At 71.7% G+C, this 229,328-nt stretch carries 196 protein-coding genes, 1 pseudogene and 2 riboswitches (1 of these 199 running past the window's edge); of the genes and pseudogenes, 82 read left to right on the top strand and 115 right to left on the bottom strand.

Translation table 11 applies throughout. From position 1 onward, the window contains the following. Positions 1–119 precede the first annotated feature (119 nt). The 6 genes from PZC42_RS13465 to rlmC all read left to right on the top strand — a co-directional run bounded on the left by PZC42_RS13465 (position 120) and on the right by rlmC (position 6,442). On the top strand, positions 120–527 hold the full coding sequence (locus tag PZC42_RS13465) for a RidA family protein (protein ID WP_277211962.1): 408 nt from the start codon (positions 120–122) through the stop codon (positions 525–527). Between the two features lie 261 nt (positions 528–788). After that, positions 789–1,085 carry a hypothetical protein gene (locus PZC42_RS13470; protein ID WP_277211964.1) on the top strand — a complete coding sequence of 99 codons (297 nt, stop codon included), beginning with the start codon at positions 789–791 and terminating at the stop codon, positions 1,083–1,085. A gap of 62 nt (positions 1,086–1,147) precedes the next feature. Beyond that, positions 1,148–4,093, top strand: a complete 2,946-nt coding sequence (locus PZC42_RS13475; RefSeq protein WP_277211966.1) for an ATP-binding protein — start codon at positions 1,148–1,150, stop codon at positions 4,091–4,093. 33 nt (positions 4,094–4,126) lie between these two features. Then, entirely contained in the window at positions 4,127–4,723 is a 597-nt protein-coding gene (locus tag PZC42_RS13480) for a DinB family protein (RefSeq protein WP_308199838.1), read from the top strand. Continuing rightward, a complete protein-coding gene (locus PZC42_RS13485; protein WP_277211968.1) occupies positions 4,720–5,148 on the top strand; it encodes a VOC family protein in 429 nt (142 codons plus the stop codon). Before PZC42_RS13480 ends, PZC42_RS13485 begins: the two co-directional genes overlap by 4 nt. Before the next feature lie 10 nt (positions 5,149–5,158). Next, the gene (gene rlmC, locus PZC42_RS13490; RefSeq protein ID WP_277211970.1) at positions 5,159–6,442 is read left to right on the top strand and encodes a 23S rRNA (uracil(747)-C(5))-methyltransferase RlmC; all 1,284 of its coding nucleotides are present in this window, start codon (positions 5,159–5,161) and stop codon (positions 6,440–6,442) included. Between the two features lie 44 nt (positions 6,443–6,486). On the opposite strand, the gene PZC42_RS13495 is transcribed toward rlmC, so the two are convergent. The 3 genes from PZC42_RS13495 to ddaH all read right to left on the bottom strand — a co-directional run bounded on the left by PZC42_RS13495 (position 6,487) and on the right by ddaH (position 10,140). Then, entirely contained in the window at positions 6,487–7,959 is a 1,473-nt protein-coding gene (locus PZC42_RS13495) for a zf-HC2 domain-containing protein (RefSeq protein WP_277211972.1), read from the bottom strand. 142 nt (positions 7,960–8,101) lie between these two features. Continuing rightward, positions 8,102–9,169, bottom strand: coding sequence for an ornithine cyclodeaminase (ocd, locus tag PZC42_RS13500; protein WP_277211974.1), 1,068 nt, complete (start codon positions 9,167–9,169; stop codon positions 8,102–8,104). Then, positions 9,166–10,140 carry a dimethylargininase gene (ddaH, locus tag PZC42_RS13505; protein WP_277211976.1) on the bottom strand — a complete coding sequence of 325 codons (975 nt, stop codon included), beginning with the start codon at positions 10,138–10,140 and terminating at the stop codon, positions 9,166–9,168. Before ddaH ends, ocd begins: the two co-directional genes overlap by 4 nt. A 122-nt stretch (positions 10,141–10,262) precedes the next feature. Between ddaH and PZC42_RS13510 the strand changes: the two genes are divergently transcribed. Beyond that, positions 10,263–10,706 carry an Lrp/AsnC family transcriptional regulator gene (locus PZC42_RS13510; RefSeq protein WP_277211978.1) on the top strand — a complete coding sequence of 148 codons (444 nt, stop codon included), beginning with the start codon at positions 10,263–10,265 and terminating at the stop codon, positions 10,704–10,706. Positions 10,707–10,797: 91 nt separating this feature from the next. On the opposite strand, the gene PZC42_RS13515 is transcribed toward PZC42_RS13510, so the two are convergent. From PZC42_RS13515 to PZC42_RS13530, 4 genes are all read right to left on the bottom strand, one after another. After that, the gene (locus PZC42_RS13515; RefSeq protein WP_277211980.1) at positions 10,798–13,095 is read right to left on the bottom strand and encodes a 5'-nucleotidase C-terminal domain-containing protein; all 2,298 of its coding nucleotides are present in this window, start codon (positions 13,093–13,095) and stop codon (positions 10,798–10,800) included. An 80-nt stretch (positions 13,096–13,175) separates the two neighbouring features. After that, the gene (locus PZC42_RS13520) at positions 13,176–13,562 is read right to left on the bottom strand and encodes a DUF3817 domain-containing protein (protein ID WP_277211982.1); all 387 of its coding nucleotides are present in this window, start codon (positions 13,560–13,562) and stop codon (positions 13,176–13,178) included. Between the two features lie 127 nt (positions 13,563–13,689). Further along, entirely contained in the window at positions 13,690–14,397 is a 708-nt protein-coding gene (locus tag PZC42_RS13525) for a hypothetical protein (protein WP_277211983.1), read from the bottom strand. Between the two features lie 79 nt (positions 14,398–14,476). After that, a complete protein-coding gene (locus PZC42_RS13530) occupies positions 14,477–16,474 on the bottom strand; it encodes a thioredoxin domain-containing protein (protein ID WP_277211985.1) in 1,998 nt (665 codons plus the stop codon). Positions 16,475–16,614: 140 nt separating this feature from the next. Between PZC42_RS13530 and PZC42_RS13535 the strand changes: the two genes are divergently transcribed. Both PZC42_RS13535 and PZC42_RS13540 read left to right on the top strand, forming a co-directional pair. After that, positions 16,615–18,021, top strand: a complete 1,407-nt coding sequence (locus PZC42_RS13535) for a site-specific integrase (protein WP_277211987.1) — start codon at positions 16,615–16,617, stop codon at positions 18,019–18,021. Positions 18,022–18,097: 76 nt separating this feature from the next. Next, on the top strand, positions 18,098–21,706 hold the full coding sequence (locus tag PZC42_RS13540; RefSeq protein WP_277211989.1) for an anti-phage protein Upx-like protein: 3,609 nt from the start codon (positions 18,098–18,100) through the stop codon (positions 21,704–21,706). 95 nt (positions 21,707–21,801) lie between these two features. Here the strand turns inward: PZC42_RS13540 and PZC42_RS13545 are convergent, their stop codons facing one another. Then, positions 21,802–22,041, bottom strand: coding sequence for a hypothetical protein (locus PZC42_RS13545; protein ID WP_277211991.1), 240 nt, complete (start codon positions 22,039–22,041; stop codon positions 21,802–21,804). Between the two features lie 233 nt (positions 22,042–22,274). Between PZC42_RS13545 and PZC42_RS13550 the strand changes: the two genes are divergently transcribed. Beyond that, complete coding sequence (locus PZC42_RS13550) at positions 22,275–23,420, top strand: SIR2 family protein (RefSeq protein WP_277211993.1); 1,146 nt, start codon at positions 22,275–22,277, stop codon at positions 23,418–23,420. Between the two features lie 145 nt (positions 23,421–23,565). After that, positions 23,566–23,883 (top strand): hypothetical protein, encoded by a 318-nt coding sequence (locus PZC42_RS13555; protein ID WP_277211995.1) that lies wholly within the window; start codon positions 23,566–23,568, stop codon positions 23,881–23,883. Between the two features lie 37 nt (positions 23,884–23,920). Here the strand turns inward: PZC42_RS13555 and PZC42_RS13560 are convergent, their stop codons facing one another. The 5 genes from PZC42_RS13560 to PZC42_RS13580 form a co-directional block, all read right to left on the bottom strand. Further along, a complete protein-coding gene (locus PZC42_RS13560) occupies positions 23,921–25,888 on the bottom strand; it encodes a hypothetical protein (RefSeq protein WP_277211997.1) in 1,968 nt (655 codons plus the stop codon). Between the two features lie 79 nt (positions 25,889–25,967). Beyond that, positions 25,968–26,822: a hypothetical protein gene (locus PZC42_RS13565; RefSeq protein ID WP_277211999.1), complete on the bottom strand. Its 855-nt coding sequence runs from the start codon at positions 26,820–26,822 to the stop codon at positions 25,968–25,970. Next, positions 26,819–27,580, bottom strand: coding sequence for a helix-turn-helix transcriptional regulator (locus PZC42_RS13570; protein WP_277212001.1), 762 nt, complete (start codon positions 27,578–27,580; stop codon positions 26,819–26,821). Before PZC42_RS13570 ends, PZC42_RS13565 begins: the two co-directional genes overlap by 4 nt. 128 nt (positions 27,581–27,708) lie before the next feature. Then, positions 27,709–28,422, bottom strand: a complete 714-nt coding sequence (locus PZC42_RS13575; RefSeq protein WP_277212280.1) for a spermidine synthase — start codon at positions 28,420–28,422, stop codon at positions 27,709–27,711. Between the two features lie 102 nt (positions 28,423–28,524). Next, positions 28,525–28,971, bottom strand: a complete 447-nt coding sequence (locus PZC42_RS13580) for a methylglyoxal synthase (RefSeq protein WP_277212003.1) — start codon at positions 28,969–28,971, stop codon at positions 28,525–28,527. A 112-nt stretch (positions 28,972–29,083) separates the two neighbouring features. On the opposite strand from PZC42_RS13580, the gene PZC42_RS13585 reads away from it, so the two are divergent. After that, the gene (locus PZC42_RS13585; RefSeq protein ID WP_277212005.1) at positions 29,084–29,653 is read left to right on the top strand and encodes a GNAT family N-acetyltransferase; all 570 of its coding nucleotides are present in this window, start codon (positions 29,084–29,086) and stop codon (positions 29,651–29,653) included. 12 nt (positions 29,654–29,665) lie between these two features. Here PZC42_RS13585 and PZC42_RS13590 read toward each other — a convergent pair whose 3' ends face one another. After that, a complete protein-coding gene (locus tag PZC42_RS13590; protein WP_306575071.1) occupies positions 29,666–29,860 on the bottom strand; it encodes a substrate-binding domain-containing protein in 195 nt (64 codons plus the stop codon). A 172-nt stretch (positions 29,861–30,032) separates the two neighbouring features. Here PZC42_RS13590 and PZC42_RS13595 point away from each other — a divergent pair, with 172 nt between their 5' ends. From PZC42_RS13595 to PZC42_RS13620, 6 genes are all read left to right on the top strand, one after another. Further along, positions 30,033–30,869, top strand: a complete 837-nt coding sequence (locus PZC42_RS13595; protein WP_277212007.1) for an MFS transporter — start codon at positions 30,033–30,035, stop codon at positions 30,867–30,869. A gap of 28 nt (positions 30,870–30,897) precedes the next feature. Further along, the gene (locus PZC42_RS13600) at positions 30,898–31,296 is read left to right on the top strand and encodes a YchJ family protein (protein ID WP_277212009.1); all 399 of its coding nucleotides are present in this window, start codon (positions 30,898–30,900) and stop codon (positions 31,294–31,296) included. Between the two features lie 110 nt (positions 31,297–31,406). Next, positions 31,407–33,341, top strand: a complete 1,935-nt coding sequence (locus tag PZC42_RS13605) for a DUF3352 domain-containing protein (protein ID WP_277212011.1) — start codon at positions 31,407–31,409, stop codon at positions 33,339–33,341. Between the two features lie 157 nt (positions 33,342–33,498). Further along, entirely contained in the window at positions 33,499–34,914 is a 1,416-nt protein-coding gene (locus PZC42_RS13610; protein ID WP_277212013.1) for an NAD(P)-binding protein, read from the top strand. Positions 34,915–34,974: 60 nt separating this feature from the next. Then, on the top strand, positions 34,975–35,970 hold the full coding sequence (locus tag PZC42_RS13615) for an HNH endonuclease (RefSeq protein WP_277212015.1): 996 nt from the start codon (positions 34,975–34,977) through the stop codon (positions 35,968–35,970). A gap of 44 nt (positions 35,971–36,014) precedes the next feature. Further along, positions 36,015–36,710 (top strand): PepSY domain-containing protein, encoded by a 696-nt coding sequence (locus tag PZC42_RS13620; protein WP_277212017.1) that lies wholly within the window; start codon positions 36,015–36,017, stop codon positions 36,708–36,710. Positions 36,711–36,720: 10 nt separating this feature from the next. Here PZC42_RS13620 and PZC42_RS13625 read toward each other — a convergent pair whose 3' ends face one another. Further along, positions 36,721–37,548 carry a DUF4352 domain-containing protein gene (locus PZC42_RS13625; RefSeq protein ID WP_277212019.1) on the bottom strand — a complete coding sequence of 276 codons (828 nt, stop codon included), beginning with the start codon at positions 37,546–37,548 and terminating at the stop codon, positions 36,721–36,723. A 172-nt stretch (positions 37,549–37,720) separates the two neighbouring features. Between PZC42_RS13625 and PZC42_RS13630 the strand changes: the two genes are divergently transcribed. The 5 genes from PZC42_RS13630 to PZC42_RS13650 all read left to right on the top strand — a co-directional run bounded on the left by PZC42_RS13630 (position 37,721) and on the right by PZC42_RS13650 (position 43,089). Further along, positions 37,721–39,097, top strand: coding sequence for a sensor histidine kinase (locus PZC42_RS13630; protein WP_277212021.1), 1,377 nt, complete (start codon positions 37,721–37,723; stop codon positions 39,095–39,097). A 54-nt stretch (positions 39,098–39,151) separates the two neighbouring features. Then, positions 39,152–39,790 (top strand): response regulator transcription factor, encoded by a 639-nt coding sequence (locus PZC42_RS13635; RefSeq protein WP_277212023.1) that lies wholly within the window; start codon positions 39,152–39,154, stop codon positions 39,788–39,790. A gap of 121 nt (positions 39,791–39,911) precedes the next feature. Next, on the top strand, positions 39,912–41,333 hold the full coding sequence (locus tag PZC42_RS13640; protein ID WP_277212025.1) for an ATP-binding protein: 1,422 nt from the start codon (positions 39,912–39,914) through the stop codon (positions 41,331–41,333). 127 nt (positions 41,334–41,460) lie between these two features. Then, positions 41,461–41,763 carry a putative quinol monooxygenase gene (locus PZC42_RS13645; RefSeq protein WP_277212027.1) on the top strand — a complete coding sequence of 101 codons (303 nt, stop codon included), beginning with the start codon at positions 41,461–41,463 and terminating at the stop codon, positions 41,761–41,763. An 81-nt stretch (positions 41,764–41,844) separates the two neighbouring features. Further along, on the top strand, positions 41,845–43,089 hold the full coding sequence (locus PZC42_RS13650) for an endonuclease/exonuclease/phosphatase family protein (RefSeq protein WP_277212029.1): 1,245 nt from the start codon (positions 41,845–41,847) through the stop codon (positions 43,087–43,089). On the opposite strand, the gene PZC42_RS13655 is transcribed toward PZC42_RS13650, so the two are convergent. Together PZC42_RS13655 and PZC42_RS13660 are read right to left on the bottom strand one after the other, a co-directional pair. After that, positions 43,035–43,589: a GNAT family N-acetyltransferase gene (locus PZC42_RS13655; protein ID WP_277212031.1), complete on the bottom strand. Its 555-nt coding sequence runs from the start codon at positions 43,587–43,589 to the stop codon at positions 43,035–43,037. The two genes, PZC42_RS13650 and PZC42_RS13655, sit on opposite strands and share 55 nt — an antisense overlap. An 84-nt stretch (positions 43,590–43,673) precedes the next feature. After that, positions 43,674–44,063: a winged helix-turn-helix transcriptional regulator gene (locus PZC42_RS13660; protein WP_277212033.1), complete on the bottom strand. Its 390-nt coding sequence runs from the start codon at positions 44,061–44,063 to the stop codon at positions 43,674–43,676. A gap of 81 nt (positions 44,064–44,144) precedes the next feature. Here PZC42_RS13660 and PZC42_RS13665 point away from each other — a divergent pair, with 81 nt between their 5' ends. Continuing rightward, positions 44,145–44,555, top strand: a complete 411-nt coding sequence (locus PZC42_RS13665; protein ID WP_277212034.1) for a RidA family protein — start codon at positions 44,145–44,147, stop codon at positions 44,553–44,555. A gap of 86 nt (positions 44,556–44,641) precedes the next feature. Here the strand turns inward: PZC42_RS13665 and PZC42_RS13670 are convergent, their stop codons facing one another. Genes PZC42_RS13670 through PZC42_RS13680 form a run of 3 tightly spaced genes read right to left on the bottom strand, consistent with a single transcriptional unit; the run spans position 44,642 to position 49,565 of the window. Next, entirely contained in the window at positions 44,642–45,742 is a 1,101-nt protein-coding gene (locus PZC42_RS13670; protein ID WP_277212036.1) for an NAD-dependent epimerase/dehydratase family protein, read from the bottom strand. Then, complete coding sequence (locus tag PZC42_RS13675; RefSeq protein ID WP_277212039.1) at positions 45,739–48,549, bottom strand: alpha/beta fold hydrolase; 2,811 nt, start codon at positions 48,547–48,549, stop codon at positions 45,739–45,741. The genes PZC42_RS13670 and PZC42_RS13675 overlap by 4 nt, the downstream gene beginning before the upstream one ends. Further along, positions 48,543–49,565, bottom strand: a complete 1,023-nt coding sequence (locus PZC42_RS13680) for a 3-oxoacyl-ACP synthase III (RefSeq protein WP_277212041.1) — start codon at positions 49,563–49,565, stop codon at positions 48,543–48,545. Before PZC42_RS13680 ends, PZC42_RS13675 begins: the two co-directional genes overlap by 7 nt. A gap of 211 nt (positions 49,566–49,776) precedes the next feature. Here PZC42_RS13680 and PZC42_RS13685 point away from each other — a divergent pair, with 211 nt between their 5' ends. Next, a complete protein-coding gene (locus PZC42_RS13685) occupies positions 49,777–50,982 on the top strand; it encodes a threonine aldolase family protein (protein ID WP_277212281.1) in 1,206 nt (401 codons plus the stop codon). A gap of 58 nt (positions 50,983–51,040) precedes the next feature. Here the strand turns inward: PZC42_RS13685 and PZC42_RS13690 are convergent, their stop codons facing one another. After that, positions 51,041–51,991 (bottom strand): hypothetical protein, encoded by a 951-nt coding sequence (locus PZC42_RS13690; protein WP_277212044.1) that lies wholly within the window; start codon positions 51,989–51,991, stop codon positions 51,041–51,043. 248 nt (positions 51,992–52,239) lie between these two features. Between PZC42_RS13690 and PZC42_RS13695 the strand changes: the two genes are divergently transcribed. After that, positions 52,240–52,689 carry an SRPBCC family protein gene (locus PZC42_RS13695; protein ID WP_277212046.1) on the top strand — a complete coding sequence of 150 codons (450 nt, stop codon included), beginning with the start codon at positions 52,240–52,242 and terminating at the stop codon, positions 52,687–52,689. Then, on the top strand, positions 52,686–53,906 hold the full coding sequence (locus PZC42_RS13700; RefSeq protein ID WP_277212048.1) for a glycoside hydrolase family 3 N-terminal domain-containing protein: 1,221 nt from the start codon (positions 52,686–52,688) through the stop codon (positions 53,904–53,906). Before PZC42_RS13695 ends, PZC42_RS13700 begins: the two co-directional genes overlap by 4 nt. A gap of 124 nt (positions 53,907–54,030) precedes the next feature. Here the strand turns inward: PZC42_RS13700 and PZC42_RS13705 are convergent, their stop codons facing one another. From PZC42_RS13705 to PZC42_RS13720, 4 genes are all read right to left on the bottom strand, one after another. Next, positions 54,031–54,765 (bottom strand): hypothetical protein, encoded by a 735-nt coding sequence (locus PZC42_RS13705; RefSeq protein WP_277212050.1) that lies wholly within the window; start codon positions 54,763–54,765, stop codon positions 54,031–54,033. A gap of 262 nt (positions 54,766–55,027) precedes the next feature. Beyond that, entirely contained in the window at positions 55,028–55,309 is a 282-nt protein-coding gene (locus PZC42_RS13710) for a hypothetical protein (RefSeq protein WP_277212052.1), read from the bottom strand. Further along, positions 55,306–56,577 (bottom strand): inorganic phosphate transporter, encoded by a 1,272-nt coding sequence (locus PZC42_RS13715; RefSeq protein ID WP_277212282.1) that lies wholly within the window; start codon positions 56,575–56,577, stop codon positions 55,306–55,308. Before PZC42_RS13715 ends, PZC42_RS13710 begins: the two co-directional genes overlap by 4 nt. A 94-nt stretch (positions 56,578–56,671) precedes the next feature. Then, positions 56,672–58,885 carry a S9 family peptidase gene (locus PZC42_RS13720; protein WP_438802956.1) on the bottom strand — a complete coding sequence of 738 codons (2,214 nt, stop codon included), beginning with the start codon at positions 58,883–58,885 and terminating at the stop codon, positions 56,672–56,674. Between the two features lie 321 nt (positions 58,886–59,206). Here PZC42_RS13720 and PZC42_RS13725 point away from each other — a divergent pair, with 321 nt between their 5' ends. From PZC42_RS13725 to PZC42_RS13745, 5 genes are all read left to right on the top strand, one after another. Next, positions 59,207–60,634: a branched-chain amino acid ABC transporter permease gene (locus tag PZC42_RS13725; RefSeq protein ID WP_277212054.1), complete on the top strand. Its 1,428-nt coding sequence runs from the start codon at positions 59,207–59,209 to the stop codon at positions 60,632–60,634. 12 nt (positions 60,635–60,646) lie between these two features. Beyond that, positions 60,647–61,648 carry a branched-chain amino acid ABC transporter permease gene (locus PZC42_RS13730; RefSeq protein WP_277212056.1) on the top strand — a complete coding sequence of 334 codons (1,002 nt, stop codon included), beginning with the start codon at positions 60,647–60,649 and terminating at the stop codon, positions 61,646–61,648. Next, complete coding sequence (locus tag PZC42_RS13735; protein ID WP_277212058.1) at positions 61,638–62,552, top strand: ABC transporter ATP-binding protein; 915 nt, start codon at positions 61,638–61,640, stop codon at positions 62,550–62,552. Before PZC42_RS13730 ends, PZC42_RS13735 begins: the two co-directional genes overlap by 11 nt. Before the next feature lie 29 nt (positions 62,553–62,581). After that, positions 62,582–63,451 (top strand): ABC transporter ATP-binding protein, encoded by an 870-nt coding sequence (locus tag PZC42_RS13740; protein ID WP_438802959.1) that lies wholly within the window; start codon positions 62,582–62,584, stop codon positions 63,449–63,451. A gap of 222 nt (positions 63,452–63,673) precedes the next feature. Then, a complete protein-coding gene (locus PZC42_RS13745; RefSeq protein WP_277212062.1) occupies positions 63,674–64,699 on the top strand; it encodes a type IV toxin-antitoxin system AbiEi family antitoxin in 1,026 nt (341 codons plus the stop codon). Between the two features lie 136 nt (positions 64,700–64,835). On the opposite strand, the gene PZC42_RS13750 is transcribed toward PZC42_RS13745, so the two are convergent. Then, entirely contained in the window at positions 64,836–66,137 is a 1,302-nt protein-coding gene (locus tag PZC42_RS13750) for an ABC transporter substrate-binding protein (RefSeq protein WP_277212063.1), read from the bottom strand. Positions 66,138–67,292: 1,155 nt separating this feature from the next. Between PZC42_RS13750 and cspE the strand changes: the two genes are divergently transcribed. Both cspE and PZC42_RS13760 read left to right on the top strand, forming a co-directional pair. Beyond that, positions 67,293–67,496 carry a transcription antiterminator/RNA stability regulator CspE gene (gene cspE / locus PZC42_RS13755; protein WP_106265512.1) on the top strand — a complete coding sequence of 68 codons (204 nt, stop codon included), beginning with the start codon at positions 67,293–67,295 and terminating at the stop codon, positions 67,494–67,496. Between the two features lie 141 nt (positions 67,497–67,637). Then, positions 67,638–68,444, top strand: a complete 807-nt coding sequence (locus PZC42_RS13760; protein ID WP_277212067.1) for a hypothetical protein — start codon at positions 67,638–67,640, stop codon at positions 68,442–68,444. Positions 68,445–68,505: 61 nt separating this feature from the next. Here the strand turns inward: PZC42_RS13760 and PZC42_RS13765 are convergent, their stop codons facing one another. Beyond that, positions 68,506–72,195: a TM0106 family RecB-like putative nuclease gene (locus PZC42_RS13765; protein WP_277212068.1), complete on the bottom strand. Its 3,690-nt coding sequence runs from the start codon at positions 72,193–72,195 to the stop codon at positions 68,506–68,508. A gap of 85 nt (positions 72,196–72,280) precedes the next feature. Between PZC42_RS13765 and PZC42_RS13770 the strand changes: the two genes are divergently transcribed. Next, on the top strand, positions 72,281–73,222 hold the full coding sequence (locus PZC42_RS13770) for an excalibur calcium-binding domain-containing protein (RefSeq protein WP_277212070.1): 942 nt from the start codon (positions 72,281–72,283) through the stop codon (positions 73,220–73,222). Between the two features lie 41 nt (positions 73,223–73,263). Here the strand turns inward: PZC42_RS13770 and PZC42_RS13775 are convergent, their stop codons facing one another. Then, positions 73,264–73,743: a hypothetical protein gene (locus tag PZC42_RS13775; protein ID WP_277212072.1), complete on the bottom strand. Its 480-nt coding sequence runs from the start codon at positions 73,741–73,743 to the stop codon at positions 73,264–73,266. A 223-nt stretch (positions 73,744–73,966) separates the two neighbouring features. On the opposite strand from PZC42_RS13775, the gene PZC42_RS13780 reads away from it, so the two are divergent. Together PZC42_RS13780 and PZC42_RS13785 are read left to right on the top strand one after the other, a co-directional pair. Next, entirely contained in the window at positions 73,967–74,704 is a 738-nt protein-coding gene (locus PZC42_RS13780; RefSeq protein WP_277212074.1) for a response regulator transcription factor, read from the top strand. Then, positions 74,701–75,723, top strand: a complete 1,023-nt coding sequence (locus PZC42_RS13785) for a sensor histidine kinase (RefSeq protein WP_277212076.1) — start codon at positions 74,701–74,703, stop codon at positions 75,721–75,723. Before PZC42_RS13780 ends, PZC42_RS13785 begins: the two co-directional genes overlap by 4 nt. Before the next feature lie 100 nt (positions 75,724–75,823). On the opposite strand, the gene PZC42_RS13790 is transcribed toward PZC42_RS13785, so the two are convergent. After that, positions 75,824–76,612, bottom strand: coding sequence for a hypothetical protein (locus PZC42_RS13790; protein ID WP_277212078.1), 789 nt, complete (start codon positions 76,610–76,612; stop codon positions 75,824–75,826). After that, the gene (locus PZC42_RS13795) at positions 76,609–77,142 is read right to left on the bottom strand and encodes an RNA polymerase sigma factor (RefSeq protein WP_277212080.1); all 534 of its coding nucleotides are present in this window, start codon (positions 77,140–77,142) and stop codon (positions 76,609–76,611) included. The genes PZC42_RS13790 and PZC42_RS13795 overlap by 4 nt, the downstream gene beginning before the upstream one ends. Positions 77,143–77,319: 177 nt before the next feature. On the opposite strand from PZC42_RS13795, the gene PZC42_RS13800 reads away from it, so the two are divergent. Then, entirely contained in the window at positions 77,320–78,060 is a 741-nt protein-coding gene (locus tag PZC42_RS13800; protein ID WP_277212082.1) for a hypothetical protein, read from the top strand. Positions 78,061–78,066: 6 nt separating this feature from the next. Here PZC42_RS13800 and PZC42_RS13805 read toward each other — a convergent pair whose 3' ends face one another. From PZC42_RS13805 to PZC42_RS13840, 8 genes are all read right to left on the bottom strand, one after another. Then, on the bottom strand, positions 78,067–78,891 hold the full coding sequence (locus PZC42_RS13805; RefSeq protein ID WP_277212084.1) for an amino acid ABC transporter ATP-binding protein: 825 nt from the start codon (positions 78,889–78,891) through the stop codon (positions 78,067–78,069). After that, complete coding sequence (locus PZC42_RS13810) at positions 78,888–79,874, bottom strand: amino acid ABC transporter permease (protein ID WP_277212086.1); 987 nt, start codon at positions 79,872–79,874, stop codon at positions 78,888–78,890. Before PZC42_RS13810 ends, PZC42_RS13805 begins: the two co-directional genes overlap by 4 nt. Position 79,875: 1 nt before the next feature. Then, complete coding sequence (locus PZC42_RS13815; protein ID WP_277212088.1) at positions 79,876–80,814, bottom strand: ABC transporter substrate-binding protein; 939 nt, start codon at positions 80,812–80,814, stop codon at positions 79,876–79,878. 157 nt (positions 80,815–80,971) lie between these two features. Next, the gene (locus PZC42_RS13820; protein WP_277212091.1) at positions 80,972–81,139 is read right to left on the bottom strand and encodes a methionine/alanine import family NSS transporter small subunit; all 168 of its coding nucleotides are present in this window, start codon (positions 81,137–81,139) and stop codon (positions 80,972–80,974) included. After that, complete coding sequence (locus PZC42_RS13825) at positions 81,136–82,713, bottom strand: sodium-dependent transporter (protein ID WP_277212094.1); 1,578 nt, start codon at positions 82,711–82,713, stop codon at positions 81,136–81,138. The genes PZC42_RS13820 and PZC42_RS13825 overlap by 4 nt, the downstream gene beginning before the upstream one ends. 277 nt (positions 82,714–82,990) lie before the next feature. Next, complete coding sequence (locus PZC42_RS13830; protein WP_438802957.1) at positions 82,991–84,280, bottom strand: FAD-binding protein; 1,290 nt, start codon at positions 84,278–84,280, stop codon at positions 82,991–82,993. Next, positions 84,261–85,415: a winged helix DNA-binding domain-containing protein gene (locus tag PZC42_RS13835; RefSeq protein ID WP_277212098.1), complete on the bottom strand. Its 1,155-nt coding sequence runs from the start codon at positions 85,413–85,415 to the stop codon at positions 84,261–84,263. The genes PZC42_RS13830 and PZC42_RS13835 overlap by 20 nt, the downstream gene beginning before the upstream one ends. A 122-nt stretch (positions 85,416–85,537) precedes the next feature. Next, entirely contained in the window at positions 85,538–87,058 is a 1,521-nt protein-coding gene (locus PZC42_RS13840) for an alpha-N-arabinofuranosidase (RefSeq protein ID WP_277212100.1), read from the bottom strand. Between the two features lie 64 nt (positions 87,059–87,122). Here PZC42_RS13840 and PZC42_RS13845 point away from each other — a divergent pair, with 64 nt between their 5' ends. Further along, complete coding sequence (locus PZC42_RS13845) at positions 87,123–88,151, top strand: LacI family DNA-binding transcriptional regulator (protein WP_277212101.1); 1,029 nt, start codon at positions 87,123–87,125, stop codon at positions 88,149–88,151. A 49-nt stretch (positions 88,152–88,200) separates the two neighbouring features. Here PZC42_RS13845 and PZC42_RS13850 read toward each other — a convergent pair whose 3' ends face one another. The 3 genes from PZC42_RS13850 to PZC42_RS13860 form a co-directional block, all read right to left on the bottom strand. Continuing rightward, complete coding sequence (locus PZC42_RS13850; protein ID WP_277212103.1) at positions 88,201–88,572, bottom strand: STAS domain-containing protein; 372 nt, start codon at positions 88,570–88,572, stop codon at positions 88,201–88,203. A gap of 132 nt (positions 88,573–88,704) precedes the next feature. After that, positions 88,705–89,199 (bottom strand): aminoacyl-tRNA deacylase, encoded by a 495-nt coding sequence (locus tag PZC42_RS13855; RefSeq protein WP_277212105.1) that lies wholly within the window; start codon positions 89,197–89,199, stop codon positions 88,705–88,707. Between the two features lie 94 nt (positions 89,200–89,293). Continuing rightward, positions 89,294–91,507, bottom strand: a complete 2,214-nt coding sequence (locus tag PZC42_RS13860; RefSeq protein WP_277212106.1) for a M15 family metallopeptidase — start codon at positions 91,505–91,507, stop codon at positions 89,294–89,296. Positions 91,508–91,659: 152 nt separating this feature from the next. Here PZC42_RS13860 and PZC42_RS13865 point away from each other — a divergent pair, with 152 nt between their 5' ends. From PZC42_RS13865 to PZC42_RS13875, 3 genes are all read left to right on the top strand, one after another. After that, positions 91,660–92,451 carry a LamB/YcsF family protein gene (locus PZC42_RS13865; protein ID WP_277212108.1) on the top strand — a complete coding sequence of 264 codons (792 nt, stop codon included), beginning with the start codon at positions 91,660–91,662 and terminating at the stop codon, positions 92,449–92,451. Further along, positions 92,448–94,100 (top strand): 5-oxoprolinase subunit B/C family protein, encoded by a 1,653-nt coding sequence (locus PZC42_RS22575; RefSeq protein WP_277212110.1) that lies wholly within the window; start codon positions 92,448–92,450, stop codon positions 94,098–94,100. Before PZC42_RS13865 ends, PZC42_RS22575 begins: the two co-directional genes overlap by 4 nt. 74 nt (positions 94,101–94,174) lie before the next feature. After that, positions 94,175–94,639, top strand: coding sequence for a hypothetical protein (locus PZC42_RS13875; RefSeq protein WP_277212112.1), 465 nt, complete (start codon positions 94,175–94,177; stop codon positions 94,637–94,639). 4 nt (positions 94,640–94,643) lie between these two features. On the opposite strand, the gene PZC42_RS13880 is transcribed toward PZC42_RS13875, so the two are convergent. Beyond that, complete coding sequence (locus PZC42_RS13880; RefSeq protein WP_277212113.1) at positions 94,644–95,915, bottom strand: amidohydrolase; 1,272 nt, start codon at positions 95,913–95,915, stop codon at positions 94,644–94,646. A 169-nt stretch (positions 95,916–96,084) separates the two neighbouring features. Here PZC42_RS13880 and PZC42_RS13885 point away from each other — a divergent pair, with 169 nt between their 5' ends. Together PZC42_RS13885 and PZC42_RS13890 are read left to right on the top strand one after the other, a co-directional pair. Continuing rightward, positions 96,085–96,501 (top strand): Hsp20/alpha crystallin family protein, encoded by a 417-nt coding sequence (locus PZC42_RS13885; RefSeq protein WP_277212115.1) that lies wholly within the window; start codon positions 96,085–96,087, stop codon positions 96,499–96,501. A gap of 161 nt (positions 96,502–96,662) precedes the next feature. Next, on the top strand, positions 96,663–97,958 hold the full coding sequence (locus tag PZC42_RS13890; protein ID WP_277212117.1) for an ABC transporter substrate-binding protein: 1,296 nt from the start codon (positions 96,663–96,665) through the stop codon (positions 97,956–97,958). Positions 97,959–98,036: 78 nt separating this feature from the next. Here the strand turns inward: PZC42_RS13890 and PZC42_RS13895 are convergent, their stop codons facing one another. Together PZC42_RS13895 and PZC42_RS13900 are read right to left on the bottom strand one after the other, a co-directional pair. Then, positions 98,037–99,398 (bottom strand): M20 family metallopeptidase, encoded by a 1,362-nt coding sequence (locus PZC42_RS13895; protein ID WP_277212119.1) that lies wholly within the window; start codon positions 99,396–99,398, stop codon positions 98,037–98,039. Positions 99,399–99,423: 25 nt separating this feature from the next. Further along, on the bottom strand, positions 99,424–99,687 hold the full coding sequence (locus PZC42_RS13900; protein WP_277212121.1) for a hypothetical protein: 264 nt from the start codon (positions 99,685–99,687) through the stop codon (positions 99,424–99,426). Positions 99,688–99,800: 113 nt separating this feature from the next. On the opposite strand from PZC42_RS13900, the gene PZC42_RS13905 reads away from it, so the two are divergent. Further along, the gene (locus PZC42_RS13905) at positions 99,801–100,523 is read left to right on the top strand and encodes a class I SAM-dependent methyltransferase (RefSeq protein WP_277212124.1); all 723 of its coding nucleotides are present in this window, start codon (positions 99,801–99,803) and stop codon (positions 100,521–100,523) included. A 47-nt stretch (positions 100,524–100,570) separates the two neighbouring features. Here the strand turns inward: PZC42_RS13905 and PZC42_RS13910 are convergent, their stop codons facing one another. Beyond that, on the bottom strand, positions 100,571–101,419 hold the full coding sequence (locus PZC42_RS13910) for a siderophore-interacting protein (RefSeq protein WP_277212126.1): 849 nt from the start codon (positions 101,417–101,419) through the stop codon (positions 100,571–100,573). A 78-nt stretch (positions 101,420–101,497) separates the two neighbouring features. Here PZC42_RS13910 and PZC42_RS13915 point away from each other — a divergent pair, with 78 nt between their 5' ends. Next, positions 101,498–101,917, top strand: a complete 420-nt coding sequence (locus PZC42_RS13915) for a hypothetical protein (protein ID WP_277212128.1) — start codon at positions 101,498–101,500, stop codon at positions 101,915–101,917. A 67-nt stretch (positions 101,918–101,984) separates the two neighbouring features. Here the strand turns inward: PZC42_RS13915 and PZC42_RS13920 are convergent, their stop codons facing one another. Continuing rightward, positions 101,985–103,115: an epoxide hydrolase family protein gene (locus PZC42_RS13920; protein WP_277212130.1), complete on the bottom strand. Its 1,131-nt coding sequence runs from the start codon at positions 103,113–103,115 to the stop codon at positions 101,985–101,987. 118 nt (positions 103,116–103,233) lie between these two features. Here PZC42_RS13920 and PZC42_RS13925 point away from each other — a divergent pair, with 118 nt between their 5' ends. Continuing rightward, positions 103,234–104,202, top strand: a complete 969-nt coding sequence (locus tag PZC42_RS13925) for a helix-turn-helix transcriptional regulator (protein ID WP_277212132.1) — start codon at positions 103,234–103,236, stop codon at positions 104,200–104,202. Positions 104,203–104,283: 81 nt separating this feature from the next. Here PZC42_RS13925 and PZC42_RS22665 read toward each other — a convergent pair. Continuing rightward, a pseudogene (locus PZC42_RS22665) lies at positions 104,284–105,144 on the bottom strand (DMT family transporter); the annotation flags it as partial. Here PZC42_RS22665 and PZC42_RS13935 point away from each other — a divergent pair. From PZC42_RS13935 to PZC42_RS13950, 4 genes are all read left to right on the top strand, one after another. After that, positions 105,143–105,754 (top strand): TetR/AcrR family transcriptional regulator, encoded by a 612-nt coding sequence (locus tag PZC42_RS13935; protein WP_277212136.1) that lies wholly within the window; start codon positions 105,143–105,145, stop codon positions 105,752–105,754. The pseudogene PZC42_RS22665 and the gene PZC42_RS13935 sit on opposite strands and share 2 nt — an antisense overlap. Before the next feature lie 29 nt (positions 105,755–105,783). Next, the gene (hrpA, locus tag PZC42_RS13940; RefSeq protein ID WP_277212138.1) at positions 105,784–110,397 is read left to right on the top strand and encodes an ATP-dependent RNA helicase HrpA; all 4,614 of its coding nucleotides are present in this window, start codon (positions 105,784–105,786) and stop codon (positions 110,395–110,397) included. Positions 110,398–110,428: 31 nt separating this feature from the next. Further along, positions 110,429–111,835 carry a chromate efflux transporter gene (gene chrA / locus PZC42_RS13945; RefSeq protein ID WP_277212140.1) on the top strand — a complete coding sequence of 469 codons (1,407 nt, stop codon included), beginning with the start codon at positions 110,429–110,431 and terminating at the stop codon, positions 111,833–111,835. Between the two features lie 250 nt (positions 111,836–112,085). Further along, positions 112,086–112,304: a PspC domain-containing protein gene (locus PZC42_RS13950; RefSeq protein ID WP_277212142.1), complete on the top strand. Its 219-nt coding sequence runs from the start codon at positions 112,086–112,088 to the stop codon at positions 112,302–112,304. A gap of 74 nt (positions 112,305–112,378) precedes the next feature. Here the strand turns inward: PZC42_RS13950 and kduI are convergent, their stop codons facing one another. The 8 genes from kduI to PZC42_RS13990 form a co-directional block, all read right to left on the bottom strand. Beyond that, the gene (kduI, locus tag PZC42_RS13955) at positions 112,379–113,197 is read right to left on the bottom strand and encodes a 5-dehydro-4-deoxy-D-glucuronate isomerase (RefSeq protein ID WP_277212143.1); all 819 of its coding nucleotides are present in this window, start codon (positions 113,195–113,197) and stop codon (positions 112,379–112,381) included. Positions 113,198–113,221: 24 nt separating this feature from the next. Beyond that, a complete protein-coding gene (gene kduD, locus PZC42_RS13960; RefSeq protein WP_277212144.1) occupies positions 113,222–113,986 on the bottom strand; it encodes a 2-dehydro-3-deoxy-D-gluconate 5-dehydrogenase KduD in 765 nt (254 codons plus the stop codon). Then, on the bottom strand, positions 113,983–115,269 hold the full coding sequence (locus tag PZC42_RS13965) for a glycoside hydrolase family 88 protein (protein WP_277212145.1): 1,287 nt from the start codon (positions 115,267–115,269) through the stop codon (positions 113,983–113,985). The genes kduD and PZC42_RS13965 overlap by 4 nt, the downstream gene beginning before the upstream one ends. A 44-nt stretch (positions 115,270–115,313) precedes the next feature. Continuing rightward, positions 115,314–116,033, bottom strand: a complete 720-nt coding sequence (locus PZC42_RS13970) for a ferredoxin-NADPH reductase (RefSeq protein WP_277212146.1) — start codon at positions 116,031–116,033, stop codon at positions 115,314–115,316. Continuing rightward, entirely contained in the window at positions 116,030–116,902 is an 873-nt protein-coding gene (locus tag PZC42_RS13975) for a carbohydrate ABC transporter permease (protein ID WP_277212147.1), read from the bottom strand. The genes PZC42_RS13970 and PZC42_RS13975 overlap by 4 nt, the downstream gene beginning before the upstream one ends. Next, complete coding sequence (locus PZC42_RS13980; protein ID WP_277212148.1) at positions 116,902–117,858, bottom strand: carbohydrate ABC transporter permease; 957 nt, start codon at positions 117,856–117,858, stop codon at positions 116,902–116,904. The genes PZC42_RS13975 and PZC42_RS13980 overlap by 1 nt, the downstream gene beginning before the upstream one ends. 89 nt (positions 117,859–117,947) lie before the next feature. Continuing rightward, positions 117,948–119,276: an ABC transporter substrate-binding protein gene (locus tag PZC42_RS13985; protein WP_277212149.1), complete on the bottom strand. Its 1,329-nt coding sequence runs from the start codon at positions 119,274–119,276 to the stop codon at positions 117,948–117,950. A gap of 67 nt (positions 119,277–119,343) precedes the next feature. After that, positions 119,344–121,227 (bottom strand): DUF2264 domain-containing protein, encoded by a 1,884-nt coding sequence (locus PZC42_RS13990; protein ID WP_277212150.1) that lies wholly within the window; start codon positions 121,225–121,227, stop codon positions 119,344–119,346. A gap of 192 nt (positions 121,228–121,419) precedes the next feature. Between PZC42_RS13990 and PZC42_RS13995 the strand changes: the two genes are divergently transcribed. Next, positions 121,420–123,351: a heparinase II/III domain-containing protein gene (locus PZC42_RS13995; protein WP_277212151.1), complete on the top strand. Its 1,932-nt coding sequence runs from the start codon at positions 121,420–121,422 to the stop codon at positions 123,349–123,351. Beyond that, the gene (locus PZC42_RS14000) at positions 123,348–124,451 is read left to right on the top strand and encodes a substrate-binding domain-containing protein (RefSeq protein ID WP_277212152.1); all 1,104 of its coding nucleotides are present in this window, start codon (positions 123,348–123,350) and stop codon (positions 124,449–124,451) included. Before PZC42_RS13995 ends, PZC42_RS14000 begins: the two co-directional genes overlap by 4 nt. A gap of 78 nt (positions 124,452–124,529) precedes the next feature. On the opposite strand, the gene PZC42_RS14005 is transcribed toward PZC42_RS14000, so the two are convergent. The 5 genes from PZC42_RS14005 to PZC42_RS14025 form a co-directional block, all read right to left on the bottom strand. Continuing rightward, positions 124,530–125,150: a hypothetical protein gene (locus PZC42_RS14005; RefSeq protein ID WP_277212153.1), complete on the bottom strand. Its 621-nt coding sequence runs from the start codon at positions 125,148–125,150 to the stop codon at positions 124,530–124,532. 65 nt (positions 125,151–125,215) lie between these two features. Further along, complete coding sequence (locus tag PZC42_RS14010) at positions 125,216–129,016, bottom strand: glycoside hydrolase family 30 protein (protein WP_277212154.1); 3,801 nt, start codon at positions 129,014–129,016, stop codon at positions 125,216–125,218. 112 nt (positions 129,017–129,128) lie between these two features. Further along, the gene (locus PZC42_RS14015; protein WP_277212155.1) at positions 129,129–131,999 is read right to left on the bottom strand and encodes a discoidin domain-containing protein; all 2,871 of its coding nucleotides are present in this window, start codon (positions 131,997–131,999) and stop codon (positions 129,129–129,131) included. 163 nt (positions 132,000–132,162) lie between these two features. Further along, positions 132,163–133,170, bottom strand: a complete 1,008-nt coding sequence (locus tag PZC42_RS14020) for a WxL protein peptidoglycan domain-containing protein (protein WP_277212156.1) — start codon at positions 133,168–133,170, stop codon at positions 132,163–132,165. A 28-nt stretch (positions 133,171–133,198) separates the two neighbouring features. Further along, the gene (locus PZC42_RS14025; RefSeq protein ID WP_277212157.1) at positions 133,199–133,831 is read right to left on the bottom strand and encodes a hypothetical protein; all 633 of its coding nucleotides are present in this window, start codon (positions 133,829–133,831) and stop codon (positions 133,199–133,201) included. Positions 133,832–134,138: 307 nt separating this feature from the next. Here PZC42_RS14025 and PZC42_RS14030 point away from each other — a divergent pair, with 307 nt between their 5' ends. Then, positions 134,139–135,338 (top strand): beta-ketoacyl-[acyl-carrier-protein] synthase family protein, encoded by a 1,200-nt coding sequence (locus tag PZC42_RS14030; RefSeq protein WP_277212158.1) that lies wholly within the window; start codon positions 134,139–134,141, stop codon positions 135,336–135,338. A 97-nt stretch (positions 135,339–135,435) separates the two neighbouring features. Here PZC42_RS14030 and PZC42_RS14035 read toward each other — a convergent pair whose 3' ends face one another. The 8 genes from PZC42_RS14035 to PZC42_RS14070 all read right to left on the bottom strand — a co-directional run bounded on the left by PZC42_RS14035 (position 135,436) and on the right by PZC42_RS14070 (position 151,959). Beyond that, a complete protein-coding gene (locus tag PZC42_RS14035; RefSeq protein WP_277212159.1) occupies positions 135,436–139,344 on the bottom strand; it encodes a LamG-like jellyroll fold domain-containing protein in 3,909 nt (1,302 codons plus the stop codon). A gap of 94 nt (positions 139,345–139,438) precedes the next feature. After that, entirely contained in the window at positions 139,439–143,353 is a 3,915-nt protein-coding gene (locus tag PZC42_RS14040; RefSeq protein ID WP_277212160.1) for a LamG-like jellyroll fold domain-containing protein, read from the bottom strand. Between the two features lie 160 nt (positions 143,354–143,513). Then, entirely contained in the window at positions 143,514–145,628 is a 2,115-nt protein-coding gene (locus tag PZC42_RS14045) for a glycoside hydrolase family 31 protein (RefSeq protein WP_277212161.1), read from the bottom strand. After that, entirely contained in the window at positions 145,625–147,688 is a 2,064-nt protein-coding gene (locus PZC42_RS14050; protein WP_277212162.1) for a glycoside hydrolase family 127 protein, read from the bottom strand. The genes PZC42_RS14045 and PZC42_RS14050 overlap by 4 nt, the downstream gene beginning before the upstream one ends. A gap of 14 nt (positions 147,689–147,702) precedes the next feature. Beyond that, positions 147,703–148,521: a carbohydrate ABC transporter permease gene (locus PZC42_RS14055; protein ID WP_277212163.1), complete on the bottom strand. Its 819-nt coding sequence runs from the start codon at positions 148,519–148,521 to the stop codon at positions 147,703–147,705. Then, complete coding sequence (locus PZC42_RS14060; protein ID WP_277212164.1) at positions 148,518–149,498, bottom strand: carbohydrate ABC transporter permease; 981 nt, start codon at positions 149,496–149,498, stop codon at positions 148,518–148,520. Before PZC42_RS14060 ends, PZC42_RS14055 begins: the two co-directional genes overlap by 4 nt. 25 nt (positions 149,499–149,523) lie before the next feature. Next, on the bottom strand, positions 149,524–150,792 hold the full coding sequence (locus PZC42_RS14065; protein WP_277212165.1) for a sugar ABC transporter substrate-binding protein: 1,269 nt from the start codon (positions 150,790–150,792) through the stop codon (positions 149,524–149,526). Positions 150,793–150,933: 141 nt separating this feature from the next. Continuing rightward, positions 150,934–151,959, bottom strand: a complete 1,026-nt coding sequence (locus tag PZC42_RS14070; protein ID WP_277212166.1) for a LacI family DNA-binding transcriptional regulator — start codon at positions 151,957–151,959, stop codon at positions 150,934–150,936. 177 nt (positions 151,960–152,136) lie between these two features. Here PZC42_RS14070 and PZC42_RS14075 point away from each other — a divergent pair, with 177 nt between their 5' ends. Continuing rightward, positions 152,137–152,781 carry a GDSL-type esterase/lipase family protein gene (locus PZC42_RS14075; protein ID WP_277212167.1) on the top strand — a complete coding sequence of 215 codons (645 nt, stop codon included), beginning with the start codon at positions 152,137–152,139 and terminating at the stop codon, positions 152,779–152,781. A gap of 70 nt (positions 152,782–152,851) precedes the next feature. Here PZC42_RS14075 and PZC42_RS14080 read toward each other — a convergent pair whose 3' ends face one another. Then, positions 152,852–153,508, bottom strand: coding sequence for a hypothetical protein (locus tag PZC42_RS14080; RefSeq protein WP_277212168.1), 657 nt, complete (start codon positions 153,506–153,508; stop codon positions 152,852–152,854). A 221-nt stretch (positions 153,509–153,729) separates the two neighbouring features. Between PZC42_RS14080 and PZC42_RS14085 the strand changes: the two genes are divergently transcribed. Next, positions 153,730–154,314 (top strand): DNA-3-methyladenine glycosylase I, encoded by a 585-nt coding sequence (locus tag PZC42_RS14085; protein ID WP_277212169.1) that lies wholly within the window; start codon positions 153,730–153,732, stop codon positions 154,312–154,314. A gap of 38 nt (positions 154,315–154,352) precedes the next feature. Here PZC42_RS14085 and PZC42_RS14090 read toward each other — a convergent pair whose 3' ends face one another. From PZC42_RS14090 to PZC42_RS14105, 4 genes are all read right to left on the bottom strand, one after another. Continuing rightward, positions 154,353–155,021, bottom strand: coding sequence for a zeta toxin family protein (locus PZC42_RS14090; protein ID WP_277212170.1), 669 nt, complete (start codon positions 155,019–155,021; stop codon positions 154,353–154,355). 233 nt (positions 155,022–155,254) lie between these two features. Further along, positions 155,255–155,500 carry a hypothetical protein gene (locus PZC42_RS14095; protein ID WP_277212171.1) on the bottom strand — a complete coding sequence of 82 codons (246 nt, stop codon included), beginning with the start codon at positions 155,498–155,500 and terminating at the stop codon, positions 155,255–155,257. A 237-nt stretch (positions 155,501–155,737) separates the two neighbouring features. Further along, positions 155,738–156,361 (bottom strand): hypothetical protein, encoded by a 624-nt coding sequence (locus tag PZC42_RS14100; protein WP_277212172.1) that lies wholly within the window; start codon positions 156,359–156,361, stop codon positions 155,738–155,740. 68 nt (positions 156,362–156,429) lie between these two features. Further along, on the bottom strand, positions 156,430–157,170 hold the full coding sequence (locus tag PZC42_RS14105; RefSeq protein WP_277212173.1) for a hypothetical protein: 741 nt from the start codon (positions 157,168–157,170) through the stop codon (positions 156,430–156,432). Between the two features lie 405 nt (positions 157,171–157,575). Here PZC42_RS14105 and PZC42_RS14110 point away from each other — a divergent pair, with 405 nt between their 5' ends. Beyond that, positions 157,576–158,127: a hypothetical protein gene (locus PZC42_RS14110; RefSeq protein WP_277212174.1), complete on the top strand. Its 552-nt coding sequence runs from the start codon at positions 157,576–157,578 to the stop codon at positions 158,125–158,127. Positions 158,128–158,549: 422 nt separating this feature from the next. Here PZC42_RS14110 and PZC42_RS14115 read toward each other — a convergent pair whose 3' ends face one another. The 8 genes from PZC42_RS14115 to PZC42_RS14150 all read right to left on the bottom strand — a co-directional run bounded on the left by PZC42_RS14115 (position 158,550) and on the right by PZC42_RS14150 (position 164,166). Then, on the bottom strand, positions 158,550–158,933 hold the full coding sequence (locus tag PZC42_RS14115) for a hypothetical protein (protein ID WP_277212175.1): 384 nt from the start codon (positions 158,931–158,933) through the stop codon (positions 158,550–158,552). Positions 158,934–159,092: 159 nt separating this feature from the next. Beyond that, positions 159,093–160,151 carry a PDDEXK nuclease domain-containing protein gene (locus PZC42_RS14120; protein ID WP_277212176.1) on the bottom strand — a complete coding sequence of 353 codons (1,059 nt, stop codon included), beginning with the start codon at positions 160,149–160,151 and terminating at the stop codon, positions 159,093–159,095. A gap of 180 nt (positions 160,152–160,331) precedes the next feature. After that, entirely contained in the window at positions 160,332–160,481 is a 150-nt protein-coding gene (locus PZC42_RS14125) for a hypothetical protein (RefSeq protein WP_277212177.1), read from the bottom strand. Positions 160,482–160,669: 188 nt separating this feature from the next. After that, positions 160,670–161,320, bottom strand: a complete 651-nt coding sequence (locus PZC42_RS14130) for a translation initiation factor IF-2 N-terminal domain-containing protein (RefSeq protein WP_308199839.1) — start codon at positions 161,318–161,320, stop codon at positions 160,670–160,672. Positions 161,321–161,709: 389 nt separating this feature from the next. Then, entirely contained in the window at positions 161,710–162,093 is a 384-nt protein-coding gene (locus PZC42_RS14135; RefSeq protein ID WP_277209233.1) for a DUF952 domain-containing protein, read from the bottom strand. Between the two features lie 9 nt (positions 162,094–162,102). Next, positions 162,103–163,149 (bottom strand): IS630 family transposase, encoded by a 1,047-nt coding sequence (locus tag PZC42_RS14140; RefSeq protein ID WP_277212179.1) that lies wholly within the window; start codon positions 163,147–163,149, stop codon positions 162,103–162,105. A gap of 76 nt (positions 163,150–163,225) precedes the next feature. Then, the gene (locus PZC42_RS14145) at positions 163,226–163,675 is read right to left on the bottom strand and encodes a hypothetical protein (protein ID WP_277212180.1); all 450 of its coding nucleotides are present in this window, start codon (positions 163,673–163,675) and stop codon (positions 163,226–163,228) included. 29 nt (positions 163,676–163,704) lie between these two features. Further along, entirely contained in the window at positions 163,705–164,166 is a 462-nt protein-coding gene (locus tag PZC42_RS14150) for a DoxX family protein (protein ID WP_277212181.1), read from the bottom strand. A gap of 91 nt (positions 164,167–164,257) precedes the next feature. Here PZC42_RS14150 and PZC42_RS14155 point away from each other — a divergent pair, with 91 nt between their 5' ends. The 4 genes from PZC42_RS14155 (at position 164,258) to PZC42_RS14170 (ending at position 169,444) form a co-directional block, all read left to right on the top strand. After that, complete coding sequence (locus tag PZC42_RS14155) at positions 164,258–165,397, top strand: App1 family protein phosphatidate phosphatase (RefSeq protein ID WP_277212182.1); 1,140 nt, start codon at positions 164,258–164,260, stop codon at positions 165,395–165,397. Positions 165,398–165,499: 102 nt separating this feature from the next. Beyond that, complete coding sequence (locus PZC42_RS14160) at positions 165,500–167,137, top strand: SLC13 family permease (RefSeq protein WP_277212183.1); 1,638 nt, start codon at positions 165,500–165,502, stop codon at positions 167,135–167,137. A gap of 37 nt (positions 167,138–167,174) precedes the next feature. After that, positions 167,175–168,770 carry an ATP-binding protein gene (locus PZC42_RS14165; protein WP_277212184.1) on the top strand — a complete coding sequence of 532 codons (1,596 nt, stop codon included), beginning with the start codon at positions 167,175–167,177 and terminating at the stop codon, positions 168,768–168,770. Then, on the top strand, positions 168,767–169,444 hold the full coding sequence (locus PZC42_RS14170) for a response regulator (protein ID WP_277212185.1): 678 nt from the start codon (positions 168,767–168,769) through the stop codon (positions 169,442–169,444). Before PZC42_RS14165 ends, PZC42_RS14170 begins: the two co-directional genes overlap by 4 nt. Positions 169,445–169,459: 15 nt before the next feature. On the opposite strand, the gene PZC42_RS14175 is transcribed toward PZC42_RS14170, so the two are convergent. After that, positions 169,460–170,521, bottom strand: coding sequence for a class I SAM-dependent methyltransferase (locus PZC42_RS14175; RefSeq protein WP_277212186.1), 1,062 nt, complete (start codon positions 170,519–170,521; stop codon positions 169,460–169,462). A 119-nt stretch (positions 170,522–170,640) separates the two neighbouring features. Between PZC42_RS14175 and PZC42_RS14180 the strand changes: the two genes are divergently transcribed. Together PZC42_RS14180 and PZC42_RS14185 are read left to right on the top strand one after the other, a co-directional pair. After that, entirely contained in the window at positions 170,641–170,898 is a 258-nt protein-coding gene (locus PZC42_RS14180; RefSeq protein ID WP_277212187.1) for a hypothetical protein, read from the top strand. Beyond that, positions 170,895–171,227 carry a type II toxin-antitoxin system PemK/MazF family toxin gene (locus PZC42_RS14185; RefSeq protein ID WP_277212188.1) on the top strand — a complete coding sequence of 111 codons (333 nt, stop codon included), beginning with the start codon at positions 170,895–170,897 and terminating at the stop codon, positions 171,225–171,227. Before PZC42_RS14180 ends, PZC42_RS14185 begins: the two co-directional genes overlap by 4 nt. A gap of 28 nt (positions 171,228–171,255) precedes the next feature. On the opposite strand, the gene PZC42_RS14190 is transcribed toward PZC42_RS14185, so the two are convergent. The 6 genes from PZC42_RS14190 to PZC42_RS14215 form a co-directional block, all read right to left on the bottom strand. Beyond that, positions 171,256–171,420 (bottom strand): hypothetical protein, encoded by a 165-nt coding sequence (locus PZC42_RS14190; RefSeq protein WP_277212189.1) that lies wholly within the window; start codon positions 171,418–171,420, stop codon positions 171,256–171,258. Between the two features lie 52 nt (positions 171,421–171,472). After that, on the bottom strand, positions 171,473–172,564 hold the full coding sequence (locus tag PZC42_RS14195) for a hypothetical protein (protein ID WP_277212190.1): 1,092 nt from the start codon (positions 172,562–172,564) through the stop codon (positions 171,473–171,475). A gap of 75 nt (positions 172,565–172,639) precedes the next feature. Then, positions 172,640–173,335, bottom strand: a complete 696-nt coding sequence (locus tag PZC42_RS14200; protein ID WP_277212191.1) for a response regulator — start codon at positions 173,333–173,335, stop codon at positions 172,640–172,642. Next, positions 173,332–174,660, bottom strand: a complete 1,329-nt coding sequence (locus tag PZC42_RS14205; RefSeq protein ID WP_277212192.1) for a sensor histidine kinase — start codon at positions 174,658–174,660, stop codon at positions 173,332–173,334. The genes PZC42_RS14200 and PZC42_RS14205 overlap by 4 nt, the downstream gene beginning before the upstream one ends. A gap of 55 nt (positions 174,661–174,715) precedes the next feature. Continuing rightward, positions 174,716–175,363, bottom strand: coding sequence for a lysophospholipid acyltransferase family protein (locus PZC42_RS14210; RefSeq protein WP_277212193.1), 648 nt, complete (start codon positions 175,361–175,363; stop codon positions 174,716–174,718). 14 nt (positions 175,364–175,377) lie between these two features. Next, on the bottom strand, positions 175,378–176,604 hold the full coding sequence (locus PZC42_RS14215; RefSeq protein WP_277212194.1) for an NYN domain-containing protein: 1,227 nt from the start codon (positions 176,602–176,604) through the stop codon (positions 175,378–175,380). Between the two features lie 164 nt (positions 176,605–176,768). On the opposite strand from PZC42_RS14215, the gene PZC42_RS14220 reads away from it, so the two are divergent. The 5 genes from PZC42_RS14220 to PZC42_RS14240 all read left to right on the top strand — a co-directional run bounded on the left by PZC42_RS14220 (position 176,769) and on the right by PZC42_RS14240 (position 183,813). After that, the gene (locus tag PZC42_RS14220; RefSeq protein ID WP_277212195.1) at positions 176,769–177,671 is read left to right on the top strand and encodes an NADP-dependent oxidoreductase; all 903 of its coding nucleotides are present in this window, start codon (positions 176,769–176,771) and stop codon (positions 177,669–177,671) included. A 104-nt stretch (positions 177,672–177,775) separates the two neighbouring features. Then, positions 177,776–177,883: riboswitch (SAM riboswitch) on the top strand. 5 nt (positions 177,884–177,888) lie between these two features. After that, complete coding sequence (locus PZC42_RS14225; protein WP_277212196.1) at positions 177,889–178,884, top strand: methylenetetrahydrofolate reductase; 996 nt, start codon at positions 177,889–177,891, stop codon at positions 178,882–178,884. 103 nt (positions 178,885–178,987) lie between these two features. After that, positions 178,988–181,342 carry a 5-methyltetrahydropteroyltriglutamate--homocysteine S-methyltransferase gene (metE, locus tag PZC42_RS14230; RefSeq protein WP_277212197.1) on the top strand — a complete coding sequence of 785 codons (2,355 nt, stop codon included), beginning with the start codon at positions 178,988–178,990 and terminating at the stop codon, positions 181,340–181,342. Between the two features lie 362 nt (positions 181,343–181,704). Further along, entirely contained in the window at positions 181,705–183,159 is a 1,455-nt protein-coding gene (locus PZC42_RS14235; RefSeq protein WP_277212198.1) for an RICIN domain-containing protein, read from the top strand. A 228-nt stretch (positions 183,160–183,387) separates the two neighbouring features. Further along, complete coding sequence (locus tag PZC42_RS14240) at positions 183,388–183,813, top strand: Hsp20/alpha crystallin family protein (RefSeq protein ID WP_277212199.1); 426 nt, start codon at positions 183,388–183,390, stop codon at positions 183,811–183,813. Between the two features lie 92 nt (positions 183,814–183,905). Here the strand turns inward: PZC42_RS14240 and PZC42_RS14245 are convergent, their stop codons facing one another. Continuing rightward, positions 183,906–184,124: a hypothetical protein gene (locus PZC42_RS14245; RefSeq protein ID WP_277212200.1), complete on the bottom strand. Its 219-nt coding sequence runs from the start codon at positions 184,122–184,124 to the stop codon at positions 183,906–183,908. Between the two features lie 53 nt (positions 184,125–184,177). On the opposite strand from PZC42_RS14245, the gene PZC42_RS14250 reads away from it, so the two are divergent. Continuing rightward, the gene (locus PZC42_RS14250; RefSeq protein ID WP_277212201.1) at positions 184,178–184,801 is read left to right on the top strand and encodes a P-loop NTPase family protein; all 624 of its coding nucleotides are present in this window, start codon (positions 184,178–184,180) and stop codon (positions 184,799–184,801) included. Here the strand turns inward: PZC42_RS14250 and PZC42_RS14255 are convergent. The 11 genes from PZC42_RS14255 to PZC42_RS14305 form a co-directional block, all read right to left on the bottom strand. Further along, positions 184,756–185,379, bottom strand: coding sequence for a hypothetical protein (locus tag PZC42_RS14255; RefSeq protein WP_277212202.1), 624 nt, complete (start codon positions 185,377–185,379; stop codon positions 184,756–184,758). The two genes, PZC42_RS14250 and PZC42_RS14255, sit on opposite strands and share 46 nt — an antisense overlap. Continuing rightward, the gene (locus tag PZC42_RS14260) at positions 185,376–186,599 is read right to left on the bottom strand and encodes a hypothetical protein (RefSeq protein WP_277212203.1); all 1,224 of its coding nucleotides are present in this window, start codon (positions 186,597–186,599) and stop codon (positions 185,376–185,378) included. The genes PZC42_RS14255 and PZC42_RS14260 overlap by 4 nt, the downstream gene beginning before the upstream one ends. Then, positions 186,596–187,354, bottom strand: a complete 759-nt coding sequence (locus tag PZC42_RS14265; protein ID WP_277212204.1) for an ABC transporter ATP-binding protein — start codon at positions 187,352–187,354, stop codon at positions 186,596–186,598. The genes PZC42_RS14260 and PZC42_RS14265 overlap by 4 nt, the downstream gene beginning before the upstream one ends. A gap of 24 nt (positions 187,355–187,378) precedes the next feature. Further along, positions 187,379–187,873 (bottom strand): hypothetical protein, encoded by a 495-nt coding sequence (locus tag PZC42_RS14270; protein WP_277212205.1) that lies wholly within the window; start codon positions 187,871–187,873, stop codon positions 187,379–187,381. 165 nt (positions 187,874–188,038) lie between these two features. After that, complete coding sequence (locus tag PZC42_RS14275) at positions 188,039–188,470, bottom strand: (deoxy)nucleoside triphosphate pyrophosphohydrolase (RefSeq protein WP_277212206.1); 432 nt, start codon at positions 188,468–188,470, stop codon at positions 188,039–188,041. Between the two features lie 90 nt (positions 188,471–188,560). Beyond that, a complete protein-coding gene (locus PZC42_RS14280) occupies positions 188,561–188,794 on the bottom strand; it encodes a helix-turn-helix domain-containing protein (protein WP_277212207.1) in 234 nt (77 codons plus the stop codon). A 243-nt stretch (positions 188,795–189,037) separates the two neighbouring features. Then, positions 189,038–189,406 carry a glycine cleavage system protein GcvH gene (gene gcvH / locus PZC42_RS14285; protein WP_277212208.1) on the bottom strand — a complete coding sequence of 123 codons (369 nt, stop codon included), beginning with the start codon at positions 189,404–189,406 and terminating at the stop codon, positions 189,038–189,040. Positions 189,407–189,482: 76 nt separating this feature from the next. Continuing rightward, positions 189,483–190,652: a glycine cleavage system aminomethyltransferase GcvT gene (gcvT, locus tag PZC42_RS14290; protein ID WP_277212209.1), complete on the bottom strand. Its 1,170-nt coding sequence runs from the start codon at positions 190,650–190,652 to the stop codon at positions 189,483–189,485. A gap of 7 nt (positions 190,653–190,659) precedes the next feature. After that, entirely contained in the window at positions 190,660–193,569 is a 2,910-nt protein-coding gene (gene gcvP, locus PZC42_RS14295) for an aminomethyl-transferring glycine dehydrogenase (protein WP_277212210.1), read from the bottom strand. Positions 193,570–193,716: 147 nt separating this feature from the next. After that, a riboswitch (glycine riboswitch) is annotated at positions 193,717–193,809 on the bottom strand. Positions 193,810–193,926: 117 nt separating this feature from the next. After that, the gene (locus PZC42_RS14300) at positions 193,927–194,172 is read right to left on the bottom strand and encodes a PLDc N-terminal domain-containing protein (RefSeq protein ID WP_277212211.1); all 246 of its coding nucleotides are present in this window, start codon (positions 194,170–194,172) and stop codon (positions 193,927–193,929) included. Positions 194,173–194,218: 46 nt separating this feature from the next. Then, positions 194,219–195,127: a LysR family transcriptional regulator gene (locus tag PZC42_RS14305; protein ID WP_277212212.1), complete on the bottom strand. Its 909-nt coding sequence runs from the start codon at positions 195,125–195,127 to the stop codon at positions 194,219–194,221. Between the two features lie 143 nt (positions 195,128–195,270). Between PZC42_RS14305 and PZC42_RS14310 the strand changes: the two genes are divergently transcribed. Beyond that, the gene (locus PZC42_RS14310; protein WP_277212213.1) at positions 195,271–195,618 is read left to right on the top strand and encodes a CBU_0592 family membrane protein; all 348 of its coding nucleotides are present in this window, start codon (positions 195,271–195,273) and stop codon (positions 195,616–195,618) included. A 9-nt stretch (positions 195,619–195,627) separates the two neighbouring features. Here PZC42_RS14310 and PZC42_RS14315 read toward each other — a convergent pair whose 3' ends face one another. After that, on the bottom strand, positions 195,628–196,458 hold the full coding sequence (locus PZC42_RS14315) for a rhamnogalacturonan acetylesterase (RefSeq protein WP_277212214.1): 831 nt from the start codon (positions 196,456–196,458) through the stop codon (positions 195,628–195,630). Between the two features lie 216 nt (positions 196,459–196,674). Between PZC42_RS14315 and PZC42_RS14320 the strand changes: the two genes are divergently transcribed. From PZC42_RS14320 to PZC42_RS14330, 3 genes are all read left to right on the top strand, one after another. Continuing rightward, positions 196,675–197,724 carry an ABC transporter substrate-binding protein gene (locus tag PZC42_RS14320; RefSeq protein ID WP_277212215.1) on the top strand — a complete coding sequence of 350 codons (1,050 nt, stop codon included), beginning with the start codon at positions 196,675–196,677 and terminating at the stop codon, positions 197,722–197,724. A 98-nt stretch (positions 197,725–197,822) separates the two neighbouring features. Further along, positions 197,823–198,818 carry a FecCD family ABC transporter permease gene (locus tag PZC42_RS14325; RefSeq protein ID WP_277212216.1) on the top strand — a complete coding sequence of 332 codons (996 nt, stop codon included), beginning with the start codon at positions 197,823–197,825 and terminating at the stop codon, positions 198,816–198,818. Beyond that, positions 198,815–199,600 carry an ABC transporter ATP-binding protein gene (locus tag PZC42_RS14330; RefSeq protein WP_277212217.1) on the top strand — a complete coding sequence of 262 codons (786 nt, stop codon included), beginning with the start codon at positions 198,815–198,817 and terminating at the stop codon, positions 199,598–199,600. Before PZC42_RS14325 ends, PZC42_RS14330 begins: the two co-directional genes overlap by 4 nt. A gap of 51 nt (positions 199,601–199,651) precedes the next feature. Here PZC42_RS14330 and PZC42_RS14335 read toward each other — a convergent pair whose 3' ends face one another. Further along, complete coding sequence (locus PZC42_RS14335; protein ID WP_277212218.1) at positions 199,652–200,821, bottom strand: pyridoxal phosphate-dependent aminotransferase; 1,170 nt, start codon at positions 200,819–200,821, stop codon at positions 199,652–199,654. On the opposite strand from PZC42_RS14335, the gene PZC42_RS14340 reads away from it, so the two are divergent. From PZC42_RS14340 to PZC42_RS14355, 4 genes are all read left to right on the top strand, one after another. Further along, the gene (locus PZC42_RS14340; protein ID WP_277212219.1) at positions 200,778–202,052 is read left to right on the top strand and encodes a glycosyltransferase; all 1,275 of its coding nucleotides are present in this window, start codon (positions 200,778–200,780) and stop codon (positions 202,050–202,052) included. The two genes, PZC42_RS14335 and PZC42_RS14340, sit on opposite strands and share 44 nt — an antisense overlap. 85 nt (positions 202,053–202,137) lie before the next feature. Further along, entirely contained in the window at positions 202,138–202,728 is a 591-nt protein-coding gene (locus PZC42_RS14345; protein WP_277212220.1) for a DnaJ family domain-containing protein, read from the top strand. A gap of 10 nt (positions 202,729–202,738) precedes the next feature. Further along, positions 202,739–203,542, top strand: a complete 804-nt coding sequence (locus PZC42_RS14350; RefSeq protein WP_277212221.1) for a Nif3-like dinuclear metal center hexameric protein — start codon at positions 202,739–202,741, stop codon at positions 203,540–203,542. Between the two features lie 50 nt (positions 203,543–203,592). Further along, entirely contained in the window at positions 203,593–204,675 is a 1,083-nt protein-coding gene (locus tag PZC42_RS14355) for an alpha/beta hydrolase (RefSeq protein ID WP_277212222.1), read from the top strand. Here PZC42_RS14355 and PZC42_RS14360 read toward each other — a convergent pair. Then, the gene (locus PZC42_RS14360; RefSeq protein WP_277212284.1) at positions 204,672–205,166 is read right to left on the bottom strand and encodes a low molecular weight protein-tyrosine-phosphatase; all 495 of its coding nucleotides are present in this window, start codon (positions 205,164–205,166) and stop codon (positions 204,672–204,674) included. The genes PZC42_RS14355 and PZC42_RS14360 overlap by 4 nt on opposite strands. Positions 205,167–205,254: 88 nt before the next feature. Between PZC42_RS14360 and PZC42_RS14365 the strand changes: the two genes are divergently transcribed. After that, complete coding sequence (locus tag PZC42_RS14365) at positions 205,255–206,181, top strand: SDR family oxidoreductase (RefSeq protein WP_277212223.1); 927 nt, start codon at positions 205,255–205,257, stop codon at positions 206,179–206,181. Positions 206,182–206,378: 197 nt separating this feature from the next. Here PZC42_RS14365 and PZC42_RS14370 read toward each other — a convergent pair whose 3' ends face one another. The 5 genes from PZC42_RS14370 to PZC42_RS14390 form a co-directional block, all read right to left on the bottom strand. Further along, positions 206,379–206,969 carry a hypothetical protein gene (locus PZC42_RS14370; protein WP_277212224.1) on the bottom strand — a complete coding sequence of 197 codons (591 nt, stop codon included), beginning with the start codon at positions 206,967–206,969 and terminating at the stop codon, positions 206,379–206,381. Positions 206,970–207,156: 187 nt separating this feature from the next. After that, positions 207,157–207,450, bottom strand: coding sequence for a hypothetical protein (locus PZC42_RS14375; protein ID WP_277212225.1), 294 nt, complete (start codon positions 207,448–207,450; stop codon positions 207,157–207,159). A gap of 103 nt (positions 207,451–207,553) precedes the next feature. Beyond that, positions 207,554–208,726, bottom strand: coding sequence for an epoxide hydrolase family protein (locus PZC42_RS14380; RefSeq protein WP_277212226.1), 1,173 nt, complete (start codon positions 208,724–208,726; stop codon positions 207,554–207,556). 141 nt (positions 208,727–208,867) lie between these two features. Beyond that, positions 208,868–209,962, bottom strand: a complete 1,095-nt coding sequence (locus tag PZC42_RS14385; protein WP_277212227.1) for a type I restriction endonuclease — start codon at positions 209,960–209,962, stop codon at positions 208,868–208,870. 194 nt (positions 209,963–210,156) lie between these two features. After that, positions 210,157–211,617: a pectate lyase family protein gene (locus PZC42_RS14390; RefSeq protein ID WP_277212228.1), complete on the bottom strand. Its 1,461-nt coding sequence runs from the start codon at positions 211,615–211,617 to the stop codon at positions 210,157–210,159. A gap of 350 nt (positions 211,618–211,967) precedes the next feature. Here PZC42_RS14390 and PZC42_RS14395 point away from each other — a divergent pair, with 350 nt between their 5' ends. Next, on the top strand, positions 211,968–212,720 hold the full coding sequence (locus tag PZC42_RS14395) for a GTP pyrophosphokinase (RefSeq protein ID WP_306575108.1): 753 nt from the start codon (positions 211,968–211,970) through the stop codon (positions 212,718–212,720). Between the two features lie 25 nt (positions 212,721–212,745). On the opposite strand, the gene PZC42_RS14400 is transcribed toward PZC42_RS14395, so the two are convergent. Next, positions 212,746–213,582 (bottom strand): alpha/beta fold hydrolase, encoded by an 837-nt coding sequence (locus tag PZC42_RS14400; RefSeq protein WP_277212229.1) that lies wholly within the window; start codon positions 213,580–213,582, stop codon positions 212,746–212,748. A 93-nt stretch (positions 213,583–213,675) separates the two neighbouring features. Here PZC42_RS14400 and bla point away from each other — a divergent pair, with 93 nt between their 5' ends. Then, the gene (bla, locus tag PZC42_RS14405) at positions 213,676–214,614 is read left to right on the top strand and encodes a class A beta-lactamase (RefSeq protein ID WP_277212230.1); all 939 of its coding nucleotides are present in this window, start codon (positions 213,676–213,678) and stop codon (positions 214,612–214,614) included. 31 nt (positions 214,615–214,645) lie between these two features. Here bla and PZC42_RS14410 read toward each other — a convergent pair whose 3' ends face one another. Beyond that, the gene (locus tag PZC42_RS14410; protein WP_277212231.1) at positions 214,646–214,870 is read right to left on the bottom strand and encodes a hypothetical protein; all 225 of its coding nucleotides are present in this window, start codon (positions 214,868–214,870) and stop codon (positions 214,646–214,648) included. A 26-nt stretch (positions 214,871–214,896) separates the two neighbouring features. Here PZC42_RS14410 and PZC42_RS14415 point away from each other — a divergent pair, with 26 nt between their 5' ends. After that, positions 214,897–215,433, top strand: coding sequence for a CGNR zinc finger domain-containing protein (locus tag PZC42_RS14415; RefSeq protein ID WP_277212232.1), 537 nt, complete (start codon positions 214,897–214,899; stop codon positions 215,431–215,433). 169 nt (positions 215,434–215,602) lie between these two features. On the opposite strand, the gene PZC42_RS14420 is transcribed toward PZC42_RS14415, so the two are convergent. From PZC42_RS14420 to PZC42_RS14440, 5 genes are read right to left on the bottom strand one after another with little or no spacing between them, the layout of a single operon-like run. Beyond that, positions 215,603–216,103 carry a flavin reductase family protein gene (locus tag PZC42_RS14420; protein ID WP_277212233.1) on the bottom strand — a complete coding sequence of 167 codons (501 nt, stop codon included), beginning with the start codon at positions 216,101–216,103 and terminating at the stop codon, positions 215,603–215,605. After that, positions 216,100–217,917: an ABC transporter ATP-binding protein gene (locus PZC42_RS14425; protein ID WP_277212234.1), complete on the bottom strand. Its 1,818-nt coding sequence runs from the start codon at positions 217,915–217,917 to the stop codon at positions 216,100–216,102. Before PZC42_RS14425 ends, PZC42_RS14420 begins: the two co-directional genes overlap by 4 nt. After that, the gene (locus PZC42_RS14430; RefSeq protein ID WP_277212235.1) at positions 217,914–219,671 is read right to left on the bottom strand and encodes an ABC transporter ATP-binding protein; all 1,758 of its coding nucleotides are present in this window, start codon (positions 219,669–219,671) and stop codon (positions 217,914–217,916) included. Before PZC42_RS14430 ends, PZC42_RS14425 begins: the two co-directional genes overlap by 4 nt. Next, entirely contained in the window at positions 219,668–226,351 is a 6,684-nt protein-coding gene (locus PZC42_RS14435) for a non-ribosomal peptide synthetase (protein WP_277212236.1), read from the bottom strand. The genes PZC42_RS14430 and PZC42_RS14435 overlap by 4 nt, the downstream gene beginning before the upstream one ends. A gap of 55 nt (positions 226,352–226,406) precedes the next feature. Further along, positions 226,407–228,044, bottom strand: a complete 1,638-nt coding sequence (locus PZC42_RS14440; RefSeq protein WP_277212237.1) for a (2,3-dihydroxybenzoyl)adenylate synthase — start codon at positions 228,042–228,044, stop codon at positions 226,407–226,409. 125 nt (positions 228,045–228,169) lie between these two features. On the opposite strand from PZC42_RS14440, the gene PZC42_RS14445 reads away from it, so the two are divergent. Next, on the top strand, positions 228,170–229,328 hold the beginning of the coding sequence (locus PZC42_RS14445; protein ID WP_277212238.1) for a non-ribosomal peptide synthetase. It continues 4,418 nt past the right edge of the window; only the first 1,159 of its 5,577 coding nucleotides appear in the window; its start codon is at positions 228,170–228,172; its stop codon lies off the right edge, out of view.

A 229,328-nucleotide genomic window follows, 5' to 3' on the forward strand; every position in this document is an offset into this window, starting at 1 on the left:
GGGGGCGCGGCGGGGGGGGTGGGGGTGGCCCGCGGGGCCGCCCCGCCCGCCCCCACCCCCCCCCGACTGCCGCTCAGATCGGGGGTGCTCCCGTGGGTCGGCCGATCTAGCCTGCCGGCATGACCTCCGTCCGGCTGCTCGATGTCCCCGGCCTCGCGCCGACCGCCCCCTACGCCTACGCGGCGACGACCACGGGTGACCACCGCCTCGTCCAGCTCGCCGGCGCGTGCCCGCTCGACGCCGACGGGCGGACCGTCTCCCCCGGCGACGTCACCGCCCAGACGACCCAGTGCCTCGACAACCTGGTCACCGCGCTCGACGCCGCCGGGGCCGCGCTCACTGACGTGCTCGGGACCCGCGTGCTCGTCGCCACGACAGACCGCGGCGACCTGCACGCCGCCTGGGACGTGGTGCAGGACAGGTTCGCCGAACATCCCGTGCCGAGCACCCTGCTGGGGGTCACCGTGCTCGGGTACCCGGACCAGCTCGTCGAGATCGAGGCGTGGGCCGCCGTCGCCCCCGGCTGAGCGGTCGGCATCGCCGACCTCCGGCCCCTGCGGTCGGCAGCTTCAGCTCCTGTCGGCAGCTGCAGCGACCGACCAGAGCCGAAGATGCCGACCGGAGCAGGCGCCTGAGCCACCTCAGGGACGCCCGGCCCTGGCTGAGGCACTCGTCTGAGGTACCCCGGCCGACCAGGACTGGGCGACCGGACGATCCGCCGGACCCCACCTCAGCACGAGTGTGGAGTCATGCCGGAACGACCGGTGGCACCACGAGGGGACACGACGATGCAACTCCACGGACCCGCCTTCGAGGCAGAGCTGGCCTACCGACGTGAGCGTGCGGCGCTGGCCTACGGCGCACCGACCCTGTGGACCCGGTGGCGGGCTCGCCGGGCCGCCCGCCGCACCCAGCGGTCCCAGGCCCTCGCCGCCCGGGCGCGCGACTCCGCCGAACGTCTCGACACCGTGGGCGGCCGGACCGACGCGACCACGTGGGAGGCCCGGATGCTCCGACGGGCCGCCGAGATCGAGGCGGGGATCGCCGCCCTGCGCCCGCAGGACCACGCGCGCCGCGCCGCATGACGTCCGAGGCGGCGGCAGGAATTCCCTCTGCCGTTGTCGGTACCAGGTGGGACGATGCCTTGGTGCGACGGTCGTCCCAGATCCCCCTCATCGCCCGCGAGCAGCAGGTCGCCGAGTTCCGCCGGTCGTTCGGCCGCGCGGCCGACGGCGAGCCGGGCGTGCTCCTCGTCGGTGGCGACGCCGGCGTGGGCAAGACGCGGCTGGTGACCCACCTGGCCGCCACCGCCGCGGGGGCCGGCGGGCGCGTCGTCGTCGCGCACTGCGTCGACCTCGGCGAGATCGGCATCCCCTACCTGCCGTTCACCGAGGCCCTGGGCCACATCCAGCGGCGTGCCGGCAAGGACGGCGACGACGTCGCGGCCTGCGTCGCCGAGCTGGTCGCCGAGCGCCCCGCTCTCGCCCGGCTCCTCGACCCCGCCGGCCCGCGCACCGCCCAGGACGACCAGCACGCGGAGCGGCTGCCCCTGCTCGACGGCGTCGCGAGCGCCCTCGCCGCGGCTGGTCGTCCCGGAGCACCCCTGGTCCTCGTCATCGAGGACCTGCACTGGGCCGACCCGTCCACCCGGGACGTGCTGCGCTTCCTCGTGACGCGCCTGCGCGCCGAGAACCTGCTGCTGGTGCTCACCTACCGCAGCGACGACGTCGACCGTCGCCACCCCCTGCGTCCGCTCCTGGCCGAGCTGCACCGCTCCGAACGGGTGGACCACCTCGAGCTCGAGCCGTTCACCGCCGGTGAGCTGCGCGACTTCACCACGGCGCTCAACGACGGCCCCTTGCCCGAGGGCGACTTCGCCGAGGTGCAGCGACGCTCGGAGGGCAACGCGTTCTTCGCCGAGGAGCTCGTCGCCGCGGGGCTCGCCACCGGGACCCTGCCCTGGTCGCTCGCCGACGTGCTGCACGCCCGCATGCAGGACCTGGAACCCGGGGTGCAGCAGCTCGTGCGGCTCGCGTCGGTCGCCGGTCGCCAGGTGCGCGAGGACCTCCTGCGCGCGGCCGCCGAGCGCACACCCGAGCTCACCGACCCCGCGGCGACGGCCACCGCGCTGCGCGACGCCGTCGCCCACCAGGTCCTCGCCGTCGAAGGTCCCCACCTGGCGTTCCGCCACGCCCTCCTCGCCGAGGCCCTCTACCTCGACCTGCTGCCCGGCGAGCGCACCGCGATGCACCTGTCCTACCTCGCTGCGCTGCTCGACTCCCCCGAGCTCGGCTCGGCGGCGGAGCGTGCCCATCACGCCCAGCAGGGCCACGACCTGCCGACGGCGCTCGCGGCGTCCCACGACGCCGCCCGGCGTGCCCGCGACCTGCTGGCACCCACCGAGGAGCTGCGGCACCTCGAACAGGTGCTCTCGCTGTGGGACTCGGTGCCGGACGCCGCCGCCCGGGTCGGGGCCGACCGCGTCGACGTAGCGCTCGACGCCGCCGGCGCGGCCTCGCGCGGCGGGCAACCGCACCGCGCCGTCCAGCTCGTCCGCCGCGCCGTCGAGTCGCTCCATGACGACCCGCAACGTCAGGCGAGCCTGCGACACGTGCTGGCCCGCTACCTGCTCGAGGTCGAGGAGGACGTGAGCGAGGCGAGCCGCCAGACCGATCTCGCGCTCGAGGTGCTGCCGGCGGACCCGACGGAGGACCTGGCATCAACCCTCGCCGTCCGTGGACGGATCGAGATGAACCGCGACGACGACGCCGCGGCCCGCGGATTCCTGGAACGGGCGATCGACGTGGCCCACCGGGCGGGGGCGTCGCACGCCGAGGCTGACGCCCTCGCATCGTTGGCGGTCCTCGAGGTCGGCGACCCGGACACCGCGGCCCGTCTCATCGAGTCCGCGATGGAGCGCGCGATCGACGCCGGCAGCCTCAGCGCGGAGATGCGCTGCCGGTACAACCTCGCGACGACCTGGTACTACGCGGGCCGGTTGGATCGTGCGGCGGACCTGCTCCATCGCGGGCTGGCCCGGGCGGAGGAGACAGCGACGACCCGCAGCTCCGTCGGCATCTCGATGCGGATGATCGCCGAGCTCCTGCGCTACGTGCGCGGCGACCTCTCGGCGGCACCGCCCCGGGACGGGGTCCCCGCACTGGAGGCCATGGTGCTGGAGAGCGCGGGCCTGTACGCCGCGGTCGCGCGCGGCGACGAGCGCGCCCTCGACCGGGCAGCCGCACTGCAGAAGGACTGGCACCTCGACGGGTTCATCGCGCTCACCTCGGGTGGGTGCCGCATCGACGCCCTGACCTGGGCGGGTCGCTACGACGAGGCCGTCGAGCTCGCCGAGGCCGTCGTCGAGCACCTCGGTGCGGTGTGGAGCACGTACTTCCTCGGCCGCATCTGGATCTCCGCCCTGGCCCTGGCCGCGTTGGCCGACGCCGGGGAGGAGGCCGCCGCCGGCGGTGCCGAGGCGCGGCAGACGCAACGGTGCGCGGCGGGAGACGAGCTGCTCGCGGTCGCCCGCGAGACGGCGGAGCGCGGCCGTCCCCGCGGTGGCGTCCTCGGGCCCGAGGGGCGCGCGTGGCTGCGCCGGGCCGAGGCGGAGCACGCCCGCCTCGTCGCCGCCACCAACGGGACGCCCGCCGATCCGGCCGTCTGGGAGGCGGCCCTGCAGGAGTTCTCCTACGGCTACCGCTACGAGGCCGCACGTTCCCGCTTCCGCTGGGCCCAGGCGCTACGGGCCGCCGGCGACCGTACCGCCGCCGAGCTCGAGGCGGTCGAGGCCCTGAGCGAGGCGCACGAGATGGGCGCACGCCCGCTGGCCGACGCCGTGCTCGCCTGGGCCCGGCGCGCTCGCATCGCGGTCCCGGGGACACGCCGGGAGACGTCCACGCTCACCGAGCGCGAGGAGCAGGTCCTCACCCTCGTCGCCCAGGGGCTGTCGAACCGGCAGATCGGCGAGCAGCTCTACATCTCCACGAAGACCGTGAGCGTCCACGTGTCCAACGTGCTCGCGAAGCTGGGGGTCTCCGGCCGGGCCGAGGCCGTCGCCGTCGCGACCCGTCGGGGCCTGCTGACCGTCTGACCCCGCGATCTCGACCTGGCGAAGGAGCCCTCGGTGAACACCCTGCCCGACACCAAGCAGATGCTGCTGCACTACCTGCGGGAGATCCGCGCCTCGCTCCTGTGGAAGGTGGAGGGGCTCTCGGAGCGGGAGCTGCGCATGCCGCGCACCCCCACCGGGACCAACCTGCTCGGGCTGATCAAGCACGCCGCCAGCATCGAGGCCGGCTACTTCGGGGAGGTCTTCGGGCGGCCCTGGCCGACGCCGGAGGAGGTGCCCTCGGACGCCCAGCTCGAGGAGGACCCCAACGCGGACTTCTACGCGACGGTCGACGAGTCCACGGAGCAGATCCTCGACCTGTACCGCCGTGTCGCGGAGTTCGCCGACACCACCATCACGGAGCTGCCGCTGGACGCGCCCGGCCACGTGCCGTGGTGGGGAGAGCGCGGGGACGTCACGCTGGAGCGGATCGTCGTGCACGTCGTCTACGACCTGAGCCGGCACGCCGGCCATGCCGACATCCTGCGCGAGGAGGCCGACGGCGCCGTCGGCCTGGTCCCGCGCGCCACCAACATCCCCGACATCGACCAGGCCGCCTACGTGACCAAGCTCCGCACGATCGCTGAGCAGTTCCCCGCGGAGCTGGCATGACCACCCCGCCGCCCGGACCCTTCCCGACGATCCGACAGGTGGTGCTCGACACGACCGACGCGCGCGGGCTCGCCGAGTTCTACCGCCAGATGTTCGGCCTGACGTACCGCCCCGGCGACGAGCCGCCTGCCCCGGGCGAGCCCGACCCGCAGGGCGTGGACTGGCTCGTGCTGCGCTGCCCGGGAGTCGACCTGGCGTTCCAGCAGGTGGCGGCGCTGGCCCCGGCCACCTGGCCCGAGGGCGAGGTCCCCCAGCAGCTGCATCTCGACACCACGGTGCCGGACGTCGCGGAACTCGATCGTCAGCACGAGCGCGCGCTGGCGCTCGGCGCGAGGCTGCTCCTCGACCGGTCGGACGACCCCGACGAGCCGTTGCGGGTCTACGCCGACCCCGCCGGGCACCCGTTCTGCGTGTTCGTGGGCTGACAATGGTCCGGTGCAGTGCCACCACTACGACGCCGGCCGATGCCGCTCGTGCACCCTGATCGAGATCGACCGCCCCACGCAGGTGGCCGGCAAGGAGGCGCACGTCCGTGAGCTGCTCGCCGCGTACGACGACGTCACGTGGCTGCCGGCCGTCACCGGCGCAGAGAGCGGCTTCCGCAACAAGGCCAAGATGGTGGTCACCGGCACGGTCGACGAGCCGGTGCTCGGGATCGTAGGCCCGCCCGGCCCGTTCGCCGGGCAGAGCGTCGACCTGACCGACTGCGGCCTCTATCCGCCGGCTCTGCAGGCGGCGTTCGGCCCGCTGGCCGAGCTGGTCACCCGCGCCCGGCTCCAGCCCTACGACCTCTCGCCTGCCCCGGCGCCCGACGGCGGTGGGCCGGGCACTCCTCGCCGTCGCAAGGTCACCCCGCGCGACGCCGCCCGGCGCGGCGAGCTCAAGCACGTCCTGGTGACTCTCTCGCCCGACGGCGAGCTCATGGTCCGCCTCGTGCTGCGCTCCACCGAGGCCGTCGCCCGGGTCCGCAAGCACCTGCCCTGGCTGCAGGCCGCGCTGCCGGGACTGGCGGTGCTCAGCGTCAACGTCCAGCCCGCTCACGCCGCCGTCCTCGAGGGCGAGCAGGAGATCGTGCTCACCGAGCGCGAGACGCTGCCGATGCGGGTGGACGGCATCACCCTGCACCTGCGCCCGCAGAGCTTCTTCCAGACCAACACCGAGGTCGCCGGGGCGCTGTACCGGCAGGCCCGTGCCTGGGTGGACGAGGTCGACCCGGGATCGCTGTGGGACCTGTACTGCGGGGTCGGTGGCTTCGCGCTGCACTGCGCGGCGCCGGGCCGGCAGGTGACCGGTATCGAGATCTCGGCGGAGGCCGTGGCGTCGGCGACCACGACGGCGGGCGAGCTCGCGGCGCTACCGACGGACGCCGTCGTCGGCGGTCAGGACGCTGCGTGGTGGCGTGCGGCGATGGCGGACGTGCGGTTCTCCGCCGGGGACGCGACGGGGTTCGCGCTCGGGACCGACGCGGATCCCGAGCTGGTGGTGGTCAACCCGCCGCGGCGCGGGATCGGGCCGGAGCTGGCGCGGCGGCTGGAGTCGTCGAACGCGCAGCAGGTGCTGTACTCGAGCTGCCACGCGACGACGCTCGCGCGTGACCTGGCAGAGATGCCGTCGTTGCGGCCACGGCGTGTCGTGCTGCTCGACATGTTCCCGCAGACGGACCACTACGAGGTGCTGGTGCTCCTCGAGCGCGAGGTAGCGCACGACCTGGCCAGGTAGCGCACGGCCCGGCGAGGTAGCGCGAGATTTCGCGAGGTAGCGCGTCAGCCGTGGTCCCAGAGCCGCAGCACCGCGCCGGGCTCTGACCCCGGCTCACCGCTGACCGTCACGTCGACCGTGCCCCGCTTGGCGTTCGCGGTCCACACCCGCCAGTGGCCGCCCCACCCGAGCTCCGCCTTGGTGTAGCCCTCGACCGGTCTGACCGTGACGATCTCCGCGCCGCCGGTCGGCACCACGCGGAACCAGCAGATGCCGCGCACCGTCAGCGTGATCGTGCGCTCCTCCGGTTCCGGCGGGAGCGGGGGTGCGGTGGACGTCGGCGACGGGCTCGGGGTCGGCGACGGGCTCGGGCTCGGGGTCGGGGTCGGGCTCGGGGTCGGGCTCGGGCTCGGCGACGGGCTCGGGCTCGCTGCGGGTGGCCCGGACGTCACCGCCGTGGGCTCCGGCCTCGGGACGGGGCCGACCGTAGATTCCTTCGTCCGCTCGGGCTCCGGCTCCGGCTCGGGCCCCGGCTCCGGCTCGGGCTCCGGCTCGGGCTCGGGCTCCGGGCCACGTCCCGGCGCAGGCTCCCACACCGTCTGGGGCTGGGGTTCGGCCGCGGGGCCCGGCTGGTCGGACGGCGTCGGTGACGGTTCCTCCGACGGCGTCGGCTCCGGTGTCGGGTCGTCCGACGGCGGCACGGACGGCGCGTGCTCCTCGGTGGCGACGGGAGGGGCCGGGGTGTCGTGCGCCTCGGCGACGACCGGTGGCCGCACCTCCTCGGCGCTGCTCTGCAGGTCTGCGACCACCCACCCCGCCGCGACGACGGCCACCACGCCGAGCCCGACGCCGGCCGACGCGGCGACCGGGCGGCCGAACAGCTCGCGCAGGCCGCGCGCTGCCCACTCCCAGGCTGCTGCGAGCCCGGCCCCGGCCGAGCCGAACCAGCCGAGCAGCCCGGCGGGCGTGGCCGCGGCACCGGCCGCACCGACCACGACCGGCACTCCCGCGCCCGCCACGGCCAGGCCACCGGCGAGCAGCGGCGCCGTGTCCCGCAACGCCCACGCGGAGTGACGCACGTCGATGAAGGATCGCATGCATCCCGCGCAGCCGAACAGGTGGTCCTCGAGCATCTGCCGCCGCCCGGCTCCGAGCCGGTGGGTGACGTAGTCGTGGAGCGCACCGCGCGTCTCCATGCACTGCCGCAGGCCGGGACTGCGGGAGTGCGCCGCCGACAGGGCACGCGCCAGGCGATCCTCGGCGGCACGCAGCCGCCGGGCCGCCGCCCGGACGTGGAGGCCCAGCTCGCGGGCCGCGTCCTCGATGCTCCGGCCGAGCACGTGCTGATCCCAGAGCAGCCGCTGGTCGTCGTGCGGCAGGGTCGCGAGCGCCGTGCGGACGACGTCCGGGTCGGTGGAACCTGCGGCACCCGGACCGTCCCCGCGCCCGGCCGCCTCCGCCGCCGCTCGCATGCGCTGCACGGCCTCGTCGGTGGTGGGACTGCTCGACGGGGCCGAACCCTCGTCGCTCGCGGTCATGCGGTCCCTCGTTCCGTGCTGTCACCTGGGCGCCGGCACGACGCGGAGCGCCGTGCCGGCGCCATTCTGACAGCGCGCGGGGCGGTCGGTGAAACTCACCGCTCGGAGGCAGACCGTGAGGCGGTGGCGGTGGCGGTGGCGGTCAGGGCAGCGGCTGCAGCACCTGCGCGGCCACGAGGGACCACAGGTCCTTGGGGTCGTCCGGGTCGGCCACCAGCTCCACCTTCTGCAGGAGCCCGCGCGTGGCTGGATCCGCGAGCATCGCCGCGTGCACGTAGCGCAGTGCGGTCCAGTCCTCGACGGCGAACCCCACGGAGTCGAACACGGTGACCTGGTCGCCGCTGGTGCGCCCGGCCTTGTCCCCGGTGAGGATCTCCCACAGCTCGGTGACCTCGGAGTCCGGCGGGAGCTGCTGGATCTCTCCCTCGATCCGTGTCTGCGGCTCGTACTCGACGACGACGGCGGTCCCCGGCGCGGTGAGGATGCTCGCCTCGAGCTCCGTCTTGCCCGGGCAGTCGCCACCGATGGCGTTGATGTGGACGCCTGCGGCAGCGGCAGCGAGCATGTCGTGGGTGAGTACGGTGGCGTTGCGCTTGTCAGCGGTGCAGGTGGTGATGACGTCGGCACCCGTCACGGCGTCGGCGGCGCTGGTGGCCTCGTGGACCTCGAAACCGAGTCCACGGGCGTTGCGCACGAGCTTCTCGCGGGCCGCGGGGTCGACGTCCCATGCCCGCAGGTGCGTGACTCCCAGCGCGGTGCGCATCCCGAGCGCCTGGAACTCGGCCTGGGTGCCGGTACCGAGGAGCGCGAGCGTGCGCGAGCCCGGTCGGGCCAGCGCTCGGGCGGCGAGGGCCGACGTCGCAGCGGTGCGCAGCGCGGTGAGCAGCGTCATCTCGGCGAGGAACGTCGGGTAGCCGTTGTGGACGTCGGCGAGCACGCCCAAGGCCGTGACGGTCTGGAAGCCTCGCGACGGGTTCAGCGGGTGACCGTTGACGTACTTGAAACCGTAGGTGACGCCGTCGGAGGTGGGCATGAGCTCGATGACGCCCTCGGCCGAGTGCGTGGCGACGCGCGGGCGCTTGTCCAGCTCGGGCCAGCGGCGGAAGTCCGCCGCGAGGGCGTCGGTCAGCTCGGCGATGATGCGCTCCGGGCCACGGTCGGCGATCCAGCGGGCGGCGGCGGGCACGTCCAGCAGGTCCACGGTGGTCATGCTCGGGCCTCCTTCGCGGGGGTCGGGTCGTCCTGCATCGCCGGTACGGGGCGCAGCTCGAGAGTGCAGCACTTGACCGAGCCACCGCCCTTGAGCAGCTCGGACAGGTCGATGCCGACGGGCTCGAAGCCGCGCTCGCGCAGCGCGGCGTGCATCCCGGTGGCGCGGTGGGTGAGGAACACATGCCGTCCGTCGCTGACGGCGTTGAGTCCGAGCACGGCCGCGTCCGCCTCGTCCGCCTCGATCGCGTCCGGGTAGCGCTCGCGCAGGACGGCCCGGGACGCCGGGGTGAAGGCCTGCGGGAAGTAGGCGATCTCGGCCCGGGTGCCGCCGTCGGGCACGGTGCTGCCGGACGCCGTGCTGAGCACCGTGAGCGCCGTGTCCAGGTGGTAGAAGCGCGGGTCGACGAGCTCGAGGGTGAGGACCTCGACACCGAGCCGGTCGGCGACCTCCGCGTGCGCGGCACGGGTGGTGCGGAACCCGGTGCCGGCGAGCATGACCTCGCCGTCCCACAGCAGGTCGCCCTCCCCCTCGTTGCGCTCGGCCGCCTGGCCGAGGCTGACCATGCCGCGCGCGGGGCCCGACTCGCGCAGCCACGCCTCGTACGCGGCACCCTCGGGCTGGCGTTCCGGGTACGTGAACCGGGCGGCGAGCGCCTTGCCGCCGACGACGACGCCGCCGTTGGCCGCGTAGACCATGTCCGGCAGGCCGGGCACGGGCGAGATGACGTCGACAGTGTGGCCGCGGTCCTCGTAGGCCGCCTTGAGAGCCTGCCACTGCACCACGGCGTGCCCCGTGTCGACCGGCACGGTGACGTCCATCCACGGGTTGATCGCGTAGACGACGTCGAAGTGGACGGGCGGGCACATGAGGAAGTGGCGCGAGGTGGCGGTGCGGTCCCCGGGCGCGGGCCGTGCGGCGGGCAGGGTGTCGTGCGCCGCAGGGGCGGCGTGAGAGGTGGTCAACGTCATGCCGTGACGGTAGGTGGCCGGGCGTTGCCCAAGATGTTCTGAATCCTGCGCATCAACGGCCAAATCTGCAGCTTTCGATACCCTGGACGCAACGAAGCGTCGTTTTGATGAGGGGGCATCCCGTGGACGAGACCAACCGCAAGATCGTGGGCCACCTGCTGCGTGACGGGCGGGCGTCCTTCGCGGAGATCGGCGAGGCCGTGGGGCTCTCCGCGCCCGCGGTGAAGCGGCGGGTCGATCGCATGCAGGCCCGGGGCGAGATCTCCGGGTTCACCGTGCGGGTCTCCCCCGAGCAGCTCGGCTGGCGCATCGAGGCCTACGTCGAGATCTTCTGCCGGGGGAACATCTCACCGGCGGCCCTGGAGCGGGACTTCGGCCCCATCCCCGAGGTGGTTCGTGTCGACACCGTCACCGGCGAGGCGGACGCGCTCGTGCAGATCATGGCGGACTCGATGGCGGACGTGGAGCGGATCGTCGAGTCGTTCCGCGTCGGGGCGCGGGTGGACAAGACGCGCACGGCGATCGTCATGTCCCGCGTCATCGACCGCCCAACCCGCGCCGACTGACCCCCAGAGCGTTGTGGGCGGGATTTCTGGGCCTCAGATATGCCCAGAAGGGGCATATCGGGCCAGAAATCCCGCCCACAACGTTCAGTGGTCAGGGTTGGAGGGTCCAGGGGCCCCATGGCGAGGCGCCCGGGGCCTGGTTGCGGGTCCACCACTGCGCCTCGTACCGGGACCCGTCGTGCTCGACGACGTCACCCGCGGTGAAGACCCGCGACGACGTCCAGACCGCGACGCCGCCGTCGGTCTCGGCGATCTCCTGCCACGAACCCCACGGCGAGGCGCCCGGGGTCTCCTGGGTCCACCACATGGCCTCGTAGACGGCGCCCTCGAAGGTCACCTGGTCACCGGTCGTGTACACCGCGCCCGATGTCCAGTCCGGCTTGCCGCCCTGGGCCCGGACCTCACCCACGACGATCTCGGTGCCGGTGCTCTCGCCGACCAGCGTCAGCGTGCCCGCCTCCTTGGGCAGCTTGAGCTCGACCATGGCGGCGCCCGTCTCGTCGTACGGGTCGCTGCCGACCGTGCTGTCGACGGCGAACCGGCCGATCTCCTCGCCGTCCAGCGCCACCACGAGCTCGTCGTCCGTGACGTCGGCTGCGGTGGACATCGACCAGGAGGACACGTCGAACGCCGTCTTCTTGCCGGCCGTCAGCTCCTCGTTCTTGCTGAACGACACCCCGACGGCACGCTGGCTCGCGTCGACCTCGAGCGGGGACTCCCCGGCGTGCTCGGCCATGTAGTCGACGAACGCCGACAGGTCGATCCTGCCCGTGTCCCGGGCGGCGGAGCCCTCGGTGAAGATCCGGAAGTTGTCACCGCCGGAGGCGAGGAACGAGTTCACCGTCACCGAGTAGGACGCACCCGCGTCGATCGCCTCTCCGTCGAGCCACATCCCGGTGACCCGGTCGCCGTCGGTCCGCGACGGGTCGTAGGTGTAGGTGAAGCCCTCGGAGACGCCCAGCCGCAGGAACGGCCTCGAGGGGACGTTGCCCTCGGCGTCCCGCTGCCACTGCTGCTCGAGCACCACCTTGACCTGCTCGCCGGTGAGCTGCATGTTCACCAGGGTGTTGGCGAAGGGCTGCACAGCGGCGGCCTGCTTGTAGGTGACGGTGCGCGGGAAGTCGGCCCCGGCTGCGCCGGCCAGGTCGGCCCGCAGACCACCAGGGTTCATGAAGGCGATCTGCGCGGAGCCGGCCTCCTCTGTCCGGGTGGCCCACCGCTGCACCTCGGCGACGAGGTTGCCGAGCGTGGACTCCCCGCCGCGGTTCTCGGCGCGCACCGGGTTGCCCTGGGAGTCGGTGGCGGTGAGCTGTGCACGGTTGAAGGCGCCGGCGATCTCGCCCAGCGGTGCGGCGCCGAGCTCGTCCGCCACCTCGACGGCGTCCGCGACGATCTGCGCGACCTCGGGGTCGGCCGGGTAGTTGCCGAGCAGGGGCAGCACGTCGGTCTCGAGCCCGAGGACCTCGCCGGACTCCGGGTCCATCGAGAAGACGAGCTGGTTGAGGTTGACGCCGTAGTCGCCGCCGGAGACCACCGGACGCTCGGTGACCGCCCGGTCGGCCCAGTCCGCGACCGGCACGCGGCAGTCGTACTCCAGGTGGGTGTGACCGGTGACGATGGCGTCGACGTCGCCGTCGAGCCCGGTGACGACCTCACCGAAGGAGCCCTCGGTGATCTGGGCGCAGTCGTCGGTGACGGCACCCTCGTGGATCAGCGCGACGACGAGGTCCACACCCTGCTCACGCAGCACGTCGGCCTCGTCATTGACGGCCTGGGTGATGTCCGTGAACTCGAGCCCTGCGATGCCGTCGGGGCTCACCAGGGACGGCATGTCCTCGGTGAGCGCACCGACGAACCCGACCTCCACGCCACCGACCTCGGTGACCCAGGACGGCGGAGTGGCGTGCTCGCCGGTCTCACTGTCGATGATGTTGGCGGCGATGTACTGCCACTGCGCGCCGCCGTAGGGGTTGTCCTCGGCGTCGTACTCCGCCATGACCCGGTTCGTCAGGTCGTCGTAGCCGCCGTCGAGCTCGTGGTTGCCGACCGCCGAGACGTCGAGGCCCGCCGCGTTGAGGGCGTCGATCGTCGGCTTGTCCTGCTGGATGAAGGACTCGAACGTGGAGGCACCGATGACGTCCCCGGCCGAGGCGAAGATCGTGTTCGGGTTCTCGGCGCGCAGCTCCTTGACCGCACCGGCCAGCACGGCCGCACCGGCCGAGCCGCCGAACGCGTCCTCGAGGAGGCGGCCGTGGAAGTCGTTCGTCTGGAGGATCTGGATGTCGACCGGGTCGGCGGCCTGGGCGGGCGCGGCGCCGACGGTGACGACACCTGCGAGTGCGAGTCCGAGGGTCGTGACCCCGGCCACCCGCTGGCGAACAGTCTGCATGGGTGTGTGTCTCCTGTGATCGTGTGCTTGCGGTCACACTATCCAGGGTCGTGGGCGCGCGGGAGCTGAACGGGTAAAGATCAAGAAAACTGCGGTCGTCGCTCGGGTGCTCCGGGGATCTGCGCGGGAGCGCTGAGTCGTCCCGTCCGGCGCAGCCACCACTCGGCAGGCACCGTGGTCAGCGGCGGGACGGCGGCCGCGAGCGCCACGAGCGTGGGCCACACGCCCCAGCGGTGCTTCAGGGCGACCACCAGCGCGACGACGACGTACGCCACGAACGCCGCGCCGTGCAGCCGACCGAACAGCCACACGCCCGCGTCGGTGGTCTCGGTGACGTGCTTGAGGAACATCCCCACGAGCAGCCCGGCCCAGGTGAAGGCCTCGATCCAGGCGACGACGGCGTAGAGGCGGCCGGCGCCGGAGAGCTCGGGCTTGGCGTGGGTCGCGGCGGCGACGGGCGCGGGCATGCAGGGGGTCCTTCCGGGGCGGGTGGGGTCGTCGGGACAACGCGCCACGGGATGTCGGGGTTCCCGCCGCCGCCTGTCGGTAGTTCGTCACGGAGTCGGTAGGTCGAGCTGCCGACTCCCCGACGAACTACCGACCGGCGGCATCTCGCGCGGGGTCGAGCGGAAGCAACCGGCCGAGCCTCGTGAACGCGGCCGGCGTCGCGGTCATCCACTCGAGTCCTCCGCCGGTGTGCTCGTCACCCCGGACGACCGTCTCACCGTCGCCTCGTGGCGGCTCGCCCCAGAACGGGTTGCCCGGCACGGGCAGGGGAGCCAGCTCCCCAGCCACCACCTCGACGTCCACGGCACTCGCGTCCAGGACGGCGCCGCCGCGTACCGCCCCGGCGAGCTGACCCAGCGGGCCGGTGCGAGACCCGGACCACGCCGCGACGAGGGTGTCGCTCAGCACCATGCCGTGCAGCACCGTCGACAGCGGAGCAGGACCGAGGGGGAATCGGTCGTCGCCGGTCGAACCCCTTCCTTCGCCGTCCACCAGCACCGCCCAGGCGCCCTGGTTCTCCCTCCACACCACCAGACCGCCGTCCTCGACCTGCAGGTTCGCGGGCGTCGACGGGCGGTCCTGGACGGGGCGCAGACGCCGCCCCACGAGGGTGAACCACTCGACCAGGGCCGTCGGAAGCTCCTGTCCCGCCCGCTGCTCGCACGCCTCGATCTCGTCCGGCGTGCTGCCGTCACCGTCGGTCAGGGGATCGGCGAACCACCAATCGAGCACCGCGGCCAGCCAGCTCCACCGGTCGGTCGCGAGCAGCCCGAGCCGCTCGGAGGAGAGCACCATGACCCCAGCCTAGGGCGACGCGGTAGTACGTCCCGCCCCGCGGTCGTGCTCTGCGGGTACTTCCGGGCGGCCGGGGGTACTACCCCGGTGAGCGGGTGAGCGCCGCCGCCAGCTCCGCCGTCGTCGTCATGGGCCGGTCGCACACGAAACCTCGGCACACGTACGCGGCCGGGCCGCCGCCCACGAGGGGTCGGTCGGCGAGCAGCGGCACGCCGTCCGCGTCGGGCTGACCGTGCACGACGACGGCGCCCGCCACGGGCGCACGGCGGGCGGTCCGCGCCAGCTCGGCCGCTCCGGGGCCGGTGCCCACCACGGCGACCTGCACCGGCCCGGCCGCCAGGGCCTCGGCCGCGGCGAGCGCCCACCCGGCGAACCGTGGCGCCTGCCGGGCCAGCATCCCGGACGCGGCGACCGCCGACTCGGCAGCGGCCCGGTGCCGCGACGACCCGGTCAGCGCCGCGTACGTCACCAGCGCGGCGGCGAGCGCCGACTGCCCCGACGGCTCCGGGCCGTCGCTCGGGTCGCGCGGGCGCACCACGAGCCGCTCCGCGTCGTCGGCCACGTCGTAGAAGCCTCCTCCGCCAGAGTCGGCGAAGTGCTCCAGCGCCACGTCGAGCACCTCGCCCGCGGCCGAGAGCCAGCGCGCCTCCCCCGTCGCCTGGTGCAGCGCGAGCAGACCCTCGGCGAGGTCGCCGTGGTCGGCGGCCACCCCGGCCGGTGCCCCGACGACGCCGTCGCGAGACGCCCGCCGGAGTCTCCCGTCGACGACGTGCCGGTCGAGCAGCAGTTCCGCGCAGGCGCGCGCGGCGTCCACCCAGGCGGGCTCCTCGAACAGCGCGCCGGCATCGGCGAGCGCCGCGACGGCCAGGCCGTTCCACGCGGTGACGACCTTGTCGTCCCGGGCGGGCTGCGGCCGCTCCTCCCGGGTAGCGAACAGCCGGGCGCGCACCGGTCCCCACCACGCGGGGTCGGGGTCCGCGGGCAGCTGGAGCGTCGACGCCCCGTCCTCGAAGGTGCCCGCCTCGGTGACGGCCAGGACCTCCGCGGCCCGGGCGCCGTCGTCGTCCCCCAGCACGTCGCGCAGCTGCTCGGGGGTCCAGGCGTAGGTGAGGCCCTCGACGCTGCGGCCGTCCACGACGGTGTCCGCGTCGAGCGCGGAGGCGAAGCCGCCCTCGGCGGTGCGCAGGTCCCGCAGGAGGAACTCCGCGGTCTCGCGCACGACCCGCTCGGCGAGAGGCGAGCCCGTCGCCCGCCACAGGTGCGCGTAGACGCGCAGCAGCTGGGCGTTGTCGTAGAGCATCTTCTCGAAGTGCGGCACCACCCAGCGCGCGTCCACGGAGTACCGCGCGAAACCGCCGCCGAGCTGGTCGTAGATTCCGCCGCGCGCCATCGCCTCGCAGGTCTGCTCGGCCAGCGCCAGGGCGCCCGTGTCACCGGTGCGGGCGTGGTGGCGCAGCAGGTGCTCGAGCGTCATCGACGGCGGGAACTTCGGTGCCCCGCCGAACCCGCCGTGGACCCGGTCGGCGTCGCGGGCGACGGCGCCGACGGCGGACGCGAGCGCCGCGTCGTCGAGCGGTGCGCCGGGCAGCGGTCCCGTCGTGCGGGCGATCGCCTCGGTGACGGCAGCACCGTGCTGCACGACGGCGTCACGCCCGTCGGCCCACGCGTCGCGGACCGCGCCCAGCACCCCGAGGAAGTGCTCGCGCGGGAAGTAGGTGCCGCAGTGGAACGCCTCGCCGTCCGGGGTGAGGAACGCCGTCATGGGCCAGCCACCCTGCCCGGTCATCGCCTGGGTGGCGGCCATGTAGACGGCGTCGACGTCGGGGCGCTCCTCGCGGTCGACCTTGATCGGCACGAACGACGCGTTGACGACCGCGGCGACATCGTCGTCCTCGAACGACTCGTGCGCCATGACGTGGCACCAGTGGCACGCCGCGTACCCCACGGAGAGCAGCACGGGGACGTCGCGGCGGCGGGCCTCGGCGAACGCCTCGGGTCCCCACTCCCACCAATCCACCGGGTTCTCCGCGTGCTGAAGCAGGTAGAGGCTCGTTGCCGCCGCCAGTCGGTTGGCCATGAACTGTCACTCCTGCCAGTGATGCCTGCATCATCAACTCTTGAATGATGCAAACAAGTGATGCAAACTTTTCGATGGGAGGCGCTCCGCACAGCGAGTCGTGAGGAGTGCCGCCTCCCAGCCTAGGAGGGGTGGTGGCGATGGCATCACGCGGGAAGTCCACCCTGCTCGCCCAGGGCAAGGAGCGCCGCACCGCCGGCAGCCGGTGGCCCTGGCGGGTCCGTCTCTATGGCCCGACGCCAGGCGGCAACGGATACCAGGTGATCTTCAAGGCTCCGGCGGGCGAGGGCGAGCCGTGGAAGCGTGTGCTGCGACGTGCCAGCACAGAGGAGGTGGCGCGCAAGATCTTCGCCCAGGCCGAGGCTGCGCTCGACACTGAGCAGTCGACACCGGTCGGTGCGGATGTCCGAGCGGCCCGCACGGTCCGGACGCTCGGCGAGGAGTTCCTCAAGGACAGCACCGAGCGCGGCAAGGGACCGCGGACCATGGAGCAGCGCGAGTCGCGGCTCCGGGCGCACATCCTGCCGACGATCGGTGACGTGCCGGTGACGAAGTGGCGGGTCGAGCACAGTCGGAAGGTGATGGAGAAGGGCTCGAAGACGATCTTCTCCACCCGTGGTCGCGAGGACCTCCGGGGACAGCTCGCGGCCATGCGCAAGCTCGCGTGGCGCTTGGGCTGGCTGGACCGGTCGATCGACCCGTTGGACGGTCTGGAGATCGGGCGGGCGAACGTCCTGCACGGCGCCACGGCACAGTACGTCGACCCGCGGCTGCGCCCGGAGACGCGTCAGGTGAAGGCGATGGCCGACGCCGCCGACAGGCTCTGCGGCCCGGAGGGCACCGACCCGCTGATGACCCGGCTGCCACTGTTCGGCACGAAGATCCGCGTCGCCGGCTTCGGCGGTCTCCGCCTCGGCGAGCAGAACGCGCTCCGCGCGATCGACGTCTTCTTCGACCGTGGCTACGTCCACGTCAACGGCTCGTGGACGACCCCGAGACACGCGACCGGGTTCCGCGGCCCGGTGAAGAACCACACCCTCCACGAGGTGCCGCTGCCCAAGTCCCTGATGCACGAGGAACTCCTCCCCCGCGTGAAGGAACTGCTCGGACTGCCCGCAACGGCGTCACTGCAGCAGGTGGTCAACGCACAGGAGGAGGAGCGGCAACGGCGAGCGGACCTCGCCGCGCGGGAGAAAGACAGAAGCCTCGCCTGGTGGAACTACCCCGTCCCTCCTGAGGACGAGTTGTGGCTCTTCGTCGACACCGTGACGGGCCTGCCGGTGAAGCCCGAGATGCACAACGACCGCTGGCACCGAGTGCGGAAGTGGGTCGATGAGCACGACCCGGACAACGCCTGGCCGCGGACTATCGTCTACCGCAACCTCCGCCACCACGCCGCGACCAAGTGGTTCCACGAGGAGCTCGGCGAGTCCTGGGAGGTCGTCGCGCAGTACCTCGGCGACAAGCTCACCACCGTCCTGAACCACTACGTCCGTGCCGGCGAGGACGCCTTGCGGGACTCGGTCAGCAAGCTCTCGGAACGCTGAGCCACGCCCTTCACCGATTCCAGGCTGGGCCCCCGCGCCTCGGGAATATGTCGGTCGTTCCTGCCACGATTAGGACGTGACCTTCATCCGGACTGACAAGGTGCCGTCGAACCTCGACGGCCCCGCGCTTGTGGCGGCCGCATCGGGGCTGATGCTGCTTCCCGAAAATGCATCGAGGCACGTTCGCCTTCATCGACTGGCCGCTTTGGGGATGGCCTTGCCTAACCAAGGCGCTGCGCCAGCGAGCCCGAGTGCCGTCCGGTCACTATTGAAGCGCGACGACATCGGCGGCCAAGCCGTCCTGGTGCAGGAGGACCCATACAGCGAAGTACTGGTTCAGAGCATCTCGTTCTTCGGTGGTGACTACCTCGTCTCGGCCGGGGCCGGCGAGCACGCAGTGGCCGATCTGGAGAATCTGCTTGACGCCATGTTCCGCGAACCCTGGATGCCGGACGATATGGGCAAGCCCGCCCGCCAACTTGTCCAGGCGCTTCTCGCCATCAGCGATTTGGTCCTTCGCCGGGCAGGCCTCGAACGGGGAACCCCGCCGGGCGGGTCTCCACGCACCCCGGTAGACGTCCCCGGCGCCAAGAGGTTGAAGAGACTAGTCGACGCAACCTTCATCTCAAACGACCAGATCGACACCTTTGGCGACTGGCTACGAATGGTTGTCGACACGTTTGCCATCGACCCTGGCGACTTGGTAGACCCCTGCGCCGACGACATCACCGATGACCGGCTGTACGTCAGCCCCTTCCTCAGGCTCAGCGACGGCTACCGCCTGATCCTGCCACTCGATCTGGCGATCACAATCCGGTTTCACCTCTTGCGGTTTGCGCAGCAGTCAGGCCAACTCGAAGAGCTTGGCAGACGCTGGCGGGGTTCGGTCCTCCGTCGATTCCAGCGACTCCTGGCACCTGGGACAATCCTAACCCCCATTGAGGAGACGGTCGCCGCAAGCCGCTATCTCGTCGAAATCGACAGCAAGCGCCACCTCCATGTCGTCCTCGCCACCGACGCGCTTGTCGGCTGGGGGCAGGAGGTCTGGGGCACGTACAACACTCGGCAGGCGTTGACCCAGATCGAAGCCTTCGTCAGCCCGAAAGCCCGTGCGCAGTACTCGACAGCCGAGGAGTTGGTCCATCTCGTCCTTGTCGACAGCCCAGGACGAGGGGCGTTCTGGGGCGTCCCGAACATCGAAGGATCGGATCCGATGCTCATCGCCCGAGCGGACGACGTCGAGGTAATGATTCACCAGGAGCGGGACGGACTCCTGGGACTTCTCCTGTTCGTGCAGGCCGTCGAACGCCGACGTGGCAGGTCGATGTCGACCGACATCCTCGATGAGTTCTCCTCGTACGTCGAGCGCGACAGGTCGTTCTACCTCTCGGACGACGGGGTGCCCGACTTCATCACATTCCAGACCGGCGACGGGCTGTACCCGCGACTCAAGCACTACTCGGAGACCGATAGACATGGGGTCGTCGCCCCGGCGCCAAAGGGTCCCATCGTCCAGGCCTCTCGGCGCTACCCCAAGGACGCCCCTGGGATCTTCATCATCGAGCCATCGAGTTCATATCTGGGGTACGTCGTCGAACTAGGCGACCAGGACGTCTTCGTCACAGTTGACCTTGATCACGGCGAGCTCGCCAGCATGGCGCTGGATCTCCTCGAAGCCGTCGCATTCTGGGTCTGGGAGTGTGCAAGGCAGCTGAATGCCACACCGACCACGCCGGTGACGGAGATCGAGCTGCACCTTGGAGATCCCAGCGCCTGGTCGAACGTTCGTGACTGGTCGCCGGATGAGCCAGCAGTTCGAGCCGTGCCGACCTCGACTGGGTTTCGCCTGGAGTTCTCCGAGGCTTTCGTCGCTCTACTACAGGAGAGTGCAAACACTGCTGAGCGGGAACTCGTGCGAGCCCTCTTGGCCACACTCTTCGAAGTGGGGAACCCAGCTCTGACCGACTCCGTTGACGAGGTTGCGCCATCGGGGCCAAAGCGCATGCTGAATGCGTTCAACCAGAACGACTCGCCGGACATGCTGGCTGCAGGTCTCCCCCGACCCTTGACCGTCCACGAGCAGGCAACCGCCCAACTTCTCGATGAGCTCGGCGAGTGGCTGCGATCTCCAAGTGGTGGACGGTTCTCTACCGGGGTGCCCCAACCTGACGGCCGGGTTCCACTGCTCAACGCGGCGGTTGAGCATCTCTTCGGTCTCTTGGAACAGGAAGTCGCGAAGTACGGCAGCCGCCAACTCCTCGACTTCCTCATCGCACAGAATGAGGCTCTAGTACACGATTTTAAGTTCAACGAACTCATGCTGAGATCGCGACTCGCATGCTTCGGCGAGAAGTCAGACACCGTGGACGACTTGGTCCAGCAGCGCACGTCGACGTCGCATGCACATCGCGCAAACCGGTTTCTCATCGAGTATGTCGCCGCACAGCCACCAACGGGAGAACACCGGATGGAGGATCTCGACTACATCAGGCTCCTCGCCATCGCCAACGAGATCGTCGAGCGAGGGACAACGTCCGACTTCCTAAAATACAACCTGGCCGACTTCGAGGTCTCGATCCTCGGTTCGGGGCGCCTGGGCGTCAGCAGGGACGAGCCCGTCATTCAGGCCATGAACGCGTACGCCAACCATGCGGGCATGCGGTCGATTCGCGAGGCACAAGAGCAAGACTCGGGCGACAGCGCCGAGGACCTCGACCTGGCCGCATTCATCACCGAGAGCGATGAAGCGATGCGAGCGGAGTTCGGCTTCACTTTGACCGACCTTCGTGAGGTCTGTGGCGGCCTGCTCGACTTGGCGACTGCCGACCACGTCTCGCGAATCCCGCGCGCCGAAGCGCAGTCCAAGATCGCCACCGCGAGAAGTCTGGCGACCGATGTCGTGGCTGCCGTGCTCGACGAGATCACGCTGACGAGTCGCGAGTCGTTCCTCAGCATCGGTCCGGACGCCTACCCGTGGCGGTTCAGCCGCAACATGTCCTACATCCGCCGGCCCGTGGTGCAACAAGGGGATGAGTTGGTGATCGGATTCCGGAGCATCTACCGGCTGGGCCCCTACTGGGCGGACAGCATGCTGTCTGGACGTCTGCAGAGCCGGGCGAAGACCGCGGAGATGAAGCAGTTCATCTCCGCGGCGCGAGGAAGGGTCACCGAATCGTTCGCACGATCGGTTGCAGCGAAGCTTGAGCGGCTCGGGATGACGACGAAGACATCCGTGAACAAGATCGGGCAGCATCTGCTCGTCAACTCGAAGGGTCAGGTCCTCGGAGACGTCGACATCCTTGCATCACACCTACCGACTCGGTCCATCCTGGCAGTGGAGGCGAAAGACTTCGAGATCGCTCGGACCCCAGCCGAGATCGCTGGCGAGTTCGAGAAGCTCTTCAGAGGAAAGAAGAGGAAGAAGTCAACAGTTGAGCTTCACAGTCGGCGGCTGGATTGGCTCCGAGAGAACCTCGCCGACGTGGTTCGTAGCCTTGGCGAAGATCCCGATGACGGCCCGTGGCACGTCGTTGGAACCATCGTCACCAGCGACCCGCTCGTGACCCCGCTAGTGGAAACGAGTCCGCTTCCGGTCATCCCGCTCGTTGACCTACAGATCGAGACGCTGGAACTACGGGCGTTGGGCAACCGAGACTCAACCCGACGTAAGCGCCGGAAACGGTAGTCAGAATCGGGATATAGCGGTTGCCCCATCTGGTGCGGCCCCAAAGAGGGTCATAGGAAGCAGCACGACACTTCGGGCGTACGTGGAAGGGACCGTCAGGTCGCTGGGTCACCCCCGCTCGAAGCCCCAAGCTCAGCGGCGACTCGGGCTGCAAGCTCTGCGTCGGCGTGAATCCGGGCTACGACGACGTCGGCGACCTGGTTGACGTCCAGCGGCCCGGAAACGTCGACCTTCACGTCCTGCGGGTACTGGTAGTCAGCTCGGTGGTCGTAGGCGCTCTCGCCGTTGTCTCCGTAGGCGGTGAGCACGTGGTCGAAGACCAACTGGACCTTCATCGTGAAGATGTCCGGCGTGTACGGCTCCTCGGCAGCCCTTCGTCCAACACCCGTCGGATCGTGCTGTTCACGTCGTAGGTCATCGCCACCTTGCGACGCCAGTCCTGGACCAGCTTGTCGTGGAGGTGCTCCAGAAGCTCCTTGGCGCTCGCCGACGATTCGTAGGGCAAATCGGGTCATGCCGTCCGGAACCACGGCAGGGCAGCGCGACCTCCTACACTTGAGCAGTGTCCATGGAGCCGACCGAGTCCGCCAGCACCCCGTCAGGCTTCGGCACCTCCGACCCGGAGCTCACCAATCGGGTCTTCCTGCTCGGCGCCGGGTTCTCCAAGCCGGCCGGGCTTCCGCTTGCCACAGAACTGCTCGACCGAGTCGTCGCCGTTGCGCAATCACGATGGTCTGTGGACGGGAGCAGCCACCTTGAACGTGATCTGGAGCGATACGAGAAGTTCCTGCAAGACACTGACCCCGGACGAGCCTTCGACTTGGAGGAGTTCGGTGCGTGGCTCGACTGGGAGCACACACTTCGGCTGCGTGGGTCCGACACGTGGGCCGACGAAGGCAACGAGTCCACACTGCAACTTCGCTGGGCCATCGGGCACGTCCTGCACAATGCGACACCCACCGATCTCCCTGAGCTCTACTTGGACTTCGCGAGGCGCTTGACGACATCAGATGTCGTCCTGACCTTGAACTACGACCGCCTCATGGAACGGGCGCTTGACGAAGTCGGACTCCCGTATCGAAGGTTCCCGGCGAGGTTTTCAGAGGTCTACGACACCCACTGCGTCGTCGACAGCGATCATCCACCGGAGTTGTTGCTGTCGAAGCTCCATGGCTCCTTGGACTGGGTTCAGCTGCCGATCCACCCCAAAGCCACACTCGAGGTTGACTCCCTGGTCGAAGGAGTACGGCCAAGCGATGACCCACTCCTGGGAGTCGGCGTCATTCCGTCCGCCACGCTCGACTACTACTACAACGACGCGAACGCTTGGTGGCGCAGTCCGCCCACCCTCATGGCACCATCAACCGCGAAGCCGCTGGCTCGGTCGACACTCGTACCGCTGTGGGACGGCATCCTCCCAATGGCGTACATGCGGGGAAGTTTCGCCACTATCGGGTGCTCTCTGCCAGCCGGCGACCCCTACGTCCTGAGGGTCGCGCACCACATCGCGACCGAGATCGGCGCGAGCATCGACCAAGCCAACGAGTTGCCATGGCCGCAGACGCGTATGAAGGTCGTGGATATGCGCACCGATCGGGTCGCCGTCCACGAGCTTCGGGAGCGTTACCGGTTCATGCCCTCTGCCCACACCGACTTCATCCTCGATGGCTTCAGCCTCGACACCTTGGATCAGATCCTCCCGTCAAGGTCGTAGGGGCCGACGTTCCCGGTGATGAAGTCAAGCTGGATCAGCAGACGGTCGAAGTGTAGCGCCTCTATATCCACGTCGGCGACCTCCGCAGCTGGATCCGCGCCCAGCGACTGGCCTCCCAGCCCGTGATCGGTCGCCCCAAGGCGGTGTGAGGGCAATGGTCTGGGCGCACGACGTCGATCGCACTCTCGACCCGCGCCACGTCTTCCTCAGCGCGGGCGAGGTGATCGCCCGCTACGGCTGGGGCAAGACCAAGGGGTACCAGAACCTGAAGGACCGGACCCTGGTGCCGCCGCCCGTGATGACGCATCCCGACCGCTGGCGCCTGGATCAGCTCCTCGCCTGGGAGGAGAAGCGCATGGCCTTGGCCGAGGCGGCCCTGGATGCGCTCGTGGCTCCCGAGCGGGAGGAGGTGACCGTCACGGACCTGCTCCCCCAGCCCAAGCGAAAGCGTCGAACCGCATGACAGCAGATGCCGACGGGGCGACGGATCCTGCGCTGGGCTACTTCGGGGTCTCCGAGTTCGACTGCTCCTGTGCCGTTAGGCAGAAGTCATCGTTCAGCTTGATGACGAGGGCGATCATCAACCTGAGCGCGATCACGTAGGCATGGAAGTGCGCGTCCTCTCCCTCCCCGTTGACCTGTGAACCATGGAGGTACTTGTTCCGCAACTCCGGCCCGTTGCTGAACTCCACCTTGTTGAGGAAATAGTTGAAGTACTGCCCCTCGGCTTCCGTGAGCAGGGAGGTCCGACGCTCTACCCAACCGCGCGCCACCATGGCGTCGACCTCGGCGCGCCCGTGGCCGGAAAGGTGGTAGTAGCTGCAGGCTTCAGTCACAAACAGTGATCTGAGGATGAGGAACTGTTCCGCGTTCGCGATCCGCACCCGAACGCCCGTGTCCTCGAGGATGCCGAGCGCGACCAACTGGTCAATCGCGTGCCTCTGGTACTCGTGGAAGTCGTCGTAGGCAACTTCGTTCCTCAGCAGCAGTTCAGCAGCGTTGTCACCCCTGAGCTCGTCGCTGATGTAGGTCAGCGACGACTGGTCCGAGAACAACGCGTTCAGGATGCCGACGATGTCCGGGCTCTGGGTTGGATACACGTACTTTCCGGACAGCAGGCTCGGAACCTGCTTGTAGCGAACTTGATCCGACGTGATCGCAAGGAGTTCGGGATCGAGTTCTCCGTTGTCGACCCAGAGGCTGAACTGCGCCATGACACTCTCCATCTCGGCGAAGAGATGCCGCACGCGCTCCAGATAGGAGGCACCGCCGCTCGACGGCCGAAACGAGAAGTTCCGGGCGGCGAACTCCTCCGCGAGGTACTCCTCGAAGAACCAGGAGACGACCTCCTCGAGATCTCTGCCCTTGCTATCCAAGTAGTGCTGGTACAGCCGCGTCTGGAGGAGGCTGCTCATGTCGACGGCACGGAACCCTGCGCCCACCTGGTAGTGGGTCTTGCCGGTCGCGCCCATGAACCGCTCGAAAACCCCCAACTGTGCCTGGTAGGACGGAAGTGATAGGAGCGAGTGCCGATCGACGAACTCGAACAGGTGCTGGAAGTTGTTGAGAATGCTCGGGTTGTCGGCCGTCTCGTCCAACCAGCGGCTGCTATATGTGAATCTCGCGACCAGACCATCGGACTCGTCCATCTCGAACTTGGCTGGTTCGACCTGTGTGTCGGAGAGTCCGACCTCGGTGCCGGTCTTGAAGCCCTCGTTGTTCTCAAAGAACTTCTCGGTCATCTCGGCGTTGCGTCGCTTCGCCCGCAGCTTCAGCTTGGCGTCGACGCCCGTGTCTGTACTGACGGGCGCAGACTCGATCAGGCCTACGTAGTTGGGGTTGGCATCCGGGCTGTCGACGTATCGCTCAAGGAGCTCCCGTGCATCTGCCTGGGTGAGACTGCGCGGAAGGTGCACCTCGCCACGGACATCCCTCTGCAGGTGCTTCCGGACCAGGTGCTCCGCGTTGCCCGCTGAGGCCAGCAACTGATCGCGAACCTCCGCGTCGTACGCGGCTACGAGCTTCTTGCAGGCGAGCAGCTCGCTCAGGTGAACCCCTGCCTGACCGAGCGCTTGCAGCATCGTGGCTGCGTCGCAGCGCTCGAAAGCCTTGTGGCGGCCGAGCAGTTCGAGGAGATCGGCGTGGTACTCGTGGTCGACGTCGCCGATCAGCGATGCACAGTTGGCGTTGTCGACCGAGGAGAAGAACCTGGCAACGGCACTGCGGATCTGGCCGGCCCGCGTGGTTGCGATCGCACGTTCCGATTCGGTGTACTCGCGAGGGACGAAGCCGTGCTCGAGGTACTGCTGAACGTTGTGAAGTTCGAGGAGGTCCGTAGCCTCCGATGGAGCATTCGCTGGGTCAAACCTCTCGACGAGCTCAGCGACGCGCGGGACGTACCAGCCCGCAGCAAGGTCGTGGACACCGAAGAACCGGACTCGCCGCGCGATGTCGTCCTCGCCGCTCACCTACTCGCCCACCTTCATCTCCAGACCTGTACACCATCCTGACGCACGGGTCCGACACCGGGAGCGGCCAGCACGTCGATCAGCTTCGGCCATCCATGGCATTCCGCCAGAGACCGAAGGTGCGATCGACCTGGGCAGGGTCGACGAAGGTGTCGAATGCCAACTTGGCGCGCTCGACGCTGACCGGGTCCTGGAGCACCTCGGCTGTCCACCGGAGACTCTGGCGAACGCCGATGCCGACCTCTGGGTGGTCTACGAACTCGTCGATCACGCGGACCGTCTCAGTAGGATCAGCGACCGCCATGAGCCGCCACAGGTCGCCGAGGTCCTTGTCGCGGACCGGCCCCTTGCGCGGCTCGCGCAGCCGCTCGCCCACCTTGGAACCCTTGGCGAGGATGAGAGCCGGGATCTCGGCAACGTGGATCTCCGCCGACAATCGACGGTCAGCGAAGTCCGTGATCGTCATGAGTGACCGGTTGAAGGCCGCAAGCTCCAGGCCGAGGGCATTACCGACAGCGAGCTTGCCGTGCGCCGACCGGAGCGCCGGGACACCGCGCTTCGTTCGGCTGGCTGTGCCCGAAAGACCATGCGGTGCCAGCAGGTCGATTTTCTCGCGGAACGACCGCGTGCCGTCGGACTCGTCGTACGGCTCTCGCCCCCACAATCCTGGACGTGCCGTCGTGCGGTGTTCATAGCCTCCATCCGATAGCAAGGCCTCGATGCTGGGCACGTCGCCGACCAGTCCCCGCGTGACGCCGAGATCGCCGTCGCCGGGTGGCATCCTCGGCACGTCGAGATCCATCGTGCGCAGCAAGACGGCGTGCGCTCCGACCAATGTCAGCGACTCGGCATGAGCGGCCAGCACGTCGACCACATTGATGATCGCGCGACGGCTCCACTCAATCTCAGTGCGCGGCGCCTTGAACTCCGTCATGCAACTCGCCGGTCCAGCAGGACGTCGGCCTGCTCTGCCATGCGGTCGATGCCGCCGTAGGCGTCGATGACGACCTGGTCGCGGGCAACGACAGACACGCCGTCAATCATGGTTCGGCCACGCTCGCTCACTCCGCCGAAGGGGATCAGCGTGACCCGCATCCCGAACGAGCCCGGCTCCTTGCGCACCAGCCCGGCTGCCTCGGCCGCACGCTCGACGTCCTCGACGTAGAGAACCGGCCACGCCTCCCCCGCACTGGAGCGATAGAGGTTCGCGCCGGCATCGCCGGTCACGGCGTAGTCGACTCCGGCCTCGCCCAATGCTCCGGCAATCTCGTACGCCGTGGCACCAGCCTTGAAGTCCACGGCACCGGGACGGCGGGTGAGGCGGGCAGCTCGACCAGCACGGAACAGCAGGTCAGCTTCCTTGCTGGCAACCACCCGGCCCAGTTCGTCGACGAGCCCGATCCGTGCCCACCGCGCGCGCCAGGCCTCGACGCCGGGCGTGATTGCGACGTCGAGCGCTGAATCAAGTGCCAGTCGCGCGGCCGCCACCGCCTCGATGTCCGCCATCCCAGTGAACCCGATCGGCTCCCCCAGAACCGTCAGGATCTCCTGAGCGAGGACGAACGACGGGCTCACGGCGCCGGACTCGATCCGCGTCACCGTCGTCGGGGCAACGTCGACCAGCGCCGCGAGCTGACGAGCACTCAGCCCGTTCACGCGGCGCAGTGTCGAGATGCGCTCCGCAAGGTCCATGGAGGCAGTCTACGTGCTTGTTGCATATCTGCAACACCCGATAGGGAATCGGCGTCCGCATCTCCGGTCACTCGTCGTCCCTGCGAGTCATGCTGGACGGATCGCATCCCGACACCGGTGTCCACGGGTCAGTCCTGGTCCCGGAGGACCCCGCGCGCGAGGTAGACGGTGTTGCTCGACTCGCCGCCGGTGATCGGGTTGGCGAAGTCCACGGGGTGGGCGGAGTGCTCGGCGAAGACCCGGGCCAGCTCGGCCTCGAACGCGGCGTCCGGCGGGTCGTCCGACCAGAGCGCAAACACGCCGTCGTCGGTCAGGTGCGCGGACATCGCCCGCAGGCCGGCCGCGTCGTAGAACGCCGCGTGGCTCGGGTGCAGCACGTGGCGCGGGCTGTGGTCGATGTCGAGCAGGATGGCGTCGTACCGCGCCTGCGGCTCGTCGCGGGCCAGGCGGAAGAAGTCGTCCTGGACCAGCCGGCAGCGCGGGTCGGTGGCGAGACCCGCGGCATCGGGCAGCAGCTCGCGCCGGTGCCAGTCCAGCACGGGCCCGGAGTACTCGACCACCGTCAGGTCGGTGACCCGTGGGTCCGCCAGCGCGGCGAGCGCGGTGTAGCCGAGCCCGAGACCGCCGACCAGCACCCGCAGCGCCGTGCCGCCCTCGAGGCGGGCCAGCGCCAGGGTGGCGAGCTCGCGCTCCGCCACGGTGAACAGGCTGGACATGAGGTACTCGTCGCCCAGGCGGACCTCGTACACGTCCACCTTCGCCGCCGGGTCGTACCGCCGCCGGAGGCTGATCTCCCCCATCGGCGTGGGCTGGAAGTCGAGCTCCTCGAAACGCAGCGGCATGGCCCAGGGTCTCACGCGGACCACCGGCCGCCCGGCGGGGATCGGGGGTTCGGCGGAGTCCGGCGGCGCTCCTGCCCAGGGACGGCTCAGGCGAGGGACGCTTCAGGCGGGTTCGCCGCCCTCCCAGACCCGAGCACCGATGACGGGCCGGCTCGCCGCGTAGTCCTCGCGCATCATCGGCGACGAGATCATCATGTCCGCCGTGGCGACGTTGCAGGCCATCGGCACGTTCCACACGGCGGCGAGCCGCAGCAGCGCCTTGACGTCCGGGTCGTGGGGCTGCGCCTCGAGCGGGTCCCAGAAGAAGATCAGCATGTCGATGTCGCCCTCGGCGATCTTCGCGCCGATCTGCTGGTCGCCACCGACCGGCCCGGACAGCAGCCGGTTGACGGGCAGGCCCAGCTCGAACTCGAGCATCGTGCCCGTGGTCCCCGTCGCCCAGAGGGTGTGCCCGCTGAGCGTGCCACGGTTGAACTCCGCCCACCGCAGCAGCTCGACCTTCTTGTTGTCGTGAGCCACGAGGGCGATGCTGTGCCGAACCGTGTCCATGGTGCGCTCCTCACCCGGGCGCCCACCGCACCCGTCTGCCGGTCATGCTTCCACGTCCCGCTCGGCCGCTGGGCAGGGTGCACGGGGCCCGGTCGGGTTAGGGTTCGTCACCGTGACCGAGGCGACCTCACTGCAGCCTGCTCTCCTGCCCGTCAGGACGAGCCGACTCGTGCTGCGCACGTACCGGGACGAGGACATCGAGCCGCTGCTCGACTACTACGCCGACCCGGAGGTCGCACGGTTCCTTCTCGAGGAACCGTGGACCTACGACGACGCCGACGCCCAGCTCGCGCTGCGCAAGCAGCGCACGGGGATCGACGGGCCGGCGTCCGCACTGGCGCTCGTCGTCGAGCACGAGGGTGCCGTCGTGGGCGACATCTCCCTGTGGACGACGGGGGACACGGTGTCCCGCGGCGAGGTCGGGTGGGCGTTCCACCCCGCGTACGGCGGTCGCGGGTTCGCGACCGAGGCGCTGCGCTCGCTGCTCGGCATCGCGTTCGACCGGTACCGGATGCACCGGGTGGTCGCCCAGCTCGACGCCCGCAACGAGCCGTCCGCGAAGCTCTGCGAGCGGGTGGGGATGCGGCGCGAGGGGTACCTGCGCGCGGACTGGTGGTCCAAGGGCGAGTGGACCGACACCCTGGTCTTCGGGATGCTCGCCAGCGAGTGGCAGCGGCCCTGAGCAGCGGTCCCGTCAGGCGGAGTCACGCACCACGAGGGACGTCGGCAGGGTGACCGCCGAGCGTTCCTCGCCCTCGACGACGCGCAGCAGGAGTCGCACCATCTCGGCGCTGATGCGCTCGTAGGGCTGCCGCATGGTCGTCAGGGCAGGGTGGAGCTGTGCCGCCACGCCGTTGTCGTCGGCGTCGCTGCGGCTCGGGCCTTCCATGCCGAGAAGTCCAGCTCCCGACTGTGACCGCTCACAGCCCCGATCCAGCCGAGCACATGGCGCCCCAGCCGGCCCCACTCGCCGCCGCTCCCCGATCTGATCGTCACTCCGTGTTCTTCGCGGCCTGCCGCGAAGAACACGGAGTGACGCGTAGATCTGCCGACGTCACGGGATGAACACCGCCGGCCCCGCCGTCGACCCCCGCCGCGCCACGGTCATCCTCGTCGCACTGGCCGCCTCGACGTTCCTCTTCGTGACCCTGGAGTCACTGCCCGCGGGGCTCCTCACCCTCATGGCGCCCGACCTCGGCCGCCCGACCTCCCAGATCGGGCTCCTCGTCACCGCCTACGCGCTCGTGGTGCTCGTCAGCTCCGTGCCGCTGGCCCACGTCACCCGCGCCCTGCCGCGCCGGTTCGTGTTCCTCATGGTCACCACGGTGCTGGTCGTGACCGGGGCGTTCGGGGTCATCACGTTCGTCACCCAGTACCTGATCAACGTCGCCGGGTTCAGCCAGGCGGACCTGCCGCCCCTGCTCCTGCTGCAGGGTGGCGCCGGGGTGGTGGGCGCCCTCGTCGTCGGGCGGTTCCTCGACCGCCGGCCCGTGGGGGCGTTCCTCGTCGGGGTGTGCGTGCTGGTCGTGGCGCTGGTCGGCCTGTGGGCGTTCGGTGGCTCCCCGGTGGGTGCCGTGGCGTGCCTCACCCTCTTCGGGTTCGCGTTCTCGACCGTGCCGCCGGTGCTCTCGCACCGCGTCCTGCTGGCCGCCCCGCGCGGGACCAACATGGGCCAGGCCGTCTCGTCGTCGCTGTTCAACCTGGGTATCGCGGCGGGGTCGGGCCTCGGGGCGGTGCTCGTGTCGGTGGTCGACGTCCGGGCCGTCCCGCTGGTGAGCGCGGCCGTCGTGCTCCTTGCCCTCCTGGTGGCCCTGGCCGAGGAGCGGTGGTGCGCCCCGCTGGACTCGGTGGCCCGCAAGGCCGTCGACGAGGTGGTGGGCGAGGAGATCGCAGCCTGAGGCGAGCGCCTCCTGCATCATGGCTCTCATGGACGACGCCGCACGCTGCCCCTGCCTGACCGGCCTGCCGTACGGCGAGTGCTGCGGGCCGCTGCACGCCGGTACGCGGGTGGCCGGCACCGCCGAGGCGCTCATGCGATCGCGCTACGCGGCCTTCGCGGTGCTCGACGCCGACTACCTCTCAGCGACGTGGCACCCGAGCACGCGGCCGGCGTCGCTGGTCCTGGACACCGATCAGCAGTGGCGCCGGCTCGACGTCCTGGCGACGCACGCCGGCGGCCCGTTCGACGACGACGGCGAGGTGGAGTTCGTCGCGGCGTTCCGGTCGGCGTCGGGATCGGGCGAACGCGGACGGCTGCGCGAGGTGAGTCGGTTCGTGCGTGAGGGCGGCCGGTGGTTCTACGTCGACGGGGACGTGCACGCCTGAGGCGGGCCGCGCGATGGGGAGTTCTGCCCATGGACAGTGCTTCCGCCCTGGCCAGGGACTCGGTACGGTCGGCATCCCGCCACCGACGCCTTTTTCAGGGGGACCCCTTCGTGACCGACCAGCCACCGCAGCCGCCGCAGCCTCAGGCGGGACCGCCCGCAGGGCCGCCGCCGGGCCAGTACCCCGGCGTGCCGCCGACCCCGGCCGCGGACCCGTACACCACCGGCACCGCCGTTGCCGCGGAGCCCGCACGGGGCTCGCGCAAGGGTCTCGTGATCGGTGGCTCGATCGCGGCCGGGATCCTCGTCCTCGGTGCTGCCGGGGCCGGTGCGTACGCGCTCCTCGACGGCGGGGGTGCCCAGCCGGAGGAGGCGCTGCCCGCGTCCACGATCGGGTACGTGCGCATCGACCTCGACCCGTCCGCACAGCAGAAGATCAACCTGCTGCGACTCGCGGACCGGCTGCCGAACCTTTCGGACGACCTCGGTGTCGAGATCTCCGAGGACTCCGACCTCAAGCAGCTCCTCGCCGAGTCGGTCACGGCGAGCGGCGAGTGCGAGATCGACTACGAGGCGGACGTCGCGCCGTGGATCGGCGAGCGCGCCGCGATCGCCGCTGTCCCCGGTGACGATGACGCGACGCACGCCGTCGGCGTCCTGGCCGTCACGGACGAGAGCGCTGCCCGGACCGCGATCGAGTCCGGCCTGGGTTGCGGCGAGACGACGGACTCGGCGCAGATCGCCTTCACCTCGGGGTACGCGGTCATCACCGACGACGTGCCTGCGGCCGACATCGTGGCCGCCGCCGAGGAGAGCTCGCTCGCGGACAACGAGATGTTCACCGCGGACATGGAGGCGCTGGGCGACGCGGGGCTCGTGTCCGTCTGGGCCGATGCCGAGGGCTTCGCCGAGTGGTCGAGCGACAACGCCGAGTTGTTCGGCGGCGAGGCGCTGACGGAGAGCGACCTCGCGAACATGGAGGGCTACACCTCCATGACCGGTGCGCTGCGCGCGAACCCCGACGGTATCGAGCTGACGTTCCTGTCCAACGCCGACGAGGCGGCCCTGGCGCCGTACCAGTCGACGGGCACCTCGGTCACGGCCGCTCTGCCGGAGACGACCCTGGCGGCCTTCTCCGCCTCGACGACGCCCGACGCCGTCGACGAGATGTGGGAGCAGCTCCACGAGCTGTACGACTCCATGGGCTCGGCGCTCGGTGGCGGAACGTTGATGTCGAGCACCGGCTCCAGCATCCCGGCGCCCACCTCGGTCCTCGGCACCGACGTCGACCCGGACCTGTACGACTACTGCCTGGAGGCCGCCGAGGACCTCGGGTTCGCCGGCGACGACCTGTCGGCCGACGACCAGATGATGCTCGACGTCTTCATGGACTCCTGCGCGGGCGCCGCGACCGACGAGCCGACGGCCACCGACGAGCTGACGACCACCGATGACGAGTGGACGACGACCACCGAGGACCCCTGGGACCAGGGGTACGGCCAGCCCTCGTTCGACGGCATGGTGGCGCTGCTCGACGAGGAGTTCGACATCCGGTTGCCGGAGGACCTCAAGACGTTGTTCGGAGAGCAGCTCGTGATCGCCCTCGACGCCCAGGGGTTGGACGACGTCGACGCGATCCAGGGCGTCGAGGACGTCTCCGCGGGGGTGCGCACCATCGGCGACACCGACGCGCTGGAGGACCTCGCCGGCCGCCTCGACCACCTGCTGGTCGAGTCCGGTCAGGGGGCGTTGTCGACGTCGCCGGCCGATGACGGCTTCGTGTTCGCGACGAACGACACGTACGCCTCCGACCTCGCCGCCGACGGCGGGCTCGGCTCGACGGACGTCTACCGCAGCGTCGTCGCGGACGAGGAGGCGAGCAGCGTGCTGTTCGTCGACCTCGACCGCCTCACCGAGGTGCTGCGTCCCGCGTTCGAGGAGTCGGGCGATGACCTGACCTACCTCGAGCCGCTGCGTGCGGCCGCCATGACGATCGGCGCCGACGACGAGCACGCGACGGTGTCGCTCCGCGTCAGCTTCGACTGACGACGGACCTCCTATGGTCGTGGAGCGGAACCCTCGAGGGTTCCGCTCCACGATCGCTGCTCAGGGCGGTGCGCCCTGCTGAGCGTCTCGCAGACGTGATGCTCGACGGAGCGTAGAAATCCTGCTGGACGCAGCGCGGCTGAGGGACACTGTCCCCATGGGCCGAGCCCTGGAGACCGACTACCTCGTCATCGGCGCGGGGGCTGCCGGCATGGCGTTCACCGACGCGGTGCTGGACCACAGCGACTTCCGCGTGACGCTCGTCGACCGGCGTGACGCCGTCGGCGGCCACTGGCGCGACGCGTACCCGTTCGTGCGGCTGCACCAGGCGTCGCCGTTCTACGGGGTGGCGTCCATGCCGTTCGGTGGGGCGGTCCAGACGTCCGGCCCGGAGGCCGGCCTGCACGAGCGCGCCACCGGCGCCGAGGTCTGCGCCTACTACGAACGCGTGCTGCGCGAACGCTTCGAGCCGAGCGGGCGCTTCACGTTCCTCGGGGGCCACGAGGTGTTCGACGGCGGCACGGTCGCCGCGCTCGGCTCCGGCGTCGAGCGGGAGGTGAGCGTCCAGCGGCGCGTCGTGGACGCGCGTTACCTTTCCCCGCGCATCCCCGCGCTGGAGCCGCCACCCTTCGAGGTGTCCGACGGCGTCACGTGCGTCCCGGTGGGCGAGCTGCCGTCCGTGGCGGACTCGGCCGGGTCGTTCGTGGTGGTCGGGTCGGGGAAGACGGCGACCGACGCGATCGTGTGGCTGCTGGGGCGCGGTGTGTCGCCGGAGGCGGTGTGCTGGGTGCGTCCGCGCGACCCGTGGATGCTCGACCGCGCCATGGTGCAGCCCGACCCGGCGGTGTTCCTGACCATGGCGGCGTCACTCATGATCGCCGGGGCCGAGGCGACCTCGGTGGACGAGTTCTTCCTGCGGCTCGAGGACGTCGGCGTGCTGCTGCGTCTCGACCAGGGTGTGGTGCCGACCATGGCGCGGGTGCCGACGCTGGCGCGGTGGGAGCTCGAGCTGTTGCGGACGGTGGAGAACGTGGTGCGGCTCGGGCACGTGCGGCAGGTATCGCCGGGGCTCGTGTCGTTGGAGCGCGGGGACGTGCGGGTCGGGGCGGGCGCAGTCGTTGTGCACTGTGCTGCGCCGGGGCTGCGGCGGCGCTCCACGCTGCCGATCTGGTCGCCGGGGCGGATGGTCTTGCAGCCGGTGCGGGCCGGGTTCCCGTGCTTCGCGGCGGCGCTGGTGGGGTATGTCGAGGCGACACGGCCGTCGTGGAACGATGCCGCCTTGAATGCGCTGTGCCCGGCGACGCCGTACTTCTCGACGCCCGCCGAGTGGGTCGCGTCGCAGGCCGCCGGGGCGGTGGCGACGGCTTCGTACATGGCAGCACCCGACGTGGCCGAGTGGTCGCACTCGACGCCGCTCAACCCGACCCGGCTGACCGCTGCCGATCGCGAGCGGGACGAGGTGCGCGAGGCCGTCGGGAGGTTGAAGGCGGTGTCGGAGGCAGGGGTGCGGGGGATGGCGCGGCTCGGCCGGATGGAGGAGCACGGCGATCGCACGGGCGGGAAGAGACGTTGAGCCCCGTGGGTAAGAAACGTTCAGTAGGAAGCGTCAGAAGCGCGCTTGTACAGGATCTGCATGAGGCGCAGCTTCACAGATGCCCGACGGCTCGACCATCCGTCGACCAGGCGTTTCGCCCGGCCGGACGTTGTCCACACACCCCGCGTCTGGTTGGCTGCCGGCATGGACAGTGCCGTGGAGAACGCCCTGCGCAAGCAGATCTTCGACTGGGTCCGCGAGCGCGCCGAATTCAACGGGGGCTTCCTCCACCGCGACGAGCTGTTGTACTACCACGTCCGCGGAGAGAAGCTGCCGATCATCGACTTCTCGCGAGGCATCCGGAATCCGGCGGACTTCACGTCGACGCTCTCGATCGTCAGCACGGTCAATGGCCCGTACGACGACGCGGAGTCCGACGACGGCCTCCTGCACTACGCCTACCGCAAGGGCGATCCGTTCACCGGCGACAACCGTAAGCTGCGCAACGCGCTCCACACCGGCTCGCCACTCATCCTCTTCCGCAAGGAGGTGAAGAACATCTACACGCCGGTTCTGCCGGTGTACGTCGTCGACGACGAGCCTGAGAACAGCCAGTTCATCATCGCGCTGGACGAGTCCTTCACCTTCATCCCGGACATCCGCCACCTCACGACGCCTCAGCGCGAGTACGCACGTCGCCTCGCCAAGCAGCGCTTGCATCAGCCGGCGTTCCGCACGCGGGTGCTCGTCGCGTACGAATCCAGGTGCACTGTCTGCGAACTCAAGCACGCGTCACTGCTCGACGCCGCCCACATCGTGCCGGACGGCCAGGATCTGGGCGCCCCGACTGTCAACAACGGTCTGTCACTCTGCAAGATCCACCACGCGGCCTATGACCAGAACATGCTCGGCGTGACGCCGGACTACGAGGTGCAGATCGCACTCGACCTCCTCGCAGAGATCGACGGGCCGATGCTCAAGCACGGAATCCAGGAAATGCATGGCCGGCAGCTGACGCTTCCACATCGCCGAAGGGACCGACCGTCGCGCGACCACTTGGCGTGGCGGTTCGCGCAGTTCGCCTCCGCCCGCTGACACGACCCTGTACCGGGCCGATGCCCTCCGCCACAATGGCCCGCATGCCGTCCAGCCCTGCACGTCGACCTGCACGCACCTGCCGCGCAGGCCTTCCCTCCGTCGTCGTCACCGCAGCCCTCGTCTTGGCCGGTTGCTCCGTCGGCGGCCCGCCGGACGACACCGCCCCCACGGCGGCGGCCGTCGAGCTGAGCACGGCTCCGGCCGAACCGACAGTCGACGCTTCGCCGTCGGACGACGAGCAGGCACAGGAGCCCGACGCCTCAGATCATGACGAGCCCGAAGGCTCCCCCACGCCGGAGCCCAAGAACCCCGCCTACCCGCTCTTCGACGAGCGCACCGACCGCGCACTGCAGACGATCGCCGCCATGGAGGCGACCCTCGGTGCCGGTGTGTTCAAGATCGACGGCAATGGCGACGGTACGGAGTGGAAGCTGGAGCTCGCACGAGGCAACCAACGCCTCAAGGTGAAGGTCGAGACGGACGACACCGGCCTCAACCACCGCGGCATCGACACGGACGACCTCGACGACGAGGACCGCGACGCCCTCGACAGCACCCAGATCAGCCTCAGCGAGGCCATCGCCCGCGTCGTCGACTCGACCAACGGTGTCCTCGACAAGGCCGAGCTGGAGGAGGACGACGGTGCCGCCTTCTGGGAGATCACCGTGCACATGGGCGACGACGACGAGGACTACCGTGTCGACCTCGCGACGGGCGCGATCACCCGAGACGACTGACTACCCGCCATCACTCCACCGAGACCTCGACGCCGCCGGAGAACATCGAGTCGTGCAGCTCGAGCGTGGCCGGGGTGGCCTTCTTCGGGAGGTCGAAGACGACCACCCCGTCGACGGTGTTGCCCGGGTTGATCTCGTTGAGGAAGCTGTTCGAGTCGTCGAGATAGATCGCGGCCGAGCTGTCCGCGGAGTGGGTCCGCCCCTCGGTGTCGACGAGCTTCTGGCTGGAGCCGTCGAAGTACTGCGCTTCGTCGCCGATGTTCTCCACCGTCACGTGGACGAGCACGTACTGGCCCTGCGCGGTCTCGTTGAGGAAGTCGTTGCCGATCTGCTCCACGCCGTCCTCCAGCTCCGTGACGGTGAACTCGAACTTGCCGTCGCGCACGGCGTCGCCAAGCCCGGGCAGCTCGGACTCCACGGGCTCCTCGGCCGGCTCTGCGGCCTCAGCGTCGGCGCCGCCCTCGTCCGTGGAAGCAGCCGCCGGAGCGTCCTCGACCACCTGTGCCCCGCCGTCGGGCACTACCGGTTCCTCGTCACCGCCACCCAACGCTGCGCCCACGATCGCGACGCCGACGAGCGCGCCGAGGCCGGTGAGGACCTTGTGCCGGGCAAACCAGTTCTTGCGCTTCTCGGGCGCCGGCGGGTGCGGCGCCCAGCCCTGCGGGGGCTGACCGGTAGCGGCACTGGAGGGGGGCGGGGCGCCGTACGGCATCTGCGGCACCGCGTCGATCGGCTGCCCGGCCGACGACGGCGGCGCCCCGGCGGGGGCGGAAGCTGCGGGCGGCGGGGCGAACGAGGAAGGCTGCTGCTGCGACGGGTCGGGGTGCTGGGTGGACATGATGTCTCCTGAGCGGGTCGGTCGAGTGCGAACGGCACGATCGTGCGCCGCGGCACCCGCGCCGCGGATCCCCTGATCGGGTCGACCCGCCGAGCCGAACGGGGGACCACGCGGCGCGAGGCCGAGCCGGCCCGACGACGCGAGCGTCGGAGCCACGCCGTAACCTCGCCGCATGCACCCGCCACCGCCTCCCACCCCGTACGGCGGTCCGCCGCCCGGGGCCAGTGGCGCGTGGACGGGCCCCGGCACCCCACCGCGCCCGTACCGGTCGCCACCCGAGGCGAGCTACCCGGCCGGGCCACCTGCACCGCCACCACGGCGGGGCTGGTCGTTCTGGAGCGTGGTCGGCACCATCGGGGCCGTCGTCGTCGCCTGGTCCGGCGCGTTGATCGGCCTGGCCATGAGCTCCCCGGCAGAGCTGACGGACGCCGAGCTGGCGTCGACCCTCGTGTGGTTCTGCGTGGCGAGCGGTGTCGCGGCCTCGATGGTGTGGCGGCAGCGACATCCCGTCGTGGTGTGCCTCGCCACGGCCGTGATCGGAGTCGTGAGCCCGCTCGGCGCCGTCGCCCCGCTGATCGCGCTGCCCTGGGTGATGGCCCGCACTGACTGGCGCCGCAGCCTGCTGTGCGGCAGCGCCACCGCCGCCGCCCTGGCCGCCGCGTTCTGGCGCGACGGCACTCGCACGGAGAGGAACGTCATCTTCTCGATGGCCATCGAGGACGGCGGGCCGCTCACGTTCATGACCCCGGCCGGCTACACGACCCTCGGTGCGCTCGCTCTCGGGCTCTCCGTCGGTGTGGGCCTCCTGCGTCGCCGGGCCTCCCATGCCGACGCCGACGCGGACGCCGCGCGCTCGGCCGCCGCCGTCGAGGCCCGGCGGGCCGCCAGCTGGCAGCAGCAGTCGCAGTCACTGCAGACCGAGCTCTCCCGCCAGGAGGAACGCGACCTCATCGCTCGGGAGATGCACGACACCGTGGCGCACCAGCTCTCGCTGATGTCGCTGCAGGCCTCGGCGCTGGAGGTGTCGTCCGACGACGGGGATGTCGGAGACGCCGCCCGGTCGATGCGGGCGTCAGCCCACCATGCGCTGGAGGAGATGCGCACGCTCATCACCTCGCTGCGTGAGGGGGCGGACGACTACGGTGCCCGCTCGTGGTCGCTGGCCGACCTGGCCGACCTGCTCGACGGCGCCCGCGACCGAGGTGTGGACCTCATGGCTACCGTGTTCGTCACCGACGGCGACACCGCACCGCCGACGCTCACGCGCACCGTCTACCGGGTGGTCCAGGAGTCGCTGACGAACGCCACCAAGCACGCGCCCGGCACCCCTGTCACGGTGAGCGTCCGGGCCAGGCCGCGGGACGGCGTCGACATCACGGTGCGCAACCCGCGGTCGCGTTCTGCGTCGGCCGTCGCGCCGGGCAGCCGTGCAGGCATCCTCGGGATGCGGGAACGCTGCGAGGCGCTCGGTGGCCGCTTCGACGCCGGGTGGCAGGACGACGGCACGTTCCTCGTGCGGGCGCACGTGCCGTGGGCGGCGGCCCGGTAGCTGCCACGTGGACCCGCCGGAACGATGTCCCTGGCGGGCAGTACGGTCGATGTCGTGGTGAGGGTGCTGGTCGTCGACGACGACACGATGGTCCGGAGCTTTCTGCAGCAGATCCTGACGAAGCGAGGGATCGAGGTCGTCGGCGAGGCGACCGACGGTGACGAGGTGGTGTCGGCTGTGCAGGCGCACCATCCCGACGTGGTGCTCATGGACCTGCGCATGGAACGCTTGGACGGCGTGCGCGCCACGGCGGCGGTCGTCGCGCTTCCCGACCCGCCCGGCGTCGTCGCGATGACATCGTTCGACACCGAGTCCGCGATCCTCGATGCCGTGCACGCCGGTGCGGCGGGGTTCATCGCCAAGGACGCCGGCCCGGAGGAGATCGTCGCCGCAGTCGAGGCCGTCGCCAGCGGGGACGGCGCTCTGTCCGCCCGGGCGGCCCGTGTGGTGATGGAACAGGTGGTCGCCGCTCCGACGGTGCGCGGCCGGCACGAGGCGCAAGAACTCCTGGCGCAGCTCACCGACCGTGAGCGGGAGATCGCCCGCTGCGTGGCCGAGGGCCTGTCCAACGTCGAGATCGCCGGGCGCCTCTTCCTCGGTGAGGCGACCGTGAAGACCCACCTGAGCAAGGCCTGCCAGAAGCTCGGCGTGAACCGCCTCCGGCTCGCACTCGTTGTCGACCGGGCCGGCTGACTCCGACGGCGCTCCCGCAGCGACAGAGCACCGATGTCGCGGGCCCAGCAGGGCCGTAGCCTCCCAGATGTGAGACTATCAACTTTGAGAGTCTCACATCTGGACCCTTGCGGGAGGCATCATGCAGTCCTTCGTCGGCCGAGCAACGGAGCTGGCGACGCTCAACGGGCTTCTGAACCGCGCTTCGGAGAGCTCCGACCGGCCAGGGCGCGCGATCCTCGTCCGCGGGCGGCGTCGCGTCGGCAAGTCGCGGCTCGTCGAGGAGTTCATCGACCGCGCTGAGGTTCCGAGCTTCTTCTTCACTGCCGCCGGCGGGCCACCGACGGCAGACCTGGCCGACTTCGCTGCCGAGCTCGCGGCGTCCACGTTGCCCGACTCCGAGGTCGCGGCCTCCTCCGAACCGCCGGCCACCTGGTCCGTGGCCCTTCAGCTGCTGGCCTCCGCACTGCCCACCGACCGGCCGAGCATCGTCGTCCTCGACGAGATGCCCTACCTCGTCCGCGCGGACCCGTCTTTCGAAGGAGCCCTGCAGCGCGCCTTCGACCGACTCTTCTCGCGGCTGCCGGTCCTCCTCGTACTCGTCGGATCAGACCTCGCGACGATGGAGCAGATCAACACCTACGGGCGTCCCTTCTACCAGCGCGCCACCGAGATGGTGGTCCCCCCGCTCAACCCGGCCGACGTCTCCTCGCTGCTCTCCCTGGACGCTTCCGACGCGCTCGACGCGTACCTGGTGACCGGTGGGCTACCGCTCGTGCTCGACGCCTGGCCCACTGGGGCTGACCTGTGGACCTACCTCAGCGACGCGCTCACTGACCCGACCTCCGCACTCCTCGTCAGCGGGGAACGCAGCCTCGCGGCAGAGCTTCCCACCGAGGCGCAGGCGCGCACGGTGCTCCGTGCGATCGGGCACGGCGAACGCACGTTCACCACCATCGGGCGCACCTCCGGACTGCCTGCTGCCTCACTCAACCGAGCGCTGGACCTGCTGACCGCGCGACGGATCGTCGCCGCCGACACACCGCTGTCCACACGTCCCAGCAAGGAGACGCGCTATCGGGTCGACGATCCGTACCTGCGCTTCTGGCTGCACTTCGTCGGGCCTGGGATCCCCTTGATCGACCGTGGCCGCGGCGACCTGCTGCTCCGACGAGTCCGCGACGGATGGACCTCGTGGCGGGGACGCGCCGTCGAGCCGATCGTGCGGGAAGCGCTATGGCGCACGGTGGGACCCGAGCTCTTTCCCGAGACGGCCGCCGTGGGTGGCTACTGGACCCGGAACAACGACCCCGAGATCGACCTCGTCGGCGCCGACCGCTCCGGCGTGGCGAAGCACCTGACATTCGTCGGTTCGGTGAAATGGCTGGAGCACCGGGCGTTCGACCACCGTGACCTGGCACGTCTGCACCGCCATCGCGACCAGCTGCCAGGCGCGACGGACGAGACACCCCTCGTCGCCGTCTCCCGGGCGGGCTTCGACGTCGACGGCGTCACCGCCGTCGGGCCAGACGACCTGCTGGGGGCATGGACCGCATCGGCATGACGCCATGACTGAATCGTCGGAACTCAGTCACGTCCCGGCCTACCTCATGCGCAAGGTCGCCGACGGCGTCCGGCTGGTCATGGGGATCTGACAGCGGATGTCACACCCCGCCGTTACCGTCACCACCATGACCTACGCCAACGTCGGCACCCTGGGTGCCACCCCCGGGAAGCGCGACGAGCTGGTGTCCCACCTGACCGGCTACAGCCAGGAGCTGGCCGAGGCGGGCTGCCTCCTCTACGAGGTCGGCGTCAACGACGACCATCCCGACACCGTCTACGTCGCCGAGCTGTGGACGTCGGCCGAGGCTCATCGGGCGTCCTTGCAGCTCCCGAGCGTGCAGGCGTCCATCGCTGCCGCCCGCCCCCTGCTCTCCGGGGAGATGGGCGGGTTCGACTTCACCGTGGTCGGCTCGCCGTTGCGCGGCTGAGCGCCGCCACGACGAGCACCGGTCATGAGACCGACACCGCGCCGTCGTCCCGATGTCACCACCGCCGTCTAGCGTGACGCCATGACGCTGCGACGCCGCACCACCCTGTCCGCCACCACAGCGCTGACCGTGGCCCTGTCGGCGGCGCTCACCCCGGCCGCCGTCGGCCACCAGAACCACAGCCCCAGCCACGGCAAGGACCAGACCCTCCGCGTCGCGACCTACAACCTGTCGCTCAACCGCGCCACCGAGGGCGAGCTGCAGGCCGACCTCTCCACCGGCGACGACGCCCAGGCGGCCACGGTCGCGGAAGTCATCCAGCGCGCGAACCCGGACATCGTGCTGCTCAACGAGTTCGACTTCGACGCCGCGGGCACCGCCGTCGACCTCTTCCGCGAGAACTACCTGGAGGTGCCGCAGGGCGGCGCCGAGCCGGTCGCCTACCCGTACGCCTTCTCCGCGCCGTCGAACACCGGGATCCCGAGCGGCTTCGACCTCAACAACGACGGCGTGGTCGGCGGCGGGGACGACGCCTTCGGCTTCGGCGCGTTCCCCGGCCAGTACGGCATGGTCGCGCTGTCCAAGTACCCCATCGTCACCGACGGCGTCCGCACCTTCCAGCACTTCCTGTGGAAGGACATGCCCGGCGCGCTCCTGCCGGACGACCCGGCCACACCCGAGCCTGCCGACTGGTTCAGCGACGAGGAGCTCGAGGTGGTGCGCCTGTCGAGCAAGTCGCACTGGGACGTGCCCATCCAGGTCGGGCGCAAGACGGTGCACGTCCTCGCCTCGCACCCCACGCCGCCCACCTTCGACGGCCCCGAGGACCGCAACGGGCGCCGCAACCACGACGAGATCCGCTTCTGGGCCGACTACGTCACCCCCGGCAAGGCGTCGCGCTACATCTACGACGACGACGGCGGCCGCGGCGGTCTGCGCGGCGGCGACCGCTTCGTGATCCTCGGCGACCAGAACGCCGACCCGCACGACGGCGACTCCTACGACGGCGCGATCGACCAGCTCCTGCAACACCCGCGGATCACGGACCCGCTGCCGGCGTCGGCCGGTGCGGTCGAGGCCGCCGCGCTCCAGGGCGGCGCCAACGACGCCCACACCGGGGACCCGGCGTACGACACCGCGGACTTCGCCGACACCGCGCCCGGCAACCTGCGCGTCGACTACGTGCTGCCCTCCAAGCACGGTCTGCGTGTGCGCGACGCGGGAGTGTTCTGGCCGACGCAGGACGACCCGCTGTCGGCCCTGACCGGCACCTACCCGTTCCCGAGCAGCGACCACCGGCTCGTCTGGGTCGACCTCTCGGTCTGAGAAGCGTCGATCCAGTACCGCCGCTTGGGCGACTCCCCCTCGACCGGACGGACGTCCTCCAGCACGCCGCCGCACGCCTCGATGACGGCGGCGGACCCGACGTTGTCGTCGTCGCAGGTCACCAGCACGCGCTCCACGCCGGCCTCGGCGAGCCGCTCGACGGACTGCCGGAGCATCTCGGTCGCGTAGCCCCGGCGCCGGTGCGCGGGCGCCACCCCATACCCGACGTGCCCGCCGACCTCCCGCAGGAAGTCGTTGAGCGCGTACCGGATGGAGACGCGCCCCACCGGCACGCCGTCGACCTCGGCGACGAGGAAGTCGGCGCGCACCCGCCCCGGCGGCAGGTCCGTGCCGGCAGACTCACGGCGGGCCTGCTCGAGGACCTCGTCCCAGGTGCCGTCGGCGTGCAGGAACGTGAAGCCGTCGGCCTCGAGCTCGGTGTGCAGGCGGCGCAGCACCGTCTCGTCGTCGGGGAGCGGAGGGCGGAGCGTCAGCGACATGCCGGGATCATGCCCACCGGAGACCCGACGGCGCACGTCCTTTCCGCAGGGCCGCGCCACGGAGACGTTCCGACCGGACCGCCCTCAGGTTCCAGAGCCCTCGGTCGCGTCGTCGAACTCCCGGCGTGCGCGGTCGATGCGGGACTGGTGGGTGGTCACCCAGGCCAGGACGACGTCGACCGGTTCCCGCAGCGTCTTGCCCAGCGGGCTGATCCGGTACTCGACGGCCACGGGCCGGTCCGCGATGACGCGCCGCTCCACGATCCCGTTCCGTTCCAGCCGTCGCAGTGTCGCGGTGAGCGACTTCTGGGTCACGCCCGGGATCGCCCGTCGCAGCGCGTTGAACCGGCACGGCTGCTCGCACAGCTGGTCGAGGATGCTGACGGACCACTTGTCGAGCACCTGGTCGAGCACGTCGCGGTGCGAGGGGTCGATGCGCAGCGTGCCGTGCGGGGCAGCGGTGGTGTCGTCCACGAAACCTGGTCTCCTTGAAGTGTCTTCCGTCTACCAGGTATCCAAGGTATACCTTGCTCGCCCGACTCCCAGGAGACCCCGATGACCGTCCGCCTCATGACCCCCGACGGCATGCTGCAGCACACGCCGTACGCCCACGTCGCCGTCGGGACCGGAACCCGGCACGTCCACGTCAGCGGGCAGATCGCCCGGCAGGCCGACGGCACCCCGCTCGCCCCGGGAGACCTCGCGGGCCAGGTCGCGCACGCGCTGCGCAGCACGGCGCGCGGGCTCGCCGGAGCCGGCGCGACGTTCGACGACGTGCTGCGGCTCACCTTCTACGTCACCGCCTGGACCCCGGAGAAGATCGACGTCTTCATGGCCGGCGTCGAGTCGGTCGCCGAGGAGATCGGCCTGCGCCTGCCCATGCCGCCCGCCTCGCTCATCGGCGTGGACGTGCTCTTCGCCCCTGACGTCCTCGTCGAGGTGGAGGCCACCGCGATCCTCGACTGACGCCGCTGCCGGACACGGGCAGCCGGTTCCCCGCTCGCCCGCCGTCGGCGCAGCACGCCACGGTCCGGTGAGCACCACGGGCGATCTCAGCCCACCGTCCCGCCGTAGTGGGCAGCCAGCCGCCGCATCCCCTCGTCGATGCTCACCGCCGGCCTCCAGCCGAGCTCCGCGCGGACGGCCCGCTGATCGAACCAGTGCGCGGTGGAGAGCTGCTCGGCGAGGAACCGCGTCATCGGCGGCTCGTCCGTGCCGGGCCGCACCCGCCACAGCGCCTCGATCAGCCCACCGGCCGTCCGCGCCAGCCCTACCGGCACGCGCCACCGCGGCGGCTCGACGCCACCTGCCCGGCAGATGCCGGCGAGCAGGTCGGCCACCGGGCGCGGTTCGCCGTTGGTGAGCACGTACGCCCGCCCCCGCACGATCTCGGGGCGATCGAGCAACCGGTCGAGCGCGGCCACGATCCCCGCGGCCGCATTGTCCAGGTACGTGGTGTCGATGAGTGTCGCCCCGTGACCCAGCAACGGAAGACGCCCGGACGATGCTCGATCGATGACCCGCTCGACGAGCTGGGTGTCCCCCGGCCCCCACACGATGTGCGGCCGGACCGCGACGACGCTGAAGTCGGCGGCGGCGTCCGGGGTGCCGCCGTCGTCCCCTGGTTGCGAGCGTCTCTGTTCGTCAGGATTCAGGCCGGGATTCCTGACGGACAGAGACGCTCGTGCCGCGCCGGCGGCGCCCCGGTCCCGGGACAGCGCCAGCAGCTCCGAGGCCGCCTTGGTCCGCGCGTACTCGCCGCGCGCCCTGGCCGGGTCGGCCGGTTCGGCACTGACCCCCACCAGCGACGACCCGGCGTGCGCCACCGACGGCGAGGACACCTGCACAAACCGCTGCACGCCCGCCCGCTCGGCGGCGTCCAGCAGCAGCCGCGTGCCGTCGACGTTGACGTGCGCGAACTCCGCCGGGTCACCCGCGAGCGACACCTTCGCCGCGAGGTGCACGACGGCGTCGACGCCGTCCGCGGCCCGCGCGACGGTCGCGGCGTCGGTCACCGAACCGGCGACGTCCTCGGCCCCGAGCACGCCGGACGGGCTGCGCTGCAGGGTGCGCACCTGCTCACCTCGCCCCACGAGGATCCGCGCCACCGCACCGCCGAGCAGCCCGGACGCGCCCGTCACCAGCACGGTCATGGCGCGCCCACCCGGCCACCGGCCAGCACGCCGTCGGCCCACCGGGCGAGCCGCACCCGGTCGATCTTGGAGTTGTGTCGCACGTCCGTGGGCATCTGCGGCACCACGAGCACTGCCGCGAGCGCCACCGACGACGACGCCCGGACGGCCGCGTCGAGCTCCTGCGGCGCGAGGCCCGCCCGCCGAGCCGGCCGATCCGAACTGGCCACCAGCTCCACCACCGCGACCGCCTGCTGCACCCCGGCCGGCCCGACGCCGACCACCGCGGCACGCCGCACCTCGGCCACCCGCTCGATCGACTGCTCCGGGCCCACCGGCGCCAGCGGCCCGTCGGGCGTGGTCAGCACGTGCGCGAGCCGCCCCTCGATCCACAACCGGCCGGCTGCGTCGAGGTGCCCGACGTCCCCCGTGCGGTGCCAGTGCCCCGGTGGCGTGTCCCGCTCGGCCGCGACGTCGGTGAGCCACAGGCGGTCGTAACGCTCCTTGAGGTGCGGCGCGCGCACCAGCACCTCACCCAGCACGCCGTGCACCTCCGGGGCCGACGACGGCGCCCCGGCCGCTGCGCCGTCGTCGTCGAGTGCGCTGATGGCCACCCCACCGGCGGCATCGTCGGCGATGGGCCGGCCGACGCACACGCCGTCGTCGGGCGCGGAGGCAGCGTCCCGGATGCCGTCCAGCGTGATGTCGGTGACCAGGAGGCACTCCGTCATCCCGTACGGGGTGTGCGCGCGGGCGTTCGGCATGAGCGACTGCGCCGAGCCGAGCAGGTCGGCGCTGATCGGCGCCCCGGTGGACAGGAACGTCTCGACCCGCTCCAGCGCCGCCCGGTCGGCGGCCTCCAGCGACCCGGCCGTGTCGACGACGTTGAGGATCGCCGCCGGCGAGAGGAACACCATGCGTGCGTCCGAGGCCCGTACGGCGTCGGCCACCGCTCGCGCGGTCAGTGTGCGGGGCGCGGACACGTCCATGTCCGGTGTGACCGACCGCGTCCCCAGCGCCGGCCCGAGCAGCGCGAAGGGCGCGAACCCCGTGACCAGGCCTGTCTCGGGACCGACCCCGAAGTGCCCGGCCAGCGCATCACGCAGCGCCGAGAGCCGGGCGTGCGTGTAGACGACGCCCTTGGCCGGACCGGTCGAGCCGGAGGTGAACAGCACGGCCGCCTCGTCCTCGGGCCCTGGCTCGGGCGGCAGCTCGTGGCCCTCGCCCGCACGGGCGACGTCGAACAGCTCGTGGTCCACGCCGAGCGCCCGGCGCCGGACAGCACCGAGCGGCTCCGCCGCGATCCGCACGCCGGGCCAGCCCATCGCCCGCGCGGCCGCGAGCGCCCTCGTCTGCCCGATGAGGTACTGCGGCCAGGCGCCTCGCTGGGCGCGGGTCAGCCCGCGGACACCGAGGCCGGCGTCGGCCACCACCACGACCGCGCCGATCCGCAGGCACGCGTAGACCAGTGCGGTGAGGGTCGGCCCGGGCTGGACCAGGAGCGACACCCGGTCGCCCCGGCGTACGCCGATCGAGTGCAGGCCGGCGGCGATCCGCCGCACCTGCCGGTCCAGCGCCTGCCAGCTCACCGTCGCCGGGCCGGCACCGGTCATGTCGAGCACGGCGGGCGCCTCGCGGGTCGCGTCGTCGTCGGCACGGGCATCCAGCGCCGCCCAGATCGGCCGGAACGGAGGACCGCCCGAGGCGGCTCGGTCGGGCGCCACTGCGGTGCGGTCGGACGACTCGCGCGCGGACGTCACACCCGAAGTGGAGGGCCCCCCCGGGCCCGTGAACGCGTCCGCGCGCGAGTCGTCGTCCGACCGCACCGACCCCAACCAGTCCAGCACCGGCGCCGCGTAGTCGACGTCCTCGGCGACCAGGTGGCCGGCCCCCTCGAACCGGTGCACCCGGGCCTGCGGCAGCCGGCTCACGAGGTCGTCGAGGTACCGGTCCGAGAAGATCGGGTCGCGCGGACCCCACAGCAGCAGCGCCGGGACGTCCAGCGCCGCGACGCCGGTGGCGATCCGGTCCAGCTCGGCGCGGCTCCGATGGCCCGCGGTCGCGGGGATGTCCGCGACGAAGCCCTCGATCCCGGTGCGGTCGGCGGCGGTGCGATAGGGCAACCGGTAGGCGTCCGCCACCTCGCGCGGCAGGCGCGGGTGGGCCAGCCCCAGGGTGGTCTCCAGGAACGCCCGCGTGGTGCTGGTGCCCAGGCGGTGCACGGGCGGAGCCAGCGCGAGCCGCAGTGCCGCCGGGATCGGCACTCCCTCGGGCTGGTGCACCGCCGTGTTGAGCAGCACGACCCCGGCGAGCAGGTCCGGGTGGTCCACGGCCCAGCCCAGGGACACCACGCCGCCCCAGTCGTGCCCGAGCGTGACCACCGGTCCGTCGAGGCCGAGCTCGTCGGTGAACGTGATCAAGGTCGCCACCCGCTCCGGCAACGACCGCTGCCGCCCGCTGCGCGCGGACAACCCCATCTCCAGCTGGTCGACGGCGACCACACGCCACGCGTCCGGCACACCGCCGGGCCGCTCACCCGTCGCCGCGGCCTCGTCGACCGCTCGCTCGGTGGCCAGCGACACCAGGTCGCGCCACAGGTACGACCACGTCGGGTTGCCGTGCACGGCCAGCACCGTGCCGACCGGCTCGATACCGCGTGCGGCCAGCTCCGGCCCGTTGTCCAGGTAGTGCCACTCGGCGGCGCCCACCGGCCGCGCGACGCCAGCCGGCACCGGCGCCCCGCCGTCGGGCACGCGCAGCACGTGGCTGAAACGGGGATCGAGACCGGGCAGGCCCGGCGGGACGCTGCCGGCGCCCGACGTCACCACGCAAGCTCCATCATCGCCGTGTTGATGCCCGAGCCGACGCCCATGAGCAGCACCCGGTCCCCTGAGCGCAGGGACTCCTGCTCCTGGACGAGCGTGATCGGGACCGACGCCGGTCCCACGTTCCCCAGGTGGCCGAACGTGGTCGGCACCGCGGAGGTGTCGAGCCCCACGGCCTCCACGATCGCGTTCGTGTGCACGCGAGAGACCTGATGGGTGATGTAGCGGTCCATCGCGCCCCAGCTCCAGTCCGCCGTCGCGTCCTTCCACGCGTCGACCACCAGCTCGAGGCCGCCCTCGAGCAGCCCCTGGGCGTCGGTGAACATACCCTCGGTGCTGCCCACGCACAGCAGGTGGTGCTGGGTCGCGGCCCGGGTGACGCCCCCCAGCACACGGTGCCCCTTCGGGTGCTCGTCAGCCCGGCCCAGGACCGCGGCGGCGGAGCCCGAGCCGAGGGTCAGCGACGCGAACTCGGCCATGAAGTCCTCGCGCCCGACGTCGTCGCGCAGCAACCGTTCGACGGTGACGTCCTGGATGTCGTCGGCGTCCTCGCCCGCGACCACCACCGCGTACCGCACCTGCCCGGACTCGATCATCCCGGCCGCGATGCTCATGCCGTTGATGAACCCGAGGCACGCGTTGGCCACGTCGAAGTTCACCGCCGAGCTCGGCAGCCCCAGCCCGTGGTGCAGCCCGACGGCCACCGACGGCTCCAGGTGCTTGCGCGTCACCGACGTGTTGATGAGCACGCCGACGTCGTCCGGCTCCACGCCCGCCCGGTGCAGCGCCTCGGTGCCGGCCGCCACGGTCGCGGCGTTCGCGTCCTCGCCCGGCCCCCAGTTCCGCCGCGAGACCACCCCTGCGACCCGCTCGAGCAGGCTCGCGGGGAGCTTCAGCCGGGTCAGGGCGGGTGCCAGACGCTCCTGGACGTGGGCCGAGGTCGTGACCCGCGACGGCAGCCGGCTCGTCGCGGACAGCAGCGCGACGTTGGCGAACCTGGTGGTGGCGTTTCCAGTCACTCGAGCTCCAGACATCCGGCCACTCGAGGTGCCGGAACGACGACGAATCACCGGGCCCCCGGGCAGGGTCCGGCGCGGCGGGCGTGTCGACACCCGTCCTCGAGGTTATGACGCTCGGGCTGTGCTTGCCGTTCCGGCCACGGTGTGGGTCTCGACACGTCGCCGGACGGCCGGACGGCCGAGGCCCGCCCGCACCTACCCTGAGCAGGTGATGAGCCTCCCCCCGTTCGCCTCCGACAACTACGCCGGCACCCACCCCGAGGTGCTCGCCGCGATGGCCGCCGCCAACGACGGGTTCGCCGTCTCCTACGGGGACGACCCGTGGACCGCCCGCCTCGACGCCCGCGTCGCCGAGGTGTTCGGCCCCGGCGCGCTCGCGTTCCCCCTCATCAACGGCACGGGTGCCAACGTCGTCTCCCTCATGGCGTTGTCCGAGCGCTGGGGCGGCGTGGTGACCTCCGACGTCGCGCACGTGAACACCGACGAGAACGGTGCGCCCGAGCGGGTCGGCGGGCTCAAGATGCTCCCCTGCCCCTCGGTCGACGGACGGATCGAACCGTTCCACGTGGAACGCTGGGCCGGGCAGCGTCACGACGTGCACCGCGCCCACCCCGGTGTGCTGTCGTTGACGCAGTCCACCGAGCTCGGGACCGTCTACCCGGTCGAGGCGCTGCGGGCCCTGGTGGACACCGCGCACGGGCTGGGGATGGCCGTGCACGTCGACGGCTCCCGGCTCGCCAACGCCGCCGCCGCGCTCGACTGCTCCCTGCGAGCGCTGACCACCGACGTCGGCGTCGACGTCGTCTCGCTCGGCGCGGCCAAGATCGGCGGCATGATCGGCGAGGCGGTCGTGGTGCTCGGCCCGGACGACGCGCCCACGGTGCCCGGTTCCGGGTACGACGGCGGCGCCTTGCGCGAGCGTGCGGCCGCTGCGGTCCCGTACCTGCGCAAGTCGACGATGCAGCTCGCGTCCAAGGCGCGGTTCGTCTCCGCCCAGCTCCTCGCACTGCTCGGGGAGCCCGGTGCACCCGTGGGCGCCGGGGCGGCCGCCCCGGGTGCCGTCGTCGAACCGCTGTGGTGGCGCAACGCCGGGCACGCCAACGCGATGGCCGCCCAGCTGAGGGACGGTCTGGAGGCGGCGGGCGTGCTCGATCCCGGGCCCACCGGGACGTCGACGACCGAGGCGGGTGACGCCGTCGGCGGCGTGCGCATCACCCGGCCTGTCGAGGCGAACGCCGTGTTCGCGACCCTGCCGAGGGCGGCAGCCGACCGCGTGCGCGAGCAGGCGCGGTTCTACGACTGGGCGCCGGGCGAGACCCCGCAACGGGTCGAGGTCCGCTGGATGTGCTCGTGGGACACCCCCGCCGAGGCGATCGATGCGTTCGTAACCGCCGTCGCCGAGGCGATCCAGATCTGATCGTCATTCCGTGTTCTGCGCGGCAGTCCGGACTGCCGCGCAGAACACGGAATGACGATCAGAACGGGGCGTCCGGGAGCGGGAGCAACGGGTTGACCCGGAGCGACCGGCGTACGGACGGCGAGAACGCCCGGAGCAGGCTGGCGGTCGCCGCGGCCGGGTCCGGACCGTCCTTCGCGGTGAACCGCATCGGCCTCACGCCGAGCCGCGCGGTGATGGCGTCCTCGCGCACCTTGTCCTCGAACCGCGCCCGGTCCGCGTCGTAGCCGTCGCCGAACGACCCGTCCACGTACTTGACCCGGCCGTCGAACTCCACCAGCACCCGGTGCTCCGACCAGCCCAGGTCCACCCGGTAGCGCCGGCCGTCCACCTCGACGGGGAACTGTGTCCGGGGGCGCGGCAGGCCCGCCCGCAACGACAGGTAGCGGATCCAGGTCTCCCACGGCGACTCCGCGCCGGCGTCGGCGTTCTCGAGGACCCATCGTGCCCGCGCCGTCCCGTTGCGCCGCCGCGGCCGGGCCAGCATCTCGAGCGCTGCCTGCCGACGCAGGCCGTTGCGCAGGGCCCAGTCGGCGATCACCAGCGCGTCCAGGGGGTGGAGGGTCAGCGCACAGTCGACCACCGTCCGGGTCAACGTCGTCGCCGGCATCCCGTGCAGCTCGACGTGCTCGTCCGGGAGACCGCTCCGCCGCACGATGTCGGCCGCGCCGCGGCTGCTGGGGCGCGACGGCACCAGCACGTTCACCCGCCGCGGGGACCGCCACAGCGGTGCGTCCCACAGGAGGGCCGCGCTCTCGTGGCTGAACACGTGCCGGGCGCGGAGCTGCCGGTGGACGGCACCCAGCCGGTCGACGGCGAGCCGTCGCGTCGCCGCCGGACCGGTCGTCTCCTCGAGGGCCGGGCGGTAGGCGCCCCATCGCACGCGCTCGAGCTCACCGTTCGCCACGGCCCGACGCAGCTGCCGCCGGTCGTGCTCGCGGGCGATGAGCAGGGTGTCGTCGGTCGTCATCGCACCAGGCTGGCGCAGGCGGGTTGCAGCCGGCGTCAACCGGTCAGCCCCTGTGGACAGCCCCAGCCTGTGGAAGCGGATCTGGTCGTCATTCCGTGTTCTTGGCGGCAGTCCGGACTGCCGCCAAGAACACGGAATGACGACCAGTGGCACCGCACCTGATTCGGCCACGCGCCGCGTCGCGCGCTACGGTCGTCAGGACAGGCCGCGACGGGGCGGCCCGCCCGCTCATCAGTCCAGGAGCCACCATGACCAGCGAGCACACCACCGGGTTCACCGCCACCGCCTCGACCCACGTCGCCGAGCCGCCGGAGCGGGTCTGGGCCGAGCTCATGCACCCGGGCGCGCGCTGGGTGCTGGGCGCCAACATCGAGACGGACTTCCAGCCCGGGAGCCCGATCACGTTCGAGGGCCACTTCTTCGGCCGCCAGTTCGCGGACAAGGGCCAGGTCATCGCCGTCGACCGCCCGCACCTGCTGCACTTCACGCACTACTCCCCGCTCGGCGAGGACCCCGACGTCCCGGAGAGCTACCACGAGGTCCGCATCACGCTCGAGGCCGACGACGGCGGCACCCGGGTCACGGTGGTCCAGGGCAACATCGCCACGGCTGAGCACGCCACCAGGTCCGAGCAGCACTGGCGCGAGGCCCTGGCCACGCTCGCGCACCGGGACTCGGCGCCCACCTCGGGCCCGTGACGCACCACCGGACGGCCGTGCTGGTCGCCCTCGCCTGCGTGACCCTCGCAGCGTGCAGCAGCCCGGGGTCGCAGCCGAGTCCCGCGCCCGCCCCGGACCGGACCGCCACGGACAGCGCGGCCGGCCCTTCGCCGTCGGGCACCCCGGACGCGCCTCCCACCCCCGTGCCCGACGGCGGCACCCCGGACCCGCAGGACCCCACGGCCGGTTGGAGCCTCGAGCAGAAGGTGGGCCAGCTCCTCGTCGTGGGGACCCCGGCCGACGCCGCGACCGTGGGCGAGGCGACCCGCACGGCCATCGAGGCGCACCACGTGGGCAACGTCTTCCTGCACGGGCGCAGCGAGGCGGGTGTCGAGGCGACGCGAGCACTGGTTGAGTCGGCGACCAGCCTGGCGCCGCCCGAGGCGCCCCCGATGCTCGTCGCGACCGACCAGGAGGGCGGGTTCGTGCAGGTGCTGCGCGGTCCGGGGTTCTCGGAGCTCCCGCGGGCCACCGAGCAGGCCGAGTGGGAACCGTCCCGGCTGCGGGACGAGGCCACCGCCTGGGGCGCAGAGCTCGCCGACGCCGGGATCAACCTCAACCTGGCGCCCGTGATGGACCTGGTGCCCGCGGACAACCAGTCGGCGAACGCGCCGATCGGCTACTTCTCGCGCAACTACGGCAACAGCGCGCGGACCGTCGTCGACGCCGCGACGGCGTTCTCGGCGGGCATGCAGGCCTCCGGTGTGGAGCCGGTCATCAAGCACTTCCCGGGGCTGGGGTACGTCTCCGAGAACACCGACACCACCGCGGGGGTCACGGACGACACCGTGGCTGCGGGTTCCGAGTCGGTCGAGGTGTTCGCCGAGGGGATCGACGCCGGTGCACGGTTCGTGATGCTCTCCAACGCCGTCTACACGCGGATCGACCCGGACAACCCGGCGACGTTCTCCCCCGCGGTGGTCGACCTGCTGCGCGACGACCTGGCGTTCGACGGGGTCGTCATGACCGACGACGTCTCGGCCGCCGAGGCCGTGGTGGACCTCCCGCCCGCCGAGCGCGCCGTCGAGGCGGTGGACGCCGGAGTGGACCTGGTGCTCGCCTCCGCCGACCCGACGGTGGTCCCGGCGATGACGCAGGCGCTGGTCGCACGGGCCGAGGAGGACCCGGGGTTCGCCGCGACGGTCGACGCCGCCGTCGGACGGGTGCTGGCCGCGAAGGCCGCGCTCGGGGACTAGTCTCCGCGCGGCTGCCGAGCAGCTTCCACGCAGCTCGGCCAGGAGCACGAAGGCCTCCCGGGGCGGGAGCGGCGGTGCGCTCCGGCCCCGGGAGGCTGGTGGTGCCGAGCGGCGGTGTCTGGTCTCAGACGCGCGGGGTCGCCGCGCTCCGGCCGCCGACCGTCGTGCTGGTCTTCGGCACGACGACGCGGTACTTGTAGCGCTTGGCGGAGGAGAACTTGTACGTCGCCTTGCCCTTGCTGTTGAGCTTGACGATCTTCTTGGTCTTCCAGCCGCTGCTCGTCTTGTACTGGATCTTGACCTTCTTGCCCGCGTAGGACTTCCAGCCCGTGGTCGTGTACCGCTTGACGCCGACCTTGACGGTCTTCTTCTTGCCGTCGGCCTGGACCTGGATGACGTTGCCGTACTTCAGCTTGCCGTCGATCGCGGACTTCATCGTGAACGACCCGCCCGAGACGTTCGTGTCCTTGTAGGTCTTCGAGTTGTACACGACGCGGACGTTCTTGATCTGGAACTTGCCACGACCCCACGACGACTTCGCCGGGAGGTAGGTGGACAGGTTCTGGCCACCCGAGTAGGCGTACCCGAGGTCCACCGCGGAGGCGACCTTCTTGCTGCCGCGGTACACGTCCCCGTAGATGTCGGCCCAGCCGTCGAGCGTGCCGACCTTCGCCTTGGTGGTGATCCGGTAGTACTTCGTCTTCTCGTAGATGGCGACGCCGCCGTAGCTGGGCTTGACCGTGACCGACGTGACGTCGATCGGCGAGCCGGTGCTCGCCGCGGCGGGAGCCACCAGGGTGCCGAGCAGGAGCGAGGCCGCGGCCACCGAGGTGGCGGCGAGCCTGAGGATTGAGCGCATGGAGATCCTTCCAGAGGGTCGATTCCGATGTCGGCCCATGACGGACGTCCCCCTGGGCGCGCGGTCTGGCGGCAGGTCGCTGAACCAGCCGGACGTACCTGTTCCACGCGCAGCTCGGGCTACGTCGTCGGCCTGGCTCTTGGCGTGTACGTCATCGGCGAGGCGTGCGACCTGACGCGCAGGATCATAGACGACGACCGCCGTCGACGGCCTGCGATCCCCACGACCCGGCGCGCCGCGGGGGCGCGCCGTGCGGCTGGCCCTAGCTGTGCCCGCCCGCGGCGAGGAAGACGAGGCCCGCGGCGACCGCACCGACGACGGTGCCGAAGCAGAGCAGCGCACCGACGAGTCGCGCCGGCGACGGCCGGGAGATGACCACCGGGCCCCTGGTGTCCCCGGGCGCCTGCGCACCGGGCGCGGGGACCTGAGACGTCCCGGCCACGAGCCGCAGCCCCAGGGCGAACAGGGCGGGGATGCCCGCCCCGACGATGACGCCCGCCACCACCACCTGCCCGAGTGCGTTCCACTCGATGAGCCCGTTCATCGCTGCTCTCCCTTCTCGCTGGCCGTCCCGTCCGGGACGCCCGTCCCGGACGCGGAGATCGCCGGGGACATCGAGGGGGCGAGGCGCTCCTCGACGACCGGACCGACCTGGGGTTCACCGGCCTCGCCGGTGGTGGCCACCGACGCCCGCAGGCGGGAGCCCTTCTCCTCGTCCCACTCCTCGTTGACGTTGCTGTGGTCCACGGGCTGGCGGCGCGACGCGAGCCAGATCGCGAACGACGTCCCGACCAGCAGCGCGAAGACCAGGAACGTGCCCAGGAAGCCGCCGATGACGTGCTGGATCCAGAAGCACACCGCGCCGACGATGCCGGCTGCCGGGAGGGTCAGGCCCCAGGCCGCGAGCATGCGGCCGGCAACCCCCCAGCGCACCTTCGCGCCGGGCATGCCAACACCGGATCCCAGGATCGAGCCGGTGGCGACGTGCGTCGTGGACAGGGAGAAGCCGAAGTGGCTCGAGAGCAGGATCACCGCGGCGGACGACGTCTCGGCAGCCATGCCCTGGCGGCTGTCGATCTCGACGAGCCCCTTGCCCAGGGTGCGGATGATGCGCCAGCCGCCGAGGTAGGTGCCCAGCGCCATGAAGAACGCGCAGGAGAAGATCACCCAGAACGGTACGCCGGAGTCCGCGGGGACGGCGCCCGCCGTGATGAGGGCCAGGAGGATGATGCCCATCGACTTCTGGGCGTCGTTGGTGCCGTGCGCCAGCGAGACCAGCGAGGCGGACCCGACCTGCCCCCAGCGGAACCCGCGGGTGGTCACGTCCTGCGAGACACCGCGGGTCAGGCGGGCCACGAGCCAGGTGCCCAGCGCGGCGACACCGATCGCGATGACGGGCGCCAGCAGGGCGGGCAGGAGCACCTTGGACAGCACGCCGGACCAGATGACGCCGGCAGTGCCGGCGGCCGCCAGGACGGAGCCGATCACTCCGCCGACGAGGGCGTGCGAAGAGCTGGACGGCAGGCCGTACAGCCAGGTGATCAGGTTCCAGACGATGCCGCCCACGAGTCCGGCGAACACCACCTCGAGGCTGATGGCACCGGCGTCCACCAGACCCTTGGCGATCGTCGCGGCGACGGCCAGGGAGAGGAAGGCGCCCGCCATGTTGAGCACGGCGGACAGCAGCACGGCGGCCTTGGGCCGCAGGGCCCGGGTCGCGATGGACGTCGCCATCGCGTTGCCGGTGTCATGGAATCCGTTCGTGAAGTCGAAGGCCAGAGCGGTCACGACGACAAGCACGAGCAGGAGCATCTCGGTCACGGGTCCCATGGTGGGGCCGTCGGTGAACCCCTGGTGTCCATCGCCCGAGAGCGCGGTGAACTGTTCGCCCGTTGTTCACCTTCCGTTAACCTTCGGCGCGGCCCAGCGTCTCCAGGGTCCACGCGTGCTCGAACGCGATCTCCTCCCAGCGGGCGTACCGGCCCGAGACCCCGCCATGGCCGGCCGACATCTCGATCTTGAGCAGGGCGGGAGCCCCGGCGGCCCGCAGCCGCGCCACCCACTTCGCCGGCTCGACGTACAGCACCCGCGTGTCGTGCAACGACGTGACCGCCAGGATCCGCGGGTAGTGCGTGGCGTCGTCGGGCACGTTCTCGTACGGGCTGTACGAGCGCATGTACTCGTACACCTCCGGGTCGGCGAGCGGGTTCCCCCACTCCTCCCACTCCACGACCGTCAGCGGCAGGGACGGGTCGAGGATCGAGGTGAGCGCGTCGACGAACGGCACCCCCGACAGCACCCCCGCGAACATCTCGGGCGCGAGGTTCGTGACCGCACCCATGAGGAGCCCACCCGCGCTGCCGCCGTCGGCCACCATGCGCTCCGGGGAGGTCCACCCGGTGCCGACCAGGTGCCTCGCGCACGCCACGAAGTCCGTGAACGTGTTGCGCTTGTGCTCCAGCCGGCCGCCCTCGTACCAGGCGCGGCCCATCTCGCCGCCGCCCCGCACGTGCGCGACGGCGAACACGACCCCCCGGTCCAGCAGCGACAGCCGGGGCACGCTGAAGTACGGGTCCATGCTGATCTCGTAGGCGCCGTAGCCGTAGAGCAGCAGCGGGGCAGGGTCCGCCCCGGTGCCCGCGGCGTCGAGCGTCACCGCGTCGCGCTTCCAGACGAGCGAGATCGGCACCCGCGTGCCGTCCTCGGCCGTCGCCCACTCGCGGCTCTGGGCGTAGTCCGCCGGGTCGTAGCCGCCGAGGACCTCCTGCCGCTTGCGCACGAAGCGCCCGCCCGTGGCCAGGTCCACGTCGTACACCGTGGCGGGCGTGACGAACGAGGTGCCGTGGACGCGCAGCGCCGGCGTGGCGAACTCCGGGTTGGCCGCCAACAGCGCCGAGTGCAGCGGCTCGTCGAACTCGAGCTCCTGGGCGACCCACGGGGCGTCCGGGACCAGCCCGTCGAGCGCGACGACCGCGACACGTGGCGTCGCGTCCCGGCGCACACCGAGCGCCACGTGCGTGGCGAACGCGTCCACGGACTCCAGCCGCACGTCCGGGTCGTGCGGCACGACGACGGCGGCCGCGGCCGGGTCGGCGGGCCCGGCCCCGGGAGCGGGCACCTCGGCCGTGACCAGCTCGAAGTTCTGCGCCCGGTCGTTGTGCAGGATCAGCAGCGCCGGACCACGTCCGGGCAGGACCGCGGGCTCGACCGTGTACTCGACCCCCTCGCGACGCTCCCACACCACCCGGAACTCGCCCGCGGCGTCGTCCGCCTCCAGGACCCAGGACTCGCTCGTCGTCTTGGACCCCAGCTCGATCTGCAGGAACCGGTCGTCGCGCGACAGCCCGACCCCCACCCAGAAGCGCTCGTCGGGCTCCTCGAGCACCAGGACGTCGTCGCTCGCCGGCCGGCCGACCTCGTGCCGCCAGATCCGGTACGGCCGCCACGCGTCGTCCACGGTGGGGTAGAAGACGAAGCGACCGTCCGGGGTGATGACCGCCCCGGGGAACGTCTGCTCGATGACGTCCGGCAGGTCGTCGCCGGTGGTCAGGTCACGTACGCGCACCGTGTAGCGCTCGTCGCCGGTGGTGTCCACGGCATAGGCCAACCGGCTCCCGTCGCCGGAGACCGCGAAGGAGCCGAGCGAGAAGAAGTCGTGCCCGGCGGCCTCGGCGTTCTGGTCCATCAGGAGCTGCTCACCGGCCGGGATCTCACCCGGGGCGAGCGACGGCGGCGTCCAGTCGTCCGGGGCGGCGACCGGCACGCGGGCGTTCAACGGGTACTGCAAGCCCTCGACGGTGCGCACGTAGTACCAGTGGCCGCCCTGACGGACCGGTACCGAGAGGTCGGACTCGAGCGTGCGGTCCTTGATCTCGGCGAAGACCCGCTCGCGCAACGGCGCCAGGTGAGCGAGCTGCTCCCGGGTCCAGGCGTTCTCGGACTCGAGGTGCGCGATCACCTCCGGGTCCTCCTTGGCGCGCAACCACTCGTAGTCGTCGACGAACGTGTGGCCATGGTGGGTGCGCTCGCTCGGACGGCGCTCCGCCACCGGCGCGGTCGTGCGGGCGAGGTCGTGGGCGGCTGCGGGCTCGGTCTGGGCAAGAGTGACGTCGTCGGGCACCCGACCAGCGTACGGGTCGACAGAACAGTGGGGCTGGCCCTGCGGCTTCCGGGGAGGCCGGCGCAATGGTCACGTCTCTGCAACGGTTTGCACCGCCGACGACGACAAAGCCGCACGTAGACCCGGTCTCTCCCGTTCCTCGTGATGCGTGCGTGACATGGGAGTGTCGTCCACGTCACACCGCGCCGCTACACTTCCCGCACGTTCGTACCGCTCGCCGGTCAATGGGGCCTTCAGCATGCCTACATGATCGACGCCGGTGCACCGCCGTCCCGGACAGACCCGGGGCGGCTGACCATGACCCGACGGAGGACCCGTCCGATGACAGCGGACCGACCCACCATCACGAGCCGATGGAGCCGCCTGCTGGCGGCGCTCGCGCTCGTGCTCCTACCGGCGATATTCGTCGCACCACCAGCGACGGCGAGCATCGACGAGACCCCCTGCGAACCCGACAAAGAGACTGCCTGCATCGCCGTCCTGGTCCTGAACGCGGACAACGACCGCATCAGCGACGTCGTGGTGACCGTGGCCGGAGGAGACTTCAGCGCCGAGCTGACCACCCCGGCCGACGGGCCCGCGACCGTCGCCGCACCGACGGTCGGCCGATACACGGTCACCATCGACCCGGCGACCCTGCCGGCCGACCAGCTGCTCCCCCAGGGAGCGGAGACCGAGCTCACCGTCACCGCCCAGTCGGGTGGCACCGCCCGTGCCGCTTTCCGGGTCGGTCCAGGCGTCGAGGCGCCGTCCACCCCGACCGCCGGGAGCGGGACGACCGGTGACACGCCCGCCGACGGCACCACCGTGGAGGACGGTGAAGGCGTGGGAGCCGCGCCCGAGGGCGACGCCTCCAAGCGTGCCCTCACCTTCGCCCAGGTGTGGCAGCAGATGGGCTCCGGCCTGCGGTTCGGCCTCCTCCTGGCTCTCGCCTCGATCGGCCTGAACCTCGTGTTCGGCACGACCGGGTTGTCGAACTTCGCGCACGGCGAGCAGTTCGCCCTCGGCGCCGCGGTCGGCTTCATCACCATCAACCAGATGGGGATGTCGATCTGGGTCGGAGGACTCCTCACCCTGGCGATCTGCGCCTTCACAGGGCTGGCCCAGGACTCCGCCATCTGGCGTCCGCTGCGCAAACGCAACGTGCCGGTGATGCAGCTGATGATCGTCTCCATCGGACTCTCGATCACGCTGCAGTACGTCATCCAGCTGATGATCGGCGGTGGATCGGAACGCATCCTGTCCCGGAACCCGCAGCCGCTGAAGCTCGCGGGCATCACGCTCAGCACCGCGTCCTGGCTCTCGATGGTCGTGGCGCTGGTGTGCGTCCTCGGGATCGCATGGTTCCTCACCCGGACGCGCATCGGCCGCGCCACGCGTGCCGTGTCCGACAACCCGGCCCTGGCCTCGGCCACCGGCATCGACCCCGACAAGATCATCCGCATCGTCTGGGTCATGGCCACCGGCTTCGCCGCCCTGGCAGGTCTGATGTGGGGCGTGTCCTTCGGGTCGTTCAACTGGCAGCTCGGCGTCCAGCTCCTGCTGCTCATGTTCGCCGCGGTCACGCTCGGCGGGCTCGGCACAGCGCTCGGTGCGTTCGTCGGGTCGCTGCTGATCGGGCAGGTGGTCGAGCTGTCCAACCTCTTCATCCCCAGCGACCTGCGGTACGCCTCGGCGCTGGTGATCCTCATTCTCGTGCTGCTGTTCAGGCCGCAGGGGATTCTCGGCCGCCGCGAGCGGATCGGCTAAGGGAGACCCATCATGGAAGAGTTCCTCCGCATCCTGACGCAGTCGGCGGGCGAGATCCTCGCCCCCACGACGGCTGCCTACGCCATGGCCGCTATCGGCCTCAACCTGCACTTCGGCTACACCGGCCTGCTCAACATGGGTCAGGCGGGCTTCATGCTGCTCGGCGCCTACGGGTTCGGGATCACCCTGACGACGGGTGGTTCGTTCTGGCTGGCGCTGCTGGTCGCCATCGCGGCAGGTGTGCTGTTCGCCATCATCCTCGGCATGCCGACGCTCCAGCTACGCGGCGACTATCTCGCCATCGTCACCATCTCGGCCGCGGAGATCGTCCGCTGGTTCGGCCGCTCCACGCTCTGGCAGCAGTGGACCGGCGGCGCGTCCGGTCTCCAGGGCCGCTTCTACAAGGAGCCGTTCCAAGAGCTCTCGTTCCTGCCCGACGGCAGGTTCGCGCTCGGACCATTCGAGTACATCAACACCGGCTCGGACTCGTGGTGGACCCGCATCGTCGCGTGGGGCCTGGTCGCCCTCGTGGTGCTGTTCGTCTGGCTCATCACCCGCAGCCCGTGGGGCCGCGTCCTCAAGGGCATCCGCGAGGACGAGGACGCCGTGCGCGCGCTCGGCAAGAACGTCTACGCCTACAAGCTGCAGGCACTCGTCCTCGGTGGTGCCATCGGAGCACTCGGAGGCGTGATCTTCGCGCTGCCGGCGGCGATCGTCCCCGACTCGATGGGCCGCACGATGACGTTCTTCGTCTGGACGATCCTGCTGCTCGGTGGCGCCGCCACCGTGTTCGGTCCCGTGCTGGGATCGATGATCTTCTTCGCGGCCTACATGTTCATGCGCACCGGCATGCGGGCGCTGGCCGAGAACACCGGCGTCGGCGACTTCATCACGACCACCAACGTCGAGCAGATCGGCGGCATGCTCGTCGGTGTGACCCTGATGCTCCTGGTCATCTTCCGACCACAGGGCATCTTCGGGAACAAGAAGGAGCTGGCGTTCAATGTCCGATGACAAGACGGTGACCACGACGGCGGCCAGTAGCCTCGCGTCCGTGGCCTCGCGCCCCGGCGCGCCCAAGCCGAACCCGATCCTGGTGGCCGACCACGTCACGCGCCGGTTCGGCGGCATGACAGCCGTCGACGTCGACCACCTCGAGGTGCAGGAGGGCGTCATCACGGCGCTCATCGGCCCGAACGGTGCCGGCAAGACCACGCTGTTCAACCTGCTCACCGGGTTCGACCGGCCCAACACGGGCGAGTGGAGCTTCCAGGGCAACTCCCTGAGCGGCAAGGGCGGTGCCGCCGTGGCGAAGGCCGGCATGGTCCGCACGTTCCAGCTCACCAAGGCGCTGTCCCGTCTCACGGTGCTGCAGAACATGCTGCTGGCCTCGCCGTCCAACCCCGGCGAGAAGCTCGCGCTCTCCTGGCTGCCGTTCCTGTGGAAGAAGCACGAGGCGGAGACCACCGAGAAGGCGATGGAGATCCTCGCCCGGTTCAAGCTCGACACGAAGGCCGCGGATTACGCGGGCTCGCTGTCGGGCGGTCAGCGCAAGCTGCTCGAGATGGCACGCGCACTGATGACCGACCCCACGATCATCATGCTCGACGAGCCGATGGCAGGCGTGAACCCCGCCCTGGTGCAGTCGCTCCTCCACCACATCCAGGCCCTGCGCGACGAGGGCATGACCGTCCTGTTCGTGGAGCACGACATGCACGCGGTCCGGCACATCTCCGACTGGGTCGTCGTCATGGCCGAGGGTCGGATCGTGGCCGAGGGACCGCCCGGCAGCGTCATGAAGGACCAGGCGGTCGTGGACGCCTACCTCGGCGCCCACCACGACACCGACCTCGGGGACGACTCGCTGCTCGACCCCGCGGTGCTGGCCCGGCTCGAGGCAGAGGAGGAGAAGCGATGAATGCCACCGCCACCGTTCCCGGCGAGAAGATGTCGGCCGCCGGAGTCCCGCAGAAGGACCTGCTCCTGCACGCGGACAACCTCGTCGCCGGCTACATCCCCGGCGTCAACATCCTCGACGAGTGCTCGCTCGAGGTCGCCAAGGGTGAGCTCGTCGGCATCATCGGCCCGAACGGGGCCGGCAAGTCGACGCTGCTCAAGGCGCTCTTCGGTCTGGTGAAGATCCACTCCGGCACCGTCACCCTGGAGGGCAAGGACATCACCGGGATGAAGGCGAACCAGCTCGTCGCCAACGGCGTCGGGTTCGTCCCCCAGAACAACAACGTGTTCCCCTCGCTGACGGTCGAGGAGAACATGCGGATGGGGACGTACCTCAAGCCGAGCATCTTCGACGAGCGCTGGTCGTTCATCGGCGACCTGTTCCCCGTGCTGCACGATCGCCGCACGCAGCGTGCGGGCGCCATGTCCGGCGGCGAGCGGCAGATGGTCGCCATGGCCCGCGCGCTGATGATGAACCCGTCGGTGCTGCTGCTCGACGAGCCCTCCGCGGGGCTGTCACCCGTGCGTCAGGACGAGACGTTCCTGCGCACCCGGATGATCAACAAGGCCGGGGTCTCGGTGATCATGGTCGAGCAGAACGCCCGCCGCTGCCTGCAGATCTGCGACCGCGGCTACGTGCTCGACCAGGGCAAGGACGCGTACACGGGCACCGGGCGCGAGCTCCAGGCCGACCCCAAGGTCATCTCGCTGTACCTCGGCACCCTCGCCGAGGACGTCGACGAGGCCGCCCACACGGCCGAGGTGAAGGCCGCCGAGCAGGAGCGGCTCGAGGCCGCCGTCGAGGCGGAAGCCGAGGCGCAGGCGCTCGCGGAGGAGGCCGACAAGAACGAGGAGAGCTGACGCGCACCGCGTGACGACAGCTCCTCGGACGACGGCGGGTGGCCCGCACGACCTGGCCACCCGCCGTCGTCATCCCAAGCGCGAGGTAGCGCACGACGGCGCGAGGTAGCGCAGGTCGGCTCCACGCGGTACCTGCCTGGGACCGGGACCACTGCCGCCGCCTGTCCACAGGCGCTGATGGCTGAGCCTTGACGCCGGCCCTGAGGCACCAGAGTCGACGTCATGACGGCTGAACTGCACGTGGCCTCGATCCGCCGCATCTCCGAGATCCTCGCGACGATGCGCGCACCCGGCTCGCCGCTGCGTTCCATGCTGAGCGCAGACGTCACGGACCCTCCACGCGTCCCGGCGCCTGCGAGCATCGAGCTCGCCGACCCGGCGGTCGTCGCGGCGCACGTACGGAACGGACTCCTCCGAGACATTCGCGGCGGAGTCGTCCCGAACATGCCGGACGGGCAGGACGAATCCCAGCACTCCGGGGAGATTCTCCGCGTGGCAGCCGACCTGGTCGCCCATGCCCGCGGCGACTTCGTGCTCAGCCATGCCACCGCCGCCCACCTGCACGGCGCGTGGACCTACGCAACTCCGGCACTCGTGCACGTGACGCACGAGTTCCACCCGCACGTCGCGCGGAGAGCGGAACCCCAGGTCCGCCGGCACCACACCCGACTGCGGCCGAGCGAACGGACCGTCGTCCATGGTGTCCCCGTGACCTCGCCCGAGCGCACGCTCGTCGACTGCCTGCGCACCCTGCCCGCACCGGGCGCCCTCGTGGTCGCCGACTCGCTGTTCCGCCGCGGGGCCGACCCCGATGAGGTGTCGCGGATCATGAGTGCTTCGAGAGGCAAGCGCGGGATGCTGCAGGCGCGTCGGCTCTTCGATGTCTGTGATCCGCGCTCGGCCTCACCGGGCGAGACGGTGGCGAGGCTCGTCGCGATCGACGGTGGACTCCCGCGCCCGGAGTGCCAGATGGAGGTCCGGACAGCGTCGGCGACGCGGTTCGTGGACTTTGGCTGGCCCGATGTCGGTCTCGGCGTGGAGTTCGACGGCGAGATCAAGTACTCCGGCGGGGAGTACGGGGACCCGCAGGACGTCAGCCGCAACCAACAGCTCCGCCACGACGAGATCGCGGCCACCGGTGTCGCGATCATCCGAGCGGGTTGGCGCGACCTCGCCGATCCGCTCACCCTGGGTCGCCGCATGACGCTCACCTACTACACCGCTCGGGGCGCGAGAAACCTCGCATAGCGCTACCTCGCGCCGTCTTGCGCTACCTCGCGTTCGCATCGCTACCGGAGGAACGACGACGGCCCGGTCGCCTCCGGGAGGGAGGTGACCGGGCCGTCGTCGGACGTGCTGAGCCGCACGGCTCAGGTCGCGAGAATCACTCGATCGAGCCCTCGATCTCCCGGTCGAACGAGTACTCGTTCGACTCGTCGAAGGAGTAGATCCCGATGAAGGCCGACGACGGGTCGTTGGCCTCGTTCAGCGGACCGGTGCCCGAGTAGCCCACATAGCGGATCTCCTCGCCTGCCTCGAGCGCAGCAACGGCGTCGGCGAACGTGCTCACCTCGGTGCCGCCCTCCGAGCCGGAGACCGCACGGATGTTGTCGGCGATGGTCCGGCCGTCCGTGGCACCACCGCGAACCGCGGCGAGCGCGGCGAGCATCGTGGAGTCGTAGGACTCGGCGGAGTAGGAGTAGTCGGCGAGCGTGCCACCCTCGTTCTCGGAGTACCACTCGTTGAGGCGCTCACGGAACTCGTCCTCGGCCTGCGCGCCGGGCAGGGTGCCCAGCACACCGGTCAGCGTGCCCTCGTCGAACTGGTCGCCGTAGTTGGACAGGTTGCCGTCGCAGAAGTACGTGGTGCCGTCGAAGTCCCAGCCCTGGGCCACGAGCTCGTTGACGATCGCCACGGTCTCCTCGAAGGCGATGACGACGATCGCGTCCGGCTCGGCAGCAAGTGCGGCCGTCACCTGAGCACCGAAGTTCGTCTCACCGGGCGGGAACTCCTGGCCGGCGCCGCCGCCGCCGTAGACGACCGAGCCGCCGCCGGCCTCGATGGCCGACTGCGTGTGGTCCCGCAGGCCGGTGCCGTATGCCTCGTTCTGGACGAGCATCGCGATGTCGGTGTGACCACCGTCGAGGATCAGCGAGCCGAGCGCCGCACCCTGGACCGTGTCCGGCGGGGCGGTGCGGGCGAAGAAGTCTCCGTAACCGGAGAGGTCGGCCGCGGTGTTCGCCGGCGAGATCTGCATGACCTCGGCCTCGGCGAAGGTGTCGACGACCGACAGCGTCACGCCGGACGAGGCAGCGCCGATGACGGCGGAGACACCCCTGCCGATGAGGTCCGTAGCCGTCGAGCTGGCCACCGACGGGTCGGTGGTGTCACCCGAGTCGCCCCACTCGACCGTCACGTCGTTGCCGAGGACGCCGCCTGCCTCGTTGATGTCGTCGATCGCGAGGCCGACGCCGGCGATCTCGGGCGGGCCGAGGAACGCCAGCGTGCCGGTGACCGGCAGGATGGTGCCGATGGTCAGGGGCTCCGCGTCGGCCATCGCCTCGTCGGTGGTCTCCTCGGCGGCCGGCTCGCCCTCCGACTCGCTGTCGGAGGCGCAGGCCGCCAGGCCAAGGCTGAGGACTGCCGCAAAGGCGATGCCCTTGGCAGCCGTCATGCGTCGATTCATGTGCTTCCCCTTCGGGGTCGGACTTTCCCGCGGCTACTCAATGCCGCATGTAGTGGCGCTGAACCTAACCCGATTGTGTGACGTGCATGTGTCAGATGCGCCACATCACCGGGATCGTGACGAACATGTTATGTGTCTCACACTGCGGGCGGGACCGTGGCGCCCGGTGTGAGGCCAGCGACGAGACGGGGGCGAGGCCGACCGTCGGTCCAGAACGCTGTCTCCAGCTCCTCGTCGGAACCGGGGTGAGAACGGGTCGACGGGGGTGACCGATACCGTGCCGTGCGCCGCCGGACAGGGCCGCGGCCACACGCCGGAGACGCCGGCACAGCGCCACCTGGACCGGGGCCACACCGGCCCCGCGACGACCGGCTCGGCCCTGCCGCCGCCGGGCCCACATCGCGCCCGGACCTCAGGCGCACCTCGACGGCAATCCCCCGCATCGCCGTCAGACGGCCTGACCATCGCCCTCCGGTAGGCGGGCTGCACCTCGATGCCGGTCATCGCCAGATCCGTCCCCCGCCTCGCTGACCAGGCGTTCCAAGGGAACGGCCACCGGGTACCTGGCGCCTCGTGCGGCTGCCGCGCCACCGCCGCGAGCCGACGACGAGGCCCTCGGACGCGGCCGGTGGACGGGCATCAGACCCGCACCGGCGGGGTACCCGGGCGTGCCAGGCGCTCCCGGAGATGCGAGGGCCGGGGGCGTGGCCCCGGTCGCCGACGCTGACCTCGGCGGTATCGAGCGGCTCCCCGCGAACCACGCGGTGGATGCCGGCGCTCCCTGGCGGCCCGGCCCGTGCGGACGGAGAGGTGACCCTCGCCCGGGTGACGGAACTGCTGGCCCGGGCGTCGCCGTCGGGCACGGCCGGAACCCCCGGCGATCCAGGCACGTCGGCAACACCGTCCGGGGTGATAATGGGAACAGTCGTGCACGACATTCGGTGTTGTGCTGGTGCGATGGCGCGCGCTCGCGTACGGTTGTGGCTGTTGCAGTGTGTTGCTCGTACCGGGACGGTCACCCGTCCTGCGTCGGGGAGGTCGCGTCGTCAGGATTGACGCGGCTAACCGGCGGACCTTGGTCTTTCAAGAGTTGACGACGAACACCGTGATGAGCGCCCCCGACAGTCGGGGTCGCCGACTCTTGAAGGAGTACCCATGGCCACCGGAACCGTGAAGTGGTTCAACAGCGAAAAGGGCTACGGCTTCATCGCACCCGAGGACGGCACCGCGGACGTGTTCGTTCACTTCTCCGCCATCCAGTCGCAGGGCTACCGCTCGCTGGAAGAGGAGCAGAAGGTCGAGTTCGACGTCACGCAGGGCCCCAAGGGCCCGCAGGCGGAGAACGTTCGCCCGGTCTGATCTCACGCGTGACGGTCGCCTGAGGGCGGCCCTCTCCTCGTGCGAACGGCCCGCACCCGTTGCCTCACGGCAGCAGGTGCGGGCCGTTTCTCGTCCTCGGAAGGCGGGGAACCACGACGTCCCATCGCTCGTTCCACCGGCATGGGCTTTCTCGACCGACTTCTCGGCAGGTCACGCGACGAGCGTTCCGACATCCCCGGCATGACCGGCGGCGGCACTCCCCGCGGCTACCACTCGCCGACGCAGAGCTACCAGGGCTACCAGGGCTACCAGCAGCCGACGGCGGCACACACCACGGCAGCGTCCCCGCCGGCCTCTCCCGGTACGGCAGGAGGCCGCGGCGCCGACGACGTGGCGATCGACCGCTACCGCTATCTTCTGCGCACGGCTCCGCCGGACGCCGTCGAGCAGGCACACGTCGAGGCCTTCTCCCAGCTCACTCCCGAACAGCGTCGACGCGTGCTCGCCGAGGTCGGGGCGTCCCTCCCGGCGTCCGAGCGCGCCACGTCGGACGACCCGCAGGCGCTGGCACGGATGGCGACCCGTGCGGAGCTGCGCAACCCGGGAACACTGGAGAACTCGTTCCGCGGTCAGGGCGGTGCTGCGGGGGCTCCGGGGTTCGGCTCGATGGTCGGTTCGAGCCTGCTCGGCACGGTGGCGGGCGTCGTGATCGGCTCCGCGGTGGCGAACGCCCTGTTCGGCCCGATGTTCGGCGATCCGACGACGCCGGTCGCCGAGGACGCGGCGGCTGGTGCTGAGGGTGCCGACGCCGCTGATTCCGGTGGCTTCGATGCCGGTGCCGACGCCGGCGGCGCCGAGGTGGCGGGCGACGAAGGAGGGCTCTTCGGAGGTTTCTTCGGTGGCGACGGCGGCGGCTTGTTCGGTGGCGACGGCGGAGGTTTCTTCGGTGGCGACGGCGGCGGCTTCGACGGAGGCTTCGACATCTGACGGCCGCCGGCAGATCCAGCGCTACCTCGTGCGGTCCTGCGCTACCTCGCGCGGTCTTGCGCTACCTCGCGGGGCCGGCCGGGGGCCGCGCGAGGAGCCGCAGGAACGCCCCGAGCTGCTCCAGGTCCCGCACGGACCTCGGCAGGTAGTCCGTCAGCCGCGGCGAGCGGACCACGATCGCGCACCACTGTCCCCGCGAGACGGCCACGTTGACCCGGTTCCGGCTCAGCAGGAAGCCCATGCCGCGCGGCACGTCCTCCGGGGAGGACGCCGCCATCGACAGGATCGCGACGGGTGCCTCCTGCCCCTGGAACTTGTCGACGGTGCCGACCGGGACGCCCTCGAGCCCCACGGCCTCCAACGCGCGCCTGATCGACCAGACCTGCGCGTTGTACGCGGCGACCACGATGACGTCTGCCGGCCCGATCTCCCGTGGCTCGCCGCCCGCCGCGCCGAGCCACGTCCGGCCGAGCACCGCCCGCACCTGTCGCACCACCTCGTCGGCCTCCTCGCTCGACGCGACCGCGCGGCCCTCGTGGTCCACGAGCACCTCGTGCACGCCCGGCGCGACGCCCTCGAGCGATCGGCCGTGGGCGGTCGCGTGGGCGTGCAGCCGCCCGTCGTAGGCGAGGTCGGAGACGCCCGCGCACAGCTCCGGGTGCATGCGCCGCGAGGCGGGCAGGAAGTACCCCAGGCCCTCGGGCAGGGTCTCGTGCCCGTCGGCGAGCCACCCGAGCGCCGACCCTGCCACCGCGGGATCGGGGTGCGTGCCCTGCGAGACCTGCGGGAGCTGCTGCGGGTCCCCGAGCAGCAGCAGGCGGGACGCTGCGCGCGCGACGGCGATCGTGTTCGCGATCGCGAACTGACCGGCCTCGTCGATCACCAGCAGGTCCAGGCCGGAGTCGGGCCAGCGTTCGTGCGCGAAGTCCCAGGCCGTCCCGCCGACGACGCACCCGTCACCGGCCTCGCACGCCGACGCCGCGAACCCTGCCAGCGGGTCCGGCGCCATCGGCTGCCACGGCGCGTCCTCCGGGTCGCCCGACGACGACTTCTTGGCCACCTGCTCGGTCGGCACACCTGCCCGGAGGACGCCGCGGAGCAGGTTCCCCACGACAGCGTGCGACTGCGCCACGACGCCGATGCGCCAGCCGCCGCGCACCAGCGCGGCGATGACGTGCGAGGCCAGGTACGTCTTGCCGGTCCCCGGCGGCCCTTGCACCGCGAGGTAGGAGCGGTCGAGCCGGCGGACGGCCTCCTCGACCGTCGCCACCACGTCAGGCTCGCCGTCGGCGCCCAGCGCAGGTGCCGGCATCCCTCCGGTCACGCGGGGGGCGCGCCGCTGGAGCAGGTCCGTCATGGGACCGGGCGGTAGCCGGTCGGCCATCGCGACGCCGCTTGTGTCCCCGGCCCGCCACGCCTCGAGGGCTGCCGACGCCGCCTCTGCGGTCGCGGACTCCTGCGGCCCGGCACGGACGAACCCGTTGACGGACATCGCCGACGGCGCCGCGGCGTGCGGCTCGTGGTCACGGCCCACGGACTCCCGCACGACGAAGACGTCCCGCTCGCCGCCGTCGCCGGACACCCGGCGCACGGCGGTGATCTCGACCTTGCCGTGGCAGCCGCGCACGGCCCGCGGCCCAAGCTCGCCGACGACGTCCGGCCCCGGTGCGTCGTACAGCAGGAACGCCCCGACGCCGACCCGCAGCTCGGAGCCCTCGACCGCCGCGCAGGTCAGCTCGAGGACGCGCGACGGCGTGCGCCGGCCGGGCTCGACCTCCCAGTCCCGCAGCACCCGGCACGACTCGACCACCGACGCCGAACGCCGGCCAGGCCACTCGTCGGGCGGCAGCTCGAGCCGTGCGAAGTGTGCGTGCCAGAACGGCTTGCCCTCGCGCCGGTGGTACCCGACGCCCGCTCCGAGCAGGCTGAGCGCCCGCACCGCTGCCACGTCCCGGGGGGCGTGCGGGTGCGCGTGCTCGACGGCGGCGCGCACGTCGGCCTCGAGCCGGTCGCGGGCGGCCCGTGCGTCGTCGACCGTGATCTCCTCGGGGACGGCCAGCGGCGCGGCCACCGGGACCTCGACCGGGCCCACCACCTGGTCGTGCGCCCAGCGCAGCCACTCGAGCAGGCGGAGCGTGGACAGGCAGTCGTACCGGTTGTAGTCGAGGATCTCGGCGCGCCGTTCCGCCGCCTCGACGTCCGCACCGGCGGCGACGAGCTCGCAGTACTCGGCGTACTCGACCACGGAGGTCGCGGCGTCCGTGACCCCGGAGCGCGCCGCCTCGTCGCCCATGTACAGCGGCTCGAGCTTCTTGATCGACCGCGACCGGTGGGAGATGCGCAGCCCGGCGCGCACCGTCGCGTACAGGTCCACGAGCACACCGGCCCGCAGAAGCTCGTCGACCTCCTCCTCGTACACGCCGTGCCGCGCCGCGATGGACAGCAGGTGGGTTCGCTCGTACGCGGCGTAGTGGTAGACGTGCATGTCCGGCCACCGGCGGCGGCGCTCGGCCATCGCGTCCACGAACGCCACGAGTGCGCGCGCCTCGTCGGCCAGCGAGTCCGCCCACAGCGCGTGGAACGCCGGCCGGCCCTCCGCGTCGAGGTCCCGCGTCACCCAGCCGAACAGGTAGTCGATGCCCGACGCCGCGGGCGAGCCCACGCCGTCGGGCGCCGTCCACAGCGGGTCGCCCTCGAAGTCGAAGAAGACGTCGCCCTCGCTGGGCGGGGGCAGCCGCTCCACCGCCCGCGGGTCGGTCAACGCCCAGCGCAGCTCGTCCGGACCGTCCTCGGTCTCGATCTTCACCGCGCCGTGGCCGGGCTCGGTGCCGAGCTGCAGGCCGGCCTGGAGACGGAGCCCGGCGAACCGGTCGGGGCTCATCCCGTCCGGCGGCGACGTGGCCGTGGCCAGCGCCTCCATCGTGGTGATCCCGGCCTCGCCCAGCCGGGCGCGCTGCGGGCCGTAGACCCCGGCGACGAGCAGCACGTCGGAGTGTGCCTCCGCCGCCGCGGCGCAGTCCGGGCACTGCCCCAGGCTCCGGCAGGCGGTGTGCCCCGGTGCGCCCCACTCGACCGGCGCGCCCTCGACCACGTGCCGCTCGACGACCTCGAGCAGCCGGTCACGGCGCGCCCGGAAGACCGGCAGCACCTCCGCGAGCAGGTGGTCGGTGCGCTCACCGGTGCCGAGCACCAGGTGGGCGTGCGCCGTCGGGTCGACCCCGGCCGCCAGCAGCTGGTCCGCGTACGCGGCGAGCTGCAGCACGGCCCGCACCTTCTCCCGTCGGGCCAGCTTGGTGTCCCACACCGCGTAGCGCGAGCCGCCGTCGTGCACCAGGAAGTCCGCGCGCCCGTGGAAGCGCCCGTCGAAGAACGAGGCCTGGTAGACGACGTCGGCGCCCCGCTCCAGGGCTCGGAGCGTGCGGGCGTGCGCCGCCGCCAGCTCGTCGTGCTCCATGCGTCGCGGCGGTGCGATCGACACCACACCACCGGGGCCGTCACCGGACGCCCAGCCGTACTGCTGGACGAAGTCGGCCAGCACGGCACGCTCGTGCGACTCCCCCAGAGCGGCCGTCCGCTCCAGCATCTCGTCCCGCGCCCGCTGCTGCCCGGGGGCGCGTCCGAGCACCTCGTCGAGACGTCGCAGCAGAGCGTGCTCGCACTCCGCGGCGACCACGAGGTCGCTCGCCGAGTGCACGATCCGCGGGCCCGCGGCGTGTGCCGGCGGGTCGCCGCCGTCGCTGAGCAGGAACATGTCACAGGTCTACCAGCGGCCCCCGACATGGACTCGCGCGGTCGCGTCGGCCATAGTAGGCCACGCGCGATCTCGAAGGAGTCCCATGTCCGTGCGGTTCAACCCCCCTCCAGGCTGGCAGGTGCCACCAGGCTTCCGACCCGGGGCCGGCTGGTCGCCCGACCCCTCGTGGCCCCCGGCGCCGCCCGGTTGGGAGTACTGGGTCGAGGAGCCGACGACGGCGGCACCCGCCCCGTCGTTCGCCCCGGCGGCGCAGGACGTCGGCGCGACGGCGGTGCTCGCCCCGGTCAGGGCGTCGTCGCAGGACTCCGCCCCGGCACCCGCACCGCCGGCACCCACCGTGCCGCCCGCTGCCGCACCCGCCCCGCCCCCGCTGCCCACAGCGCCGCCGGCAGCACCGCCGTCGAACACCCCGCACCCGACGGAGCACGCCACGACACCGGTCCCGCCGCTCGGCCGACCCGCGCCGTCGAGCAGCGCCGAGCGGTCACGCGCCGCCGGGCCCGCGCCCGAGCGTGCCACCCGCAAGCGCCGGCCGCCGACGATGCTGGTCGCCGGCGTGGCCGTCGCCTGCCTGGCGCTCGGGGTCATCCTCGGTGTCATGTTCTCGATGGTGCAGACCTCCGACGCCCGGCAGGAGGCGGCCGACGCCCAGCGCGAGGTCGAAGCCGCCAAGGTCCTCGAGGAGCAGCTCGCCGCCGACCGCACCACGCTCGACGAGCGCCGCGACGCCCTCGAGGCCCGCGAGCAGGCGCTCCAGGAGCGCGAGGACGCGCTCGCCGAGCAGGACGCCGCGCTGACGAACCGCGAGAACGAGGTCGCCGCGTCCGAGCAGCAGGCCGAGGAGCAGCGCCGGCAGCAGGAGCAGGAGCAGGAGAACCGGCGGGGCGGGGGCTCCCAGTGGTGGTACTGGGACTGCGACGGCGCCCGCGAGGCGGGTGTCGCGCCGATCCAGCAGGGCCAGCCTGGCTACCGCCAGGGGCTCGATCCCAACGGCAACGGCGTCGCCTGCGAGCCCGGGGAGTAGTGCCCCGGGCCGCAGGCGTCCGGTCGCCGGGACTGCACTGATCAGCGCTCGGCGGCGAGCAGGTCGACGCCGAGCGTGGCCAGCACACCGAACACCACGCCCCACAGGATGATCGACACGATCTGCCAGCCGATCACGGCGTTGCGCGAGGCACCGAACGACACCATCGCGGCAGCGGTGATCTGGCTGGGCAGCACCGTCTGGCCCAGCAGGCTCACGCCCGGCACACCGAAGCGGTCGAACCGCTCGCGGAGCTTCGCGCGCCGCGGTGAGTCCGGCTTGCCTCGCCGCGAGACGGCGGCGGTGCGCACCCGGGAGGTCGTCAGCACGAAGACCAGCATGGAGATCACGTTGCCGACCACGGCCGCCAGCACCGCGACCACCGGGCTCAGGCCCGCCAGGATCCCCAGCGCCGAGCCGGCGTACGACTCGACGAACGGGATCGCCCCGGCCAGCATCACCCCGACCCACTGCAGCAGCGGCGGCAGGGACTCGGTGAAGGACTGCAGGTTCTCGTACATGAAGGGCGCTCCCCAGTAGTGCGGTTGGACGTGATTCCATCCTGGGCGTTGTCCGGAGCCTGCACCGGTGCGTGGGCACACCAGTTCAGATGGCCTGGTCACGGCCCTGCCATGACATCTGTCATGGCAGGTCGGCGGCGGTGCGCGCACCCGTGCCTTACGGCCTTCTCACGATGACGTGCGGCGACCCGCCGTCGGCCCGCCGTCGCCCTACGCTGGGCGCATGGTCCGGGTCCTCGTGGTCGACGACGACACCACCGTCGCCGACGTGGTGGTGGCGTACCTGGAGCGCGCCGGGATGACGGCCGAGCGCGCCGACGACGGGATCGGGGCGCTCACCGCCGCCGCGGCCCGCCCGCCGGACGCCGTCGTGCTCGACCTCATGCTGCCGGGTCTGGACGGCATCGAGGTGTGCCGTCGGCTGCGCGCAGCCCGGCCCTGTCTGCCGGTCGTCATGCTCACCGCTCGCGGCGAGGAGGACGACCGGATCACCGGGCTCGAGGTCGGCGCCGACGACTACGTGACCAAGCCGTTCAGCCCCCGCGAGCTGACCCTGCGCGTGCAGTCCTTGCTGCGCCGCGCCGGCGTCCCGGCGACCCCCCGCCCGGCCGGACCCGGCAGCGCACCGCCCGTGCCGCCGTCGGGCACGTTGCGCGACGGTGACCTGGAGCTCGACGTCGCCGCCCACCGGGTGGTGCGCGGCGGCAGCGAGCTCACCCTGACCGCGCGGGAGTTCGACCTGCTTGCCTGGTTCCTCGCCCGCCCGGGCGAGGTGCACGACCGGGAGTCGTTGCTCCGCGAGGTGTGGGGCTGGGAGTACGGCGACCGCTCCACGGTGACCGTGCACGTGCGCCGGCTGCGCGAGAAGGTCGAGGCCGACCCGTCCCGGCCCGTCCGGCTGGTGACGGTGTTCGGCGTCGGCTACCGCTGGGACCTCGAGCCACCCGGCGTCGGATCATGACGCCGCTCGCCGGGGTCGGGCTCGCGGCCGGGGTGTCGGCGGCGGTCGGGGCACTCGGTGCGGCCAGCGTCGTCGCAGTGGGACGACGACGTCCTGCCGTCGCGGCGCTGCTCGCGCCCCTGGTGGTGGTCGCCTCGGTCGCGGCCGGCGTCTACGCCAGCGCGCGGGCGATGTTCCTCTCGGAGGCCGACTCCGCGACCGTGCTGTGGCTGCTCCTCGCGACGGTGCCGGTGGCGCTCGGCGTCGGCGCGGCACTGGGGGTGCGCACCCACCGCCTCACCGCCGAGCGCACGGCCGCGCTGGCTGCGCGGGAGCGGGACCGGGAGGTCGAGGAGCGACGGCGGGAGCTCGTCGCGTGGGTGTCGCACGACCTGCGCACACCGCTCGCGGCGGTCCGGGCGCTCACGGAGGCGATGGAGGACCAGGTGACCTCCCCCGCCGACGCCGCGGCCGGGATCCTCGCCGAGAACCGTCGGATGACCGACATGGTGGACGACCTGCTCGCGCTGTCCCGTCTGCAGTCTGCGACATTTCGGCTGCGGCGTGAGCCGACGGACGTCGGCGACCTGGCGTCCGACGCGCTGGCGGCGGCGACGCCGGTCGCGCAGGCCGCCGGGGTCCGGCTGACCGGGGAGGTGACGGAACAGGTGGTCGCCGTCGTGGACGCCTGCGAGGCGTCACGGGCCCTGGGGAACCTGATCGGCAACGCGGTGCGGCACACGGGAGCGGGGGGCACGGTGTGCGTGCAGGTGACGACGGGTGGCACGGGGACGGGCCCCACCGCCGTCGTGCACGTGACGGACGGCTGCGGCGGGATCTCCGAGGCGGACCTGTCCCGCGTGTTCGAGGCCGGCTGGCGCGGCACGGCGGCCCGCACTCCTGGCTCCGGTGGGGCGGGGATCGGCCTGTCGATCGTCCGGTCCGTCGCCGAGGCGCACGGTGGCAGCGTGACGGTCCGCAACACGACCCTGCCCGACGGCGGGCGCGGCTGCCGCTTCACCCTCACGCTGCCGCGGTAGTGCGCACTGATCAGGTCGGCAGGATGCGGCCGGATCGGTCCGCATGCGTGCCGACCTGGCCGCATCCTGCCGAACCGATCTGCCGTGCTGGCGGACCCGGCTACCCGACCGGGATCCGTGCCGTCGTGCCGTCGGCGTACGTGACCTCGGCCGTCTCACCGAGCGCCGAACCGCCCGGTGCCCACACCGCCCACCAACCGTCGGCCACGGACGCCTCGACCCGCTCACCGCTCGTCAGCGTCAGCGCGACGGCCGTGACGTCGTCGCCCACCTGGCCGAACGCGGACGTCAGCGCCCCCTCGGCGCCGTCACCCTCGGACCAGGAGGCCGTCCCGTTCTGGAGCGTCGTGAGCTCCCGGCGCCCCGGGAGCGCGAGCTCGGGCACCACGGCGCTCGACGTGACGACCTGCGGCGCGCCGCGCTCGTCGGTCGCCGTGACGAAGCACTCGCCGTAGGCGCCCTCGCCCGCCACCACCACGTAGGTGTAGTCGCCCCGCACGTCCGTCAGGACCGGAGCGACCGGCACCTCCTGCACGACGGGACCCTCGGCACCCTCCACGATCTCCGCGGCCGAACCACCGCAGCTCTCGTCGGCCAGCGCCGTGTCGGCCGGGGTGACGCCGGCGGGCACCGGGGTCCAGGAGGCGTACGCGGCCGGGGAGTCGAGCGTGACCGTGGTGACGACGACGGCGACCACGGCGGCGGCCGCGGCGCTCGCGACGGCGGCCGCACGCCCGGGACGGCGCAGTGCCGGGCGTCGCTCCCCGGCCGGGGCGACACGCGGCTGCGCGAGCACCTGGGCCAGCGCCTGGTCGTCGGGGCTGCCCGGGGCCTCCAGGTTGCGGGCGGGGTCGAGCTCGGCGAGCTCGGCGAGCATCGGGGATCTCATCGCGCCTCCTGGAGCTTCTGCAGGACCTCGGCCGTCTCGCTCGGCACCTCGGAGAACGCGAGCAGACGCTTGCGGGCACGGGTGAGCCGGACGGAGAAGGTGGTCGGTCGGCAACCGAGCACCCGGGCCGCCTCGACCGCCGTCAGACCGTCCCACGCGACGAGCGCGATGACCTCCCGGTCGCCGTCGGAGAGCAGCTCCCACGCCTGGCGCAGGTCGGCCCGGTCCACGGCGACGTCGTCGGCGCCCTGCCGAGCGGGCTCGGGCTGCTGCTCGAGACGGACGCTGAGCGCCCGCCAGCGGCCGTGGGTGCGCAGGTGCGTCGCCAGCACGTTGCGGGCCACCCCGAACAGCCATGGCCTGGCATCGCGCGGCACGTCGTCGAGACGCCTCCAGGCCACGAGGAACGACTCGGAGACGACGTCCTCGACCAGCTCCGGCGCGACTCGGCGCGCGACGAAGCGCGTGACCTGCTCGTGGTGCTCGACCCACAGCCCGGTCAGCCGTTCCTGCGCCTCGGCGTCGTCCACGCTCCGCAACCTTCCACCCATCACCCTGACATTGCCGGCAGGGGCACGATCCCTACACGGTAGGGGAAGAACTGTTGCGGCGTGCTGTCCGGCCGGTACGCTCAGCGCAACTCGTGCACGCGCCGCAGCACCGACATCGACCTCGACGACGACGCTCGACAGGGCGAGGAGAATGACATGAGCCGACGCAGAACCGTCCACCGCCGCGCCGGCATCTGTCTCGGTGCTGCCGCCCTCGCGCTCGGCCTGGCCGTCGCCCCCACGTCGGCCCCCGTCGCGGTCGCCGCGGCGCAGAACCTGCCCGGCGTGCCGGAGCCGGGGAGCCCGGCCGACGAGTGGGAGTCCTGGGCGGCCGACGAGCGGGCCGAGGCCGAGGCCACCGACTGGGCGGCGGACGCGGCGACGCGCGGCTGCGAGCTGCAGGAGGTGGAGATCACCGACGAGGTGGACGTCGACTACAACCGGGCCATGGGTGCTCCCGACGACCTGGCCACGCACCGGGTCGATCTCGTGGAGGACTGTTCCACACCGAAGGCAGAACGCCTCATGAGCACGCTGGACACCGCCGCGGTGACCGACGCCACCACGATGTCCCTGTCGACCGGCACCTCCTGCAGCAGCACCAAGGGCCCCGGCACCGCCTGCGTCTACCTGAGCGGCGGGCGCATCTACGCCTCGTGGAAGTACAACGGCTCCGGCAGCGTCAGCGGGTTCCTGCGCGTCTACCAGATCCCGGCGTCGTCCTCGAGCTGCTACCGGGGCAGCACCTGGCTGACCGGCCCCTCGGCGACGTGGAGCAGCGGGATGACGCGGAGCATCTCCAAGACGAAGACCACCACCACGGGGTACTCGGCGCACATCTGGAAGAAGGTCGCCGTCGGGCACACCGACTGGGGCTCGGCCTGCTCGAGGCTCTGACCTGGCTCAGAGGACGTGCGCGAGGAACTCCTGCAGCCGGGGCTCGCTCGGGCGGTCCAGCACGTCGGCCGGCGGTCCCTGCTCGACGACCACGCCGTCGTCCATGAACACCACGTGATCGGCGACCTGGCGGGCGAAACCGATCTCGTGCGTGACCACGACCATCGTCATGCCCGACGCGGCGAGATCCTGCATGACCGCCAGCACCTCGCCCACCAGCTCCGGGTCGAGGGCCGAGGTGGGCTCGTCGAACAGCATCAGCTCGGGGTCCATGGCCAGGGCCCGCGCGATCGCCACACGCTGCTGCTGACCGCCGGAGAGCTGTGCCGGGTAGTGGCCGACGCGATCGCTCAGCCCGACACGGTCCAGCAGCTCGAGCGCGCGGGTGCGTGCCGTCCGCTTCGACAGTCCCCGCACCTGCACGGGCGCCTCCATGACGTTCTCCAGCGCCGTCATGTGGCCGAACAGGTGGAACCGCTGGAACACCATCCCGATGCGGGATCGCTGGGCGGCGATCCGCGTCGGGTGCAGCCGGTGCAGCACGCCCTTCGCGTCCTGGCGGTACCCGAGCAGCTCGCCGTCGACGTGGACGGAGCCTGCCGTGATCTCCTCCAGCTCGTTGAGGCAGCGCAGGAGCGTCGACTTGCCCGAGCCCGACGGTCCGAGGATCACCGTCACCGTGCCACGCGGCACGGTGAGGTCGACACCGCGCAGCACGTGCAGGCCGCCGGCACCCTGGCCGAACACCTTGTGCACGCCGCGGGCCTCGACCACGGCCGGGGGCGCTGCCGTGCCCGGCGCCGGTGCTGTGCTCACCTGGCCGTCGATCATGGGGTCACCTCGGCAAACGGGTCGTCGCGGGTGGTGCTGGCCGCACGGATCGCGGCCTGCTTGCCGGGTCCGGCCGGCAGGGGCCGACGGCGTCCCGCGCGTCCGCCGTCGTCGAACCCCCGCCCGTAGTACCGCTCGAGGTGGTGCTGGCCGACCATGAGGACGGACGTGATGAGCAGGTACCACAGGGCGGCCACGATGAGCAGCGGGATCGGCTCGAACGTGCGCGACCCGATGGCGCTGGTGGCGTAGGTGATCTCCAGCGTGAACGGCACCGCGACCACCAGAGAGGTGGTCTTGAGCATGGAGATCGTCTCGTTGCCGGTGGGCGGCACGATGACGCGCATCGCCTGCGGCAGCACGATGCGGCGCAGGATCCTGCTCTCCTTCATGCCGAGCGCCCGGGCCGCCTCCGCCTGCCCCGTGTCGACCGAGCCCAGCCCGGCGCGCACGATCTCGGCGAGGTAGGCGGCCTCGTTCAGCGCCAGCCCGATCAACGCCGCCCAGAACGCCGTGATGACGGTCCGTGTGTCGAACACCAGCAGCTCCGGTCCGAACGGGACACCGAGGCTGAGGCGCGGGTACAGCACGGAGATCAGCCCCCAGAACACGAGCTGGGTGTAGATCGGGGTGCCGCGGAAGAACCAGATGTAGCACCAGGCGACCCAGCGCATCACCGGGTTGTCGCTGCGGCGCATCACGGCGAGCAGGACCGCCAGCACCACGGCGATCGCCATGGACCCGAACGTCAGCACGAGCGTCCAGCCGACACCCCGCACGACGTTCACGTCGCGCAGGTACAGCCAGACGGTGTCCCACCGGAAGTTCGGGTTGGTGACCAGGGCGTGCGCCACCATGGCGGCGAGCACCAGGACGATCGCCCCGGAGACCCAGCGACCCGGCCGCGGGACGGGACGGGCGCGCAGCGGCTCGGGCACGGTGGTGCCGCCCCGTGTCGGTTCGGCCAGGTCGGGCACGCTCATGTCAGACGCCGGGGTCGAGCTCGGCGGTGGACAGCGCACCGTCGGCGTTGCCCCACGCGTCGAGGATCTCCGTCAGCGTGCCGTCGTCCATGAGCCGCTGCAGCGCGCCCTGGACGGCCTCGGCGAGCTCGGTGTCGCCCTGCGCGACGACGACGCCGTAGGGGGCGGCGTCGGTGATGGCACCGAGCGCCTCGATCGAGCCGCCGGCCTGCGACACGGCATACGCGGTGACGGGCGAGTCGGCGTACATCGCCTGCACCTTCCCTCCGACGAGGTTGGTGGTGACGTCGGCCTGCGAGTCGTACGGCAGGATCTCGACGGGCTCCTCGCCGGCGCCCTGGCAGTCAGCGGCAGCGGCCTCCAGGGCGCCCTGCTGGACGGTGCCGGTCTGCACACCGACGGTCACGCCGCACAGGTCGGCCGGGTCGATCTGGTCGGGGTTGCCGGTCGCGACGGCGAGCTGCGAGCCCGCGTCGAAGTAGCTGACCATGTGCACCACCTGCAGGCGCTCGGCATCGATCGTGAAACCGGAGATGCCCACCTCGTACTTGGAGCCGACGGCGGGGATGATCGCGTCGAACGTGGACGGCTCCACCTCGGCCTCCAGGCCCAGGGTCGCGGCGATCGCGGCGGCGATGTCGACGTCGAACCCGACCGGGGTGACGCCGTCGGCCGCGACGAACTCCGCCGGCGCGTAGGAGAGCTCGGCTCCGACCGTCAGCACTCCGTCGGCGGCGACGTCGTCCGGGACGAGGGCGGCGAGGTCGGCATCGGTCGTGATGCCGGAGACGTCGTAGCCCTGGGTCGCAGCGTCGGCGCTGCCCGGCGTGGCATCACCGGAGGCGAGGTCCTGCGAGGCGGTGGTGCAGCCGGCGAGCAGGGCGACGCCGAGGATGCCCGCGGTGAGCGCGGACAGGGGCAGGGCAGGACGAGCGCGCATGACGTCTCCGAGGGGTCGCGGGAGGGGAGGGCACCGGACCCGGTCGGGGCGATCGGCGCCTATGCAGGAGTATGCATATCTATTCCCTGGGCGACCAAACCGCCGGGGCATGACGTCCGTCACGCCCCGGCGGTGGGCTACCTGCGTCGGTGAGGGCCTACGTGTCGTGCTCGATGATCCCCGCGTCCTCGCGGTGGTCGTCCTCGCCACCCGGCGGGAGATCGGTCCGATCCGGGCGGGCCCGGAGGGCCATGATGCTCGCGATCAGCCCTCCCCAGATGATCACCATGGCGACGGCCATCATCAGGATTGCTTCGGTGCTCATCGGCCAGCCCCCTTCCGGGCGGTAGAGGTATCGGTCGGCGGGTACGTCGGCCACGGGGTGAACTCCTCACGGCTCCGCCAGCGCGGCAGCGTCAGCACGATCGCGCCGATCACGAGCAGCGCGACCGAACCCCAGCCGGCGAACAGCAGGTAGGTGGTGTCGTACCCCTCGTACGGCTCGGCGATCCGGGCCGCGATGAAGCCCGTGAGCATCACGATCAGCATCACCGGGACGATCGCACCGACGCACACGTACCACCAGCGCCCCACCGGCAGGGTCGAGACGCTGTTGAGGTGGTACCGCAGCTCAGGTCCCCTCCGGTAGATCCAGATGACGAAGACGCACATGAAGATCGCCGAGGCGACGATGCCGATGTTGTTGACGAACGCGTCCGCCGTGTCCAGCAGGATCAGGCCCGTGGTGGTGCTGAAGCCGAGCACGGAGATCAGGCCGAGCACGATGCCGAGCCCGAGGGTCGCCGCCCGACGCGACAGCGCGAACTTCTCCTGCAGGGCGGCGGAGACCACCTGCAGGATCGATATCAGCGAGGTGAACCCCGCCATCACCAACGACCCGAAGAACAGCGCGCCGAAGAACGCGCCGGCCGGCATCTGGGAGACGATCGCGGGGAAGGTCACGAACGCCAGGCCGACGCCTGCGATGGGCAGGTCCGCCACGGCTGTCCCCGACTCCATGGCCAGGAACCCGATCGCGGCGAAGACGCCCAGGCCGGCGAGCAGCTCGAACCCGGAGTTGGAGAACGCCACGACCAGACCTGGTCCGGTCATGTTCGAGCGCCGACGGCGGTACGAGGCGTAGGTGATCATGATGCCGAACGCGATGGACAGCGAGAAGAAGATCTGCCCGTAGGCCGCGATCCACACGTCCGGGTCGCTGAGTGCGCCCCAGTCGGGTGTGAAGAGCAGGTTGAGCCCGTCGACGGCGCCGTCGAGGAACAACGCACGCACCACCAGGGCGCCGAACGAGACGATCAGCAGCGGGATGAAGATGACGTTGGCACGCTGGACACCCTTGACCACGCCGGCGGCCAGGACGGCGATCGCCACGAGCCAGACGAGCACGAGCGGGATCAGCACGGCGGCGACGAAGTCGAAGGTCAGCCATGCGTCCGCGCCACCGACGTCGGCCACCTGGAGGTGCTCGCCGAAGAAGAAGCCGGCGGGGTCGTCCCCCCACTCCAGTCCGAACGAGTACACGAAGAAGCTCGCGGCCCAGGAGACCACGGCCGCGTAGTAGACGGCGATGAGCACGCAGATCATCACCTGGAACCAGCCGAGGCTCTCCAGCCACTTCTTCACCCGGCGGAAGGCCTGCGGAGCCCCTCCGCGGAGCCGGTGGCCCAGCGCGTAGTCCAGGAAGAGGATCGGGATGCCCGCCGTCAGCAGGGCGACGAGATAGGGGACCATGAAGGCTCCCCCGCCGTTCTCGTACGCCACGCCGGGGAAGCGCCAGATATTGCCCAGGCCCACAGCCGAGCCGATCGCCGACAGGATGAAGCCGACCTGCCCGGTGAACTGCTCCCGTGGTGCCGTAGTCGTGTTGTCAGTGCTCACGAGTCCCACAGCCTCCGCGTCGATAGCCGTCGAGTCAAACCGCGTCACCTGCGATCATGCGGGATGTAGCGCGCACAGGCAACGGCAGGACGATTCTGCTCGGCCGAGCCGTTCGTCGGCCGAGCCTGCGGCTGCGCTCCGGGCGAGTGCCTCGTACCTCGGCCCCCACCCTCCACTGCACCTCCGGCTCAGCCGAGCCGTTCGTCGGCCGAGCCTGCGGCTGCGCTCCGGGCGAGTGCCTCGTACCTCGGCCCCCACCCTCCACTGCACCTCCGGCTCAGCCGAGCAGTCGGGCCAGGTAGCCGCCGTGCAGGCGACCCGCCGGGTCGAACCGCTCGGCGAGCGCCCTGAAGTCACCGAACCGCGCGTAGAGGGCGCCGAGCTCGGCCGGGTCGATCGCGAAGAGCTTGCCCCAGTGCGGCTTCGCCCCCAGCGGCAGCAACGTGTCCTCGATCGCCGGCAGCACGGCGGCCACCTCGGCGTCACGTTGGTGCCAGGTGAAGTGCAGCGCCACCGAGTCCTCGGCGAACGGGCTCAGCCACAGGTCGTCGGCCGCGACGGTGCGGATCTCGCAGGTCTGCAGCAGCGGCGCGACCTGCGGCGCGAGCCGGCGCACGCCCTCGATCGCGGCGACGGCGTGACGACGCGGCAGCAGGTACTCGGTCTGCAGCTCCGCGCCGGACGACGGCGTGAACTCCAGCCGGAAGTGGCTCAGGCGTTCGTGCCACGGCCCGGCGGCACCGAGCTGCTCCGTGCAGGCCGCGGCGTCGACACCGGGCAGCGGGTGCACGGGCGTGGTCGCCCACCGCAGACCGTCCACCGGCTCGGGGCGCTCGCTCGTCCCGGCCGCCGCCTCCACGGGGACCAGCGACTTGAACAGCACGTGACGCACGGCCGGCTCGTCCCAGCTCGTGAAGAGGCTGACGGAGTACGCGGCGCCGGTGACGTCGTCGAAGGCGCCGAGCACCGTCTCCCACGGGACGTCGACGGCGACGTCCTGGCGGACGTCGAAGGTCGGTCGCGTCTCCAGCTCGACGCGCGTCACGATCCCGAGAGCGCCGAGCGAGACGACAGCACCGGAAAACACCTCCGGGTCGGAGGCCCGGCTGAGGCGGTGCAGCTCACCAGCGGTGGTCATGATCTCGAGCCCGACGACGTCGCCCGCGAGCGACCGGTTGGTGTCGCCGGAGCCGTGGGTCGCGGTGGCGACGGCACCGGCCACGGAGATGTGCGGCAGCGAGGCGAGGCTGCCCAGGCCACGGCCCTGGAGCTGGAGCGCGCGGGACACCTCCCCGTAGCGCAGACCGGCGTTGACGGAGACGACACCGGTGTCCGGGTCGACATCGACCGCCGGGCGGCCGTCGTCGAGCCGGTCGACCTGGATGTGCGTGCCGGTGGTGTCCGCGATGTCGTTGAACGAGTGTCGCGACCCGAGCGGCCGCACGGGGCCGCCGGCGGCGAGCACTGTCGCGAGCTCGTCGAGGGTGGACGGCCGCGCCAGGGTGTGCGCCGCGTAGTCGAGGTTGCCTGCCCAGTTCTGCACGCGCCTAGCCTGCCACGGCTCCATCCCGGTAGGCCGCGAGCACTGTCGCCGCATGCCGGACGGCGGCACGCTCCTCCAGCGTCGGTTCGCGATGCCACTGGATCTCGATTTCACCGTCGCGCGGCGGCTGCGCGGGCCACCGCCACCGGGCGGTTAGCAGGCCGTCCACGGCGACCCCATGGACGAAGGCGCCGACACGTCCCGGCTCGGGCGCCCGCGGGTCGCTCAGGATGCCGCGCGTCTCCCGGTAGGACGCCAGGAGCTCGTCGTAGGCGCACAGCAGGTCGACGACAGGGCCCGACGGCGCAGCGCCGGCGGTGCCCACGGTCGCCGGCCGCGCGGTGGCGTCGTGCACCGCGGGGGTGCTGACGAGCTCCAGACCGTCCAGGCCGTCGGCGCCGGGGACCGTGACCGCCTCGCCGGCGTCGAGCAGGACCGCGAGTCCGGCGCGCAGCTCGGAGAGCGTCAGCCCGGACCACTGGCCGAGGTCCTTGGTCGTGGCGTACGCGCGCCCCGGGAGGTAGCGGCGCCACAGCTCCAGCACGGCCGACTCCCGGTCGAACCGGCTCCCGAGCGGGCCGTAGCCGGGCGGGACGCGCTCGTCGAAGGACGCGTACGTGTGGTGCCCGTCCGCCGTCGGGCCGCTGATGACGACGCACCGCAGCTCGGCGTGCATGAGGATCTGCGTGACGGTGATGCCTGGTGCGTCCGGGGCGACGAGGCCGCGGGCGACCAGCACGGCGCGGAGCTCGGCGCGGGTGCGTGCTCCGGAGGCGACTTCCTCGGCGACGGCGTCGATCGCGGCCGCCGGGTCGCCGAGCCCCCACTGCTTCTCGGTGGACGCCATGGTGCGTGCCACCCGGGTGCCCGTGAGCTCGAGGAGCCAGCGGGCGTCGTCGGGCCGCACGAGGTGCCAGGTGGGCCGCAGGACGTGCGTGCGCAGGAGCGCGCCGTCGTCGAGGGTGGCGAGAGCGGCCTGCTCCCCGGTGGGGGCGGCTGGCGTGAGGCGTCGGCTGAGGCCCCAGAGCGTCGGGCGCAGCTCCTGGCCCTGGACGGCGAGCAGGTGCCCGACGGCGGTGGGCAGGTCGGGCAGGGAGGGTTCGCGCAGGTGCTGGGCCCTCAGCCGCGCAGCTCGGACCGTGGTGGCGTCGACGCTCATGGACGCACCCTCTCACCCACCCCTGACGCCCACCCCCGCCACGTTGTGGGCGTGATTTCTGGCCCTTTTCGTCCGTTTCAACGGACAATTCGGGCCAGAAATCACGCCCACAACACCGGAGGTCAGGTGAGGGTGAGGCTGACCGTCACGTAGGAGTGCGCCGGGAGGGTGACCTCGAGGCCGCGCTCGTGCGGGCGGACGGCGTCCAGCGCGACGGGCGCGACGGCGTCGGGCGCGTCCGGGGTGTTGTGCGTGGCGAGCTCGGGGGCGCTGAGCACCCGGGCGGCGTGTCCCGTGACCTCGCGGCCGCGCAGGTCCAGCACGACCGTCCGGTCGGCTGAGGCGTCCAGGTTGGTCAGCGAGACCAGCGCCGTGTCGCCGCGGGTGGACGCCGACGCCGAGACCAGCGGGAGCTCCGCCGTCGAGCCCGGGCGGGTCGGCACCCCCTGCAGGTGGACGTCGAGCGAGTCGGCGTCGTGGTGGGCGGTGTTCATCTCGAACACGTGATAGCTCGGCGTCCTGACCAACGCGCCGGACTCCGGGTCGGTGAGCAGCATCGCCTGCAGCACGTTGACGGTCTGGGCGATGTTCGCCATGACCACCCGGTCCGCGTGCCGGTGGAACGCGTCGAAGTGCACGCTCGCCACGAGGGCGTCGCGCAGGGTGTTCTGCTGGTACAGGAAGCCGGGGTTGGTCCCGGGCTCCGCGTTCCACCAGGTGCCCCACTCGTCCACCACGAGGCCCACCCGCTTCTTCGGGTCGTGGCGGTCCATGACCTGGCCGTGCCGCGTGAGCAGGTGCTCCATGAACCGCGCCCGCTCGAGGGTGAGATACCACTCGTCCTCGCCGAACTCCGTCGCGGAACCCTTGTCCTGCCAGGAACCGGTCACCGTGTAGTAGTGCAGCGAGATGCCCTGAAAGGGCCGTGCAGGGCCGTCCCCGGCGTCCAGGTCGTCGAAGGACTTCATGAGCGTCTCGGTCCAGTGCAGGTCGCCGTCCGAGGCCCCCGCCGCGATGCGGTAGACGTCGTTGCCCGCATGGTTGCGCACGTAGGTCGAGTACTGGCGGGCCAGCGAGGCGAACTGCTCCACGCGCAGGTGGCCGCCGCAGCCCCACGCCTCGTTGCCGATGCCGAAGTACGGCACCTTCCACGGCTCGTCCCTGCCGTTCTGGCGACGCAGGGCCGCCATCGGGGAGTCGTCGGCGCGGGTGAGGTACTCGATCCACTCGCTCATCTCGGCCACCGAGCCCGAGCCGACGTTCCCGGAGATGTAGGCGTCGGTGCCGAGCATCTCGCACAGGTCCATGAACTCGTGGGTGCCGAACGAGTTGTCCTCGACGACGTCGCCCCAGTGCGAGTTGACCATCCGGGGGCGCTGGTCGCGCGGCCCGATGCCGTCGCGCCAGTGGTAGTCGTCGGCGAAGCACCCGCCGGGCCAGCGCAGGTTGGGGATGTTCAGCGCCCGCAGCGCCTCGACGACGTCGAGGCGGATGCCGCGCTCGTTCGGGATCTCGGAGTCCTCGCCCACGTAGAACCCGTCGTAGATGCAGCGGCCGAGGTGCTCGGCGAAGTGCCCGTAGACGTGCCGCGAGATGCGAGGGCCGGGCACGTCGAGGTCGATGATGGCTGTCGTCTGGTCCATGGCGGCGAGTTTATCGATAAACTGGCGCCGGAAGGAAGAGGGGTGAGCGGATACCGTGACGGGCGTGAAGCCGACCATGAGCGACGTGGCGCGCACCGCCGGCGTGTCCGCGATGACGGTCTCCAACGTGCTGACCGGACGGCGGCACGTGAGCCCGGCGACGCGGTCACGCGTGGAGCAGGCCGCCGCCGCGCTCGGCTACGAGCTCAACCTCACCGCCCGTCATCTGCGGGCCGGGCGCACCGACACCGTGGCCCTCGTGGTGCCGCACTTCGACCATCCCTACTTCGGCGAGCTCGCCGCCCGGCTCGCCGCCCTCCTCGCCGCCGAGGACCGACACCTCGTCGTCGAGCAGACCGGGGCGAGCCGGGAGGCCGAGCTCGCCGCCGTCTCCCAGGCCCGCTGGCAGCTCTACGACGGCGTGCTGCTGTCCGTGGTCGGCATGTCCGCCGCGGACCTCGACGACCTGCACACGTCGGTCCCCCTGGTGCTGCTCGGCGAGCAGGAGATGCCGGCCCGCTACGACCACGTCCGCATGGACAACGTCGCCGGCGCCCGGCTCGCCACCGCCCACCTGCTGGCCACCGGATCGCGCCGGATCGCCGTCGTCGGCGGCGCCGACCCCGACCCCGCGTCCGGCATGAAGCCCGCGCGCACCCTCGGCTGGACCCTGGCGCACGCCGACGCCGGCACGGACCCGGCACCCGAGCTGCTCGTCCGCGCCCCCGCCGACCTCACCTCCGGCCGCGACGCCGTCCGACGACTCGTCGCCGACGGGATCGAGTTCGACGCCGTCTTCGCCGTCACCGACACGCTCGCCACGGGCGTCCTCGCCGGGCTCGCCGAGGCAGGGGTGCGGGTTCCCGACGACGTGCAGGTGATCGGGTTCGACAACCTCGCCTCGTCGGAGTTCACCGTGCCCGCCCTGTCCACCGTGGACCCCGGGCACGAACGGATGGTCACCGAGGCGCTCCGCCTCCTCGACGCCGTCGCCCGCGGGCCGGCAGGCGGGGCCGACGGCGGAACAGGCGCCCGGGAGCACGTCATCTCACCGGCCCGGCTCGTCCACCGCGCCACCGCCCGCGCCCGCTGAGCGCCCACGAGGTGACGCCGTCGGGCACGCCCGCCCCACAGGGCCAGGGCTACGCGCCCGCGGGCTGCTCCTCGCGCAGGACGGGGATGCGCCCGGCCATCCCGACCATGTCGAGGACCTCGACCACGGCCTCGGACGGCTCGAGCAGGCGCACCGGCGCACCGGTCTCCTGACCGAGCATGTAGATCTGCAGGATGAAGGCCACGCCCGACGAGTCGAGGAACGTCACGTCGCGGACGTCCAGGACGATCGGTGTCACGTCGCGACGCGCGACGACGGTGCTCATCGCGTCGCTCGCCGCCTCACGCAGTGCGGCATCGACCTCGCCCCAGAGGGTCAGGTAGGTGCCGTCCTCCTGGTGCTGGCAGGAGATGCCAGAACCGGGATCGGGCTCGAGTTCCGTGGTGCGGTCGATGTCCATGGGGTGTCAGGCTCCCGTAGTGCCGTCGGCGGCCGAGCGTGGCTCTTCTCCCCCCGACGAAAGAGCCACGGGTCGAGTGTTCACCCGTCTTGCCGATTCGTCCAGTGGAACCACACGATCGTCGTCAGAGGTTCACCCGCCGGGCAGCGGCTCCGGGTCGGTGACGTCGGCGACCTGCGCGCCGAGCACGCGCAGCAAGTCCTCGGCGTCGAGCGTCGCCGCCACGCCGTGACCTCCCGCACCGACCGAGACGCGACCCGCGCCCGGGATCGTGGCGTCGGCGATCACGGGCCACGCGACGAGCGAGCCGAACGGCGTGATCGTGCCGCGCTCGTACCCCGTGACGTCACGGGCGACGGCGGCGTCCGGCATCGACAGCCGGTTCACCCCGAGCACCGACCGGAGCCTCGCCCAGGCGATGGTCCGCCCGCCCGGGACGAGCACGAACAGGAAGTCACCCTCGCCGCGGCGCACCACGAGCGTCTTGAGGACCTGCTGCGGATCGAGCCCACGAGCCGCAGCCGCAGCGGCGAGACTGCCGACCGGTGCGTGCCGGGTGAGCTCGAACGTCACCCCCGCCGCCTCGAGGGCCTGGCGGGCGCGCTGCTCGGTATCGGACTCCGTCATGGCTGCTCAGCGAGCACGCGCTGCGCCGTCCCGGGTGTGCACCGGCGGCAGCCCTCGTCAAGGAAGCGACCGGGCTCGCGGGGACGCTGCTCCGTCACTCCTCGTCCGGGTCGTTCAGCTTGGCGACGTTGCCGAGCAGCGTGCCGGTCAGGCTCTGGCCGTCCACCGGCTCCTCGCAGTCGGTGGTCTCGTCACCGCCGTCGGAGGTGTCCTCGGTCTGCCCTTCATCATCGGCCGGAGCGCCGGCATCGCAGTCGATCGGCTCGGTCGGCCCCGGCTCGGTCGGCCCCGGCTCGGTCGGCTCCGGCGACGGGCTCGGTTCCGGCGACGGGCTCGGCTTCGGCGACGGGCTCGGCTTCGGCGACGGGTCGGTCGGCTTCGGCGACGGCGACGTGCTGGGCTTCGGCGACGGGCTGGGGCTCGGCTTCGAGTCGCCCTTCTTCTGGTCAGCAGGCTTGTCGTCGTTCTGCTTGCTGCCGCCCGTGGCCTTGTCCGTCGAACCAGCCTTGTCGTTGGCCTTGCCCTGCGAGCCGCCCTTCGAACCAGCCTTGTCCTTCGACGTGTCCTTGGTGTCCTTCGCGGCCGCGGCGCCCTTGTCCTTGCCGCCACCCGACGAGCCGTTGCCGCCGGAGGAACCGCCGGCCGACGACCCACCCGCGGTCTTCACGTCGGCGGTCGAGGTAGCGCGGTCCGGGATCGGGCCCGAGGCGAAGAACTCGAAGTGCCATGGCTCGGGCTTGCTGCCGCCGAGACGCGCCCACGCCGGGTTGTCCCAGCCGTAGTCGGGTCCGTTGACCCGCAGCCACGCGTACTCCGCGGACCTGCCGCTCGAGATCGGGTGCGACAGGTCGACCGCCAGTCCCCACCCGTGGTTCGACGTGCCCGGCACGGCGGCCAGGTGGGGCTTGGCGGCGCGCACCGCAACCTGCCCGGCGTAGGAGCGGTAGGAGTCCGTGATCGGGATGTCGGTGCCGAACTTCGCGCGGTACGCCTTGTTGAGCGCTTCCAGCTGCAGGGCGGCGTCGCACCGGAGCATGTGGCCGGGAGCCCAGGGCAGGGCGCACAGCACCGAGGCCGGGATCCTGCCGTTGCTGTAGCCCGCCGTGGACGCGGCGTGCTGGTCGACGACGGCCCGCAGCGCCGACGAGAGCGAGTTCGCCGCCATGTCCAGCGGCAGCCCGTCGGCCGAGACCGGGGTGCCGTCGTTCGACACGAAGGTTCCGTCGGCCAGCTCGGTGACCGCCGGTCGGATGTCGATGACGAAGGTGGCCGACGCCGGGTCGAGGAGCGTGGACAGCCGCGTCGCCGCCACGACGAGGTCGTCGAAGGTCACGACCTCGTCGTGGTGGTGGTGCTCCTCGTGCTCCTCGTCCGCCTCGTGCTCCACGCCCTCGTGGCCGTCCGCGTCCGGCTCCTCCGCATCGCCGGCGGAACCGACCAGGTCGTCAGGCTCCACCAGGTTGGTCACGCGCAGCGCGCCGTCTCCCGCGAGCAGCTCGTCCAGCGTGGGGAGCTGGAGGCTCGGCACGTCGACCTGCTCGATCGGCTCCAGGTCCGCCGTCGACCGAGGCTCGTCGTCCGCGATGCCGTACTCGATCTCGGGCCTACCGACGTCGACGACGTCCTGCGGGCGCAGCGACCCGCCGTCCCCGTGCCAGGCGTCGTCGCCCTCCGGCCGCTCCGTCACCTCGGCAGGCGGTCGCAGATCGTCGGTGTCGAGGTCGCCGGGCTCGACGAACATCCCGGGCTCCTCGGCGGCGCCGGGCTCCTCCGGATCGTCGGCAGGGTCCGTCGGCAGGGAGTCGACGACGTCGCGCCGGATCTCGGGTGCGCCCACGCGGGGTTCGACGGCGGCCCCCTGCTGAGCGACGTAGATGCTGAGCAGGCCACCGAACTCGGCGGCGGCCTGCTGGACCTCGGGATCGAGCACGCGCCCCGAGTCCAGCGCAGCCAGCTCGGCTCGCTCGACGATGTCGAGAAGCTGGCCCACCGTCGCCGGGCCCGTGGTGGACGAGGTACCGATGACGCCCACGACCACGGGGTCCGGCTCCACGGGCGCGGAGAACCCGGGATGCTCGGGGAACTGGTTCCAGGGGAGGTCGGCCACCGATCCGGCCATGAAGCCGGCGGCGAGGGTGAACGCTGCGGCACCGGCACCCAGGGTGCGCAGCACCGGATGGGCACGCTGCACGGGTGGGTCGGTGCTCGCCGAGGTCTCAGCGACGACGTCGTCGCGGTCTCCCAGGTCACCGTTCTTCTTGAGCGCCACGCGGAACCCCTCTGCCAGCTGCTGTGCTGCCGCACGCATCCTTGCACATCACCGTGCCTCGATGCTGCAGGCAACTCCCCTGGCACCACTCTGCGGTACCGCGACGTGTACCGCCAGTCCTCCGGCCCGATGTCCACCCACTGATCACCCGGTCATCGGCTCGACCGCCGGCACCGGGCACACTAGGATCCATGACCGCTTCCTCCGCGACGGCGATCCCGGGCATCGACCTGAACAGCGATCTCGGCGAGGGGTTCGGGCGCTGGAGCCTCGGCGACGACGACCGCATGCTCGCCGTCGTCTCCAGCGCGAACGTGGCCTGCGGGTTCCATGCCGGCGATCCCGCGACGATGCGCCGCACCGTCTGCGGTGCCGTCGCCCGCGGGGTGACCATCGGCGCGCACGTCGCCTACCGGGATCTCGCAGGGTTCGGACGGCGCACCATGGACGTGCCCAGCGACGAGCTGCGCGCCGACATCGTCTACCAGCTCGGGGCGCTGCAGGCCGTCGCCGCCGCCGAGGGCACCCGCGTCCGGTACGTCAAGCCGCACGGGGCCCTGTACAACACGGCGGCGACCGACGCGCGGGTCGCCGAGGACGTGGCCGCAGCGGTCGCCGCGGTCGACCCGACGCTCGTCGTGCTCGGCCTGCCGGGCAGCGTCGCACTGGACGCGGCGGCCGACGCCGGGCTCGCCACGGCGGCCGAGGCGTTCGCCGACCGGGCGTACACCACGGCCGGGACCCTCGTACCGCGAGGCGAGCCCGGTGCCGTGCTGGACGATGCCCAGGTGGTGGCCGACCGCGTGCTGCGGCTGGTCACGTCAGGCCTCGTCACGGCGGTCGACGGGACCGACGTGGCGGTGCACGCCGACTCGGTGTGCGTGCACGGTGACACCCCCGGCGCGGTCGCGATGGCCGAGCGGGTGCGCAGCGTGCTGGCCGACGCCGGCGTCCGGCTCCGGCCGTTCGTCGGGGACGCGTGAGCCCGCCCGACGGCGCCGTGCCGCCCGACGAGGCCGGGCCGGCGGGCGTCCGGGTCCGGGTCGCGCGGGACGACGCGCTGCTCGTGGAGGTCGCCGACCTCGCGGCCGCGACGGCGCTGCACCGGTCGCTGCGCTCCGAACCGCTCCCCGGCGTCGGGCAGCCGGTCCCGGGCGCGCGGACGGTGCTGGTGCCGTTCGACCCCTGGACCGTCTCCACCGCGACCCTCGCCGCCGAGCTGCGGGCACGGGCCGCGGTGCCGCCGTCGGGCACGGACGACGGAGGGCGCCTCGTGGAGGTTCCCACGGTCTACGACGGCGTGGACCTGGACGACGTCGCGGCGCACCTGGGCTGGAGCACGGCGGAGGTGGTACGACGGCACACCGCCGCACGCTGGACGGTGGGGTTCGTGGGGTTCGCGCCGGGATTCGGCTACCTGGTGGGCGACGACCCGGGGCTGGTGGTTCCCCGCCGGTCCTCTCCGCGCACGCGCGTGCCCGCGGGGGCGGTGGCCCTCGCGGGTGAGTACTCGGGTGTCTATCCGCGCGAGAGCCCGGGCGGGTGGCAGCTCGTCGGCCGCACCGACGTCGTGACGTGGGACGTCCGACGGGACCCGCCCGCGCTGTGGGTGCCCGGCGACCGGGTGCGGTTCGTCGCGGTGCGGGGGTCGGCACGCGGCGCTTCTGCTTCGTTCGGCACTTCCGGCCGCGTTCGGCAGTCCGAACTGCCGAACGAGGCCGGAAGTGCCGAGCGGAGCGGCCTGGAGGTGGTCGACCCTGGCCCGCAGAGCCTCGTGCAGGACCTCGGCCGGCCGGGGCACGCCGATCTCGGCGTGGCCGCCTCGGGCGCCGCCGACCCACGCAGCCTGCGCGCCGCACACCGAGCCGTCGGCAACCCCGTCGGGTCCGCCGCCCTGGAGACGCTCGGCGGTCTGCGGCTCCGAGCGCACGGGCGCTGCATCGTCGCGGTCACCGGCGCACCCGCCCCGCTCGAGGTGGTGCCCGACGGCGGAGACCCCGCCCGGGTCCCCCCGTCCGGCCAGGCGTTCGCGCTGGCCGACGGCGACGAGCTGTCGGTCGGGCCGCCGTCGCGCGGCCTGCGGACCTATGTCGCGCTGCGCGGCGGGCTCGACCTCCCCCCGGTGCTCGGTTCCCGCGCCACCGACGTGCTCTCCGGGCTGGGGCCAGACCCCCTCGCGGCCGGAACGGTCCTGCCCGCCGGGCCGGCGCCCTCGTCCGCCGTGGCAGCCCAAGAAGCTGGAGCGTCCGACCCGGACGCACTGCCGGCACCCGGGGACGTCGTGACGCTGCCCGTGGTGCTCGGGCCGCGCGACGACTGGTTCACCCCCGAGGCGCTGCGACTGCTCACCACGCAGGAGTGGGAGGTGACGTCGCGGTCGAACCGGGTCGGGCTTCGGCTGGCCGGGGACGTGGGCCTGGAGCAGCGCCCCGCCGTCGGCCGGGCGGAGCTGCCGAGCGAAGGGTGCGTCACCGGCGCCCTGCAGGTCCCGCCGGACGGGCAGCCGGTGCTCTTCCTCGCCGACCACCCGCTCACCGGCGGATACCCCGTCGTCGCCGCCGTGCCGACATCGGCACTCTGGCTGGCCGGCCAGGTGCCACCCGGGGCGCGGCTGCGCTTCCGTGTGAACTGAGTGTGCGCAAGATCTCCACTTTCTCTGTGGGGGTGAACACATACATTCCGCGACGTCCCGGGCAGAATCGGACCATGACGTCGACGACGACAAGCACCTCGACCGGGCGAGCACCGGGCCGCGCTGCCGCGGCAGGCCTGCTCGCCGTCACCCTGACGCTCGGCGCCTGCTCCGTCCCGGAGGACGTCGAGCAGTACATCGCCGACGCCCAGGTCCAGGCCGCGAGCCTGGACGCCGACCTTCAACAGCTCGCGGACCAGACCTCCGAGCTCAGCTCAGGACTCGGGGAGGACGTCACGAACGCCGTCGACTCTGCTCAGGCCGCCACCGACGAAGCGCGCGTCGCCCTCGACAAGGCCGCCGAGTCGTCCGACGGCGCCGTGGTGGCGCTCGCCGACGCGCAGGTCGCGCTCGAGGCGGCCTCCGCCGAGGTCAACCACGTCATCGAGCATGCCGACACCACCCCCGAGGTCGTGGCGGCGCTCACCGAGCTGCAGGAGCAGATCAACGCGCTGCGCGGGCAGACGCAGAACGCGTAGCGCCTCAGGCGAGCCACTCCCGGGCCGCGGCGACCAGCAGGTCGACGCCGAGCTCGAGCGTCGGTTCCGGCACGGGCGCGAAGAACGGCGAGTGGTTCGCCGCGACGCTCTCCGGGAGGCTGCCCATGCTGGCGCGCGAGGTGTCGAACCCGTCGAACAGCGCCGCCTCGAACCCGCCCAGGTGCCAGTAGACGAGCGGGGCGCCCGCCGCGGCGGCCAGGTCGCCGACGTCCTCGGACCCTGCCAGCGGAGGCAGCGCGATCGCGAGCGGACGACCGCCCGCGGCCTCGATCGTGCCACGGCGCGACTCCAGCGCGTCGGCGAGGACGCCGCGCGTGCGCTCGGTGGCGTCCGGGTCGTTGACCGTGAGGTGGAACCTCGAGAGCTCCTCGATCTCCGGCGGGCGTGGCGCGCCTGAGGCCTGCGCCTCGGCCTCGACGATCCGCCGGACGGCGCCGAGCACCCGGCCGCGGACGCCCCCGTCGAAGCTGCGGACGTTGACCAGGAGCTCGGCGCGGTCCGGGATGATGTTCGCCTGGGTCCCCGCCCGCACGGAGCCGACGGTGACGACAGCGGCCTCCGTCGCGCCGACCTCCCGCGACACGATCCCCTGCAGCCGCTGGATCGTGGCAGCAGCCATCAGCACCGGGTCGACGGCGCCCTCCGGGCTCGACCCGTGACCGCCCTTGCCGTGCAGCGTGACCCGCCACGAGTCGCCCGCGGCCATGGTGGGGCCCGGTCTGAGGCTCACGACGCCCACCGGGAGCGGCATGACGTGCTGGCCGAGCACGACGTCGGGCGTGGCGACCCGGTCGAACAGACCGTCGTCGACCATGACGCGGGCGCCGCCGCCCTCCTCCTCCGCCGGCTGGAAGAGCACCTGCAGGGTGCCCGACCACTCCTCGCGGTGCTTGGCGAGGTGGCTTGCCGCACCGAGGAGACAGGTGACGTGCACGTCGTGCCCGCACGCGTGCATGGTCCGCGTCTCGTGCCCGTCCCGCGTGGTCGCCGTCTCCGTCGAGGCGTACGGCAGGCCGGTGCGCTCCTCGACCGGCAGCCCGTCCATGTCCGCACGGAGCAGCACGGTGGGCCCGTCTCCCTGGGCTAGGACGCCGACGACGCCGGTGCCCCCGATGCCCTCGTGCACCTCGAAGCCCTCCGCCCGGAGGCGACCGGTGACGATGCCCGCCGTGCGGTGCTCGGCGAAGGCCAGCTCGGGATGGGCGTGCAGGTCGGTGTAGATCTCGGTGAGCTCGGCGGCGGTGAGGGTGCTCATGGTGCTCATCCTGCCCAGGGTGCGCGAGGCGCGCCGGACGAGCGACGGGAGGGAGGGGTTCTCTGGGTGACCTCGCCGGTGACGCGTCGTCCGCCGTGGGCGAACCCGGAAATTGAGTCGGTACGACTCAAGTTGCAACCCTCATCAGCACACGCCCTGAGGAGGAACCATGATCGCCACCCTGACCCGCCCCCCGTTCGCCGACGTCCGGATCCGTGACGCGCGCCGCCTGCCGCTCGCACCCGCCGAGCGCCAGGCCGCACCGGCAGACGTCTACCGTGACGGCGAGGATCTCGTCGCCCGCTTCGACCTGCCGGGCATCGATCCGGCCGAGGACGTCACCGTCGAGGTCGTGGGCCGCAAGCTCGTCGTGCGCGGCGAGCGCAAGGACCACCGCACCGAGGACGCCGAGGGCCGCCGGTTCTCAGAGGTCCGCTACGGCGAGTTCCGTCGCGTCGTCCCGCTGCCGAAGGCCGTGGACGGCGACGCCGTCCGGGCGTCCTACGACGCGGGTGTCCTGACCGTGCGCGTCGGCGGCGTCTTCGCCGGCACGACGCCGCAGCGCATCGAGGTCACCACGGCCTGACGCCGGCGGGCCCCGTCGGCGGAGGGCGGTGCACCTCGCCCTCCGCCGACGTGACGTTCGCGGGTCCGCGGACGAGCACTGGGCATCGCACCGGGACTGTTGTATCGTTTCAAGCCGTGTGGTCGAACCACATGGGAAACGTCCCGAGCAAGGAGGCTCAGATGAGATTCGCCCGCGTGCCCGCCATGGTGGCGACCGTGGCCACCACAGCCCTCGTCCTGACGTCGTGCAGCGGCGACGCGTCACCGAGCGAGACCACGGGCGGGCCCGTCACGCTCACCGTCGCGTGGTGGGGCAACGACGACCGCGCCGCGCGCTACCAGGAGGCGCTGGATCTCTTCACCGAGCAGAACCCCGACATCACGATCCAGTCCTCCTTCACCTCGTTCGACGACTACTGGACCGCCCGCAACACCGAGGCCGCCGCGGGAGCACTGCCGGACGTGATGCAGTTCGACTCCTCGTTCCTGCGCCAGTACGCGCGCACCGGGCAGCTCCTGGACGTCACCCCGTTCCTCGGCGAGGAGATCGACGTCTCCGGGCTCGACGACCAGCTCATCGACTCCGGCCGCATCGAGGACGGCGTCTACGCCGTGCCGACCGCGACCAACACCCTGGCGATGTTCTACAACCCCAGCGTGGTGGACGAGGTCGGCCTGGAACCGCCCTCGGAGGACATCACCTGGGACGAGTACGTCGACTGGGTCGCGGAGTTCAGCGAGGCCGGCGGCGACCTGGACCCTGCGCTCTACGGCTCGAACGACCACACGGGCGTCTTCTGGGCCTTCCTGCAGCACCTGGTGCAGGAGGGCGTCACGCCCTTCACGGACGACGGCCAGATCGGGTTCACCGAGCAGGACATGGCCGACTGGCTCCGCTCCGCCGACGCGCTGCGCGAGTCGGGTGCCTTCTTCCCGGTCGAGCGCAACGAGCAGCTCGCGCCCGAGGGGGGTTTCACGGTGAACGAGCAGGCCGTGGAGATGTCCTGGGACAACTTCCTCGCCGGGTACGTCGCGAGCTCCGGCCAGGACGACATCGCCATGCTGCCCGTCCCGTCCGGGTCGGACGGCGAGAAGCACATGTTCGCCCGGACGTTCCAGATGACCGCGTCCGCGCAGACCCAGCACCCGCAGGAGGTCGCCGCGCTGCTCGACTTCTTCGTCAACGAGCCGGAGGTGGGGCGCATCTTCGGCACGTCGAAGGGCGTTCCCGCCGTCGCCGCCCAACGGGACGCGATGGAGCTCGAGCCCGGCTCCGTCGACCAGCGGGTCGTCGACTACGAGGAGGCGGTCGCCGATCAGATCACCGAGCCGGCGCCCCTGCCCGTCGAGGGCTTCGGCTCCATCGAGGCCGAGTACAAGCGCCTCGGCGAGGAGCTCGCCTACGGCACCCTCACCGTCGACGAGTTCGCCGAGCAGTGGTTCGCCTTCGCGGACGACGCCGTCGGAGCGATGTAGAGCACGCGCCGAGCGTCTCGGTTCGGCACGGTTTCGGCCTTCGAACCGTGCCGAACCGAGACGTTCGGCGATGGCGGGTCAGTCGAAGTAGCGCGGCACGTCGATCGCCCCGCCGGCCGTCGCGAACTCCTTGTCCACGGCCTCACGCAGGACCGGGTCGCACAGGTAGTCCAGCGCCGTCTGCGCGAGCCCGGCGGCACCGTCGACGGCGGCACGCTCGGCGTCCGGACCGCCCGCGGCCTCCGCGAACGCCTCGGTGTGCAGCGCCACGGAGGGGTCGGCCACCTGGATGAGGGGGTGCATCCCGGGCACCCGGAAGCTGACGTTGCCGAAGTCCGTCGACGCCGCCAGCGTCTCGGACACGACCCCGCCGGGCAGCACGTCCCGCCCGCGCGCCCGTTGCGCCGCCACCCACCGGCGCGTCAGTGTCTGGTTGGTCCGCACGGGCAGCGAGGGGTGCGCGCCGTCGTCCCAGTCGATCTGCACCTCGGTGCCGGTCATGAGGGCGGCGCCGCGGGCGACGTCGTCCAGCCGACGGGACAGGTCACGCAGGGTGTCCGGGTACTTCGAGCGGGCGTAGAGATGCATCACCGCCCGCTCGGTGATGATGCTGGGCCGGGTGCCGCCCTCGACGATCGTGGCGTGCACGCGGTCCGACGGCGGCATCTGCTGCCGCAGCAGCCCGATGCCCTGGTAGGCCAGGGTCGCGGCGTCCAGGGCGTTGCGACCCATGAACGGCTGCGCGGAGGCGTGCGCGGCCCGGCCCGTGAACGTCCAGGTCAGCAGCCGCCGGCCGAGCCACACCTGGTCCGCGACGTCGACGCCGTACGGGTGCACCATGATCGCGGCGTCGACGTCGTCGAACGCGCCGGCACGCGCCAGGACCTCCTTGCCGCTGCGCCCCTCCTCGGCAGGCGTGCCGAGCAGCACCACCCGGCCCGACGGCGCGTCCGGGCCGCGCATCACGTCGCGCAGCGCCAGGAACGCCCCCACCCCGGCCGCGGCGATCACGTTGTGGCCGCAGGCGTGACCGATGACGGGCAGCGCGTCGTACTCCGCACAGATCGCGATCGTCGGCCCGGCGGCCGCGCCGGGGCCCGTCAGCTCCGCGCGGAACGCCGTGTCGACGCCGTGCACCCCGAGCCGCGCCTCGATGCCGTGCTCGGCGACGACGTCCACGAGCAGCCGGGCGCTCTCGTGCTCCTCGAACGCGGTCTCCGGGTTCGCGTGCAACGACCGCACGATCCGGGTCAGGTCGGGCGCGAGCGAGGCAACCCGCGACTCGACCGCGGCGCGCAACGCGGCCGGAGCGCCGCCGTCGTCCACCGGCCCGGGCTCCGCTGCCTGCGCCGCGAGCGCCACACGACGGCGTTCCTCGGTCTCGTCGACGACGTGATCGAGGTAGGCGGTGCTGGGCGGGGGCGGACCATCCACAGACATGCGGCCATCGTACGGACGGCGGCCGTCACACCCGCCGGGGAAGAGCGTGCTCGATCCTGCGCACCAGCCGGTAGATGCCCTCCGACAGCCTGGCGATCCCCACGAGGAGGCCCAGAACCCCGCCCAGAACCAGGAGGATCCAGTCGTCGTTGCCGAACGCCAGGACCGTGCCGAGGATCGTGCCGCACAGCGAGAGGACCGTGACCCCGAAGCCGAAGGCCAGTGGCCAGGCAGCGGAGGGCTCGGCCTCGATGCGGGCGGGCCGGTCAGGAGAAGGCTTCGGCAGCATGTCACGGCAGGCTAGCGGAACGCCGGTCGACGCCGTTTGCCGGTCCGGCAACGCCGCTTCTCCTCCGAGGGCGGCCCGAGGACGATGGGTGGCCCCACGACCAGGAGGCACCCATGCCCCTCGAAGTCCGCATGCTCGACGACGTCCGCCCGGACGAGTCCGCCCACGAGTTCCTGCCCGGTATGTCCCGCGGCGGGCTGATGCCCTGGTACGACCTGGTCGCCCGCTTCCGCGGCCTGAGCCGCCTGTACCGCCGGACGGTCGAGCTCGCGCAGATCGGCCCCGGGCAGCACGTGCTCGACGTCGGCTGCGGCACCGGGAACCTGTCGCGCGAGGTGCTGCGCGCCGCCCCGGAGGTCGTCGTCACCGGGCTGGACCCCGACGGCGACTCGCTGCGCCGCGCGGCCCGCAAGCTCCGCCGTCGTCGGCGCGGGGAGGTGACCCTGGTGCGCGGGTTCGCCCACCGGCTGCCGGTGCCGGACGCGAGCCAGGACCACGTGGTCTCCTCCCTGGCGCTGCACCACGTGCCGGCCGACGAGAAGGAGCGCCTCGCCGCGGAGATCGTGCGCGTGCTGCGCCCCGGCGGGAGCGTCACCGTCGCGGACTTCGCCGGGGACCACGCGAGCAGGCACGGTCACGAGAACCAGCGCCGGCACGTCGAGCCAGGTCATCGGCCCGGCCATGGTCCGGGCAGCCGCACTCACGACGCCGACAACGCGGACGGCGGCATCGAACGGCTCCTCACCACGGCCGGGCTGCACGACGCCCGCGCGCTGGGACGGATGCCGCTGCTGGGCGACTCGGTGGTGTTCGTGCGGGCCCGCCGCCTGGCCTGAGCTCCGCGCGACGCTCGTCCTCCGGGGGTTCCGCCCGGGGTCTGACGTCAGTCCGGGTCGCTCGGGTCCAGCGGCTCGTCGGGGTCGAGGTTGACCGTGCCGCGACGCCAGTAGCCGCGGATCGCGAGCTGGTCGGGGCGCGCGCCGAGCTCGCGTCGCAGGTAGCGGCGCACGGGCACCAGCTCACCGGCCTCGCCGAGCGCGACGAGGAACTCACCGTCGTCCAGGCCGCCGAGGGAGCGCACGGCCTCGACGAGCTGCCCCGGCCCGTCGGTCCGGTAGAGGATCTCCACGTCCGCATGGCCGAGCTCCGCCTCCACGAACGCCTCGTCGACCTCGTCGCCGATCTCCACGATCGCCGTCACGCGGACGTCCGGCCCGACGGCCTCGACCCAGCGGGCCGCGGCGGGCAGCCCGGTCTCGTCGACGACCACGGTCAGCCGGTCGACGCCCTCCGGCACACCGACGCTCTCGCGCGGCCCTGCGAGCACCACCTCGTCACCGACCGCCGCTCGGGAGGCCCAGGCCGACGCCGGTCCGTCGTCGCCGTGCAGCACCCAGTCGATGTCCACCTCGGCGGCGCCGTCCACGGTCCGCTGCGCGCGCACCGTGCACTCCCTCGAGATCGACACCACAGCGGTGGGGCGCTGGATCCCGCCGTCCGGTGCCAGGGTCGGAGCGTGCAGCTCGCCCGTGGCCGGGTCGGGCAGGAAGACCTTGACGTGGTCTTCCGGGCCTGGCGCCCGCAGCGCGGCGAGGGACGACGGCGCGGCCGGGTCCGCGCCGTCGACGTCCCGGAACGTGGTGCGCAGCATCGATCCGGTGAGCCGCCGGACGGCATGGACGCGGACGCGGCGCGGGATCAGGTCGAGCGGGGTGCGAGGTCGGGTCAACACCCGTCGATCCCATCACGGATGCGCAAGCCGGAGACGTTCGCCCTGGTGCACGCCCGCCGGGTCCGGGACACTGGGGTCATGACCGATCCGTACCAGCCGCCGCAGCCGTACTCGAACTCGGGCTCGTCGGGCACGCCCGCCGGTGAACCACGGCCCGGGACGCCGCAGCCACCGCCGGGCTACAGCCAGCAGCCTGGCACCCCGCCGCCCGGGTACCAGGCCGCGGGCTACCCGCCCCCGTACGCCCCGGACCCGCCCGGCAAGACGATGGGGATCATCGGTTTCGTGCTGGCGTTCGTGCTCGCGCCCGCCGGGATCATCGTGTCCGCAATGGCGCTGTCCGAGTCGAAGAAGGTCGGCTACGACAACGTGCTGGGCAAGTGGGGCTTCTGGCTGTCGATCGTCTTCACCGGGATCGGGGTGCTGATCGTCCTCGCGTACGTGCTGTTCTTCGTGCTGTTCATCGGCGCGATGGGTGCGGCCGCCGGCGCCTACTGAGTCGCAGCCGGACCGACGCCGACGGGCGGTGCTCACGCTGCGTGAGCACCGCCCCGGCGGGGCAAGATCAGGCGAAGAACGCCCGCAGGTCGGCGACGACGTCGTCCGGCACCTCGAGGGCGGCGAAGTGTCCGCCGCGCGGGAACTCGGACCAGTGCTCGATCCGGGCGTTGTCACGCTCGGCGAAGCTCCGGATCGTCTGGAAGTCGTCGGCGAAGACGGCCACCCCGATCCGACCGGTGCTGACCACGGGCTCCGCCCCGGCACGCCGCTCGGCGTGGTACTGGCGCACCGCCGTGGCGTAGGAGTTGGTCAGCCAGTAGAGCGTCGCCTGCGCCAGCACCTGCTCGGGCCGCACCAGGGACGTGCCGTTGCCGAAGCTCTCGAAGAGCTCGTGGTAGGCGAGCACCGCGACCGGCGAGTCCGCGAGCCCGGCGGCGACCGTCTGCGGCCGGGACGCGTTCATCGCGTTGTACGCGCCCACGGACTGGAACCACTGCATGTGCTCCAGCGCGGCGAACTCCTTCGGCCCGAACCCGTCCATCTCGCCGTCGGCCCCGGACGGGAACGAGAAGAGCTGGAGCACGTGCGCCCCGCGGAAGCCCTCGGGGTCGACGACGGCGAGCTCCCGGCTGACGAGCGCCCCGTTGTCGCTGCCGTGCACGCCGTAGGAGTCGTAGCCGAGCCCGCGCATGAGGGTGTCGTAGGCCCGGGCGACCCGCGCCGTCGTCCAGCTCTCGCCGACCAGCGGCGTCGAGAACCCGAACCCGGGCACCGAGGGGATGACCAGGTGGAACGCGTCCTCGGCGCGGCCGCCGTGGGCGACCGGGTCCACGAGCGGGTCGATCATGTCGAGGAAGTCGAGCACGGAGCCGGGGTAGGTGTGCGCCAGCAGCAGCGGCGTCGCGTCCGCGTGCTCGGAGCGGACGTGCAGGAAGTGGATCGGCTGGCCGTCGATCTCGGTGCGGAAGCCCGGGTAGGCGCCCAGGCGCGCCTCGACCGCCCGCCAGTCGAAGCTCTTCCAGCGCTCGACCATGTCCCGCAGGTACGACTCGGGCGTGCCGTACTCCCAGGAGTCACCGGGGGCGGCCGGCGCGAACCGGGTGCGCTCGAGGCGCTCGCGCAGGTCGTCCAGGTCCGCCTGCGGGACCTCGACGGCGAAGGGGCGGATCGTGAGCTCGGTGGTGGTGGTGTCCATGGCGACTCTCCCTGTCTTGGTGCGGGCGGGCTGCCTCGCTGTCTCCGACAGTACGAGGGGTTCAGGAACGTTCCGCTCCTTTATTCTGAGCATGTCGAACTTCTCTCGGGAGGGCCTGATGACCACCACCGCGAGCGCCACGGCCGCCCGCCTGCTGACGCTGCTCGGCCTGCTGCAGTCCCGCCCGGACTGGACCGGTCCCGAGCTCGCCGAGCGGCTCGACGTCACCGCCCGCACCGTCCGCCACGACGTCGCCCGCCTGCGCGACCTCGGCTACCCGGTCGACGCCGTCCGCGGCCCCGGCGGGCGCTACCGCCTCGGTGCCGGGGCGCGCCTGCCGCCGCTCCTGCTCGACGACGCCGAGGCGGTCGCCGTCGCGGTCGGACTGCGCAGCGCCACCGGGACCGCCGGGTTCGAGGAGTCCGGCCAGTCCGCACTGACCAAGCTGGAGCAGGTCATGCCGGAGCGTCTGCGGCGGCAGCTCGCCGCCCTGCGGTCCGCCAGCACCGCCGGGCCGGCGAACACGGACTCCGACGTCACGGACCCCGCCGTCGATCCCGACGCCCTGACCGCCGTCGCCACCGCGATCCGCGACCACCAGGGGCTGCGCTGCTTCTACCGCGAGGAGCCGCTCGAGCTTGAGCCGTACCACCTGGTCTCCTGGCAGCGCCGTTGGTTCCTCGTGGGGCGCGACGTCCGGACCGGGACCTGGGCGCCGTACCGCGTGGACTGGCTTGAGCTGCGCACGCCGGGCGGACGGCGCTTCGCACCGGAGCCCTTCCCCGGCGACCTCACCGAGTTCGTGGTCCGCGAGGTCGCGCGGACGGGCTGGGCCGTCCACGCCCGCATCACCGTCGACGCCACGGCCGAGGACGTGCTCGCGCGGATCAACCCGGCGGTCGGCACGGTCGAGCCGCTGCCCGACGGCCGCTGCGTGCTCGTCACCGGCGGCGACAGCGTCGAGACGGTCGCGGTGTGGATCGGCATGCTCGGGTTCGACTTCCGCGCCACCGAGCCACCCGGGCTGGTGGCGCACCTGCGCGTGCTGGCCGCCCGCTACGCGCGGGCCGTCCCCGACTCCGGCTGACGAGACGGCTCGGTCCCGGCGCGCCACCAGCCAGACGGCCACCGCGCACACGAGCGCCCCCGGGATCGCGAGCAGCCCGGGCACCTGGCCGAGCTGCAACCCCGCCCACACCGCGGTGACCGGCGGTGTGAGGTAGAGCAGCGTGCTCGCGGCCTGCGGCCCGCTCCGTCGCAGCACCACGAGGTAGCACCCGTACCCGCCGACCGTCGCCAGGACCACCAACCACACGACGGCCACCCAGAACCGGGGCGCGCCCTCGGGCGGCGCCAGCCGACCGGTCACGGCCGCGATGCCGACGAGGGCCGCGCCCGCCGCGAGGGTGTGCACGGCCAGGTCGCCGAGGAGGTCACCGCCGTCGGGCGCCCGACGCTCCAGGACCGTCCCCAGGGACATCGACAGCATGCCGCCGAGCGGGAGCAGGTACACCCACCACGGCGCCGTCCCCTGCCCGAGATCGCCGAGCACGACCAGCAGGACACCCGCCAACCCGAGGAGCAGCCCGAGGCGCTGGCCCGGCGTGGTGCGCTCGCCCCACCCCGCGTGCGCCAGCACCGCCACGACCAGCGGCTGCAGCGCGGCGACGAGCGCCGCCGTCCCGGGATCCACCCCCAGCCCGACACCCCCGATGATCCCGCCCAGGTAGCCGGCCTGGGTCAGCAGGCCGACGACGACGGCGTGGCGCGTGCGCCGGTGCGGCACGCGACCGCGGCGAGCGCGCAGCACGGCGAGGACCGCGACGGCCAGCGCGCCGGCGAGCAGGTACCGCCAGGCGAGCAGGGTCAGCGGCGAGGCGTCCTGCGTGCCCAGCTCGGCTCCGATGAAGCCGGAGCTCCAGAACACGACCAGACCGACGGCCGCCAGGGTGTCTCGTCTCATGGCAGCGACGTAACCATACCGGTCTGTATACTCGCAGTACCCTCTTGACACCGCGGAGCACACCATGCCGACCACGCTCGAGACCCCCGCCCCGATCTTCGCCGAGCCCGAGCTCACCCCGGCCGGCCACAGCCTCCTCGACGCCGCCAGCGAGCTCTTCTACGCCCGCGGCATCCGCGCCGTCGGCGTCGACCTCGTCGCCCTCGAGGCGGGCACGACGAAGAAGACGCTCTACGACCGCTTCGGGTCCAAGGACCGCCTCGTCGCCCAGTACCTCACCCGGCGCGGGGCCCGCTGGCAGCACCACGTCCTGTCGCTCGTCGCGGCACAGCCCGACCCCCGACAGCGCGTGCTCACGGTCTTCGACGCGCTCCAGGAGTGGCACGCCGGCCAGGACCGCGGGTGCGCCTTCGTCAACGCGCACGCCGAGGTAGGCGCCGACGATCCCGCCACCCGCGACGTCGTCCGCCGCGAGAAGGACTGGATGCGGCGGCTCTTCGTCGCCCTCGCCAGCGGTGCCGGGCTCACCGACCCCCAGACGGCCGGCGCGTCCGTCCACCTGCTCTACGAGGGCGCCCTGGTGCTCTCCACGGCCGGCGGGCACCCGGCCGCGCTGGCCGAGGCCCGCACCGCGGTGGACGCGCTCCTGGCAGCATCAGCACGCGGCGACGAATGAGCTTGCGGGGCCTGGGAGAATGAGGGGTCGTGAGTACTCAGCCCTCCCCCGCCCCGCAGTCCGCCGACGACGGCGGCGCGCGCGGCGACCGCCGGGACCGTCGCGACGGCGGGCAGCACGCCGGCCAGGACGGCGCCCGACGACGTCGCGGCCGTGGGGCGCGGAAGTCCGGGAGCTCCCGGAACGGACGCGGTCCGGCGCGGGTGAGCCGCGACCAGCTCGAGCGTGCCGCCGCGGCGCGTGCCGCCGTCGTCGTCCCCGAGATCACGTACCCCGAGCAGCTGCCCGTCTCCGCCCGGCGCGAGGACATCGCCGCCGCGATCGAGAAGCACCAGGTCGTGGTCGTCGCGGGCGAGACCGGCTCGGGGAAGACGACGCAGCTCCCGAAGATCCTGCTGGACCTCGGCCGGGGGCGGGCCGGGCAGATCGGGCACACGCAGCCGCGGCGCATCGCGGCGCGATCGGTCGCCGAACGCGTGGCCGAAGAGCTGGACACCGAGCTCGGTGGCGTCGTCGGCTACCAGGTGCGGTTCACCGACACCTCCAGCGCGGACACGCTGGTCAAGGTGATGACCGACGGGATCCTGCTCGCGCAGATCCAGCGCGACCCGGAGCTGCTCGCCTACGACACGATCATCATCGACGAGGCGCACGAGCGGTCGCTCAACATCGACTTCCTGCTCGGCTACCTCTCCCGGCTGCTGCCGCGCCGCCCCGACCTCAAGCTGGTCATCACCTCCGCGACGATCGACTCCGAACGGTTCGCGGCGCACTTCTCCCCGGCATCCTTGGCGCGCGGCGGCGGTGCGCCGGCCGCCGTCGTCGACGTCCTGCCGGACCACGCGCCGGTCATCGAGGTCACCGGGCGCACCTACCCCGTCGAGATCCGGTACCGGCCGCTGTCGCCGGACAGCGACCCGGACAAGCCGCAGAAGCGCAAGGGTGAGGAGAAGGATCTCGTCACCGGGATCGTCGAGGCCTGCGACGAGCTCATGCGCGAGGGCCCCGGCGACATCCTCGTGTTCCTCTCCGGCGAGCGCGAGATCCACGACGCCGCGGACGCCCTCGAGGGCCACCTCAAGGAACGCGCCCGCGACCCGAAGCACCCCCAGCACGTCGAGATCCTGCCGCTGTACTCGCGCCTCAGCGCCGCCGAGCAGCACCGGGTCTTCCAGCAGCACTCGAGCCGGCGGATCGTGCTGTCCACGAACGTGGCCGAGACCTCGCTGACCGTGCCCGGCATCCACTACGTCGTCGACCCCGGCACCGCCCGCATCTCGCGGTACTCCAAGGCCACCAAGGTGCAGCGCCTGCCCATCGAGCCGATCAGCCGGGCGAGCGCCAACCAGCGCTCCGGACGCTCCGGCCGCGTGGCGGACGGCGTCGCGATCCGGCTCTACGCCGAGGACGACTTCGAGGGCCGGCCCGAGTTCACCGAACCCGAGATCCTGCGCACCTCCCTCGCGTCCGTGCTGCTGCAGATGATCTCCGTGGGCGTCGTGAACACTCCCGACGACGTCGCGAGGTTCCCGTTCGTCGAGCCGCCGGACACCCGGGCCGTGCGCGACGGCGTCCAGCTGCTCACCGAGCTCGGCGCGCTGACGACGCGCGACGGCACCGGGACGGCAGCAACGCGGCTCACCGACGTCGGACGCTCCCTGGCGCAGCTGCCCATGGACCCGCGCCTGGCCCGCATGGTCATCGAGGGCGCCAGGCTCGGCGTCGCGCGCGAGGTCGCGATCATCGCCGCCGCCCTGTCCATCCAGGACCCGCGCGAACGGCCAGCGGAGTCCCGCGCGCAGGCCGACCAGATGCACGCCCGGTTCACCGACCCGACGTCGGACTTCCTCACCTACCTCAACCTGTGGGAGTACCTGCGCTCGCAGCAGCACGCGATGGGCTCCTCGGCGTTCCGGCGCACCTGCCGGGCCGAGTACATCAACTTCCTGCGCGTGCGCGAGTGGCAGGACGTCGTCGCCCAGCTCCGGCAGATGTCCGGCCCGCTGGGCATCGACCTGTCCCGCCCGGCCCGGGAGGCGCAGCCCGCCGACCCCGAGAACCCGGACGACTGGCGGCACGCGTGGGACGGGGACACCGTGCACCGGTCGCTGCTCGCCGGGCTGCTCTCTCAGATCGGCATGCAGGAGACCAGCGAGGTCAAGGCCTCGGCCGTGGCCCACCTGCGCGGCGAGGCCCGAGCCCGGGCACTGCGGCAGGCCGCCAAGCGCGCCCGCAACGAATACCTGGGAGCCCGCGGCGCCCGGTTCGCGATCTTCCCCGGGTCGCCGCTCAGCAAGAAGCCGCCGGCATGGATCATGGCGGGCGAGCTCGTGGAGACGTCCCGCCTGTGGGCCCGCGACGTCGCCCGCATCCAGCCCGAGTGGGCCGAGGAGCTCGCCGGCGACCTCGCCAAGCGCACCTACGCCGAACCACACTGGTCCTCCAAGCAGGGCGCGGCCATGGCCACCGAGAAGGTGCTGCTCTACGGCGTCCCCATCGTCGCCGACCGTCCGGTCCTTTTCGCCAAGGTCGACCCCGAGGCCGCCCGGGAGATGTTCGTCCGCCACGCCCTCGTCGAGGGGAAGTGGACCACCCACCACCGGTTCTTCGCCGAGAACCGTCGCCTGCTCGCCGAGGCCGAAGAGCTCGAGGCCCGCTCCCGGCAGCGCGGCCTCATGGCCACCGAGGACGACCTGTTCGCCTTCTACGACGAACGCGTCCCGGCGTCGGTGGTCAGCGCCCGGCACTTCGACACCTGGTGGAAGAAGGCCCAGCACGACGACCCCGACCTGTTGACCCTCACGCTCGACCAGCTCGTCGACGCCGCCGCCGTGGACACCACCGAGTTCCCCGAGACGTGGACGCAGGGCGAGGTCACGCTGCCCCTCACCTACCAGTTCCAGCCCGGCACCGACGCCGACGGCGTCACCGTCCACGTCCCGCTCTCCATCCTCAACCGCGTCAGCCCGAGCGGGTTCGACTGGATGGTCCCCGGTCTGCTCGACGAGCTCTGCGTCGCGACCATCCGGTCGCTGCCCAAGGCCGTGCGCCGCGAGCTGGTGCCCGCCCCCGACGTCGGTGCCGCCGTCGCGCAGTGGCTCCGGGAGAACACGCCCGCGTGGGAGGACATGACGCGGGCCGGTGACATGGCGTCGCCGTTCCACGTCGAGTTCTCGCGCGCCGTGCGCGCGCTGCGCGACGTGATCATCCCCGACGAGGTCTGGGACGCCGAGCGCGTCGAGCGGCTGCCCGCCCACCTGCGGATGACGTTCCGCATCGAGGAGCCAGCGGCCGCGGCCGGCGCGTCGGGCTCGTCGCGCGACGCCCGCGGACGGAAGTCCGGCAAGGGGCGGTCGAAGCGCTCCACCCCCGCCGCACCCGTGCCGCTCGACGAGTCGAAGGACCTGCTGTCGCTGCAGAAGCGGCTGGCGCCACAGGCGGAGGCGGCCGTGCGGGCGGCGGTGAAGGGGGCGGTCGGGGTCGCGCTCGAGGAGGCGGCGCGGGCTGCTTCTGGGTCTGGTTCGGGGCCGTCGGGCACGGGTGTCGGTGCGCCGCCTCGCTCACGGGCCCCGGGGGGCCCTCCGCTACGGCTTGACGGCGGCGCACCGACACCCGTGCCCGACGGCGGTTCCTCACCCGCCGCGGGTGCTTCCCCTACCGCTGGGGTTGCGTCGAGCGGATCCGGTGCAGTGGTCGCGGAGGAGTCCGGGCTGACGGGATGGCCCGCGTCGTTGGTCGACGGGGTGTTGCCGCGGGTGGTGTCGACCGACCTCGGGGGCGGGGTCGTGGTGCAGGGGTACCCGGCGCTGGTCGAGGAGCGTGATGGAAAGGGTGCTCCTTCGGTGGCGCTGCGGGTGCTGGCCGACGCCGCCGGGCAGGACGCGGCGCACGAGCGCGGTGTGCGCCGGCTGCTGCTCACCGAGACGGCCCTGGCGACCGCGCGCATCACGTCGCGGTGGACGTCGAAGCAGTCGCTGACGCTCGCCGCGGCGCCGTACCGGAACACCGAGGCGCTCGTCGCCGATCTCCAGCTCGCCGCGGTCACCGCGCTGACCAGCCCTGACGAGTCGAAGGCGCCCGGGACGCCGACCGGCGGACCCGTGGCTGTACAAGTGCGAGACGTTGACTCGTACAAGGCGGCCGTGGCCTTCGTGCGGGAGCACCTGGAGGACGAGGTGCACCGGATCGTCGGTCACGTCGTGGCTGCACTGAGCGCATGGCGGACCGTCGAGAACGAGGTGCGCTCGTCGTCGTCCCTCGCGCTGCTCAACACCCTCCAGGACATCCGCGACCACGTGGCCGGCCTGGTCCACGCAGGATTCGTCTCGGCGACCCCGCCGCGCCGGGTGCCGCACCTCGTGCGCTACCTGCGTGCGGCGTCGTACCGCCTGGAGAAGGCACAGTCGAACCCGCACCGCGACGCCGAGCTCGCCTGGAAGGTGCACGACGTCGCGGAGGCGTACGAGCGGGCCCGGACCGCCTACACCTCCGGTGCGGCCGACCCGGCGCGCGCTGCGGAGCTGGCCGAGGTGCGCTGGCTGCTCGAGGAGCTGCGCGTGTCGCTGTTCGCGCAGCAGCTCGGCACCGACGGAGCGGTCAGCGAGAAGCGGATCCGCAAGATCCTCACGCCCGGCGGCTGGTGAGCCGACCCATCACGTTCCCTCCGGGAGAGACATGAGCGAAGACGACGGCACCCCCGCCGGACCGGCGGGCTCGTCAGCCGCCACGACCGTGCCTCGCGACCTCGTCCCGTTCCGCACCGCGGCGCGGGCGTGGTTCGCGATCTCGCTGCAGACGTTCGGCGGCCCGGCCGGACAGATCGCAGTCATGCAGCGCACGCTCGTCGACGACAAGCGGTGGATCGGCCAGCGCCGGTTCATGCACGCGCTCAACTACTGCATGCTCCTGCCCGGACCCGAGGCCCAACAGCTCGCGGTGTACACGGGGTGGCTGCTCAACGGGAAGCGGGGAGGCCTGGTCGCCGGAACGCTGTTCGTCCTGCCCGGCATGCTCGCGCTGCTCGTCCTCTCCGCGGTGTACGTCGCGTTCGGCGACAACATCGCCGTCGCCGGCGTGTTCGCCGGTCTCGCTCCGGCGGTGCTCGCGATCGTCGTGCAGGCCGTGCTCCGGGTCGGCGGACGAGCGCTGACGAGCCCCGCCCTGATCGTCCTCGCGATCGCCTCGTTCCTCGCCCTGGCGGTGTTCGCGGTGCCCTTCCCCTTCGTGGTGCTGGGCTCGGGCGTGCTGGGGTGGGCAGTCCACCGGTACGCCCCCGGATGGATCGACGCTCCTGTCCGGCGCGAGCAGGCCGACGGGCCTACGCCGCTCATCGCCGACGACGCCCTCCACTCCGAGCAGCCGTCGGCGCGCCGCACCGTACGCGTGCTCGCGGTCGGCCTGCTCGCCTGGGGCGCGCCGGTCGTCGCGGTCGCGCTGCTCACTGGCATCGGCAGCGTCTTCACGCAGCAGGGCCTGTTCTTCTCCGGCGCAGCGCTCGTCACGTTCGGCGGCGCGTACGCCGTGCTCGCCTACGTCGCCCAGCAGGCTGTGCAGACCTATGCCTGGGTCACGCCTGGCGAGATGACCAAGGGCCTGGCGCTGGCCGAGACCACGCCGGGACCGCTGATCATGGTGGTCCAGTTCGTCGCGTTCCTCGGCGCCTACCGCAATCCCGGTGACCTCGACCCGTGGGTCGCCGCCGTCGTCGCCGCCCTGCTGACCACGTGGGTCACGTTCGTCCCGTCCTTCTTGTTCATCTTTCTCGGCGCCCCTTACGTCGAGCTGCTGCGCCACAACCGCACCCTCTCGGCGTCGCTCACCGCGATCACGGCCGCCGTCGTCGGCGTCATCGCCAACCTGGCCCTCTACTTCGCCACGCACACGCTCTTCGCGGCATCGAGCCTGTGGACGGCGGGACCGATCAGGATCAACATCCCCGACGTCACCACCGTCCAGCCCGCGGTGGTGGGCATCGCCGCCGTCGCCGCGCTCCTCGTGTTCGTCGCGCGCTGGTCCGTCCTGCGGACCTTGGGCGTGTGCGCGGCCCTCGGCCTGGTGCTCGCCCTGGCGGGTCTCCTGTGACCGCGTCGTAGCTCGAGCCACGGATCCGCCCGCTCATTCCGCGAGGTGTCCGGCGTCGGGCATGCCTCGCGACGGCGCGTCGACACTGACTGAGGGCGCTCTGGTCGTCATTCCGTGTTCTGCGCGGCAGTCCGGACTGCCGCGCAGAACACGGAATGACGACCAGACCGGCGACGCGTCAGGGTGAACCAGGGTCGAGTCCGGGAATCGCCCGATACCGAGCGGCCGCCGTCGTGCCTAGTGTCGAAGCATGAGCAACCCTCAGAGCAGCACCCAGCAGCCTCGCAAGCTCTACCGCCCGGCCAACGGCCGCGTGTTCGGCGGCGTGTGCGCCGGCATCGCGGACTACTTCGGCTGGGACCGCACCCTCGTGCGCGTCCTCACCGTGGCGTCGATCCTGATCCCCGGCCCGCAGGTCCTGGCCTACATCGTGTTCTGGATCCTCATGCCGGACGAGCGCAAGGCCTAGGCCTGAGCGCTCCCACGACGCGAGGCGCGCTACCTCGCGAGACGTAGCGCTACCTCGCGCCTGGGTGCGCTACCTCAGCGGATGGCGGTGGGCGGGACGGCGTCCATGTCGGTGAAGTCCTGGTTCTCCCCCGCCATGGCCCACACGAACGCGTACGACGACGTCCCCACGCCCGAGTGCACCGACCAGCTCGGCGAGATGATCGCCTGGCGGTCCGCCACCACGAGGTGGCGCGTCTCGGTCGGCTCGCCGCACAGGTGCAGCACGCGCGCATCCTCGTCGAGGTCGAAGTACAGGTAGCACTCGGTGCGGCGGTCGTGGGTGTGCGCCGGCATCGTGTTCCACATGGAACCGGCGTGCAGCCGCGTCACGCCCATGACCACCTGGCAGGACTGCACGCCGTTGGCGTGGACGACCTGCTCCAGCGAGCGCCGGTTCGAGGTGACCTGGTCGCCGAGCTCGAGGGTGTTCCCCTCGCCGGGCAGCGTGAGCACGGTCGGGTAGCTCGTGTGCGCGGGGGCGCTGAACAGGTAGAACGCCGCACCCTCGCCCGCGAACGACACGTCGCGCGTCCCGCTGCCGATGTACAGCACCGCGCAGTTCGGCAGCTCGTAGGTCTCGCCGTCGGCGGTCACCGTGCCCGTGGAGCCGACGTTGACGATCCCCACCTCGCGCCGCTCCAGGAAGTACTCGGCGCGCAGCTCGGCCGGGTTCGGCAGCGAGACCGGCTCGGCGCCGGGCAGCGCGCCCCCGAGGACGATGCGGTCGTGGTGCGTGTACACGGTCCGCACCTCGCCGGGCACGAACAGGTCCTCCACGAGGAACTTGTCGCGCAGGCCCTGGGTCGTCAGGCCGGGGATCTCGGTGGGGTTGGTGGCGTAACGCTGGTCCATGGGTGATGCTCCTTCGGTCGGTTCTCAGCGCACGAGCCAGCCGCCGTCGACAGGGACGACGGCGCCGTGCACGTAGGCGGAGGCGGGCGAGGCGAGGTAGACGAAGATCCCCGCGAGGTCGTCGGGCGTGCCCCACCGGCCGGCCGGGATGCGTGCCGAGATCGACTGCTCGCGCGCCTCGTCGGCCCGGATGGGCGCGGTGTTGTCGGTGGCCATGTACCCCGGCGCGACGGCGTTGACGTTGACGCCGCGACCCGCCCACTCGTTGGCGAGCGCCTTGGTCAGGCCGACGACGGCGTGCTTGGACGCCGCGTAGCCCGGCACGAGGATGCCGCCCTGGAACGACAGCATCGACGCGACGTTGATGATGCTGCCCGCGCCCCGCTCGAGCATGCCGCGCCCCACGGCCCGGGACAGGTGGAAGACGGCGTCGAGATTGACGGCCAGCACGGTGTCCCAGTCCTCGGCCGGGTGCTCGGCGGCCGGGGCGCGGCGGATCGTGCCCGCGTTGTTGACGAGCACGTCCACCTCGCCGAGCTCCGCGGCGACCTCGGCCACCGCCGAGTCGAGCTCGGCGGGTGTCGCGGTGGCCAGGTCGCGTCGCACGCTGTACGCCCGCCGACCGAGCGCCTCGATCCGGGCCAGCGTCTCGGTGGGCTCGCTGCGGTCGAGCAGTGCGACGTCGGCGCCCGCCTCCGCGAGCGCCAGCGCGGCGCCCTGCCCGAGGCCGCGGCTCGTGCCGGTGACCAGGGCGACCTTTCCGTCGAGCCGGAACTGGTCGAGGATCATGCGTTCCCTCCGTCGGCGGTCGTACCGGCCGGGGTGCCGCCGTCGGCCCGGGTGGCGGGCCACCACGGCGAGACCCAGCCGGGCAGCGTGAGGCGGGTGAGCGCCTCGAGGTAGTAGTAGTCGCCCCACAGGCAGCCCTCGTCGACGCCCTTGTTCTTGGGGGCGTCGTAGACGGCGTGCAGCAGCAGCGCGTCGGACTCCTGGTCCGGTGCCGGGGTGTACCCGTCGACGAGCGCGGCGAGCATCTCGCGGCCGGCGGTCTCGTAGCGGGCGGCCTGCGCGGCGTCGTGCGACACGGAGGCGAGCTCGAGGAGCCCGCACGCCGCGATCGCCGCCGCCGAGGAGTCGCGCGGCGCGTCCGACCCGTCGCCGTACACGAGGTCCCAGAAGGGCACGCCGTCGGCCGGGAGGTGGGCGAGGAAGTACTCGGCGCAGCGCTCCGAGGCCCGCAGGGACTCCGGGTCGCCGGAGGTGCGGTGGTGCAGCGCGAACCCGTAGATGCCCCACGCCTGGCCGCGCGCCCAGCACGAGTCGTCGCCCGCGCCCTGCTCGGTGGCGCCCCGCAGCGGCTCGCCCGACTCCGGGTCCCAGTAGAACGTGTGGAAGGTCGAGTCGTCGTCGCGCAGCAGGTGGGTGCGCACCTGGACGACGTGCCGGGCCACGACGTCGGCGTACCTCGCGTCACCCGTGACCTCCGTGGCCCAGGTGAGCAGCGGCATGTTCATGAGGCTGTCGACGATGGTGCGGCCGCGCTGGGCGGGGTCGGACAGGTCTCCCCAGGCCTGGATGATCCCGGCCGAGGGCAGCACCCGCGTCAGGAGGTGGTCCGCCGCCGCGAGCGCCGCGTCCCGCGCGGCCGCGTCACCGGCCAGCCGCCACGCGTTCACGCACGACAGCGTGTACAGGAACCCGAGGTCATGGGTGTCCAGGTCCTCCCCGGCGTGCACCCGGCGGGCGAAGTCGGCGGCGTGCGCCAGCGCGGAGGCCCTCAGGTCCTCGTCGCCGGTGAGCTCGACGGCCAGCCACTGCATGCCCGGCCAGAAGCTGGTGGTCCAGTCGCGGTTGGCGCCCTCGGCGAACTCGTCGGTGGCCGGGCGCAACGGATACCGGTTGTCCCGCGTCGTGGAATCGGGGTACTGCGCGCCGAAGGCGGCGGCGTTGCGCCGCACGGTCGTGACGGCGGCCTCGACGGCACCCTGGAGGGCAGCAGCCAGGTCGGCCGGCACGGCGGCGGGTCGGGGTCCGGTCGTCGCCGCGGTGGCGCGGACGTCGGTGGAGGACATGGGGGTTCTCGCTTTCCAGCACTCGGGAGTGCCGTCGGGAGGGTTCAGGAGGCGGTGGCGTCGGGCATGCGCCGCGCCGCGCCGTCGGGCACGACGGAGCGCAGCGCGTGGCGGTGCCCGCCCCACACGGCGAAGAGCAGGGGTGCTGCCGCGACCCCGAGGCCGATCGCCGGCCGGGCGACGACCACGCCGGCGAGCAGGCCGAGCACCGCCAGCGCGGCCGCGCTGAAGTACCAGCGGCGCACCGCCAGGAAGAGGCTCACGCGCAGCAGGTCGCGCAGCCGCGTGCCGGGCAGCTCCGGCACGGCGACGAGCGCCACGACGCTCGTCGCGACGGCCAGGACGAGCAGGGTCACGAACACCGGGATGGCGACGGCGCCGAGGCGGGCGCCCCACACGGCGACGACGTCGACCACGAGGACGACGACGGCGGCGCTCGTCAGGGCACCGATCGCCAGCGACCTGCGCAGGTGCCGGGCGTAGGCACGCCCGTAGGTACGGACCGCCGTGGTGGACCCGCCCGTGGAGAAGGCGCTGAAGACGGCGAACGCGGCCACGAGCGCCGGGGCGACGAGGGGTGCGAGGAGTGCGAGCGCCGGCCACGACGTCGCCGGGTCGGTCGTCATGAGCAGCACCAGGACGGGGAGGCAGGCCACGACGAGCATCAGGTTCGTGGCGAGGCCGACGTAGACGAGACCGAAGATCGACTCGTAGGTCTCCGAGCTGACGCCCTTGCGGGGCGCCCCGTCCGCCCGGGCGCTCATCCCTTGACTCCCGTCGTGGCGATGCCCTCGACGAAGAAGCGCTGCCCGAGGAGGAAGATCACGGCGACGGGGATGATCGACAGCACGGAGCCCGTCATGATGAGCGCGTGCTCGGCGTCGTACTGGCCGATGAAGGTCTGCAGGCCGAGCTGGATCGTCCGCAGCTCCGGGCTGCGCAGGTAGATGAGCGGGCCCAGGTAGTCGTTCCAGGTGTTGACGAACGTCAGCAGCGTGAGGCTGGCGATCGCCGGCACGGACAGCGGCATCATGATGCGCCACCAGATGCCGTACTCGCTCATGCCGTCGATCCGCGCTGCCTCGCACAACGAGTCCGGGATCGACACGAAGTACTGGCGCATGAGGAACACCGCGAAGGCGCCGAACGCCTGCAGGGCGATGATCGCCCAGAGCGTGTTGTTCAGCCCGATGTTCGACATGATGATGAACTGCGGGATCATGTACGCCTGCCAGGGCACGGCCATGGTGCCGACGTAGGCGAGGAAGAGCACGTCCCGCCCGGGGAACACGACCTTGGAGAACCCGTAGGCGGCGAAGCTCCCGGTGAGCACCTGCAGGAACGTGACGGTGACCGACAGCACGAGGGTGTTCTGCAGCCACGTCGACATGTCGGCAGCGGTCCAGATGTCGAGGTAGTTCCGCCAGACCACGGGGTCGGGGATCCACTGGACCGGAATCGTGAAGACCTGGTTGTTCGTCTTCAGCGACGAGATGATCATCCACACGAACGGCAGCATGATCAGCGCCGAGGCGACGATCAGCGCGCCGTACCCGAGCGCCCTCTTGACGGGGTCCGAGAGCTTGCGGGGCGGCTGGCGGTAGCCGGCCACCGCTGTGACGTCCGCGGCCATCAGGCGTCCCTCCTCTTGTTCCACACAAACTGGAAGACCGTCACCGACAGGCAGATCACGAACAACGACACGGCGACGGCGGAGGAGTAGCCGAACTGGTTCTCCACGAAGCCCTTGTTGTAGATGTACTGGCTGAGCACGAGGGTCGACTGCCCGGGGCCGCCGCCCGTCATGACGAGGATGAGGTCGAAGATCTTGAAGCTGCCGATGGTCAGCAGCACGGTGACGAAGAACGTCGTCGGGCGCAGGCAGGGCAGCGTGACGTTCCGGAACCGGCTCCAGGCGCCGGCGCCGTCGACGCGGGCCGCCTCGTAGAGCTCGCCGGGCACGGTCTGCAGGCCCGCGAGGAAGAGCAGCATGTAGTAGCCCATGTCGCGCCAGACGCTGACGATGATGATCGCGGGCATCGACCAGTCCGCCGACGTCGTCCACCCGGGCGGGTTGCTCACGCCCACGGCGGTGAGGAACTGGTTGATCGGGCCGAACTCCGGGCTGAACAGCATGTTCCAGACCGCGGCGATCGCCACGATCGACGTGATGTACGGCAGGAAGGCCACGGTGCGGAAGAAGGCGACGCCCCGGAGCTTGCGGTTGAGCAGCAGCGCGAGCCCGAGCGAGGCGGCCAGGGTGAGCGGGATGTGGAAGACGCCGTAGTACAGGGTGTTGAACAGTGCGGTGTGGTAGCTGCCATCCCCGATCAGGCGCTGGAAGTTCTCCAGCCCGACCCACTGGGCCGTACCGAAGACGTTCCAGCTGGTGAACGACAGGTAGAACAGCGTGACCACGGGGATGAGCGTGAGCAGCCCGAAGCCGAGGAAGTTCGGCAGGATGAAGCTCCAGCCGACGAGGGTGTTGCGCAGCGCGAGCCTGCCCCGCGACCGGCGCAGCGGTCGCGGTGGCACCGGTACGGACGGCCCCGGGCCACCGTGGATCTGGTCGACGGAGGTCGTCGCCATGGTCACTCCTGTCTTGGTCGCGAGGCGGCGGACGCCTCACCGATCCGGCGGGGCTCCACGGTGGGAGCCCCGCCGGTGTACGGGTCAGGTCAGCCGATGCCGGCCTCGTTGGCGGCGCGGTCAGACGCCTCGGCCAGGGCGTCGTCGACCGAGTCGGACTCGGACATGATCGCCGAGTGGGCGTCGCCCAGGATGTTCTGCACGACGGCGGTGGTCTCGGCGACCGGGTTCTCCGGGCGGGTGTCGTGGGTCGAGAACGCGAACGCGGACAGCTCGTCGGTCGGGACGCCGTCGAGCGAGAAGTAGGTGTCCACGACGGTGTCGCTGAGCAGCGCGGGCGTGATGCCGATGCCGGCCAGCGCGTCGGCGCCACCCTCACCAGCGGCGAAGGCGAGGAACGCCTTGGCTGCGGCCACCTTGTCCTCGTCGATCGCCGGGTTGATGCCCAGCCCGGTCGGGTCGCCGAACGTCACCGGGGTGGCGTCGGTGCCCGTGGTCGAGGAGTCGACCTGCGGGATGGGGGCCATGCCCCACTCGAAGTCCTCGGCCTCGCCGTTCTCCTGCTGGGCGATGAGCGTCGCGACGTACCAGGTGCCCATGGGCAGCATCGCCGCCTCCTGGGTCCCGAACTGCGCCTGGTAGCTCAGCGAGTTGGTCGTGACGGTGCCGAAGCTCTCCTGGGCCTTGGCGTCCTGCAGGTCGAGGGAACGCTCGTAGAAGGGGGCCAGGTACGAGTAGTCGCCGCTGTCGAGGGCGGCGCCGTCGGACTGCGCGAGGGCGAAGCCCTGCACCACGGACTGCCAGGAGTGCTGGTAGGAGCCCTTGACGTCGAGCTCGTCCGAGAGCGCCTTGGAGGTCTCCACGTAGTCGTCCCACGTCCACGTGCCGTCGGGCTCGTCGATGCCGGCCTCGGCGAAGAGGTCCTTGTTGTAGTAGAGCAGCCAGGAGTCCTGGCGGTACGGCACCGCGTAGGACGTGCCGTCCATCTGGTAGAAGTCGACGCCACCGGTCGCCGGGTCAAGTCCTGACACGACGTCCGAGATGTCGAGGAGCTGCTGCCCGTCGGCGTAGGTGAAGAAGTTCTTCAGGTTCTTCTGCACGTAGATGTCGGGGGCGACACCGGCGGCGAGGTCGGCGATCATCTGCGTGTCGTAGTCGTCGCCGTCGCCGTACTCGGCGACCTCGACCGTCACGTTCGGGTAGGCCTCACTGAACGAGTCGGCGAGCACCTGGAACTCGGGGGTGGTGTTCAGGCTCCAGCCGGCGAGGGTGAGGGTGACCGGCTCGTCGGTCATCTCCTCGGCGGTGGTGTCGCCGCCATCAGTGGACGGCGTCTCGTTCGTCGCGTCGCCACCGCAGGCGGCCAGCGTCAGGGCGAGGGCGGCCGAGAGGCCGAACGCCGGGATCATGCGCTTCATGGGGGTGCTCTCCTTCGAGTTCGCCCGTACCCCTCGTCGGGTACGGGCCGTGGTGTGTCGCGTCAGTTCAGGTCAGGCCGTGGGTGGTGGTGGCACCGTCGGGCCAACGGACGACGGCGTCGCTGCCGTCGAGGGTCAGGGTGGCAGGCTGTGGCGCCCCGGCGCCGCCGTACAGGGTCACCAGGGCGGCCACCCAGGCGCCGGGGACGACCGGACCGTCAAGGTACGGTACGCGTGCTCCTTCGCCGAGCGGGCTGGCGTCCGCGCGCTCGGTGACTCCCGGCGTCCACCCACCCGCCAGCGGCGTGAGCGTGGACGTCAGCCCGTCGTGGGCGACCGTGGGCCAGCCGGAGACCCGCAGCACGACCGGTGCCGCGCCGTCGGGCACGTCGTCGACGCGGACGCACCGCACCTCCCACGGACCGCGCACGAGCGAGACGGTGGTGATGCTGCCGGCGGGGGTCGTGCCGCCGCGGCGGCCGGAGCCGTGGTCGCGCTGGCCGGGCTCGGGGTCGAGCCAGTGCGCGGCGGCCCGGGACGCCGCCACGGCCACGCCGTCGTGCACCTCCGGGGTACGGAGGATCTCGAACCCGGCGCGGTGGCTGGCCCGGCCGGCGGCGTCGAGGAGGGTGACCGACTGCTCGGCCGGCGAGTCCCAGCTCTGCTCGTCGAGCCACGGGCTGGTGGCGGTGGAGTAGCCGAGCCGCGCATACAGCGGGGAGTCCCCGACGTCGGCGCCGGGCAGCGCGTGGTCGGTGCCGTGGTTGACCACGCGCACGATCCCGTCGGCGCGGGTCCCGCTGACGATCCAGCCGGGCGCGGCGATCGTGCGCAGCACGTCGCCGGTCTCGACGGGGAGCGGTTCGGCCTGGGCGGTCCAGACGGGATGGTCGGCGGGCAGGGCGAGGCCGAGCATCCCCTTGCTGGCCCAGTAGGGCGAGCCGGGGCCGGAGTAGGCCTGGGCGATGCGCGGCCAGGAGTGGTGCCAGCCGAGCGTGAGCAGGCCGTCGTCGTCCGGGGCGCCGCGGTCGGCGAAGTGTCCGACGACGGCGCTCGCGGCGTGGCGCAGCCGGCCGGGCGAGTGCGAGGGGACCTCGGCCATCGCGCCGACCCAGAAGGGCGCGGCGGCGGCGAAGCGGTAGGCGAGGGACCGGCCCTGGACCAGCGGGGAGCCGTCACCGCCGATCAGGGTCAGCGCGTCGTCGAGGAACCGGTCGAGCTGCGCGACGTCGTGCTCCCGGCGGGGCGCGGCAAGGTCGGCGGCACCCGCCATGCGCGCCCAGAGCGTGGGGTAGAGGTGCAGCGCCCAGCCGTTGTAGTGGTCGAAGGAGCGCTCGGGTCCGTCGGCGAGCCAGGCGTCGGCGCGGGCGAACGTGTCGTGGGTGGCGAGGTCCTCGCGCATCTCGTCCAGCGAGCAGGGCCCGCCGACCGAGCGGAGGAACGTCTGCACGACGAGGCGGAACCAGACCCAGTTGATGCGGGGGTAGGTGTCGTCGCCCACGGCCTCGGCGAGGTAGTCGACCACCTGCTCCTGGACGCGCGGGTCGAGCCGGTCCCAGATCCACGGACGGGTCAGGTCGAGGATCAGCGCGATCGAGGCGGCCTCGACCTTGGCCTGCGCGTGCTCGGAGAGCCGCCGCCAGCGTTCGGGCGACGCCGGGTCGGTGCCCGTGGCCAGACCGGCGGCGAACCGTTCGGCATAGCCGTGGGGGTCCTCGCCGCGCTCGCCGGTGAGCCGGAAGCCGGCGAGCAGGAACGTGCGGGCGAAGCCCTCGAGCCCGTCGATCGCCCGGCCGTAGCCGCCCTCGGTGCCCGGCAGCGTGACGAGCGAGCCCCCGGGCGAGGTGTACGGGGCGACGGCCGCGAGCAGGTGGTCGGCGTGCTCGGCCCACCGGGTGCGGTCCCAGGCCGTCGCCGGGGCGGCGGTGCCGAGATCTGTCGCTGACTCCACCTTGTCGCCCTTCTCCGTCGAATGCTCGGATCGCCGCCGTGGCGACCCGCTTCGGTCACCAACGACCGAACATGTTCGAAGTAAAGAGGTCATACTCTGGCCCTGTCAACCACGTTGCTGTACTGTGATGATCGCTTTCGTTCGTTTGATGCTCACGGATGTGAGGCGGCCACGAATCTCGACGAGGAGAGAATGACTACCGAGGACCGCGCCACGGCCGCCGTGCTCCGCGACGCCGACCACGCGCTGCCGCTGGCCCCCGCGACCGACCGCTCCGTCTGGGACCCCCGCACCGGCGTCGTGCACCGTGCGACCCTCGAGGCCGTCCTCGGGCGCGCCCGCGCGGACCTCGCCCGGCCCTGGCCGCACCCGCTGGCCAGCACCGCCGCCCGCCTGCACCGGGACGGCGACCGGGACACGCACGAACAGCTCGTCTTCACCCGCCAGCACCGCCTGTCGCGCGCCGTGCTCGCCGCGGCCACCACCCTCGAGGACCGCTGGGTCGACGAGGTCGCCGACGGGATCTGGCAGCTCTGCGAGCAGAGCTCCTGGTGCTGGCCGGCGCACGACGACACCCGCACCGCGCACGGTTTCGTCCTGCCCACCGTGACCGACCCGTTCCTGGACCTCGGTGCCGGTGAGGTCGCCGGGCAGCTGGCGTGGGCCGACCACCTGCTCGCCGGACCGCTCGACGCCCGCTACCCCGGGCTGCGCGACCGGGTCCGGCACGAGACGCGGGTCCGCGTCGTCGAGCCGTTCCTGCGCCGGCGGGACTGGCACTGGCTGGGCCTCGACGGCCCCGTGCACAACTGGAACCCGTGGATCCACGGGAACGTGCTGGTCGCCGCGCTCCGGCTGCTCGACCGCCCGGACGAGGCCGCCGAACGGGCGCGCGTCGTCGACCTCGTCGTCGAGGGCATCGACCGGTACGTCTCCGCCCTGCCCGACGACGGCGCGATCGACGAGGGCTACGGGTACTGGTGGAACGGCGCGTGCCGCGCGCTCGAGGCGTTCGACGTGCTGCGCCACGCCACCGGCGGCGCGCTCGACGCGCTGGACCCGGCCGTCGTCCGGCCCGCCCTGCGCGAGACCGTCGCCTTCCCCCACCGGATGCACCTGGGCGGCGACTGGTACCTCAGCGTGGCGGACGCCCAGGCCCGGCCCACCGACGTCCAACCCTGGCACGCCCTGCACCGTGCGGCTCGTGCCGTCGGGGACGCCGACGCCGCGGCCTACGCCGCCTCCCGCGTTCCGCCCGGCGCCGTGGTCGCGCAGGAGCACGCCGGCCTCGGGCGCCTGCTGCGCGGCGTGACGGACACCGCCTGGCACGCGGCGCTGCGCACCGGCGCGACCGCACCGCTCCCCCGGCGCACCTGGTGGGAGTCCACCCAGGTGCTGCTCGTCCGCGAGCGCGACGGTTCGAGCGCCGGCCTGACGCTGGCCGCCAAGGGCGGTCACAACGGCGAGGCGCACAACCACAACGACGTCGGCTCGCTGGTCGTGGCCAGCGACGGCGTGCCCGTCGTCGTCGACGCGGGCCGCCCCACGTACACGGCGGCGACGTTCGGACCCGACCGGTACGACATCTGGACCATGCAGTCCTCCTGGCACACCGTGCCCGAGGTCGCCGGGACCGCGCAGGGCGTCGGCCCGCGGTTCGGCGCGCGCGACGTGGAGCCGCTCGACGCCGCGGACGCCGACGGCCTGGCCCTCGACCTCGCCGGCGCCTACCCGGTACCCGGGCTGCGCACCTGGCGGCGCAGCACCCGGTTGGAACGGTCCGACGACGGCGCTCGCGTCGTCGTCGACGACGCCTGGGACCTCGACCCGCCGACCGCAGGACCGACGACGGTGCGGTACCTGCTCGCCGGTGACGTCGAGGTCACGGCGAGCCGCGCCGTCGTGCACCCGCTCGACGGCGCACCCCCGGTGGAGCTGCGCTGGCCCGCCGGCGTCCCGGCCGCGACGACCCTGCGCGACCTCGACGACCCCCTGCTGAGCGAGGTCTGGGGCGAGCGCCTCGTCCGCCTCGACCTCGATGTGTCGGACCGGAGGGAGCTGCAGGTCGTGGTCACCCGCCTGCACCCCGGTCCCGCGACCCCCACGACGAAGGAGACCCCGTGAGCCACGAGACCTCACGCGCGCCACTGCCCGCCGAACGGCGTTCCCACCTCCTGCGCTCCCTCGAGCGCGACGGCGTGATCCGCGTCGCGGACCTCACGGCGGAGCTGGACGTCACGGCCGTGACGATCCGACGGGACATCGCCCAGCTCGAGCAGGAAGGCCTCCTGACGCGGGTGCACGGCGGCGCCGTCCTGGCCGACTCACCACGGACCGCCGACTCCCCGGCCGCGCCGTCGCACGAGGCGGCCGAGGCGATCGGCGTGCTGGTCCCCTCCCTCGACTACTACTGGCCGGGCGTGGTGCGCGGCATGGAGGCCGAGGCGCGCAAGCACGGAATGCGGATCGTGCTGCGCGGGTCGTCGTACGACAGCACGGACGAGCGCCCGGCGCTGCGCCGGCTCGTCGACACCGAGGGGGTCCGCGGCATCATCTGCGCGCCGCGGGTGGACGGCTCGCACGCCCAGGAGGTGACCGAGTGGTTGTCCGCCGCCGACGTGCCCCACGTCCTGGTCGAGCGGGAGGCCACGCGCGCCCCGCACCGGGACGCGTTGGAGGCGGTCGTCTCGGACCACGCGCTCGGAGCACTGATGGCCGTCTACCACCTCGCCGACCAGGGCCACCGCCGTGTCGGACTGGTCCTGTCACGGGAGTCGCCCACGTCGCGCAAGATCGCGGCCGGGTGGCGCGCCGCCTGTGCCGACCTGGGACTGACCACCGACGAGCACTTCGAACGCCTTGCACCCGACCGCAACCGCCCGGAGTTCTCCGGCGTCGTCGACGAGGTCGTGTCCACGGCGCTCAGCTCCGGGACGACCGGGCTGCTGGTGCACTCCGACCCGGAGGCCTCCGCGATCGCCCAGCGCGCGATGGACCGTGGGCTCTCCGTCCCGGGCGACCTGTCGATCGTGGCCTACGACGACGAGGTCGCGAACCTGTTCAGCCCCGCGATGACGGCGGTGCGGCCACCGCGCGACGCCGTCGGGCACGCTGCGGTGGACCTGCTCGTCAAGCGGCTCGCCGACCCCGCACGCCCGGTGCACCGCATGGCGATCAGCCCGCGGCTGATGGTCCGCGAGTCCACCGGCCCGGCGCCGGGCTGAGCTCTCCACGAACACTGATCCCCTCCTCGGGAGCAACGCCCGAGGAGGGGATCAGCACGCTCGTCGCGTGGGAGGCGGTCAGCCCTCGAAGAGCGACAGCGTCAGCGTCGAGGAGTAGTCACCGGCCGGGGTGTCGGTCGGGACGCGCAGTGCGAGGTCCGCCGTCACTCCCCAGGAGCCCGGCTCCGACGCCCACGTCGAGACCAGGAGCTCCTGCCCCTCCAGGCCCACCTCGTCGGCACCCGAGCCGTCACCGATCACCGATGACACGGGCTCGCCCGCCGCGACGTCGCCACCGGGACCGCTCACCAGGTGCGGGGTCCAGCCGAGGTACTCGGCACCGAACGAGCCCGCCGCGTCCGACGTGAAGTCGGACGCCTGGCCCACCACCGCCCAGTAGGCGCCCTCGGGAACCTGCTCAGCGGTCCGCGTGTCGCTGACGGTCACCGTGGGGAGCGCCGCGGTGAACTGCCGGGCCTGGTCGTCCGACCCGTCCTCGGCCAGCTCGACCGGGTCGTGCGCAGCCACCGACATCGCCAGCGACCCCGGGGCCAGGTCCTCGATCGTGACCGACAGGTCGACCCCGTCCGAACCGACCTCGTCGTCCCCGGCGGCGGCCGTCGCCAGCCCGACCACACCCACCACCGCCAGCGCTGCCGCGCCGACGGCCGTGCGCCGGACACCTGTGTGCTTGAACATCTCGTACCTCATCCTCGTCGAAGGTCATCAGCGGCGTCGGGGCCGTGCGGCCCCGACGCCCTCGGTCAGGAGCAGTCGGCCCCGGCGTGGTCCGCCCGGACCTCGGTCGTGGCGCCGGCGCCGTCCGACGCCGTCACCGTCACGGCGCCCGCCTCCACCTGCCGGGCCCGCGTGGCGAACGACTGGTAGGCGCTGGCGCCCGGTTCCACCCCGGCGACGTCCTTGCTGCCGTACGCCGTCTCGAGACGCAGGTCGACCTCGCCGTCCGACTCGTTGACAGCGCGCACCGCGAGCACGACGCGGCTGCCGACGCAGCGCGGCTCGGCCGTCACCGACACCGCAGGGCCGGTCCGCGGCTCCCCGGCGACGGCGAGCCAGCTGAGCACGGGCGCCTCGGTGCCTCCGGCCGCGGCCACCCGGAACGTCACGACCGCGTCCTGCGGCAGCTCGAGCTCGCCGCTGAGCACCGCGGACCGCCCGTTGCTCCCGTTCGGGAAGGACACGGTGTCGAGCGCGACGGTCTCCTGGTCGCCGTCCGGCGACGTCCAGGACACGGAGGTCGCCATGTTGCGCGACTTCCCGCTACCGGGGTTCCACCACTCGGTGTGGCCCGAGGAGATCTCATAGGTCCCCGCGTCCAGGCTGAGCCGGTACTCGAGCGCCTGCCCGGTCCCGGAGCTGTAGTAGCCGGTCTCGCGCATCTTGTCGTACGGGCTGGTGCCGAGCGGCGCCTTGGCGGAGTACTGCTGCACGCGACCCCACCCGGCGTCGGCCTCCCACGCGGCGTCCATCTCGGCGTTGCGCAGCTCGCCGCCCGACGCCGCGACGTGGTCGCGGACGGCGTCGTAGGCCTCGGCGGTGGGAACCTGCGCAGCGGCGGCGTCGATGAAGTAGACGACGCCCTCGGGCACCACCTCGACGACGGTCGAGACCCGCAGCGACGGGTCGTTCACGAACGTGCCCTGCACCACCACCATGGCGTACGGCTCGTCGAAGGCCTCGGCCCGGACCGACCAGTCGACCTCGGCGTCGATGGTGGTCCCCGCCGCGCTGGTGGCGCGGACGGTCGCCGGCAGGTCAGGCACCTCGCCCACCAGTGCCACCGACCTCTGCACCGGCTCGGCGACCGCCACGGGGCGCTCGTCGTCCGGCACGTCAGGCGCCGCGGCACCGCCCGTGAGGAGGTCCACCCCATCGAGCCCGAGCGTCCCGGAGACGACTCGCACCGTCACGGTGTGCTCGCCCTCCGGCAGCCCTCGCTGCCAGTACGAAGTCTGGCGAGGTCCGGTCGAGCCGATCTGCTCGGTGCGGACCGGTCGGTCGCCCACCTGGACCTCGATGGTGGCCTGCCCGGTCTCGCCGTAGAGGTTGAACCCGGTCCCGGTCAGGTCGAACTGCACGGACCGTCCTGCGGACACCAGGTGCCGGGTGCGGTTGTCGTGCGCGAAGCCGGACTGGCTGAAGTTGGCACCCTCCGGGTACGTGATCCGCGGGTCGGAGTCGTCGATCTTCTCCGACGCCCACGCGTAACCTTCCACCGGGGTGACCGAGAGGTCGTCGTAGCGCGTGTTGTAGTAGCCGCTGATCAACGCGATGCGACCCGTCATCACGGGGTTGGCACCGGAATCGACGTAGCTGGCGAGCTCCTGCCCGTCCACGGAGGCCGTGATGACGTTCTCGCGCGCCTCGACGCTCAGGGTGTGCCACGCGTCGGGGTCGAAGTCCTCGATGACACCCTCGGCGACGGGCACGTCGAGCCTGCGCAGCTCCCAGGAGCCGTCGGCGTGGACGTGCGCGGCATAGGTGGCCTGGTCGCCGCCGCGGGCGTAGAGCTGGCGGACGCCGAGCCCGGCGAAGTTGTCGAGGCTCGGGTCACGCTCGACGAGGTCGAGCCGGAAGTCGACCGACGCGGTGTAGTTCGCCCACCGGTGCTCGCCGAGCACCGTCGTGGGAGGCGTGGTCGCCAGGATGTTCTGCTGCCCGTTGCCCCAGACGTTCCAGGTGAACCCCCGGTTCTCGGCGTGGTTCTGCTGCTGCAGCACGTTGCCCCGTGCGCCGGACGTCTCGACGACCTCGAAGGCCCCGTTCTGGTCCGCCGTGTAGCGCGCAGCCCCGCCCCGCCGTTCGACGTAGGACATCTCGGTGCCACCGACGACGGTGGTCGGGTACTCGCTGTACTCGAAGTCGTCGTCGTAGGGCAGGGCGAGGATCTCGTCCTGCGCCTCGGGCGCGAAGTCGCCGGGCGTGTACTCCTCGGTGACGCCGCGCACCCCGTTCTCCAGGGTCGACAACGTGAGGATCGAGTACGGCTCCACGTGCACCCGGTAGACGTGGTGCTCCGTGCCGTCGATCGTCTCGGTGCGGGTCGGCTCGAGCTGACCGACCTGCTGGAAGTGGTTCGCGTCGTAGACCTCGCCGTCGGCGGGGCCACGCGTCTGCCAGGCGTGCAGCGGTCGCGCGTCGCCGAGGTTGGACACCTTCACCTCGAACCAGCGGTCGTCGGCGGTGTTGTTGGCGTGCACCTGGCTGAGCTCCGGCTCGCCGCCGGCTGCCGCCGGGGTGCGCGCCGTCATCACGGTCTGGGTGGAGGTGTCGACGTTCGTGCCGCCGTCGCCCTTGGTGCCGTCGCCGCGGGTGGCGCCCTCGATGTACTCCCAGCCGTGGTCGATGAACTGGTGGAAGTGGCGCACCGTCGTGATGCCGATGCCGCCCTCCCAGTAGCCGGACCACGGGTCGGACGCCCGGATCAGGTGCTTCGGCGAGTACTGCGTGCCCTCATACATGGCACTGACCGCCGGCTGGAAGAGGAAGGTGGTCATGCGACCCGGGTGCTCGCCGGCGCCGTCCCAGCGGTAGGCGTTGATGAACCGGTCGGCGATGTCGGCCGCGCTGGTGGTGCCGCCGACGCCGCCCCGCGCGGGCTCGGCGTGGAGCCGGTACTGCGGGTCGATCATGGGGGCGATGGCCTCGGAGTACAGGATCGGCATCCCGTGCTCCTTGTTGAGGCGGGTGACGTTCGGCCCGCCGACGATGTCGTAGTGGTAACCGAGCGCGTCGACGTGGTCCACCGCGTCGGGGTGGTTGAGGATGCGCCCGGCGATGGCGTCGCCCTCGCGGTAGGAGTCGAGCGCGACGATCTTGATGTCGCGGTAGTCGAAGCGGGCGTCAGCCGCCTCGGCGTCACGCTCGAGCCACTTGGCGAACTGCACGGTCCAGTTCAGCTCCGCGGCCTGCCAGCTGCCACCGCGCACCTCGTTCTGCGAGGGGCTCACCCAGTCGAGCTCGACCCCGAACGTGTCGTGGGCGGCGTCGATGGTCTCCTTGTACCACTGGTAGCGCTTGGTCCAGTCGGTCCCCGTCCACGACGGCTCACCCCAGCGCAGCACCTCGGTCTCGATGTCGGGGTTGATGGTGAGCGCGTCGGAGATGAAGTGGAACCCGGCCCCGCGCAGCACGTTGGCGGGCTCGTCCTCGCTGCGCTTGGTCGCCGGCTCGGCGCCCGAGGACGTGTTGGTGTCGCTCCCCAGCTCGGCCTTGATGTGCATCAGGCCGGCGCCCTCGTCCGGGTCGAACAGCAGGTGCATGATCCGCCAGTAGGCGTCGGGGTTCTCCTCCTTGTAGTCGAGCAGGAGGTTGCCGGTGTTGTTGCAGGACACGGCCCCGAACCCACCGAACGTGTTGTAGGCCGAGCCGTCGTCGCGCCGCTCGACGTCGTCACCGTCGACGAGGAGCTCGCGCCACTCGATGGAGGGGTCGTCGAGGTCGAGCGTGGCGGGCAGAGCCGTCACCGGGGCCGGGTGCGCGGTCGCGGTGAGCGGGGCGACGGTGCCGAGGGCGAGCGCCGACGCCGTTGCGAGCGCTGTCACCGCCAGGGCGCGGCGACGCGGTCCTGGGCCCGCAGCAGGGGAAACGGCCGTTCGTCTCATTGCTGTTCCTGTCGTCGTCGAGAGGGGCGTAGGGCTGTCGGTCCGTCCGGGCCTACGAGCAGTCGAGGCCGGCGTGCTCCGACGTGACCTGGGCGGTCGCGCCGGTCGGGGCGGTGGCTGTCACGGTCACCGATCCGGCCGGCACCGCCGCCTGCCGGGTGGCGAACGACTGGTAGGCGCTGGCGCCCGGTTCCACCCCGGTGACGTCCTTGCTGCCGAACGCCGTCGCGAGCGTCAGGTCCACCGAGGCCTCGGACTCGTTGTGCGCGCGGACGGCCAGCATGGCGCGATGACCCACGCATCGCGGTGTCGCGTCGGCGGTCACGACGGGCCCGTCGGCTGCGGCCCTCGAGGGCACGACGATCTCGGAGATCTTGAGCCAGGAGCCGGGGTGGTCGAACGTGAGTCGCACCGCGTCGGCGTCGACCAGGTCGAACGAGAACGTGGACAGCTCACCGTGCGCCGCGATCGTGCCGGTCTGCGACGTCACCGGGTGCCAGGCACCGTCCGTCCCCCGGTGCTCCACGCCGACGGCGGTGATCACACCCTCGGTGTTGGTGAACTGCACGGTGTCGATCGGGTGCTGGTCGGCGAAGGCGGCCGTGAACGTGACCTGGTCTCGCTTCCCGGAGCCGCTGACCCAGGTGGACCACGGCGTCGAGTAGTTGCCGTCGCAGGCGTTCTGGGGCGGGAAGGTCGCATCCTGCGTCTGGTGGAACGACGCCGACACGGTGGTCCCGGCCTCGAGGCACAGGTTGACCGGGTCTTCCACCTCGACCGAGGCGCTCGGGATGACGATCTCGGAGATCTTCAGCCAGGAGGCCGGGTGGTCGAACGTGAGACGCACCGAGCTCGTGACCACCGGGTCGAACGAGATCGCGGTCAGATCGCCGTTCGCCGCGATGGCGCCGGTCTGCGACGTCACCGGCTGCCACGCGCCGTCGCCGTCGCGGTACTCGACGCCGACGCCCGTGATCACGCCCTCGGTGTTCGTGAACCGGACGCTGTCGACGCGTTGCTGGTCGGCGAAGGCGGCCGTGAACGTGACCTGGTCTCGCTTCCCGGAGCCGCTGACCCAGGTGGACCACGGCGTCGAGTAGTTGCCGTCGCAGGCGTTCTGGGGCGGGAAGGTCGCATCCTGCGTCTGGTGGAACGACGCCGACACGGTGGTCCCGGCCTCGAGGCACAGGTTGACCGGGCCGTCCACCTCGACGGTCGCGGTCACGTACCGGCCGGCGAGCGGGCCGTCACCCGCCACGTGACCGACCAGGTCGTGCGTCCCCGCGGTGGAGAACGCCGCGTCGAGGCTCGTTCGGCTCCAGTCGGCGGTCAGGTCGTCGTACCGGGTGCCGTCGACGATCACGTCGAACGTGGGGTCGAAGGTGCTGCGGTCGTCCACGTGCGCCTCGAACTCCAGGGGCGTCACGGGTTCGAGCCGGTGGAAGAGCGTGGAGTTGGCCGGGTCCCACGCGCCGACGTTCTCGACCGTCACGCGACCGGCCTCGGAGTCGACCTGGATCGGCGCCCAGACGTACCGCGAGTCCTCACCCGCCGACCCGGTGGCCCGGTCCACGATCCACCGATCACCCATGTAGACGAACTGACCGTCGCCCAGGTCGATGACGAAGGTCGGCTGGGAGTCGAAGCACTCCACGGGGTCCGCCGTCCCCACCCCGGTGCGGGCCGGGTCTCCGACGCACGGGTTGACGGGCTCCAGGCGCTCCCACTGCCCGTTCGCCGGGTGGCCGTTGTTGTTCCCCACGACCGCCTCGGTCGGGGTGATCATCGAGCGCGACCGGTATGCCACGACCGGCGTCGAGCTCCACCCGTCGGTGCCCGAGGTGAGCATGTAGTACCAGCCGTCGTGCTTGAAGACGGACGACGCCTCACGGAAGAAGTCCGGCAGCACGCGGTTCGAGAAGTCCTCGCCGAGCACGCCCTCGTTGCCGTCGGCGGCCGGGCCGGTGTACTCGGCATTCAGGCGCGAGACGTACATCCACTTGTTCATCTCGGAGGAGTACACGGCGTACGCGTCGTCGGCGTCGGGATCCACGGTGTGCGAACCAGCGTCCTGGAAGACCGTCATGTCGCGCGAGTCGCCCTCGCGGCCGGCCTGCGGCACGCCGTCGGCCCAGTTCATCTTCGTCGTGTTCACGAGCTTGAACGGGCCCCATGGGGTGTCCGAGGTCGCGAAGCCGATCTCGGCCAGCGAGTACCGCGACCCGATGTTGCGGTCCGCGGGGTCGCCGCCCTCGGTGACCCAGCGCCGCAGCTCCGCGCCCCGGGGGTCGGGGCCGTCGGCGTGGTAGATGATGACGAACTTGCCCGTCTTGGCGTTCCACAGCATCTTGGGGCGTTCGACGATGTTGATGTTGCCGTTGAGCCGATAGCTCGCGTTGGCCAGGTTCTCCTCGTCGTAGGTCGCGGCGATGCCGGCGTCGGCATCGGCCCAGGTCTCGACGTACGGTGCGACGAACTCCTTCGCCGCGTCGATCTCCTCGGCCGTCGACTCGGCGTCCGGCGCGGTCTTGTTCGCCACGGCCTTGACGGCGTCGACCTTCGCCTGATCCACCTGGACCTGGCCGTCCTCGACGGTCAGGGTGAACTGCTGGTGGGTCGGCAGGACGCGGCCGAGATCGTGCCACGTGGTCAGGTCGGTCGACCAGTAGCCGCGGACCCCGTCGACGGGACGCGTGGAGTGGGTCTTGTCCTCGCCGTACCAGAGAAAGACGTCCTGGTCCTTCGTCCCGTCGCCGGTGATGTCGAGGTCGACCTCGGCCTCCGAGACGGTGACGACCGACCCGCCGTGCGCCTTGATCGGGTTCCCGTCGGCGTCGGGCCACGGCTCGTCTGCCGGCGCCGGGACCATACCGCTCGCCGCCAGCACCGCCGCTGTCACGAGTCCACCTATCTTGGTCAGCACGCAATCTCCTTCGATCGCTCGCTCGCAGGATCGGCAATGATCCTTCATGAGCGTTGAGGACTGGATCGTCCCCCTTGGCTTTGATCGTGCTTGAAACTACGGGTGATCGAGCCCTGCTTCAAGAGAACTACCGAGAAACGTCAATAACGATCACTGTCGATCATCAGGAGGCAGCACGCGCCTCAGCAGCGCCCTGCGCCCGGGCACGGGCGAGCTGCGCCTCGAGCCGGGCCCGTGCGCGCCGACGGCGGTCCCGCTCGGCCAGGAGCACCAGCGCCAGCAGCGCCGCCAGCAAGAGCTGGGGGACGGGCACCGCCCACGCCGTCACCGTCGTCGAGACCGGGCTGAGGTCCGCAGGCGCCGCGTCGCCGATCGGCTCGGGCACCACGGTGACCGTCGTGGTCACGGGTCCGACGGGCCACACCTGGCCCACGCTCACCGACACCTGCCGACCTCCCCCACCGAGCATCTCGCCGACCGTCTCGGCACCGCGGGCGTCGACCGCGAGCGCCTCGGCCGAGACCTCGGCCACGGCGTCGAGACGGACGTTGCCCGCGTTGGCCACGTCCACCGTGACGTCGAGCGTCCCGGGTGCGAACGGGTTCCAGGAGGGCTCGAAGGACGTGGTCACCTGCGGCACGTCGAGCGCCGCGACGACGTCCCCGGGCACGCGCAGGTTGACGCGCACACCCACCCGGTGCTCGACGAGGACCTGGTCGTCGCTGCTCACGATCGAGGCGGCCACGCCCGCCGGGTGGTCGCCCGGCGTGGCGTGCTCCGGGACGGCGATCTCCACCGGGACGACGACGGCCTCCCCGCCGGGCACGGTGACCTCGGCGGGGACGCTGATCCAGGAACCGCCGTCGGTCGGCTCGGTGTCCGACGGGAGCATGTCGAACGAACCGTTCGCCGTGAGGTAGCCGTCGTTGGCGCGCAGCGCGAACGTCACGGGCTCGTCCCCGTGGTTCGCCACCGCCACGTGCTCGACCTCGCCCTTTCCCGGGCCGAGCTCGACGTCCACGACACGGCGGCCGTCCGGCCCCTCGTCGTCCGCCGGGACCACGGACCAGGAGATCTGATCGGACCCCTCGGAGGGCTCGTCCGGCGCCATAGGCGCCAGCAGGGCGACCCCGCCGGCGACGGCGACGGCGAGCAAGGAGCGAGAGATCACGGTGTGGCCTCCGGTTCGGCGAGTCCGGTCAGCCCTCGAACAACGAGAGCGTCAGGGTCGCAGAGTACGTGCCCGCGGGGACGTCGACCGGCGTCCGGAGGGTCAGGTCGGCGTTGACGTCCCACGAACCGGTCTCGTCCGCGGCCGACCACGTCGAGAGCAGCAGCTCCTGCCCCACCAGGCCGACGGCGTCGGCGCCGGAACCGTCGTCGATCACCGACGAGACGGGCTCGCCCTCGGCGACCGAGCCGGTGCTGGACCCGGAGAGCAGGTGCGGCGCCCAGCCGAGGTACTCGGCGCCGAAGGAGCGGGAGGCGTCCTCGGCGTGCACGAAGTCGCCGGCCTGCCCCACCACGGCCCAGAAGGCCCCCTCGGGGATCTGCTCCGCGGTGCGGGAGTCCGTCACCGTGACGGTCGGGGTGACCCCGACGAACTGCCGGGCCGTCTCGTCCGACCCGTCCTCGGTGAGCACGACGCCGTCGTTGGCGGCGACCGTCATCGCCAGCCCCCCGGGCGGCGTCAGGTCCTCGATCTCGACCGAGAGGTCGATCCCCTCCTCGTCGCCGCCGTCCGCCGCGGCCATGCCGGCGCCTGCCGCGCCGACGAGGAACAGCCCCAGCGTCCCCGCGGCCGTCCACTGCGTCATCTTCCGAACGTTCATGTGTCTGTTCCTCACGGTCACGGGCCACGCCTCGGTTCTCCGAGCGCGTGCCCTGGGCTTCGTCATCCCCGGAACGCACCCGACGTCGGCCTCGTCGCCGACGCTTTGTTAACGCTCACATCCAGGTGCCAGCAACCTACGGGGAGCGCCATCGCGCGTCAACAGTCCGGCCGGATCGATCACGGGATTCACCCGCCCAGCCCGACGGAGCGCCCGGAACCCGCTGCCATCCGTGGCGCCATGTCGTTGCCCGTGAAAACATGCGCTTCAATCGAGCAGGGGGCGCCTGACGAGAGATGGAGCACACGTGCGACGAGCAGTCATCACCGGGATCGGGGCGGTCACGCCCCTCGGCCTGACAGCGACCGAGACCTGGAGCAGCCTGCGCGGCGGCGTGAACGGGGTGGCATCGCTCAAGGAGCCGTGGGCCGAGGGGCTCCCGGTCCACGTCGCGGCCCGCGTGGACGACGTGTTCGCCGACGCCCTGCAGGTCCGTGAGGTGCGGCGGACGGACCGCGTCGCGCAGCTCACCCTCGTGGCCGGCCGGGCGGCCTGGGCCGACGCCGGCAGCCCGGACGTGGAGCCGGAACGGCTCGGGGTGGCGGTCGGCACCGCGAACGGTGGCTACGGCACCACGCTGGCGCAGCACACCCTCCTCGACGAGCGCGGGCAGCGCGGCGTCTCGCCGCACGCCGTGACGATGGTGATGGCGAACAGCCCGGCGGCCTGGTTGTCCATCGACCTCGGGGCGAAGGCGGGCGCCCGGTCGCCCGTCACGGCCTGCGCGGCCGGCTCCGAGGCGATCGGGATGGGTCGGCAGGCCATCCTCGCGGACGAGGCGGACGTATACGTCTGCGGCGGCGTCGAGGCGAGCGTGCTCGACCTGGTGATCGCGGCGTTCTCCCGGGCACGGGCCATGTCCTCGAGCACCGACACCGAGTCGGCCTCCCGGCCGTTCGACGCCGGCCGGGACGGGTTCGTCATGGGCGAGGGCAGCGTCATGGTCGTCCTGGAGGAGGAGTCGCACGCGCGCGCTCGCGGCGCCCAGGTCCTCGGCGGCGTGGAGGGGTTCGCGCTCACCTCCGACGCGCACGACATCGTCGGCGGGGAACCGGTGAACCAGGCCCGGACGATCGATCTCGCGCTGCGCTCGGCGCAGGTGGCGCCGTCGGACGTCGGTCTGGTGCACGCGCACGCCACCTCCACCCCGGCCGGCGACCTCAACGAGGCCCGCGCCCTGGGGTCGGTGGGCGTCACCGCGCCGGTCACGGCCACCAAGGCGTCGACCGGCCACCTGCTCGGCGGCTCCGGGCCGCTGGGGGTGCTGGCCGCGCTCGGCGCGATGCGCGACGGCGTCGTGCCGCCCACGCTGCACCTGCGCGACCAGGACCCCGGGGTCGACCTGGACCTCGTCACGACGGCCCGGGAGACGACGGCGCAGGTCGCCCTGGTGGACGCCTTCGGCTTCGGGGGCCACAGCGCCGCGCTGGTGCTGACCCGCGACTGATCGCCTCAGGGCCGGCCGCCGGGGGTCTCGTCCCCACAGCCGAGGGGGGGCGGGGCGAGCCCCCCCCCCCCCCCCCCCCCCGGCGTCGGCCGGAGTCCTAGCTGCAGGTGCTCCCCTCGTGCTCGTGCGCGGTGACGACGCCATCAGCGGTCACGGTCACCTCACCGGCCTCGATCTCCGCAGAGCGGGTGTTGAAGGCCTGGTACAGGCTCTCGCCCGGCGCCACACCGTTCGCGGCCTTCGACCCGTACGTGGTCGAGATCTCCACCGGCACCGCGGCGTCGGACACGTTCGTCGCACGCACCGCGAGACGGACCCGACCGCCCACGCACCGCGGCTCGACCGAGACCTCGACCGGGCTCGCCACCGTGCCGGCACGCCCGGCGCTCAGCGGTGAGACCGAGATGCGGTCCACGATCGGGGCCCACCGGGACCGCAGCGGGACGTCCGGCCAGTCGTCGGACGCGTACGTCTCGCCGTCCCAGTTCGTCGCCTCCTCGGAGCTGAACGTGATCGTGTTCTCCCCCTCCTCGAGGTCGAGGACGATGGTCTTCTCCCAGAAGTAGTTCTCGTGGAACGAGTGCGGGAACAGCACCGGCACCACGGCTCCACCGTTCACCGAGATGTCCGCGCGGCGGGCGATCGGGTCCGGGTTGTAGTGCGTCGCCGGCGACATCTCCGGGTTGGAGTACCGGACCACCATCGCGTGCGGACCTGCCGTGCCCGCGTCGACCTCGAAGGTCAGCGTGTTGTCGTTGCCCGGGTCGCCCCCGACGTCGGCGACGGCCTGACCGCCCTCGGCCAGGGACAGGTCGACGACGGCGGCACCACCGGCGAGCGTCGCGTCCTCGGCCTGGTACTCGGTCGCCTCCAGCGCACCGGTCCCCGCGTCCACGGTGAGTCGATCCACCGTCACACCGCCGGCGCCACCGGTGACGACGACCTTGTTCACGCCACCGTCGAGGTGCACGGCGATCTCGTCGCTCTTGGCGAGGTCGAGCACGTCATGGCCGTTCACCGCAAGGGTGCCGGCACCGGCACCGAGGAGGTCGACGCCGAGCGTCTTCTCCGCGTCCACGTCCCCGTAGACCCAGAACGTCGCGGTGTCCCCGTCGTCCAGCGCCACGGCACCCGCACCGGACACGTCCGCCGCACCGACACCGTCGGGCAGCTCGTACACCGTCTCGCCCCCGTCGATCGACGCGAGCTCGGCCTCGTAGACCGCGGTCGCGGCCTCGGGGTTCGGCAGCGAGAGCGTGATGCGGTCGATGATCGCGTCACCCTGCGTGGCACCCGTCCCGTCGAGGCTCTGGGCCGCGAGCGAGATGGTGTGCGTGCCCGCGGTGAGCTCGACGGTGGTGTCGGTGTGGTCCCACACCACCCACTTATAGCCCAGCGGCAGGAAGATCTCCTGCTCGGCTGCGCCGTCGACCCGCACGAACACGTTGGTCGGCCCCTGCTCGGCGACTCGCTCGAAGGTGTTCATGCTGTTCGCGAAGACCGAGAGGTCGTAGGTGCCGTCCTCGGGGACCGTGACCTCGAAGTCGAGGACGCCGTTCGAGCCGGTCCGCAGACCACCCACGTTGTACCGGCCGGAGGTGTAGAACTTCCCGACCGCCGAGGGCGAGCCCTCCGGGCCGTTCCGCGAGTAGCCGGACCCGGTGTACGTGGCGTCCTCGGCCTCGTAGCTCCCGTCCCACAGGGTGCGGGGGACCATGGTGGTCTCGCCGACGCCGGCCGGCGTGACGACGATCTCGTAGGCGGACGACTCGGTCAGCAGCGGGAGGCTCTCGCCGTCGAAGTCCACCGCGACGGCGCCGCCGGCGACCTCCATCACCGACTCGCTGAGCAGGCGCGGCTGGGCGGAGTCGCCGATCTGCCCCGTCCACGGGATCTCACGGACGGTGACGCGGACGTCGTCCCCGAAGAGATCGCTCGGCAGGTTCAGCAGGTCGATCGGGGCGGCGCCGTCGGCCCCGCCGATGATCGCCCGGGCGACGGCGGTCTGCTCGTCCAGCGTGGCGACGCCCTGCAGGGTGTAGTTCTGCCCCGGGAAGGGTGGCGTGACCTCGACGGTGTGCCCGGTCATCTTCGAGTAGGTGTTGTACAGCCACCACTGCCCGTTGCCGCGGTTGGACTGCACCGCGGAGTCGGACAGGTTGCCGTCGATGTTCCAGTACGCGATGTCGGCGTCGACCTTGGAGTCCTCGATCGCCGAGACCCACTGGATCATCTGGCCAGGCACGGACGTGTGGTAGTTGAAGGCGTACTCGTTGAGGTTGATGGGCAGCTCGGTGCCCTCGTGCTCGGTCCCGGCGAAGACCTCCTTCTCCCAGCCGCGGTACTTCGCCACGGAGTCGCGGATCCGCTGGGGGTGCGACAGCTCGTGCCACGTGATGACGTCGGGCACCGTCCCGGCCTGGACGGTGTGCCGCATGAAGCCACGGACCTGGTCGTACAGGATGCTGGTGTTCGGCCCGGAGATGCGCGCGTCAGGCATGCGGTCCTTGATCACCCCGTACATGCGGTCCCAGGCCGCGAAGTAGTGGGTGGGGTTGTTGAGCCAGGACGTGCCGTTCAGGCTCCACTGACCGGTGCCGAACATGTTGCCCTCGGGCTCGTTGAACGGGAGGAAGACGACGTTGTCGTGGTACTCCTCCGGGAGCTCGAGAACCTGGTCGACCTGCTTGACGATCTTCGCCTCGTACGTATCGAGCTTCTCGGCGGGGGTGTCACCCGGCCACTGGTACGGGAACCCGCGGTGGATGTCGGTCATGTAGATGTAGACGTCACCGCCGGTGGCGTCCGCGAGCGACGGCAGGATCTCCAGCGCGTCGGCGCCGGGGTGCTGGGGTCCGTCCTGCGCCTTGGTCGAGACCGTGCGCACACCCATGCCTTCGATCAGGTTGTCGCTCGGCAGCCCTGGGCCGTACAGCCCGTACAGCGTGCCCGCTGCACCACCGTGGAACGGCCCGGTGTCGGTGCCGAAGTCGACTTTCAGTCCACCGCGGTCGACGGTGACGGTGGCGGTGACGGGCGCTCCGGCCGCCTCGCCTGCCACGGTGAAGCTGCCGGTCTGGGCGTACTGCGCCGGGTCGATCTCCTCCCAGACGATGGGCACGTTGCGGTCGTAGCCGTCCGAGAACGACGCGCGCGCCGACGCGGGCAGCTCCGGTGCGGCCTGGACGGTGGTCCGGACGCCGAACGTGTCCTTCGCCAGCGACTCCAGCGTCGGGACCTCGTCGACGAGGCCGGCGACCTGCTCCGCGCTCAACGCGGCACGGAAGACCTGGAAGTCGTCGATCGCGCCGTCGAACCGCGGGTCGGGGTAGAACGACCGGCCGATGTACCCGGCCGACGTCGCAGCCTCGGTCAGCAGCTCCCCGGCGGCGATCCCGGTGGGGGCGCTGTCGACGGCCACGCCGTCGAGGTACGTCGTCACGCTCCCGGCAGTGGTGTCGAGCGTGGTCGTCAGGGTGACCCAGTCGCCGGCCTGGAGCGCACCGTAGCCGGTCACCTGCGCCTCGCCACCACCCCCGCCGGTGGTCACGGCACTGCGCAGGTTGCCACCGCCGCTGGACGGGGTGGTGAACAAGTACCGGTCGGTGTCGCTGCCGAGGTCGAAGACCCGCTGCCAGCCACCGCCCACGCCGTCCCAACGCACCTGGGCAGAGACGGTCAGGTCGGTCGCACCGTCCAACAGCTCACGCGGCAGGGTCACGTAGCCGCCGCCGGAGCCGCCGAGCAGGTCGAGCGCGGCGCCGCCGCCCTCGGACTCGATGACCGCGGTCGAGCCGGAGATCGTGCCGTCCAGCCCGTTGCCGGAGGTGTCCGGGACGACGTCGTCGGCGATGTCGTCCATCGTGTAGTGGAGGTCGGGGGCCGGCAGGGCCTCGTCAGCGGCGGCAGGGAGCGCATATGCTCCCGCACCGGCCGCGAGGGTCAGCGCCACGGGCAGGGCGACGGCGGCCTGCCGTGGTCTGCGCCGTGAAGGTGTCGTGCTCATCGTTGAGTGCCTTCCTGGTCAGGTGTCCTCGTCGTGCGGCGCACGCTCGGACGTGGTCAATACGTGCTCACCCGGGTGGGTGCCGTGCTGGCTGCTAGCTGCAGGTGCTCCCCTCGTGCTCGTGCGCGGTGACGACGCCACCGGCGGTCACGGTCACCTCACCGGCCTCGATCTCCGCCGAGCGGGTGTTGAAGGCCTGGTACAGGCTCTCGCTCGGAACCACGGCTTCCTTGGCCTTCGACCCGTACGTGGTCGAGATCTCCACCGGCACCGCGGCATCGGACACGTTCGTCGCACGCACCGCGAGACGGACCCGACCGCCCAGGCACCGGGGTTCGACGGCGACCTCGACCGGGCTCGCCGCCTCGCCGGCACTCCCGGCGCTCAGCGGCGAGACCGTGATCCGGTCCACGATCGGGGCCGCGTCGGCCTCGAGGTTGTAGTCGGCCGGCCAGGTCTCGGAGGCGTAGGTCTCGCCGTCCCAGTTGGTCGCCTCCTCGGAACGCACCGTGACGCTGTTCGCGCCTGCGGCGAGGTCGAGCACCACCGTGCGCTCCCAGAAGTTGTTCTCGTGGAACGTCGGGACGAACATCTCGCGCTGCGGCTCGCCGTCACCGACGGAGATGTCCGCGTGCCGCGCGACCGGGTTCGGGTTGTAGTGCGTCCCGTCCACCTGCTCCGGGTTGGAGAAGCGGAACACCACGGCGTGCGGTCCGGCCTCGGCCGCGTCGACCTCGAAGGTCAGCGTGTTGTCGTTGCCAGGTGCACCCCCGATACCGCTGACGGCCTGGCCACCCTCGGCCAGGGACAGGTCGACGACGGCGGCACTGCCGGCGAGCGTCGCGTCCTCGGCCTGGTACTCGGTCGTCGCGAGCGCCCCGGTCCCGGCGCCGACCGTGAGCCGGTCGAGCACGGCACCGCCGGCACCCGCGGTGACGACCACCTTGTTGACGCCGCCCGCCAGGTGCACGGCAACCTCGTCGCTCTCGGCGAGGTCGAGCACGTCATGGCCGTTGACCGATACGGTGCCGCTGCCGGCGCCGAGCAGGTCCGCCCCGAGCGTCGCCTCGGCGTCCTCGGCCCCGTAGACCCAGAACGTGGCGGTCTCGCCCTCGGCGAGCTCCACGCCGCCGGCACCGGACACGTCGGCCGCGGTGACGCCGTCGGGCAGCGCGGACGCGGCGTAGACGTTCCGGCCGTCCGACGTGGCGTGCTCGGCCTCGTAGACCGTCGTGGCCGCGTCGGGGTTCGGCAGGGAGAGCGTGATGCGGTCGATGAGTGCGTCACCCTGCGTGGCGCCCGTCCCGTCGAGGCTCTGGGCGGCGAGCGAGATGGTGTGCGTGCCTGCGGTGAGCTCCACCGTGGTGTCGGTGTGGTCCCACACCACCCACTTGTAGCCCAGCGGCAGGAACAGCTCCTGCTCGGCTGCGCCGTCCACCCGCAGGAACACGTTGGTCGGCCCCTGCTCGGCGACTCGCTCGAAGGTGTTCATGCTGTTCGCGAAGACCGACAGGTCGTAGGTGCCGTCCTCGGGCACCGTCACCTCGAAGTCGAGCACACCGTTCGAACCGGTCCGCAGACCACCCACGTTGAAGCCGCCCGAGGTGTAGAACTTGCTGACGTCGGACGGCGAGCCCTCCGGGCCGTTCCGCGTGTAGCCGGACCCGGTGTACGTGGCGTCCTCGGCCTCGTAGCTGCCGTCCCACACGGTGGGCACGGCCGCGGTGGCCTCCCCCGTGCCGGCGGGCGTCACGACGATCTCGTACGCGGACGAGTCCTGCAGCAGCGGCAGGTCCTCCCCGTCGAAGTCGACGGCGAGGGCGCCGTCGGCGACCTCCACGACCGACTCGCTGAGCAGGGCGGGGGGTGCCGAGTCGCCGAGCTGGCCGGTCCAGCCGATCTCCCGCACCGTGACGCGAGCCTGGTCACCGAACACCTCGGGGACGTTCACCAGGTCGATCGGGGCGGCGCCGTCGGCCCCACCGATGATCGCCCGCGCGACGGCGGCCTCCTCGTCCAGCGTGGCGACGCCCTGCAGGGTGTAGTTCTGCCCCGGGAAGGGTGGCGTGACCTCGACGGTGTGCCCGGTCATCTGTGCGTACGCGTTGTACAGCCACCACTGCCCGTTGCCGCGGTTGGACTGCACCGCGGAGTCGGACAGGTTCCCGTTGATGTTCCAGAAGGCGATCATCGCCTCGACCTTGGAGTCCTCGATGGCGGACATCCACTGGATCATCTGACCGGGCACGGACGTGTGGTAGTTGAACGCGTACTCGTTGACGTTGATGGGCAGCTCGGTGCCCTCGTGCTCGGTGCCGGCGAACGCGTCGGCCTCCCAGCCCCGGAAGCGCTGCACGGACGTGCGGATGCTCTCCGGGTGGGACAGCTCGTGCCAGGTGATGATGTCCGGCACGGTGTCCTCGGCCACGGTGTGCTCCATGAAGCCCCGGACCTCGTTGTACAGGATGCTGGTCCCCGGGCCGGCGATCCGCATGTCCGGGTAGGCGTCCTTGATGGTGCGGTAGGTGACGTCCCACGCGGCGAAGTAGTCGGTGGGGTCGGTCCGCCACGACGTGCCGTTCAGGCTCCACGGTCCGGTGCCGAACATGTTGCCCTCGGGCTCGTTGAAGGGCTCGATGACGATGTTGTCCCGGACCTCCGGGTCGAGGTCGGCGATCATCGCGAGCTGGTCGTCGAGGACGTCCGCGAAGTCGGCGAGCTTCTCGGCGGGGGTGTCACCCGGCCACTGGTACGGGAAGCCCCGGTACCAGTCGGTGACCCGCAGGTACACGTCGCCGCCGGTGGTGCGGGTGAGCTGCTGGGCCACCTCGAGCGCGTCGGAGCCGGGGTGCTGGGCGCCGTCCTGCGCCTTGGTCGCCACCGAGCGCACGTTCATGCCCTCGACGAGGTTGTCGGTGGGCATCCCGTCGCCGTACAGGCCGTAGAGCAGGCCTGAGGCGCCGCCCTGGAACTCGCCGGTGTCGGTGCCGAGATCCACCTGCAGACCACCACGGTGCACGGTCACGTTCGCCGTGACGGGTGCCCCGGCAGCGTCTCCGACCACGGTGAAGGTGCCGGTCTGGGCGTACTGCGCCGGGTCGATCTCCTCCCACACGACGGGGACGTCGCGGTCGTAGCCGTCGGAGTACGAGGCGCGGACGGCGGCGGGCAGCCGCGGCTCGGCCGCGACGACGGTCCGCACGTCGTACGTGTCCTGGGCCAGCCCGTCGAACGTCGGGACCTCGTCGACGAGGCCGGCGACCTGCTCCGCGCTCAGCGCGGCACGGAAGACCTGGAAGTCGTCGACCGCGCCGTCGAACAGGGGGTCGGGGTAGAACGACCGGCCGATGTACCCCGCCGAGGTCGCGGCGTCGGTGAGCAGGTCGGCGGCGCTCACCGAGGTCGGCGTGACGGCGACGGCCACGCCGTCGAGGTACGTCGTCACGCTGCCGGCAGTGGTGTCGAGCGTGGTCGTCAGGGTGACCCAGTCGCCGGCCTGGATCGCGCCGTAGCCGGTCACCTGCGCCTCGCCACCGGCCCCGCCGCTGGTCACGGCGGTGCGCAGGTTCCCGCCACCGTTGGACGGGGTGGTGAACAGGTACCGGTCGGTGTTGGTGCCGAGGTCGAAGACCCGCTGCCACGCGCCACCCTGGCCGTCCCAGCGCACGCGGGTGGAGATCGTCAGGTCGGTCGCGCCGTCGAGCACCTCGCGCGGGAGGGTGACGTAGCCGCCGTCGGAGCCTCCCGCCAGGTCCAGGGCGAGGTCGTCAGCGCCCGCACCCTCGACGACGTCCGTGGTGCCGGAGATCGTGCCGTCCAGGCCGTTCCCCGAGCTGTCCGGGACGACGTCGTCGGTGATGTCGTCCATCGTGTAGTGGAGGTCGGGGGCCGGCGGCTCGTCCGCCGCCGCGGGGAGCGCCGATGCTCCCGCACCGGCGGCGAGCGCCAGTGCTGTGGACAGCGCGACGGCGGTCCGCCGTGGTCTGCGCCGTGAAGGTGTCGTGCTCATCATCGAGTGCCTTCCTTCTGGTCGTGCGCCCTCGGCGTGCAGCGCACGCTCGGACGTCGTCGTTCGAGCCCGCCCGGCAGGCGGTGGCCGTGCGTCTGCCCTCCCTTCGTGTCGAACCGGTTCGACGCCGCCGCGACGGCCGGCCTCGAACCCCTGAGGTCTACTCGGTCGTGCCGTCGAGCCGTGCCGTACGGTGCCCGGCAGCACCTGCCGTCCGTCCGACGAGGTGCGTGAGCGCACCGTCACGCAGGAAGACGGGCACCACGTCGAGCGGAGCGTCCGCGCGCACGACCGTACCGCCGTCGTGCACCCTGCCGGTCGCGGCGTCGGTCCAACGGGCACCCGCAGGCAGGTAGACCTCCCGCTCGCGCGCGCCGGCGCTCAGGACCGGGGCGACCAGGACGTCGGGGCCCAGCAGGAACTGGTCGTCCACGTCCCACGCCCGGGGATCGTCCGGGAACTCGTGGAAGAGGCCACGCATCGCCGGCTGGCCGTCGGTGTGCGCGGCGCGCATCACGTCGCGGACATAGGAGCGCAACGCCTCACGCAGATGGACGTACCGCTCGAGGATCGTGTACACCTCCTCGCCGAAGCTCCACAGCTCGTTCGGCCCGCCCGAGCGCAGCCTCCGTGAGCCGTCCGCCGCGGTGATCTCCTCGTACGGCAGCCGGTCCCCGTGCAGACGCATGACGGGGCTGAACGCCCCGAGCTGGAACCACCGCACCAACAGCTCGTGGAACTCCGGGTCGGCTCCGTCCCCGTGGTGGAAGCCCCCGATGTCCGTGGTGAACCACGGGATGCCCGCGACACCCATGTGGATGCCCGCCGTGATCTGCCGGGCCATGTCCTGCCACGTCGAGGCGATGTCACCCGACCACACCAGCGCGCCGTACCGCTGGCTGCCGGCCCACGCGCACCGGACGAGGTTCACCACCTCGTCCTCGCCGTCGGCCCGCTGACCGTCCGCGAAGGCCCGGGAGAAGGCCTGCGGGTAGAGGTTGCCGACCCGCTGGTACGGGCCCAGGTGCGTGCGGTACGCGTCGTAGTCGTAGACGCCGAACTCCGGCTCGGCCTCGTCCAGCCAGAAGGTGCGGATGCCGTGCTCGCCGTAGTTCCGGCGGCAGGTCTCCCACAGCCAGCGACGCGCCTCAGGATTGGTCACGTCGAGGAACACGCTCGGCCCCTCGAAGGACATCTGGACGTCCAGGCCACGATCGGCGCGCACCAGCAGGTTGTGCTGGCGCAGGTGCTCGAAGTTCTCCGAGGACAGCGCCACCTGCGGCCAGACCGACACCATGAGCTCGACGCCGAGGTCACGCAGCTCGGCCACCATGGCCGCCGGGTCCGGCCAGAACTCGTCCTCGAAGCGGTAGTCGCCCATGTGCGGCCAGTGGAAGAAGTCCGCGACGATCACGTCCAGCGGCAGGCCACGACGACGGTGCTCGCGCGCGACCTCGAGCAGCTGCTCCTGGTTCCAGTAGCGCAGCTTGCACTGCCAGAACCCCAGACCGCGCTCCGGCATCATCGGGGCGTGGCCGGTGGCGTCGGCGTAGGCGCGCGAGATCTGGGCCGGGGTGGAGCCGGCCGTGACCCAGTAGTCCAGCTGGTGCGTCGACTCGGCGTGCCACTCGGTGCGGTTGCGGGCGAACGTCGCCCGGCCGATCGCCGGGTCGTGCCACAGGAACCCGTACCCCGCGCTGGAGACCACGAACGGCACCGACGCCTGGGAGTTGCGGTGCGCCAGCTCGAACGTCGAGCCCTTGAGGTCCAGCACGTGCTGCTGGTACTGGCCCATCCCGGCCAGCCGCTCCTCCGGGTCGGACTCGAACGACGCCGTCAGCGTGTGCCCGTCGCCCCCCTGGTGCGGGCGCAGGTGCCGGGCCCGGAGGTTCAGCGACCCGCCCCGGTCGTGCTCGCGCAGCAGCAGGCGGCCGTTGGCGTCGTAGAACGCCAGCTCGCAGTGGAACACCTCGTAGCCCACGGAGTGGTGGAACCCCGACGACGCCGCCAGCTCGACACGGATCGCGCCGTTGCGCAGGGTGGCGCCGTCCGGTCGCAGCTCCACCCGGGCGTCGGCGTGGGCCCCGGGGTCCGGGGGCAGCAGGGCCCAGTCGGTGTCCTCGACCTCCCCCATGACGGTGGCACGCACGCGGACGCTGTCACGCCCCCAGGGCTCGACGACGAGCACCTCGCCGCCGCCACGCCACACCAGGCGAGTGCCGTCGGCGTGCACCGGGCTGTCGGGCGGGGTGGTCGTGCCGGTCGATGCGGTCACCGGGTCTCCTTCGACGGGTGTTCTGGGTGTGAGGTCACGTCAGGTGCTGGTCGGTCGGGCGAGGCGGTCGGCACGAACACGCGCATGGTCGACGGTCCGCGCTCGGCCCACCGGTGGTACGGCACGAGGGGGACCTCGAGCAGCTCGGCAGCGCCGTCGGACGGGCCGGGCACCGGTTGCCCGGCAGCGAACGGCGGCCTGCCCGAGCCGCCGTCGGGCAGCGGCAGCGTGCGCGCCGCGACGATCGCGCCGTCCCCGTGCGGCCGCACCTCCGCCGCCGTGTCGATCCGGACCTCCTCCAGCGCGACGCCGGCGGGAAGGTCCACGGACTCCAGGCACAGCACGAGGGGCCCGCGCTCCACGGCGGCCGTGCCGCGCGCGGCATCCACGCGCGGGTCCGGCCAGGTCAGACGCGGCCCGACGGGGAGCTCGAGGACGACGACGTCACCCGCCGCGAGCGCGCCCGGCACGTCGACCCAGCCGGGGTCCACGGGCCGTCGCGCGCCGGTGCCCTCCCCCGACGGCCCGCCCGACGGCGCAGCGAGTGTCGCGCCGTCGGCCCAGTGCGGCACCCGCAGGCGCAGCGTGACGGGCTGCGACGGCGCCTCGACCACCACGACCCGCACGGTCCCCGACGCGGGGTAGGTCGTGTCGACGCGCAGCGCGAGCTCGCCGTCACCCACGGCGAGGCGCAGGTCACCGCTCGCGTACTGGGCGAGCGTGACGACCGGCGCGGAGCCGGCTGGCCCGCCAGGTTCCGCAAGGCCCTCGACGAACGCCGCGTAGGTGTGCCACGAGGCGAGCGTCCGCGCCACGTTGGTGGGGCAGCAGGAGACGTCGAACCAGGGTGCCCGGGCACCGCCCTCGGCCCGCGGGTTCACGGCGTCGGGCTGCATCGGCGCGCCCTGCTCGCGCTGCTGCAACGGGTTGGCGTAGAAGAAGGCCCGGCCGTCCGCCCGCGGCGAGGTGGCGACCACGTTGAAGAAGGTGCGCTCGATCAGGTCGGCGTAGCGGACGTCGTCGGAGGCGAGCAGCAGGCGCCACGACACCATGACCGAGGCGATGCCGGCGCACGTCTCGCAGTAGGCGCGGTCCGGGGGCAGCTCCCAGTCGTCCCCGAACCCCTCGTCCTGGTGACGCGACCCCATCCCCCCGGTGAGGTAGGTGCGGCGCTCCACCGAGCGCGTCCACTGCCGCTCCACGGCGGCGCGCAGCTCGTCGTCGCCGGTGTCGACCGCGACGTCGACCGCCCCGGCCGCCAGGTACAGCGCCCGCACGGCGTGCCCGCGCCACACGTCCGCCTCACGGACCGGGACGTCGTCCTGGAAGTACGCCGGGCTGAGCAGGGCGATCGGGGCGAGGGTTCCCCGCCCGCGCCGCTCGACGAACAACCGGGCCTGCTCGGTGTAGCGGGGCTCGTCCAGCGCACGCCCCAGCTCCGCCAGGCCGAGCTCGATCTCGGGGTGACCGCAGAGGCCGTCGCGGCCGTCCGGCCCGAACTCGCGGCACACCTGGTCCGCGGCGCGGCGCGCCACCTCGACCAGGTCGTCCTCGCCGTGGGTGCGCACCCGGGCGACGGCGGCCTGCAGCAGGTGCCCGGTGCAGTACAGCTCGTGCCCGGTCGACAGGTCGGAGTAGCGGGCCGGCTGGCCGGCGTGGCCGTAGCAGGTGTTCAGATAACCGTCGTCGTCCTGTGCGGCCGAGACCCGCCCGACGAGCTTGGTCCACAGGGCGCCGACCACGGGATCACCGGTACGCCCGAGCTCCCAGGCCATCGCCTCGAGCAGCTTGTAGACCTCGGAGTCCGAGAACTGCCAGCCGGGCCGCGGGGTGTCGTCGGTGCCGACCGTGCTGTCGGCGACCCGGTCGAAGTTGGCGAGCCAGCCGAGGCGTTCCATCCAGTCGGCGCAGTGCTGCAGGGTGGCGCGGGCGTTGGTCTCCTGGAGCCGCCCCCAGAACCCGCCGTCGAGCAGCAGCTCGCCGATGCCGACGCCGCGGCGGTTCCCGCCGGGGGCGACGGGCCGGGCCCGGACGCCGCTGCTGGTGAGGGTGTCAGTCACAGAAGGTGTCCTTGTCAGTCCTTGACGGCGCCGGCGGTGACGCCGGCGGCCACGTAGCGCTGAGCGACCACCAGCAGCACCGTCGCCGGGACCGACGCGACGACGGCGGTGGCCATGATCGCGTTCCACTGCGTCGTGTTGTTGCCGATGTAGTTGTAGATGCTCAGCGTGATCGGGATGAGGTTGCCGTTGCGGTTGAGGGTCGAGGCGAAGATGAAGTCCGACCACGCCCACAGGAAGGCGAACAGCGAGACCGTGAGGATCGAGTTGCGGCTCACCGGCAGCACGATCGAGACGAACGTGCGCCACGGCCCGGCACCGTCCACCCGCGCCGCCTGCAGCAGCTCGCGCGGGATGCCGGCCATGAACGCCGTGAAGAGCAGCACGCCGAACGGCACGGCGATCGTGGAGTCCGCGATGATGAGGCCGCCCACCGAGTTGAGCAGCCCGAGGCTGTTGTAGACGGCGTAGAAGCCCATCGCCATGACCACGGCCGGGATCATCTGCGCGACCAGCAGCAGGAAGTTCAGCGTGCGCCCGCCGCGCAGGTGCAGCAGGGCGAGCGCATAGCCGGCCGGCGCGGCGATGACGACGGTCAGCACCACGCACCCCAGCCCGATCAGCAGGCTGGTCCCGAGGGCGGGCAGCTGCTGGGCGAAGACCGCCTCGTACCCGTCGAAGGTGGGGTTCCAGGGGAACCAGTGCGGCGGGGAGGAGCGCAGGTCGCGGGTCTCGGTGAACGAGACGTTCACCATCCAGTAGACGGGGAACAGCATGAGCAGGGTGAAGAAGATGCCCAGGGCCGTCTTCCACCAGGAGCGCTGGGTGGTCATGAGGCCTCCTGTCGGCGCTGGAGCTGCAGGTGCAGGAACCCGAAGACGAGCGCGATGACGATGAGCAGGTTGCCGACCGCGGCCGCGGGCGAGAAGGACGGCATGCCGGTGCCGAACGCCTCCCGGTAGGACCAGATGGCGAGCGTCGTCGACGCGTCGCCCGGCCCGCCGGTGGTCATCACCCAGATGACGTCCACGACCTTGAGCGTGTAGATCAGGCCGAGCAGGATCGTGATCGCCGAGACGGGCCGCAGCAGCGGGAACGTGATGCTCCAGAACTGCCGCCAGGGGCCCGCGCCGTCGAGCGACGACGCCTCGTAGACCTCACCGGGGATGTTCTGCAGGCCCGAGTAGAGGATGACGAGGTTGAACGGGATGCCCAGCCAGATGTTGGCGATGGTCACCGACAGCAGGGCGGTGTCCGGCGAGGTGAGCCAGTTGATCTGCTCGCCCCCGAACGCCTGGATCACCGAGTTCACGATGCCGTTGTCGCTGTTCAGCATCCAGGCCCAGGTGGAGGCCGAGACGATGAGCGGCAGGAGCCACGGCACGAGGAACAGGGCGCGCAGGAAGCTGGACAGGCGGAAGCTCGACCGGAAGAACACCGCCAGCGCCAGCCCGATCGAGAACTGGAACACGATCGAGCCGATCGTGAACAGCCCCGTGTTGAGCAGCGCCGTCGGGAACGTCGAGGAGCCGAAGATCTCGAGGTAGTTCTCGAACCCGACGAACTCGGCGTCGCCCTGGACGAACGCGCGGATCGTGTAGTCGTGCAGGGACAGGTCGATGTTGCGCCACAACGGGTACGCGTAGAAGACCGCGAGGTAGACGAGGAGCGGCGCGGCGAAGCCGACGGCGGCCCACTGGCTCGGGTTCAGCGTCCGTCGTCGCCGCCGGCCGGGCGGCACGGCGGGCCGGGTGCCCGCCGTGCCGCGCGGCTCGTGACGCGACCCGACGACTGTCGGGGTGCTGCTCATGGTGTCGTCCTTCGTCGGAGGTGCGTCAGCTGGTCGCAGCCTCGGCGTTGGCCTGTGCGGCCTCGAGGGCCTCGGCCGGGGTGGCGGCGCCGGAGAGTGCGTTCTGCACGGCCGTCCACAGGGCCTCGGAGATCTTCGGGTAGTCGGTGCCGAGGTTGTCGCTGGTGCGACCCTTGGCGTTCTGCACGGCCTCGACCCACGGCTCGAGGTCGGCGTTCTCGGCCGTCAGCTGCTCCTGGCCCTCCGCCGTCGGCGGGATGTAGTACGCGAAGGTGTTCGCCGTCTCGACGAAGCCCTCCGGCGTCGTCATGCACTCGACGATCTGGCGCGTCACGTCGTAGCGCGCCGTGTCCGACTGGACGGGCGCGACGATGAACTCGCCACCGGTCGGGGCCGGGGCGACGCCGCCGTCCTTGCCCGGGAGCTGGACGATGCCGGTCTCGAACTCGGCCTCGGCCGCGCTGTTGACCTGCCAGGTGCCGTTCTCCGCGAAGGCGAAGTCGCCGGTGAGGAACTCCTCCCACACGGTGTTCTGGGAGTTGTTGATGACCGAGTTGGGCGCGTAGCCCTCGTCGAGCCAGCCCTTCCACAGCTCGAGGGCCTCGACGGCCTCCGGCGAGGCGAGGTCGGTCAGGTCGGCGCCGGAGCCCCAGAACCAGGGCAGGAACTGGAACGAGCCCTCCTCGGTGCCGATGCCGGCGAACGTGATGCCGCGGTGGCCGGCCTCGTCGACCTGCGCGAGCGCCGAGGTCAGCGAGTCCCAGTCGGTGATCGACGCCGGGTCGACGCCCGCGTCGGAGAGGATCTCGGCGTTGTAGTACAGCGACAGCGTGTTGGCGCCGATCGGGATGCCGTACGCGTCACCCTCCAGGACGCCTGCGTCGAGGAGGTTCGCGTCGATGGCCGAGGTGTCCAGGCCGAACTCGTGGACGGTGGTCAGCATGCCGGTGTCGGCCAGGGTGGAGACGGCGGGGTTGTCGAGCAGGATGACGTCGGGCGAGGTGCCCTCCTGCGCGGCGAGCAGCGCCTGGTTGGTCAGCGCTGTGGTGTCGTAGGCGGTGCGCTCGATGGTCACGCCGGCCTGCTCGCCGCACTGCTGGACGCGGCCCTCCCAGTCGGACGATCCCTCGTGCTGGGGGTACGGGTCCCACCAGGTGTAGGTGCCACCTGGTGCGTCGCCGGTCGCCTCGTCGCTGCTGGCACCGCCGTCCGACGAGCAGGCGCCGAGGACGCCGACGACGGCGAGGGCGGCTGTCGCCGCGAGAGTGGTGTGCTTGCGCCGATGGTGCTGCATGGCTGTTCCTCCTTGAACGGCGGCCGGTCCGACGTCGTCGGCGGCCGGTGTGGTGCTTCTTCTGCTGTGCCGCGACCGGTCCGGATTGTCGAACCGGTTCGCTGACTGGCTGTGCGGTCGCTGCGCGACGGTGGTGCGGGATCAGTCCTCTCGCGGGGCGGCCGTGCTGCCCCGGTCGATCAGCTCGGGCGAGACGAACCGGACGACGTGCGGTTCGTCGGCTCCTGCCTGGCCCTCGATGCGGCGCACGAGCTCGCGCACGGCCATGCGGCCGAGGCGGTCGGGCGCGCTCTCGATCGAGGAGTACGGCAGGGAGAAGGTGCGGGCGAACTCGTCCGAGTACCGCCCGACGACGGACAGGTCGGCCGGTGCGGAGAGCTCGCGCTCGTGCAGCACCGTCGGCAGCGCTGCCGCGGCGGCCTCGTTGTTGATGAGCAGGCCCGTGGCGCGGGGGTAGGCGTCCAGCAGGCCGTGCAGGTCGTGCCCGACCTCGGGCTGGTGCGCCGAGCCGAACTCGGCGTGCAGGGTGATGCCGCGGACGCGGGCGGCCTCCGTCGCGGCGTTCTGCAGGCGCCACACGTAGGCACCGCCCCGCTCGACGACGTGCTCTGGCTGGGAGACGAGCACCAGCTCGCGGTGCCCGAGCCGGTGCAGGTGCTCCACCATGAGGCGGCCGGCGTCCTCGAAGTCGAGGTCGAAGACGTCCACGCCGGCGCAGTCCGCCGGCAGGCCGACGAGGGCTCCGGGCTGGGGCGCCTCGCGCAGGATCGGCAGGCGGTCGTCGTGCTCGGCCACGTTGAGCAGCACGATCCCGTCCACCATTCGGGAGTCCGTCATCCGCCGCAGGGCGTTGCGACCGTCGGCCTCGGTGGCGAGCAGGATGTCGTAGCCGAGCTCGCGGGCCGTGTTGGAGACGCCGAGCATGTACTGCAGCATCGCCGGGGCGAACTCGTCCTCGAGGAACTGGGCGAGCAGACCGATGACGCGGGTCTGCGAGGTGGCGAGGGCGCGGGCGCCGGCGTTCGGGGTGTAGCCGAGCTCGCGGACGGCGGCCTCGACGCGACGGCGGACGTCGGCCGAGATGGTGCGCTTGCCGGACAGCGCGTACGACGCCGTGCTGCGCGAGACTCCCGCGACCCGGGCGACGTCCCCGATGGTGGCCACCATGCCTCCTCGATCTCTCTCCGTTGCGAACCGGTTCGACGGTACAGCGTGTGACGCCGGTCATGCAAGGGCGAGTTTTTGGCCTGTTTCCGCGGGGCAAGGATGTGGTCGTGTCGAACCGATTCGTCACTATCGTGCGCAACGAGCCTGCCCACCGCCGGCGGGAGGTACGTTCGGCTCGTGCCCGACCGACCCCGCGACCCGCGGATCTGCTTCCTCGGCGACTCCTACACGGCCGCCGTCGGTGACCCCAGCGCGCTCGGCTGGGTCGGCCGCGTCGTCGCGGCGGCGCACGCCGCGGGCCACACCCTCACGGCCTACCCCCTCGGCGTGCGGGGCGAGACGTCGGCCCAGGTCGCCGACCGGATCGACACGGAGCTCCGGCCCCGCCTCGTCCCGGGCGCCGACAACCGGGCGGTGCTGGCGGTCGGGGTGAACGACACCGTCGCGACCGACGACGGGCCACGGCTCTCGGCGGCACAGAGCGAGGACGCGCTGCGCCGCGCGGTCGCCACGGCCCGGCGACGCACCGCGGACGGCGGCGTCCTCGTCGTCGGGCCACCCGCCGTCGACGACGACGCCCAGAACGACCGCCTGCGCGCGCTCGACGACCGCTTCGCCCGCACCTGCCACGCACTCGGGGTGCCGTACGTCGCGACCTTCGCCGCAACCGTCGGGCACACGGTGTGGCGCCACGAGGTCGCCGCAGGCGACTCCTACCACCCGGGCGCCGCCGGGTACGCGGCGTTCGCCGAGGTCGTCGAGCCGGCGTTCCTCGCCTGGGTCGACCCGGCGGCCGGTGGCGCGCCGGCGGCCTGTGGATAACCTCCACGGGATGTCGGTCCCGTCAATCGGGCTGTGGCCACGACCTGCCGGGAAAGCCGTCGTCCAGCCCCTATCCGCTCGAGGCAGCCTCCACCTGCGACTCAAGCTCGGCCCACGTCAGAGCCTCCCACCCGGACTCAAGGTCAACGAGCCCACCGATCACATCGCCATCGTCCTGAATGACCATGCCTTGGGGAAGGGGGGTGAATCCGAGAGCGTCGTCGGGGATCCCATGGGCCCCGCGAACCATGCCCCTCTCGGAGCTGATGAGATAGAGAATCATCTCTGTCCCTGCCGGTAGGGCCCGGTTCCAGTGCTCGATCGAGTACTCCAGGTCGTCACCCATCCAAGGCCCCTGGTGGAGCGTGACGTAGACCGGCCCGTCTCCGACGGCCCCACCGTGGTCCTGATAGGTCTCCTCCACCTCGACTTCGAGGATCACGTACTGTTCGGGCGCGTCATCCTCGTCGGACTCAGCGATGGATCCACCTTGCACCACCGTCAGAAGGCGACCGCGAACGATGGCTTCGCTGCCACCTTCTTCGACCAGCTCCTCGGGCGTACTCGCGGGCTCGAAATCGAAATGCACCTGGCGCAGCACCTCGACATTGACACCACTCACCGCAGAGCTCTCTCCGGCGCTGCCGCCTGACGGACCTGCACAGGCGCTGAGCACGATGGTTGCGCAGGCCAGAGTCGCCACGTAGGCGGGGAGTCGAGCGATCATCATTCCTCCGTATGTGCGGGACATCATGGCTACGCTCGTTCCTCGGGCCCATCCAAACCAGCTCATGCCCTACGGATACTGGATTGCCGGCCTGCCAGTGACCCCTACAGCGCACACGGGCATCGTTTCCGAATCGCGACCTGTTTCCCTGTGGAGTGCGGTGAGCGTTTCCACCTGCTCGACGTCCACGGGATGTCGGTCCCGTGGGTCAGGCTGTGCCCATGACGACGACCCCGGGTCCGGCACGCTGCTTCGGCGACGGCGACCCGCTCTACGCCGAGTACCACGACACGGAGTGGGGCCGCCCTGTGCACGGCGAGGCCGAGCTGCTCGAACGGATCGCGCTCGAGGGATTCCAGTCCGGGTTGTCCTGGCTGACGATCCTGCGCAAGCGTGATGCGTTCCGCGAGGTCTTCGCCGGGTTCGACCCCGAGCGCGTGGCGGCCATGACGCCCGACGACGTCGAGCGGCTCCTGAGCGACGCCCGCATCGTGCGCAACCGGGCCAAGATCGAGGCCACCGTCGCCAACGGCCGGGCCGTCCTGGCCCTGCACGAGGCCGGTCGCACACTCGACGAGCTGTTCTGGTCCTTCGCTCCCCCGCCCCGGGCGGAACGGCTCGCCACCTGGCAGGACGTCCCGGCGACGACGGACGAGTCGAAGGCCCTGGCCAAGGCGCTCAAGAAGGAGGGTTTCCGGTTCTTCGGCCCGACGACGGCGTACGCGGCCATGCAGGCGTGCGGGCTGGTCGACGACCACCTCGCCACGTGCCCGGCCGTCACCGGCGCGAACCCTTCCGTACCCTAGGACCGGGCACTCTCCGCCAGGTGGCGACCGGACCATGGTCAGGTCCCAGGTCTATCGCCGGGCCACTCTGCTTCGCGATCGTGTCGCCCCTGCCCGAGGAGACGATCTGGCGTGGACTCCTGCTGCTCGTCGCGGCGGCCGTTGCCTGGCAGCACGACGGCACCCTGGTACGCCTCCTGCCAACGTTGCGCGATCCGCGCCTGAGACAGCTCGTACGGAACCTCGACGTCGACGACCTGCACCTCGTAGCCCGCAGCCGCCAACCGGCCACCAAGCTGCACCGCCTTGTCCGGGTCCGACAGCACCGAATCCAGGACCATATTCGTCCCCTCCCGCATCGCCTCGTCGCGCAGGCGCCGCGCGAGGTAGGCCGACTCCTCATGCACGAGCGCGGCGAGCTCGAGGGGGAAGAACTGTTCCCCGTCGGCCTCTCGCTCAGCGACGGCTCGCGGCTTGAGGAAGCCCTCGTAGCTGCCGTCGGCGACCGCCTCGCGCAGCAGCTTCTCCTTGAACTTGTCCGCGTCAACGACGAGCCATGCACTCCTGTCGAGCCCCAGGACATCGTTCTGCACGTGCCCCTTGCCAGCTCTTGGAGGACCAGCCAGCACGATCGCCTTGCCCTCGTGCCGCACACCCGGAACCTCAGCGCGCGCCTCGTCGAGCAGACGACGCCACAACGCGCGTCGCCCCGCCGTGGGGCTGGCCACGTCGCCATCGAGGAACCAGTCCGTCCTGCGACGGGGGAGCGTGGCCCGGGTGCTCGTAGTCCATCGAGGCGGCGCACAGCATCGTCCCCGCGGCGCGCGGGCCACCGCGATCATCACCCTCAAGCCTGAGCGACCCAAGTGATCGCAGGCGTCCTCATCGTTGTAGCCGCTGGGGTCGCCGGCGCAGCGATTGGCGGCGGCGCCTCCCTCTGGGTAGCGCGCCTCACCCGGACCTACCGGACGCCGAGCCGCCACGCCGTGCCCGGCACAGCGAGTCCCAACCCCCCACGCCGGCGTAAGGGGCGGTACTCCGGCCTGTGCGACGTCCGCTGCCCAGTCCAGCCCAGCACGAAGAGGACCAGGAGGGCGCAACCGCGTGCGAGTCGCAGCACGAGCCACATCCGCCGGGGCAACAGGCAGACGGAGAACGTCGCCAGGGACGGCAGCGTCAGCGCCTCGACGGCGTCCGCACCGGACATCCTGCTCACCTCCTGCCGCGGTCGTACGACGGGCGGGCGACACCCTGCGGGAACCGCCATCAGCATCCTCCCAGTCTTGAGCACCTGGCCTGACGCAAAGCCGACGCAGCATAGTTCTGCCGAGACATCCCACGACAGGTTCTCGTGGACATAACGGGAACTTCACTGAGCGCACCAGACAGGCGAGCCCACGACACAAACAAGTCGTGGGCTCGCCTGGGATGCAATGCTCAAGGATCAGCTCGTTGTTACCGAACGCACCCCGTTATACGTGAGCCAGAATCCAAGGTAAACATCGGTCTGGTGCTGGTTGCTCCACGCCTTGTAGTCGGAGCGATACTTCACGGCCGCTTTGGTAGTGCGAGTGGACTTCGTCCGGTACAGGTCCCGAACAGGATCGGTGATCGATCCGGTTCCAGACTTTGCGGTAGCACTACCGGCACCCTTGATCTCCGCGTTCGCTGCGCCGAAATAGGTTTCGTAGGTGACCTTGAATCCTATGCGGTAGATGCCATTATCGCCAACGACCCGGCAACCGCTATAACGCATCCGAGCAGAATTTCCGGATACGGCGTCGCAACCCGTAACACTTGCAGATTGCGTCGCGACCGTGCCCGGAGTGCTATCAGTTGGGCCTTCCGCCGCCGTCACAGAGATGGATCCGTCGGCAAACGTGGCGATCGTGGCGGGAGTGCCGTCAAAGGATCCCGAAGTCACGGACACAGGCTCACTGTAACCATCTGTCGCCTCGATCGAACCAGTCGTCAAGAACTTGTGCGTGAGTGCGTCTTGTACAGAGGTCGAAACCCCGTACTTCGTCCAGAACTCTCGAGCTTCGTCGAGACCGTCGTTCGCTGCCACGGGAGTAACTGATGAGGCAAAGATGACAGAGCCCAGTAGTGCTGAGGTGGCAATCTTTCGTAGGGTGTTCAACCTTCTGCTCCCTTTCGCGCCCACCGCGTCCAAGCGGTGTCTTTACCGACAAGTGCTCGCATCTCATAGGTGCCCGAGGGGGAGCCAGCAAAACCGGTATACGTGCTCACGGCCTTTGCCCACGCTGATCCACTCGAGTTCTCTCGCGACTTGACCAACGAAAGCTTCGCCGTCGTCGCCGTACCGGTTTTGATGCTGCGGAACGGAGAGTGAACATCGGTGATCTGGTCGTATCCACCCTGGACCAGAGTGTAGGAGATGTAGAACCCCATTGTCATAATGCCAGTCGAAGCCGATGCCCTGCAGTCGTATCGGTTCGCATATCCCGACCCTGTAGACGACGACTGGCAGCTACCTACTCCTAGTGGCCCAATCTCGCCAGAGATGGGCTTGCTGGGCTTCTCAACCTCTTCGACAGAGATCGATCCGTCCGCGAAGACAGATGTGATCTTCACGACGTTTGCGACGCTCTCTCTGGTTGTCGATTCAGGTTCCATTTCGCTCATGGAGTCCCACATCTCGCCGCGTTCGAGTTTCTCGAATAGCTCGTCTTGAACCGCAAGAGATACCCCGTTCTCGTCGAAGAACTGAGTGAGTTCCTCGTGATCCGAATCGGAGAGCTCTTCCGGCGCAGCAGAAGCCGGGGCCGCACTCAGCGCTAGGGCCAAGACAGATAATCCGGCAACAATTGCTAGGCAACGATGCCTAAAAGGACGACTGGCCGTGACCGGTGTCATGCATTCTCCTTGCATCAGCAAATAGTGACACGAAGAAGGTCGCACAGCGATGCGCGAGCGACAAGCGCCATCCGTGTGACGTATATCACAGTAACAATCGCCCTGATCCGGCAAATAGGCATTGCTGTAGCGAGGTCGGCGTGAGTCGGTCAGGCGGTGGGCATCAGCAGTGCAGGCGTTGTAGATGAGTGATCAGCTACGTAGAACCTCGTTCGGGCGACGCTCTGTGCAAGAGGCGTCACCCGTCCGACGGGTTGCTAGCTCGTGTCGGCGCAGGCGATCACGCCGGGGCGGCGCCCGCAGGCCCGCCCCCTACCGGGAAGCGCTCAGCACTCCGGGAAGGTGGCTTCTCGCCGGGCGGCTCCCAAACGGAAGGCCGAGAGCTCTGGATGGTAATATGTGTTCATGACGAAGGTGCGCCCTGATGACGAGAAGGTTCGCTCGCAAGCAATCCTGCAAGCACTGCCGACATTAACGGCAGGAGTTGGCTACATCGTCATTTCCATGCTTGTCATTGTTGGTCACCCGATATCTTACGTTCTGATCATGATCGTCCCTGTCGTTACGGTTCTTACTGCACGCCTGGCTACATACTATGCGGGACGCATTATTCATCTCACTCCTAGAACGTCTGGCTATGTCGCTGTCGTTTTGACAACTCTTCTCCTTGGCTACGTTAGTCTGCTGATCCATTTTCCTGGTCCTGCTTTTCTCCTCGGCCTTGCTTTCCTATTGCTTGGTATCGCGCATCGTGACGCCCGCGCTTGCTCGATTGCATTTGGCGCGATGGTCGCATCTGTTCCGCTCGACATCATGGGGCCGCTCGCGCGAAGTGCTGTCGGAGGTGTTGAGGTATGGAAAAGCGTTTCCCTCAGCGTTGTGGGCATGGCGATCATTTTGATCAGCCTGTATTTCGTTCTCCGTGATCGTCGCCTACCACGCCCGAAGGCGCGCTAGTTTTACTGAAACCCAATATTGTTACGATCGCTGCCGTGACCTGCAGTGACGTGGTGAGCTGGTCTGGACGTAGGACGGGCGGCCCACCGCGTCAGGGTTTGTATGGATCTTCGAACCGTCGGCGGTGACCGCGGAAGCTGCGGTAGCGGTCGATCGATCGGGTGGCGGAGTTCGCGTCGCGGTGGGACGGATCTGGGCCGCATCGCCGCCCTCGCCGAGATGGGTTCGGAGCTCACCGCCCTCGAAGTGGCGAATCCCTGACTACACAACGCCGCACAAGCGAAGGCCCTGGCGGACTCTCCGTAGCATCGGACATAACGTGACTTATCGGTCTAGCGTCAGCGCCGACCTGGATCGGGTTCGGATCGGACCAAGAAGGCTGAGAACCTCGGACCCTGCGGTACGCACCAGACGGTGAGCGATCACGGCTCGTCGTAGCGCAGGCCGGTGGCCCGTTCGTAGAGGTCACGCACGCTCATGCTGTGGACGCCGAAGGGCCCGCTGACGCTGACTGTGTGAACGTGCTGCCGGATCTGGCGGCCCTCCTCGTTGTCGAAGCTCAGCGGTATGCCGAGCCATACGGCAAGGTTCTCGTGGGGGTTGAGCTCCAGGAGGATGTCGCTCTTCTCCTTACCAATGGACTCCTCCCTCCACGTAGCCGCTAGCACGCCGTCAACGAGTTCAAGGTCGGTGAACGCATCGGCCATCTGGACGCCGGACGCAGCCCTCTCGTCGATGAAAGCCTGAACGGTCGCTTGAGCCTGCTCCTGGGTGACGGGGGCTTCGGGGGCCTGGTCGTAGGTCATCTGCACTCCTTGGTGGATGAAACTGCCATCGTGATGATGTCCCAGGGCTCTGACACTCGTGGGGCTTCTGCAGTCCACCGGGGCAAGCCGAGATGCGCCAGCCACCTCGACCGCGACGGAGTCTGCTGCGAGTAGCTCTCGCCCCAGCGGCCCTGCTCGTCAGGGGCGGTGGTCGAGCTCGTCCTCGATGACAGCCTCGAGTTCCGCTGCGCTGGGCAGCACTCCGCGCGCGTCTGCGGGGAGTCCTTGGTAGTCCGCGACGGCGACGGGCGCGCTGGTGCTGGCCAGCGCGTACCGCACCGTGGGGCCGGACTTTCCGGTGCACAGCAGGATCCCGATCGTCGGCGCGTGGATCTCGGGGCGACGGAACTGGTCGTCGACGATCGCGACGTAGGTGCCCAGCTGGCCGACGTGGCCGGGTTCGAAGGAACCGATCTTGAGCTCGACCACCACGTAGCGCAGCTGCTCGACGTGGAAGAACAGCAGGTCGACGAAGAACTCGTCGACGCGATCGCTCGCGTCGTCCGGCACGCTCAAGCGCACCTGCCGGCCGACGAACGCCATGCTGCGACCGAGCTCGAGCATCGTGTCCTGCAGCCGGTCCATCAGCGCCTGCTCGACGTCGCGCTCAGCCACCCGTTCGACCATCGCCAGGTGCTCGAAGACATAAGGGTCCTTGACCAGCTGCTGCGCCATCTCAGAGTCAGGGGCCTCCAGGGCAGCAGTGAAGTTCGTCGGTGCCGCTCCGATAGCGCCGCGAAGGTCCGCCTTGATCTGGTGCTCGAGCACCGCGCGCGACCACCCGTCTTCCACTGCCCGCGCGGCGTACCAGTCGCGCTCTTCGCGGCTCTTGAGGCGGTCGAGCAGCACCGTCACGTGCCGCCACGGCAATCGTCCACCAACGTGGTGGACGAACTCCTCCTCCGTGGGCCAGGTCTCCGCGGCCCGCCGCATGTACAGCAGGTTCGACCGTGACCAGCCACGCTGATCGGGGAACTCACGCTGCAGGTTCGCCGCCAACGACGTCACAACTTTGCTCCCCCACCCCGCGGTGCGCTGCCGCTCGAGGATGTCGTGCCCCACCGACCAGTACAGGCGCAGCACCTCGGTGTTCGCCGCCCGCGCCGCCCGAAACCGCGTCGCGCGCACCCGCGCCTTCAGATCCGCCAACAGCTCGGCGTACCCGACCGGCTCGAGCTCGTTCCCCGGAGACGTCATGCGTGACACCCTGCCCCAGGACACCCACAGCGCCTTCGCTCCCCCGGCGATCGCGACCCGGTCGCTGCCACCTCGACCACAGCCGGGGCCCTACCTAGCACGAGGACAGATGCCCGGGGCATCTGTCTGAAAGGCAGACCTCTCCCTACCCAGTAGTGGGTCGCGATTTGCGCCGCTGCTCTACTTGCGCTGCGCCCTGGCGAGTCGAACCGCGCGCCGGTTGACGCGGTTCGAGACCAGGGGCAGCAGTCGGATCACAAAGTGTCCGACTGCGTGGAACAGGGCAGCAGTTGCGGACACGATCACCGTGATGGCGGTGAGATCCTCCATGTCGCAACCTCCCTCTGGGTGGCCAGCTCGTCGCTGGTGGTGCCGCAGCCGATGTGCTGCGGAGTCCGGTTTGTCACGTAGGGGCGGTCAAGGTCGCGTCCTGAGCAGTTCGCACCGCCAACGTGGCTGTGACGCACGAGAGCCCGGCCACTGGCCGGGCTCTCGTCTTGGTTGTCGTGGGATGTGGGTCAGCGGCGCCGTGCGACGCGCAGGACCTGCATGGGGTCGAAGCGATGTCCACGGCCGGCCTGCGGGAGTGGATGGAGATGGCCCCGGAGCACCCACGTGCGGATGGCCGATGGCGTGACGCCGGCGATGCGTGCAGCCTCGAGTGTGGTCACCGGCCTGCGGGTCATCGAGGGCCGGATCGGAAAGGGCACTGGAGGGCGTCGAGTGTTGGCACGGGCTCGATCTCGCGCCGTCTCGAGGTCGACTCGTCGGAAGAGGTGGGCACGTCCGCGCGTCCCCACGGGGGAGAGATAGCCGCGGTGTACCCACTGACGTACAGCCGCCGGCATGACGCGTAACTCGCGTGCCCCTTGGGCCGCGGTGAGTTGCTCGCGCGGATCGTCGCAATCCTCATCGTCCCGCCATGGCGCAGACGTCGGTCTGGGCATCGATGGCCGTGGGACCGCCTGGTCGGGCGGCACGCCCGCAGCACGACGTAGGTCCGCGGCGAGCTGGGGATCCAGGAGCGAACTCGCGGAACGGATCCAGAAGACACCGCGATCGCGCAGATCACCAAGCAGCTCGCTCGACGTCAACCCGAGCTCCTTCGCGAGCTCATGAACCCGTATTCGCACGCTCTCACTGTGACAGTGTGACGAGCGTTGGTCCACGGGGTGTGCGTGCCGCCATCATCCGTCCAGGTCAGGGCACAAAAAAACCCCGAGCGAATCCCGGGGTTTCTGTCTTTAGGCGGAGTTCTTCCGTCAGCGTCGATGATACAGCAAGAAATCTGACTCGGCATGTGCCGCGCGCGCAGCCGCCATCCGGGTACAGCTCGGATCCGCCGGGACGAGGGCGAGATCATGCCTACGAGCGGATGGCCGCCGGGGCGAGGGCAGGCAGTCCTTCGGCGCTCTTACGGGTGAGTCGGAGTACCGCGCTCGCTGTCGCGCGGCCCGATGCTCATGTCGAGACCCTGCAGCCCTCTGCCTACGGAGCTGGGCCGCGCCGGTCGCGTCGACCGTGAACCGGTGTCACGCAGTCTCGGTCGACCCTGGGCTCAGTCTCCGGGGCCCGTGGACAGCGCCCATCCCACGAGGACCCCGTCGGTGACCGTCACCGGGATCACCTTCGTGATGACGGCCAGCGGCAGGTCGCCGCCGTAGACGTGGGGGAAGGGCGTCGGGTCGTCGGGGTCACCCGGTTCCTCACGCACCTCGAGCCCGTGCTCCAACAGCAGTACGGGGTCGATGCCGAGGGCGACCATCGGGCCGGTGACGTCGTCGTAGACGAAGCTCGTGACCAGCGCGAGCTGGTCGGCGTAGGAGCCGTGGAGAAAGCCCACCTGCTCGATCGACGCGCCGCGGGTCGACTCGCTGAACACACCCCGCAACTGGGCCTGCATCCAGGTGTCAGGGTCGGTCAGGTGCCAGACGGTAGGCATCCGACCACACTAGTGGTCCGTCTTTGAAGTCTGCTTCGGGTTGGCCTTCGCGAGGACTTGCTCGGCGGTCTTGGTCCAGATGAAGGGGTGGGAGCGGTCGTTCCAGCCGTCGATGAAGGCGCGGATCTTGGCGTTGAGCTCCTTGACGGACCTGAACACGCCGCGGCGGATGGCCTGGCGTTCGACGATGCCGAACCAGACCTCTACGAGGTTCATCCATGAGGCGTGGGTCGGGGTGAGATGCACGTGGTTGCGGGGGTTGGCCGCCAGCCACGTGCGAACTTCGGGGGTCTTGTGCGCGGCGTAGTTGTCCATGACCAGGTGCAGTTCGACCTCGGGGTAGGCGCGGGCGACCTGGCGCAAGAACGCGAGGAACTCCTGGCGGCGGTGGCGAGCCTTGAGTGCCGCGGTGATCTGCCCGGTCGCGATGTCCAGCGCGGCGAACAAGGTCGAGGTGCCGTGGCGCACGTAGTCGTGGCTGCGGCGCTCGATCAGTCCGGGCTGCATGAGCAGGACCGGCTGGGTGCGGTCCAGGGCCTGGATCTGGGACTTCTCGTCCACGCACAGCACGACCGCGTTCTCGGGCGGTGCCAGGTACAGGCCGACGACGTCGGTCACCTTGCCCACCAGCTCGGGGTCGGTGGAGAACCGGAAGGACTCCGCCCGCCACGGCTGGACCCCGTAGGCCCGCCACGCGCGGGCGACCGTCGCCGGGCTCACCTTCAACCGCGCCGCCAGCAGCCGAGACGACCAGTGCGTCACGCCGAGCCGCTTCGGCGGCGGGGTCAGGGTCGCCGTCACGATCTTGCGGTGATCGATCGTGCGCGGACGCCCTGGCCGCGGCGCGTCCCCCAGACCGGCCAGCCCCCGCGCCAGATACCGGCCGCGCCACAACCGCACCGTCGGCAACGAGACCCCCACCAGCTCGGCGACACGCTCGTTGCTCTCACCGTCGGCGCCGAGCAGCACGATCCGAGCCCGACGCGCCATCGCCGCCGCGACCGTCGAAGAACGCACCCACCGTTCCAGCTCTGCTCGGTCACCATCACGCAGCATCAGCGCTGGGGCAGGTCGATTCGCCGTACCCCATGATCTCGAACATCAACCAGAAAGTCATTTACGACACGCGACACTAGCCCTCGACGTCCTCGGGCGACACCTCGTGCCCCGGGCGGCCGTCGGTGCGGCGGTCCTGCTTCATGCGCGCCTCCGCCAGGTGCCGGACGCCGCCCGCGAGCTCCTCGCGGGCCCGCCGCTCGTGGTCGCGGAACACCTGCCAGTACCCGTCGTCGTAGTCCTCGACGATCTGGAAGGTCCAGCGACCGGGAAGCACGTTGCGGCCGACGAGGTCCTCGGAGATCCGGCGCGCGACGTCGTCGTGCCCGGCCTCGCGCAGCTTGTCCACCGCATCGCCGAGCGCCAGGTCGGCCTCACCGGTGAGCTGGTGGAACGTGTACAGCTGGCCGCGGGCGCGCTCGACGGTCTCGAGCGCCTCGCTCAGCATGCCGAGCGCCTCGACCGTCGCGTCCGAGACGCCCTCGGGGGTCCGGTGCTCGCCGTCGGGCAGGTCCTTGTCGCTCATCGCCGCATGCTATGCAGGGCACGCGCACCTCACCCGTCGGAGCGCGGACCCGCCTCCCCGGCGCCACGCACCGCCGACCACGCGCCCGTCGACCAGAGCGCCAGTGCGACGAGTACGACCTGGAAGGGCAACCGGGTCAGCCGCTTGGCGTCGGTGTCGAGGCCGAATCCGTCCTTGCCCTCGAGCCACTGCGCGACGTTGCCGGGGAAGATGACCACGAAGAACGCGGCGGCGACCAGACCCACCGCCACCTTCCAGCGCGACAGCACCACGAGGGAACCGCCGATGGCGATCTCCGCCACGCCGGACGCGAGCACCGTGACGTCCTCGTCGACCGGGAACCAGCCCGGCACCTGGGCCTGGAACTCCCCGCGCGCCACGGTGAGGTGCGAGACGCCGGCACCCACCAGCGCGAGCCCGAGCGCGATCCGTGCCAGCGTGCGCGGCACGGACGTGCGGGGCGAGGGCCGGGTGAGCACGGAGAGGTCCATGCGGGCGATCGTCGCACCGTGCGCACAAGCGCGCGACCTGGTCTGATAGCGGCGTGGACAGCCGGCCTGCCCGCGATCGGAGGATGACCGCATGATGACCCAGACCCCGCACCCGTCGCAGCGCCCGCACCTGGCTGCCGTGCTCGAGGACCGCTTCTACGCGGCGGCCGGCTGGCTGCTGCACCGTGCCGGCTGGCGGCCCCGCATCGAGGCGTACACCGGGTACGGTTCGCCGCGCCGGGTCCGGGTCCTCGCCCGGGTGCTGCTGGCCCGGCCGGGCCGGGTCGCGGCGGACAACGCCTACCGTGCCGGACGCCGGGGATTCCGTCACTTCCTCACGGTGCCGGCGCCCCACCGTCGGGTCCAGGTCCAGGTCGGCGGCGCCAGCCAGGTCGTGCTCACCGACCGGGCGGGCTACCTCGACGTCCAGGTGGACGTCCCGACCGACCCGCCGCTGCTGCCGGGCTGGCAGCGCGCCCGGCTGCGGGACTGCGGAGCGCCGACGACGGCGGAGCGGGCGGCCGAGAGGCGCGACCCCGGTCCACAGAGCTCAGCCGATGCTCCGCTGCTCGTCATCGACACGCAGACCCGGTTCGGCGTGGTCAGCGACATCGACGACACCACCATGGTGACGTCGGTGCCGCGCCCCCTGCTCGCCGCGTGGAACACGTTCGTGCGCCACTCCAGCAAGCGGCGGGCGGTGCCAGGGATGCCCGAGCTCTACCGGGAGCTGCGCGAGGCCCACCCGCAGAGCCCGTTCGTCTACGTCTCGACGGGTGCGTGGAACACCGCGGCGACGCTCCGGGCGTTCCTCGCCCGGAACGCCTACCCGCCGGGTCCGCTGCTGCTCACCGACTGGGGTCCCACGATGACCGGGTGGTTCCGCAGCGGGCAGGCGCACAAGGACGCCAGCCTCGACCTGCTGATGTCCTGGTTCCCGCACGTGCGCTGGCTGCTGGTCGGCGACGACGGTCAGCACGACACGGGCATCTACGCCCGCGCCGTCGAGCGGCGGCCCGACCAGGTCGCGGCGGTCGCCATCCGCCGGCTCGGTCCGGCCGAGCAGGTCCTCGCGGGCAACCTGCCCGACGGCGGAGCGGGAGCGGGGCCGGAGGGCGCGGCGCTCGAGGGTTCCGGCGCACGGGCCGCGGTGCCGACCGTCGCGGGGGCGGACGGCTTCGAGCTGGCCCGACGCCTCGCCGAGGTGCCCGGCGTGCTCCCGGCCGGCTGAACGGCCGTCGTCTCCCACGACCGTTAGGAACAGAAGCGAGACACCGCGACGTGACCCGTGTCACCTTCGAGGAGCAATGACGCGATCACGGAGGTGTCAAGGATGACGACCACGCTTGAGGGAGCCGAAGCACGCGCCCGCCAATCGGCAGGGCCGCGACCAGGGGCGAACGAGGAGCATCTGCCGGGACTGCGGCTGTGGATCGGCCGTATCCTCGGCCCGGTCCTCGGAGCAGCCGCCTATCTCCTGCTGCCGGAGGACGCGGCGCTCTCCGACGCCGCCCGCGCCACCGCGGCGATCGCGATCATGATGGCCGTGTGGTGGATGACCGAGGCCTTGCCGCTCGCCGTCACGTCGCTGATACCGATCGTCGCGTTCCCGCTGGCCGGGGTGCTGGCGGTCGGTGACGCCACGGCACCGTACGCCTCGCCGACGGTGTTCCTGTTCATGGGCGGGTTCATGATCGCGCTCGCCATGCAGAAGTGGAACCTGCACAAGCGGATCGCGCTGGTCGTGATGCGGGCGATCGGGACCAAGCCACGCCAGCTGGTGCTCGGCGTCATGATCGCCACCGCGTTCCTGTCGATGTGGGTCAGCAACACCGCGACCACACTGATGATGCTGCCCATCGGCATCAGCGTCCTCGCCCTGGTCGCGAACAAGAAGGCGAGCGCCCGGAAGAGCGGCGCCGCCGGTGCGGACTCCACCGCCGGTGCAGACTCCGCCGCGGACGACAAGGGCCCGGTGTCGGAGATGTTCGCCGACAAGGACACCAAGAACTTTGCGGTCTGCCTGATGCTCTCCATCGCCTTCGCCGCGACCATCGGAGGTCTCGCCACCCTGATCGGGAGCCCTCCGAACCTGATCCTGGCCGGATTCGCCGAGGAGACCCTCGACACGACGATCGGCTTCGCCGACTGGATGAGGATCGGCGTGCCGCTGTCGGCCGTGTTCCTCGTCGTGGCCTGGTTCCTGCTGACGCGGGTCATCTACCCGACCAAGCTGACCAGCGTCGTCGGCGGCCGCGAGGTCATCAACGACGAGCTGGCCAAGCTGGGCCGGATGTCGCGCGGCGAGTGGATCGTCGCCGCGGTGTTCACCATCACGGCCCTGCTGTGGGTCTTCCGGGACGTGATCACCGAGTCGGGCGTGCTGCCCTTCATGGAGCACGTGGACGACGCGATGATCGGTATCGCGGCCGCCGTGGTGCTGTTCCTCGTCCCCGCCTCGTCGCACCAGGGCAAGCCAGTCATGACGATGGACTGGCGCACCGCCCAGTCCGGCATCCCGTGGGGCGTGCTGCTGCTCTTCGGCGGCGGCCTCTCCCTGGCGAGGGCCGTGCAGGAGACGGAGCTGAGCAACTACATCGGCACCCAGCTCGACGGGCTCGGGGTGCTGCCGTCCGTGCTCCTGGTGCTGGCGGTGTGCCTGGTGATCCTGGCGCTGACCGAGCTGACCAGCAACACGGCCACGGCCGCGACGTTCCTGCCCGTCCTCGCCGGTGTGGCGTTGGGGATCGGCATCGACCCGATGCTGCTGCTCGTCCCGGCCGCGTTCGCCGCCACCTGCAGCTTCATGCTTCCGGTCGGCACGCCGCCGAACGCGATCGTCTTCGGCTCCGGCTACGTGACGATGGGGCAGATGCTGCGCGCGGGCGTGTGGCTCAACCTCATCGGCATGGTGCTGATCACCGGCGCGATGCTGCTGCTCGGTGGCTGGGCGTTGGGCATCACCGTCTGACGTCGGTCTCCACCAGGAGGCCTGGAACACTGATCCCATGCACCGACGCATGAGCCTTGCCCGGCAGCTGTTCGTGCTGCAGCTCAGCGTCATCGTGCTCCTGGTGGGTTCAGGGACCCTGGTCGCGTTCCTCGACGCGCAGCGCGTCAGCGAGGCCGGGGCCGAGCGCCGGGTACTCACCCTGGCCTCGGCCCTGGCCGAGCTGCCCGAGGTCCGCGCGGCACTGACCGAGGACGACCCGTCGACGACCCTGCAGCCGATCGCCGAGTCGGTGCGCGAGGCCACCAGCACCGACTTCATCGTGTTCATGGCCACGGACCGCACCCGCTACTCGCACCCGAACCCGGACCGGATCGGCGAGCCGTTCCTCGGCACCATCGGGCCCGCGCTCGCGGGCGGCACGGTGACCGAGACCTACGACGGCACGCTCGGCCCCTCGGTCCGGGCGGTCCTGCCGGTCTACGGCGAGGACGGCGAGGTCGCCGCGCTGATCTCCATCGGCGTCCTGCGCAGCCAGATCGGTAAGGAGCTTCTCGCACGGGTCCCGGCTCTGCTCGGGGTGGCCGCCATCGCGATCGCCGTCGCCGCCCTCGGCTCGTGGGCCATCAGCCGGCGCCTCGACCGGCAGACCCTGGGACTCGGACCCGTCGAGATCACCCGCATGTACGAGCAGCACGACGCCGTGCTGCACGCGGTGCGCGAGGGACTCGTCATCGTCGACCTCGACGGGAGGCTGACGCTCGCCAACGACGAGGCCGCCCGGCTCCTGAGCCTGCCCGCGGACGCGCAGGGGCGGGAGGTCGGCAGCCTCGGTCTCGACGAGCCGTTGCGCACCCTGCTGCGTACCGGCGAACAGGTGAGCGACCGGCTCATCGTCTACCGCGACCGGGTGCTCGTCGCCAGCTCGGAGCCGGCGACCAAGGACGGCAAGGTGCTCGGTGTGGTCACCACCCTGCGTGACCACACCGAGCTCGAGACGTTGAGCGGCGAGCTCGACTCCGCCCGCGGGTTCGCCGAGGCCCTGCGCGCCCAGGCGCACGAGTCGGCGAACCGGCTGCACACCGTGGTCACCATGATCGAGCTCGGCCAGCCGGAGAAGGCGGTCGAGCTCGCCACCGTGGAGCTCGCCTCCGCGCAGCAGCTCGCCGACCAGGTCATGGGGTCGGTGGACGAGCCGGCGCTCGCCGCGCTGCTGCTCGGCAAGGCCGCGCAGGCGCACGAGAAGGGCGTCGAGCTGGTGGTCTCGGACGACACCGAGCTGCGCGACGTCGACGTCTCGGCGCGCGACCTGGTCACCCTCGTGGGCAACCTGGTCGACAACGCGATCGACGCCGCGCTCGCGGCCCCACCACCACGGCGGGTCACAGTGCTGGCCCGCGGCCAGGACGGTGGCCTGCTGTTCGAGGTCGCCGACTCGGGTCCAGGGGTGGACCCGGCGCGGGTGGACGATATCTTCACCCGTGGGTGGACGACCAAGACGGCGTCCGGGGCGCACGGGCAGGGGCTGGGCCTCGCGCTGGTCCGTCAGGTCATCACCCGGTACGGAGGCAGCGTCGAGGTCACGCACGACGGCGCCACGACGTTCAGCGTGCGGCTGCCTCCGGCGCACGCACCCGGAGGAGGGACCCGATGATCAGGACGCTCGTCGTCGAGGACGACCCGCAGATCGCCGCGGCGCATGCCGAGTACGTCGCGCGGGTCCCCGGGTTCACCGCCGTGGGCGTCGTGCACCGCGGCAAGGAGACCTGGGACTTCGTCGCGCGCCACGACGTCGACCTCGTCCTGCTGGACTTCTACCTGCCGGACATGACGGGGCTCGACGTCTGCCGTGGCCTGCGGGGGAAGGGGCACCTGGTCGACATCATCGCGATCACGTCGGCCCGGGACATCCGCGTGGTGCGCTCCGTCGTCGCCTACGGCGTCGTGCAGTACCTGCTCAAGCCGTTCACGTTCGCCGCGTTCAAGGACAAGCTCGAGCGCTACGCCGCGTTCCGCGACCAGCTCACCGAGCACGGCGCGGAGGCGGCCCAGCAGGACGTCGACCGCGCGTTCGCCGCGCTGCGCGGGAGTCGCGAGGCGGCGGTCCCGAAGGGAATGAGCGAGGCCACGCTGAGCGCCGTCGTCGACCTGCTCCGCGAGGCCGGCGACGCTGGCCTCTCCGCCGCCGACCTGGGCGACCGGCTCGGCACGGCACGGGTGACCGCGCGGCGCTACCTCGAGCACCTGGCGAACCACGACCTCGCCGATCGGGTACCCCGGTACGGCGGGACCGGGCGGCCCGAGCACATCTATCGCTGGCGCCCCTGAGCACGCAGCCCGACCTCAGCGCAGCTCGTAGAAACGCCAGAAGCCGAAGTTCTCGATCGGCACGTCGGTGACGCCCGTGAACCCGGCGTCGTGGGCGTACCTCTCGACCGTCTCGCGCCGGATCACGGTCCCGGTGCCGACACTCCCGGGGTGGCTCAGGCTGTCCGGCAGACAGCACAGCGTGCTGAACCCGTACAGCATCCGCTGGATGAGGTCGGCGGGCACGGCGAGCTCGTCGTCGGCGGCCTCGTCCATGACGACGACGGTCCCGCCGTCGGCGAGGGAGGCCCGCACGGCGGTGAGCACGTCGACCGGGTGGGGCATGTCGTGCAGGCACTCGAAGAGGAACGCGACGTCGTACGGCCCGCCCTCGACGTCCTCCCCGGCGCTGTGGACGAACTCGACACCCTCGACACCCGCTTCGGCAGCGATCGCCCGCGCCCGCTCCACGGAGGGCCCGTCGATGTCGATACCCACCACCCTGGTCTCGGGGTAGGCGCGGGCCAGGGCGATCGTCGACCAGCCGTACCCGCACCCGATGTCCGCGATCGCTGCCCCCGGTCTCCCGAGCGCCGCGTGCAGGTGCGGCACCCCGGCGAGCTCTCCGGGGAGCACCTGCTCGAACCACGGCCGGTTCATGTCCGCCTGCCCGTCGCGCGCGTCGTCACCGAGCTGGTCCCACGACACCCCGCCGCCCTGCCGGTACGCGTCGACCAGAGCGGGGAGCTGGATCGCCGACGCCGCGACGAGCCGGATGAACGGCGCTAGGAAGTCCGTGGAGCTGGTGTCGGTGAAGACGGCGACCCCCTCGGCGTCCAGGCCGAACCGCCGGTCCCCGTCCTGACCACCGCCGTCGTCGCAGGTGAGGAAGCCCGCCGCGGCCTGCTGCTCGCACCACTCACGGGCGTAACGCACCTGGGTGTGCGTCCGGTCGGCGAGCGCGGCCGGCGTGAGCGGGCCGGCCGCGGCGAGCTCGCGGTACCAGCCGAGCCGGTCGCCGAGGTAGACGGCCAGACCTTCCATCATCGCGACCCCGGTCTCGAACACACGGTCCGCGAGGGGTGGTGTGGTCTCCATCCTTCGAGGGTGCGCCTCGCCCGGGCTCGACGTGACCGGGTGCGGCGGGTGAAATCTTCGAGCGGAGTTCAACCCCCTCGTGTCTGACAAATGTGCGACAAGGCGGATAGGATGGCGTCATGGCCACCCAGACCAGACGATCCGCCGCGGCCGCGCGCGCAGGGAAGGAGACGGGCAGGGGCAGCTCCGTCGGCTTCCGCCCCACCGCCGAGGAGCGTCGCATCCTCGACCGCCTCCACGACGACGGCGTCAACGCCAGCGATGCCTTGCGCCGCGGGCTACGCCTTCTCGAGCAGGAACGCTGGCTCGACCAGGCGCGCGCCGACATGGCCCGCAACCGTGACGAGAACCTGAACGACGCACCGGACGCCTGGTGATCCGCGGCGCCGTCTACAAGGTCGACCTCGGCGACCCGCGCGGCCACGAGCAGGGCGGACGCCGGTACGGCCTCGTCCTGTCCCCCACTGAGGCCCCTTGGTCGGTCGCCACCATCGTGCCGACGTCTACCAGCGCGCGACCGATGAGCTTCCGCCCCGAGCTCGAGGTCGCCGGGGTGCCCACGGTGTTCCTCGTGGACCAGGTGCGCACCATCGATGTCAACTACGTGCACGGCGAGCCTGTCGACTATCTCCTCCACGACGACATCGCCGTCGTGGAGGAAGCCCTGTCCCGCTACCTGGGACTGATCCCGGGAACAGACGCGTGACGGGCGAGCAGCGCCGACGCGAGCGCCGCTACCTGTCTCCGGCAGATCCGCTCGCCTCCCACGGGTAGGTCACGACGCCGTCCGGACCGTGGGACGGCGTCGCGGGGTCGACGTCCCGCTGCTTCGGCCGGCGGCCGGCGAGCTCGGCGAGGTACTGGTTCCCGATGCCGGCGCCGGCCAGCCAGGAGGTCATCTCGCCGGCGTCGAACGGCGGGCTGCGCCGTGATCACACCTGCCGCCCGAGGTCACCCGCGCCCGCACGCGCCGCAGGTGCCGCGCCGGCGCAGCCAGTAGGCGTAGGTCGCCGCCCCGAGCGCGAGCGACCACAGCGGCCAGAGGAACGCCGGACCGACGGCGGCCCACGTCTCCGCGTCGAACCCGAGCAGACCCTCCTGCAGACCGAGGCCGATCATCGAGATCCCGGCGGGCAGGACGGCCACGGCGACGACGGTCGCGGGGACGACGGCGAGCCCCACCGGGACCCGCCGGCCGGCGAGGCCGAGCATCCAGCGCGGGAAGACGTCGCCCCACCGCTGGTACAGCCCGAGCGTGAGCACCGCACCGAGCAGGGCGAACGCGCCGAGGCCGATCGGGCCGATGAGGTCCAGCCCGCGCATCGCCTCGACCTCGTCCCGCGAGAAGCCCAGCGGGATCCCCAGCGCCCACGCGATGCGGGTGAGGCCGTAGAAGGCCGGTATGGCCGCGGCCACGAGCGCCGCGACCCGTCCCCAGCGCGCGGCCGAGGCCGGCGTCGTCCAGGCCGGGTCGGCGCCGTCGTGCCGTCGCCCGCAGCGCTCGCAGGCTGCCAGGCTGCGCCGGGTCGCGCGGACCGCGGCCACGGTCAGGAGCACCGCACCGCCGAGCACCGCGGTCTGGAACAGGAAGTCCGGCGCCACGTAGTGGTCGAGGGAGGCACGCACCTCGGCACTGAAGAACGACATCACCAGGAGGGCGGGCAGGTAGCCGAGCCCGGCCAGGACGGTGGCGTCCACGAGCAGGAGGGCAGCCAGCAGGACGACGGCGGTGCCCGCGTAGGTGGCGACGCGGGGGCCGCGCGCCGTCGACCGTCCCCAGCGCATCCAGGCCGTGAGCAGCGCTCCGCCGAGCGCCAGGGCGACGACGCCCGTGGCCAGGGCCTCGGCGGGGACGTCGCGGAGCAGGCCGTGGTTGAGCGCCTCCGGCGCCACCGCGGCTGCGTCGACCGTCCCGCGGTAGACGATCGCGAGGAGGGCACCGACGACCCACCAGGCGACGGCGAGGCTCTCGATCCGTCTGCCGTGGCGACCGGACGCCCGGCCACTCGGTGCTGGCTGCTGTGCACGTTCGTGTGTGGTCATGGATCGAGCCTCGCGGCCCGGCGCCGCGGGCGGATCCCCCGCGACGGCTGTCCCTCTCCCCCGTGCGGGGGAACCTCACCCGGCTCGCACGAATCCCGAGGTGTAGGCGCGCACCACGGCCTGGGTGCGGTCGCGGACGCCGAGCTTGCCGAGCACGTTGCCCACGTGCGTGCGCACGGTCTCGACGCCGAGGTACAGCTCACCGGCGATCTCCGCGTTCGACATCCCGTCCGCCATGAGTCGCAGCACCTCGCCCTCGCGCTCGGTGAGCCGCGCGGAGGCCAGCGCGTCGCCCGACGGCGGTCGGGTGGCGGCGAGCCGACGTACCGCGTCCGGGAACAGCAGCAGGTCGCCCTGCGCGACCAACCGCACGGCGTGAGCGATCTCGGCCGGGCGGGCCCGCTTGAGCAGGAATCCCTGGGCGCCGGCCTGCAGGGCGTCGAGCACGTGGTCGTCGTTCTCGAACGTGGTGAGCACCACCACGCGCGGCGGCTCCCCGCGCGGACGGTCCAGGATCGCGCGTGTCGCGGCGATGCCGTCGACGTGCGGCATGCGGATGTCCATGAGCACGACGTCGGGCCGGGTCTCCGCGACGAGCTGCGGGACGCCGGCGCCGTCGTCCGCCTCGCCGACCACGGTCAACCCCGGCTCGGCGTCGAGCACCACGCGCAGGCCGGTGCGCACGAGCGGTTCGTCGTCGACGATCGCGACGCGGACGGGTACGGCGTCGTCGGGCCGGGTGCCCGGTGCGGCGCCGTGGGGGGCGGTCATGCGCCCGATCCTCGCGCATCCAGCGGAAGGCGCGCACGCACCGCCCACCGGGACCCGCCGTCCCGGTCCGCCGGCTCCGGACCGGCGGCGACCTCGCCGTCGAGGAGTCTCACCCTCTCGGCCAGGCCCAGCAGGCCACGTCTGCCGCCCGCGGGACGACCGGTCGCCCCCGACGCCGGCACCGCGTTGACCACCTCGACCTCCAACGCCCGGCCGCGGACCACGACACGGACGTCCACCACGGCGCCGGGTGCGTGCCGGACGGCGTTGGTCAGGGCCTCCTGCACGATGCGGTACGCCTCCCGGGACACGGCCGACGGCACGGTGGTCTGGAAGGAGTCCGCGGGGGCCACCAGCACCACCGGGGTCCCGGCGCGCCGTGTCTCCGTGACCAGGTCGGCCAGGTGTCGCAGGTCGCGAGCCGGAGGCGCGGGCATCCCGCTCGACGTGGTCGACGCCCCGGCGTGCTCGCGCAGGAGGCCGAGCACGTGGTCGAGGTCCGCCATGGCCGCGCGACCGGTCTCCTCCACGGCGGCGAGCGCGCGGCGGGCCGCCTCGGGGTCGGTGTCGATCTGGCGTGCGGCCGCGGCCGCCTGCAGCGTGGTGATCGTCAGTGCGTGCCCCACCGAGTCGTGCAGCTCACGGGCGAGCCGACCCCGCTCGGCGGCGCGGCGGGCGGCAGCCTCGAGCTCGGCGATGCGGGCCGTCTGGTCCGGGCCGAGCAGCGGGACGGCCGCCTGCCGCAGCACCCGGCGCGCGAGCGCCACGACGTACGGCAGCGCGAGCAGGAGCAGGACCGCGAGGGCGAGCCACGCCACCGGGCTGTCGCTGAGCATCGGTGCGGCGTCGAGCAGGAACGCCCGGTCGGCCCCGGCGACGGACAGCGCGAGCTGGGTGGCGAGCGGTACGGCGACCAGGAGGCCGAGGGTGACGGCGGCGCCCAGGGCGAGGTGCAGCGTGTACCAGGCGGCGCCGCGCCATCGCGTGGCGGCGCTCGGGGTGCCCGTCGGCTCGGGAAGGTCGCGGGGGTCCGTGTCGAGGAAGGTGCGCACGGCCAGGACCTGGAGCGTGCGGACGGGCGCGAGGAACGGCGGCGCGCCGGCGATCACCGCGGTCACCAGCGCCAGGACCACCACGGCCGAGCGCGGGGCCTCGGTGGAGGCGTACATCTGCGCGAACCCGGCGACGAGCGTCAGATACGCCCCGGCGAGGACGCCGCCGATGACGAGGTAGATGCCGGCTCGCACCGTGGAGGCGCTCACGAGGGGCCCGACGGCGCGACGCAGGGCCGTGCGCCGTCGTCGGCCCGTCGTGTCGTCCGCCATGCCGCCAGTCTGCCGAGCGGGCCGTCGCCGCGCCTCCCCCGGCCGGGGGAACGTCTCAGGCCACGAGCTCTTGGCCGCTCATCTCGTGGATCGACGTCATGACCTGGTCGGTGAGCTCGCGTCGTGCCTGCGCGGGCCGCGTCCCGGCCGCGATCTGCCGCGACGGGTCGATGGGTGCGCCGAACTCGACCCGGATCCCGCGCGTCGGCCGTGGCAGCCGCCGACCGACGGGCTGGACCCTGTCGGTGCCCCGCAGCGCGACCGGGACCACGGGTGCGGCGCCGGTGAGCGCGAGCCACGCCACGCCCGTGTGCCCCTTCTGCAGCCGCCCGTCCCGCGACCGGGTGCCCTCGGGGTAGATCCCGAACGCGTCGCCGCGCTCGAGCACGTGCAGCGCGTCCTGGAGCGAGCGCTGCCCGGCACGCGGGTCCGCGCGATCGACCGGGATGTGCCCCATCGTGGTGAAGAACCACCGGGAGACCCGGCCCCTGAGCCCGCGCCCGGTCCAGTACTCGGCCTTGGCGATGAACGTGACGTGCCGCGGGACCACCAGCGGCAGGATGATCGAGTCGATGAACGACAGGTGGTTGCTCGCGATGATGACGGGCCCGCGACGGGGGACGTTGTGCAGGCCGGTCACCTGGGGACGCAGGAACACGTACACCAGGAGCGACAGCACGAGCTTGAGGATGCGGTACGTCACCGGATCATCGTGCCTCAGGCGAGGGTGACGAGGTAGTCCTCGGCGTCGTCGTCCCACGCGAGGCTGACGGCGTCGGCCGACGCGGCGGCCTTGCAGAACTGCAGGAACCCGCCGTAGCCGAGGGCCTTCTCGGAGAAGTCGGGGCGGCGCTTGCGCACGTGGTTCTTGAGGCCGGAGAGCGCGGCGCTGCCGCCGGCCTCCTGCACGACGGTGCGCAGCAGGTCGAACGCCTTGGCGCTGTCGGGCTGCTCCGGGAGCTCGACGACAGGGTCGCCGGACGACGGGCCGTCGCTCAGCACGATCACGTCCCGGTCGGCGAGGTAGCGCAAGAACTCGCCGAAGGTGCGGAACCCGTAGTCGGACTCGCTGAAGGTGGGCTCCTTGCGCACGAGCGTGCGCTTGAGCTGTGACGCCGTCACCGATCCCGAGGCCGATCCCTGCAGCCCGGCGAGGGTCTGGGCGACCTTGACCTCCATGGTCGGCGGCTCGCCGGTGGGGGCGTCGTCGTCCTCGTCGCGTGCCGGCTCGGGAGCGCGGTCCGGCACGTCGACCGGTTCGGGCAGCGTGATCTCGGGCTTCTTGCGGCGGCTCTTCGTGCCCGACGACGGCGCGGCGGGTGCGGCGTCATCGGCCGGGGTCGTCGCGGCCTTGGCCTTGGCCGTCCCGCCGGCGCCGGTGCTGGTGGAGCGCGAGCTGCTCGCGCGGCCGCCGCCGGAGCGTCGGGCAGGGCTCTTCTTCGGGGGCGCCTCGGACTCGTCGGGCACCTCGACGCCCTCGAGGCGGTCGTAGAAGAGGAACTCGTCGCAGGCGGAGGGCAGGAGGCGGGAGGTGGACTTCTCGACCCCGACGCCGATGACGCGCTTGTCGAGCTCGCGCAGCTTGTGCACGAGCGGGGAGAAGTCCGAGTCACCTGTACACATGACGAACGTCGAGATGTACTCGCGCTCGAAGGCCATCTCGATGGCGTCGACGACCATCTTGATGTCGGCGGCGTTCTTGCGGGACGCGCCCATGCGCTGCGGCATCTCGATGAGCTCGACCTGGTGCCGCGTCAGCATCCGCCGGTCCTCGTCGAAGTACGACCAGTCCGCGTAGGCGCGCCGCGTCACGACCCGTCCGCGCACCGCGAGGGCGTCGGCGATCGGCTGGAAGTCGAACTGCATCCCGCCCAGGTGCTCCCGGGCGCCGAGCGCGAGGTTCTCGTAGTCGAGGAAGACGGCAAGGCGCTCTTCGGTGTCCATGCCCGCCAGCCTACGGGTGCGCCGGTCGCCGTGCGTCCCACCGGCGCCCTGGCGGGCGAACGGCGCGACGAACGGCTCACACCTGCTGGTCCGCCGGGGGGCGGGCCTCGGCGGTGCGGCACGGCTACCGTCTGAGTCAGCAAAGCGACCGTCGAGGAGGCACCGTGCAAGCGATCGTGTTCACCGAGCTGGGCGGACCGCAGGTTCTCCACCTCGCCGAGGTCCCCGCCCCCGAGCCCGGACCCGGCCAGGTCCGCGTCCGGGTCGAGGCCGCCGCCGTCAACGGCTGGGACGTCAAGGTCCGGGCGGCGCAGGTGCCCGGGATGTCGCCCCCGCGCTTCCCGTCCGTCCCCGGGCTCGAGGTCGCGGGAGTCGTGGACGCCCTCGGCCCCGACGCCAACGGCGCGGCCGTCGGCGACCGGGTCGTCGGGTTCGCCGACACCGGCGGGTACGCCGAGCTGGCGCTGACCTCGGTCTTCGCCACCGTGCCGCCGGGGCTCGCGCCGACCGACGCCGTCACGCTGCCCGTCGCGGCCGAGGCCGCCACGCGCGTGCTGCGCGAGCTGGACGTGCGCCGCGACGAGACGCTGCTCGTGCACGGAGCCTCCGGGTCGGTCGGCGAGCTCGCCGTCCAGCTCGCGGTCCGCGCCGGAGCGCGCGTCATCGGCACCGCGTCGCGGGCGCGCCAGGATCGTGTCACCGCCCTCGGGGCGTCGGCCACCACCTATGGACCGGGGCTCGTGGATCGGGTGCGCGAGCTCGCCCCCGGCGGTGTCGACGCGGTGCTGGACGCGTCCGGCGCGGGCGTCCTGCCGGACTCCGTCACGCTGCGCGGCGGGACCGACCGCATCGTCACCATCGCGGACCCGGCGGCGTCCGGGCTCGGGATCCCGTTCAGCTCCACAGCGCGGCGGGACGCCGGCGAGCTCGCACGGGTCGTGCGCGCGCTCGCCCGGCACGAGCTCACCACGACGGTCGGGCACCTGCTGCCACTGGCCGAGGCCGCGCGGGCGCACGAGCTCGTGGGGGGTGGTCACCCGGGCGGCAAGGTCGTGCTGGTGCCGTGACGTCCCTGGCGGTCGCGGACGCCTCGTGCGGCCATGCGGGACGGCAGATCTCACGATGCGGTCATGGTTGTCCGCAGGGTGAACCGTGCGTAGAGTCGGTTCCCAAGCCATCCAGAGCGGCCGAGAGTCCTGGCTCGACGACGCCGCAGCAACCCGTTCTCCGACGGAAGCCTCCCGAGGACGAAGGTGCTCAACACCAGGCCCGATGGAGTGACGCATGGTCGCAGAGGCATGGACGCAGTCATACCGCCCGACGGTGAGCTTCGAGCTCATGCCGCCGCGGCGGCCCGACGCCGCCCCGAAGTTCTGGGAGACGGCGCGCCGGCTGGTCGCCGCGAACCCCGACTTCGTCTCCGTGACCTACGGCGCCGGTGGCGGTGACCGCGCGACCGCCCGCCAGGTCGTCGCCACTCTCCTCGCTGGCACCCCCGTCATGCCGATCGCGCACCTGACCTGCGTGGGCGCGTCCCGGGAGGACGTCTCCGCCGTCGTCGACGAGATGCTCGACGCGGGTGTCCGCTCCTTCCTCGCCCTGCGGGGGGACCCGCCCAGGGACCAGCCCGACTGGCGCCCGCCGGCCGACGGCGTGCACTCCTCGATCGAGCTCGTCGCGCTGCTCCGCGAGGTCGAGGCACGCCGGTGCGCGTCTGACCCGGGCGCCGCCGTGCGCGGCGCCGCCCGGCCCCTGACCATCGCCGTGGCCACCTTCACCGACGGCAACCGGCAGGCCGGCACCACCCGGACCCAGGAGGTGCAGCGGCTGCTCGAGAAGCAGCAGGCGGGCGCCGGGTTCGCCATCACCCAGCTGTTCTACACCGCGGACAGCTACACCGACTTCGTCGCCGAGGCCCGTGCGGCCGGCGTGACGATCCCCATCCTCGCCGGGCTGATGCCCACGACCGAGCCGCGTCGGCTCCGTCGTGTCGAGGAGCTCACCGGCGTCCCTGCGCCCCAGCACCTGCTGGACGCCCTGGACGCCCTGCCGGACCCGGAGGCGCAGCACGCCTACGGGACCGCGTACTCCGTCGAGCTCGCCCAGCGCGTGCTCGACGCGGGCGCACCCGGCCTGCACGTGTACACGTTCAACAAGTACCGACCCGCTCTGGACCTGCTCGAGGGTGTTCACCTCGGCGGTCGGACGCTGCACAGCGTCCCCGACCTGGCCAGAAGGCCGCTGGTACCGAGCATCCCGACACAGGCTCCCGCCGTCTAACCCGTCGCCGAACAGGAGGTTGCGCTCGCATTGATCGACCATGGCGGGCACAACCTCCTGTTCGGCGACGAAGGACGTGGGAAAACCGACACCTGGAGTGCTCATGACCACCACCGACACCACCTCGACCGGCGCCGCGTTCCCCGGCGGCACGATCCTCGGCTACCCGCGCATCGGCCGGCGCCGCGAGCTCAAGCGCGCCGTCGAGGCCTACTGGGCCGGGCGCACCGACCTCGACACGCTCGAGGCCGCCGCCCGGGAGGTGCGCCTGGCGACGCTGCGCCGCCTCGTCGAGCTCGGGCTCGACCCGGCGGACGGCTCCGTGCCCGGCTCGTTCTCGTTCTACGACCAGGTGCTCGACGCCGCGGTCACGCTCGGCGCGGTCCCGGACCGGTTCGACGGTCTCCAGCCCGGCCTGCCCGGCTACTTCACGCTGGCCCGCGGCGCCGGCGACCAGCCGCCGCTGGAGATGACCAAGTGGTTCGACACGAACTACCACTACCTCGTCCCGGAGATCTCCCCCGCGACGACGTTCTCCCTGGCCGACGACCGCGTGGTGCGCGAGCACCTCGAGGCCCGCGAGGCCGGGGTCACGACGCGTCCCGTCGTCGTCGGCCCGGTGACGTTCCTGCTCCTGGCCAAGTCGAGCGACGCCGCGCCGGAGGGCTTCCGCCCGTTCGACCGGCTCGCCGACCTCGTGCCCGCGTACGCCGCGCTGCTGGGTGCGCTCGCGCAGGCCGGCGCGCCGTGGGTGCAGCTCGACGAGCCGGGCCTCGTCTCGGACACCCTCCTGGACGCGGCCGGCGTCACGCGCGCCGAGGTCGCGGACGCCGTGCGCTCCGCCTACGGCACGCTCGCCGCACTGACCGTGGACGACGGCGGCGCCCGCCCGCGGCTGCTCGTGACCGCCCCGTACGGGGACCTCGGCGACCTGCTGACGCCGCTGGACGAGTCCGGGGTCGAGGCGATCGCCGTCGACCTGGTCCGCGGCTCGGCCCCCGTGGCGCCCACCCGGGCACACCTCGTCGCCGGTGTGATCGACGGGCACGGCGTCTGGCGCGCCGACCTCGAGGCCCGGCTGGACCGGCTCGGGGCGCTGGCCGGACCGGTGTCCGTCGGCACGTCGACCTCGCTGCTGCACGTGCCGCACGACGTGGACGACGAGACGTGGTCCGACGCCGCGGCGGACCGTGCCGGACGGACCCCCGAGCTCCGGCGCTGGCTGGCCTTCGCCGACCAGAAGGTCCGCGAGGTCACCGTCCTGGCCCGCGCCCTGGCCGGGGGCCCGGACGCGGTGCGCGACGCGCTGGACGAGGCGAGCGCGGCGCTGGCCGAGCGCGCGGCCGCACCCGGCGTCGTCGTCCCCGCCGTCCGCGAGCGCCTGGCCGCCCTGACCGAGGACGACTTCGCGCGAGGAGCGCACGACGAGCGGGTCGCCGCCCAGCGTGAGCGGCTCGGGCTGCCGCCGCTGCCGACCACCACGATCGGCTCGTTCCCGCAGACGTCCGAGATCCGCAAGGCCCGGTCCGCCTGGGCCAAGGGCGAGCTCGGCGACGAGGCGTACACCACGGCGATGCGTGCCGAGATCGAGCGCGTGGTCCGGCTGCAGGAGGAGATCGGCCTGGACGTGCTGGTGCACGGCGAGCCGGAGCGCAACGACATGGTGCAGTACTTCGCCGAGCTGCTCGACGGGTTCGCGACGACCGACCTCGGCTGGGTACAGTCCTACGGTTCGCGCTGCGTGCGCCCGCCGATCCTGTGGGGCGACGTGACCCGCCCCGCCCCGATGACGGTGGAGTGGACCCGGTACGCCCAGTCCCTGACCGAGCAGCCGGTCAAGGGAATGCTCACCGGCCCGGTGACGATCCTGGCCTGGTCGTTCGTGCGGGACGACCAGCCGCTGGCCGACACCGCCAACCAGGTGGCGCTCGCCCTGCGCGACGAGGTCCGCGACCTCGAGGAGGCGGGCACGGCCGTCGTGCAGGTGGATGAGCCGGCCCTGCGTGAGCTGCTCCCCCTGCGTCGCGCCGACCAGGCGGACTACCTGCGCTGGTCCGTCGGGTCGTTCCGCCTGGCGACGGCCGGAGCGGCGGCCTCCACGCAGGTGCACACGCACCTGTGCTACTCGGAGTTCGGCGAGGTCATCGGTGCGATCGACGGCCTTGACGCGGACGTGACGTCGATCGAGGCGGCGCGGTCGCGCATGGAGGTCGTGCCGGAGCTGAACGCCGCCGGGTACGCCCGGGGCGTCGGGCCGGGCGTCTACGACATCCACTCCCCCCGCGTGCCGTCCGTCCAGGAGGTCACCGAGCTGCTGGGGCTCGCGGTGCGGTCGATCGACCCGGCGGTGGTGTGGGTGAACCCGGACTGCGGGCTCAAGACCCGTGGGTACGCCGAGGTGGAGCCGTCGTTGCGCCACCTGGTGGCGGCGGCCCAGACGGTCCGCGCCGGCCTCTGACCCCCACCCCGGTGCCGAGCATGTGATGGGGGCCCGTCCGGTCGGCCGGACGGGCCCCCATCACATGCTCGGCGGTCCAGGGCCCGACGTACTACTCGCACTACGGCTCGTGCGGCATCGCGCCCTTGACGATCTCGCCGTCCAGCAGCTCACCGTGCGCCCTGATCGAAAGTGTTTGCTTGAGATTGGGTATGCCCTAGACGGGTCTGCGGTGATCGCCTATGCACTACTGTGCGGAACCAGTCGACTCGGGCAACGTGATCGCTCCCCGGTCGGCACGCGCACCGACGTGGTCGTCGCGCCGAAGCGGCTGCCATCTCGGTGAACCGACTCCTTGCAACGACGCACGAGAGGTTCTGATGATGAACAAGCTCCTGTCCCGGCTGCTAGCAGGGCTGGTTGCGTTGGTCCTGCTACCGATCACCGCGGTGGCTGTGTCCACCGCTCCCGCTGCCGCCGCCACCAGCCAGTTCCGCGGGATGAACTGGGCGGTGCTGGGCGACAACTTCGTCACCGGCCCGCTCGTCCTGGACGGCCTGAGCAGCTCCGACAGCTACACGACCGTCGAGGCCAAGGCCAACGCCTTGTACGACGACATGGAGAGCACCCTCGGCATCAACACCGTCCGCCTGCCGGTCAACACGCACACGGTCGGCACGGACTGGTGGAACAGCTACCGCGCCACCATCGACGCAGCGACCGACCGCGGCTGGAAGGTCATCCTGGCGTACTGGGAGGACGGCGCCGCCTCGGGCGGCCGCGTCACCGACTACGCCGCGTGGAACACGATGTGGTCCACCGTGACGTCCCAGTACGGCTCGAACGACCTCGTGTACTTCGAGCCGATGAACGAGCCGCACGGCTACAGCTCGACCGCGTGGCGGGACGTCGCTGCCGACTGGCTCGACTATCACTACTCGGCCGTGCCGAGCCGGGTGCTGGTCGGCGGGACCGGGTACAGCCAGGACCTGCGCGACCTGTGCGACGACCCCCGGTTCGCGGACACGCTGTTCTCCTTCCATCACTACGCCTTCATGTACGGCAGCAACACGTACGACGGCTGGGTGGGTCATGTCCGGGACAGGCTCGGTGACTGTTCCTCGCGCGCCGTCGTGACCGAGTTCGGTGCCCCGATGAACGACGGCCGCAACTACGCCGACGCCGGCAGCTCGGACAACTTCGTGCGCCACGTCCGCGCGGTGACCCAGGTCATGCGGGAGGACGGGATGGGGGCGACCTACTGGCCGGCCGTCGGTGGCAAGCCCGGCACCATCGGCTACGACTGGTACTCGATGTACGCCAAGAGCGGCAGCGGCACCGATCTCAACCTCACGCTGCGCAACCAGTCCGGGGCGGACCGGTTGCGGTACGGGTGGGGCGACGACGTCTCGGGTGGTGGGTCAGGCGGCACTGTGACGCAGATCGTCAGCGAGGCGTCCGGCAAGTGTGTCGACGTGGTCTCCGCCTCCACGGCGAACGCCGCCGACGTGATCCAGTACACGTGCGGCAGCGGCACCAACCAGCAGTTCGAGCTGCGAGACCTGGGCAACGGCCACTACAACCTGGTGGCGCAGCACTCCGGCAAGTGCCTCGACGTCAACGGCGCCTCCACCGCCAACGGCGCGGCGATCATCCAGTACACCTGCGGCAGCGGCACCAACCAGCAGTGGGAGCTGCGCGCCGCGGGAAGCCGCTATGAGCTCGTCGCCCGCCACTCCGGCAAGTGCCTCGACCTGCCGAGCGGGTCGACGGCGAACGGCACCCGGCTGCAGCAGTACGACTGCTGGGGCGCCGCCAACCAGCGCTGGGTCCTCTGACTCCGCACGTACGCCGCATGCTTGGGGTCGGGTAGATCAGAGCATCGCCACCTACCCGACCCCATGGCTGGCGCGACGGCTGTTCGCCGAGAGCGAAATTCTCCCTCTTGGCACTCACCAGGCGAGAGTGCTAAATCAGGAGGTGTAGCCAGGCGACGCCGGACGGACCGGCGCGCTGCTCGCGGTCGGGGCCGCACCACGCGGCCCTCGTCGAGGAGGTGATGCGCGATGGCTACCTACTGGGACCCGTTCCAGGAGATGGACCGACTCTTCGGTTCGCTCACCACGTCGAGGAACGCACCGGGCATGCCGATGGACCTGTTCCGCGACGGCGACCACTACGTCCTCGCCGCCGACCTTCCCGGGATCGACCCCGGCAGCATCGACGTCTCGTGCGAGGACCGCACCCTGACCATCCGGGCCGAGCGCACCCCGCGGTCCGGCGGGGGTCAGTGGCTCCTGCGGGAGCGCACCTCCGGCACCGTGGCACGCCAGCTCACGCTGGGCCGGGGCCTGGCGCTCGACCACATCTCGGCCTCGTACGCCGACGGCGTGCTCACGCTCACCATCCCCGTGGCAGAGGAAGCCAAGCCGCGCCGGATCGAGGTCAGCCACGAGGCGAACCGCGAGGCCATCGAGGCCGGCGGCAGCTGACCGGCTCCCCCGCCGCACACGGCCGAGCATGCGACGGCGGCACGTCCACCTGCGCGGACGGGCCGCCGTCGCCTGCTCGGCGCGGAGCCTGCTCAGCCCTTGCTGGCGCCGATCATCGGCAGCCCGAACGCAAAGCCCACCGCGAGGATGCCGCCGGTGAAGACGTACGGGGCGATCGCCGGCTCCGTCGTGGCGCCGATGCCGATGAGGACCAGACCACCGAGGAACAGCACGAACGAGACGATCACGCGGCCGAGCATCGTGCCCGGGGCGTCGCTCTGCGGGCTCGGGTTCACCTGGAAGTCGCTCATGATCACAGCCTAGCCCGCCGCTCCACGCCGGCGGGGCCCGCTACGATCTCGGGATGCCTGAGCCCGGACTCCCCCGCCGCGTGCTGATCGCCGGGACGTCCGGGGCCGGCAAGACGACGCTCGCAGGTCGCCTCTCGCACGTGCTCCAGGTGCCGCACACCGAGCTCGACGGTCTGCACCACGGGCCGCACTGGACACCGCGGCCCGAATTCGAGGACGACGTGCGCGACCTGGTCGCGAGCGACGCGTGGGTGACCGAGTGGCAGTACCGCCGCGCGCGGCCGCTGCTGCTCGGACGAGCCGAGATGCTGGTCTGGCTCGACCTTCCGGTCCAGGTCCGCATGCGCCAGGTGACGCGCCGCACCCTGCACCGCCGGCTCCACCGAACCGTGCTGTGGAACGGGAACGTCGAGCCGCCGCTGGCGACGTTCCTCACCGACCCGGACCACATCGTGCGCTGGGCATGGCGCACGCGCCGCTCGCTCGACGGTCTCGACGAGCGGCTGGCCACCGAGGCACCCCACCTGGAGGTCGTGCGGCTCCGCAGCCGTGCAGAGATCGATCGGTGGCTCGCGACGGTGGCTGCACGCGCCGGCCGGCCCGGACCCAGGCCGCAGCCTGAGCACCGGGACTACGTTGGCGGCGGCTCGACCGACGTGCCGTCGCGGGCGACATAGATCGCTGCCGCGACGACCCAGGCAGAAACCGCCACGACACCGGCCGTAATCGAGTAGGCGTCATAGTAGGGTAGCGCCCAGAGCCGGGCCTGCCCCGAGAGATCGACCATGCCGACCAGCGCGCACAGGATGCCGTAGAGGCCCAGTGGCAACCAAGCTGCCCCGCGCGGAAGGACAAGGCCCGCGAGCCCTCCGACTCCCATGCTCAGGAGCATGTTCCTGGCCAGCATCAGAGGCATCTCAGCGGTCTGACTGACGATCATCCCGCCCGCCACGACCACGACGAGGAAAACGATCGTCGTCGTGATCGTCCATGCGCCGCGGAGGGTGGCCTTCCGCGCGGAGCCGGTGGCGCCTTCCAGGTCTGCGAACGGGTTCTGCACCGACATCGCCCACGCCATGCCCGCGAACACCGGCGCCAGCGCAACGAGGAGCAGCCCTCGTTGATCGTGGAACGGATTCGCCACCACTTCCGTCGGCGCGATCACGATGAACGCCACGACCAGGACAGCGGCAACGAGGATCCTGGCGAGTCCACGTGACCGAGCAAACAACCAGAACATCACTGCCGGCGTCATGCGGAGCATGAGATCAGTCGGTCCAGGGCCGCTGCGGCATCCTCCCGGTCTGGAGCTCCCGGAGTCACTCCGAGACGGCCGACAATGATCGGATCGGGTACGAACGTGGGCTCCAGCCACTGCGCCACGAGGATGACGTCACGGTCGACGGCCTCGAACGCTGCTTCGTCAGGGCCCTCGAGCGCCGCGTCGATCGCGCAGCCACCGAGGCCGCCCCAGACCACTTCCTCCGCCTGACGTGCCCGGTCGATCGGAGCGCCGAGTGGGAGGTCGTAGACCAAGGTCGGTCGCGTCGGATGCTCCACCGGCATCCAGACCCAGTCCTCGCCGTCCGGAGCGATCTCCTCGAACCGTTCGTCCAGGGGTCGCAACTCGTTGACAAGAAGGTTCAGGTCCCGCTGCTGGTCGGGTGCGATGCACACGTCACTCCCCGTTCCCGCGATCTCGGCGCACGGCCACCCCGCAACATCACCGAGGCGATACGGGTCACGTTCCCCGTGGACGGCGTCCAGACCGATCCACGCCCCCGACGCGACCACGACGGCAGCGACCAGAACGGCGAGGGCGATACGCGTCCGAGCGGCCCACAGCGCGACGAGAGCGGCGCCGGCCAGGGCAGCCCCGACGACGACGCCCAGGATTGCCAGAATCTGGCTCGCGTCCGGGAGCAGGAAGGCTGGGACGCTCGCCGTCGCCCCGAAGTACTGCATGAGTGGCCCTTGACCCAGGATGAAGACCACCAGGAGGTAGCCGACGATTACCGCGACCGGAGGGAGAAGCCAGCTCCTCACCGAGACACCGATGAACCAGCCGACCGCGACCAGGGGGTAGACGCCAAGTAGCGCTGCGGGAACCGTGGCGAGACTTATCAGCTGAGGCGTGCTCTCCCGCACAGCGGCCGCGATCACTCCTGTGCCGACGGCGAGGAGCAGCCCGAGCGCCCCTCCGGAGGCGATGGTCACGATCCGGGTCGCAGCAAACCGCCGTCGGGCGCTCGGTGGAAGCGGACGGACGAGATTCGTTGCGCGGTTTCGCGCGACGACGGTCCCGTCGACCGCCCCGGCTCCGAGGGCCACAGGCCACACGATGACGACCGCCGTCAGCGCGGCAGCAACCGACCAGCCCGCGCTGTACGAGATCCGCATCAAGGGGTCGAAGACGAGCACGGCACCGGCTGCGATGGCGGCAAGCCCGAGAAACGATGCCAACAGTCGGGTCATCGTGCCAGCTCCCCGCCCGCGAGGATGGTGAGCAGCCCACGCTCGTGCGCACTGGCCGCAGCACCGTCGCCCTCGCCGCCCATGGCCTTCAGCTCGTCGGTCGACCCGGTCCACACGCACTGGCCGGCGTCCATCACCATGACGTCGTCAGCGGTCCGCGCGATGTCCTCGACGAGATGCGTCGAGAGCAGGACCAGGCGGTCGCTCGCTACCTTCTGCACGACGTCTCGAAGGCGCATCCGCTGGAGCGGGTCGAGTCCCGCCGTCGGCTCGTCCAGGACGAGGACACGAGGGTCGTGGACCATGGCCTGCGCGATAAAGGCGCGTCGCCGCTGGCCGCCGGAGAGATCGCGCAGGCGCACACCTGCGCGATCCTCCAGATCGACAGCGTGCAGCGCTCGGTCCGGACCGTCCCCCCTCAGGGCAGTGCGCCCTCCGCGAAGATAGGCAAAGTAGCGGACCAGCTCCAGCACGGTGAAACCCTCGAACCACCCGGGATCCTGTGGCAGGTACCCGATGTCCGCCTGGTACCGACGCCGTGTCCGAGGATCGCGCAACGATGCGCCGGAGACCCACACCTCGCCCTCGTCCGGTGCGAGCGACCCGGTGACGATCTTGAACAAGGTCGACTTGCCCGCACCATTTGGGCCGACGATCCCGATGATCCCGGAGTTCCATGTGGCGTCGATCCCGCGCAGGGCATGCACGTCGCCGTAGCGCACATGGACGCCAGCGATCCTGATCAGAGGGTCCACCGTCTCGCTCCCGAACTCCGCGCGTCAGCTCGTGTACGCGCGGGACGCGCACGTGTCGGGCGCATACCGCACGTCACGGCAGGCGCTGGCCTTCGTCGTGTACCTCAACACCCTGGTGTCTGAGACACGGAGCATCAGGCCTTGCGACGTCCGGGACTGCGTAGTGCGGGTCTTTGCTGTGCCGTCACCGATGTTCTTTCGGACGATGAGCTGCCGCCCACCCGGCCGTGCCTGGTACCGCTGCGCATCGTGCGTTCCGGTGAGCTTCCCGTACACGGCATGCCCGTCGCGCCGTGGGTCGGTGACCGTGAACGCGCCAGAGTGGACATTTCCTCCGGCGGCCTTGGAGTGTCCGTGGAAGAGCGTTGCACTCGCCTTGGCCACGGCGGCGCCGTCCACTTTCGCGGTGATCGTGCCCGTGCTGTGTGCGGAGGCGATGCCGGCGGACGCGAGCATCACTCCGAGCCCGGCAACTATCGCCACGATCGCGTTCCGAACCGCTTTGACCTGCAACTGCATCGATGGCTCCTCGTGCGTAGGTGGAACCCCGAGGTGGAACCCCGAGGTGGAACCGAGCGTAGAGAGAGGACAGTCGGTTGCGGGCGCGAACAATCCGATTTGATGAACTCTTGAGCATCTCCGCACATCTCCGCACATCTCCGCACGTGCTGCACGGAGATGACGTCATGAGGCGCCGCTGGACTCCCGCAGCCGAAGGCTCAGCTCCTTGACGATCCGGACGTCCCCGTCCAGCCAGTCGACGTCCCACAGGGAGCCCGCGTCCAGCCAGCGGAGCTCGTCGTGCTCCACGAGGGGTGCCGGTTCGCCCGAGGTGAGCGTGGCGAGCCAGAGGCGCAGCACGTGCCGCTCGGTGATGATCCAGGCGCCGTCGTCGGGTCCCGGCAGCTCGTGGCCGAGCGTCACGGTGACGCCCAGCTCCTCGTGCAGCTCACGGTGCAGCGCCTCGTGCGGGTGCTCCCCGGGCTCGGCCTTGCCACCAGGGAACTCCCACCGCCGGGCGATGTCGGCAGGGCGCGTCCGACGGGCGGCGAGGAGGCGAGCCGGGCGGTCGAGCGAGTCGACGATCGCGGCGGCCACGACGAGGCGACGGTTCATGCCCGCGAGTCTGCCATCCGGCCCCGAAGAGACGTGTGCCCCGCCACCAACATCCCCCGAGTGGTGGCGGGGCCAGAGGTCGTCAACTGGTCAGGGCGAGCGCAGACCTGTCGTCCGGGCCCAGGCCACCGCATCGGCCCGGGTCGAGACCCCGAGCTTGCGGTAGACGCTGCGCACCTGCGACTTCACGGTGTTGCGCGTGACGAAGAGCTTGCTGGCGATCTGCTCGAGCGTGACTTCTTCGGAAAGGTTGGACAGCACGACCTGTTCGCGGATCGTCAAGCCGGGGTCGAGCACCGGGCGATCCATCTCGATTGCACTCATCGTTCTCCTCCATGACGGCCGCCGATCGCCACGATCGACCTGGGGATTTGCCGTCACAGATGGAGAGTGTGTGGGCCGACGTTTATGACGCGAGCCACAGGAAGGGCGAGTGCGCAAGCGGGGCCGAGACGCTCCGCGGGGCCCGGGCGGACCGCCCCTGGCGCCTCATCGCCGCAGGCCAGAGGCCGTCCAGCACGTTGCGCGGAGCAACCGAACCGCGATTATCACGATTGGGTCACGTTGTCACCCGGCGTGCTGCGCGTACTCCTCCGCGGACAGCAGCTGACCGGTGCCGGTCACCTCGACCTTGAACAGCCAGCCCTCGCCGAACGGCGCGGAGTTCACCACCGCCGGGTCGTCGATCGCCGCCTGGTTGACCTCGACGACGGTCCCGGAGACGGGCGAGTACAGCTCGGACACGGACTTGGTGGACTCGATCTCGCCGATGACGGTGCCGGCCTCGATCGTGGCGCCCACCTCGGGGAGCTCGAGGTAGACGACGTCACCGAGCGCCTCGGCGGCGACGGACGTGACGCCCACCGTCGCCGGGGTCGCGTCGTCGACCCACTCGTGCTCCACGGAGTAGCGCAGGTTCGCGGGGAAGTCGGCCATGGGAAGGACTCCTGTCGTGAGGGTAGGGCTCGGTAGATTCTGTCGGACGACGGCGCCACGCGCCGCGCACGGACGCTCAGGAGCGCTCGCGTCGGTAGAACGGCATCGGCACGACGACGAAGGGTTCCGCCCTCCCCCGCACGTCGACCGCCAGCTCCGTCCCCTCCGCCGAGACCTCCGGCGTGACGTAGGCCATGGCGATCGGGTACCCCAGCGTGGGCGACGGCGCACCCGACGTCACGGTCCCGACCTGCGGCCCGACAGCACCGTCGGCCCGGGCAGCATCAGGCTGCACGACGGCGTAGCCGGCACGGGCAGGGCGCCGTGCCGTCCCGCGCAGACCCACCAGCACCCGGGCCGGCGCGCTCTCGCGGCGCGCGGCGAGCGCGGCACGGCCGACGAACTCGACCGGCGTGCCGTCGTCGGACACCTTGTCGAGCCTGACCACACGGCCGATCCCGGCGTCGTAGGGCGTGGTGGTGGTGTCGAGCTCGTGCCCGTAGAGCGGCATCCCCGCCTCGAGCCGCAGGGAGTCGCGGGCGGAGAGCCCGGCGGGGACGAGCCCGTGGGGCTCGCCGGCGGCGAGCAGCGCACGCCACAGGGCCACGGCGTGGGGAGCGTCGACCCAGATCTCGAACCCGTCCTCTCCCGTGTACCCGGTCCGGGCCACCAGGACCGCCTCGTCGCCGAACCGCATGCCGAGGCTCGCGTAGTACTTCAGCTCGTCGAACGCGGTGCCGCCGGAGAGCTCGGCGTCCTCGGTCAGGACCTCGCGCACGATCTGTGCCGACCGCGGGCCTTGCACGGCGACGAGCGCCTGGTCCGCCGAGACGTCGCGTACCTGGGCGTCGAACCCGGCCGCGCGCTCGCCGAGCGCCCCGAGCACCGTCTCGGCGTTCGCGGCGTTGGCGACGACGAAGTACTCGAGCTCGCCCGTGCGGTAGACGATGAGGTCGTCCAGCACTCCCCCGTCCTCGGCGCAGATCATGGTGTACCGGGCGCCGAGGGGCCGCAGCCTCGACAGGTTGCCGACGAGGGCGTGGTCGAGGAATGCTCCAGCGTCAGGGCCGGTGATGCTGATGCCGCCCATGTGCGACAGGTCGAACAGGCCGGCGGCCTCCCGCACCGCACGGTGCTCGGCCAGGTCCGAGGTGTACCGCAGCGGCATCATCCAGCCGCCGAAGTCCGTCATGGTCGCGCCGAGCGCCTCGTGCTCGGCGTGCAGCGGTGTCTTCTTCTCGGTCATGGCGTCCTCAGTTCTCACCGAGCGGCTCGGCATAGGCGTCGATCGGCGGGCAGGAGCACTGCAGGTTGCGGTCCCCGTGGGCCTGGTCGATGCGGCGCACCGGCGGCCAGTACTTGGCACCGCGCAGGCGCGCGACCGGGTAGGCCGCCTCCTCGCGGGTGTACGGACGGTCCCACTCGCCGCCGAGCAGGGACGCCGCCGTGTGCGGGGCGTGCCGCAGTGGCGAGTCCTCGACGGCCCAGCGCTCGGCCGCGACGGCGTCGATCTCGCCCCGGATGGCGATCATCGCCTCCACGAACCGGTCGAGCTCGGCCAGGTCCTCGGACTCGGTCGGCTCCACCATGAGGGTTCCTGGTACCGGGAACGCCATCGTGGGGGCGTGGAAGCCGAAGTCGACGAGCCGCTTGGCCACGTCGTCCACCGTGACGCCGGTCTCGGCGGTGATCTGGCGCAGGTCCAGGATGCACTCGTGGGCCACCAGGCCGTTCGCCCCGGTGTAGAGCACCGGGTAGTGGCCGCGGAGCCGCGAGGCGACGTAGTTCGCCGTGAGGACGGCGTTCTCCGTCGCGGCGGTCAGGCCGTCCGGCCCCATGAGGGCGAGGTAGGCGTAGGAGATCGGCAAGATGCCGGCCGACCCGTGGGCTGCCGCGGAGACGGGTGGCACTCCCCCGCGCTCGTCGCTCGGGGTGCCCGACGGCGTGGGGTCGCCCGGGAGGAACGGCACCAGGTGCTCGGCCACCGCGACCGGGCCGACGCCGGGACCCCCGCCGCCGTGCGGGATGCAGAACGTCTTGTGCAGGTTGAGGTGCGACACGTCGCCCCCGAACCTGCCCGGGCGCGCGAGCCCGACGAGCGCGTTCAGGTTCGCACCATCGATGTACACCTGACCACCCGCATCATGTACAGCACCGCAGACCTCGCGGACGTGCTCCTCGTAGACGCCGTGCGTAGACGGGTACGTGATCATGATCCCGGCCACCTGCTGGCCGTGGTGCTCGAGCTTGGCGTGCAGGTCGTCGAGCTGGATCTCGCCGTCCTCCGCGGTGGCGACCACGATCACACGCAACCCCGCCAGGGCGGCCGACGCCGCGTTGGTGCCGTGCGCCGAGGCCGGGATGAGCACGATGTCGCGCCCCGACTCACCGCGGGAGGCGTGGTAGGCGCGGATCGCCAGCAGTCCCGCGAGCTCGCCCTGCGAACCGGCGTTCGGCTGGACCGACACCGCGGCGTAGCCGGTGATCTCGGCGAGCTGGGTCTCGAGCGCCTCGATCAGGTCGGCGTAGCCGAGCGCCTGGTCGGCAGGCACGTAGGGGTGCAGGTCCGCGAAGCCCGGCCAGCTGATCGGCTCCATCTCCGCCGTGGCGTTGAGCTTCATCGTGCACGAGCCCAGCGGGATCATCGTGCGGTCCAGCGCGAGGTCCTTGTCGCTCAGGGACCGCAGGTAGCGGAGCATGGCGGTCTCGGACCGGTGCCGGCGGAAGACCGGGTGCGTCAGGTAGTCGGTCCCCCGCAGGAGGGCGTCGTCGAGCCCGATCCCCTCGGCCGCGTCGGCGGGCGCGGCGTCGAACAGCCCGAGCAGCGTCGCGACGTCGGCCTCCGTGGTCGTCTCGTCGCAGGCGATCTGTACGTGGTTCTCGTCCGCGACGTACAGGTTGTACCCGGCGGCGGCCGCGGCAGCGCCGACCGTGGCGGCGCGCCCCGGGACAGCGACACGCACCGTGTCGAAGAACGCTCCGTGCTCGACCTCGACACCCGCGGCCAGCAGCCCGCCCGCGAGCGCCACGGCGCGGCCGTGCACCCGCTCGCCGATCGCCCGCAGGCCCTCGGGCCCGTGGTAGACCGCATACATCGACGCCACGATCGCCAGCAGCGCCTGCGCGGTGCAGATGTTCGACGTCGCCCGCTCACGGCGGATGTGCTGCTCCCGCGTGGCGAGGGCCAGCCGGTAGCCGACGGCGCCGTCGGCGTCGATGGAGACCCCGACGAGGCGACCGGGGAGCTGGCGCTCCAGCCCCTTGCGCACCGCCATGTAGGCGGCGTGCGGGCCGCCGTAGAACAGCGGGACGCCGAAGCGCTGCGCCGACCCGACCGCGATGTCGGCGCCGAGCTCGCCGGGGGAGACCAGCATCGTCAGCGCGAGCAGGTCGGTGGCCATCGTGACGAGCGCCCCGCGGTCCTTCGCCTCCGAGACCACGGACCGCACGTCGAGCACCCGCCCGGAGGCGCCCGTCTGCTGCACGACCACACCGACGAGGTCTCCGGCGGGCAGGGTGCCGCCATCGGCCTCGAACGCGGCCAGCCCGGCGTCGAGCCCCTCCTCCAACGAGACCACCACCACCGGGAGGCCGACCGCCTCCGCCCGTCCCCGTGTGACCGCGAGCGACTGGCCGAACAGCTCGGCGTCGAGCACGACGTAGCCCTGCTTGGCGCGCGACGCCCGCCACATCAGGGCGACGGCCTCGGCGACGGCGGTGGCCTCGTCCAGCAGCGACGCGCCGGCGATCGCGAGCCCGGTGAGGTCCTCGACCACCTGCTGGAAGTTCAGCAGCGCCTCGAGCCGGCCCTGCGAGATCTCCGGCTGGTACGGCGTGTACGCCGTGTACCAGGCGGGGGACTCGAGCACGTTGCGGCGGATGACCGGGGGAGTGACCGTGGGGTAGTAGCCCAGCCCGATCATCTGCCGCTTGACCTGGTTCTTCGCGGCGATCCCGCGCAGGTGGTCGAGCACCTCCGCCTCGCTGCGGGCCGGCGGCAGGTCGAGCGGCTCCCGATCGCGGATCGTGGCCGGGACCGCCGCGTCGACGAGCGCGTCGAGATCGGCGTACCCGAGCTGGTCGAGCATCGCCGCCGTCTCGTGCCCGCGCGGGCCGATGTGCCGGTCAGCGAAGACGTCCGGGTCGAAGGGGGAGTGGGTCACGAAGAGCGCTCCGAGGGTCGGTGGACGAGGACCCTCCCCGCTCTGTCATGGGACCTGAGAGTTTTGCCGGTCCGCCTCACGGGGCGCGCCGACTTGCACCGTCGGTGGGCCGTCCGCCGAGGGCGTCGGGCCGCTTTTCAGAGTTGCCTCGCCGTGACGGTACAGGGGCCTGAGAGATTCCCGGGGAGGGTTTGCTCCTTCGGCGCCGGCCCGGAGGCCGAGCTCTCCCGTCGCGGTTCGAGCGGCTGTGCGATTGTCCGCGCAGTCTACCGCCGAGCTGGCACTCGTCCCGCCGCGACAGCGCGAGGTAGCGCAACTCAGCCCGAGGTAGCGCAGCTCAGCGCGAGGTAGCGCAGCTCAGCGCGAGGTAGCGTCAGCAGAGCCGACCTGTCGTCGGCCGCGACCCACCGTCAGGTAGAACACCGGCCCGATCACCGGAAGCGCGAGGATCACGACCGCCCACACGACCGCGAGACCCCCCACCATCCGGGGTGAACGCCACCAGGCGAGCAGCGCGACCAGGCTGAGCACCAGCCCGGCGAGCGCCACGACGGTCCACGCCATGTCGTACCACGCGGGCAGGAAAGGCGCGGTCATCTCCATCCCGGCACGCTACCTCGGCCAACCGAGCGCTACCTCGCGGGTCAGGTCAGGTCAGCTCGAGACCGCGGGCGACGTCCACCATCGCGTCCACGACCGCGCGCACCGCCGGCCCCGGCTCGTGCCGGGTCGCCCGGTGCCGCACGATGACCCGGCGCGAACCCAGGCCCGGCATCGCGACCCGCTCGACGCCGTCGGGCACCTCGCCGCTCTCGACGGCGAGCGCGGGGAGCATGGCGATCCCCTGACCCGCGGCGACGAGCGCGAGCGCCGTGTCGAAGTCGAAGTAGGAGTGCCGTGCCTCGATGGTGGTCCCCAGCGTGCGGCCGAGCCGGCGCAGGGCGCGGTCGGCGGCCGTGCCTCCGACCGCTCCGACCCAGGGGAGGTCGCGCAGGTCGTCGAGCCGCTCCGGGGTGGGCAGCGACGCCGGCACCACGAGGCGCCAGGGCTCGTCGAGCAGGGGGATGTCGTGCGCGCCGCGCGGCGCGGGCGCATCGACGTCGCCGTCGTGCTCGAGCAGGACGACGTCGAGGTCCCCGGCGCGGAGCATCCGCACGGACTCGGCGGGCTCGTGCTCGCGGACGTCGATCGTCACGCCCGGGTGCTCCTCGGCGAGCGGGCCGAGCAATGGGGCGACGACCGCGCGGATCGCCGACTGGAACGCACCGATCTTGACGGTGCCCGTGACACCCTCGCCGAGGTTCGCGATCTCCTGGCGTGCTTCGAGGAGCTCGGCCTCGATGCGTTCGGCCACGTCGGCGAGGACCCGACCGGCGGGCGTCAGGGTGACACCGCGGGGCCCGCGATCGAGCACGGGGAAGCCCTCCTCGGCCTCGAGACGCGCGATTTGCTGAGACACGGCAGACGGCGTGACATGCAAAAGATCTGCCGCAGCGAGCACGCCTCCGGCGCGGTGCACGGCAAGGAGGAAGGCAAGCCTTCGTGGGTCGGTGGCCATGTAGCGATACTAATCGGCTGCTGCAGAAACGTTCAATTGCGCTGAACGGGTTTTATGCCGCAGCATTGACCCCGGCGCCCGTCAGAGTCACTGGTCCGAGGCCGGCGCCACCCCCACCTGAAACCCCCCGTGAGGAGGCTCGTATGTTGCCGTACCTGTTGTCCGTGGTCACCGCTCTCGGTTGGGTCGGCGCCATCGTCGGCCTCGTCGCCTACTACCAGGTCTCCCGAGGCCGCTGGGCGGCCGACTCCATCCAGTTCCAGGCCGCCAACATCTGCGCGATGTCGATGCTCTCCCTCGTGGCCGCGGTCAACGGCGTGTGGCCCTCGTTGGCCGCGAACGTTGCCTGGATGGTCATCGGCGCGCAGGCGATCCTCGTGATCGTCCGCGCCCGCCGCGCGGGCCGCCCCCAGGTGACGCGGGTCGAGGTCGCGCCGGCCGAGCCAGACGTCGAGCACTTCGCCGTCGGCGTCCCCGCCGCGATCCGCTAGCCCTGCCGGCTACGCCGGGTCCCGCGGCAGCCAGGTGAACCATGACGGGTCCGGAACCTCCCCGAGCCGGCGCACGTCACCGCGCTGCAGCACCCCGGACCCGACGAGACCGCGAGCCACCATGAGCGCGACGGCGGCCGCACCCGGCGTGTTGAAGTGCGTGTTGTCGACCCGGCCGTCGTCCGTGTGGAGGAAGTACCTCGTCGTCTCGTCGGGACCGAGCTCCTGCCACAGGGCGAGCGACTCGCGCTGCACGTCCACGAGCGCCACCCCCTCGCGCACAGCGAGGGCACGCATCGCGTCCGGGTACTCGCCGTGGCTCGACGTGGCGTTGCCGGCCGCGTCGAAGCGCCGCCGCTCCGCCGAGGTCGCGAGCACGGGAACCGCGCCCCGCTCACGAGCGCCGTCCAGGTAGCGCGTCAGGTACTCCTGGTAGGTGGACCACGGCTCGGTGTGTCGCACCGGGTCGTCGGTCTTCTGGTCGTTGTGCCCGAACTGGACCAGGAGCACGTCGCCCGCGCGGAGCTCGGCGAGGATGGTGTCCAGGCGACCCTCGTCCACAAAGTTCTTCGAGCTCCGGCCGTTCCGCGCGTGGTTCGCCACGGCGATCCGGTCGGCGAGGTAGAACGGCAGCGCCATCCCCCAGCCGGTCTCGGGTGCCCTCGCGGCACCCTTGGGCGCGGCCGTGGAGTCACCGGCGACGAAGATCGTCCGGTGCGTCCACGAACGTGCCGCGCCGGGCTCGCGGGCGGCTGCCTGCTGCGCGGTCGCCACGGCGATCGGGATGCCCGCCAGGCCGGCGAGCACGCTCCTGCGGGTGACATGGTGCGAGGTGGTCATGGGCGTCGTTGCCTCTCGTCCTCGGGAACGGGGGAAAGCGATTGCCACCGTAGCGGGATACAGCACGCCGAGGCAACGACCTGCGCATTCACCGGCCGGAGCGACCGAAGGCGGTCGCGGTCTCCACAAGGGTAAGGGCAGGCTATCCTTGCCTGGCCTTCGTCATCACGACGGAGGACCCCGTCGTCACGGGGCACCGGACAGCAAGGAGTACTTGTGCTTTCGCGTCGTTCTCGCCCGCTCAGCGCTGCACTGACCGCGGTCGCCCTGGTCACCCTCGCCGGGTGCGGCGCGTCGGAGGTGGTCGCGACGGACCAACCTGGTACCAGCGGCGAAGGTCGCACCGAGTATCCGGTGGTGCTGGAGAACTGCGGGCACGAGGTCTCCATCGAGTCCGCCCCGCAACGGGTCGTCTCCCTGGACCAGAACTCCACGGAGATCCTGCTCTCGCTCGGCCTCGAGGACCGCATGGTGGGGACGGCGTCGTGGACCGACCCGGTCCTCGAACCCCTCGCCGCGGCGAACGACCAGGTTCCGCGCCTGGCCGACAACGCACCGACGTACGAGGTGCTGCTCGGAGCAGACCCGGACCTCGTCACGGCGTCCTTCGGGCGCCACTTCACCGAGGGCGGCGTCGTCACGCGCGACCGCCTCGACGAGACGGCTGTCCGTTCGTACCTGTCCCCGACGGACTGCGACAACGGCACCAGCGTCAACGGTGGAGGCACCAGGACGACGCCGCTCACCCCCGACGCCGTGTACGACGAGATCCGACAGCTCGCCGAGATCTTCGACGTGCAGGCCCGCGGTGAGGTACTCGTCTCCGCGCTCCAGGCACGCGCCGACGCCGCGCTGGAGGGCCTCGACCTCGACGGCCGGACGATGGCGTTCTGGTTCGCCGACACCAAGACGCCCTATGTCGCCGGCAGGTTCGGCTCCGCGGCGCTGCTCGCCTCCACCACAGGCGCGACGAACGTCTTCGCCGACCTGGACGACGACTGGCCCGCCGTGAGCTGGGAGAGCGTCACCGACGCCGATCCCCAGATCCTCGTCCTCGGTGACCTCCAGCGGGACCGTTTCCCGGGTGACCGGCTCGACGACAAGATCGACTTCCTCACGAACGACCCGCTCACCCGGACGCTGGACGCCGTCCGCAACGAGCGCTTCATCGCCCTGCACGGAGCCGAGATGAACCCGTCCATCCGGTTCGTCGACGCCCTGGAGAAGATCAAGGCCTGGCACGTCGAGCACGAGGAGGAGCTCTGAGCACGGCAACCGCCCCGCCCGGCACCCGAGCACCCGCGCCGCGACCGGACCGCGCGCGGACGAGCCGGATCGCATCGCGCAGGCTCGTCGCCGCCGGCATGCTCACGCTCGCCGGCGTCGTCGTCTTCGCCCTGTCGGTCGGGGTCGCGATCACTCTCGGACCCGCCGACGTGTCGCTGGTGAACATCCGCGACATCCTCCTGAACCACCTCGGGCTGGCCGAGATCCCCGTCCGGCCGTCGAAGGATGCGATCGTGTGGGAGGAGCGTCTGCCGCGCGCGCTCGTCGCCGCGGCATGCGGCGCCGGGCTCGGGCTGTGCGGTGTGATCCTGCAGTCGCTGCTGCGGAACCCGCTCGCCGACCCGTTCGTGCTGGGAATCTCCTCCGGCGCGTCGATGGGTGCCGTCGCCGTCGGCGTGCTCGGGCTCGGCGGGGGAGCGCTCGGACTGTCGGGCGGCTCCTTCGTCGGCGCGCTCGTCGCGTTCGCGCTCGTCCTGGTGATCGCGCGGTTCGCGCGCGGCGGTGTGGCCGGCATCGTGCTCGCCGGGGTGGCGAGCACCCAGCTGTTCTCCGCGCTCACCTCCCTCATGGTCTTCGCGTTCGCCGACTCCGACGAGACCCGCGGCGTCATGTTCTGGCTCCTGGGATCGCTCGAAGGCATGCGCTGGGACGACGTCACGCTCTGCGTGACGGTGGTCGTGGCCGGAACGCTGGTCTGCCTGCTGTCCGCGCGAACGCTGGACGCGTTCGCGTTCGGCGACGAGGTCGCCGCCTCGCTCGGCATCCACGTGACGCGGACACGCGCGGTCCTGCTCGTGCTGACGGCGCTGCTCACCGCGACGCTGGTCAGCGTGGCCGGCGCGATTGGCTTCGTGGGGCTGGTGCTCCCGCACGCCGCACGCCTCCTGTTCGGGCACCGGCACGCGCGCGTCATCCCGGCCACGGCGATCATCGGGGCGATCTTCATGGTCTGGGTCGACGCGGGCTCGCGCGTCGCGTTCGCCCCGACGCCGCTGCCCGTGGGCGTCGGGACCGCCCTCGTCGGGGTACCCGCGTTCATCGTCCTGCTGGGACGCCGGAGGTTGCGGACATGACGCTCCACGCAGACCGGGTCTCGTGGCGGCGGGGCGGCGCGCTCGTCGTCGACGGGGTCTCGCTGCTCCCCGAGGCCGGCCACACGATCGGGCTGCTCGGACCGAACGGGTCCGGGAAGTCGTCGCTGCTGAGACTCCTCCACGGGACCGCCCGGCCCACCGCCGGCGCCGTCTCCCTCGACGGCGCCGACCTGGGCACCCTCCGGCGCCGTGACATCGCCCGCGCGGTCGCGACGGTCACCCAGCACACCGTCACGGACTCCGACCTCACGGTGCGCGACGTCGTCCGGCTGGGACGCACGCCGCACCGCCCGGTCTGGGGCGGGGACTCGCCGGACGACGAGCGTGCCGTCCAGGCCGCCCTCGAGCGCGTCGGACTCGTCGAGATGGCGGACCGCCCGTGGCTCACGCTGTCCGGAGGGGAACGCCAGCGCGCGCACATCGCCCGGGCTCTCGCGCAGGAGCCCCGCGAGCTGCTGCTCGACGAGCCGACGAACCACCTCGACATCCGCCACCAGCTCGAAATCCTCGCGCTCGTCGCGGACCTCCCGCTGACGGCGATCGTCGCCCTGCACGACCTGAACCTCGCCGCGATGTTCTGCGACAGCATCCTCGTGCTCCGCGGCGGGCAGGTCGTAGCCGCCGGCACCCCGGCCGAGGTGCTCACCCCCGCACTGATCGCGGACGTGTACGGCGTGACCGCCGACGTCGGCCGGGACGACTCGGGGCGACCGACGGTCAGGTTCCGGCCGCACACCCGGACGGAGCAGCAGACGGTCTGACAGCCGGCGTGGGCGGATGCGTCGCCCCCGGCCTGACACCGAGGTCTGGACTCAGAGCGTGGCCTGCCAGGCCACGATCCGGTCGACGGCGCGCGCCACGACGTCCGGGGCCGCGGCGAAGGACAGCCGGACCCAGTCGCGGCCCCGCTCGCCGTCGAAGTCGGTGCCCGGTGTGATCGCGACGTCGGCCTCGGCCAGCAGCCGCGCACAGTACGTCACGGAGTCCATGCCGAACCGGGCCACGTTCCCGTAGAGGTAGAACGCGCCGTCGGCCGGGGCCACCGGTCGCCAGCCGAGCTCGTCCACCCGGTCGAGCAGCGCGGTGCGCGACGTCGCGTAGCGCTCGACGTTCGCCGCGGCGGAGGCGTAGCCCTCGGCGGAGAACGCCGCGATCCCGGCATGCTGGGCCAGGGCCGGGGGAGACAGGGCGACGTTCCCGGCGAGCGCGTCGACGGGGCCGACCAGCTCGTCGGGGAGCACCAGCCACCCGAGCCGCCAGCCGGTCATCGCCCAGTACTTGGAGAACGAGTTCACGACGACGGCGCCGCGGTCCGTGTACGTCGCGGCGGTCGCCTGCTGGACGTCCTGGCTGTAGGCGATGCCGTGGTAGATCTCGTCGCTGATCAGCCGCACCTCGTGCTCGGCGCACCAGCGCGCGACGGCGTCGAGCTCGGCCGGGGCGATCATCGTCCCGGTCGGGTTGGCGGGCGACGCCACGACCACGCCGTCGAGCCCGCCGCCGTAGTAGGCCTCCATGAGCTGGGAGACGGTCGGCTGGTAGCGGGTCTCGGGCCCGCAGTCGAGCTCGACCACCTCGCAGCCGAGCGCCGCGAGGATGTTCTTGTACGCCGGGTAGCCCGGGCGGGCGAGCGCGACCCGGTCACCGACGTCGAACGCCGCCAGGAAGGCGAGCACGAACCCGCCACTCGATCCGGTGGTCACGGCGATGCGGGCCGGGTCGACCTCGACGTCGTACCAGCGGCGGTAGTGCCCGGCGATCTCAGCCCGCAGCGCGGGCACCCCCAGCGCCTCCGTGTAGCCGAGGTCCGCTCTGCGCAGCAGGTCCGCGGCGCGCTCGCGCACGACGTCGGAGGCACCGGTGGACGGTTCGCCGGCGCAGAGGTTGAGCACGTCGTGGCCGGCTGCCCGGCGGGCGTTGGCGGCGGCGAGCACCTCCATGACGGCGAACGGCGGGACCTGGCTGCGGCGCGAGACCTTCATGCCACCCATCATGCCCGGCATCGGCCGCTGCTCGGCGCGGCGAGGGATTGGCTACTGTCGACCGGTGCGCATCCTTTGCTCGTTCGTTGGTGGTGCTGGTCATCTTGTGCCCCAGCTCCCGTTGCACGTCGCCCTCGCCGAGGCTGGCCATGAGCTCACGCTGGTGGGGCGCGAGTCGGCGGCGGCTGCTGCGCCGGCCGGGGTCTACCGGCGGATTGCGGCCGTGCCGGATCGACGAGCCCATTTCGCTGACGCGATCGCACCGCTTGCCCCGGTCGACATCGAGCACGAGCTGTCCGTCGTCGAGCGCTACTTCGCGGGCGAGGCCGCGCAGCGTGCGGCGGCATCGGTCAGCAGTGAGTTGTCTGGCGTCGACCTGGTGGTGTGCGACGAGGTCGATTTCGGTGCGATGGCCGCCGCTCAGAGAGCGGGTGTGCCCGTCGCCGTCGTGGCGGTCATCGTCTCCGGAGCTCTCGTCCGGCCGAACCGGCTCACCGGCGCGCTGGAGGCACTACGCCTGGAGCTGGGTATGCCGATGCCGATCCGCCCGCGCGGCGACCTGTTCGTCGTCCCGTTCGCGCCGACCATGCGTGACCCGCGCTTTCCCGCACCCGATGATGCCCCGTGGGTACGTCCCGAGCCTGGACGCGACCCCCGCACCGAGCCGTACGTCGTCGCCACGCTCGGGACCGAGTTCAACACCGAGTCTGGCGACCTGTTCGACCGGATCCTGGCCGCGCTGGACGGAACCGGAACGCCGGCGACCGTCGCCGTCGGGCGGGACCTGGATCCCGCCCGCTTCGGGCCCCAGCCCTCACACGTGCGGGTAGAGCAGTACATCGACCTCGACGCAGCGCTCTCACGCGCCGACATCGTGCTCCACCACGGAGGCAGCGGACTGTTCGTCAGGTCCGTGCTCGGCGGCGCCGCCCAGATCGTCTTCCCGATGGGGGCCGATCAGCCCTTCACCGCTGCCCGCGTTCGGGACTTGGGCCTGGGACACGTCCTCGATCCCCTGACGGCGAGCGCTGACGCCATTGCTCAAGCCATCACCAACGTTCGCGCCGACCAGTCGGTGAAGCGTCGTGTGGAGGCGCTCCGGCTGGAAGCTCTCGCGCTCCCGAGGCCCTCGACCATCGTCGGACGCCTGGAAGCCCTCGCCAAGACTGCGTCATGTACGCCCTGGTGCCCACGACCCAGGGCGGGCGAACCGACCATCGACGTGCCGTGAGTTGCCGAGACCTGCCTGCCTCCTGACGACGCCACGCCCGTCGTCGTCCTCATGGCGTCGCCGCGCGCTCGGTAGCGTAAGGCCCATGGCAGCCCACCTCCGTGAGCCCCAGGACCCCGAGCGCGACGGTCACGCGGCCGCACAGGACCCGTCCCGCCGGGCCGCGCAGTACCGCGTGGACCGTGAGGTCGACCGCGAGCGCGCCGAGCACGGGGGCGCGCCGACGGATGCCGCCGAGGAGCGCGGCGCCACGGGCACCGAGACCTCGGACGAGTCGACCGCGCCTCCGCGGCGCCGCATGGACGACCGCGCCCTGTGGGTCGACACCGTGGTGGACCAGGCGATCCGTCGCGGCGAGTTCGACGACCTCCCGATGCAGGGCAAGCCGCTGCCCGGCATCGGCGGCACGCACGACCCGGACTGGTGGTTGAAGAGCCTGGTCGAGCGGGAGCAGATCACCGGCGTCCTGCCGGCCGCGCAGCTCCGCGCCGAGCACGCCGCCCTGGACGAGACCCTGGACCGTGAGCACGACGAGCGCCGCGTCCGCGAGATCGTCGCCGACTTCAACGCGCGCGTGATCGACGCCCGCCGCCAGCTCACCGGGGGACCGCCGGTCGTGACCCCGACCCGCGACGTCGAACGTGAGGTGTCTCGCTGGCGTCAGCGCCGTCGGTAGTCTCGCTCTCATGACCTGCACCGTCGCCGACCTGATGACGCGGACGACGGCGGCGCTCGATGTCCCCGCGCGCCCCACCACGGTCGACGGTCTGGACGCGGGGGAGCCGTCCGCCGTGGTGCGCGGCGTGGCCGTGACGACCCTGGCGACGCTCGAGGTCCTGGAGAGGGCGGTGACAGCCGGTGCGAACGTCGTCGTGACGCACGAACCGCTCTTCTACGACCACCAGGGCGCGTCGACGGCGGAGCTCGCCCGCGAGCAGGACCCGGTGCACGCTGCCAAGGCTGCCTTCGTCCGTGCGCACGGCCTCGCGGTCTGGCGGGTGCACGACGCCTGGCACGACCGACGCCCCGACGGCATCGACGAGGGCACCGCCCGCGCGCTCGGTTGGGCGCTGGACCCGGACGCGGCGGCCGAGGGTGTCGCCCGGTGCGATGTCCGCCCGACGACGGTCCTGGCGCTGGCCCGGCACGTCGCGGCGGCGCTCGGCTCGACCCAGGTGCGGTACGCGGGCGACCCGCACCGCACGGTCCGCCGGGTGGGGCTCGACCTGGGATTCCGCGGGTTCGCCCGCAACCGGGCGCTGCTGCGCGCGGCGGAGGTGGACGCCGTCGTCGTGGGGGAGGCGCACGAGTGGGAGACCGGCTCGTACGCGACGGACCTCGCACACCTCGACGGCACGGGACTCGTCGTCGCCGGCCACGTGCCGAGCGAGCAGGCCGGGATGCGACTCTTCGCGGACCTGCTGCGCACCGTCGTCCCGGAGCTGCCCGTGACGTTCCTGCCGACACCCGATCTCCTCACCACGGCATGAGGTGGGGCCGCCCGGTCGCGCCCGGCCGTCGCGGAGCCTACGTTTCCGGCATGCGTGAACCCGCTCCTGCCACCACGCCCGAGCCGACGGCGGCGGGGGCGTGGGTGCCCGACATCCTGGACGGCTTCGAGCAGCGCACCCTCGAGCTGGGCCCGGACTTCGAGGGCGAGGTCGTCGCGACGCTCGTGCGTCGGCGCCGCGACGTCCCGCCGCCCGACGACGCGGGCATCGACCTCCTCTACGTCCACGGCTGGACGGACTACTTCTTCCAGACTCACCTGGCGGACTTCTGGGAGGGGCTCGGCGTGCGGTTCCACGCCCTGGACCTGCGCAAGTACGGCCGCAGCCTGCGCCCGCACCACACGCCCGGGTTCGTCACGAGCCTGCGCACCTACGACGAGGACGTCGAGGCGGCGCTGACCGTGATCGGGCACGGGGCGGGGGGCGGCACGGGCCGCCGGCTGGTGCTCATGGGCCACTCGACCGGGGGACTCGTCCTCAGCCTGTGGGCGCACCATCGCCCGGGCCGTGCGGACGCGCTGGTGCTGAACAGCCCGTGGCTGGAGTTCCAGACCCGGAAGGTCGGCCGCCTGGTGCTCGAACCGAGCATCCGGGCGCAGGCCGCGATCGCACCGCGCAGCAACCTGGTGAACGTCGACCTGGGCTTCTACGCCCGCACCATCTCCTCGAGGCAGGACGGGGTCTGGGACATCGATCCGGCCTGGCGCCCTGACGACGGGTGGCGCATCACGCCCGCCTGGCTGGCCGCGATCTTCTCGGGGCACGAGAGGGTCGCGCGCGGCTTGTCGATCGACGTCCCGATCCTGGTGCTCCTCTCGGCGCGCTCGACGCCCCCGGTGCGCTGGACCGACGAGATGACGCGCACCGACACGGTGCTCGACGTGGTGGGGGTCGCCGCCCGCGTCCCGCAGCTCGGCCGGCTGTCGACCCTGGCACGTATCGAGGGTGCGCTGCACGACGTGACGCTGTCGTCACCGGAGGTACGCGACGATGTCTGGTTCGAGACGGAGCGCTGGTTCCGCGCCTACGTGCCGCCGCTCCCGCCTGCCCCGGCCCCCGCGCCCGAGCCGCGCGGGTGGCGGCGCTGGTTCGCCGGCTTCCGGTCGGCCTAGCGGACGCCGAGGGCTGCGCGCACGTGCGCGACGACGCCGTCGGCGGCGGCCTCGACCTCCGCGAGGCACGTCTCGAACCCGTCCAGGTCGCCGTACCAGGGGTCCTCGACGTCGAGGACGGACTCGCTGCCGCCGGCGGGCACCGCAGGAGCAGCCGGGTCGAACGACCTGTACATCCGAATGTTCGCTTCTGTACCGTTTGCGAGCCGCCGCAGCGCCCGGGCGTGCTGGGCGGTCATGGCGAGCACCAGGTCACGCTCGGCGAGCTGGTCGGCCTGGACCTGACGGGCCCTGTGCCCCTCCCCGGTCGGGTAGCCGCGCCCGGCGAGCACCCGGCGCGCGCGAGGATCGACCGGGCTGCCGTGCTCCTCGTCGCTGATCCCGGTGGAGTCGACAGTGACGCGATCGTCGAGTCCGGCGTCCGCGAGGCGTTCACGCAGCACGATCTGGGCCATGGGGGACCGGCAGATGTTGCCGGTGCAGACGGTCATCACACGGTAGGTCGCTGAGCTCACGCGCCCATGGTCGCAGAAGGGCCGCAGACGCGCGGGGCGGCTCCCGTCCACGTAACGTGGCTGCATGAGGTGGTCCGCAGACGGTCTGATCGCAGTGACGGGCGCGACCGGTCGGCTGGGCTCGCGCCTCGCCTTCCGGCTGGCTGCCGAGGGCGCCCACCAGCGGCTGGTGGTCCGCGACCGCTCCCGCGTGCCACGGCTCAGCGACGGCCGCCCGCTGCCGGAGTGCGAGGTCGTGACCGCTGACGGCTACGAGGACGTCGCAGGGATGCGCGCTGCGTTCGACGGTGTCCAGACGGCGTTCCTGGTCAGCGCCAAGGAGTCCGCCGACCGGGTCGCGGTGCAGACCGGGGCCATCGACGCCGCCATCGCCGCCGGCGTCGAGCGGCTCGTGTACGTCTCGTTCGTAGGAGCTGCACCGAACGCCGTCTTCACCTTCGCCCGGGACCACTGGGCCACCGAGCAGCACCTGCGCCGCACCGGGCTGCGATGGACAATCCTGCGCGACAACCTGTACCACCAGGCGCTGGCAAGCTTCGTCGGGCCCGACGACGTCATCCGGGGACCGGCAGGCGACGGGCTCGTGGCCTCGGTGGCGCACGACGACGTCGCCGACGTCGCGACCGCCGTCCTGCTCGACGAGAAGCCGCGCCGGCACGACGGCGTCACGTACGACGTGACGGGACCGATCGCGCTGAGCCTCACGCACGTCGCGGCCCTGCTGACGCTGGCGACCGGTCGGCAGATCACGTACCACGCCGAGACCGTGGAGGAGGCCTACGCGTCGCGTGCCGCGCTCGGTGCCACCGACGTGGAGCTGGCCGGGTGGGTGTCGTCGTACACCGCCATCGCGGCCGGCGAGCTGGCCCACGTGTCGCACGACGTCTCACGTCTGGTCGGACGCCCCGCGCGGTCGTTCGAGCAGTGGCTCGACGACTACCCGATCGAGTGGGAGCACCTGCTGTCCCGGGAGCCGGCGGGGCCGGACTGATCCGGGCGCGTAATTCCCTTGGCACGGACCGCCGTCGGGCATAGCGTCATCGCTACGTCGAAAGGAGGTGATCCGAGAAGTGAAGACTCTTCGGACCAGCGAGGTGGTCACGGGCTGAGTCCCGTGACCACCCGGGACCCGCGGGTGCCGTGCCATCGTCCAGCACGGCAGGAGACCACTCCACCCCGCGGGTTCTTCTATGCCCGGCCGCAGTAGTCCGCGATGGCGTCGGCGGCGACATACTCCGTCACGGGGTCGGGCGAGGCGGCACAGTCGGCGACGTCCGTCTCGATCTCCTCGAACGAGGTCACGTCCGCGTCGACCGCGTCGCTGCCGTCGCCGCACGAGACGGTCACGGTGCCGGTGGTGCGCTCGGCGTAGGCGTAGAGCACGTAGCTGCCCTTGCCGACGTCCGCCAGCAGCTCGTCGGACTCCTCGATCCGCGGGACCTCCGTCACCGCGAGGAGACCGCCCGCGACGGCGTCCCGCACCATCGCCTCCTGGTGCTCGGTCGCGCCGCCGCCGGCCACCGCGGAGGCGGCCTCCCCGCGGGTCCACTCGTTGCGCACGGTGGTCTCTCCGGCGCCGGACACCCGGACCACCGCCACCGCCGTATACATGTCCTTGGTGTCCGGCGTGCCCTGCCACTCGACGGCCACACCGTCTCCGCAGCTGCTCTCGACAGCCGGGGCCGTGTCCGCCGCGGGGCTCTCCGAGACCTCGCCGGCACCCGGCTCGTCCGCACCTGCGCAGCCTGCCAGCAGCAGTGCCGCACAGCCCGCGGTCACGACCGCCACACGTCGGCCGTTCGTCCTTGGTCCCGCTCCGTTGCGCCTCACGCGCCGAAACCTATCCGACGAAAAACGCTTCACGACAGGGTGAAATCGTCTCGGGACGGCAACGATTTCGCATCGCCCGGTGCCGTCACCCCTTCAGCCCGGAGTGCGCCACCATCAGACGAAGTGAGGCGCGTTGCTAGCTCGTGAACGGGTTCGCGGGGTCGATCGTCGAGCCCGAGGTCGTGCCGCTACCTTCCGCCTCTGCCTCCGCGCGGAGCCGCGCCTGCTCCTGCCGGACCGTCCGCAGGATCGCGATCCCCGACCCCGCGACGCAGGCGGCCATCACACCGATGAACAACCCGAACGGGATCACGTCCTGGACGAACAGGAGGACCGCCGCCACGAGGACGGCACCCTCGACCACGGCGATCTTCAGGAAGCTCTTGGTCAAGGCAGGCTGGCGGGCTGGCGACGGCTTCTCCACACTCATGCCGCGAGCATAGAGTGTCGCCGCCCTGGCAGTTCGCCTCACGGCGAAGCGCGGTACCGGCGTGCAACCTCCGGGTCTCGCGAGCTCTGCACCCCCAGGGACGTCATGACCGACGACCGCTGGCGGCCAGCACTGCCGCGAGGCCTTCTTGCAGGTCCTGGACGAAGTACTCGGGAACCTCCAGCGACGGGAAGTGCCCCCCGGCGTCGGGCGTCCTCCATCGGACGATCTGTCGGTACCGCTCCTGCGCCCAGGGGCGCGGGGTCTTCTCGATGTCGCGGGGGTACATGGTGATGGCCGACGGCACCTCGACGCGAAGCTCGGGGTCCATCGAGCTGTGGCTCTCGTAGTAGATGCGAGCCGCTGACGCGCCGGTCCGCGTCAACCAGTACAGGGTGACGTCGTCGAGGACCCGGTCTCTGGAGATCGTCTCGAACGGGCTGTCCTCGGTGTCCGACCACTCGGCGAACTTGTCGAGGATCCAGGCAAGAAGCCCGACCGGTGAGTCGACGAGCGAGTAGCCGATGGTCTGCGGTCGGGTCGCCTGCTGCTTCGCGTACGCCCCGCGGGGGCCCGCGTAGAAGCCGCGGGTCTCCTCGGCCCACCTGCGCTCGACCGCCGTCAGGCCGTCCGTGGTCAGACCGGGCGGCGCGTCCGCGAACGTCGTGTGGATGCCGAGCACGTGCTGCGGGAACCTGCCGCCGAGGACGGTCGTGATGTTGCCGCCCCAGTCGCCGCCGTGGGCTGCGAACGTGCCGTAGCCGAGCCTGCCCATCAGCTCTACCCAGGCGGCCGCGATCCTCTCGGTGCCCCACCCGGTAGAAGCCGGCTTGTCGCTGTAACCGAAGCCTGGGAGCGACGGGGCCACGACGTGGAACGCCGGCACGTCGACGTCATGCGGGTCTGCCAGCTCGTCCACCACATCGACGAACTCGGCGATGCTGCCTGGCCAGCCGTGCGTCAGGATCAGAGGAGTGGCATCTGCTCGCGCGGATCGGCGGTGCAGGAAGTGGATTCCCAGTCCATCGATGGTCGTGCGGAACTGGCCGATCCGATGAAGGCGCTCCTCGAACGACCGCCAGTCGTACCCGGTACGCCAGTAGTCCACGAGATCGACGATGTCGGCGAGCGGAACGCCCTGCTCCCACCGGCGAGGGTTGGGCCCAGCGCGGTAGACCGTCTCAGCCTCCGGTAGTCGCGCCGCAGCCAGCCGCGCGCGCAGATCCTCGAGGTCGGCGTCGGTGGCATGGGCTTCGAAGGCGTGCACGGTGGACATGAGACCTCCAGGGGCATCTGAACCAGGCGGCAACCGTCAGAAGAAGGCACGCTTCAACGCCGCCAAGCACGAGAGCTCCGGAACAGCAAGGTAGGCGTTGATCTCGGTGCCTCCACGGCTGGGGGCTACAGCGGCGGCGGGCTAAAGGTAGTGGTGGACCGCCTTGCGGAGGTGCTCCGCGTACTCGTAGATCTCGTCGAGCGAGTCGATCGGGTGCCGGGTCTCGGTCTTGTCCTCGTCGAAGAGTCCGAGGTACTTCTGCGCGGTGTTGAAGTGCAGTCTCGCGATCGGCTTGCGGTTGTTGTCGTCCAGCAGGATCCCCATGTAGCTCTTGGTGTCGCGGTGCACGATCCGTGCCGGCACGACCTCGCTGCAGGCGATGGCTCTGACGATCTGGTAGCCCTCGATCTCCTCGAGCGTCGTCTCGATCCCGCGGTCGTCGGAGGCCTCGGCCCCAGCAGTGCTCTCAACTGCGGCCTCAGTACCGGTCATCGAGGCCGCAGCGGTGTCTGTGTAGGACTGTCCACCGAGCGCTGCCTTGAGACGATCGTTCACCTGGTCGGCGAGAAACTGATTCATCGCTTTCGGGACGAGAACGCGGAACTGATCCTTGACCCGCTGAGTGAAGGAGCCGTCATAGACACGGTTGGTGAGGCTCTTGACCCAGTCGTCGTCCGGACCGCGGAACTGTGTCGCGAGAACTCTCTTGAGCGCGCCGATGTACTTGAGCTCCTCGGCCGCGTTCACGACAGAGTCGAGATCGAAGGCATCTTTCGTCAGCTTCTGAACCTCAGGAACGAGGGTCTCGTCGAGGTCCAGCAGGTCGAGCTGAAGAAACGGCTTCTCGTCCATTCGGTTCGGCCGATCGAGATCCGTGAAGAAGTGGAAGTGCTGTCCGTTCGTCAGGATCGCGATGCGCGCGTTGGTCGTAGCGAAGTAGCGGAAGAGCTGCGACGCATGATTCAGGCTCAGTGGCGACCCTATGGCCTTGGCCTCGATCAGGATCTGCAGCTGGCCACCGGTGACGATGGCGTAGTCGACCTTCTCACCCCGCTTGGTCCCGACGTCCGCGGTGAACTCCGGGATGACTTCGTTGGGATTGAAGACGTCATACCCCAGGACCAACGAGATGAACGGCATGACGAACGCGTTCTTCGTCGCTTCCTCTGTCTCGATGGTCGCCTTCTGCTGCTGGACCTTGGTGGCCAAGGACGCCAGTCGCTCGCCGATCTCCACCTGTACTCCTCATCAGACACCATTGTCGCCCCAGCAAACCTAACTGCCGTCGGTGCAGGGCGCCATCGGCCCGAGCGACTGTCACGGGTGAAATCCGAGCAGGAGATCAGCGTCGTGCCGGACAGAGGTCGGCCCCGTGGGCGTCCTGAGCCGGACGCCCACGGGGCACACGGCCGCAGCCGGTGACGAACCCGTCAGCCGGCGTACGTCTCGAACTCTGCGACCCTCGGCGTCCCGCTGGAGCCGAGGATCTCGAAGTTGATCTTGCTCAGCGTGGTCGCGGGGAAGGAGATCACTCCGGCGCCGCTGCCCGAGGCCAGCACGGCACCCGTGTCGTGGTTGACGACGCGCCACGAGCCGATGTTCCCGACGGCGCCCGCCGCCTCGACGATGTTGATCCGCGAGACCGTGGTGCCGGAGCCCCACTTGATCGAGATGCGGCCCGTCGAACCGCTCGGCGACCAGTAGGTGCTGGTGTCACCGTCGCGGACGTCGCCATAGCTGGTGCCGCTCGCCTTGCTCGAGCCGTCCGAGCCAGCACCGATGCTGAGGTTGGTGCCGCTGGGCGGACCGGTCGGGGCCGGCGTCTGCGGCGTGCACGAGCCGTCCGAGACCCGCAGGCCCTTGTTCGCGCCTGCGGTGGCCGCGACGATCGACGGTACGCAGCTCGCGTTGTCGAGGGCGTAGGCGTAGGGGATGGCGACCGTGGTCGTCGACGTCGGGTTCGGCCCGGCCGGGTTGTGGTCGCTGCTGCGGCTGGACCAGGTGACGTTGTCGAAGATGTTGCCACTGACCTGCCAGTAGCCAGCCTTGTCCGTGTAGAAGGTGCCCAGGACGTCCTTGGAGTCCTCGAAGTAGTTGTTGTCCACCTTCACCCGGGCGCCGACCCGCGAGTTGATGCCGGACGAGTTGATCTGACGGAAGTGGTTGTTGTACGTGTGGGCGGTGCCGGCGCGCAGCAAGGGCGCTCGTGAGTCGATGTTCTCGTAGAGGTTGTGGTGGAACGTGATCGGGCCGTTGTTGGTGTCGGTGTCGCTGGACCCGACGAGGCCGCCGCGGCCGGAGTTGCGCAGGATGCTGTAGGAGAGGGTCACGTACTTGGTGTTCGCCTTGATGTCGAACAGCGCGTCGTAGCCCTCGGACTCGCCACCGGACGCCTCCAGGGTCACGTGGTCGACCCAGACGTTGCTGACGTTGTTCTCCATGCCGATCGCGTCGCCGCCGTTGGACGTCGGCGAACCGGACTTCTTGACGTTCCGCACGTGCACGTTCTGGATGATGATGTTCTCGGCGGAGCGCAGGTGGATGCCGAGCTGGTCGAACAGGGCGCCGCGGCCCACGCCGACGAGCGTGACGTTGCTGATCTCCTTGAGCTCGATCACGTCGGCAGCGGTGTTGCAGCTGCTGCCGGAGACCTTGCTGGTGTTGCCGTGGTTGATCGTGCCTTCCACCTCGATGATGATCGGGGTGTTGCTGCTGGCCCTGCTGCACAGTGCCTGGTGGATCTGCGTGCCGGTGGTGGCCCTCACGGTCTGCCCGCCGGCGCCTCCGGTGGTTCCGCCGTTCTGGGTGGCGAATCCGGTGGCGCTGCCGGTCGCGGCCTGCGCGTCCGCCATCCACAGGGCGGTGAGGCCCATCGTTGCGGCGAGGGCCATCGTGGCCCCTGCCGCCGTGAGCCGTACTGCGGCTGTCCTTCTCATCGCTGCCTCACTTCGTGATCGAATTCGGGCATTACGGGCGGTTCGGCGCATCCTGCCGGAGTCTCCGGACCCGGGCATCGTTGCCCGGGACGACGCACCGCCTCATCGAAGAGCCCCTGTCGCCTGCCGCACCAGCGCTGGTACGGCATGCCCAGATGAGTCCGGTTCCATCGGCAACCGGTTTCCCATGCTAGAGATCGGTTTCTCGCTCTGCAAGTGTCCGCGAGCAACTGTTCGCGACGCCGTGCGAGGGGGGAACCGCTCTGCCACCGTCGTCGTTGGCAGAGGGTGGAGGAGACCCATCGATGAGCGACGACAGCACCGAGCACTGGTTCGAACGACAGGTCCTGACCCAGCTGGGAGCAGACCCGGCCGTCGCGCCCTTCGCCGCGGAGGACTCGGACGAGATGATGGCTCGGCTGCGCGAACTGCGCGTCGAGTTCTCGCAGCTCCTCCTCTACTACCGGTTCGGCATCGAAGAGGTCTCGACCAAGGTCGACATCCTGCGGCAGGAGTTCGAGAGCATCCACGACTACAGCCCGATCGAGCACGTCCGGTCCCGGCTCAAGTCACCCGAGAGCCTGCTCGCCAAGGCGCTGCGGCAGGGTACGGACCTCACCGTCCCGGCGATCCGAGCCGAGATCCGCGACATCGGCGGCATCCGCATCACCTGCAGCTTCGTCTCGGACGTCTACTGGATCGCGGAGATGCTCAGCGCGCAGGAGGACCTCCGGCTCCTCACCACCAAGGACTACATCGCCGCACCGAAGCCCAACGGCTACCGGTCGCTGCACCTCATCGTCGAGGTGCCGGTGTTCCTGTCCCGTCACGTCGAGCAGATTCCGGTCGAGCTGCAGATCCGGACCATCGCGATGGACTTCTGGGCGAGCATGGAGCACAAGCTCTTCTACAAGTACCGCACCGAGATGCCTGCGCACCTGGCTGCGGAGATCGAGGACGCCGGCCGTGTCGCCGCCGAGCTCGACGCCCGCATGGAGCGGCTGCGCGACGAGGTCCGGCCGTCCCCGCGGGAGCCCCGACCATCCGAGGGCCCCTGAGCGCTCCGCGAGTCGACCGGCATCCTCAGCCCTGCGCGCGCAGCCAGTCGTGCGCGACAGGCAACGCCTCCAGCACGCCGATGTGTCCGTCGCGGGGTCGCAGCCACAGCTCACCCGCGGGCAGCTCCGCCAGCAACCGGTCGGCGTGATGCCGGGGGACCACCCGGTCGGCGCCGCCCTGCACCACCAGCACGGGCGCGGCAACCTCCGCGAGCGCCGTGCCCCACGGCCGGACGAACGCGACGTCGTCGTCCACGAGGCCACCTGGCCACTCCACGTCGGCCCGGCCGGCGTCGTCCCCGAGCGCGGCCCACGGACCCGCGAGCATCGCGTAGTCGGCCTCCGTGAAGCTGGACTCGTCGAACTCGGCCGTCTCGGCGAACCGCTCGCGGGCGCCCGTCCCCCCGAGCGCGGCCCGCAGCGCGCCGTCGTCGGCCATCCCGACGAACCAGGCGTCGGTCCCGTCGTACGGCGCGAGGCCCGCGAGGGAGGTCACGCCACGCACCAGGTCGGGGCGCACCGCGGCGAGCGCAAGAGCGTGCGGCCCGCCGCCGGAGGCGCCGACGGCGTAGCAGCCGGTCACCCCGAGCGCCTCGAGGGCGTGGCCGACGTCGGTCGCGGCACCCGCGACGGACCTCCCGGGCGCTCGGGTCGACCCGCCGTACCCGGCGCGCGCGGGGGAGAGCACGCGCAGGCCGCGCTCGGCCGCGACCTCCACCACGGGCGGCAGCAGCGCGCCGGACTGCGGCGAGCCGTGGTGCCACACGACCACGGGCGCGGCGGGGTCGTGGCCGACCGGTCCCGAGTCGTGTACCACCAGCACGCGTCCGTCGGGCAGGTCGATCTCGTACCGTGCCGTCATGCGGGTCCTTCCGTCGATGCCCGTCGCCCCATCCTGGGGCACATGAGACCGTCGGGTGGTCACGGCACGACACGGTGAACGAGGAGATCTTCGATGCGACGCACAGCCCGGCCGGTCCTGGCCGCGCTCGCCGTGCTGGGCCTGGCGGCCTGCACCGGCAACCCCGGGCCGACCTCCACGTCGAGCGCTCCGGCGAGCCCGCCCACCGAGCCTCCACCGTCGGCCACGAGCACTCCGGCGCCCACGAGCGACGTCGACGCCGCGCTGGTGGCCCTCGAGGCGGAGTTCGACGCGCGCGTCGGGGTCGCCGCGCTCGACACCGGCGACGGGTCGCGGACGGAGCACAGGGCCCACGAGCGGTGGGGCTATGCGTCGACGGTCAAGGTGTTCCTCGCCGCCGAGCTGTTGCGGACCACCACCGCCGAGCAGCGCACCGAGCAGGTGACCTGGTCGCAGGAGGACGTGGACGCCGCCGGCCATGCCCCGGTCACCGGGGAGCACGTCGGCAACGCGCTCACCCTCGACCAGCTCGCGGAGGCCGCCGTGCGCGAGAGCGACAATGCGGCGACGAACATCCTTTTCGACCGCATCGGCGGGCCCTCCGGTCTGCGTGACGCGTTCGAGCTGATCGGCGACACGACGACCGCGCCGGCGAGGACGGAGCCCGCCCTCAACCAGGTCGGGCCGGGGAGCACCGAGGACACCACCACCCCGGCCGCGTTCACCGCCGACCTCGACGCCCTGCTGCACGGCGGAGCGCTCGGGCCCGCGGACGCCGCGCAGCTCGTCGAGTGGATGACAGGGAACGCCACGGGTGACTCCTTGGTCCGCGCCGGCGCTCCCGACGGCTGGAGCGTCGCGGACAAGTCCGGCGGTGCGGGCGCGATCCGCAACGACGTCGCGCTCGTCACCCCACCGGGCCGTGAGCCCGTCCTGCTGACGGTCCTCACCGAGCGTCTGGATCCCGACGCGGGGTACGAGGACGAGCTTGTCGAGCGGGTCGCGGCCGTCGTCCTGGACGAGTTCCGATAGGGCGACGCCGTCCGTGCGACGCGGAACGACCTCACCCTCTCGTGCGAGCGGGCCGGCCCGGCAGCTCGCGGCTGAGCGGCTCCGGGGGACGACGGCGGTGGTCCTGGTGGTCGACGCGACGCACGCCGCACTCGGCGCACCGCACGTAGAGGATGCGACCCGTCGAGACGGCATGGCTCGACTCCACGAGCCAGCCGTGCTCGTGCGTCGCCGGCGTCGCGAGCCGGTGGTGGTCGTCGGTCCCGAGTGTCGTCATGGGATCCAGCGTGGTGTCATGGTCTTGTGCATCTCAACCCTTACGGCGAGTACGCGGTGCTCCTCGCCGCGTCACTGGCCGACGACTGGCCCTCCGCCCGCGCCGGGATCGAGGCCCGCACGCGCGATTTCGGCATGACGATGGCCTTCCCCGAGGCGCCCGACGACCACCCGCGGACCCGGCGCGTCATCGACGACTGGCTCACCGTCGTCGACGCCACGGACCCCCGCGAACGAGCCCACCTGCTCAACGCCCAGCTGGCGGACGCCGCCGCCTACCCCCGGCTCACCGACCACGACGACGAGGGCTGGCACCTGCACTACCGCGACGAGGACCAGTCGCTGCCCCACGTGCTGCACGCCGTCATCAGCGTCGGCACCGCCCTGCACCTCACCACCCGCGGCATGCACCGCCTCGGCCGCTGCGCCGCCGGGCTCGCGCCCGGGGACCCGTGCACCGCCGTCGTCGTCGACGTCACCCGCAACGGACGCCAGCGGTACTGCTCCGTGCGCTGCGCCAACCGGGCCGCGGTCCGGCGGCACCGGGCGCGTGCACAGACCTGAGTGGCGCCCCGCCGCTCCCGGGCGAGCCGTGCCAGGCGTCACTGTAGTTCAGTGATGTTCACTGCAGCTTGGTGAGAAGGGCCGTCCCCTGGCAGTCGACCGCCTGGTCGCGCTCCTACCACCGCCGCAGCCGCGTCGGAAGCCTCAACTCCGGGCCTACCTGGCGTCACTACCGGAGGTTCCGATAGGCCCGTCGGTGGTACACGAGCGGCTCCGCCGGCAGCCCCGCCAGGACCTGCTCGACGCGCAGGACGAACAGGTCGCTCGCCCCGACGGCGTGGACCGCCGCCACCTTCCCGAGGAGACTCCACCGGGCTCCCGGCACGTGCGGGTGGTCAGCACCCCCGGCGACCGTCGCCTCGTCCCAGCGCCCCGGGTCGCCTCGGCGCGCGAACCGGTCGGCGAGACCCTCCTGGCCGGACCCGAGCAGGTTGACCGAGACCTCGTGCGCCCGGCGCAGCGCGGCGAGCCGCGACGACCGGCGGTCCACGCAGAAGACCAGCAGCGGCGGGTCCAGCGACGCGGCGTTCACCGAGGTCACCGTCATGCCGCCCGTCCCGTCCGGACCGGACCACAGGACGACCGAGACCGGCGCCGGCTGGTCGGCGAACACCGTGCGCAGCACGTCGACAGCCCCCGGCTGGGCCACCAGCCCTCCCGGCACGCTCACTGCGAGGCACCGACGAGCTGCCAGCCCGCCGCCTGCTGCTGGGTCGTCCACAACCGCCGGTAGAGACCGTCGGTGACGACCAGGTCCTCGTGCCGCCCGTGCTGGACGACGCGCCCGCCCTCCAGCACGACGACGGCGTCGGCCTCGACGACCGAGCGCAACCGGTGCGCGACCATGAGGACGGTCCGTGTCTGCGCGAGGCGACGCAGCCCGGCGCTGATGGCACGGTCGTGGACGGCGTCGAGCGACGAGGTCACCTCGTCGAGCACCAGGACCGGCGCCTGGGTGAGGACGGCGCGCGCCAGCGCGACCCGCTGCCGCTCCCCGCCGGACAGCATCGAACCGCGCGGCCCGACCGGTGCGTCCAGCCCGCCCTCGCGCTCCGCGATCAGCTCCGCCAGCCCCGCCTGCTCCGCGGCCCGGAGCAGGTCCTGTTCGCTCGCCCCAGGGCGCCCCACCTGCAGGTTGTGCCGCAGCGAGCCGTCGAGGAGCACGCAGTCCTGCGGGACCACGGCCACGAGGTCGAGCAGCTGGTCGGCGGAGAACCGGCGCACGTCCGTGCCACCGACGCTGACCACCCCCACCGTGGCGTCGTCCGTACGGGCGACCAGCATGGCCAGCGTGGTCTTGCCGGCACCCGACGGGCCGACGAGCGCGGTCAGCCCTGGGGCCGCCAGGTCCAGGTCGACGTCCCGCACCGCCCAGTCCACGGCACCCGGCGCCTCGAGCACGCCCGAACCCTCGGACCCGCCCGGGCCCTGGGAGCCGTACCGGTACGACACCCCCCGGAACGTCACCGCGACGTCCCGGGTCGGCGGAGCCTGCGAGACACCACCCGGCGACGCCGTCCCCGAGGCGCCGGCAGCCTGCGCCTCGGAGAACACCTGGTTGAGCTGCACCAGCGAACGTCGGGTCATGCGCATGCCCGCGGCGAGCGCGGCAGCCGCCGAGACGGCGTCGACGATCCGCATCCCCAGGATCAGCACGGCCAGGAGCTCGACGACGCCGGACGCGCCGTCCGCGAGCCGCACCACGGCCACCCCGACCGCGACCAGGAACACCGCCTTGGTCAGGAGCTCGTGCACCAGCACGGCCGGCACCGCCACCCTCAGGAGGCGGCGGTCGGCCCCGCGCTGCGCGACGAGGGTCTCACCGAGCCGCCCCCGGTCCTGCGAGAGCCTGCCGAAGGCACGCAGCACCGGCTGCGCACGGACGAACTCCAGCACCCGTTCCGCGGTGGCGTCGGCGAGCCGGTGGCGACCGCCGTCGGCCGTCGCGACCATCCGGTCCGTGAGCAGGATCGACGCCGCGAGCAGCGGGGTGCTCGCGACCAGGGTCAGCCCGACGACGGGGTCGACGACGAGCAGCCCGGCCGTCAGCACGGTCGGGACGACCACCGCCGTGACCAGCGGGCGCAGGAAGTGCGCGGGGATGTTCATCGTCGCGGTCACCGTCGGGCCGGCGAGCCGGGACAGCTCGCCGGAGCGGCCCCGACGGAACCATGGCCGCGGCAACGTGTCGAGCGCCTCGGCGAGCCGCGACTGGAGCGCGCCGCCGATGCCGGCGCCCACCAGGAAGGCGTGCCGCTGGACCAGGACCGTGACGACGGACGCGACCAGAGCGACGGCGACGAACACGCCGAAGGGCCGTGTCGCCGCCGCACCGGGACCGGTCTCGAAGACGGCGCGCAGCAGCGGGACGAGGCACAGCAGCGCCGTGGCCTGCAGCCCGGCGGCGAGGACCATCCACCCCACGAGCCGCAGCACCGGCCCCCGGTGCTGCGGTCCGAGCGCTCGGAACATCTCGGCGATCATGAACGCGCCTCCATCGGCTCGGCTTCGGCATTCTCGGCGCCGTCGTGAGCGCGCCACAGCGCGGCGTAGCGCCCGGCGCCGTCGGACAAGAGCTCGTCATGGGTGCCGCGCTGGACCAGACGGCCGTCGTCCAGGACGACGATCTGGTCGACGTGGCGGACCGTCGCCAGCCGGTGGGCGACCACGACGACGGTCCGCCCCCGGGCCAGCCGCGACAACGCCCGCTGGACGTGCGCCTCGGACTCGGCGTCGGCGTAGGCCGTCGCCTCGTCGAGCACGAGCACCGGGGTGTCGGCCAGCAGCGCCCGCGCGATGGAGATCCGCTGCGCCTCTCCCTGGGAGAACTCGACGTCCCGGCCGATCTCGGCGTCGTACCCCCGCTGCTCCGCCACGATCCGGTCGTGGATCCCGGCCGCGCGTGCGGCGGCCACGACATCGTCGCGTCCCGCCCCCGGGCGACCGCAGGCGACGGCGTCGTGCACCGAACCGCGCAGCAGCACGACGTCCTGGAAGACGAACCCGACCCGTGCGTACAGCTGCTCGCTGGTCAGGTCGCGCAGGTCGACGCCACCGAGGGTGATGCGGCCGGAGTCGACGTCCTCGAACCGGGCCAGCAGCGAGGCCAGCGTCGACTTGCCCGCCCCCGAGGCGCCGACGACGGCGGTGACTGTGCCCGGCTCGCACGCGAACGACACCCCGTGCAGCACGGGACGCTCCGCGTCGTACCCGAACGTCACGTCCTCCAGCCGCACCTCGTGCCCGTCCGGCTGCGCCACCTGCTCACCGGGGGTCGGCATCACCGGGAGCTCCAGCACCTGCTGGACCGAGGCCGCGGCGGCCAGGCCGCCGCGCAACGCCGGGAACCTGGTGCCGACCGTGCTGATCGGTGCCGTGCACAACGGCGCCAGCACGAGCGCCGGTACGACGGCCGCGGCCTCCACCCACCCTGCCGCGACCAGACCGGCCGCCGTGGCGACCACCACGAGGACCGCCGTCAGGGGCAGCGCGAGCACGAAGGCGACCGCCGTCCTGACGCTCGTCTGCCCGACCCAGCCCCGGAAGAACCCGTGGAACGCCGCGCCGGCCTCCTCGAAGCGACGGGCCTGGCCGCCGCGCCGTGCGTAGAGCCGGACGACGTCGATGCACTCCACCGTCTCGACGGCGGCGCCGTTGAGCTCGGCCATCCGTTGCCCGTACTCGGCCATCCGCGGCCCGGAGCCACGCATCGTCGTCTGGAAGGTCCAGACCGCCGCCGCGGCCAGCGCCAGCATCGGCAGGCCGAGCAACGGCTGCGTCGCGAGCAGGTAGACGAGCACGGTCATCGGCACGGCCACCGCCCCGACGGCGTCCAGCAGGGCGTGCGCCACGAGGTGGTGCATCGCCCCGGTGTCGTCCTGCACGGCCTTCTTGACCCGGCCGGCGTCGGTGCCGGTGAACCAGCCGAGCCGCACGCGTGACAGACGGTCGACGAGACGCTCCCGCAACGTCAGCTGCAGGTCGCTGTCCGCCAGGTGGCTGACCGTCGTGGCGGCACCGACCAGCACGGCGGCCACCAGCAGGGCCGCCCCGGCCCAGCCGACCTGGGCCACGGCCTCCGCCCGGTCCACCGGCGACCCGGTCACGGCCGCACCGGCCGCCCTGGCGCCCAGCTCGGCCAGGAGGATCAACGCGATCGTCCCGACGACGCTCCCCACCGCTTGCAGCAGCGTCGCCGTCAGCAACCTGCCCCGGACCGGCGCGAGTACCTGCTTCACAGCACACCCTCCTCGATCTGATCGGCACCACGACGCGCCAGCTCCGCGGCGACGGACGCCACCGTGGGCTCCTGGAGGAACGCGCGCACGGTGTAGTCCGCGCCCCACCGGCGTTCGACCGCCTGCACGAAACGCAGCGCCGCCAGGCTGTTGCCCCCGGCGGCGAAGAAGTTCTCCTGGTCGTCGCGGACCACGACGCCGACCTCGGCCCACAGCCGGGCGACCTCACCGGCCAGCCCCGCCGACTCCACGGCGGCGCGCTCGGCACCGGCGTGGTCGGCCACGTGGGCCGCGACGAGGGAGGCGACGGCCGCTCGGTCCAGCTTGCCGTTGACCGTCAGCGGCATCTCGTCCGCCCGGACCACGCGCGCGGGGACCGCGTACGGCGGCAGCTCCGCGCGCAACATCTCGCGCAGCCCGGCCTCGTCCCGGCCGCTCTCGAGCGGACCGCTGCCGGTGACCAGGGCGAACACCCGCGACCGGTCGCCGGCGAGGACGGCCGCCGCCCGCTCGACACGCGGCAGGCGTTCGAGGGCGGCCTCGACCTCACCGAGCTCGACCCGGTGACCACCCACCTTGACCTGGGCGTCACGCCGACCGCAGAACTCGAGCGTCCCGTCCGGCCAGTAGCGCCCCAGGTCACCGGTCCGGTACCAGCGGCGCCCCCCGTCGACCACGAACCGCTCGTCGGTCAGGGCGGGGTCCCCGCAGTACCCGCGCGCCAGCCCGGCGCCGCCGATCCAGAGCTCTCCCACGGCCCGGTCGGGCCGGTCCCGCCGCAGGTCGTCGACGACACGGAACTCCTGGTTGGACAACGGCCGGCCGTACGGCACCGACGGCCAGTGCGGTTCGGCCCGGTCGAACGGCTGCGCGTTCGACCAGATCGCCGCCTCGGTCGCGCCACCGAGGGCGAGGAGCCGGGCGTGCGGTGCCCGCGCCGACGACCGCTCGGCCAGGTCGAGCCCGACCCAGTCCCCGGAGAGCAGGACCTGGCGCAACGACTCCAGCGGCCGGCCCGGCCCCTGGCGCTCGGCCGCACCGAGCAGCAGGTCGTAGAGCAGCGGGACACTGTTCCACCAGGTCACCCGGTGGGTGCGCACCAGCTCGCACCAGCGGTCCGCGTCGCGCCGGTCGCTCTCGCTCGGCACCACGAGCTCCGCCCCGACGGCGAGGGTGCCGAAGATGTCGAACACCGAGAGGTCGAAGTCGAGCGCGGCCGATCCCAGCACGACGTCGTCGGCGGTGAGACCGCACCGCTCGACGAGGTCGTCGATGGTGTTGGCCGCCGCGGCATGGGTGATCTCCACGCCCTTCGGCTCACCCGTCGAACCGGAGGTGAAGATGACGTAGGCGACGTCGTGCGGGTCGCCGGCCCAGGGCTCGGCGAGCGGCTCCGCGCCGGACAGGTCCTCGAGCCCGTCGATCGTGTGCACCAGACCGGCGGCCGCCGCGATCCGTGCCACCCGTGCGGCCGGCTGGTCGACACCGATCGGGACGTACACCCCGCCGGCGGCCAGCACCGCGAGCACCGCGACCACCTGGTCGGGGCTCTTGGGCATCCGGACCCCGACGCGGTCGCCCGGGCGGACCCCGCGGTCGCGCAACGCTCCGGCGTGCTCGAGCACCACGGAGCGCAGCCTGCGGTGGCTGATCTCGCTGCCGTCCGCGCCCCGCAGCGCGACCCCGTCGCGCTGCTGGTCCGGCCCGTCCAGCACGGCACCGTGCAGCGTCCGGGGCGTCCGTGCCGTGGCGGTGTCGTTCACCCGGTCGCGCACGGCACGCTGGCCGGCAGGCAGGCCGTCGAGCACCCGGCCGGCCGCGGCGACGTCACCCCGGGTGCAGGCCGTCACGGCGTCGCGGTACAGCTCGAACATCGCGTCGACGACGCCGTCGGCGAACAGGCCGACGACGCTGTCCCAGGTGATGAGCAGGCCTCCCTCGGACTCGGTCACCTGGTTGTCCAGCGTCACCTGCGGCGACTGGGAGATCCCGTAGGCCCGCGTACCGAACGCCGGCGACATGTCCATGCCGACCCCGGGGCCGGTGCCCACACCGAGCCCGCTGGTGAACACCACGGGGACGGACTCGAGGCGACCGTTCATCCGGGTCAGCTCGCGCAGCAGCCACGAGGACGACACCTCGCGGTGGTCCAGGTCCTCGGCCAGCCGGGCCTGCAGGGCCGAGGCGGCCTGCTGCCAGTCGTCCGCCTCGCTCGGGCGGTAGTCGGCCAGGGAGACGGTGGTGAAGTCGCCGAGCACGCGGTAGATGTCGGGATGCACCTCGCGCCGGTTGAACATCGTCAGCGTGACCGTCACGTCGCCTCGTTCGCTCCACCGGCCGAGGACGTGCGCGTACAGGGCCAGCAGCACCGTCGACGGCGTGAGCCGGAGCCGGCGGGCCAGGTCCTGCAGCCGCTGCCAGCTCTCGGCGTCGAGCCGGTGCTGGCGCCGTTCGAACCGTGGCGGCGCCTCGTCCACCGTGCGAGCCAACGGCACCGTCGGCCCCGGAGGGAGCTGGGCGAGGCGTTCCCGCCAGTACTGCTGGTCGGTGTCGACGGCCGCCGGGTCGGCGCGGTGCTGCAGCACGTAGTCGCGGAACGACAGCTCGATCGGCGCGAGGTGGGCCCCGGAGTCGGTGACGAGGAGGTCCAGCTCGGTGAAGAGCGTCATGATCGACAGGGCGTCGAACACGATGTAGTCGAGCCCGATCACCCACCGCTCCCCGTGTGGGTGCCGGACGAGCTCGACGTGCCACAGCGGCGGCTGCGACAGGTCGAGCACCCGGTGGGACCACGCCTGCCGGAGCCGCTCCAGCTCGTCGGCGGACCCGACGTCCCGGACGGGCAGCTCCCACCGTGGCAGCTCGGGGTGGATGGTCAGCATCCCGTCGGCGTCGACGCTCGTGCGGAGCATCTCGTGCCGTGCCACGAGCCGCCGCCAGGCGCTCTCGATCGCGGCGACGTCGAACGAGCCTCCCGCCGGGGCGTCGAACTCGGCGTACTGCCAGGTGCCGACACCACCGAGCGGCAGTGCCGGGTCACGGCCGAGCAGGTAGGCCTGCTGGACGTCCGTCCCGGGGAACGGCAGGTGGCGTTCGTCGGGGCGCGGCACGATCACCTGCGCCTCGGAGGGACCGGCGCCGACGGCGTCGTCGGCAGCCTCCACGCCGTCCGGCCCGTGCGGCCACGTCAGCGAGGCCGCGTACTCCGCCAGGCTGGTGGCCCGGAGCAGCGCGGAGACGCGTGCTCCCTCGGCCCCGGCCCGGCGCAGCGCCGCCGTCGCCCGGGTGGCGAGCAGGGAGTCGCCACCGAGCGAGAAGAAGTCGTCCCCGGTGCGGAGCGGTCGCGGCGGCCGGAGCAGCTCGGCCCAGACCTGCGCGACGCGCCGTTCCGACGCGGTGCGTGGGGGAGCACCGCCACCGGACGCTGCGCCGTCGGCCGTCGCCCCGCCGTCGAGCGCCGCACGGACCAGGGCCTCGACCGCGGAGCCGACGACCTTGCCGTTGGCGGACAGCGGCAGCTCCGGGACGACGACGACGGGGTCGCAGACCATGTAGGCCGGGACCGCCGCCGACAGGCCGGAGCGCAGCTCGTCCGCCGACGGCGCCGGGTCGGCGGCGGCGACCACGGCCGCGAGCCGGGTCGCCCCGCGTCGGTGCACGGCCCGCACGACGGCGTCGCGCACGCCGGGCAGCGCGCGCAGGGCGGACTCGACCTCCCCGGGCTCGATGCGGTGACCGAGCACCTGCACCTGCGCGTCGCGCCGACCGTGGAACACCAGGGTCCCGTCGGGACGGTAGGAAGCGAGGTCCCCGGTGCGGTACCACCGCTCGCCGTCGAGCGTCACGAACCTCTCGGCCGTGGCGTCCGGCCGCCCGCGGTAGCCCTCGGCGAGGCCGGCCCCGCCCATCCACAGCTCGCCGACCACCTGGTCCCGGCAGTCGTGGCCTCGGTCGTCGACGACCCGGCAACGGACGTTGTCCAGCGGCACGCCCCACGGGACGCCGTCGGGCATCGCGCCGGCGGGGGAGCCGATCTCCGCGACCGTCGAGTGGATCGCCGCCTCGGTCATGCCGCCGAGCGCCAGGAACCTGGCCCGCGGCGCGACGGCGTGGAACCGGTCGGGAAGGTCGGTCGGGATGACGTCCCCGCCGAGCAGCGCTGCCCGCAACGACGGCCCCTCGCCGGCCGACGCACCCGCGCCCGACGGCGCGGCGGCCAGCAGCAGCCCGAGCAGGGCGGGCACGCTGTTCCACACGGTGACGTGGTGCTGCGTGATCAGCCGCCACCAGGCCTCCGGGTCCCGTCGCTCCTCCTCGGTGACCACCACGACCGTGCCGCCCACGGCGAGCGGCGCGAACATGTCGTAGACGCTGAGGTCGAACTCCAGCGCCGACAGGGCGAGCGAGGCGTCGTGCGGGCCGAGGTCGAGGCGCCGGTTGAGCGCCGCGACGGTGTTCATCGCGGCCGCGTGGCTGACCTCGACGCCCTTGGGCTCGCCGGTCGAGCCGGAGGTGAACAGGACGTAGGCCGGACGGCGCACCTGCGCCGCCAGGTCGTCGTCGGACTCGTCGCCGGCCGGCTCGTCGTCCTGCCCAGCGCCCGGCGCGGCGGCGTCCGCACCGTCCGGCGGCACGAACGCGACGGCGTCGTCGTAGGTGGCGGCGTCGATCGTCGTGACGACGTCGCCGAGGCGCCGCATCGTGGCCGCGCGGGCCGCCGGCTGGTCGATGCTGATCGGGAGGTACGTCGCTCCCGCCCGCAGGATCCCGAGCACGGCGACCACCTGGGCGCGACCCTTCGGCAACGAGACGGCGACGGTGTCGCCGGCGCCGACGCCCCGCGCACGCAGCCACCCGGCGACGGCGCCGCTCGCCGCGGCCAGCTCGGCGTACGTCAGGGTGCCGCGCGAGTCCGCCACGGCCACCCGGTAGGCCCACGCGGGGTCCAGGTCGGCGACCGTGGCGTGCAAGAGCTGCGGACGGTGGTCGACGGCGGTGTCGTTGACGCGGTCACGCACCTGACGTTGCGCGGGGGGCAGCTCGCTCGGCGCCGGTCGGTGCCACGCCTCGGGTGCGGTCAGCAGGTCGTCGAGCAGGGAGCGGTAGTAGTCGAAGGCGGCGTCGGCGACCCCGTCGCGCAGCACGTCGTCACGGACGTCCCAGTTGACCAGCAGTCCTCCGCGGAACTCGGTGACCTGGGCGTCGAGCCAGACCTGCGGCCCCTGCGAGATGATCCACGACGGTTCGCCGAACGTCTCGCACACCGCCTGCTCGTACAGCTCGCCCAGCCCGATCGCACTGGTGTACACCACGGGTGCCAGGACCGGCGTCCCCTCGTGCCGGGCCTTGTCCCGCAGCACCTCGACACCGGGGTAGCTGCCGTGCGCCACGGCCTCGGCGAGGTTCTCCGCGAGCGCCCGGGCACGGTCGACCAGCCCGGCAGGTCGGCGCAGGTCGATCTCCAGGAGGATCGACGACGAGAAGTCGCCCACCAGCGCGTTCACGTCCGGGTGGATCTCGTCGCGGTCGAACAGCGGCAGGTTGAGCAGGAAGCGGCCCTGCCGGCTCCATGCGCCGACGGTCTCGGCGAACACGGTGGCGAGCAGGGCCGACGGGGTGACCCCGTGCTCGGCCGCCCGCCGGCCGAGCGTGGCCACCTGCTCTGGTGTGAGCCAGTGGTGCAGCCGCCGGCTGCGTGCCGGGCCGGTCGCTGCCGCGGCGGCGGGCAGCTGCGGGCCGTCGGGCAGCGTGTCCAGGCGGCCGTGCCAGTACTCCGCGTCGGCCTGCCGGTCGTCCGCGCGGTCGCGACGCTCGGTGGCCAGGTAGTCGGCGAAGCCGAGCCGGGGGAGCGGTCGTGCGGCCACGGCGTCGGGGTCGAGGTAGGCCGCACGCAGGTCGGCGAGCAGGAGACGCATGCTCAGGGCGTCGGCCGCCACCATGTCGAGGTCGAGGTGCAGCCTCGTCCGTCCGCGCGGGAGCAGGCTGAGCGCCACGCCCAGGAGATGCCCGGCGGCGATGTCGAGGTGCTGGTGGGTGTAGCGGTCCCGGAGCTCGTCGAGCCGGCGGGTGACGTCGTCGTCGTCGAGCCGGCGCAGGTCGTGGACCTCGACGCCGGCGTTCGGGCTCGGCACCCCGTGCGGACCGGCGGCGGGCGCGGTGACGGCCTGCCCGTCGTCGCCGAACCGGGTGCGCAGCAGCCCGTGCCGCGTGACGAGCACGCCGAGCGCCCGCCGGAGTCGTTCCGGGTCGACGCCGCGTCCGTCGAGCTCGACGTAGTAGTGCGCGGCCACCCCGCCCCACGGCTGGTCCGGGTCCCGCCCGATCCAGTACGCGTGCTGCATGGTCGCCAGCGGGTACGGCTCACCGTCCGGGACACGGACCACGTCGGCGTCGGCCTCCGCGTCCTGCGCGGCGGCGGGAGCCTCGGGTGCCGAGGGCCCGACGATGCGTGCCCACCCGCGCAGCGTGGGGTCGGCGGCCAGCTCGTCGAACCGGGCGCGGACCCCCTGGCGGCGCCAGCCGCCGATCAGCCGGATGAGGGTGAGGGAGTCCAGCCCGCAGGCGAAGAGGTTGTCGTCGTCCCCGGGTGCGCGGCCGGCGTCAGGGAGCGCGGTCGTGACGGCCGCTCGCAGCCAGTGCGGTACGGCGGGCGTCTCGGTCAGGGTGGCGGGCTCGGTCATCGCGGTGAGGCTCCCGGTCGTTCGCGTCGAGGGTCGGGGTGCGTGACGGGCAGGGTCACTGCCGGGTCACGCGTTCACGCAGTGCTGCCTTGTCGATCTTCGCCACGGCCGTCAGCGGCATGTCGTCGACGACCGCGAACCTCTCGGGGACCTTGTAGGCGGCCAGCCCTCGTTCGCGCAGGTGTGCGACCAGGGTGGCCGGGTCGGGCTCGCCCTGGCCCGGTACCGGGCGGACGGCGGCGGCCACCCGCTCGCCGTACAGCGGGTCCGGCACGCCGAAGACGGCGGCGACGTCGACCTGCGGGTGGGTCACCAGGTGGCCCTCGACCTCGGCCGGGGCGATCTTCTCGCCCCCACGGTTGATCTGGTCCTTCACCCGGCCGACGACGATCAGGTGACCGGTCTCGAGCCGCCGCACCAGGTCGCCGGTGCGGTAGTACCCGTCGGGGGTGAACGCGACGGCGTTGTGCTCGTCCGCCCGCCAGTACCCCCGCAGCGTGTAGGGGCCGCGGGTCAGCAGCTCGCCCGGCTCACCGGCGGCCACGTCCCGGCCCTCGCCGTCGACGACGCGCACCTCGTCGCCGGGGGACATGGGCACGCCCTGCGTGGTGGTCACGAGGCCCTCGGGGTCGTCCAGGTGGGTGTAGCAGATCAGCCCTTCGGCCATGCCGTAGACCTGCTGGAGCGTGGCGCCGAACGCCGGCCCGACCGTCACCGCGACGTCGTCGGGCAGGCGGGCGGAGCCCACGTTCACGACCTCGACGCTCGAGGTGTCGCGGCCGCCGAAGCCGATCTCCTCGACGAACAGCCCGGCCAGGGGCGGGTTGAGCGTCAGGGACGTGACCCGTTCGGCCACGATGAGGTCGAAGACCGTGTCCGGGCTGGGGTCACGGGCGAGGACGACCGTGCCGCCGGCGCTGAGGGTACCGAGCGCACCGGGGCAGCACCAGGAGAAGTTGAAGGCGACCGGTAGCGCGGCCAGGAAGACGGTGTCCGGGGTCATGCCGCACCGCTCGGCGCTGAGCCGGGCGTTGTACAGGTAGTCGTCGTGCGTGCGGGGGATGAGCTTGGGCAGCCCGGTGGTCCCGCCCGAGAGGAGCAGCAGGGCGAGGTCCCGGCTCGAGGTCTCGGTGCGCACGCCGGAGGCCCGGTCAGCGCCGTCCGCGGTGCGGAGCTGGTCGTAGCCGGTGGCGGCCCGGTCGCCGACCTCGCCGACGACGACCACCAGCAGCGCCCGGCCTGCCTGGGCACGAGCGGCCACGAGGTGGTCGGCGAGCTCGCGGTGGTCGAATCCTTGGTGGACGTCGGTGGTGACGTAGGCGCGCGCGTCGGCGAGGTCCGCGAGGTGCTCGAGCTCGGCGGTGCGGTGTGCCGGCATCGCGTGCACGGGGACGGCGCCGAGGTGCTGCAGCGCGAACCAGAGCGTGAGGAACTCCGCCACGTTCGGCAGCTGGAGGATCACCCGGTCCCCGGGGCCTACCCCGTGCGCGGCGAGCCCCGCGGCGACCGCCTCGGACTCGGAGACGAGGTCGGCGTAGGTGAGCCGCCGGCGGTGGTCGACCACGGCGACGTGGTCCGGACGCCGTGCGGCCCAGCGGTGCAGCGCCGCGGAGAAGGTCTCGCCGGCCCACCAGCCGGCCTGCTGATAGCGCTCGGCGTCCTCGGTGGGCCAGCCCGGCCAGTCCTTGCTCACGACGGTCCCCTCTCTGAGACGGCAGGTGTCGCGGCCACGGGAGACCACGCCCCGGTGCAGCCTAATCGATAATGATAACGGGAATGATTTTCAGTTAGAGTCGCTGCCACCACGACGACGGGAGTGTGAGCATCGTGTCGATCGCCGCAGCGGTCACCGGCCTGGCACAGGACGGGATCGGTCTCTGGGCCGACGGAGAACAGCTACGGTTCCGGGCCCCGACGGGCTCCCTCGACCCGGAACGCAAGGCCTGGCTGACCGCGAACAAGGCGGAGGTGATCTCACACCTTCGGCAGATCGGCGCCACCCGCGACGCACCGACGACGGCGCTCGCGCAGCACCGGCAGGCGGGGCCGGCCCTGGTGCCGGCACCCGAGGACCGGCACCGCCCGTTCCCGCTGACCGAGCTCCAGGCGGCCTACCTGCTCGGGCGCGGCTCAGCGTTCGAGTACGGCGGCGTCGCCTGTCACGCTTACCTCGAGCTGCGGTACGACCAGCCCGAGCAGCGCGCCCGGCTGACCGACGGTCGCCTCGACGTCGCCTGGCGCTCCGTCGTGGCGACGCATGACATGCTGCGCGCCGTCATCCACACCGACGGCTATCAGAGCGTCCTGCCCGAGGTCACCGTCCCCGCGATCCCGGTGCGTCGCAGCGCCGAACGGGCAGCGCAGGCCGACGCGATCCAGGCCGGACCCGGCCACGACGCCGACGCTCTGCCGTCCGCGAAGCTGCTCGACGACGTCCGGCAGCGGCTCGAGCAGCGGGTCCCGCGGCCGGACCGGTGGCCGCTGATCGCCGTCGAGGTCACCGACCACGGCGACCACACGCGCCTGCACCTGTCCGTCGACCTCATCGTGCTCGACCACGCGAGCCTCAACCTCCTGGTCACCGAGCTGGAGGCCCGGCTGTTCGACGGTGCCGCGCCCGAGGCGCCGTCGTGCACGTTCCGGGACTACGTCGTCGCCCGGCGCAGCGAGCTGGACAGCCCGGTCCACGACCGCGACCGGGCCTACTGGCAGGAACGGATCGGCACGCTGCCCGCGGCCCCCGAGCTGCCCCGCGCCGCGTGGGCCACCACGCCCCCGGCGCCCGGTCTGCCGTTCCGTCGCCACGCCGCGCACCTCGACCCCGAGCGCACGGCCGTGCTGGCCGACCGCGCAGGCCGCGCGGGACTGAGCCTGTCGACCATCCTGCTGACCTGCTACGCCGAGGTCGTCGGGTACTGGAGCCGCCGCCCCGCGTTCACCGTCGTGGTCCCGACCTTCACCCGCGAGCTCGCCGGCG

The sequence above is a fragment of the Isoptericola croceus genome (assembly GCF_029382255.1).
GTDB lineage: Bacteria > Actinomycetota > Actinomycetes > Actinomycetales > Cellulomonadaceae > Isoptericola > Isoptericola croceus.

Coding starts and splice junctions, on each gene's coding strand:
- PZC42_RS13465 (WP_277211962.1), top strand. CDS start 120: ATGACCTCCGTCCGGCTGCTCGATGTCCCCGGCCTCGCGCCGACCGCC.
- PZC42_RS13470 (WP_277211964.1), top strand. CDS start 789: ATGCAACTCCACGGACCCGCCTTCGAGGCAGAGCTGGCCTACCGACGT.
- PZC42_RS13485 (WP_277211968.1), top strand. CDS start 4,720: ATGACCACCCCGCCGCCCGGACCCTTCCCGACGATCCGACAGGTGGTG.
- PZC42_RS13495 (WP_277211972.1), bottom strand. CDS start 7,959: ATGACCGCGAGCGACGAGGGTTCGGCCCCGTCGAGCAGTCCCACCACC.
- ocd (WP_277211974.1), bottom strand. CDS start 9,169: ATGACCACCGTGGACCTGCTGGACGTGCCCGCCGCCGCCCGCTGGATC.
- ddaH (WP_277211976.1), bottom strand. CDS start 10,140: ATGACGTTGACCACCTCTCACGCCGCCCCTGCGGCGCACGACACCCTG.
- PZC42_RS13515 (WP_277211980.1), bottom strand. CDS start 13,095: ATGCAGACTGTTCGCCAGCGGGTGGCCGGGGTCACGACCCTCGGACTC.
- PZC42_RS13520 (WP_277211982.1), bottom strand. CDS start 13,562: ATGCCCGCGCCCGTCGCCGCCGCGACCCACGCCAAGCCCGAGCTCTCC.
- PZC42_RS13525 (WP_277211983.1), bottom strand. CDS start 14,397: ATGGTGCTCTCCTCCGAGCGGCTCGGGCTGCTCGCGACCGACCGGTGG.
- PZC42_RS13530 (WP_277211985.1), bottom strand. CDS start 16,474: ATGGCCAACCGACTGGCGGCGGCAACGAGCCTCTACCTGCTTCAGCAC.
- PZC42_RS13535 (WP_277211987.1), top strand. CDS start 16,615: ATGGCATCACGCGGGAAGTCCACCCTGCTCGCCCAGGGCAAGGAGCGC.
- PZC42_RS13545 (WP_277211991.1), bottom strand. CDS start 22,041: ATGAAGGTCCAGTTGGTCTTCGACCACGTGCTCACCGCCTACGGAGAC.
- PZC42_RS13550 (WP_277211993.1), top strand. CDS start 22,275: ATGGAGCCGACCGAGTCCGCCAGCACCCCGTCAGGCTTCGGCACCTCC.
- PZC42_RS13565 (WP_277211999.1), bottom strand. CDS start 26,822: ATGACGGAGTTCAAGGCGCCGCGCACTGAGATTGAGTGGAGCCGTCGC.
- PZC42_RS13570 (WP_277212001.1), bottom strand. CDS start 27,580: ATGGACCTTGCGGAGCGCATCTCGACACTGCGCCGCGTGAACGGGCTG.
- PZC42_RS13575 (WP_277212280.1), bottom strand. CDS start 28,422: ATGCCGCTGCGTTTCGAGGAGCTCGACTTCCAGCCCACGCCGATGGGG.
- PZC42_RS13580 (WP_277212003.1), bottom strand. CDS start 28,971: ATGGACACGGTTCGGCACAGCATCGCCCTCGTGGCTCACGACAACAAG.
- PZC42_RS13590 (WP_306575071.1), bottom strand. CDS start 29,860: ATGGAAGGCCCGAGCCGCAGCGACGCCGACGACAACGGCGTGGCGGCA.
- PZC42_RS13595 (WP_277212007.1), top strand. CDS start 30,033: ATGAACACCGCCGGCCCCGCCGTCGACCCCCGCCGCGCCACGGTCATC.
- PZC42_RS13600 (WP_277212009.1), top strand. CDS start 30,898: ATGGACGACGCCGCACGCTGCCCCTGCCTGACCGGCCTGCCGTACGGC.
- PZC42_RS13610 (WP_277212013.1), top strand. CDS start 33,499: ATGGGCCGAGCCCTGGAGACCGACTACCTCGTCATCGGCGCGGGGGCT.
- PZC42_RS13615 (WP_277212015.1), top strand. CDS start 34,975: ATGAGGCGCAGCTTCACAGATGCCCGACGGCTCGACCATCCGTCGACC.
- PZC42_RS13620 (WP_277212017.1), top strand. CDS start 36,015: ATGCCGTCCAGCCCTGCACGTCGACCTGCACGCACCTGCCGCGCAGGC.
- PZC42_RS13625 (WP_277212019.1), bottom strand. CDS start 37,548: ATGTCCACCCAGCACCCCGACCCGTCGCAGCAGCAGCCTTCCTCGTTC.
- PZC42_RS13630 (WP_277212021.1), top strand. CDS start 37,721: ATGCACCCGCCACCGCCTCCCACCCCGTACGGCGGTCCGCCGCCCGGG.
- PZC42_RS13640 (WP_277212025.1), top strand. CDS start 39,912: ATGCAGTCCTTCGTCGGCCGAGCAACGGAGCTGGCGACGCTCAACGGG.
- PZC42_RS13645 (WP_277212027.1), top strand. CDS start 41,461: ATGACCTACGCCAACGTCGGCACCCTGGGTGCCACCCCCGGGAAGCGC.
- PZC42_RS13650 (WP_277212029.1), top strand. CDS start 41,845: ATGACGCTGCGACGCCGCACCACCCTGTCCGCCACCACAGCGCTGACC.
- PZC42_RS13655 (WP_277212031.1), bottom strand. CDS start 43,589: ATGTCGCTGACGCTCCGCCCTCCGCTCCCCGACGACGAGACGGTGCTG.
- PZC42_RS13665 (WP_277212034.1), top strand. CDS start 44,145: ATGACCGTCCGCCTCATGACCCCCGACGGCATGCTGCAGCACACGCCG.
- PZC42_RS13670 (WP_277212036.1), bottom strand. CDS start 45,742: ATGACCGTGCTGGTGACGGGCGCGTCCGGGCTGCTCGGCGGTGCGGTG.
- PZC42_RS13685 (WP_277212281.1), top strand. CDS start 49,777: ATGAGCCTCCCCCCGTTCGCCTCCGACAACTACGCCGGCACCCACCCC.
- PZC42_RS13690 (WP_277212044.1), bottom strand. CDS start 51,991: ATGACGACCGACGACACCCTGCTCATCGCCCGCGAGCACGACCGGCGG.
- PZC42_RS13695 (WP_277212046.1), top strand. CDS start 52,240: ATGACCAGCGAGCACACCACCGGGTTCACCGCCACCGCCTCGACCCAC.
- PZC42_RS13705 (WP_277212050.1), bottom strand. CDS start 54,765: ATGCGCTCAATCCTCAGGCTCGCCGCCACCTCGGTGGCCGCGGCCTCG.
- PZC42_RS13710 (WP_277212052.1), bottom strand. CDS start 55,309: ATGAACGGGCTCATCGAGTGGAACGCACTCGGGCAGGTGGTGGTGGCG.
- PZC42_RS13715 (WP_277212282.1), bottom strand. CDS start 56,577: ATGCTCCTGCTCGTGCTTGTCGTCGTGACCGCTCTGGCCTTCGACTTC.
- PZC42_RS13725 (WP_277212054.1), top strand. CDS start 59,207: ATGACAGCGGACCGACCCACCATCACGAGCCGATGGAGCCGCCTGCTG.
- PZC42_RS13730 (WP_277212056.1), top strand. CDS start 60,647: ATGGAAGAGTTCCTCCGCATCCTGACGCAGTCGGCGGGCGAGATCCTC.
- PZC42_RS13735 (WP_277212058.1), top strand. CDS start 61,638: ATGTCCGATGACAAGACGGTGACCACGACGGCGGCCAGTAGCCTCGCG.
- PZC42_RS13740 (WP_438802959.1), top strand. CDS start 62,582: ATGTCGGCCGCCGGAGTCCCGCAGAAGGACCTGCTCCTGCACGCGGAC.
- PZC42_RS13745 (WP_277212062.1), top strand. CDS start 63,674: ATGACGGCTGAACTGCACGTGGCCTCGATCCGCCGCATCTCCGAGATC.
- PZC42_RS13750 (WP_277212063.1), bottom strand. CDS start 66,137: ATGAATCGACGCATGACGGCTGCCAAGGGCATCGCCTTTGCGGCAGTC.
- cspE (WP_106265512.1), top strand. CDS start 67,293: ATGGCCACCGGAACCGTGAAGTGGTTCAACAGCGAAAAGGGCTACGGC.
- PZC42_RS13760 (WP_277212067.1), top strand. CDS start 67,638: ATGGGCTTTCTCGACCGACTTCTCGGCAGGTCACGCGACGAGCGTTCC.
- PZC42_RS13765 (WP_277212068.1), bottom strand. CDS start 72,195: ATGTTCCTGCTCAGCGACGGCGGCGACCCGCCGGCACACGCCGCGGGC.
- PZC42_RS13770 (WP_277212070.1), top strand. CDS start 72,281: ATGTCCGTGCGGTTCAACCCCCCTCCAGGCTGGCAGGTGCCACCAGGC.
- PZC42_RS13775 (WP_277212072.1), bottom strand. CDS start 73,743: ATGTACGAGAACCTGCAGTCCTTCACCGAGTCCCTGCCGCCGCTGCTG.
- PZC42_RS13780 (WP_277212074.1), top strand. CDS start 73,967: ATGGTCCGGGTCCTCGTGGTCGACGACGACACCACCGTCGCCGACGTG.
- PZC42_RS13785 (WP_277212076.1), top strand. CDS start 74,701: ATGACGCCGCTCGCCGGGGTCGGGCTCGCGGCCGGGGTGTCGGCGGCG.
- PZC42_RS13790 (WP_277212078.1), bottom strand. CDS start 76,612: ATGAGATCCCCGATGCTCGCCGAGCTCGCCGAGCTCGACCCCGCCCGC.
- PZC42_RS13800 (WP_277212082.1), top strand. CDS start 77,320: ATGAGCCGACGCAGAACCGTCCACCGCCGCGCCGGCATCTGTCTCGGT.
- PZC42_RS13805 (WP_277212084.1), bottom strand. CDS start 78,891: ATGATCGACGGCCAGGTGAGCACAGCACCGGCGCCGGGCACGGCAGCG.
- PZC42_RS13810 (WP_277212086.1), bottom strand. CDS start 79,874: ATGAGCGTGCCCGACCTGGCCGAACCGACACGGGGCGGCACCACCGTG.
- PZC42_RS13815 (WP_277212088.1), bottom strand. CDS start 80,814: ATGCGCGCTCGTCCTGCCCTGCCCCTGTCCGCGCTCACCGCGGGCATC.
- PZC42_RS13820 (WP_277212091.1), bottom strand. CDS start 81,139: ATGAGCACCGAAGCAATCCTGATGATGGCCGTCGCCATGGTGATCATC.
- PZC42_RS13830 (WP_438802957.1), bottom strand. CDS start 84,280: ATGGAGCCGTGGCAGGCTAGGCGCGTGCAGAACTGGGCAGGCAACCTC.
- PZC42_RS13835 (WP_277212098.1), bottom strand. CDS start 85,415: ATGAGCGTCGACGCCACCACGGTCCGAGCTGCGCGGCTGAGGGCCCAG.
- PZC42_RS13840 (WP_277212100.1), bottom strand. CDS start 87,058: ATGGACCAGACGACAGCCATCATCGACCTCGACGTGCCCGGCCCTCGC.
- PZC42_RS13850 (WP_277212103.1), bottom strand. CDS start 88,572: ATGGACATCGACCGCACCACGGAACTCGAGCCCGATCCCGGTTCTGGC.
- PZC42_RS13855 (WP_277212105.1), bottom strand. CDS start 89,199: ATGACGGAGTCCGATACCGAGCAGCGCGCCCGCCAGGCCCTCGAGGCG.
- PZC42_RS13860 (WP_277212106.1), bottom strand. CDS start 91,507: ATGCGTGCGGCAGCACAGCAGCTGGCAGAGGGGTTCCGCGTGGCGCTC.
- PZC42_RS13865 (WP_277212108.1), top strand. CDS start 91,660: ATGACCGCTTCCTCCGCGACGGCGATCCCGGGCATCGACCTGAACAGC.
- PZC42_RS13875 (WP_277212112.1), top strand. CDS start 94,175: ATGACGTCGACGACGACAAGCACCTCGACCGGGCGAGCACCGGGCCGC.
- PZC42_RS13880 (WP_277212113.1), bottom strand. CDS start 95,915: ATGAGCACCCTCACCGCCGCCGAGCTCACCGAGATCTACACCGACCTG.
- PZC42_RS13885 (WP_277212115.1), top strand. CDS start 96,085: ATGATCGCCACCCTGACCCGCCCCCCGTTCGCCGACGTCCGGATCCGT.
- PZC42_RS13890 (WP_277212117.1), top strand. CDS start 96,663: ATGAGATTCGCCCGCGTGCCCGCCATGGTGGCGACCGTGGCCACCACA.
- PZC42_RS13895 (WP_277212119.1), bottom strand. CDS start 99,398: ATGTCTGTGGATGGTCCGCCCCCGCCCAGCACCGCCTACCTCGATCAC.
- PZC42_RS13900 (WP_277212121.1), bottom strand. CDS start 99,687: ATGCTGCCGAAGCCTTCTCCTGACCGGCCCGCCCGCATCGAGGCCGAG.
- PZC42_RS13905 (WP_277212124.1), top strand. CDS start 99,801: ATGCCCCTCGAAGTCCGCATGCTCGACGACGTCCGCCCGGACGAGTCC.
- PZC42_RS13915 (WP_277212128.1), top strand. CDS start 101,498: ATGACCGATCCGTACCAGCCGCCGCAGCCGTACTCGAACTCGGGCTCG.
- PZC42_RS13920 (WP_277212130.1), bottom strand. CDS start 103,115: ATGGACACCACCACCACCGAGCTCACGATCCGCCCCTTCGCCGTCGAG.
- PZC42_RS13925 (WP_277212132.1), top strand. CDS start 103,234: ATGACCACCACCGCGAGCGCCACGGCCGCCCGCCTGCTGACGCTGCTC.
- PZC42_RS13935 (WP_277212136.1), top strand. CDS start 105,143: ATGCCGACCACGCTCGAGACCCCCGCCCCGATCTTCGCCGAGCCCGAG.
- chrA (WP_277212140.1), top strand. CDS start 110,429: ATGAGCGAAGACGACGGCACCCCCGCCGGACCGGCGGGCTCGTCAGCC.
- PZC42_RS13950 (WP_277212142.1), top strand. CDS start 112,086: ATGAGCAACCCTCAGAGCAGCACCCAGCAGCCTCGCAAGCTCTACCGC.
- kduI (WP_277212143.1), bottom strand. CDS start 113,197: ATGGACCAGCGTTACGCCACCAACCCCACCGAGATCCCCGGCCTGACG.
- kduD (WP_277212144.1), bottom strand. CDS start 113,986: ATGATCCTCGACCAGTTCCGGCTCGACGGAAAGGTCGCCCTGGTCACC.
- PZC42_RS13965 (WP_277212145.1), bottom strand. CDS start 115,269: ATGTCCTCCACCGACGTCCGCGCCACCGCGGCGACGACCGGACCCCGA.
- PZC42_RS13970 (WP_277212146.1), bottom strand. CDS start 116,033: ATGAGCGCCCGGGCGGACGGGGCGCCCCGCAAGGGCGTCAGCTCGGAG.
- PZC42_RS13975 (WP_277212147.1), bottom strand. CDS start 116,902: ATGGCCGCGGACGTCACAGCGGTGGCCGGCTACCGCCAGCCGCCCCGC.
- PZC42_RS13980 (WP_277212148.1), bottom strand. CDS start 117,858: ATGGCGACGACCTCCGTCGACCAGATCCACGGTGGCCCGGGGCCGTCC.
- PZC42_RS13985 (WP_277212149.1), bottom strand. CDS start 119,276: ATGAAGCGCATGATCCCGGCGTTCGGCCTCTCGGCCGCCCTCGCCCTG.
- PZC42_RS13995 (WP_277212151.1), top strand. CDS start 121,420: ATGACTACCGAGGACCGCGCCACGGCCGCCGTGCTCCGCGACGCCGAC.
- PZC42_RS14005 (WP_277212153.1), bottom strand. CDS start 125,150: ATGTTCAAGCACACAGGTGTCCGGCGCACGGCCGTCGGCGCGGCAGCG.
- PZC42_RS14025 (WP_277212157.1), bottom strand. CDS start 133,831: ATGAACGTTCGGAAGATGACGCAGTGGACGGCCGCGGGGACGCTGGGG.
- PZC42_RS14035 (WP_277212159.1), bottom strand. CDS start 139,344: ATGAGCACGACACCTTCACGGCGCAGACCACGGCAGGCCGCCGTCGCC.
- PZC42_RS14040 (WP_277212160.1), bottom strand. CDS start 143,353: ATGAGCACGACACCTTCACGGCGCAGACCACGGCGGACCGCCGTCGCG.
- PZC42_RS14055 (WP_277212163.1), bottom strand. CDS start 148,521: ATGACCACCCAGCGCTCCTGGTGGAAGACGGCCCTGGGCATCTTCTTC.
- PZC42_RS14060 (WP_277212164.1), bottom strand. CDS start 149,498: ATGAGCAGCACCCCGACAGTCGTCGGGTCGCGTCACGAGCCGCGCGGC.
- PZC42_RS14065 (WP_277212165.1), bottom strand. CDS start 150,792: ATGCAGCACCATCGGCGCAAGCACACCACTCTCGCGGCGACAGCCGCC.
- PZC42_RS14070 (WP_277212166.1), bottom strand. CDS start 151,959: ATGGTGGCCACCATCGGGGACGTCGCCCGGGTCGCGGGAGTCTCGCGC.
- PZC42_RS14080 (WP_277212168.1), bottom strand. CDS start 153,508: ATGATCGCTCGACTCCCCGCCTACGTGGCGACTCTGGCCTGCGCAACC.
- PZC42_RS14085 (WP_277212169.1), top strand. CDS start 153,730: ATGACGACGACCCCGGGTCCGGCACGCTGCTTCGGCGACGGCGACCCG.
- PZC42_RS14095 (WP_277212171.1), bottom strand. CDS start 155,500: ATGTCCGGTGCGGACGCCGTCGAGGCGCTGACGCTGCCGTCCCTGGCG.
- PZC42_RS14105 (WP_277212173.1), bottom strand. CDS start 157,170: ATGACACCGGTCACGGCCAGTCGTCCTTTTAGGCATCGTTGCCTAGCA.
- PZC42_RS14110 (WP_277212174.1), top strand. CDS start 157,576: ATGACGAAGGTGCGCCCTGATGACGAGAAGGTTCGCTCGCAAGCAATC.
- PZC42_RS14115 (WP_277212175.1), bottom strand. CDS start 158,933: ATGACCTACGACCAGGCCCCCGAAGCCCCCGTCACCCAGGAGCAGGCT.
- PZC42_RS14120 (WP_277212176.1), bottom strand. CDS start 160,151: ATGACGTCTCCGGGGAACGAGCTCGAGCCGGTCGGGTACGCCGAGCTG.
- PZC42_RS14125 (WP_277212177.1), bottom strand. CDS start 160,481: ATGGAGGATCTCACCGCCATCACGGTGATCGTGTCCGCAACTGCTGCC.
- PZC42_RS14135 (WP_277209233.1), bottom strand. CDS start 162,093: ATGCCTACCGTCTGGCACCTGACCGACCCTGACACCTGGATGCAGGCC.
- PZC42_RS14140 (WP_277212179.1), bottom strand. CDS start 163,149: ATGCTGCGTGATGGTGACCGAGCAGAGCTGGAACGGTGGGTGCGTTCT.
- PZC42_RS14145 (WP_277212180.1), bottom strand. CDS start 163,675: ATGAGCGACAAGGACCTGCCCGACGGCGAGCACCGGACCCCCGAGGGC.
- PZC42_RS14150 (WP_277212181.1), bottom strand. CDS start 164,166: ATGGACCTCTCCGTGCTCACCCGGCCCTCGCCCCGCACGTCCGTGCCG.
- PZC42_RS14155 (WP_277212182.1), top strand. CDS start 164,258: ATGATGACCCAGACCCCGCACCCGTCGCAGCGCCCGCACCTGGCTGCC.
- PZC42_RS14160 (WP_277212183.1), top strand. CDS start 165,500: ATGACGACCACGCTTGAGGGAGCCGAAGCACGCGCCCGCCAATCGGCA.
- PZC42_RS14165 (WP_277212184.1), top strand. CDS start 167,175: ATGCACCGACGCATGAGCCTTGCCCGGCAGCTGTTCGTGCTGCAGCTC.
- PZC42_RS14170 (WP_277212185.1), top strand. CDS start 168,767: ATGATCAGGACGCTCGTCGTCGAGGACGACCCGCAGATCGCCGCGGCG.
- PZC42_RS14175 (WP_277212186.1), bottom strand. CDS start 170,521: ATGGAGACCACACCACCCCTCGCGGACCGTGTGTTCGAGACCGGGGTC.
- PZC42_RS14180 (WP_277212187.1), top strand. CDS start 170,641: ATGGCCACCCAGACCAGACGATCCGCCGCGGCCGCGCGCGCAGGGAAG.
- PZC42_RS14190 (WP_277212189.1), bottom strand. CDS start 171,420: ATGACCTCCTGGCTGGCCGGCGCCGGCATCGGGAACCAGTACCTCGCC.
- PZC42_RS14195 (WP_277212190.1), bottom strand. CDS start 172,564: ATGACCACACACGAACGTGCACAGCAGCCAGCACCGAGTGGCCGGGCG.
- PZC42_RS14200 (WP_277212191.1), bottom strand. CDS start 173,335: ATGACCGCCCCCCACGGCGCCGCACCGGGCACCCGGCCCGACGACGCC.
- PZC42_RS14205 (WP_277212192.1), bottom strand. CDS start 174,660: ATGGCGGACGACACGACGGGCCGACGACGGCGCACGGCCCTGCGTCGC.
- PZC42_RS14215 (WP_277212194.1), bottom strand. CDS start 176,604: ATGGACACCGAAGAGCGCCTTGCCGTCTTCCTCGACTACGAGAACCTC.
- PZC42_RS14225 (WP_277212196.1), top strand. CDS start 177,889: ATGGTCGCAGAGGCATGGACGCAGTCATACCGCCCGACGGTGAGCTTC.
- metE (WP_277212197.1), top strand. CDS start 178,988: ATGACCACCACCGACACCACCTCGACCGGCGCCGCGTTCCCCGGCGGC.
- PZC42_RS14235 (WP_277212198.1), top strand. CDS start 181,705: ATGAACAAGCTCCTGTCCCGGCTGCTAGCAGGGCTGGTTGCGTTGGTC.
- PZC42_RS14240 (WP_277212199.1), top strand. CDS start 183,388: ATGGCTACCTACTGGGACCCGTTCCAGGAGATGGACCGACTCTTCGGT.
- PZC42_RS14245 (WP_277212200.1), bottom strand. CDS start 184,124: ATGAGCGACTTCCAGGTGAACCCGAGCCCGCAGAGCGACGCCCCGGGC.
- PZC42_RS14250 (WP_277212201.1), top strand. CDS start 184,178: ATGCCTGAGCCCGGACTCCCCCGCCGCGTGCTGATCGCCGGGACGTCC.
- PZC42_RS14255 (WP_277212202.1), bottom strand. CDS start 185,379: ATGACGCCGGCAGTGATGTTCTGGTTGTTTGCTCGGTCACGTGGACTC.
- PZC42_RS14260 (WP_277212203.1), bottom strand. CDS start 186,599: ATGACCCGACTGTTGGCATCGTTTCTCGGGCTTGCCGCCATCGCAGCC.
- PZC42_RS14270 (WP_277212205.1), bottom strand. CDS start 187,873: ATGCAGTTGCAGGTCAAAGCGGTTCGGAACGCGATCGTGGCGATAGTT.
- PZC42_RS14275 (WP_277212206.1), bottom strand. CDS start 188,470: ATGAACCGTCGCCTCGTCGTGGCCGCCGCGATCGTCGACTCGCTCGAC.
- PZC42_RS14280 (WP_277212207.1), bottom strand. CDS start 188,794: ATGAGTGCAATCGAGATGGATCGCCCGGTGCTCGACCCCGGCTTGACG.
- gcvH (WP_277212208.1), bottom strand. CDS start 189,406: ATGGCCGACTTCCCCGCGAACCTGCGCTACTCCGTGGAGCACGAGTGG.
- gcvT (WP_277212209.1), bottom strand. CDS start 190,652: ATGACCGAGAAGAAGACACCGCTGCACGCCGAGCACGAGGCGCTCGGC.
- PZC42_RS14300 (WP_277212211.1), bottom strand. CDS start 194,172: ATGGAGATGACCGCGCCTTTCCTGCCCGCGTGGTACGACATGGCGTGG.
- PZC42_RS14305 (WP_277212212.1), bottom strand. CDS start 195,127: ATGGCCACCGACCCACGAAGGCTTGCCTTCCTCCTTGCCGTGCACCGC.
- PZC42_RS14310 (WP_277212213.1), top strand. CDS start 195,271: ATGTTGCCGTACCTGTTGTCCGTGGTCACCGCTCTCGGTTGGGTCGGC.
- PZC42_RS14315 (WP_277212214.1), bottom strand. CDS start 196,458: ATGACCACCTCGCACCATGTCACCCGCAGGAGCGTGCTCGCCGGCCTG.
- PZC42_RS14325 (WP_277212216.1), top strand. CDS start 197,823: ATGCTCACGCTCGCCGGCGTCGTCGTCTTCGCCCTGTCGGTCGGGGTC.
- PZC42_RS14330 (WP_277212217.1), top strand. CDS start 198,815: ATGACGCTCCACGCAGACCGGGTCTCGTGGCGGCGGGGCGGCGCGCTC.
- PZC42_RS14340 (WP_277212219.1), top strand. CDS start 200,778: ATGACGGCGAACGGCGGGACCTGGCTGCGGCGCGAGACCTTCATGCCA.
- PZC42_RS14335 (WP_277212218.1), bottom strand. CDS start 200,821: ATGAAGGTCTCGCGCCGCAGCCAGGTCCCGCCGTTCGCCGTCATGGAG.
- PZC42_RS14345 (WP_277212220.1), top strand. CDS start 202,138: ATGGCAGCCCACCTCCGTGAGCCCCAGGACCCCGAGCGCGACGGTCAC.
- PZC42_RS14350 (WP_277212221.1), top strand. CDS start 202,739: ATGACCTGCACCGTCGCCGACCTGATGACGCGGACGACGGCGGCGCTC.
- PZC42_RS14355 (WP_277212222.1), top strand. CDS start 203,593: ATGCGTGAACCCGCTCCTGCCACCACGCCCGAGCCGACGGCGGCGGGG.
- PZC42_RS14360 (WP_277212284.1), bottom strand. CDS start 205,166: ATGACCGTCTGCACCGGCAACATCTGCCGGTCCCCCATGGCCCAGATC.
- PZC42_RS14365 (WP_277212223.1), top strand. CDS start 205,255: ATGAGGTGGTCCGCAGACGGTCTGATCGCAGTGACGGGCGCGACCGGT.
- PZC42_RS14375 (WP_277212225.1), bottom strand. CDS start 207,450: ATGAGTGTGGAGAAGCCGTCGCCAGCCCGCCAGCCTGCCTTGACCAAG.
- PZC42_RS14380 (WP_277212226.1), bottom strand. CDS start 208,726: ATGTCCACCGTGCACGCCTTCGAAGCCCATGCCACCGACGCCGACCTC.
- PZC42_RS14390 (WP_277212228.1), bottom strand. CDS start 211,617: ATGGCCCTCGCCGCAACGATGGGCCTCACCGCCCTGTGGATGGCGGAC.
- PZC42_RS14395 (WP_306575108.1), top strand. CDS start 211,968: ATGAGCGACGACAGCACCGAGCACTGGTTCGAACGACAGGTCCTGACC.
- PZC42_RS14400 (WP_277212229.1), bottom strand. CDS start 213,582: ATGACGGCACGGTACGAGATCGACCTGCCCGACGGACGCGTGCTGGTG.
- bla (WP_277212230.1), top strand. CDS start 213,676: ATGCGACGCACAGCCCGGCCGGTCCTGGCCGCGCTCGCCGTGCTGGGC.
- PZC42_RS14410 (WP_277212231.1), bottom strand. CDS start 214,870: ATGACGACACTCGGGACCGACGACCACCACCGGCTCGCGACGCCGGCG.
- PZC42_RS14425 (WP_277212234.1), bottom strand. CDS start 217,917: ATGATCGCCGAGATGTTCCGAGCGCTCGGACCGCAGCACCGGGGGCCG.
- PZC42_RS14435 (WP_277212236.1), bottom strand. CDS start 226,351: ATGACCGAGCCCGCCACCCTGACCGAGACGCCCGCCGTACCGCACTGG.